This is a genomic window from Pedococcus sp. 5OH_020 (assembly GCF_027812955.1).
GTDB lineage: Bacteria > Actinomycetota > Actinomycetes > Actinomycetales > Dermatophilaceae > Pedococcus.
Genome location: NZ_JAPYZV010000003.1, coordinates 229,465 through 440,737 on the forward strand (window position 1 = coordinate 229,465; position 211,273 = coordinate 440,737).

The window sequence follows — 211,273 nt, forward strand, 5'->3', positions numbered from 1 at the left end:
GCTCCCGATGGGCTTCAACCGGCAGCCGCACTACGACAAGGGGCTGCTGCTCGTCGGGGACGCCGGCGGTATGGTCAACCCCTTCAACGGCGAGGGCATCGCGTACGCCATGGAGTCCGGGCGGCTCGCGGCCGAGGTCGTGGCCCAGGCGTTCGCTCGCGGCACCGACGCGCAGCGCGAGCGGGTCCTGCAGTCCTACCCCAAGGTGATGGCCGACGCACTCGGCGGCTACTACACCCTCGGCCGCTACTTCGCGAAGATGATCGGGAACCCTGAGGTCATGCGCCTCGCCACCAAGTACGGACTGCCGCGTACGACGCTCATGCGCTTCCTGCTCAAGATCATGGCGAACCTGGCCGAGCCGCACGGTGGTGACGCGAGCGACCGCCTGATCACCGCCCTGTCGAAGCTGGCGCCGGACGCATGAGCCGCAGGGATGCATTCTCCGAAGGCGCCCCTAGGATTGGGCCGCACCTGATGCAGGACGGTGCCAACCTCGCGGACCTCGATGACGACAACGGAAGGGGAGTGGCACGGCGATGAGCAACCCTTACGTCCCGTTGCTTTTCCTGCTGGCCATCGGTGGCGGTTTCGCCGTCTTCTCGGTGGGTGCTGCGGCTGTCTCCGGCCCCAAGCGCTACAACCGCGCGAAGCTCGACGCCTACGAGTGCGGTATCGAGCCGACTCCGCACGCTGCTGGCGGTGGCCGGATGCCGATCAAGTACTACCTCACGGCGATGCTCTTCATCATCTTCGACATCGAGTCGGTGTTCCTCTACCCGTTCGCGGTGGCCTTCAGCCAGCTGGGACTCTTCGCGCTCGTGGAGATGGTGCTGTTCATCCTGACCGTTTTCGTGGCCTACGCCTACGTGTGGCGCCGCGGTGGACTCGACTGGGACTGACGAGGACGACATGGGAATCGAAGAGAAGCTGCCCGCCGGTTTCCTGCTCTCCACGGTGGAGCAGGTGGCCGGCTACATGCGCAAGAGCTCGGTCTGGCCGGCCACCTTCGGTCTGGCCTGCTGCGCCATCGAGATGATGGCCGTCGGGACGCCCGACTACGACATCGCCCGGTTCGGGATGGAGCGGTTCTCCGCCACGCCCCGTCAGGCGGACCTGATGATCGTCGCGGGCCGGGTGAGCCAGAAGATGGCACCGGTCGTGCGTCAGGTCTACGACCAGATGCCCGAGCCCAAGTGGGTCATCGCGATGGGCGTCTGCGCGAGCTCCGGCGGCATGTTCAACAACTACGCCATCGTGCAGGGGGTGGACCACATCGTCCCCGTGGACGTCTACCTTCCCGGGTGCCCGCCGCGTCCGGAGATGCTGCTCAACGCCATTCTGACGCTGCACGAGCAGATCCAGAACAGCAAGCTGGGCGTCAACCGCGTCGCGGCCGCCCGGGCCGCCGAGGCTGCCGCCCTGGCCGCCACCCCCACCCACCAGATGACCGGACTGCTCGCTCAGGGTGCGGGTCCGGCGCCCGTCGCGGGTGGACCGGGCCAGGAGCTCGGCCACACGCATACCCAGCTACCCCGGCACGGCGACCGCCTGGCACACACCCACGACCATGCCGCCGGCCACGACCACGGCGTCCGGGGAGGTGTCGCGTGAGCGACGCGAAGGACTCCCCGGCGGTGGACCCGACGCAGGCCACGGCCAACAGCGACGTCGTGGGCGCCAAGGCGTCGAACGCAGCCGCCGACCACGGCGACGGCGCGAGTACGCCGGCCGCCGTAGCGGCCGCTCCGACGGCCACCACCCAGCCCGGAACGGTCCTGGACCGCGGGACGGGCACGGCGGCCGAGGGCGGCTACGACGCCGAGCCGGCGGACGAGGAGCGGCTGCCCGCAGCCCCCGGCACGGGTCCGGACCCCGTGGTCATCGACGAGCGTCGCGGCATGTTCGGCGCGGCCGACAGCGGGGACACGTCGGGCTATGGCGGCGTGGTCCGCAAGATCCTGTTCCCGGCGGCTTCGGTGCGCCCGTACGGGAGCTACTTCGACGACGTCGCCGACCAGCTCGAGCGCGCCCTGGTCGGCGGCACGGCGTCGTACGCTGAAGCCGTCGAACGGGTGGTCGTCGACCGTGGCGAGCTCACTCTGTTCGTACGCCGGGAGCACCTGCCGTCCGTCGCCCGCGCGCTGCGCGACCATCCCGCCCTTCGCTTCGAGCTCTGCACCGGTGTCTCCGGCGTGCACTACCCGCACCAGGAGGGCCGCGAGCTGCATGCGGTCTACCACTTCCTGTCGATCACCCACGGCGGGCGCCGGGTCCGGGTCGAGGTCACCGCGCCGGACGCCGACCCGCACATCCCGTCGATCGTCAGGACGTACCCGGCGACCGACTGGCACGAGCGGGAGACGTGGGACATGTTCGGGATCCAGTTCGACGGCCACCCGTCCCTGACCCGCATCCTCATGCCCGACGACTGGCCGGGCCACCCCCAGCGCAAGGACTACCCCCTCGGCGGCATCCCCGTCGAGTACAAGGGGGCCACCGTCCCGCCGCCGGACCAGCGGAGGTCTTACATCTGATGAGCACCACTCACGACAGCGACATCTACGCCACTTCCGGCGCCGACACGGCCGCCTCCGAGGGGGCGCACATCTTCAACGCGACGGGCGGCGACTGGGACCAGCTCGTGGACGAGGCGGCCGCCCTCCACGAGGAGCGCATCGTCGTCAACATGGGGCCCCAGCACCCCTCGACGCATGGGGTCCTGCGGCTCATCCTCGAGCTCGACGGCGAGACGGTGACCGAGACCCGCGCGGGGATCGGCTACCTGCACACGGGCATCGAGAAGAACATGGAGTACCGCACCTGGACCCAGGGCGTCACCTTCTGCACCCGGATGGACTACCTGACCCCGTTCTTCCAGGAGACCGTCTACTCCCTGTCGGTGGAGAAGCTGCTCGGCATCACCGAGCAGGTCCCGGAGCGAGCAAGCGTCATCCGGGTCCTGCTCATGGAGCTCAACCGGATCGCCTCGCACCTCGTCGCCCTGGCCACCGGTGGCATGGAGATGGGCGCCACCACCGTCATGACGGTCGGCTTCCGCGAACGTGAGCGCATCCTCGCCGTCTTCGAGATGATCACGGGGCTCCGGATGAACCACGGCTTCGTCCGGCCTGGTGGTGTCGCGCAGGACCTGCCCCCCGGCGCCATCGACAAGGTGCGCGACGCGATCCCGTCCGTGCGCAGGGGGCTCGGCGAGCTCGAGCTGCTCCTCAACGAGAACCCGATCCTCAAGGGCCGCACCACCGACGTCGGGTATCTCGACCTCGCGGGCTGCATGGCGCTGGGGATCACCGGTCCGATCCTGCGGTCCACCGGCCTGCCGCACGACCTGCGCAAGCTCGACCCCTACTGCGGCTACGAGACGTACGACTTCGACGTCATCACCCGCACCGAGGCCGACGCCTACGCCCGCCTGCGGATCCGCATCGACGAGATGTACGAGTCGCTCAAGATCGCGGAGCAGTGCATCGACCGGCTCCAGTCGACTCCCGGCCGCGTCATGGTCGCCGACCGGAAGATCGCCTGGCCCGCCCAGCTCGCCATCGGCGGCGACGGGATGGGGAACAGCCTGGACCACATCCGGGAGATCATGGGCACGTCCATGGAGTCGCTCATCCACCACTTCAAGCTGGTCACCGAGGGCTTCCGGGTGCCGCCGGGCCAGGTGTATGTCGCGGTCGAGAGCCCCAAGGGCGAGCTGGGCTGCCACGCCGTCTCCGACGGAGGCACGCGGCCCTACCGCGCACACTTCCGGGACCCCTCGTTCAACAACCTGCAGTCCGCTGCCGCAATGTGCGAAGGCAGCCAGATCGCCGACGTCATCGTCGCGGTGGCCTCGATCGACCCCGTGATGGGAGGCGTGGACCGATGACCGCCAGACGTCCGGAGCGCCGCGGCGAGCACGCCGCCGGCAGGACAGTATGGCCGGCTGCCAGGACAGCATGGCCGTCCAGCAGGGCGGCAGCGCCCGTCGCCGCACGAGAGGACGGTCGCTGATGGAGCACTACGGACTGCAGAGCGCGGCCGGGCACCTCACCGTTGCGCCGGAGTCCAAGGAGCCGTACGCGCCGGAGGTGCTGGCCCAGCTGCACGCCGACGCGGTGCAGGTGGTCGCCCGCTACCCGCAGGCCCGCTCGGCGCTGCTGCCGCTGCTGCATCTCGTACAGAGCGTGGACGGCTACGTCACCGGCCGCGGCATCGACTTCTGCGCCGAGGTCCTCGACCTCACCACGGCGGAAGTCTCCGGTGTGGCGACCTTCTACACGCAGTACAAGCGCCATCCCAACGGCGAGTACACGGTCGGGGTCTGCACCAACACCCTGTGCGCGATCATGGGTGGGGACCAGATCTGGGACGAGGTGTCCGAGTACCTCGGCATCGGCCACGACGAGACGACCGCCGACGGCAGGATCACCCTCGAGCGGGTCGAGTGCAACGCGGCCTGCGACTTCGCGCCGGTCGTCATGGCGAACTGGGAGTTCTTCGACAACCAGACCCCGGAGTCGACCAAGCGGCTCGTCGACGACCTGCGGGCCGGCAAGGCCGTGAAGCCGAGCCGCGGTCCCAACCGAGTCTGTACCTTCAAGCAGGTCTCCCGCGTGCTGGCCGGGTTCCACGACGGCCTCGCCGACGAGGGCGTCGGCGCCGGCCCGGCGTCGGTCGAGGGCCTGCGCCTGGCGCGGGAGAACGACTGGACCGCCCCCGACGGCGACGGGAACCGGCATACCTCTCAGCAGGACTCGACCACGACGCAGGCCTCCGCCGATGCGTCCGGTGCGCCGGGTCCGTCCGGCGCTGCGGGGGCGTCGGGCACCGGTCTCGCCGCCGGACGCAGCAGCTCCACCGACTCGCACGCGAACGACGCCGACGAGAAGCCGGGTGCACAGCCCGCTGCCGACGAGAAGGGGAAGTGACGCAGATGGCGACGACCCTCACCCCGATCCTCACCAAGTTCTGGGACGACCCGCAGTCCTGGACCCTGGCCACCTACGAGGACAACGAGGGCTACCAGGCGCTGAAGAAGGCGCTTGCCATGCAGCCCGCCGACCTCGTGCAGCTGACCAAGGACTCCGGTCTGCGGGGGCGCGGCGGCGCCGGCTTCCCGACCGGCATGAAGTGGGGCTTCCTGCCACCTCCGGACGGTGGTCCGCGCTACCTCGTGGTGAACGCCGACGAGTCGGAGCCGGGCACCTGCAAGGACATCCCGCTGATGATGGCGGCGCCGCAGTTCCTCATCGAGGGCGTGGTCATCACGTCCTTCGCCATCGGCTGCAACCACGCCTTCATCTACCTGCGCGGCGAGGTCGTGCACGTCTACCGGCGCCTGCTGCGCGCGGTGGAGGAGGCGTATGCCGCGGGCTACCTGGGCAAGGACATCCAGGGCTCGGGCTTCGACCTCGACATCACGGTCCATGCCGGTGCCGGTGCCTACATCTGCGGGGAGGAGACGGCGCTGCTGGACAGCCTCGAGGGCCGCCGTGGGCAGCCCCGGCTCAAGCCGCCGTTCCCCGCTGTCGCCGGTCTGTACGCCAGGCCGACGGTGGTCAACAACGTCGAGTCGATCGCCTCCGTGCCGCCGATCCTGCTGCACGGCCACGAGTGGTTCGCCGACATGGGCACCGAGAAGTCCCGCGGCTTCGGCATCTTCAGCCTCTCCGGCCATGTCAAGCGCCCGGGCCAGTACGAGGCCCCGCTGGGCATCACGCTGCGCGAGCTCCTGGACATGGCCGGTGGCATGCGGGACCCCAACCGCAAGCTGAAGTTCTGGACCCCCGGCGGCTCCTCGACACCGCTGTTCACCGAGGAGCACCTCGACGTGCCCCTCGACTTCGAGTCCGTCGCCGCGGCCGGCTCGATGCTGGGCACCCGCGCCCTGCAGATCTTCGACGACACGACGTGCGTGGTGCGGGCGGTCGACCGGTGGACGGAGTTCTACAAGCACGAGTCCTGCGGCAAGTGCACGCCGTGCCGCGAAGGCACCTGGTGGCTCAAGCAGATCCTCGGCCGGCTCGAGCACGGGCAGGGTGACGAGGAGGACCTCGACAAGCTCCTGGACATCTGCGACAACATCCTGGGCCGGAGCTTCTGCGCGCTGGGTGACGGTGCGACGAGCCCCATCACGAGCAGCATCCAGTACTTCCGGCAGGAGTTCCTGGACCACCTGACCCAGGGCGGCTGCCCGTTCGACCGCAGCGCCTCGACCCTTTTCGCCAAGGACCCGGTATCCGCATGACAGTCTCCTCCAGCACGACGACGAGCCCCAGCGCCGGCGGCAACTCCGTCAGCACCGGCGGGGACGCGACGCCGCCTCCCGCAGTCCAGCTGGTGAACCTCACGGTCGACGGCATCGACGTGGTCGTGCCCAAGAACACCCTGGTGATCCGCGCGGCCGAGCAGATCGGCATCGAGGTGCCCAGGTTCTGCGACCACCCGCTGCTCGAGCCGGTCGGTGCCTGCCGCCAGTGCCTCGTGGAGGTGGCCACGCCCGGACCGGACGGCTCGATGCGTCCCATGCCGAAGCCGCAGGCCTCGTGCACCATCACCGTGTCCGAGGGGATGCAGGTGAAGACGCAGCTCACCTCGCCGGTGGCCGACAAGGCCCAGCAGGGGGTCATGGAGCTCCTGCTCATCAACCACCCGCTCGACTGTCCCGTCTGCGACAAGGGTGGAGAGTGCCCGCTGCAGAACCAGGCGATGAGCAACGGTCGTACGGTCTCCCGGTTCGAGGACGTCAAGCGCACCTACCCCAAGCCGATCAACATCTCGTCCCAGGTCCTTCTCGACCGCGAGCGCTGTGTCCTCTGCGCCCGGTGCACGCGGTTCTCGGACCAGATCGCCGGCGACCCGTTCATCGCCCTCGTCGAGCGCGGCGCCCTGCAGCAGGTGGGGATCTACGAGGAGAAGCCCTTCCAGTCGTACTTCTCCGGGAACACCGTCCAGATCTGCCCGGTAGGCGCGCTCACCGGTGCGGCCTACCGCTTCCGGTCCCGGCCCTTCGACCTGGTGTCCACGAAGAGCGTCTGCGAGCACTGCGCGTCAGGGTGCGCCATCCGGACCGACCACCGTCGCGGCGTGGTCCTGCGCCGGATGGCCATCAACGACCCTGCGGTGAACGAGGAGTGGAACTGCGACAAGGGCCGCTGGGCCTTCCAGTACGCCATGGCCGGCGACCGGCTGGAGTTCCCGCTGGTCCGCGACGACAACGGTGAGCTGCAGGTCGCCTCGTGGCCGGAGGCGCTGGAGGCCGCCGCAGCAGGGCTGCGGGCCGCCAAGGGCGTCGGGGTCCTCGTGGGCGGGCGCGTGTCCGTGGAGGACGCCTACGCCTACAGCAAGTTCGCGCGCACGGTCGTCGCCACGAACGATGTCGACTTCAGGGCGAGGCCGCACTCGGCGGAGGAGGCGGACTTCCTCGCCTCCACGGTCGTGGCCACCGGTCCTGAAGGCGGTTCTGTCACGTACACGGACCTCGAGACCGCGAAGACCGTCATCCTCGTCGGCCTCGAGCCGGAGGAGGAGAGCCCGATCATCTTCCTGCGCCTGCGCAAGGCGTTCCGGAAGAACAAGACGACGGTGTACGCCGTCGCGCCATACCCCACGCGCGGCCTCGCCAAGCTGGGCGGCACCCTCGTGGCGGCTGCTCCCGGGACCGAGGCCGAGGTGCTCCGGGCGCTGGCCGACGGCGTCACGGGGGATGGCGCGGCCGCGCAGGCGGCGCAGGCACTCGAGACCGAAGGCGCCGTCATCCTGCTGGGCGAGCGGCTGGCCTCCGTGCCGGGCGCATTCTCGGCCGCGGCGGAGCTCGCCGCGTCCCACGGGGCGCGGCTGGCGTGGGTTCCACGCCGCGCCGGCGAGCGCGGTGCCCTCGAAGCCGGCGCGCTGCCCACCCTGCTCCCCGGCGGCCGGCCGGTCGCTGACCCGACGGCACGGCAGCAGGTCGCCGACGCCTGGGACGTCGTGGGCCTCCCCGACGTTCCCGGACGGGATGCTGCGGCCATCCTCGCTGCCGCCACCACCGGAGAGGTCGGTGCTCTGCTCGTCGGAGGCGTCGACGCGGGTGACCTCGGCGACCCGCACGCAGAGGAGGCGTTGGCGAAGACCTTCGTCGTCTCCCTGGAGCTGCGTCCGTCGTCGGTGACCGCAGTGGCCGACGTCGTGCTGCCGGTCGCCGCCCACGCGGAGAAGGCCGGCACCTTCGTCGACTGGGAGGGGCGCTCCCGCAACTTCGAGCTGGCCCTCGAGTCCGCGGCCCTCTCGGACTACCGCGTGCTCGACATGCTCGCCTCCGAGATGGGCGAGTTCCTCGGCGCCAGGACCCTGCGCGAGGTGCGCGCCGAGATGACGTCCCTCGGCGCCTGGACCGGACCGAGGCCCGCCGCGCCGACGGTGCCCACCGGTGAGGTGCCCACCGCCGGCGAAGGACGAGTGGTTCTCGCCTCGTGGCACCACCTGCTGGACCGTGGCTCCCTTCAGGACGGCGAGCCGTTCCTCGCGGGCACGGCTCCTCGGTCCGTGGCCCGGGTGTCGGCTGCGACCGCGGACGCCGTCGGCGTGACCGATGGCGACGCTGTCGAGGTGACGACTGACCTCGGCCGGACCGTGCTTCCCGTCGAGGTGACCCCGAACATGGTCGACCACGTCGTCTGGCTCCCGGCGAACTCTCCCGGAAGCGCCCTGCGACTCCCCGGCGGCTCGGTGGTCACCCTCGCCAGGTGGGAAGCCCGCACCGGACAGCACCCCGTCGCGTCGAACAGCGAGGTCCGACAGTGAGCACCGTGACGTATGCCGCGCAGGCCGTGAGCACGCTGCCGCACCTGCCCACAGGGCTGGTGTCGAGCGCGCCGTTCTCCGAGAACCCGGTCGCTGACTTCAGTGACACCCCGTGGTGGCTGCACCTGGTCAAGGCCCTGCTCGTGTTCGTGTTCCTGCTCGTGAACACGCTGGTCGTCATCTGGTTCGAGCGGCGCGTCATCGGGCGGATGCAGCAGCGACCGGGGCCCAACCGCACCGGTCCCTTCGGGCTGCTCCAGACCCTCGCCGACGGCGTCAAGCTCGCCCTCAAGGAGGACCTGACACCCAAGGCCGCCGACAAGGTGGTCTTCACCCTGGCTCCGGCCATCGCGGGGGCCATGGCGTTCGTCTCCTTCGCGATCATCCCGATGGGGCCGACGGTGTCGATGTTCGGTCACCGGACCCCCTTGCAGCTCACCGACATCCCCGTCGCCGTGCTGCTGGTCCTGGCCGTCGCCGGTGTCGGCGTCTACGGCATCGTCCTCGCCGGGTGGTCGTCCGGCTCGACCTACCCGCTGCTGGGTGGCCTGCGCTCGACCGCCCAGGTGATCTCCTACGAGATCGCCATGGGGCTCTCGCTCGTCGCCGTGTTCCTCTACAGCGGCTCGATGTCGACCTCGCAGATCGTCGCCTCCCAGCGGGACCTCTGGTACATCATCCCGGCGTTCTTCAGCTTCTTCGTCTACGTCATCACCATGGTGGGGGAGACGAACCGGCTGCCCTTCGACCTGGCGGAGGGGGAGGGCGAGCTGACCGGGGGGTTCCACACGGAGTACTCCTCGCTCAAGTTCGCGATGTTCTTCCTGGGCGAGTACGTCAACATGTTCACCGTCTCGGCCCTCGCCACGACGATGTTCCTCGGTGGCTGGCAGGCTCCTCCCGGCATCGCGGCGGTCAACCACGGCATGTTCAACCACGGCTGGTGGGGACTGCTCTGGTTCGTCATCAAGCTGTGGCTCTTCATGTTCTTCTTCGTCTGGCTGCGCGGCTCCCTTCCCCGCGTGCGCTACGACCAGTTCATGAGGTTCGGCTGGAAGTTCCTCATCCCCGTGACCCTCGCCTGGGTCGTCGTGGTGGCTTTCATCCGGGGCAGCCAGCTGGGGTTCTTCGGTGACGCGGCCCTGACCATCGGGAACCGGCGGTTCCCGGTGTTCAGCCTCGTCTTCGTCGTGCTGGTGTCGTTGGCGGCACTGCTGGCGGTGTGGCTCTTCGACAACAAGCGGATGGAGCGCGAGGCCAGCCGGACGGCGCCGCCCCCGGACGAGGTCGACCCCTTCGCGGGCGGGTACCCTGTGCCGCCGCTGCCCGGTCAGCGGCTGCGCGAGCCGAGCCTCGCCCTCGCCGACCGCGGCGCACGCGCGGACGGCGACCAGCGCGCCGAGCGCACGAACGACGGAACGACCGACGGCCGTCCGGCCGACGAGACGACCGACCGCACCAGCGAACGCGCAGCCGAGAAGGAGGCCACCCGTGGCTGACCGAGGAGCCCAGGAGCAGAAGAAGGGCGGGTTCTTCGCCGACCTCTTCGCGCCCGTCGGCGGGTTCGGCGTCACCTTCGCCACCATGTTCCGCAAGCTCGAGACCGAGGAGTACCCCGAGCAGAAGCGGCCCACGCAGCCCCGGTACCACGGTCGCCACCAGCTCAACCGGCACCCCGACGGGCTCGAGAAGTGCGTGGGCTGCGAGCTGTGCGCGTGGGCGTGTCCGGCGGACGCCATCCTCGTCGAGGGAGCGGCCAACGACGACACCGAGGGCGGCAACGGCCGGTTCTCACCGGGCGAGCGCTATGGCCGCGTCTACCAGATCAACTACCTGCGGTGCATCTTCTGCGGGCTGTGCATCGAGGCGTGCCCCACGCGTGCCCTGACCATGACGAACTTCTACGAGCTGGCCGACGACAACCGCGCCGACCTCATCTTCACCAAGGAGCAGCTGCTCGGCCCCCTCCAGGAGGGCATGCTGCCGCCGCCGCACCCGATGGTGGACGGGCTCGAGGAGCGCGACTACTACCAGGGCAAGGTCGCCAGGGCGACACCGGAGCAGGAGGCATGGGTGAAGGCCCCCCACGAGACCCAGGGGCAGGACGGCGGCACGCCCGGCGGTGACCCGGTGGAGGGCGTCGACACGCTCGACTCGCCTCGCCAGGCGACTCGCGACACCGCAGAGCCGGTACGCCGATGACTGTCCAGATGCGGCCAGGCTGGTCGTCCTTGCGGGACCCGCTCGTGGCTCGCCCGTGTCCTGAGGAGGTCCTCGCATGACCGGACTTGGAGAACAGATCCTGTTCTGGGTCCTCGCACCCATCAGCGTGCTCGCGGCGCTCGGCCTGCTGTTCGCGAAGAAGGCCGTCCACGCCGCCATCGCGATGGCTCTGGTGATGATCAACCTCGGGATCTTCTACCTCGCGCAGGAGGCGGACTTCCTGGGCATCATCCAGATCTTCGTCTACACCGGCGCAGTGATGATGCTGTTCCTCTTCGTGCTGATGCTCGTCGGCGTCGACTCCTCCGACTCTCTGGTGGAGACGCTCAAGGGACAACGCTGGGCCTCGCTCCTGCTCGGGTTCGGCCTTGCCGCACTGCTGTTCTCTGCCATCGGCCGCGTGCAGTTCGGCCCGATGAGGGGCCTGGCCGGCGTGAACAGGAGCACCGGAAACGTGTCCGGCGTCGCCGAGCTGATCTTCGGCAAGTACGTCTGGGCCTTCGAGGTGACCTCGGCGCTGCTGATCACCGCGGCTCTCGGCGCGATGGTGCTCGCCCACCGCGAGCGGCTCGGCGCCAAGCCGAGCCAGCGCCTCTGGGCCGAGCGGCGGGTCCGCGACAACGTCAACGTCGCAGGGCTCCCGGCCCCCGGCGTCTACGCCCGCAGCAACGCGGTCGACACCCCTGCGCTGCTACCCGACGGCACGCCCAGCCCGCTCTCGGTGTCCCGGGTGCTGACCGCCCGTGACCAGATCGCCACTCCGGTACGCCACCTCGAGCCCGAGCGCGACGTCGAGCAGGAGATCACTGAGGGACTTCAGCGATGAACCTCGTCAACTACATCTACCTCGCCACGCTGCTCTTCGCCATCGGCGGGTCGACGGTGTTGATGCGACGCAACGCCATCGTCGTGTTCATGGGTGTCGAGCTGATGCTCAACGCGACGAACCTGATGTTCGTCACCTTCGCGCGGATGCGCGGCAACCTCGACGGCCAGGTGATCGCCCTGTTCGTCATGGTCGTCGCCGCCGCGGAGGTGGTGGTCGGACTCGCGATCATCATCGCCATCTTCCGTGCCCGCCGTTCGGCCTCGGTCGACGATGCCAACCTCCTGAAGCTGTAGAAGGGTCCAGAAGGTGCACTCCCTCGCAACTCTCGCCACCGCCGAAGGCGCCGCCGCCGCGGCCACCGGCATCACGGCATACGCCTGGCTGCTGGTGGCCCTGCCACTCCTGGGCGCCGCCGTGCTGCTCTTCGGTGGCCGCGCCACGGACAAGTGGGGGCCGCTACTGGCTACCGGCCTGTCCTGGGCGGCCTTCGTCGTCGGCTTCCTCGTCTGGCTTGCGATGCTGGGTCGCGGCCACGACAGCCGCGCCGCGTCCCTGCACCTGTTCAGCTGGGTACCGGCAGGGTCCTTCAAGGTGGACGCCGGCATGCTGGTCGACCAGCTGTCCGTGACGTTCGTGCTGCTGGTGACGTTCGTCGGCTCGCTGATCCACGTCTACTCCTTGGGGTACATGGAGCACGACCCGGACAAGCGGCGCTTCTTCGCCTACCTGAACCTCTTCGTGGCCTCCATGCTCCTGCTGGTGCTGGCCGACTCGTACCTGCTGCTGTACGTCGGGTGGGAGGGGGTGGGCCTGGCGTCATACCTGCTGATCGGGTTCTGGAACTGGAACCCGGCGTATGCGACAGCGGCGAACAAGGCGTTCGTCGTCAACCGGGTCGGTGACTTCGGGCTGTCGATCGCCATCATGATCATGTTCGTGTCCTTCGGCCGCGTCGACTTCGCAGGCGTGTCGCAGGCGGCGGGCCACGCGCACGAGGGGGTGCTGACCGCCATCGGTCTGATGCTCCTGCTCGGTGCGTGCGGCAAGTCGGCGCAGTTCCCGCTGCAGAGCTGGCTCGGCGACGCCATGGCAGGCCCGACCCCGGTCTCGGCCCTGATCCACGCGGCGACCATGGTGACCGCCGGTGTCTACCTCGTCGTGCGCAGCAGCTTCATCTTCGACCACGCGCCCAGCGCTCAGCTGGCGGTCGTCATCGTGGGCGCCGTCACGCTGCTGTTCGGGGCGATCGTCGGCTGCGCCAAGGACGACATCAAGAAGGCGCTCGCCGCCTCCACGATGTCGCAGATCGGCTACATGATGCTGGCGGCCGGCCTCGGCCCGGTCGGCTACGCCTTCGCCATCTTCCACCTCCTGACCCACGGGTTCTTCAAGGCTGGCATGTTCCTCGGCGCCGGCTCCGTCATGCACGGCATGAACGACCAGGTCGACATGCGGCGCTTCGGCGGGCTGTCCGGAGCCATGAAGATCACCTGGGCGACGTTCGGGCTCGGCTGGCTGGCCATCCTCGGGGTACCCCCGTTCTCCGGCTTCTGGTCCAAGGACAAGATCATCGAGGCGGCCTTCGTCGGCGAGGGCTGGCGACCCTGGGTGTTCGGTGGCGCCGCGATGCTGGGTGCCGGCATCACCGCCTTCTACATGTCGCGCCTGTTCTTCATGACCTTCCACGGCAAGCGCCGCTGGAGCGACGACGTGCACCCGCACGAGTCTCCACTGACGATGACGGTCCCCATGATGGTGCTGGCGGTGGGGTCCGGCCTGCTCGGCCTCGTCCTGTCCCTCGGTGGGATGTTCACCACCTGGCTGGAGCCGGTGGTCGGCGCTCACGACGAGAACGAGCGCGCCGTGCTCTCGGTGCCGGCCATCACCGTGCTGACGCTTCTGCTCATCGCCGCGGGCGTCGCGATGGCCTGGCTGCGGTACTGGCGTGACGCGGTGCCGCAGGTGCAGCCGGTGGGGTCGATGCTCACCCGCGCAGCGCGCCGTGACCTCTACCAGGACGACGTGAACGAGGGGGTCTTCATGCGGCCCGGTGTCCACCTCACCCGTGCGCTGGTCTTCGCCGACAACCGCGGCGTCGACGGCGCGGTGGGAGGGCTCGCGGCCATGGTCGGGGGCACCTCCAGCAGGCTGCGCCGGCTCCAGAACGGCTTCGCACGCTCGTATGCCCTGACGATGCTCGCCGGTGTCGTCCTGATCTTCGGTGCTCTGTGGGTGATCCAGTGATGACCAACCTCCCCTGGCTGACCGTGGTCGGGCTCGTCCCGCTCGTCGGTGCCGCCGTCGTGGCGCTCCTGCCCACCGGGCTCACGGACCGGGCACGCCATGTGGCACTCGGCTTCTCGCTGGTGACGCTGGTGCTCGGCATCGCCGCCGCCCTCCAGTTCGACAGCGGCTCGAAGTCCCAGTTCCAGCTCACGGAACGGCACCAGTGGATCCCGCAGTTCGGCGTGTCCTATGCACTGGGGGTGGACGGGATCGCCCTCGTCATGATCCTCATGGCGCTGGTACTGACCCCGGTCTGCATCCTCGCCGCGTGGCATGACGTCCCCGAGGGCGGGTCGCGCGAGAAGAACTACTTCGCGCTCATGCTGGCCCTGGAGACCTTCATGGTGGGCGTGTTCGCCGCCACGGACGTCTTCCTCTTCTACGTCTTCTTCGAGGCGATGCTCATCCCGGTCTACTTCCTGATCGGCTCCTTCGGCGGCCCCCGCCGGCAGTACGCGGCGGTGAAGTTCCTCCTCTTCTCCCTGGCCGGTGGCCTGGTGATGCTCGTGGGGGTCATCGCCCTCTACCACTACGGCCCTGGTGGCGCCGACGGCTTCCTCGTCTCCAAGCTCACCGGGCTGCACCTAGGGACGACGGCCGAGCGGCTCATGTTCGTGGCGTTCTTCTTCGCCTTCGCCGTGAAGGCCCCGATGTGGCCCGTGCACACCTGGCTCCCCGACGCGGCCACCGAGGCCCGGCCCGCGACGGCCGTCCTGCTGGTCGGCGTGCTCGACAAGGTCGGCACCTTCGGGATGATCCGGTTCTGCCTCCAGCTCTTCCCTGAGGCCAGCAAGTGGGCCACGCCGGTCGTGCTGCTGCTCGCCGTCATCTCGATCCTGTACGGCGCGCTCCTCGCGATCGGCCAGACCGACCTCATGCGGCTGATCGCCTACACCTCGGTGAGCCACTTCGGCTTCATCGTCCTGGGTATCTTCGCCCTCACCACGACCGGTGGGGCCGGCTCCACGCTGTACATGCTCAACCACGGGTTCTCCACAGCCGCCCTCTTCCTCATCGGCGCGATGCTGGTGGCTCGCCGCGGGAGCAAGAGGATCCCGGACTTCGGCGGATGGCAGCGCGTCACGCCAGGCCTGGCGGGAGTGTTCCTCCTCGCGGGCCTGTCCGGCCTGGCCCTGCCGGGACTGAGCTCGTTCGTCTCCGAGTTCCTGGTGCTGGTCGGGACCTTCCAGCGGTACAAGCTGCCCGCCATCGTGGCGACCGTCGGCATCGTCCTGGCGGCGCTGTACATCCTGCTGATGTACAAGCGGATGATGACCGGCCCGCGGCCCGAGCTCGACGCGCCGGTGCTCGACATCACGCTGCGCGAGAAGCTCGTCGTGGCACCCCTCGTCGCGGCCTTCCTGGTGCTCGGGTTCTACCCGAAGCCCGCGCTGGACCTCCTCAACCCGGCCGTGTCCAAGACGTTGCAGTACGTGGGCGTCAGCGACCCCGCGCCCACCTCCGCTGCTGACGGGAGCACGAAGTGATGCCCGCCCTGACGGTCCTGTCCCCGTCCCTCGTACCGGCGGCTGCCTTCAAGGCTGCAGACGTGGACTACGGGGCCATCGCGCCCATCCTCGTCGTCATCGGCGGTGCACTCGTCGGCGTCCTCGTCGAGGCGTTCGCGCCCCGGCGGCTGCGGCACTCGATCCAGGTCGGGCTCTCTCTCGTCACCCTCGTCGCGGCCCTGGCCGTCCTCGTGCTGGTGTCCGCCAAGGAGACGCACCGTGGCGGCACGCTCGCCCAGGCCGTCATGATCGACGGACCGTCGCTGTTCCTGCAGGGCGCGATTCTCGCGATGTCCATCCTCGGCGTGCTCACCATGGCCGAGAAGTTCGGCGGGCAGGGCGCGGACGCGTTCACCCCCATGGGTGCGGCCATCCCCGGCTCGGCGCACGAGGCGGCCGCACTGCGGGCCGGCCTGGGGACGAGCGAGGTGTTCCCGCTGACGCTCTTCGCCGTGGTCGGCATGCTGCTGTTCCCCGCGGCAGGCGACCTCCTCACGATGTTCATCGCGCTCGAGGTCCTCTCGCTGCCCCTCTACCTCCTCTGCGGGCTCGCCCGTCGCCGCCGCCTGCTCTCGCAGGAGGCGTCGCTGAAGTACTTCCTGCTCGGTGCCTTCAGCTCGGCCTTCTTCCTCTTCGGCGCCGCCCTCCTGTACGGGTACGCGGGCTCGGTCTACCTCGCGGACATCGCCAAGGCCGTCACTTCGGCCTCCGGCTCCCTCGAGGGCCTGCTGCTGCCGGGAGTGGTGTTCGTCCTCGTCGGGCTGCTGTTCAAGGTGGGCGCCGTCCCGTTCCACTCGTGGACGCCCGACGTCTACCAGGGCGCTCCCACGCCCGTCACGGGCTTCATGGCCGCCTGCACCAAGGTCGCCGCGTTCGGGGCGATCCTGCGGCTGGTCTACGTGGGGGTGCAGGCCAGCCGCTGGGACTGGCGCGGAGGCGTCATCGCGGTGGCGGCTCTCACGATGGTCGTCGGAGCGGTGCTGTCCGTGACGCAGACGGACGTCAAGCGCCTGCTGGCGTACTCCTCCATCGCCCATGCGGGGTTCATCCTGGTCGCCGTGCTCGCGTTCGACCGGACAGGGGTGGCCGGCACGCTGTTCTACCTCGTCGCCTACGGCTTCATGACGATCGCGGCGTTCGCAGTGGTGTCCATGGTGCGCCAGAGCGGCTCGGAGGCCTCACACCTGTCCCAGTGGGCGGGCCTGGGCCGCCGTCATCCGGTGGTGGCGGGGGTCTTCGCCTTCCTCCTGCTCGCCTTCGCCGGCATACCGCTCACCTCGGGCTTCGCGGCGAAGTACGCGGCCTTCGCGCCCGCGGTGGCGACCGGCGGCAGGTCCGGGGTGGCCCTGGTCATCATCGGCGTGATCTGCAGCGTCATCACGGCCTTCGTCTACGTCCGCCTGATCGTGCTCATGTACTTCACCGAGCCACCGGTGGGCGAGGCGGTCGTGGCCGAGGTGGCGTCCCCCTTCACCACCCTCGCCATCACCATCGGCACGCTCGTGACGGTCGTGCTGGGCGTCCTGCCGTCACAGGTCCTCGACCTGGCGCAGCGCTCGTCGCAGTTCATGGTGAGATGACGCCGACGCCACCAGTCCTGGCGCTTCCGACCGTCTCCGACCAGCTCACCGCACGGCTGCAGGAAGGGCTGGAGCAGGTCGACGCCCTGCTCCGCCGGGAGATCGACCACGAGGACCCGTTCCTCGCCGAGGCGAACACCCACCTCATCGAGGCGGGAGGCAAGCGGTTCCGGCCGCTGCTGACGCTGCTCGCCGCGGAGCTGGGGACCGGCATCAACCCCGACGTCGTGGCCGCGGCGGCGGGCGTGGAGCTCACCCACGTGGCGTCGCTGTGCCATGACGACGTGATGGACGAGGCCGACGTGCGGCGGGGGGCTCCCAGCGCCAACGCCAAGTACGGGAACTCGACGGCCATCCTCGTCGGCGACATGCTCTTCGGCACGGCCTCCTCCATCATCGCCGACCTGGGAGCGGCCGCCGTGAAGATCCAGGCGCAGACGTTCGTCCGGCTGTGCGCCGGGCAGATCCGCGACGCGAGGCCGGCCGGTCCCGGGGACGACCCGGTGGACTACTACCTCGGCGTGCTGGCGGACAAGACGGGGGTGCTCATCGCCACCGCCGCCCGCTACGGGGCGATGTTCGCGGGGTGCAGCCCCGAGGTCGTGGAGACGTTGCGAGAATATGGCGAGCGGCTCGGCATGGCGTTCCAGCTGGCCGACGACCTCATCGACATCTCCTCCGAGCTCGAGGACACGGGGAAGCAGCCGGGGACGGACCTGCGAGAGGGCAAGCGGACCCTTCCGGTGCTCTACGTACTGGCCTCCCAGGATGCCGCCGACTCCCGGCTGCGGACCCTCCTGCTCGAGGGGGACCTGCGCCAGGACGCGCTCCTGTCGGAGGCGCTGGATCTCCTGCGGCGGCATCCGGCGATGGAGCAGGCGCGCCGGCGTACGCACGCGGTCGCCCAGCAGGCGCGGGACGCGCTGGACGCGCTCCCCGACAGCGAGGCGAAGGACGCGCTCCAGGCGCTGGCCACCAGTGTGGTCACCCGCGTCGGCTGATCCCGCCGCCGCACCTCAACCTCCGTCGCCGTCACGCGACGTCGCCGTGGGCCGCCGCGCGACGTCGTCCTCGGCCGCGGGCGACGTTCGTCTTGGGGGCGTGGCGCGACGTTGTCTGCGGCGTGCCGTGCCGGCACGTCTCTACGGGGCCGGGACGCGGGTTTTCGCAGACAAAGTCGGCGGGCTGGGGGTGAGGCGGCGAGGCGCGAGGGCGCGACCTGCGGGTCGCCCGCCAAGGGGCGGGCCGGTAGGTCAGGTCGCCAGCCGGTCGGGGGCCTGGGCAGGTTCGGGTGACTGCCGCGGGTCGTGGAGCTCGCGGGGCGCGCGCCTGGTGTAGCTGCGCAGGGAGTCCACGCTGAGGACGGCGAGCGCGACCCACACGATGGCGAACCCGACCCACCGCTGGGCCGACAGGTGCTCGTGCAGGAGCAGCACCCCGCACAGGAGCTGCAGGACGGGAGTGACGAACTGCAGGAGACCGACCGTCACGAGCGGCACCCGCCGGGCAGCCGCCGCGAAGAGCAGCAGGGGAGCCGCGGTGAAGATGCCCGCAAGCAGGAGCAGGGCCGTGTGCCACCCGCCGTCCCCGGTGAAGGTCGTCGTGCCGCGTAGCGTCAGGACGCTCAGGAGGACGACGGCGACGGGTGTGAGCACCAGCGTCTCCGCGGCCAGCGAGTGCAGGGCCGCAAGGGTTACCCCGATCTTCTTCTTGACCAGCCCGTAGCCCCCGAAGCTGCAGGCCAGCGACACAGCGATGAGCGGGACAGCTCCCGCGGCGACGCTGAGGTACACAGCGGCGAGCGCGCCGATCGCCACAGCGAGCCACTGCAGGGGGCGCAGCCGCTCACCTAGGACGAGCACGCCGAGGGCAACGGTGACGATGGGGTTGAGGAAGTAACCCAGGGCCGCCTCGGTCGTATGGCCGCCCAGAACGGCGGCGACGTAGACCACCCAGTTGGCCGCGATGAGCAGCGCGGCAGCGGTGACGCCGAGGCCGAGCCGAGGCCGCTGCCAGAGCTGCCGCGCCCAGCGCAGATCCTTTCGTACGACGAGGACCAGCGTGCACAGCACCGCTGTCCACAGGATCCGATGGCTGAGGATCTCCCACGCCCCCGCGGGACGCAGGGCCGCGAAGTACAGCGGGAAGGCACCCCAGATGCCGTACGCGACCAAGCCGTACGCGGCGCCGTGCCGCTGTTCGCCGTCGTCCACCTCAGCGGTCGTGCAGGTCGTGGGGCGAGAGCGTCACGCGAGCCGCCGTCGAAGGGTCACGCGACGGTCCAGGTGTCACGCCCGCGGATCAGCGCGTCGAGGTCGGCGTCCCCCGCGCGGCCACCAGCCGTGTCGATCGCTGCCTCCACCTGTGCCCGGACCAGGTCGTCGTACGTAGGCCGGTCCACGTTGCGGAAGATCCCCATGGGCACGTGCGTCATCTGTGGCGAGTCCAGGCGTGAGAGGGCGAACGCCTGCGTCGGGTCGTGCGCGGCGGCGTCGTGCACGACCACCTCACGTCCCTGCGCCTCTGCCTCCGGCACGAACTCCAGCGAGCCGCCCGCCGCACGGACGAGCACCTGCCGGGCGGCCTCGGGTCCGACCTGCACGGGGTGACCGTCGGCGAGGTGGACGATTCGCGCCTCCTGCTCCGTGCGGTCCTTGATCACGTCGAACGCGCCGTCGTTGAAGATCGGGCAGTTCTGGTAGATCTCGACGAGCGCGGTACCCCGGTGCTCGGCCGCCGCCCGCAGGATCTCGGTGAGGTGCTTGCGGTCGGAGTCCATGGTGCGAGCCACGAACGAGGCCTCGGCGCCCAGGGCGAGGGACACGGGGTTGAACGGGTGGTCGACCGAGCCCATCGGCGTGGACTTGGTGACCTTGCCCAGCTCTGAGGTGGGCGAGTACTGACCCTTGGTCAGCCCGTAGATCTGGTTGTTGAACAGGAGGATCTTCAGGTTGACGTTGCGGCGCAGGGCGTGGATCAGGTGGTTGCCGCCGATGGACAGCGCGTCGCCGTCGCCGGTAACCACCCACACGGACAGGTCCGGGCGGCTGGTGGCCAGCCCGGTCGCGATGGCCGGGGCACGACCGTGGATCGAGTGCATCCCGTAGGTGTCGAGGTAGTACGGGAAGCGCGAGGAGCAGCCGATGCCGGAGACGAAGACGATGTTCTCGCGCCTGAGGCCCAGCTCGGGCAGGAAACCCTGGACCGCGGCCAGGATGGCGTAGTCGCCGCAACCGGGGCACCAGCGCACCTCCTGGTCCGAGGTGAACTCGCGCTTGGTCTGACGGGCAGCGTCGTCCGGAAGCCGGGGGACGCCCGCGGTGCCCCGGGGGAGTCCGGTGGACGGCATACCGAGATCGGTGGTCATGCGAGGAGCTCCTGAGGACCCGAGAGACGAAGGAACGAGGCCCGCAAGGAGGACGAGCAGGGCCGGTTTGGCATGGTCATGCGCGGAGCTCCTGAGAACCAGAGTGAGTCAGTGTGGTCATGCGAGGCCTCGATGGGTGGCAACCGGACTGATGGAGTCGTCGTCGGCCCCCCGCGCCAGCGACATGATGGCGTCGGCCAGCTCGACCGTGGTGAACGGCAGGCCACGGACCTGCGTGAAGGAGTGGACGTCCACGAGGTAGCGCGCGCGCAGCAGCAACGCGAGCTGGCCCATGTTCATCTCCGGAACCAGCACGCGGTCGTACCGCCGCAGCACGTCACCGGTGTTCGCGGGGAAGGGGTTGAGGTGCCGCAGGTGCGCCCGCGCCACCGTGCCGCCGCTGTTGCGGACGCTGCGCACCGCGGCCGCGATGGGGCCGTAGGTCGATCCCCACCCGAGCACGAGCACCGACGCCTCGCCGCTGGGGTCGTCCACCTCCAAGGGCCCGATCGTGTCCGCGATGCGCTCCACCTTGGCGGCGCGCAGCCTCGTCATGAGGTCGTGGTTGTCCGGGTCGTACGAGATGTTGCCGGTGATGTTGGCCTTCTCGATGCCGCCGATGCGGTGCTCCAGGCCCGCCGTTCCGGGGACCGCCCACGGGCGCGCGAGCGTCGCCTCGTCCCGCAGGTACGGATGGAAGACGGCGCCGCCCTTGTCGTCGGTGGCGTTCGGCTCGGTGGCGAACTCGACGGTCAGGTCGGGAAGGTCTGCCACGCTGGGGATGGCCCACGGCTCCGAGCCGTTCGCAAGGTACCCGTCGCTCAGCAGGAAGACGGGCGTCCGGTACGTCGTGGCGATGCGCAGCGCTTCCAGGCCTGCGTCGAAGCAGTCGGCGGGCGACTGTGGCGCGACGATCGGCACGGGCGACTCGCCGTTGCGGCCGAACATCGCCTGCAGCAGGTCTGACTGCTCCGTCTTGGTCGGCAGCCCGGTCGAGGGACCACCGCGCTGCACGTCGACGATGATGAGCGGCAGCTCGAGGGAGACGGCGAGGCCGATGGTCTCGGACTTCAGCGCGACTCCGGGACCCGAGGTGGTCGTCACCCCGATGGCGCCGCCGAAGCTCGCTCCGAGCGCCGCGCCGATGCCGGCGATCTCGTCCTCCGCCTGCAGGGTCGTGACGCCGTACCGCTTGAGGCCCGACAGCGTGTGCAGGATGTCGGACGCCGGCGTGATCGGGTAGGACCCCAGCACCAGCGGGATCCCTGCGCGGTGGGCGGCTGTCACGAGGCCGAAGGCCAGCGCCACGTTGCCGGTGATGTTCCGGTAGGTGCCGGCGGGCATCGTCGCCGGTGCGATCTCGTACGAGACCGCGAAGTCCTCGGTCGTCTCGCCGTAGTTGAGGCCGGCCTTGAGGGCCGCCAGGTTGGCGGCGAGGATGTCCGGGCGGGCACCGAACTTCGTGGCGAGGAACGCCTCCGTCCCGGTCGTGGGTCGGTGGTACATCCACGAGAGCAGCCCGAGCGCGAACATGTTCTTTGCGCGCTCCTTGTCCTTGCGGGACAGGGAGTCGAACTTCGCGAGGGCCTCCACGGTGATCGAGGTGAGCGCGACGGAGTGCACGTGCCAGGAGTCGAGGGTGCCGTCCTCGAGGGGGTTCTCGGTGTAGCCGACCTTCGCGAGGTTGCGCTTGGAGAACTCGTCAGTGTTGGCGATGATCGTCGCGCCGCGGGGAAGGTCGCGCAGATTCGCCTTCAAGGCGGCGGGATTCATCGCCACGAGGACGTCCGGGGCGTCCCCTGGCGTCAGGACGTCGTGGTCGGCGAAGTGGAGCTGGAAGCTCGACACTCCGGGCAGGGTGCCCTGAGGAGCCCGGATCTCTGCGGGGAAGTTGGGCAGGGTCGACAGGTCGTTCCCGAGCGCAGCCGTCTCGGAGGTGAAGCGGTCACCTGTCAGCTGCATCCCGTCGCCCGAGTCTCCAGCGAACCTGATCACGACCCGATCGAGCTGCTGGACGGACTTGCTGCTCATCTGTGGTTCCGCCACCTGTTCTTGCTCTTGCGGCCCCGGCCTGCGGGGTTTCTTCCATGGTAGGCCGACCTGCAGGGCCACTTACGGCCAACCCGTATATCGGACAACGGGACGAACCGGGATATTCCCCATTGCGTGGGCCGCCGGTGAGGAGGAGGGTCCGAGGGGAACGACCGCCCTGCCGACAGACGAGGAACCGCCATGGTCCTGCCCGCGCCCCTGTCCCTGTGGGTCGACACCGCGCCCTCTCCCGATCGGCGTAGCGCCGTCGTGCCGAGCAGGGCCGACGTGGTGGTCGTCGGTGCCGGGATCGCCGGCCTGACAGCCGCCTGCCTGCTGGCGGAGGCAGGCCGACACGTCGTGGTCCTGGAGGCGGCTACGGTGGCGGCCGGCGTGAGCGGCAACACGACGGCCAAGGTCTCGGCGCAGCACGGCCTGCGCTACGACCGGCTGCTCAGGCGCAAGGGAAGGGCCGGGGCAGCCGAGTACGCCGCCGCCCAGGTGGAGGCCCTGGAGTGGGTCGAGTCGCAGGTGCTCAGCCACGACGTGGACTGCGCCTGGGAGCGCCGGCCGAGCTACCTCTACACCGAGCTTCCCCAGGACCGCGAGACCTACGAGACGGAGTCTCGCGCGTGCACGGAGGCGGGGCTGCGTACCGCCGTCGTCGACGACACCCCTCTGCCGTTCCCTGTGGCAGCGGCGCTGCGGATGGAGGACCAGGCGCAGTTCCACCCGCGGCGCTGGCTGCTCCACCTTGCGGAACGCGTGGAGGCAGCCGGTGGCGAGATCCTCGAAGGGGTGCGCGTCGGGGGCGCGAGCCCCGACGGGACGACCGTCGTCACTGAGCTGGGCGAGGTGTCGGCGTCCGACATCGTGGTGGCGACGCACTTCCCGATCCTCGACCGGGGTGGCTACTTCGCCAGGCTCGCCCCGGTCCGCGACCTGGTCGTGAGCGGACGGGTGGACCCGGCCCGGGCGCCGGACGGCATGTTCCTCTGCACCAGCAGCTCGCGGTCGATCCGGACGGTACCCGGCGACGACGGCAGCCTACGGCTCCTGCTGGGTGGCGAGAACTACCGCACCGGATCGGTGTCCGACGTGGAGCGCCGGTACGCCGTCCTCGCGCAGTTCGCGGCGGACCACTTCGGTGTGGACGAGCTCACCCACCGCTGGTCAGCGCACGACCTCCAGACACCCGACGCCGTGCCGTATGCCGGGTCCTACCACCCCGGCTCCTCGCATCTGTGGGTCGCGACGGGCTTCAACCTCTGGGGCATGACCGGCGGCACGGCCGCCGGCCGGCTCGTGGCCGACCTGGTCCTGGGTAGGGCCGACGAGGATCGGGCGGCCCTCTTCGACCCGGGCCGAGCCGCGCTGGACCAGGTCCCCGGACTGGTCAAGGACAACGTCGCCGTGGCGGGGCATCTGGTGGGCGGCTACGCCAAGGCCGTCACGGGCGCCTCCGACCCGGGATCACTCCATCCGGGGGAGGCTCGCGTCGGACGTGACGGGACCCGGGTGCTGGGGGTCTACCGCGATGACGACGGCGCGCTGCATACGGTGGAGGCCCGGTGCACCCACATGGGTTGCGTCGTGTCGTTCAACGACGCCGAGCGGTCGTGGGACTGCCCGTGCCACGGCTCCCGCTTCGACGTCGACGGCGCCGTGCTGCACGGGCCCGCGGTCCGGCCGCTGCGGTCCCTGGACGAGGGGGACTGAACCTAGGGCGTTCCGATCAGGCTGGCGCCGAGGCGCTACCGCTGACGTCACGGCTGACCTGGGCGACCCACCCGGCCCAGAGCCGAGGCATCGACGTCTCGTGCGCCGCGCAGGAGAGGGTCCGCGCCACCGCCCCCGGCACCCCGAGCGAGAAGACCGTGGGCGGCCCTCCGGCGTCGGCCCGCGCGGCGGCCCCGACAGCGGTGGCCCCGACAGCGGCGGCCCCGACAGCGGTGGCCACGACAGCAGTTCCCCCGACAGCCGCGACGGGTCGCCAGCCCACCGCGGTCACCGTGTCCACGACCCGCGCCATGCCCACCAGAGCGACCCGGTCGCCGACGTCATGAACGACCCCGGCGCCGTCGGGCGGCCCGACCGCATAGGCGCGCGCCGTCCCGGCCACGGCGCCCTCGGCAGCGGTGGACCGGAGGTCGAGCTCCTCCACCAGGGCGGGCCGACCCGCATACGAGATGTCGGTCCGGCAGCGCAGGTCACCGCCTCTCTCACCGGCGCGGCCGAGGGCCACCTGGTCGCGCACGAGCAGACGGCCACCGCCTGCCACCTCGGCGCGCACAGACCTCGTGACCTCGGCGCCTTCCGCGACCACGAGCGGTTCGCCCGACCAGGTGAGGACCGACCCCTCATGCACGCGGAGGTGGGCGTCGATCCGGCACGACCGACCGCGACCGTGGTAGGCCACCGTGCCCGCAACGTCCTGCAGCTCCAGGCGCAGCCCTGGACCGACCTCCACGTCCAGGCGCAGCTCATCCCCGCCGAGCAGCGTGGCTGTCGTCGCCACGAGCGCCACGTGCGCCCACCCGCCGCCCACCCTGACGACCCGAGGCGCGAGCAGCGCCGCCGTCAGCTCCAGGCGAGGCGGGCCCGTGCGCGTCGGCCATACACCGACCCGAGTGGTCCGTCCCGCGCGCGTGGCGTGGGTGACCGGTCCGCTCCGCTCCGGGTCAGTGCCCATGGACACCGTCGCCGCCGTCGTGGGTATCGGCTGGTCCATGGGTATGGCTCCGCCCCTCGGCAGGGGCCCGCCCGGCGGCATGGTGATGAGGCGCCATGGGCCCCGGATCCTCAGGGGTGTGCGACCCCGCTCGGTGGGCGACCAGCGTCGTCCTGAGCCAGGCGCAAAGGGCATCCACGGAGGCCGCGTCGCTGCGCGAGAGGGGGATGACAGGACGGCCGTCGCGGACCTGAGCGCCTTCGCGGGCCATGAGCGCCGCGTCGACCCCGACGTAGGGCGCGAGGTCCGTCTTGTTCACGACCAGCAGGTCCGCACGGGCGATGCCGGGACCGCCCTTGCGAACCACATCTCCGCCGCCCGCGACATCCAGGACGAAGACCTGCGCGTCCACCAAGGCCGGCGAGAACGTCGCGGTGAGGTTGTCGCCACCTGACTCCACGAGGACGACGTCGAGGGGTTCGAAGTCGTGCTCCAGGTCCTCGACGGCGAGCAGGTTGGCGGTCACGTCGTCCCGGATGGCCGTGTGTGGACACGCGCCGGTCTCGACGGCCCTGATGCGGTCGGGGTCCAGCACGCCCGCCGCCCGCAGCATGCGGGCATCCTCGTCGGTGTAGACGTCGTTCGTCACGACGGCGAGCTGGAGCTCCTCGCTCAGCTCGCGGCACAGGAGGGCGATCAACGACGACTTGCCCGTGCCGACCGGCCCGGCGACGCCGACGCGCAGTGCGCGGACGGCAGCTGGCGCCGGCGCGCCGTCCGAGGGGTGGCCGCTGGGGCCGGCGGCGATGCCGGGGCTTTGGGGCTTCCGCGGGCTGATGGAGCTTCCCGGGCTCTCGGGGCTGTGAGAAGGGGATGCGTCAGGCACTGAAGAGCCTCCGGGGATGGTCGGGGTGATGGTGCTGCCAGGCCTCGAGCAGTGGCGCGCTGGGAGCGGGGATGGCTTCAGGGGCAGTGAGCTGGGCGACGGACGCCACCATCACCTCGATCGCCGAACCCGCAGCGAGCAGCCACTCCGTGGTGTCGAGCGGGTCGAGTGGGCAAAGCTTGAGCGCCGCGGCGCACAGGGCCTGCACGTCGTCGTAGGCGACGAGGCGGGCCGTCGCCCAGGGGTCGAGTCCGGCCGCGGCGGCGACCGCTCCTACCGCCACCGGCCTGGACGGAGCGCGCAGCTCTCGCACTGCGTCCGACGAGAGCGTGTCAGGCCACATCCGCAGGAGAAGTCGGCGATGTCCACGGCCGACAGCAACCGAGGCCGCCCGCGTCACCTCGCTCGGCGTGCGGGCGGCCCAGGCGTCCTGGACTGCTGCTAGGCAGAGGCCGCTCAGGACGTGGTGCCTGGCCACCACGGCGACTGCCGCGTCGACCGTGACGGTGGTCCGGAGCCGGGTACCGATGAGCTCCGGAACCCGCTGCGCTGACATCCCGGCGAGCAAGGCCGGCTCCAGGCCGGAGGACTGCGTGTGGCCACCCACGGGTAACCGTCCGTCGGCCAGCAGGAGGGCGGCGAGCTCGGGGTGCACCACGGCCATCAGGTGGCCATCAGTTCGTCCGTCGCCATCAGTTCGTCCGTCACCATCAGATCGCCCAGTTCGTCGTCAGAAGAGCGAGTAGCGCTGGGCGAGGGGCAGCTCAGCGACCGGTGCCGGGACGACGCGCTCGCCTTCGATGTCGATCTCGAAGGACTCGGGGTCGACCTCGATCCGCGGCGTGGCGTCGTTGTTCACCATCTGCGCTTTCCCGACGTCCCGGGTCGGCCGGACGGCGACCAGGTCTCGGCGCAGTCCGAGCCGCTCGGCGAGGCCGTCCTCGAGGGCTGCAGGCGCGACGAAGGCCACCGCGTGGTCGCCTCCCGCCAGCCCTTCTCCCACCAGGGCGGGACGCATCAGGACGGGCTGCGGGGTCGGGATCGACGCGTTCGGGTCCCCGAGCGCGGCATACACGATCGCGCCCGCCTTGATGACGAGGTCGGGGCGCCACCCGAAGAGCTTCGGGTCCCACAGCACCAGGTCGGCGAGCTTTCCGCCCTCCACCGACCCGACCTCGTGGTCGATGCCGTGCGCGACCGCCGGGTTGATCGTGTACTTCGCGATGTAGCGCCGTGCCCGCTCGTTGTCCGCCGGACCGTTCCCGCCGAGCGGTCCGTACCGCGCCTTCATGACATGCGCCACCTGCCACGTCCGAGTCACCACCTCGCCGATCCGCCCCATGGCCTGGGCGTCCGAGCTCGTCATGGACAGCGCACCGAGGTCGTGCAGCAGGTCTTCGGCGGCGATGGTCGTGGCCCGGATCCGCGACTCGGCGAAGGCCAGGTCCTCGGGGACGGCGGGGTTGAGGTGGTGGCAGACCATGAGCATGTCCAGGTGCTCGGCGACCGTGTTGACCGTGTGAGGCAGTGTCGGGTTGGTGGAGCCCGGTAGGACGTTGGCATGGCTGGCGATCGTGATGATGTCGGGTGCGTGCCCACCGCCCGCCCCTTCCGTGTGGAACGCGTGGATGCTCCGACCGGCGATCGCGCGCAGGGTCGACTCGACGTAGCCGGCCTCGTTGAGGCTGTCGCTGTGCAGCGTCACCTGCAGGCCCAGCTCGTCGGCCGCACGCAGCGCGGCGTCGATGGCAGCGGGGGTGCTGCCCCAGTCCTCGTGCACCTTGTATGCCGCGGCGCCCGCGAGCGCCTGCTCGCGCAGAGCCGCGGCGCTGACGGTGTTCCCCTTGCCCATGAGCAGCACGTTCACCGGCAGGTGGTCCAGGCCTCGCAGCACCGACTGGAGGTGCCACGGACCCGGAGTGACGGTGGTGGCCTTCGACCCCTCGCTGGGTCCGGTACCGCCGCCCCCGAGAGTGGTCACGCCAGCGGCCAGCGCCTCGTGCACCTGGCTGGTCGAGAGGAAGTGGACGTGCAGGTCCACCGCGCCGGCGGTAAGGATGCGGCCCTCGCCCGAGATGACGTCCGTGCCCGGTCCGATCTCGAGGTCGGGATGGACGCCGTCGGCGATGTCGGGGTTGCCGCTGCGGCCCAGAGCCACGATCCGCCCCCGACGGATGCCGACGTCTGCGCGGACGACGCCCCAGTGGTCGAGGACGACCGCGTTGGTGATGACCGTGTCCAGGGCGCCGTCGGCGTTGGTGCGCACGCCCTGGGCCATCGACTCGCGGATCGACTTCCCGCCTCCGAACACTGCTTCCTCGCCGCCAAAGGTCAGGTCGTCCTCCACCTCGACCCAGAGGTCGGTGTCGCCGAGCCGGACCTGGTCTCCGGTCGTCGGTCCGTACAGCGCGGCGTACCGCTCCCGGTCGAGCTCAGCCATCGAGAGAACCCTCCTTGCCGCGGTCTCCGAGCTGGAGCCCCGGGACGCGTCGCCGGCCCCTCAGCGCCACGGCGGCCACCTCACGGCTGACGCCTGGCTCGAAGCGCAGCGACGTCCCGCTCGGGATGTCCAGGCGGAACCCGTGCGCCGCAGCGCGGTCGAACTCCAGAGCCGGGTTGCTGTCCGGCAGATGCAGGTGCGAGCCGATCTGCACGGGGCGGTCACCGCCGTTGAGGATGATGAGGTTGAGCCGCTCGTCGGCGCCACGGTCGGCGTTGATGGTGACGGTTCCGGGCCTCACGCGGACCGCGCCTGGTCCCGAGGTAGTGCTGCTCATCGACATCTCCTGCTCCCCGACATCGTGTTCAGGCGATCGGGTGGTGGAGCGTCACGAGCTTGCGACCGTCCGGGAAGGTGGCCTCGACCTGAACGTCCGGAAGCATCTCCGGCACGCCGTCCATCACCTGGTCACGGCTCAGCACGCTGCGACCCTCCTCCATCAGATCCGCCACGAGGGCACCCTCCCGCGCGCGCTCGATGACCCACGTGGACAGCAGCGCAACGGTCTCCGGATGGTTGAGCCGGACGCCACGGGACAGCCGGTCCCGAGCGACCATGCCCGCCACGGACAGGAGCAGCTTCTCGGTGTCCGCGGGGGACAGGTGCATCGGGGCCTCCTCGGACCGGGCGCAGGGGCGCCCAGTAGACCAAGGCAGTGTTTCGCGAGCGTTTCATCTCCGCTACCCCCGCCAGACGGCATTCCCAACGGCGCGCTCAGGCGACGCCGCCGGCGTGGCGTCGGCACCGGAACGGTGCCGTCCAAGCGCGTGGCCAACCTAGGGGCTGGTTGGCTACCGTCGACCCATGGATCGGCCAGCCCTCGATGACGCCTTGCGCGACCAGGAAGCCGTGCTGCGCGCCTTCGTCCGCCCGGACGGAAGCCTCAGCGCCATCCCGACGAGGATCCGCAAACGGCTCGTGGTCCTCAACCTCATCGCGCAGCGCTTCGAGATCGGTCGCACCTACGAGGAGACCGAGGTCAACAACACGCTCCGCGCATTCCACGACGACGTCGCCGCACTGCGCCGGTACCTCGTTGAGGAGGGGTTCCTCGACCGCCGCCACGGCGTGTACTGGCGTTCCGGAGGCACCGTCGATGCCTGAGCTCGCGGACTCGAGGACGAGTAGCTCTTGGCCGGTCGCTGCGGTACCGGTCAGAACACGACCACGGCGAGGAACACCGTCGTGATCACCACGGCGACGAGACACCCGTAGCCTGCGGGTGATGCTGCCGACTTCCCAGCGCCGAACCGGTACACCGCGGCGAATGCCAAGACCAGGGCGATGACCCACCACCACCGCGCCAGCAGCGCACCAGCGCCGGCCCCTGCACCAGTAGCCGCAAGGTCCACGCTTCCCACCTCTCCCCAGACCGTCTCTTCGGGCGTTCCCGAGGATGGCACAGTGGCGGACTGGCGGGCGGCCGAACGCCCAGTCGACGCGGAGCGGGCGTCGACGCGGAGCGGGCGTCGACGCGGAGCGGGCGTCGGCGCGGAGCGGGCGTCGGCGCGCGGCGGGCGTGGGGCGACGTAGTCTGCCGCCACGGCAGGAGCGACGTGCGACACGACGGCCGAACGCCGGCCGGGCCCACGAGCCGGGGGCAGCCCAACACCGGCCCTCGAGCGGGGCCAGCTCATACGGTGCGTGTCGCTGTTTAGGTGCGTCTGCTGTAGCTGACGGTCTTGGTGCCGCGTTCGTCGAGCGCGACGCGATGGTGGTAGCCACGGTCGTGGATGCGCCGGTGGTGATGGCCGCAGAGCGGAATGGCGTTGTCGAGGTCAGTGCCTCCGCCCTCGGACCAGGATGCGTGGTGGTGCAGCTCCGACCAGGCGTAAGGGCGGTCGCATCCGGAGGCGGCGCAGGTGTCGTAGGCCGTGGCCAGGGCGACGCGCTGCGCTTCGGTGAAGAAGCGCTCTGCGCGGCCGAGGTCCAGGGGCAGCGACCGGCGGCCGAGGACAGCAGGCAGGAGTCCCGCGTTGCAGGCCAGGCGGCGGGCGGTACCGGCCGACACGTCTTGACCCGTGTCGAGATGGGCGGCTCCCAGCTGCTCCCTGAGACGGTCGTGCTCGACGGTGACCACCACTGTGGCGGCCACCTTGCCGGAGAGCCGGTCGGTAGGCAGGTGCTCGAGCAGGTCCACGAAAGCCTGGCCGTACCGCTGAGCCCAGTGCACCTCGGCGAAGGCTGCTCGCTGGGTCGCGGCTGTCGTGGCGCCGGCGGCAGCCGCTCGGTCGGCGAACCGCCGGGGCGACGCCATCTGCTGGACGGTCTTGCGGAGGATGGCCGCGGCGAGGGTGGGCACGGTGAAGTGCCCCGTGGTCGTGCCGTCAGGGTGGTCGTGCATCGTGAGCCGGGTCCTGCTCCATGCAGCCTCGTCCTGGGACCGCAATACGGAGTCCTCGTGAGCGTCGACAGCTGCCGTGGATCGCTGGGCGACGGACAGCGCCCGGCGCGCTGACTTGCGAAGGGTGCCGGGGTCGACGAGCTTCGCCCGAGCCACCAAGGCGGCCTCGATCGCCCTCGTCTCGTCCGGGGAGAGGCCCGCGGGGAGCTGCTTCGTAGCAGCAGCGATCACGGCCGCGTGCTCGGTCGAGACGTCGCCTGCCGCCAGCGCAGACCGCGTCGCGGGCAGGTCCTCCTCCAGTGCAGTCGCCAACCGAACGTCCGCCGCTGCCGCGGATCCGTCGGCGCGGGTGTGTGCCGCGAGCCACGCGCCCGTGCCCGTCATGCCCGAGTCGCCCGCTACATCGATCTCGTCGGCAGCCGCCACGACCGACAGGCGGAGCCCCTGAAGCCGCCTGATGGCCCTGTCCACCTCCGCGATAGCGCGGCCCACGGAGGTCGACCCTCGGCCGCCGCGACCATCGCCCATCCTGTCGAGGACGCCGTGGAGGAGGCGCACTCCATCGAGCACCGCCAACGGCGGTGTTGCGACAAGAACAGCGGCGGTCATAGCTCCAGGGTATTCGAACATACGTTCGAAGTCAACGGCTCGTTGGTCCAGGGTGGCCCCACACCGTCACATGCCATGCCCACCCTGGCCGCTGGCTTCGCCGGGTGGACGCGCGCCCCGCGCCGCCGTCGGGGCGGGCCACTAGGCTGCCAACCGTGCCGCCCTACGTCGTCATCGCAGCAGTGGTCCTCGTCGGCCTCCTGTTGTTCGTGGCTGCCATGGGAGCGCGCAGGCTCCTCGCGCCGCGCGCTCCGACGCGCGCGAAGCTCACGACATACGAGTCCGGAGTCGACCCGGTCGGCAGCGGCTGGGCCCAGACGCAGATCCGCTACTTCGTGTATGCCTTCCTCTACGTGATCTTCGCCGTGGATGCCGTCTACCTCTTCCCCTGGGCCCTGGTCCTGCGGACGTCCGGGCTCGGACGTGCTTCCCTGGTCGAGATGGCTCTCTTCATCGGTGTGCTGGTCGTCGGGCTGGTCCATGCGGCGCGCCGTGGCCTGCTGAGGTGGCTCTGATGGCGCCCGTGCAGCTTCCGATGCCCCGGCTCGGGCCCGCGCACGACGTCGCACCGCAGCCCATCAAGGTCGTCCTGAACTGGGGTCGCCGGTACTCCTTGTGGGTGTTCAACTTCGGGCTGGCCTGCTGCGCCATCGAGTTCATCGCCGCCTCGATGGCGCGTCACGACTTCATTCGGCTCGGCGTGATCCCCTTCGCGCCGGGGCCGCGTCAGGCCGACCTGATGGTCGTCTCCGGCACCGTGACGGACAAGATGGCCCCCGCCGTGCGACGCCTGTACGACCAGATGCCCGAGCCGAAGTACGTCATCTCGTTCGGCGCCTGCTCCAACTCCGGTGGGCCGTACTGGGACTCCTACTGCGTCACCAAGGGCGTGGACACGATCGTCCCTGTGGACGTGTACGTGCCCGGGTGCCCCCCGCGCCCGGAGGCGCTTCTCCAGGGGATCCTGAAGCTCCAGGAGAAGATCGCCGCTGAGTCGTTGACCACCAAGGGAGTTCGCGCCAAGTATGCCGCGCACCGCACCGCCTCGGCAGCGGAGGTCAGCCGTCCCCTGGTGCCTCCGCCGACGCGCGGAGGGGGGACGCCGTGACGCTCGAGCGCCGGCAGGTGCCGGCCGAGGCTTGGCCGGAGGTCGTCGCGGCGGCCCGCGCGAGCGGGTACCGGTTCTTCGACTGGCTGACCGCTGTGGACCAGAGCGACGACTCGGAGGAGCCCGGTCTGGACGTGGTGTGCCACCTCCTGGACACCTCGAGGCCAGGGTCCCTGCGGCGGCTCATGCTGGTGACCCGCGTGCCGGAAGGCCAGCCGCTGGCCAGCATCACCACGCTCTTTCGCGGCGCCGCCTGGCACGAGCGCGAGACGCACGAGATGTTCGGGCTCCACTTCGACGGGTTCGATGACGGGACCGAGCTCGGGCTCCGCCCACTCCTGCTCCCGGACGGCTTCGAAGGCACCCCCTTGCGCAAGTCCTTCGTCCTGGCAGCCCGCGCCTCGAAGCCCTGGCCTGGAGCCAAGGAGCCGGGGGAGAGCGAGCACGCCAGACCCACAGGTCGCCGCCGCGTCTCGGCACCCGGAGTCCCCGACCCGCAGTGGGGGCCGCGGTGAGCCAGCCCATCGAGGTGACCCTTCGCGCGCTGGCCGTCCTCGTCGCCTTCCTCGTCCTGCCGCTGCTGGTCGGCCAGACGGAGCACAAGGTGATGGCCCACATGCAGGGCCGCTTGGGGCCCATGTATGCCGGCGGCTTCCACGGGTGGGCGCAGCTCGTGGCCGACGGGGTCAAGTTCGTGCAGAAGGAGGACATCACCCCGGCCGCGGCGGACCGTTGGGTGTTCCGGGTGGCCCCGGCCGTCGCCCTGGTGCCGTATCTCGTTGCCCTGGCGGCCATCCCGCTCTCCCCGCACCTGGTGGCGGCCGCCGCGCCCGGCTCGGCGGTCTTCGTCCTGGCCGTCACCGCCGTGGGCATCCTCGGCACGCTCATGGCGGGCTGGGCCAGCGCGAACAAGTACTCCCTGCTCGGGGCGATGCGCGCCGCCGCGCAGCTACTGTCCTACGAGCTTCCGATGGTGCTCGCCGTCGCCTCCGTCTGCCTGGCTGCAGGCTCCCTGTCGCTGACCGGCATCGCGGGGGCCTGGAGTCCATGGTGGCTGCTGTGGCAGCTTCCCGGGGCAGTGGTCTTCCTCGTGTCCGCGGTGGCGGAGCTGCAACGGCCGCCCTTCGACATGCCGGTCGCCGACTCCGAGATCGTGTTCGGTGCCTACACCGAGTACACCGGGCTGCGCTTCGCCTTCTTCCTGCTCAGCGAGTACGCCGGCATCGTCGTCATGTCGCTGCTCTTCGCCGTGCTGTACCTGGGTGGCTGGCACGGAGCGTTCTCGGACGTGCTCGGGTGGCTGTGGACGCTACTGAAGGGCTTCGCGGTCGCGGTCCTCGTCATCTGGCTACGGGTCGCCTGGCCGCGCCTGCGCGAGGACCAGCTGCAGCGGCTCGCCTGGCTCGTCCTCGTTCCGCTTGCCCTGGGGCAGCTCGCCCTGACGGGGCTCTGGGTGGTGACGACGGCGTGACCCAAGCCTCGAGGCCCAGCTCGCGCGGCGCCGTACCGGGAATCCTCAAAGGTCTTGCCACGACGGCGAAGACGCTGGTGAGGCCGACCCACACGGCCGAATATCCGGACGTCCCACCGCACCTGCCGCCGCGAAGCCGAGGCGTCATCGCCCTGCTGGAGGAGAACTGCACCTCGTGCATGCTGTGCGCTCGCGAGTGCCCGGACTGGTGCATCTACATCGACTCGCACAAGGAGACGATCCCCGCGGCGGCACCGGGCGGACGGGAGCGGCAGCGCAACGTTCTCGACCGGTTCGCGATCGACTTCAGCCTCTGCATGTACTGCGGCATCTGTATCGAGGTCTGCCCGTTCGACGCGCTGCACTGGAGCCCCGAGTTCGAGTACTCGGAGCTGGACATCCGGGACCTGCTCCACGAGAAGGGCCGACTGGGCCAGTGGATGCCCACCGTCCCGCCACCCCCAGCCCTGGACGAGCGCTCCGCCGATCCTGCCGAGATCGCGGCGACCACCAGACCTGCAAGGGGTGCTTCGAAGCTGGTGACGGGCGAACGGGCAACCGCTGGCGCGCGGGCGGAGCGCGCGCGCCCGACACGGTCGGTGGGCGACGACTCGCCCTCGGGGGCCGCCGGCGCCACCCCCGGCGAGGCGGCCGCAGCCGAGGCGCAGGCGCGTCCGACGCCCCCTCCCGAGGGGGAGGACCAGAAGTGACGGCGTTGGACGTGGCGTTCGCCGCGGCGGGTGTCGTGGCATCCGCGAGCGGGCTCCTCGCCGTCACGACGCGCCATGTGGTGCACGCGGCCCTCTGGCTCGTGGTGTGCCTCGGCTCGGTCGCCGGTTGCTATCTAGTGCTCGGTGCCGAGTTCGTCGCCCTGGTGCAGCTCTTGGTGTATGTCGGCGCCGTGGTCGTCCTCGTGCTCTTCGCCCTGATGCTGACGCGGGCACCCATCGGCCCCAACCCGGACATCAGCACCAGTCCGCTGCACCGCGTCCTGGCCGCGTTCCTGGCCGCAGGCGTCACAACGCTCGTGGCTGCGGCGCTCCTGCCCTTGGCGGGGCCTGCCCGCCGCCGCGCCGGCACCGCCACCGGTGACCTGGCCTCCGCGCTCTTCGGCACCTGGGTCTGGCCGTTCGAGATCCTCTCCGTGCTCCTGCTCCTCGCGCTCGTCGCGGCCCTGGCGGTGTCGCGGATGGCCGATCGTCAAGGGCCCGACGCTGCGCAGACACTGGCGGAGTCGGCGGGAGACCCAGTGGGGAAGCCGCTGGCGGAGATGGCGGGGAGGCCGACGGCTCAGTCGGCCGGGGAGCTGCCAGCTCAGCCGGCGGGGGAGCGGGCGTGATCCATCTCGCCGGGCCCTACCTGCTCGCCGCGATCCTCGCCGGGCTGGGCACGTTCGGGATCCTCGCCCGGCGAAACGCCGTGCTGGTGCTCATCGGGGTGGAGCTGGTGCTCAACGCCGCCAACGTGCTCCTCGTGGCCGTCGGGGCCACCGCGGGGGACCGCTGGGCCGCGGGGAACGTCCTGACCCTCTTCGTCATCACCATCGCAGCCGCGGAGGTCTGCGTGGCGCTCGCCGTCGTGCTCGCCGTCTTCCGCGGACGCGGTGACATCGACCTGAGCGAGCCCGGTCCATGAGCGCACTGACCGTGCGCGTGGTCGTTCTCGTCCCCGCCCTGGCGGCCCTGCTTGGCCTCGTCGTCGCCCGCCGCCCGGACGGAAAGGTGTCCCGGCTGGTGGCGCAGGCCGGGTCGTTGGTGACCCTGGCGGCGGCCCTGGTGCAGCTGCTGCTGACACATGGCTCGGGTCACGTGGTCCACGTCGGGCTGATGGCGCCACTGCCGGCCGGTGAGCTCCGCATCCCTCTGCAGCTCCAGGTGAGTGCTCCCGCAGCCCTCATCGCCGTCGTCGTGGCCGTGGTCGGCTGGGCGGTGCACGCGTTCGCCGCCTGGTACCTGCGGGACGACGACCGGTACGGGGTCTTCGCCGCCACCGTCTCGCTCTTCTGCGCCGGAATGCTCCTCGTGGTCCAGTCGGCCGACCTGGTCCTTACCCTCGTCGGCTGGGAGGTGATGGGCTGGTGCTCCTACCTCCTCATCGGCCACTGGAGCCGCAAGGAGACCGCTCGGCGGGCGGCGCACAAGGCCTTCCTCGTCACGCGACTCGCCGACGTCGGCTTCGTTCTGGGGGTAGTGCTCCTCGCGGCCCACACCGGCTCGACGGCCTACCCCGCGGTGATGGCGGCGTTCTCCGGCCAGCCCACGACGCTGCCGATGGTGCTGCTACTGGTCGGGGTCCTGGGCAAGTCCGCGATGGTCCCGTTCCACGACTGGCTGCCGGACGCCATGGAGGGCCCGACCCCGGCCTCGGCACTGATCCACGCGGCGACGATGGTGGCGGCGGGGACGTTCGTCCTCGCCCAGCTCTTCGACCTCTTCGCCGCGAGCGACGCCGCCCGCTGGGTGCTGGCGCTCAGCACGGCGGTGACCATGGTGTGGTCCGCCATGCTGGCATTCGGCCAGAGCGACCTGAAGAGGTTGCTGGCCTACTCCACGCTGAGCCAGGTGGCGCTGATGCTGTCGGCCCTGGCGGTCGCACCGCCCCACGACGGCCCGGGTGCCGGTGTGCTGCACCTCTACTCGCATGCCTTCTTCAAGGCGCTGCTGTTCCTGGCCATCGGCTGGCTCGCGGTGGGGATGGGAGGCACCGCCGCGGCGTCGCTGCGAGGCGGCCTCCGCGGGCACCTCTTCATCCGGCCCGCGATGTTCGTCGGGCTCCTCTCGCTCGCGGGGGTGCCGCCCCTCGTGGGCTTCGTCTCCAAGGAGCATGTCCTCTCCGCCGCCGAACGCGGTGCGGCACAGGGGGAGGCGCGCGCGTGGCTGGTACTGGTCGCGGCCTTGCTGACCGTAGTGCTCACCGCCGCCTACTGCATGCGAGCCTGGCTGGTGCTCGACGACGTGCGGAACGCCGATGTCGCACGTCACGACGCCGACTCGGCCCCTGCGTCGGTGCGAACGGCTGTCACCGTCCTCGCGGTCCTCACGGTCGTCGGAGGGCTGGTCGTGCTGACCCCCCTGGTGCACACCGGTGGGCACGTCGGGTGGCTCCTCGCCCTGGTCAGCGTGCTGCTGGTCGTGGGGGCAGCACTGGCAGTGCGTTCTCGGGCGGCGGACGGCGACCCCGCCGCGCGGCTGGTTGGATCGCGAGCCACCTCCTTCGACCGCGGGTTCGGCGTGGACCGGCTGTATGTGGCGGCTGTCGCCAGGCCGGTGCTCGCGCTCGCCAGGCTTGTGGTGTTCCTCGACCGAGAGGTGGTCGACGCCTACGTCCGCGGGACGGCCACGGCCACCAGGTGGGGCGGCACCGGTGCGCAGCGGGCCCACCGGGCGGAGCGCGCCGCCTCGGGCCTGACGTGGGTCGTGGCCGGAGTCGTCGCGGTGACGCTGGCCGGGGTCCTCCTGTGGTGATCCTCGCCGCCCTCGTCGTGCCGGCGGCCGTGGCCGTGTGGCTGCTCTCCGCGGGTCGCTCCTTGACGCATCGCGCGAGCAACCTGCTCGCCACCACCGCCAGCGCGGTCACCCTGGTCGCCGTCGTGGCCGCCGTCGTGGTCCGCCCGACGGTGGACCGGCCCTGGGTCCCGTCGCTCGGGCTGCGCTGGGAGCTGGCTGTGGACGGCATCAGCGCACCGCTGCTGCTCCTCACCGCCCTGCTGACCGTCGCGGTGGTGGTGCACACCACCGACAGACCGCCGGTAGGTGGCACGTCGGCGGCCTTCCACGCCTGCCTGCTGCTCGTCGAGTTCGGTGCGCTGGCAACGTTCTTCGCCCGGGACGCCGTCCTGTTCTTCGTGGCCTTCGAAGTGGTGCTTGTGCCGATGTGGGTCCTCATCACCCGGTACGGCGACGCACACCGGCCTGCCGAGCGGGCCGGCGCTGGGGCGCGGTTCGTCCTGTACACGGCGTTCGGCTCGACCCTCATGCTGGTCGGGGTCCTGGCCCTGGTCGCCAAGGCCGGGACGTCCGACCTCGACGTCCTGGCGCGCGGGGGAGGGCACGGCATACCGGGACACACGCAGGCGGTCATCGCCGCCCTGCTGGTAGCGGGACTGGCCGTCAAGGTGCCTGTCTTCCCGGTGCACACCTGGCTGCCACCGGCGCACACCACCGCACCGACCGCTGGGTCGGTCCTGTTGGCCGCGGTACTGCTGAAGATGGGGACGTACGGCCTGGTCCGGCTGCCCCTGGCGAGCGTCCCCGAGGGGTTCGCGCGGGTGGCGCCGGTGCTCGCGGTGCTCGGCGCCGTGGGGATCCTGTGGGGAGGCCTGGCCTGCCTCGTCGAGCGGGACCTCAAACGGCTGGTGGCCTACTCCTCGGTCGCGCACATGGGGTTCGTCGTCATCGGTCTTGCCAGCGGCACGCGCACGGGTCTCCAGGCGGCGCTGTTCGCCAACGTCGCCCACGGGATCGTCTCGGCTCTCCTCTTCGTCGTGGTGGGTGGCCTCAAGGAGCGGTGGGGCGACGCGGACCTCGAGACCTCCCGTGCTGCGGTCCGAGAGGTGGCTCCACGCCTCGGCTTCGCTCTCGTGGTGGGCCTGGCAGCCTCGCTCGGGTTGCCCGGGCTCATCGGCTTCTGGGGCGAGTTCCTCAGTGTGTACGCGGCATGGTCGGCCGAGGGTCGCCCCCTCGCGCTGTTCCGGACGCTCGCGGTGGTCGCCGCAGTGGGGACCGTCCTGGCAGCGGCGTACGCCCTGCGGGTGGCCCGGGTGGTGTGGGCGGGCGACCGGAACGTCCCACTGATCGCCGACACCAGAAGCAGCGAGTGGCTGGTCGTGGCGGTGCTCGTCGTGTCGACGATCGGGCTCGGCGTGGTCCCCGGTCCCCTGCTCGCGCTGACGGGCGGCGCCGTGGCCTCGATCGTGGGAGCCGCGCCGTGAGCTCCCTGGTGGCTGTCGACTGGCCGTTCCTGCTTCCCGTGCTCGCGCCCGCCGGCGGCGCCATCCTCGTCCTGCTACTCGACGCGGTGGCTCCCGCCCTGACGCGCGTGCATGCAGCCGTCGGGCTGGTCGCCCTCCTGGTCGGGGCGGCAGCCGCCGTACCGGCCATCGCGACCACGGGCGACCGGCCGTTGAGAACCCTCTGCCTGCCGGCGCCAGAAGGCGCCTGCCTCTACGAGGCCGGTGCGGTGGCAGGGGCCCTGCAGGTGGGGGCCCTGCTGTCCGCCCTCGTCGTGCTGCTCCTCGTGTGGCCCAGCCACCACGACCGTCGTGCCCTTCGTGGGGGGCCCGCCGTCGTGGTGTGCCTGGTCCTGGGGGCCACGGCTGGGGCGGCCGGAGTCGCCGCCGCTCACGACCTCGGCTCGTGGCTGGTGTGTCTCGAGCTCGCCACGCTTCCCGCCATCGCCCTCGTCGCCCTGCGCGGGACGAGGGCGGCCGGTCGAGGGGCGCTGGCCCTGCTCACCACGTCGCTGGTCTCGTTCTCCATGGTGGCCCTGGGTGCGGCGCTGTGGCTCGTCGCGACAGGCGAGGCCGTCTTCGCATCTGGGGCGGCTCAGCAAGCCCTCGCCAGCTCCGAACGTCGCCCTGTGCTCCTCCTCGGCGTGCTGCTCCTCGTAGCGGGTCTCGGTTTCAAGCTCTCCCTGGTGCCGTTCCATGCCTGGACTCCGGCAGCGTACGCAGGCGGCTCCGAGCCCGTCGCGGCGTTCCTGGCGGCCACCTCGAAGGTTGCCGCGCTGGCTGCCCTGCTCGTCGTGCTCCGCCCGCTGGCCCAGGAAGGGTCGCTGGTCCTCGTCGCGGTCGGCGTGCTCGCTGCCGGGTCGATGACCCTCGGAAACGTCCTCGCTCTCGTGCAGGACGACCCCGTCCGGCTCCTCGCGTGGTCGACGGTCGCCCAGGCCGGCTGGGTGGTGCTGCCCCTGGCGGCCCTGAACCCCGGCTCGGCGCCGGCGGCGGCGGCGTACCTGTTGGCCTATGTGATCGCGACCTTGGTGGCCTTCGTCGTCGTGCACATTCTCGGGCCCTCCAGCTCCCTGGACGGTCCCCAGGAGAGCCGCCGGACGTTGGTCGGCTACACCGGCCTGCTGCGGACGCGACCGCTGCTGGGAGCCGCGCTGGGGCTCGCGCTCCTGTCGCTGGCAGGACTCCCACCGGGCCTCGTGGGCCTCGTCGCGAAGGTGTTCGTGCTGCGGCCAGTGGTCGGCGAGAGCCAGTGGGGGCTGGCCCTGGTGGCGGTCGCCAACGCGGTGCTGGGCATCGCCGTGTACCTGCGCTGGTTCGGCACGCTGCTGCGTGACCCCGACGCGGCCGGCTCAGGGACGGCTGCACGCCCGGCGGGGCGTCGCCTGCGGCGAGCCGACCTGGCCGCTCTGCTGCTCTGCAGCACGGCCCTGGTCGTTACCAGTGTCATGCCCCAGCTGCTCTTCGGGCTGGTGGGCTAGGGGGCTCAGGCGGCTCTGCCCAGCGGGAACGCCGGCCCCGCAGGGAGCGTTGACGCTGACATGCACAACCACCTCAACGGGCTGAAGACCGCGGCGCTGTTCGGCGCGGCCTTCGCCCTCCTCCTGGCCATCGGCGGAGTGATCTCCAGCTCCACCGGAAACGCCTCCTTCCTGTGGATCTTCGCGCTCCTGGGCGTCGCCACCACCGCCTACGGATACTGGAACAGCGACAAGCTGGCGATCCGCGCCATGCATGCCTACCCGGTGAGCGAGGCTCAGGCTCCAGCGATGTACCGCATCGTGCGCGAGCTCTCGACGGCGGCAGGCAAGCCGATGCCGAAGCTCTTCATCTCGCCCACGGCTGCTCCGAACGCGTTCGCCACGGGCCGCAACCCCGAGCATGCCGCGGTGTGCTGCACCGAGGGCATCCTCGGTCTGCTGGACGAACGCGAGCTGCGTGGCGTGCTCGGGCACGAGCTCATGCACGTCTACAACCGAGACATCCTGACCGGCTCGGTCGCCGCCGCCATCGCCGGGGTCATCACCTCGGTGGCCCAGATGCTCATGTTCGCGGGCATGTTCGGCGGCGGCGGCAACGACGAGGACCGGCCCAACCCTTTCGCTCTGCTGGCGATGGCGCTGCTGGCGCCCTTCGCAGCGATGTTCATCCAGATGGCGATCAGCCGGACCCGCGAGTTCGACGCGGACGAGGATGGCGCCCGGCTGACCAGGGACCCGTTGGCTCTGGCGTCTGCCCTGCGCAAGCTCGAGGTCGGGGTGGCGCGGGCGCCTCTGCAGCCGACCCCCGCGATCCAGAACTCGAGCCACCTCATGATCGCCAACCCGTTCCGCCCGCAGGACGTCTCGCGGTTCTTCTCAACGCACCCGCCGATGACCGAGCGCATCGCCAGGCTGGAGCAGCAGGCATACGGCTTCCGTCAGCGTTGAGCGAGCCGGGTCGCAGAAGTGGACCCCGCGACCCACCGGTGGGGGCTACCCCACGGTCCCTCAGAGGCTGGTAGGCTTGCCGCAGTTGCAGTTGCAGTTCCTCGTCTGAGCGGGCCCGCCAATGTGCGGGCCCTTTTGGGTACGGCGGTTCGTCCGTGTCGTGGTGATGTGCGCAGCTTGTGGTCGCGTCCGCGTCCGCATCGGCCAAGAGAAACGAGAGATCCCATGGCACAGGGAACAGTCAAGTGGTTCAACTCCGAGAAGGGCTTCGGCTTCATCGAGCAGGACGGCGGCGGCGCTGACGTCTTCGTGCACTACAGCGCGATCGAGTCCAGCGGCTACCGCTCGCTCGACGAGGCACAGCGGGTGGAGTTCGACATCACCCAGGGCCCGAAGGGCCCCCAGGCGGAGAAGGTTCGCCCGATCTGACCCACCGCTCTGCGGTGAGTGACGCCAGTAGCCCCCGGCCGTACGGCCGGGGGCTGCTGTCCGTCAGCAGATGGAGGTCCGTCATGGCGACCCGCCGGGGGCCGGACGCTGATGGTTGAATCGCTCTCATGCCCTCGCTCACCCGCGCCGAAGCTCGCGCCCGGTCCGCCTTGGTGCGCGTGACGCACATGGCGGTCGACCTCGACCTCGACCAAGGCGAGGAGCTCTTCCTGTCCCGTAGCACCATCGAGTTCACCTGCACCGAGCCCGGCTCGACGACGTTCCTCGACGTCCGTCCGGTGGAGCTGCGCGCCTTGGTGCTCAACGGAGAAGCCCTCGCCGCCGCGGCCGTGCGGGACGGGCGGATGGAGCTCCCGGGGCTGCGCGACACGAACGTCCTCGAGGTCCACGCCGTCATGTCGTACAGCCGGGACGGCCAGGGGCTGCACCGGGCAGCGGACCCCGCGGACGGCGAGCACTACGTCTACGGCCACCTGTTCCTCGACGCGGCACCGCGGGTCTTCGGCTGCTTCGACCAGCCGGACCTCAAGGCGCCCTACACGCTGACGGTCACGGCGCCCACCGGCTGGGTCGTGCTCGGCAACGGCGCCGCCACCCAGGTCCTTCCAGGGCGCTGGCAGCTGGCCACGACGCTGCCCCTGGCGACCTACTTCGTCACGGTCTGCGCCGGCCCCTACGCCTCCGTGCGCGACGAGCACGACGGCATACCGCTGGGGGTCCACGCCAGGGCCTCGCTGCGGGAGGCGCTGGAGCGAGAGGCGCCGCAGATGTTCGACGTGACGAAAGCCGGGCTGGACTACTACCACTCCCTTTTCGGCATCCGGTACCCGTTCGGGGAGTACCACCAGGTCTTCGTCCCCGAGTTCAACGCCGGGGCCATGGAGAACCCCGGCTGCGTGACGCTGCGCGACACCTACGTCTTCAGAGGGGCGGCGGCTCGCGACGAGCTGTTGTCGCGGTCGAGCACGATCACGCACGAGATGGCGCACATGTGGTTCGGCGACCTCGTCACCATGCAGTGGTGGGACGACCTGTGGCTCAACGAGTCCTTCGCGGAGTACATGGCCCACCGCACCTGCGTCGAGGCCACCGAGTTCACGGATGCCTGGGTGGACTCCACGGTGGCTCGCAAACCGTGGGGGTATGCCGCGGAGCGCGCCCCGTCAACCCATCCGGTCGCGGGTTCGCCGGCCCTGGACGCGCACGCCGCCCTACAGGACTTCGACGGGATCTCGTACGCCAAAGGCTCGGCCGCCCTGCGACAGCTGATCGAGCATGTCGGGGACGGGGCGTTCATCTCCGGCGTGAGTGCCTACCTGCGCGAGCACTCGTTCGGCAACGGGACACTCGCAGAGTTCATCGACTCGATGCAGCAGGCGTCCGGCAGGGAGCTCACCGACTGGACTCGGGGCTGGCTCTTGACGGCAGGGGTCGACGTGCTGGCCTACGACCGCGAGGCCGGCGTCCTGGAACGCAGTGCGCCGCACGGCCTTCCGGCGGACCGGCCGCACTCCCTGGACATCGCCGGCTTCACCCAGGGACGCGAGACCTGCCGGGTGGCCATCTCCACCACCGGCGACCGGACGGCCGTCCCGTCCGCAGACGTCCTGTCGGCCGCGGAGCTGGTCGTGCCCAACGCCTCGGACCTGACCTGGGCCACGGTCGTCCTCGACTCGAAGTCCGCTGCGGTCGTGCCCCTCGCCCTGGGCGACGTACCGGACCCCCAGGCCCGCGCCGTGGTGTGGGTGGCACTGATCGACGGCCTCTGCCTCGGAGCGGTGGACCCGCGCCTCCTGGTGGAGACCTTCGCCAACGCCTGGCCCCGGGAGGTCAACGACTCGATCCTCAGCCGGACGGCCACTGCGCTGCTCTCCCGGGTCGTCCCCATGTTCCTCCCCGAGCGCGAACAGGACTGGGCGCACACGGTTGTCGCGCGCGCCGCGACCGCGGTGCTGACGGCGGTCGGGACGGGTTCCACCGGGTCCACGAGGGCCGTCGTGGCCGCCCGCACCGTGGCGCGCTCGACGGACGACGAGGGGACGCTGCGGGCGTGGGCCGCCGGCCGCGACCGACCGGCCGGGGTCACGCACGACGACGACTTCGGCTGGATCGCGATCCGGAACCTGGCGTCTCGCGGCCTGGTCGACGACGCGTTCGTCGAGCAGGCTGCCGCCGCCGACCACACTCTCCAGGGTCGGCTCTCCGCTCTGACGGCGCGGGCATCCATGCCGTCGACCGAAGCCAAGGAATGGGCTTGGACCGAGCTCACGGCGAACAGGAACCGCTCCAACTACGAGCTCAACGCCCTGGCGCAGGGCTTCTGGCTCGCGCGTGACCTCTCGGTGGTGCGGCCATACGTGCCGCGCTACTTCAGCGATGTGCCGGCGATGACGGCGTGGGTCGGCGACGACGCCCTCGCCCGGGTGGCCACGCTCGCGTACCCGGCGAGGGTGACCGAGGAGGCGACCCTCCTCCTGAGCCAGCGGTGCCTCCTGCGCGAGGACCTCAGCCCCGCCGTCCGACGGGCCGTCGTGGACTGCCAGTCGGAGCTGACGGAGGCGCTGAGGTCGCGGGCGGCCTTCGGCTGAGTGCTCCCGCGGAGCCCCCCAGGGGCGTCCATCCCCTGGCATCGTCCCAGGTCAGGGGCCATGCTCCTGCACCGGAGCGGGTGGCGCCGAGTCGTGCTGTCCCGCGTCGGGGGGTACCCTTTGACGAGGCGAGGGTTTCCGGATGTCGGTTGACGTGCACCTCCGTCGACGGAGGTGTTGGGTGGAGTTCCCCAGATGAACAGGTTGCACGAGGGGTTTGTGCTCGGCGACCGCTACGTCCTGGGAGCCCGGATCGCCTCCGGTGGGATGGCGGATGTGTGGGCCGGCACCGACCAGGTGCTCCAGCGCACGGTAGCGGTGAAGGTGATGCGTCCGGACACCGGGCACGAGGAGCTGTTCGCACGGCGCTTTCGAGACGAGGCGGTGCACTCCGCCGCTCTGATGCATACGAACATCGCGACGCTGTTCGACTACGGCGAGGATGACGGGCTGGCGTTCCTCGTCATGGAGCTGGTGAAGGGCGAGCCGCTGTCCCTGCTGCTCAAGCGCCGGGGCCCGCTGGACCCTGCGGAGGTCCGCTCTCTCGTGGGCCAGGCCGCGCTCGCGCTGGGCGTGGCCCACGAGGCCCGCGTGGTCCACCGCGACATCAAGCCCGCCAACATTCTCGTTCGACCCGACGGTCTGGTGAAGCTGACGGACTTCGGGATCGCCCGGGCCCTGGACGCGGCGGGCCACACGCGGGCGGGGGAGATGCTCGGCACGCCGGACTACATCAGCCCCGAGCAGGCCCTCGGCGAGCCGGCGACGGGCGCCAGCGACCTGTATGCCCTTGGCGTCGTGGCCCACGAGATGCTCTCCGGCCGACGCCCCTTCGACCGGGGGACCCCGGTCGCCACAGCGCTCAGCCACGTGAACGAGCCGCCGCCGCCGCTGCCGGACGGGATCCCCGGCGACCTCGCCGACCTCGTCGACGACTGCCTCGCCAAGGACCCCGCCAACCGGCCGCCGAATGCTCGGGCGGTCGCCGCGCGGCTCGGGATCGGCGAGCACGAGATGGCTGGGCTGGCGCTCGGCCTGGCGAGCGCCCTCGACGACCGGGACGACCCCGACACCGACAGTGACGGCTCGGTGCTGCGGTTCCCGGACCTCGGTGGCCCGACCCTGGCGATGCCCGAGCGGGTTCAGCCCGGCACCGCCTGACCGTCCTCCAGACAGAGGTATGCCGCACGCGGAGCTTCGCGCGCGGCACACGTGTGTGGGCTCGCGTCAGGTGTGCTGCAGGCAGCCGCCACCTGTGCGGGCGAAGTCAGCGTTGCTGAACTCCTCCTGGGTCAGGTAGTGCCGCGGACCTATGACCTGGTTGTACAGCTGGCCAGGTGTGCCGCTGGTCGGGCCGAAGACGTAGGCGCACTCGTCGCCGTTCTCATAGCCGCTGGAGTCGTACCATCCGGTGACCGTGTCCGGGTCCGTGATCGCCTCCATGATCTCGTGGCTCGTGGGGCTGATCTCGACGTCGGCGTCCGGGTTGCCGTTGGGCGCTTGGATGCTGCCGAAGTCCTTCTCCGTGCCGCAGGTGTAGCCGACGGGCGAGCGGTAGATGGGGAACGGCATGTTCGCGTAGACGGTGCCGCTGCCGGCCTGGCTGTGGTAGGCGCAGTAGGCCGCGCTCGGCTGGTGGTTGATGGTGCAGAAGTTGGCCGCGGTCTTGGTCGACCCAGGATAGAAGCAGGACTCGACGTGCTTCGGCAGGAACATGACGTAGATGTGCGCGAGGTCGCGCGGCAGTCCGTGTGAGCTGACCACAGTATCCGTCTCGGCGATGATCTGGCCGTCGTCCAGGCACGCGTCGTAGCCGGAGCGGTCGGCGTAGATCTTCGACTTGTCGGATCCCTCGACAGAGCATCCGCTGGCGGGCAGGGGGTTGCTGTCGGTCAGCGCCGCACCCAGGGCCACCCGGTAGCGGATCGCGCCGTTGCTTCCGAAGTACTCCGTCAACGTCGAGTACACGTTGGTGCGCTGACCGCTCGCGGCCGCAACGTCCCCGAGGTACCTCGTGATGACGTTCTGGTAGTCGGCGGGGATCGCGTGTCCCCCCGGCGACCAGAAGATCGGCGTGACGACGACTGCTCCGGTGGAGTGTGTCCCCATAACGGGCCCGCCGTGGAAGAGCAGGGGCGGCGTTCCGATCGCGGGCTCGCTGGTGTGCTGGCAGCTGGCCTTCACAGCGACCGCGCGAGCGATGCCACCGAAGTGGCCGACCCGGGCCTTGGCGCCGGTGAGGTGGCCGCAGCTGGAAGCCGTTGACGGGTCCGGTGTGGCGCCGGCCACAGCTCCTGCTGCGGTGGCGCTCGCGACGGCAAGCAGGGCTGCCGCGGCGGCCCGGAGGGCTGGGCGCGTTCCACGGCCCAGCAGGGAGGTTCTCTTCACAGGTGCCCCTTGCGCGATGGTGACCCCCCTCGGCCGGTTGCCCGAGGGGCCGGGCGCGTCCCTGACGAAGCGAGCGAGGTCCGGCTCCAGCGACGTTCCCGCCGGGGTCGGTCCCTGTCAACAGCCATCCGGATGAGCCAGCCAGCGCCGTTGCCCCTGGCCAGCGGCAACGTGCCGCAGCCGCTGAGCCTCAGCGGTAGTTGGTGAACTGCAAGGCCAGGTCGAGGTCGTCCTTGCCTTTGAGCAGCGCTTGGACGGCCTGCAGGTCGTCGCGAGACTTGCTCGTCACCCGCAGCTCGTCGCCCTGGATCTGGGACTTGACCGACTTGGGCCCCTCCTCGCGGATGATCTTGCCGATCTTCTTGGCGTTCTCCTGCGAGATGCCTTCCTTGAGCCCGATCTCGAGCCGGTACTCCTTCCCCGAGAGGCGCGGGCCCGCCTCCGGGACGTCCAGGTGCTTGAGGGAGACCTTCCGCTTGACCAGCCACGTCTGGAACACGTCCAGCACCGCGTTGGCGCGGTCCTCGGTATTGGCCTTGATCACGACCTTGTCGTCCCCGCTGGCCTCGATCGAGGCACCCACGTTCTTGAAGTCGTACCGCGTCGCGACCTCTCGCGCGGCGCTGTTGAGCGCGTTGGCGACCTCCTGGTGGTCGATCTTGCTGACGATGTCGAACGAGCTGTCGGCCATGGTGGCGTGTCCTTCCTGGGGCAGGCCTGCGCGCGCGCCCGCCAGTTTCGGCAATCGTGGCTGTCCTTGCTATCCTTCCACGCGCACCAGGCAGGTTGCCCGAGCGGCCAATGGGAGTGGACTGTAAATCCATCGCGAAAGCTACGAAGGTTCGAATCCTTCACCTGCCACCAGTGCACGAACGGCCCCTGACCAGCACGTATGCCGGTCAGGGGCCCTTCTCGTAGACGTCGCGGGGTCCTGCTGTGATGCGCCGAAACCGGCCATCCACGGGGGGGGGGGGTACGTGGAGAATGCGTGGAGTGATGACTAGGTCCTACCGACTTCACTCGAAGGGGGAGGACCTGCTGGCGGCATTCGTCCGCGAACCTGGTGGGCAGGTCGGGAGCCCTGGCCGCGGGTGGCGCTGCCCCCAGTACCTTTGGGCGAACCTCGGGGACCGGGTGGCGACCAGCCGACGCAGCGCGGCGTGACCGATCGTGGCGGCGGACACCCCGCCGGACAGCGTCGAGGTCGTCTACAGGCCGCGGTTCACCTCGTCAGGGTCGCCGCCGGCGCCAAGGGTGTCCTCGAGAACGCTGCTCGTCGAGTCGTTGCCACCCCCGACCCCGTCGGTTCCTGTGGAGACGTCGTCGCCCTCGGCAAGGTCCGACACAGGGCCGGCACCCGCGTCCGCACCGCCATCAGCACCGCCATCAGCACCGCCATCAGCACCGCCATCAGCACCGCCATCCGCGCCGCCATCCGCGCCGCCATCAGCACCGCCCGCCATACCTTCCGCACCTCCGTCAGCTGGGCCGTGGCCGCCGCCTTGGAGGTCGCCGTCCTGACCGGTTCCGGTCGAGTCCATCGGGGTCTCGCTCATGGCACTACTCCCTTGGGTTGAGGTCACGACACGACCCTGTGTCGCGCTGCCATTCCTATTCCACAACGGCATCCACCGCTAGTGCACCTGGCCGGAAGCTGGCTCCAGCCCTGTTCCGGGCTGATGGCACAGCTCCTGTCGACTCAACCTTGGGTCCGTATGAGGGGACGTCTGCGGCGTCGAAGCGTGATGCCCAGGCGGGCCGAGCCCTCGCCGCAACGGTGTTACGGATGATCGACAATCCACGGCCACCCGGTCCACCGTCCCTTCTTGGGGGTCGGTGGTGCTAGGCGTCTGCACGCACGCCCCGGGGCGCATCTTCCGTGTGAGCGTCCTCGGCCTCCCAGCGCAGTAGGTCGCCTGGCTGGCACTCGAGCACCTCGCAGAGCGCCGCGAGCGTCGCGAAGCGCACCGCCTTGGCGCGGCCGTTCTTAAGTACCGACAGGTTGGCCGGCGTGATCCCGACGCGGCCCGCGAGCTCGCCCACGGACATCTTCCGCCTGGCCAGCATCACGTCGATATCGACGGCGATCGGCATCAGATCACGTCGTCCAGCTCTGCCCGCATCTGTGCCGCTTCGACGTCGCGCGCAACGGTCTGGGCGAGCAACATCCGCAGCACAAGCACGATGAGGGCGACCCCCAGAATGGCCACGCCGATCCCCACCATGACTACTGTGACGCCCGGGTCGGCCCGCTGGCCCGGCGCATTGAGGATGGTGACTGCGAACCAGACGAGCGCCAGCGCCACGATCGCGCCAATCAGGGCGTGCACGTACCGGAAGGCGGCGTCCGAGAACACGGTTCCGCGTCGCACCATCGTCACCAGCCGCCAAATGCAGACCAGGGCGACCTGCACCGACACCATGCCCAGGATCGTGGTCACGCGCAGCGGGGTCAGCGGGAGCGATCCATCCTCCGGGTCAGTGGCCAACGCCCACAGCAGAGATGCCTGTACGAACACCGTGCCGGCGAGCACCACAACGAGCACGGCACGCAGGGCGCGCACGGTCAGCTTTCCCATGACATCCTCCATCGTTTTACGATGAAAACGTATCGAGTTTCGATAGGCGACGCAAGCGCTGTCACGCGGGCGGCCGGAGATGTCCACGATCCCTGCGGCAACCGACGAAACCTGAGACGTGTGCGTCCGACCGTCGACATGGTCCGCGCACCCCGCGCCCGCCTGGCGGCGCCCACGGGACAGTGGCGCATGACGCCCACCCTGCGCGGGTCGTTTGACGTGGCGCATGACGCCCAGCCTGCGCGGGTAGTTTGACGTGGCGCGTGGCGCCCGCCGCGACGCCTCAGCGGAAGGGTGTCTCGTGCGAGTGACCGTGACGGGCGCCGGCGGCTACGTCGGGAGCCGACTGGTGCCGGCGCTCGTGGCCGACGGCCACGACGTGACCGCTACGTTCACCCACCTCGCGTCCGCTGATCGGTTCTGGTGGGCCGGTCGGGTCAGGGCCGTGCAGATGGATGTGCTGGACCGGGCAGCGGTCCGGCGGGCGTGCGCGGACGCCGAAGTCCTCTACTACCTGGTCCATGGCCTTGGGGGCGACGACTTCGCAGCCAGGGACCGCCAGGGCGCCTACAACGCTGCCCATGCGGCCGTGCGCTGCGGTGTCGGCCGCGTCGTCTACCTCGGAGGCCTGGTCCCCGACGTCCCGGACGAGGAGCTGTCTGCGCATCTGCGGTCTCGGCTCGAGGTGGAGGAGATCCTCACTGACTCCGGCGTGACCACCACGGCACTGCGGGCCGCCATGGTGGTGGGCAGCGGCTCGACGTCGTTCGAGATCATGCGCCAGCTCAGCGAGCATCTCCCCGTGCAGGTGCTCCCCAGCTGGATGCGCAGCGAGGTCGAGCCGGTCGCGGTCAACGACGTCGTCACGGCGCTCGTGGGTGCGCTCACCGCACCGGAGGTGAGCCGCGCCTACGACATCGGCAGCGGCGAGCGGATGCCGTACGCAGGGCTGCTGCGGCTGTACGCCGACCGTGCCGGGCTGACTCGCGTCCAGGTCAGCGTCCCGTTCCTGCCAACCCGGCTCGTGGGCCGGCTCGCGCCCGTTCTGACCGCCGCTCCGGCCTCCACGGTGCACACACTGGTGGAGAGCCTGCGCCACGACATGGTCTGTGGTGACCAGGACTTCCTCACCGACCTGCTGCCGGAGCGCTATGCGCTGACGTCTGTCGCCGACGCGGTGGACCGTGCCTTGGCGCTCCCGGACGCCCGCACGCCGGACGGTGACCGTGACATCGTCGGACCCCTGCGCTCGGATTCCCGTTGGGCAGGTGGCCAGGTGACCCGCGACGGCGACCGGCCGGTCCACCATCGCACCGGCAGTCGAGCGGACCTGCTCCTGGGCCCGCCGCCCGTGGCGTGACCAGCCGACCGCTGGCGAGCAGCGAGAGGCCGCTCAGGCGCGTGCTGCCTTGAGCTGGCGGTCCAGGTTGTGGCCGAAGCCCGCGCCCATGGCGGCAATGGCACCCTGCATCGACGCCTGCACGGCCGGACGGGCGATCCTCGGGAAGGGCAGGTCGACGCTGACCGCGAGCTCGATGGACAGCTTGGTTCCCGGACCGCTGTCGCTCAGCGCGTAGGTCCCCTCCACGCCGGCGCGCTCGCCGTCGACCGCTGCGTGGGTGTACCGGATGCGGTGGGTCGGCGTGAACTCCATCGACTCGGTGAAGGAGAGCCCGATGCTGTGTCCGAGCAGCTCGATCGGGGCCAGCTTCCAGAGCCAGGTGTCTCCGTGGTCCTCGATCGAGCGCACCATCGGCGTGAGCCTGGACACCTGCTTCGCGTCACGCAACACCGACCACACCGACTCACGGGCGAAGGGCACGATTCCTGTGGATCGCTTGGAGGCCGAGAAGACAGTCATGGGCTGATTCTGCGCCATGCCCCACGAGACCCGGCTGGTCCCCCCTGCGGACGCACCTCGGTGTGGGACTCTGGGGCCGTGAGTGACGCGGCCCCCACGGCCACCCCCCGCCGCGGACGTCCCGGGCATGACCAGGAGACCGTGCTGCGCCGCGCCGTCGACCTGTTCAACCAGCAGGGCTACGACGCCACGAGCATGGGCGACCTGGCGCGCGAGCTGGGCTTCAGCAAGTCCGCCATCTACCACCACGTCCCCAGCAAGGGCCATCTGCTCTCGGAGGCGCTCGACGAGGCGCTGGGCGCTCTGACGGAGGTCATCGAGGAGGCGAGCCGGGTCGAGCGCGGCACGGCGTACGAGCGCCTACGGGGTGCCGTCCGCAGGAGCGTCACCGTGCTGGTCGAGCACCAGCCCGCGGTCACGCTGCTGCTGCGCGTACGTGGCAACAGCGACATCGAGCTGGAGGCACTGCGGCGCCGCCGCGACATCGACGCCCGGCTCGCGGCGCTCGTGCAGTCCGCAGTGGACGAGGGGTCGCTGCGCAGCGACGTCCCGCCGGCCCTGGTCAGCCGGCTGCTGTTCGGGATGGTGAACTCGCTGGTGGAGTGGCACCGGCCCGACGGTCCCGCGGACGCGGACGCGCTCTCGCAGGCCATCACGACACTGGCCTTCGACGGGCTCGCCACCGGTTCGCCCCGCACCTCTTGACCTCCGCCGAGCCGACCGGCCACCCCGGCGCCTCACCGGAGCGCCCGCCCACCCCCACGCACTACCCCCACCTGACGACGCCCGTCACCAGTCGTAGAACCCTCGTCCGCTCTTCCGCCCGAGCTCACCCGCAGCCACCTTCTCGCGCAGGATGCGCGGCGGCTCGAAGCGGGGGCCGACCTCGGCCGCGAGGTGTTCGGCGATCGCGAGCCTGACATCGAGGCCGATGAGGTCGGTCGTCCGGAGCGGGCCGGTCGGATGCCGGTAGCCGAGCGTCATCGCACTGTCGATGTCCTCGGCGCTCGCGACGCCCTCCTCCACCATGCGCATCGCCTCCAGGGCCAGTGCGACGCCGAGCCGGCTGCTGGCGAAGCCGGGGGCGTCGCGCACGGTGATGGCCGTCTTGCCCAGTCCCTGCACCCAGGCGCGCGCCCGCTCCACCAGCTGCGGGGCGGTGCGCGGGCCCACGACGATCTCGACGAGGGCGCTGGCGGGGACGGGGTTGAAGAAGTGGAGCCCGACCAGCCGCTCTGGCGAGGGAAGCCGCGCAGCGAGGCGGTCGATGGACAGGGAGCTCGTGTTCGTGGCGAGCCAGGCGTCGGGGGCGACCGACGCCACCCGCTCCAGGACCTCACGCTTCAGGTCGGCGACCTCGGGGACCGCCTCGACGACGAGGTCGAGACCGGTCAGCTCCTGCGGTCGCTGGGTCGTCGTCAGCCGCGCGGCGGCCTCTTCGAGGGTGCTGGCCAACCGGCCTCGCTCGTCGGCTCGACGCAGGCTGCCGACCACCCGTTCGCGCGCGGCTGCCGCCGCGGTCTCGTCGCTCTCCACCACGACCACGGTGCATCCGACCGCGAGAAAGGCATGAGCGATCCCGGCCCCCATCCGGCCGCCACCGTAGACGCCGACTCCCCGCGGGAGCTCTCGGACGGCGGGCACACCGTCGTCAGGCGGGCTGGCGGATGAGCCAGCGGCCTCTGGTCTCGGGGCGTGGTGCGTCACGGCTCTCCTCTGGAAGCGGTCGGCTCAGGCGTCGGCGAGATCGTCGGCTCAGGCGTCGAAGTCGACGGTGACGCGGTCGCTGACGGGGAAGGTCTGGCACGTCAGGACGAAGCCCGCCGCGAGCTCACCCTTCTCCAGGGCATAGTTGCGCCGCAGGTCCACCTCTCCCTCGCGGACCAGAGCGCGGCACGTGCCGCATACGCCGCCCTTGCAGGCGAACGGCACATCGGAGCGGCTGGCCTGCGCGGAGTCGAGGATCGCCTTGCTGCGGGGCATCGCGGTGGTCGAGCTCACCCCGTCGAGCACTACGGTGACGTCGCTCGTCAGGCCCTCGACTGCGGGGTCCGGGCGGTGCAGCTCCGGCGGCGGCTCGTCGACGTAGAAGAGCTCAGAGTGCACCCGCTGCTGCGGCACACCGACGTCCCCGAGCACCTGCCTGGCGGTCTGCGTCATCTCGAACGGCCCACAGAGCCATACGTCGTCGACCTGGTGGACCGGCACGAGAAGCTCGAGCAGCCGGCGCAACCGGTGAGCATCCAGGCGGCCGGAGAAGAGCTCGACGTCCCGGGGCTCACGGGAAAGGACATGGATCAGCTGAAACCTGGCGCCGTAGCGGTTCTTGAGGTCCGCCAGCTCCTCCGCGAACATCACCGAGCCGGTGGTGCGGTTGCCGTAGACGAGGGTCACCTCGGCGTCGGGGTTGCTCAGCATGGTGCCGGCGATCGAGAGCACGGGCGTGATGCCCGACCCGGCGGCGATGCACAGGTGCCGGCCCCCGGTCGCCGGGTCGGCGCGGAAGCTGCCGGAGGGCGTCTGGACCTCGATCGCCGTCCCGGGCGTCACCTCGTGCACGAGCCAGTGCGAGAACAGGCCGTCCGGAATCTCCCGGACCCCGATCCGGGGCCGCTGCCCGGCGGGTGCACAGATGGAGTACGTGCGTCGCTCCTCCCGGCCGTCGATGACCCGTCGCAGCGTCAACGACTGTCCCGCGGCGAAGGCGTACGCGGCCGCCAGCTCCGGCGGAACGTCGAAGCTGACGGCCACCGCGTCCTCCGTCAGGCGCTCCACCGAGTGCACCGTCAGGGTGTGGAACGTCGGCGCGGTACGGGGCTTGCGTGGCAGCAGCAGCGAGCCGGGGGACGGGCTCATCCTCAGATCTCCTTGACGTGCTCGAAAGGCTCCCGACACCTCGTGCACCGGTAGAGCGCCTTGCACGCGGTCGCGCCGAACTCCGACGTCAGCTCTACGTCGTCGCAGGCGCACCTGGGGCACCGCACCCGGCGCACCGTCGGCTGCAGCGTCAGCGGCACGGAGCCACCTCGCGCGGGCGCCGGCCCAGGAGCGGAAAGGCCGTGGGCGGCCAGGGCCCGCCGTCCCCGCTCCGTGATCCAGTCGCTCGACCAGGCAGGGGACAGCGACACCCTCACCGTCGCCTCCAGACCGCCCTCCTGCAGCACGCGGAGGAGGTCGTCGCGCATCGTGGCCATCGCCGGACATCCCATGTAGGTCGGAGTGATGGTCACGACGACCCGGCGCTTCTCGGTGACCTCCACCGAGCGCAGCACGCCGAGGTCGGCCAGTGTGAGCATCGGCATCTCAGGGTCTGTCACACGTGCTGCGAGCAGGCGCGCACGCTCCCGCAGCTGCTCGACGTCGGGGCGGCTCTGCACGACTGCGGCCAGCTTCGGCGCGACTCCGGGCCGTCTCCCGAGCGTGCGCGCGGCGCCGGTCACCACTGCCCCATGGGGTGGGCGCGCGCCACGACCTGCATCTCGGCCAGCAGCAGGCTCAGGGCTTCGGCGTGCACGCCGTCGCGTCCGCGCCGTCCCTGCCCACCGGCCAGTGGCGCCGGGCTCGGCTCCTCGACGCCCGCGGCGGTGAGGACCTGACCCAGCACGGCCGTCACGTCGTCGCGAACGGTGGCGGGGTCAACCCCGACCCCCGCCGCTGCCAGGGCGACCTCGACCGGCTCGCCGAGGAGGAGCTCGGCGAAGAAGGGCCACACGTGCGCCACGGCCGCGTCGAGGCGGCGTCGCGACTCAGGCGTGCCCTGGGCGAGGGTGACGAACCAGCGGGCCGCATAGTCGCGGTGGTAGGTCAGCTCGTTGACGCCCTTGGCGGCGACCGCCGCGAGGACGTGGTCACGGCTGTCGCGCAGACGCTCGAACACGGCCAGGCGCACACTGGAGAGCAGGAGCTGCTTGACGGTCGTCACCGCGAAGTCGCCGTTGTCGAGCTCCACCAGGCGCACGTTGCGAAAGGCACCGTCCGGGCGGAAGAACGCCAGCGCGTCCTCCGGAGGCACCGGTGACCCGGCCGGGAGCGGCGGCACGACTCCGGGGTCCGCGGCCGCCGCGCGGGCCAGGAGCAGCCTGGCCTGGCCGAGCAGGTCGAGCGCCATGTTCGACAGGGCGATGTCCTCCTCCAGGTCCGGGGCGCGGCTGCACCACTGGCCCAGCCGCTGTGAGGCGACGAGGGCGTCGTCGGCCAGCATCAGGCAGTACGTCGCAAGCTGCCGCGGGTCCACGCCGTCCGGGATGGCGGTGTCCACGCCGGCCAGCGGGTCCTCGAAGTCGGTCCCGAAGGCCCAGTGCGACGGGTCCCCGCCGAGCAGGCCGTCATAGACGGACCCGTGCTCCTCGACCGGGCTCGGCGCGGGGTGCGAGCGTAGGTGCACGAGGTCGTCGGCGACCGCCTGGATGGCGTCGAGCTCTTCTGGCATGGAGTCCGGCCTCACATATGGGGGACGTCGGCGGGGATGTCGTAGAACGTGGGATGCCGGTAGACCTTGTCCCCGCTCGGGGCGAACAGCGGGTCTTTCTCGTCCGGGCTGGACGCCGCGATGTCGCTGGACCGGACGACCCAGATGCTGACGCCTTCGTTGCGCCGCGTGTACACGTCGCGGGCGTGCCGCAGCGCCATCTCGTCGTCCGGCGCGTGCAGCGACCCGACGTGGACGTGGTTCAGGCCGCGCTTGCCGCGGACGAACACCTCGTACAGCGGCCACTCCGCCCGGACGCGTGGCTCGCCAGCGGTGTGACTCTGCGCGGTTTCACGACTCTCGGGCGTCTGAGGGGCTCGAGCGGCCGGGGACTGCTGGCTCACGCTGGACCTCCCTGCGCGCGGAGCTGCCGCTCGGCGTACGCCAGGGCGGCCTCGCGCACCCAGGCTCCCTCGTCGTGAGCCTTGCGCCGGTGGGCGATCCGCTGGGCGTTGCAGGGGCCGTTGCCCCTGACCACCTGGGCGAACTCGGCCCAGTCGGGCTGTCCGAAGTCGTGCGCACCTCGCTCCGGGTTCCATCGCAGCTGCGGGTCGGGGAGCCGCACCCCCAAGGCCTCGGCCTGGGGGACGGTCATGTCGACGAAGCGCTGCCGCAGCTCGTCGTTGCTGTTGCGCTTGATACCCCAGGCCATCGACTGCGCCGAGTTCGGGGAGTCCGCGTCCGGCGGGCCGAACATCATCAGGGCTGGCCACCAAAACCGGTCCACCGACTCCTGCACCATCGCCCGCTGCTCGTCCGTGCCGCGCATCATCGTCATCAGGAGCTCGAAACCCTGGCGCTGGTGGAAGGACTCCTCCTTGCAGATGCGGATCATCGCGCGACCGTAGGGGCCGTAGGAGGTACGGCACAGGGGGACCTGGTTGCAGATGGCCGCGCCGTCGACCAGCCACCCGATCGTGCCCACATCGGCGTACGACAGGGCCGGGTAGTTGAAGATGGAGGAGTACTTCTGCTCCCCGGACAGCAGCTTCTCCGTCAGCTCGCCCCGGCTCACGCCGAGCGTCTCGCAGGCGGAGTACAGGTACAGTCCGTGCCCCGCCTCGTCCTGGACCTTCGCGAGCAGGATCGCCTTGCGCCGCAAGGACGGCGCACGTCCGACCCAGGCGCCTTCCGGCTGCATCCCGATGATCTCGGAGTGAGCGTGCTGGGCCACCTGACGTACCAGCGTGCGGCGGTACCCGGGCGGCATCCAGTCCCGCGGCTCGATGCGGTCACCGTGCTCGATCGTGGCGTCGAACTGCGACTGCAGGCCCGCGTCGTCGACGCCTTCACGGGTCCGGGTGGTGGTGTCCGTCACTGGTCCTCCAACGGGGCGCGACCGGCAATAACTGACCGAGCGGTCGGTATTAGTCTCGCAGGTGTGGGCCCACGTTCGCAACCACGGTATGCCGCGGCGCGGCCGTGCGGGGCTCAGCGCCCCACGTTGCGCCGGGCGATCGCCGCGGTGAGGACCGTGGCGAAGCCGCACCAGGCGGCATACGCACCCAGCGCGGTGGCCTTGCCGCGACCCGTGGGCCGCACCCGCCGCGCGAGGTCTGCGGCGCTCAGCGTCAGCAGGGCGCCTTCTGCAGCGGCCAGCCACGGCCGCCGGGCTCGGAAGAAGAGCCCCGTCCACCCCACGTTCAGCACGAGGTTGACCGCGAGGGCGCGTACGAGGCGGCCGGCGTCCTCGTGTCGGCCCGACTCCGCCAGCTCGGTGGACGCCGCGGCGCCGACCAGCGCAACGTCGGAGTACAGGGCCGTCCACACCACCGGGAACACCGAGGCGGACGGCTGCCACGACGGCAGGTCGAGGCCGCGGTACCAGCGCGAGCCCGGGTCGGTGAGGACGGACCCGGCCAGGGCCGCCGCTCCCGCTGCTCCGGCGGTCCGCGCGACCGTCCTACGCCAGCGTCGCGGGTCCACCTCGGCGACCGCCGTCCGCACCGCCGCCTCGAACCCGGTGCGTCCGGCGGGCGGCGGTCCGGTCAGCTCCAGAAGGTCCTCCTCCCGGCAGACGGCCTCGTGCACGAGGCTGCCCACCAGCGGCCGGGCGATCCCCGCCGAGATGGGCGTCACCACGGCGACCCACAGCCCTGCGAGGCGCGGCGTGAGCACCGGGACGGTTGCGATCCAGCGCCGCCCCAGACCGACTGCCCGGGCATAGCCCTTCATCATCTGCGCGTAGGTGAGGACGTCCGGACCTCCCACGTCGAAGGTCCGGTTGGAGCCCGCCGGCAGGTCCGCGGACGCTGCGAGATAGTGCACCACGTCGTCGATGGCGATCGGCTGGATGCGGTTGCGCAGCCACTTCGGGGCCACCACGGCGGGCAGCCTCTCGGTGAGGTGGCGCAGCATGTCGAACGACGCCGAGCCGTCGCCCAGGACCACACCTGCCTGCAGGACGGTGGCCGGGACGGGGCAGTCGAGGAAGATCCGGCCCACCTCCACCCGCGAGGCGAGATGCTCCGAGAGCTCCCCCTCGGGGTGGAGCCCACCCAGGTAGACGATGCGCTGCGTCCCCTGCGACTCGGCTGCCTTGGCGAACGCCGCCGCCAGGGCGCGGTCGCGGCTGACGAAGTCCCCCTTGCCGTCCATGGAGTGGAGCAGGTAGTAGGCGACCTCCGTCCCGGCCAGGGCGCGTCGGAGGTCCTGCTGGCGGGTGGCGTCCCCTTCCACGACCTCCACGTCCTGGGCCCAGGTGCGGCCCTCGAGTCCTCGACGGCTCCTGGTGAGCACCCGCACGGCGAAGCCGCGGCCCAGCAGTTCCGGCACCAGAGCGCCGCCGACGTACCCCGTCGCGCCGGTGACGAGGACCCTGCGGACGCCCTTGGTGGTCGTGGGCTCGGTGGCGATGTGGGCGGCGGTCATACGCTCAGCTTCCTGCGGAGAGGACGGAGGGAAGCAGGAGCAGCATGCCCAGGCTCCACGTCAGATGGATGATGGCCGGACCCAGGATGCCTCCGGTCACGCGACGCTGGAGCGCCGTGAGCATGCCGAGCAGGGCCGCCGCGAGGACCAGCAGGGGGATCCCCGTGCCGACGGTGGTCAGGCTGTACACCACCGTCGTGACGAGTACGGCGTGCCGGCGCCCGACCGCCGCGTAGAGCGCCCCGCGGAAGTACAGCTCCTCGGCGATGCCGTTGACGGCAGTGATGAGGACGATCACGGGGAGCGAGCCGAGCCGGGCATGGTCCAGCAGGCGGTCGACCGGCGCGCGCAGGCTCGGCACCCTCGCGACGACGAGGCCGCCGGCCAGGAAGACCGCCAGCAGGAGAGCCCCCAGTGCCAGGGACTGCACCACGGGACGACGGGCGGCTTCACCCGCGCGGCTGTTCGCCCGACCCAGGTGCAGCGGGCCGGAGGCGACCGCGCCCACCGCCCAGACCGCCGCCAGCCCCACGGTCGCTGGGTAGAACAGCGTGTCGCCCGGCCTGATCCGAAGCGCCAGACCCAGGACGACCGCTCCGACCACCAGCGTCACGGTGGCCACGACCCGTCGTCGCCGGAAGGCCCGGTCCGACTCCTGGTGGTCTCGGGGGACCGGCAGCACCAGGGCGGCGCGCAGGAACGCCCCCAGCTCGCGCAGCGGGTTCACGAGTGGGAACCCGCGCAGGCCATGGCACCAGCGTAGGTGGACGGCTCAGCTGCTGCCGCTCCACGGTGCCGGAGCGAGGACCCACACCATCTCGGCGACGCGGCTGCTGCTCGAGTTGACCCAGGTGTGCGGCTCGCCCCCGGGAAACGTCAGGGCGTCTCCCGCGGTGAGCCGCTGCTGCCGGTCCGCGAGCAGGAGGTCAACCGAGCCCTTGAGCACGTAGAGGACCTCGATCTCGCAGTTGATGGTGTACAGCTCGGACCCGCCGGTGGCTCCGGGCTCGGCCGTGGTGTGCACGAGCTGGACCCGGCTCTGGCCGCGGGGCGTCATCAGAGCCTCTCGGACCCCGGTCCCGCCAAGGTTGATGGCGGGGGCCGTGTCACGCCGCACCAGCGCCACCTCAGGGGCGTTGAACAGTGACCCGACGTCGATGCTCATCACCTCGCAGAGTGCGATGAGGGACGCGACGCTCAAGGAGGTCTCGTCGCGCTCGACTCGCGACAGGAAGCCCTTGGTGAGCCCTACGGCGCTCGCGAGCTGCTCGAGCGTGTAGCCGGCGCCCTTGCGGGCCGCTCGCAGCCGGGCGCCGATCCGCACCCCGTCGTGGGTCGGCTCGACGGGGACGGGACGCATGGCCGCAGTGTCCTCTCTGTGGGACTGTCCCGGGCTCCGACACGCATTCTCGGCGAAACCCTTGACAGACGAACGGGTCTGCCCGATTGTCGTATAGAACAACGTTTGTTGTCTAGTAAGCAACCTCCCAGGAGATCCCCATGCGGCTTCGCTCCCCACTCCTCGCCACCTGCGCCGCCGCAGCCGCCCTGGTGGCCGGCTGCGCCGCCCCGGACGCCGGCACCGGCGCCGCAGGCTCGTCCTCCTCGTCCTCAGGCGGCGCGTCTGCGTCGCCGACCGCCCTCGCCAGGGACGACTCCATCAACGGCATGCTCCCTGCGGCCATCAAGCAGTCGGGGACGGTCCGGGTCGCCTCGGGGGTCAGCTTCCCGCCCATGGAGTACTTCGACACGGACAACGCCACGGTGCTGGGTTTCGACGCCGACCTCGGGGCGGCCCTGGGCCAGGTGATGGGTGTCAAGCTGAAGTTCCAGAACACGAACTTCGACGGGATCATCGGGGGCCTCGACGCAGGTCGCTACGACCTGGCCCTGACGAGCATGATCGACAAGAAGGCGCGCCAGGCGACCGTGGACTTCGTGGACTACCTCAGCTCCGGAGTGTCCTTCATGGTGGCCAAGGGAAACCCCAAGGGGCTCAAGGCGCAGACCGACCTGTGCGGGAAGACCGTCGCCGTCGAGAAGTCCTCCACCGGTGACCTGTCCGTCGACGACATCTCCAAGGAGTGCACCACGGCAGGCAAGCAGGCAGTGAAGAAGCAGCCGTTCCCCGACCAGGCCAGTGCCGTGCAGGCACTGCAGTCCGGGCGTGCCGACGCTGTGGCCGCCCTCGACCTGACCCTCGCGTACAACGTCAAGCAGACGGCCAACGCCTTCGAGGTCCCGGCCAAGCCCTTCGGCACGCTGCCGGTCGGCATTCCGGTGCCGAAGAAGGACCCGCAGCTGCGTGACGCGGTGCAGGCGGCGCTGAAGAAGGTCCAGGAGTCCGGCACCTACGACCAGCTGCTGGCCAAGTGGAACCTCAAGGACCAGGCCCTGACCGGGGCACCCCTCAACACCGGGAAGTGACCATGTCCAGCCCGTCCGTGACGCAGGCCCCGCCGGGGTATGCCGACGAGCCGGTCGTCCGGCTGCGGCACCCCGGCCGCTGGGTGGCCGCCGCAGTCGTCGTCGTGCTCGCCGCGATGTTCCTGCACTTCGTCGCCACGACGCCGCAGCTGCGACCCGACCTGGTGCTCGGCTACCTGTTCGAGCGCTCCATCCTGCGCGGGCTGCTGGTGACCATCGAGCTGACGGCGGTCGCGATGGTCGTCGGCATCGTGCTGGGAACGCTGCTGGCCGTCATGCGGCTGTCGGACAACCCGTTGCTGCGCTGGGTGGCCGGTGGCTACGTAGGGCTCTTCCGCGGCACACCGATCCTGGTGCAGCTGTTGTTCTGGTTCTTCCTGGGGACCGTCCTGCCGCGGGTGAGCCTTGGCGTGCCGTTCGGTCCCGAGCTAGTCTCCGTGTCCACCAACACGCTGATCACCCAGTTCGCCGCGGCCATCCTCGGGCTGGGCCTGAACGAGGCGGCGTACATGGCGGAGATCGTCCGAGCCGGCATCGGCGCGGTGGACCGGGGCCAGACGGAGGCGGCGCAGGCCCTGGGCATGAGCCCGGGACTGAGCTACCGCCGAGTCGTCCTTCCGCAGGCGGCGAGGGTCATCGTGCCGCCCACTGCCAACGAGCTCATCTCGATGCTCAAGCTGACCTCCCTCTGTCTCGTCATCGGGCTTCCGGAGCTGCTCACCACCGCCCAGCTCATCTACGGCCGCAACTTCCAGCAGATCCCGCTGCTCATCGTGGCCAGCATCTGGTACCTCGTCCTCACGACGCTGCTGTCCATCGTGCAGGCCCGCGTCGAGCGGCGGATGAACCGCGGGGTGGCCGGTGCCTCGCCGCGCCGCAGGACCCGGCCGGCCCTGTCGGGGGTGCGGCCGTGACGACCCGTCCGCTCGCCGACGCGGCGGCGCCCATGGTGGAGGCCCTGGCGGTGCGAAAGTCCTTCGGCGACAACGAGGTCCTCAAGGGGATCGACCTCACCGTCGGGCACGGAGAGGTCGTCTCGCTGCTGGGGCCCTCCGGCTCCGGCAAGTCGACCCTGCTGCGCTGCATCAACCATCTGGAGACGCTCGACGGCGGTGAGATCAGCGTCAACGGCCACCTGGTCGGATACCGGCGCCACGGCGGGAAGAAGTACGAGATGCGCCCCCGCGAGGTCGCGGCCGCCCGCCGCGACGTCGGCATGGTCTTCCAGCGATTCAACCTCTTCCCGCACCTGACCGCCCTGGAGAACGTCATGGAGGCGCCGGTCTTCGTCAAGGGCGTCGGTCGCGCACAGGCGCGTGAGCAGGCCCACGAGCTGCTGCGGCGGGTGGGCCTGCCGGACAAGCCCGCGGCATACCCGTTCCAGCTCTCAGGGGGCCAGCAGCAGCGCGTGGCGATCGCTCGGGCCCTGGCCATGCGACCCAGCCTCATGCTGTTCGACGAGCCCACCTCCGCCCTGGACCCGGAGCTGGTGGGGGAGGTGCTCGACGTCATGCGCGGGCTGGCTCGCGACGGCATGACGATGATCGTCGTCACGCACGAGATCGGCTTCGCCCGGGAGGTCTGCGACCGCGTCGTGTTCATGGACGGCGGCGTCGTCGTCGAGGAGGGCGACCCCGCCCAGGTCCTCACCCGCCCCACCCACGCCCGTACCCGCAACTTCCTCTCCAAGGTGCTCTGACCATGACGAACCGTGGCCCTGTCGACGCGACCATCACCCCCCGGTACGCCGGGCCGAGCACCTTCGCCCGGCTGCCCCGGCTCGACGAGGTGGAACGCGCTGACGTCGCCGTCGTCGGGGTGCCGTTCGACTCCGGCGTGAGCTACCGACCCGGCGCCCGGTTCGGCCCCGCGCACGTGCGTGCCTCCTCCAAGCTGCTCCGCGGCTTCAACCCCGTGCAGGAGGTCGAACCCTTTGCGGTGCAACAGGTCGCCGACGCGGGCGACATCGCGGTCAACCCGTTCGACATCCAGGAGGCGGTGCGGCAGATCGAGGCCGCGGCCCGCGACCTCGTCGGCACGGGAGCCCGGCTCCTGACCATCGGCGGCGACCACACGATCGCGCTGCCCCTGCTGCGCGTGATGGAGGAGCTGCACGGCCCGGTGGCGGTGGTCCACTTCGACGCCCACCTCGACACCTGGGACACCTACTTCGGCGCGCCGGTCACCCACGGGACGCCCTTCCGCAGGGCCAGCGAGGAGGGGCTGATCGACAAGACCGCCAGCATGCACGTCGGCATCCGGGGACCGCTGTACTCCCCGGAGGACCTCAGTGACGACCAGGTACTGGGGTTCCAGGTCATCGGCTGTCACGACATGGACGACCTCGGCTGGCGGGGCGCGGTGGAGCGGATCAGGGAGCGGGTCGGCTCCGCCCCGGTGTACGTCTCCCTCGACATCGACGTGCTCGACCCCGCCTTCGCCCCGGGCACCGGCACGCCGGAGGCGGGCGGCCTCACCAGCCGTGAGCTGCTCAACATCCTGCGGTCGTTCGCCGATCTCAACCTCGTCGGCGCGGACATCGTTGAGGTTGCGCCCGCCTACGACCATGCTGAGGTGACCGGCATCGCCGCAGCCCATGCGGCGTACGAGCTCGTGAGCGCGATGGCACCACGAGGTGCCCATGCGTGACAGGGTGACCGGCGGCGCCGCCGTGGTCGACTCACTCGAGGCCCATGGCGTCCGCCACGTCTTCGGCATCCCCGGTACCCACAGCCTGGAGCTCTACCGCTCACTGCCCGGCTCGGGGATCCGCCACATCGTCACCCGTCACGAGCAGGGCGCCGGGTACGCCGCGGACTCCTACGCCCGGGTCAGCGGCCGGCCGGGCGTCGTCTTCACGACGTCCGGGCCGGGCATCACCAACGCCGTGACCGCCCTGGCCACCGCGTATGCCGACTCCGTGCCGGTGCTGGCGGTGTCGCCCGGCGTGCCCCGGGGCATGGTGGGGGCCGACGTGGGGTGGCTGCACGAGGTGAAGAACCAGCAGGCCGCCCTCGACGCCGTCACGGCGCGCAGCATCCGGGTCGAGAGCGCCGACGACATCCCGGACGCGCTCGCGGACGTCTTCCACGGCTTCGCCTCGCGACGCCCTCGGCCCGTGCACCTCGAGGTGCCGGTCGACGTCCTGGAAGGGCCGTGGTGCGCCAGCCCCTGTCCGGTGCGCGAACCCACCCGACCGGCCGCTCACCCCCCGTCCGCCGGCGAGCCGCACGTCGCGGCTGTCGTCGACGCGCTGGTGGCCTCGTCCAGGCCGGCGCTGTGGCTCGGTGGGGGCGCCCGCGGCGCCGCGGCGTCCGTCGCCGCCCTGGCCGACCTCGGCATTCCGGTCGTCACGACGGTCGCGGGCAAGGGCATCCTCGACGAGACCCACGGCAGCTCGCTGGGCGCCGCAGCGCGCCTCGCCGGAGCACACCGGCTCGTCAACGACGCGGACCTCCTCATCGTCGTGGGCTCGGAGGTGGGAGACTCCGACACCTGGGGCGGGACGCTCGCGCCCGGCCGCGCGGGTGAGCGGACGGTCGTGCGCATCGACCTCGACCCGGCGCAGCTGGCCAAGAACCTCGTCGCCGACCTCACGGTCCAGGGCGACGCGGCGGAGGTCCTCGCGGAGGTCGCACGAGCCGCAGGCACCGCACGACCCGATGGCTGGGACCGCGACCGCGGCAAGCAGGCTCGGGTGACCCTGGACGCCGAGGCGGCAGAGCTCGGCGCCCCGTGGGAGCCGATCCAGCGGGTCCTGTCCGAGGCGCTGCCTCCCGAGACGGTGGTCGCCGGAGACAGCTCGCAGGTGACCTACCTCGGGACCGTGCACACGTGGCCGATGGGGCCGCGGGGCCGTCTCGTCTACCCCACCGGCTACGCGACCCTCGGGTACGGCCTGCCGGCCGCCATCGGAGCCAAGGTCGCCCAGCCGGAGCGCCCCGTCGTCGCGCTGTTCGGTGACGGCGCCGCGATGTTCTCCATCCAGGAGCTGATGACGGCGGTCGAGCAGCGGCTCCCGATCCCCGTGGTCGTGGTCGACAACGGCGGCTACGCCGAGATCCGTGAGCAGATGGTGGACCGCGACATCACCCCTCAGGCGGTCGACCTGGTCGGACCGGACTTCCCAGCGCTCGCACGGGCGATGGGCGCTGCCGGGGTCGCTGCCCCCTCGGTGGAGTCCCTGGCTGACCTGGTGCCGGCGGCACTCGTCGCGGACCGGCCGACGCTGGTCCACCTCCGGCACGGCTGACGGCCCGGAGGCGCCGGCGCATTACTGGCGAGTCACCGAACATCGGTGGCAGGCTCAGGGCGGTGGCCCGTGCGCGGGTCACGACCTCGTCGTCCGTCGTCGCTGGGAGGCCCACCCGATGTTCTCGCGCATCGCCATCGTCAACCGGGGCGAGGCCGCCATGAGGCTCATCCACGCGGTGCGCGACCTGAACGCCCAAGCCGGTCCAGGCGGCCACCGCATCGAGACCGTCGCGCTGCACACCGAGGGTGAGAAACGGGCGATGTTCGTCCGCGAGGCGGACCATGCCTACAACCTCGGCCCCGCCGCCAACCGGCCGTACCTCGACTACGCGGTCCTCGAGAGGGCGCTGCGCGAGACGCGAGCCGACGCTGCCTGGGTCGGCTGGGGCTTCGTTGCCGAGGATCCCGGCTTCGCCGAGGTCTGTGCGCGGATCGGGGTGACCTTCATCGGTCCGAGCCCGGAGGCCATGCGCAAGCTCGGCGACAAGATCGGGTCGAAGCTGATCGCCGAGGAGGTCGGTGTCCCGGTAGCGCCCTGGAGCGGTGGCGGAGTCGACACGCTCGAGGACGCCACCGCGGCGGCGGCGAAGATCGGGTACCCGCTCATGCTCAAGGCCACTGCCGGAGGTGGCGGCCGCGGGATCCGGATGGTCGCCTCCGACGCAGATCTCACCGAGGCCTACGAACGGACCCGTGACGAGGCCCAGCGGGCCTTCGGCTCCGGGGTGGTGTTTCTCGAGCGGCTCGTCACCGGCGCCCGTCACGTCGAGGTCCAGGTCATCGCGGACGGGCAGGGCACCGCGTGGGCCATCGGCGTCCGGGACTGCTCGGTCCAGCGACGCAACCAGAAGGTCATCGAGGAGTCGTCCTCCCCGGTGCTGAGCCCGCAGGAGGTCGCGGAGGTCAAGGCGAGTGCCGAGCGGCTGGCGGTGGCAGTGGGGTATGCCGGTGCCGGCACGGTGGAGTTCCTCTACCACCCGGGGGAGCGGTTCTTCGCCTTCCTCGAGGTCAACACCCGGCTGCAGGTCGAGCACCCCATCACCGAGTCGACCACGGACACCGACCTCGTCAAGCTCCAGCTGCACGTCGCCGCCGGGGGCCGTCTGGAGGGGGAGCGGCCCGCCGAGGTCGGCCACGCCGTCGAGGCGCGGCTCAACGCCGAGGACCCGGACCGCGACTTCGCGCCGTCGCCGGGCCGGATCGCCCTGCTGAACCTCCCGGCGGGCCCGGGGATCCGCGTGGACACCGGTGTGGGAGAAGGGGACTCGATCCCCGCGGACTTCGACTCGATGATCGCCAAGATCATCGCCGTTGGCCGCGACCGAGACGAGGCGCTGGCCCGGCTGAGGCGAGCCGTGGGCGAGACCACCGTGGTGATCGAGGGCGGCGCCACGAACAAGAGCTTCATCCTCGACCTGCTCGACCAGCCGGAGGTCGTCGACGGCTCGGCCGATACCGGCTGGATCGACCGCGTGCGCGCCCAGGGCCGGCTCGTCTCCCATCGTCACTCGGGCATCGCGCTCATCGCCGCGGGCATCGAGGCCTACGAGGACGAGGAGGGGCTGGAGCGGACCCGCCTGCTGGAGACCTCCCGAGGCGGCCGGCCGCAGGTCCAGCACCGGACCGGCCGGGCCATCGACCTCAAGCTGCGCGGTACGACGTACAAGGTCACCGTATGGCGCGTCGGACCGCACCGTTTCCGCGTCGCCGTGGCCGCCGGTGCCACCGAGCAGACCGTCGACGCCGACCTGGACAGGCTGGACGAGTACACCAGCCGGCTGACCGTGGGGGACCGCACCCACCGGCTCATCACCGCGACGCACGGGCCGGTCCAGCTGGTCGAGGTGGACGGCGTCACGCACCGGGTCAGCCGTGACGAGGGCGGGGTGCTGCGTTCGCCGGCACCGGCACTGGTCGTCGCCACGCCCGTGCCGGTGGGCTCCGAGGTGGCGGCCGGAGCCCCCGTACTGGTGCTGGAGTCGATGAAGATGGAGACCGTGCTGCCGGCGCCGTTCGCGGCACGCGTGAAGGAGCTGCTCGTCTCCGCCGGCAGCCAGGTGGAGACCGGGGCGCCGATGCTCCGCCTGGAGCCGGTCGGCGACGGCGACGAGGCTGCGGCCGCAACCACCGGCGAGCCGGTCGACCTCGACCTCCCCGTCGACCGGGCCGCCGAGGCAGGCCCCGCTCAGCAGGCCCAACGTGCACGGGCCGCCCTCTCCGCGATGCTGCTCGGGTACGACCTCGACCCCAGGGACGAGGGGAACACCCTGAGCACCTACCTGCGCGCCAGGGAGCAGCTGGTAGCCGAAGGCGTGCCCCAGGTGGGACCGGAGATCCCCGTTCTGGAGGTGTTCGCCGACTTCGCCGAGCTCAGCCGCAACCGTCCCGCCGGTGAGGAGGCGCACGTCGAGCATCGGGTCCACAGCCCGCGGGAGCACTTCCACACCTACCTGCAGAGCCTCGACGTCGAACGAGGTGCGCTTCCCGAGCAGTTCCGCACCAAGCTGGCGCGGGTCCTGCGGCATTACGGCATCGACGGCCTCGACCGCACTCCCGAGCTGGAGGAGGCCGTCTTCCGCGTCTTCCTGGCCCAGCAGCGAGCCGCCCCCGAGGTACTCATGGCGACGGCGCTGCTCCAGCGGTGGATCGTCGAGCCGCGCCCGCAGCGGCCGCTGGATGCCGCGGCGCGCGAGGTGCTGGACCGCCTCGTCGTCGCAACCCAGCTCCGCTTCCCGGTGATCGGTGACCTGGCCCGAAGCGTGCGGTTCCGGTGGTTCGACCAGCCGCTCGTCGATGCCGACCGGGCCAGCGTCCTGGGCGGGGTCAGCCGCGAGCTGGCCGAGCTGGAGGCCATGCCGGAAGGTGCTGAGCGCGCGAGGCGCATCGACGCGCTGGCCGCGATCCCCGAACAGATCGTCCAGTTCCTGGCCGACCGGCTGGAGGGAGGGGTACCCCGGCACGAGCCCATGCTCGCCGTGCTGATCAAGCGGCACTATCGCGAGCACGAGCTGCTCGGCCTGCGGGAGCTCGTCACGCAGACGCGCCCGTACGCCGTGGCCGACTACACCCTGGACGGCCGGCCCACCCATCTCGTCACCACCGTCGGCACGGTCGCGGAGCTCGTGCCGGGCAGCGACCTGGTGGACGGTGTGGCAGCCCAGCTCGCCAAGCGCCGGCCCGGCGACGAGGCGGTGGTCGACCTGTACCTCTCCTGGCCCGACGAGCCGCAGACGCCGCAGGACAGCTCCGACCGGCTCGCCGAGCTGGTGGCCGACCTGCCCTTCGCCCAGGAGGTGCGCCGGATCGCGGTGGCCGCCTGTCCGGGAGGCGGCCGACCGGTGGGGTACTTCACCTTCCGGCCGCAGCCGGACGGGAGTATGAGCGAGGACCGCCTGGTGCGAGGGGTGCACCCCATGGTGGGGCGGCGCCTCAACCTGTGGCGACTGCGCGACTTCGACCTCACCCGCCTAGAGGCCCCGGAGGACGTCCTGCTCTACCAGTGCGTGGCGCCCGGCAACGACTCCGACCAGCGCCTGGTCGCCCTGGCGCAGGTACGCCAGCTCGCCGTGGTCCGCGACGAGACGGGCAGGGTCACCGCCCTGCCGCACGCCGAGCGCGCCATAGCCAACTGCCTCGAGGCCATCCGCCGGGCCAGGTCGGCGCGCGGTGCTGCCGGCGCTCGGCTCGACATGAACTACGTCTGGGTCCACATCTGGCCACCGGTGGAGGCGGACCTCGACCAGCTCACCGCGCTCCAGGACAGGATCGCCCCGCTCACCGCCGGGGCGGGGATCGAGGAGGTGCTCGTCCAGGGCCGGATCGCGACCGAGGACGGCGCGAGCGCTCCCCTGGCGGCGCGCTTCCACTTCCAGCCCGGCTCCGGCGTGGTCACCTCGGTGGAGCAGCCGCCGACCGACCGGCTGAAGCCGCTGGACGACTACGCCCAGAAGGTGGTCCGGGCCCGGCGACGCGGTGTGGTGTACCCGTACGAGCTGCAGGCCATGATCGCCGGCCACGGCGGCACAGCCGTCGAGTACGACCTCGACGACACGGGCCGGCTCGTGCCGGTCGACCGGCCGTACGGCCTCAACAAGGCGGGGATCATCGCGGGGGTCATCACGACCCCGACCGAGCGCTACCCGGAGGGGATGAAGCGCGTGCTGCTGTGCGGCGACCCGCTCAAGGCTCTGGGTGCGGTGTCCGAGGCGGAGTGCTCGCGCATCATCGCGGCCCTCGACCTCGCCGAGGAGCTGCGGGTGCCCGTGGAGTGGTTCGCACTCTCCGCCGGCGCGCGGATCTCCATGGACTCGGGCACCGAGAACATGGACTGGGTCGCGAGGGCGCTCAAGCGGATCGTGGACTTCACGCAGGCGGGCGGCGAGATCAACATCGTCGTGGCGGGCATCAACGTCGGCGCCCAGCCGTACTGGAACGCCGAGGCCACGATGCTCATGCACACCAAGGGAATCCTCGTGATGACCCCCGACAGTGCCATGGTCCTGACCGGGAAGCAGTCGCTCGACTTCTCCGGCGGCGTCTCGGCCGAGGACAACTTCGGCATCGGCGGGTACGACCGCGTCATGGGTCCCAACGGCCAGGCGCAGTACTGGGCGCCGGACCTCGCCGGCGCGCGGGACGTCCTCATGGCGCACTACGACCACACCTACGTGCATCCCGGCGAGCGGCGGCCCCGCCGCGCGCTGACGACGGACCCGGCCGACCGGGACGTTACCTCGTACCCGCACGAGCTGGCCGACTCCACGTTCACGACCGTCGGCGACATCTTCTCGCCCACGATGAACCCGGACCGCAAGAAGGCCTTCGACATCCGGACCCTCATGGTGGCCGTCGCCGACCGGGACCACCCCACCCTGGAGCGGTGGGCGGGGATGGCCGACGCCGAGACGGCCGTGGTCCAGGACGCCCACCTCGCGGGGATCCCGGTATGCCTGCTCGGCATCGAGTCCAAGAACGTCGCCCGCCGCGGGTTCCCTCCGACCGACGGCCCCGACACGTATACCGCGGGGACGCTGTTCCCCCGGTCGTCCAAGAAGGCGGCCCGCGCCATCAACGCCGCGAGCGGCAACCGTCCCCTCGTGGTCCTGGCCAACCTGTCGGGGTTCGACGGGTCCCCGGAGTCGATGCGCAACCTGCAGCTCGAGTATGGCGCGGAGATCGGCCGGGCCATCGTCAACTTCGCGGGGCCGATCGTCTTCTGTGTGGTGTCCCGGTACCACGGTGGTGCCTTCGTCGTCTTCTCCAAGGCGCTGAACCCACGCATGACGGTGCTGGCGGTCGAGGGCTCGTACGCCTCCGTCCTAGGCGGTGCCCCCGCGGCCGCGGTGGTGTTCTCCCGCGACGTCGACGCGCGCACCGCCGCCGACCGGAGGGTCACCCAGCTGGAGGGCGAGCTGGCCGGCGCCAAGGGGGTCCGGCGGGCAGAGCTCGCGACGATGCTCGCCCAGACCCGTACCGCCGTCAGGGCCGAGAAGCTGGGAGAGGTGGCCGCCGAGTTCGACAGCGTGCACAGCATCCACCGTGCCGTCACGGTCGGGTCCGTGGACGCCGTCATCAGGGCCGAGGAGCTCCGGCCCCGGATCGTCGCCGCGCTCGAAGCAGGTCTCGCCGATGACGACCCGGCGCAGGAGGGCCCAGCGCTGGACGACCCGTCGGGCGGCGCCGCGACGACCGCCTGACCCGCTGCAGGAGGTGACCGGGCGGCGTACCTGCTGTTGTGGCTAGATGGGACCGTGAGCTCGGCGATCAGGAGGCAACCATGAGCGAACAGGACCGGAACCTCGCCCAGATGGGCGACGACCAGTACCTGCGTCACCACCGGGCGCAGGAGCAGATCCAGCAGGCGATCCAGCAGGTCCTGCCGGGGGCCTCGGACCTCACCAAGGACGAGATCGTGGCGCGGCTCTCGGCCGCCCTGGCCGAGCGCGGAATCGGGCCCCAGCCACGCAACTGGCTCGACGCCGTGGCATCCGAGGCCCAGCGTGGCCGTCTCTACGTCGAGGAGGAAGGGCTGGGCCGACCCGCGCCCGAGTGACCGAAGGCCCGTCCCCGTCGGCCGTCCCGGTGGCAGGGCTGCTGCTGGCGGCGGGCGCCGGGCGCCGGATGGGCTCACCCAAGGCACTGCTGGCGGGACCCGACGGGCTCAGCTACGCCGCTCGCGGGATCCGGGTCCTGCGCGAAGCAGGGTGCCGCCCGGTCATCGTCGTCCTCGGCGCGAGCGCAGCGGAGGCCGCCGCCGCGACGACGGAGGCGGACCGCGTCGTGGTGGCGCACGAGTGGCGGTCCGGCCAGAGTGCCTCCCTACGGGCGGGCCTGGAGGCCGCGGCACAGAGCGATGCCGAGGCGGTGGTGGTGCTGCTCGTCGACCTGCCCGACGTCGGCGCCGACGTCGTACGGCGCGTCGCCCAGTCGGCCGTCGGGGCGCCCGCGGGGCTGGCCCGCGCGGCGTACCTCGGAGTGCCCGGCCACCCCGTGCTCCTGGGCCGGGAACACTGGCAGGGGGTCCTTGCGGCGGCGGAGGGCGACAGCGGCGCCCGGGACTACCTGGCCCGGCATCCGCACGAGCTGGTGGAGTGCGCCGACCTGGCCACCGGCAGGGACGTCGACACGCCCGCAGACCTTGCGTGACGGCCGCCTGGACGGTTCCTGGCGTCGACCCCTTTCGCCCGGCCTGCCTGGTAGGTGATGCTGAGCACATGCAGGCACGGGAGGCGTTCGCGTCGGCCGGGGAGCTGGCGGAACGCCTCAGGGGGACGGGCTACCTGGCGGACGACGCCCTCGCCACGGTCGCGTGGCTGGCCCTGCGCCTCGAGCGGCCGCTGCTCCTCGAAGGAGAGCCGGGCACGGGGAAGACGGCGCTCGCGGAGGCAGTGGCCCAGGCGCTGGACCTGCCGCTGGTCCGTCTGCAGTGCTACGAGGGGATCGACGCCACCCAGGCTCTCTACGACTGGGACTTTCCCCGTCAGATCCTCCACCTGCGTGCGGTCGAGGCGGTCGCGGCGCAGCGTACGACCGACGTCGCCGCGGTCGAGGACGAGCTGTTCGACGAGCGCTTCCTGCTGGCCCGCCCCGTTCTGCGGGCGCTGCGCGAGTCGCCGGCGGTCCTGCTCGTCGACGAGATCGACCGCGCCGACGACGAGTTCGAGGCGTTCCTGCTGGAGGTCCTCTCGACGTGGCAGGTGACCATCCCGGAGCTGGGCACCGTTTCCGCGGCGACCCCTCCGATCGTCGTCCTGACCTCCAACCGCACGCGCGAGCTGCACGACGCGCTCAAGCGCCGGTGCCTCTACCACTGGATCGACCACCCGGGGCTCGAACGCGAGCTGCAGATCGTGCGGACCAGGGCCCCGCACGTCTCGCACACCCTCGCCGAACAGGTGGTCACGGTGGTGCAGGGCCTGCGCACCGACCGCGAGCTGGTCAAGCCACCGGGCGTCGCCGAGACGCTGGACTGGGCGCGAGCTCTCCACGAGCTGGGCGCCCGCGACCTGGACCTTGAGACGGCAGCCGCAAGCCTCGGTGTGGCGGTCAAGTACCGCGAGGATGCCGAGCGGGTACGCGCGGCGCTGGACAGGCTGCTGGCCCGATGAGCACAGCCACCGCCCACGCCCCGGACGAGGTGCTTCTCGCCTTCGCCCGCGCTGTGCGTGCGGCGGGGGTTGCCGTCACGGCGGACCGTGAGCGCACTTACCTCGAGGCGGCGGCCCAGGTGGGGCTGGCCGAGGCACAGACCTACTGGGCGGGCCGGGCGACGCTGTGCGGCTCCCCGGCGGACCTCGAGCGCTACGACCAGGTGTACGCCGCCTGGTTCGGCCTCGACCGGGTGTCCCGCAGGTCGGCGCGTGACCGCGACCACCCGCTGACGCAGGCCTCCGTCGAGCCGGCCGGGACCGACGGGACCGGGCCCGTGGACGTGGAGGAGGACGAGACCGTTCGCGCGAGGGCCAGCGCCACCGAGGTGCTCCGTCATCGCGACCTCGCTTCGCTGAGCGCCGCCGAACGGGCCCGCCTGGCCACCCTCTTCGCGTCCCTGCGCCCGCGCGCGCCCCGCCGCGCCGCTGCCCGCAGGGCTCCTGCCCGCCGTGGCGCGGTGGACGCCCGCAGGACCTTGCGTGCCCAGCTGCGCCGGTTCGGGGAGCCGGCCCCGCTGCAATGGCGCCGCCGGGCGACGAGGCCGCGCCGGCTGGTGCTGCTCGTCGACGTCTCGGGCTCGATGAGCGGGTACGCCGACGCACTGCTCCGCCTCGCGCACGCCTACGCCGCCCAAGGCCTGCCGGTCGAGGTCTTCACCCTGGGCACCCGCCTGACGCACGTCACCCGGGCGCTGCGGCAGCGCGACCCCGAACGCGCACTCGTAGCCTGTGGAGCGGTCGTCCCGGACTGGTCGGGCGGCACCCGGCTCGCCCAGGGCCTGGGCGCGTTCCTGGACCGTTGGGGCCGGCGGGGCATGGCCAGAGGTGCGGTGGTCGTCGTCTTCAGCGACGGCTGGGAGCGCGAGGCTCCGCAGGCGCTGGGCGAGCAGATGCGCCGCCTGCGCGGGCTCGCCCATCGCGTGGTCTGGGTCAACCCGCACCGCGGCAAGCCCGGCTACCTGCCGGTGCAGCAGGGCATCGTCGCGGCCCTGCCGTACATCGACGACTTCCTCGCCGGCCACTCGATGGCCACCTTCGAGGAGCTCGTGGAGGTGGTGGCCCATGCGTGAGGTCCTGCCGGAGCTGCTCCGCTGGTGGCGGGCAGGTGCCACGGTCGGGGTCGCCACGGTCGTGGCGACCTGGCGCTCCGCGCCACGGCAGGCGGGCGCCGCCATGCTCGTCGGTCCGGCCGGAGAGGCGGTGGGCTCGGTCTCCGGGGGCTGTGTGGAGGGCGCGGTGTACGAGCTCGCGCAGTCCGTGGTGGCCGGGGGAGAACCGGTCCTGCAGCGCTTCGGGGTGAGCGACGACGACGCCTTCGCCGTCGGCCTGACGTGCGGAGGCCTGCTCGACGTCTTCGTCGAGGCGGTCAGCCGGGCCAGCTTCCCCGAGCTCGAGGACGTGGCCGCCGACGTCGAGGCGGGTCGCCCCGTCGCGCTCGCTACGGTGGTCGAGCACCCCGAGCCGGCCTGGCGTGGCCGGCGGCTCGTGGTCCGTGGGGAGTCCTCCCAGGTCCCGAGCACGGGCACCCTCGGCTCTGGCCGCGCAGACGACGCCGTGCTGGACGATGCCCGCGGGCTCCTGGCGTCGGGCCGCACCGAGACGTTGACGTACGGGCCCGACGGCGAGCGACGCGGCGAGGGGATGCGGGTGTTCGTCTCGTCCTTCGCGCCCCGGCCCAGGCTGCTCGTGTTCGGTGCCATCGACTTCGCAGCGGCCGTGGCCCAGGTGGGTCACTTCCTGGGCTACCGCGTCACCGTCTGCGACGCTCGCCCGGTCTTCGCGACGTCGAGCCGCTTCCCGTCGGCCGACGAGGTGGTCGTGCAGTGGCCCCACCGGTACCTCGAGGCGCAGCGGGAAGCCGGCCGGCTCGACGGGCGCACCGTGATCTGCGTGCTCACCCACGACCCGAAGTTCGACGTCCCGGTCCTCGAGGTCGCGCTGCGCCTTCCCGAGGTGGCGTACGTCGGGGCCATGGGCTCGCGACGTACCCATGACGACCGGATGGCGCGCCTGCGCGAGGCCGGGCTCACCGAACAGGAGCTTGGCCGGCTGTCCAGCCCCATCGGTCTGGACCTGGGAGCCCGCACCCCTCAGGAGACCGCCATCAGCATCGCTGCCGAGATCGTCGCCGCCCAGTGGGGCGGGCGCGGCGACCGGCTGGCGGAACGGGACGGGCCCATCCACCACCACGGTGGGCCCCTTGCGACTGCAGGAGAGACGGCAGGAAACCCACGAAGCGCGCACAGCTAAGGCGCTCTCGACACAAAGGAGTGTTGGATGACCCGCATCAGCGTGACGGTCGACGGCGTCGGCTACCAGGACGAGGTGGAGCCACGCCTGCTCCTCGTCCAGTACCTGCGCGAACAGCTGGGCAAGACGGGAACGGTCGTCGGATGCGACACGAGCAACTGCGGAGCCTGCACCGTGCACCTCGACGGGCACAGCGTGAAGTCGTGCACTGTGCTGGCCGTGCAGGCGGACGGCCACGACGTCACGACGATCGAGGGCATCGCCCGTGACGGGGAGCTCCACCCCATGCAGCAGGCGTTCCACGAGTGCCACGCGCTGCAGTGCGGCTACTGCACCCCCGGCATGATCATGCAGGCCATCGACGTCCTCAACGACAACCCGCACCCCTCCGAGGAGGAGATCCGGCTCGGGCTGGAGGGCAACCTCTGCCGCTGCACCGGGTATCACAACATCGTCAAGGCGGTGCAGCAGGTCGCCGGCGCGCAGGCGCCGGCCGAGGCCGCGGTCGCCATGCCGGCCACTGCAGGCGCCCAGGTGCAGGCATGACCGCCGTCGACGACCGGCCCCAGGCCGAGATCGGCAGCCCACGGCTGCGCAAGGAGGACCAGCGGCTGGTGACGGGCCGGACCCGGTGGACCGACAACCTCCAGCTACCCGGCATGCAGCACCTCGCGATGGTGCGCAGCCCGTTCGCCCACGCGCGGATCACCGGTCTGGACACCGCGGCGGCGAAGTCGGCCCCCGGCGTGATGGCCGTGCTGACCGGTGCCGACGTCAAGGACCTACAGGGCTCGATGGCCTGTGCCTGGCCGATCACCGAGGACCAGAAGGCGCCTGCGCACCCGGCCATCGCCGTCGACCGGGTGTCCTTCGCCGGTGAGATCGTCGCGGTGGTCGTGGCGCGGACGGCCGCCGCTGCCCGGGACGCCGCCGAGCTCGTCGACGTGGACTACGAGGAGCTGCCGGCCGCCCTCGACCTGAAGAGGGCCGCCGCGGACGAGGTCCTCGCCCACCCGGACCTGGGAACCAACAAGAGCGCCTTCTGGCAGTACGACTCGGCCGACGCAGGCACGGGCGGCGCTGTCGACGAGGCCATCGACAAGGCCAGGACCGACGGGATCGTCATCGAACGGGAGTACCGCCAGCAGCGGCTGATCCCCGCGTTCATGGAGCCGCGTTCGGTCGTGTGCGACCCCACCGGTGAGCAGCTCACCATCTGGTCGGCCACCCAGGTGCCGCACTTCGTCCGCATCTTCACCGCTCTGGTCCTCGGCATCCCCGAGAGCAAGATCCGCGTGATCGCGCCCGACGTGGGCGGCGGGTTCGGCGGCAAGCTGCAGCACACGCCAGAGGAGGTCGTCACTGTCCTGGCCGCACGGCATACCGGCAAGCCGTGCAAGTACACCGAGACCCGCAGCGAGTCCCTGGTCTCGGCCCACCACGGACGGCACCAGTGGCAGAGGCTCACCCTGGCCGCGACCAAGGACGGCACGGTCACCGGGCTCAAGGTGGACCTGCTGGCCGACATGGGCGCGTACCTCGGACTGGTCACCTCCGGGATCCCGATCCTCGGCGCCTTCATGTTCAACGCCATCTACAAGTTCCCCTCGTACCAGTTCAACTGCACCAACGTCTTCACGAACAAGACCTGGACGGACGCCTACCGCGGCGCGGGGCGCCCCGAGGCGACGTTCGCCATCGAGCGGCTCATGGACGAGCTGGCGGTGGAGGTCGGCGTCGACCCGCTGGAGATCCGCGAGAAGAACTGGATCAGGCACGAGGAGTTCCCGTTCACCACGGTGGCGGGCATGACGTACGACTCCGGGAACTACGAGGCCGCGACCGCGCGCGCCAAGGAGCTGTTCGGCTACGACGCGCTGCGCCGCGAGCAGCAGGAGCGACGCGACCGTCAGGACCCGGTCCAGCTCGGGATCGGGGTGTCCACCTTCACGGAGATGTGCGGGCTCGCGCCGTCGCGGGTGCTGGGCGCGCTGCGGTACGCGGCGGGTGGCTGGGAGCACGCCAGCATCCGGATGCTGCCCACCGGCAAGGTCGAGGTGGTGACCGGCACGTCACCGCACGGCCAGGGGCACGAGACGGTCTGGAGCCAGATCATCGCGGACCGGTTGGGAGTGCCGTTCGAGGACGTCGAGGTGCTGCACGGTGACACCCAGATCGCCAACCGCGGCCTGGACACCTATGGCTCACGCTCGCTGGTCGTCGGAGGTCAGGCCCTGGTGCTGGCGGCCGACAAGGTGATCGAGAAGGGACGCCCAGTGGCGGCGCACCTGCTCGAGGCGAGCGTGGCCGACATCGAGTTCGCGGACGGCCGGTTCTCGGTGAAGGGCACCGACAAGGGCAAGAGCATGGCGGAGGTGGTCTGGGAGGCGTTCACCTGCCACGACCTGCCGGACGGCATCGAGCCGACGCTCGACTCGGACGCAACGTACGACCCGGTCGACTTCTCCTTCCCGCACGGGACCCATCTGTGCGCGGCGGAGGTGGACACCGAGACGGGAGAGGTGAAGCTGCGCAGCTACGTGTCGGTCGACGACGTGGGCGTCATCATGAACCCGATGATCGTTGCCGGCCAGCTGCACGGCGGCATCGTCCAGGGCATCGCGCAGGCCCTGTGGGAGGAGGCCGTGTACGACGAGCACGGCACGCTGGTGTCCGGTTCCTTCGTCGACTACACCCTGCCGACGGCCGCGGACACCATCTCCTTCGTCAACGACCACACCGTCTCCCCGTCGACGACGAACGACCTCGGGGCCAAGGGCGTCGGTGAGGCCGGTGCCATCGCGTCCACGCCGGCGGTGGTCAACGCCATCGTCGACGCGCTGCGGCCGTGGGGCGTGCGCGACGTCCGGATGCCGTGCACCCCGGAGCGCGTCTGGCGTGCCATCCGGTCCGCCGGGGCCCGCGAGGCCGAGCCGACGACCGACAGTGCCCAGCCGCACTTCGATGCGGGGGCGCCCAACCAGGACGAGCCGGGTAGCGGCGCGACCGAACAGAACGGAGAGGTCCAGTGATCCCCGCACCGTTCGACTACGTGGCCCCCACCTCCCTCGCCGACGCCTTGGCGGCGCTGGCGGACTCCGGGGACGAGGTCAAGGTCCTCGCCGGCGGCCAGTCCCTGCTGCCGATCCTGCGGATGCGGCTCAACGCGCCGGACAGGGTCGTGGACCTCGGGCGCGTGGAGGAGCTCCGCGGGATCACGGAGGAGGGGGACAGCATCGTCATCGGAGCCATGACGACGTACGCCGAGCTGCTCGCCAGCGACGTCGTCCGGGAGCACGCGGGGCTGCTGACCAAGGCCGTCCAGGAGGTGGCGGACCCGCAGATCCGGCATCGGGGCACGGTGGGCGGAGCACTGGTCCATGCCGACCCTGCCGGGGACGTGGGCGCTCCCGTGCTGGCGCTCGAGGCGGAGCTGGTCATCACTGGACCGGCTGGGCAGCGCACCGTCCCGGCCACCGAGTTCTTCCAGGACCTGTTCGAGACGGCCGTGGGCGAGGGCGAGCTGCTGACCGCCATCAGGGTCCCGAGGCACACTGGCTGGGGCAGCCACTACGAGAAGTTCGTCCGCGTCGTGCACCAGTGGTCCATCGTCGCGGTCGGCGCAACCGTGCGCGTCGAGAACGGCCTCATCGCCGAAGCCCGCATCGGCCTCACCAACATGGGCTCCACACCGCTACGCGCCCGGGCGGTGGAGGACGCGCTGGTGGGCGGGCCGGCCACGCAGGACTCGGTACGCGAGGCATGCGCCGCGGCGGCGGAGGGGACCAACCCGCCTTCGGACCTCAACGGGGACAGCGACTACCGCCGTCATCTGGCGACGGTGCTGAGCAGGCGCGCGGTGCTCGCCGCCGCAGGGGTCTGAGCCGATGGAGCTGACGCACAGCTTCACGGTCCCGGCCACGGTCGACCGCACCTGGGAGACCTTCATGGACCTCAGACTCGTGGGCGGCTGCTTTCCCGGCGCGACCGTGACCGAGGTGACCGACGACGGGTTCTCGGGGACCGTCAAGGTCAAGCTCGGTCCGATCGCGCTGACGTATGGGGGGACGGGCTCGTTCGTGGAACGCGACGACGGCGCTCACCGCGCCGTCCTGGAGGCCAAGGGCAAGGACAAGCGCGGCAACGGCACTGCAGGCGCCACGGTGACGATCCAGCTCACCGACGCGGGCGAGGGCACGACGCGCGCGGAGGTGCGCACCGACCTCGCGGTGACCGGGAAGCCGGCGCAGTTCGGCCGCGGGGTGATGCAGGACGTCTCGGACAAGCTGCTCGCGCAGTTCGTCGCCTGTGTCGAGAGCACCATCTCCGCGCCGGCACAGACGGCGACGCCGGCACAGACACCGGCACAGGCACCGGAATCGACACCGGCACAGGCACCGGCACCGGCGCCGGTGGTGGAGCTGCTGCCCGAGGGCGTGGTGGTCGCCGGCGACGAGCAGGCATCGCCGGCGCCAAGGCACCCGCCGCACCAGCCGTCACCCGTCCCCGAGGTGTCCGCGGCCGGCGAGACGCCCAGCCCGTCGCGCGAGGGCGACACAGCACTTGACCTGGGGACGGCGGTCCTGCCCGTGCTGCTGAAGACGTACGGCAGGCGGCTGGCCGCCGGGCTGCTGGGGCTCGCCGCCATCGTCCTGGGCACGCGGGCGGTCCGGCGTCGCTGACCTGGGGCACACCTGCCTCGGCCTGTGCTGTCCGAACGGACGAGGCCCGGGTCGTCCGGTCATGTCGTCCTGTCGTGGCCTAACCTGGGAAGGGCCCCGACAGAGGAGCCGCATGGGAGCGTTGCCGCACCGCGCAGGGCGGGACACAGCACCCAGGCACAGCAAGCACAGGAGCGGCCAGTATGAGCGAGCCCACCGTCGTCGTCCTCAACGGACCGAACCTCAACCTCCTGGGTGAGCGGGAGCCCGAGATCTACGGGCACGACACGCTGGGCGACGTGGAGGCGCTGTGCCGCAAGGCTGCCAGCCTCGCCGGCCTCGCGATCGACTTCCGGCAGAGCAACCACGAGGGCGTCCTCATCGACGCCATCCACGAGACCCGCACCACCGCAGTGGGCTTCGTCATCAACGCGGGCGCCCTGACGCATACGTCGATCGCGCTGCGCGACGCGGTCGCCACGATCCCGGCCCCGGTGTTCGAGGTGCACCTCAGCAACGTCCACGCCCGTGAGGAGTTCCGGCACCACTCGTACCTGTCCGCCGTGTCGACCGGGGTCATCGTCGGGTGCGGGCCCAGCGGGTACGCCTACGCGGTGGCGCGCATCTCCGAGCTGGTGCTCAGCCGCCCCTGAGGGTGCTGCCTGGGGTCACCTGCCGCCCGGACACCGGAGCCGTGGCGGGAACGGGCAGACTGTGCCCCATGGACCCGCTCGACCTCGCCGGCATCGACGACCTCCTCAGCGCGGAGGAGAAGGCCGTACGCTCCACCGTCCGCACCTTCCTCGACGCGAGGGTGGAACCTTTCGTCGCCGACTGGTTCGAGCGGGGCGAGGTCGACGACCTGCGCGGTCTGACCCGTGAGCTGGGGTCGCTCGGGCTGCTCGGGATGCACCTGGAGGGCTACGGCTGCGCCGGGATGAGCGCCGTGGACTACGGGCTCGCCTGCCTGGAGCTGGAGGCGACCGACTCCGGGATCCGGAGCCTCGTTTCGGTGCAGGGGTCGCTCGCCATGTTCGCGCTGCACCGCTGGGGCACCGAGGAGCACCGGCAGCAGTGGCTGCCCGCGATGGCCTCGGGGGAGGCCATCGGCTGCTTCGGCCTCACCGAGCCGGACCACGGGTCGGACCCGGCCTCCATGCGCACCAGGGCCCGGCGCGACGGCAGTGACTGGGTGCTGGACGGGTCGAAGATGTGGATCACGAACGGCTCCGTGGCCGACGTCGCCGTCGTGTGGGCGCAGACCGACGAGGGGATCCGCGGCTTCGCGGTGCCCACCAGCACCCCCGGGTTCTCGGCGCCGGAGATCAAGCACAAGCTGAGCCTGCGGGCCTCGGTCACCAGCGAGCTGGTGCTCGACGGCGTCCGGCTGCCCGCCGACGCCGCCTTCCCCGAGGTCCGCGGTCTCAAGGGCCCGCTGGCCTGCCTGTCCGAGGCGCGGTACGGGATCGTCTGGGGCTCGCTCGGGGCTGCACGCTCGAGCCTGGAGACGGCACGCCGCTACGCCGTCGAGCGGCACCAGTTCGGCCGCCCCCTGGCGGCGTTCCAGCTGACCCAGGCCAAGCTCGCAGACATGGCGCTGGAGCTGGTCAAGGGGCAGCTCCTGGCCCTACACCTCGGGCGGCGAAAGGATGCCGGCACCCTCCGTCCCGAGCAGGTGAGCCTGGGCAAGCTGAACAACATCCGCGAGGCGCTCGACATCTGCCGCACCGCGCGAACGATCCTGGGCGCCAACGGGATCAGCCTGGAGTTCCCCGTCATCCGGCACATGAACAACTTGGAGTCCGTGCTGACCTACGAGGGGACCGTGGAGATGCACACGCTGGTCGTCGGGCAGGCGCTGACCGGCCAGCAGGCGTTCCGCTGAGCACGCGGCGCAGGTGCATCGGGCGGGTGCAGTGGGGCGCCCGAGGTCCCGATCACGGCCGCCGCCGATTTTCGGTGAGGGCACCCGGGCGTGTAGTCTCACCGTCGCACTTCCGCGAGGGTTCCGAGCGGTGAGTTGGCCCCCTTAGCTCAGTCGGCAGAGCGTTTCCATGGTAAGGAAAAGGTCGTCGGTTCGATTCCGACAGGGGGCTCTGGGAAAGGGTGCCGTACGGCGCCGGACCCCATGGCGGGGTAGCTCAGCTGGTTAGAGCGCACGACTCATAATCGTGAGGTCGCGGGATCGAGCCCCGCTCCCGCTACGGCCGCGATTTCAGGAATCTGCCTGAGGTCGCGTATTCTGTTGCGTCGCCGCCTCGTGGCGTCGCAGACTTCACCACCGTCAGTTCGAGAGCAGGTTGCCCCGTGGCTAGCAAGAGCACCGACGTCCGCCCCAAGATCACCTTGGCCTGCGTGGATTGCAAGGAGCGCAACTACATCACGAAGAAGAACCGTCGGAACAACCCCGACCGGCTCGAGATGAAGAAGTTCTGCCCCCGCGACGGCAAGCACACCGTCCACCGCGAGACCCGCTGACCCCAGTCCTGGCCCAGGTGCCCTTCGCGCCTCGTCGACGCGGACTGCCAGCCGCCTGACAGCCGCCCCGGACGCTCGTCCCGGGCGGCTTTGTCATGTCCGCTCGGCCGCCCCATAGAGTGGGCGACATGGCCGTCAACGCAGACTTCGTGGGGCGCACCTACCCGCCGTCCGGACCGTATCCCGTCAGCCCGCAGGCCCTCGCGGCGTTCGCCTCGGCGGTCGGCTCGACGGATCCTGTGCACACCTCCCAGGAGGCGGCCAGGGAGGCCGGCTACCGCGACGTCATCGCGCCCCCCACCTTCGCCGTGACCCTCGCCCAGGAGTGTGACCGGCAGTTCATCGAGGACCCTGAGGCGGGCGTCGACTTCACCAGGGTGGTCCACGGAGAACAGCGCTTCGTCCACCACCGCCCGATCACGGCGGGCGACGAGGTGCTCGGCACCCTCACCGTCGACGCGGTACGCCAGGCCGGGGGCCACGCGATGGTCACGACGCGCATCGAGCTGGCCACGACTGGAGGCGAGGCGCTGTGCACCTCTACCTCGACGATCGTCATCCGAGGAGGCGAGTGAGCATGGCGGTGCGAGCCTTCGCGCAGACCGCAGTCGGCGACGTGGTCGGGCCCCGCACCGTGCCGGTGGGCCGGGCGACGCTGGTGCAGTATGCCGCGGCTTCCGGCGACCAGAACCCCATCCACCAGGACGAGTCGTTCGCAAGGTCGGTCGGGCTGCCGGACGTCATCGCGCACGGCATGTGGACCATGGGGGCGGTCGGCTCCGTGGTCGAGGAGTGGGCCGGGGACGGCGGTCGCGTCGTCGAGTTCGGGACGCGGTTCACCAAGCCCGTCGTGGTGCCGCAGTCGGGCAGCCAGGTCGAGGTGACCGGCGTGGTGAAGACCCTGGACGGGGGCTCCCGCCGAGCCACGCTCGAGCTGACCGCGACGAGCGGTGGCGACAAGGTCCTGGGCCGCTGCCTGGCCGTCGTGCAGCTCGACTGAGACGGCTGCATGCGCGAGGAACACGAGGTCCCGCTGGCCGGGCTGACGACCATGCGCGTCGGGGGCCCGGCCGCACGGCTCGTCACGGCGGAGACCATCGACGAGGTCGTGGACGCCGTCCGCGAGGTGGACGACGCCGACGAGCCTCTGCTGGTGCTCTCCGGCGGCTCCAACGTCGTCGTCGCCGACCAGGGCTTCCCCGGGACCGTCGTGCGGGTCGCCACCAGCGGCGTCCAGGTCGAGTCCGAGGACCTGTGTGGGGGCGTGATGGTCCGGGTCGCCGCCGGGGTGGTGTGGGACGAGCTGGTGGCCGAGGCGGTCGCCCAGGGGTGGTCCGGCATCGAGGCGCTCTCCGGCATCCCGGGGGCCAGCGGCGCCACGCCGGTGCAGAACGTGGGGGCCTACGGCCAGGAGGTCGCCCAGACCATCGCCTCCGTCCGCGTGTGGGACCGCCGTGAGCAGCAGGTCCGCACCTTCGCTTCCCTCGACTGCGGGTTCACCTACCGCCACTCGGTCTTCAAGGCCTCCCCGCGGTACGTGGTGCTCGACGTCCTGTTCCAGCTCGTGCCCAGCGAGCTGAGCCAGCCGGTGGGATATGCCGACCTGGCGCGCCAGCTCGAGGTCGAGCCAGGAGCCAGGGTGCCGCTGGCCGAGGCGCGCGACGCCGTGCTGGTGCAGCGCCGCCGCCGGGGGATGGTCCTCGACAGCGACGACCCCGACACCTGGTCCTGCGGGTCCTTCTTCACCAACCCGATCCTGTCCGCGGGGCGGTTCACAGACCTGGAGTCCCGGGTGGCCGCGCGGCTGGGGCCTGACGCGCCGGTCCCGCCGCGCTTCGCCGACCCCGACGGCAACGTCAAGACGAGTGCCGCGTGGCTCATCGACCAGGCGGGGTTCGAGAAGGGCTTCGCCCTGCCCGGTAGTGGTGCGGCGATCTCCGGCAAGCACACCCTGGCCATCACCAACCGTGGGAGCGCTACCGCGGAGGACGTCGCGGAGCTCGCCCGGCACATCCGCTCCGGCGTGCAGGAGGCCTTCGGTGTGTCGCTCGTGAACGAGCCGGTATTCGTGGGGCACGACCTCTAGGCCGAGCAGTCGCCGGGCACGCCGGCCGGTGCCCGGCCGCTGCCCTGCCGGTGGTCCAGCGGTGGTCCAGCAGTGCTCCGGCAGTGGAGGACCGCTGGTCAGCCAGCGGTCGTGCAGGTGAGCCAGCGGTCCACCTCCTCCAGTGCCGCCTCCCGGAGCTGCTCCGGAGCGCGGGAGGCGTGCAGTGAGCCGCGAGCCAGGTCGGCCAGCTCGACGTCGGAGAAGCCGAGGACCTCGCGCGCGCTGTCGTACTGGGCGGTCAGCCGTGAGCCGAAGAGCAGCGGGTCGTCCGCCCCCAGAGCCACCGGTATGCCGTGCTCCACCAGCGTCCGAAGCGGGACCTCGGCTGCGCCGGCATACACGCCGAGGGCGACGTTGCTGCCCGGGCACACCTCGAGCGCTACGCCGGAGTGCGCCACCATCTCCAGGACCCTCGGGTCCTCGACGCTGCGTACGCCGTGCCCGATCCGGTCCGGGCGCAGGGACTCCAGGGTGCTCTCGACCGCGGTCGGCCCGAGCAGCTCGCCGGCGTGCGGGACGAGCGCGAGCCCCGCGCGTCGGGCGATCTCGAAGGCCGGCCCGAACTCCTGGGTCACGCCGCGCCGTTCGTCGTTGCTCAGACCGAACCCCACCACCGCGCCGGCACCCTCGCCCGCGTGCCGCGCGGCCAGCCGCGCCAGCGTCCTGGCGTCGAGCGGATGACGGATCCGGCTGGCCGCCACGATGACCGCTACCTGGGCGGCACCGGTTGCGGACGCCACGCGTGCCTCGTCGAGGACGATCTCCAGTGCCGGGGTGATCCCGCCCACGAATGGCGCGTACGACGTCGGGTCCACCTGGATCTCCAGCCAGCGGGACCCTTCCGTGGTGTCGTCCTCGGCTGCCTCGCGGACGATCCGGCGCAGGTCGTCCTCGTCGCGGACGCACGCGCGGGCGGCGTCGTACAACCGCTGGAACCGGAACCAGCCTCGCTCGTCCCGGGCACTGAGCTGCGGCGGCCACCCTCGGGTGAGGGCATCGGGCAGCCGGAGCCCGTGCTTGGCGGCCAGCTCGCGCACCGTCCCGACCCGCATGGACCCGGTGAAGTGCAGGTGCAGGTGCGCCTTGGGCAGCAGGTGCAGCGGGCGCGTCAACCTTCGTCGACGATGTGCATCGCGGACTCCTCGGGCGACAGCCCGCCCGCGTCCAGGCCGCGATCCTGGCCGAGGAGCTCGGGCTCGACATCCGGCCGTCCGCCCTCGTCGGGCTCGGTGAGCTGGCCGACGGGTTCGTCGCCGACCTCGGGGTCGGCGAGGAAGTCGTCCTGCGGGTCGATGGCGTCGGGGTCGTCGCCACCCAGCCGGGGCTCCTCGTCCAGGCCGCCCTCGTCGTCCGGGGCCCCATAGGCGGAGTTGGGGTCCGGGACCTCCTGCTCGATCCGCTGGTCGATGGTCTCGTCCTGTGCCTGCTCGTACCCGGTAGTGCCCCACTCGGTGTTCCGCGGCTGCAGGTCGGGCGGGGACCAGGGCTCGTTGTCGCCCTCACTGGTGTCGAGCAGCTCGTCCTGCTGGGCGCTGCCAGCGTCCACGGCGTCGTCGACGCTGTAGCTGCCCAGGTCGTCCTCGAAGCTTTCCGTACCGGGCTGATCGCTCATGGGCACCACCCTGGGCCAGGGGCGACAGGATCGCAAGGCGGACTCAGCCGGGCATGCCCAGGCGGCCCGGACCGCGCTGCTCGCGGCCGCGATTCACGCGAGCGCTGCTCGACGCCTTGTCAGCGTACGACGGCGGGAGACCAGGCCTTCTGAATCAGCAGCCGAGGCTGCCCGCGGCCGTCGACGGGCAGCGCCCACACGTCCGTCTCCGCGACCTTGGTGCCCTGGCCGGGCAGGCCGTAGAGGATGTGGCCCTCGTCCAGCCACTCCACCTGGTCGTCCACGCTGTGTGTCTCCGTCAGCTGGGTCTCCTTGCCGGTGGCCAGGTCCAGCACCGCCAACCGCCAGTCGCCGGCCCGACGGTTGCCACGCTTCTTGTAGGCCACCTTGCTCCCGTCCGGGGAGAGCGACGGGCACTCTGCGTCGGAGCGCAGCGTCCGCACCGTCCTGGAGGAGAGGCTGCCCTTGCCGAGCCACGTGGTGCCATGGAACATGACCGTCACGAAGAAGCCGTCGTCGTCGCCGGCGAAGGTGACACCCCAGTAGTTGCGGTCGGACGGTGCGATGACCTTGCCACGGTGCACCAGCCTGAACTTCTCGAGGTCCAGGTTGACGCCCTTGTCCAGCTCGGAGACCACCGTGCGAGTGGAGAAGCTGGTCGACGCGTAGGAGTCCCCGGCCACGAAGCTCGTCGTCGCGGCCAGCCGGCCGTCCGCCGACAGGCGCGCGCGGCTCGGGATCCCGGTGAGGGGGAGGTCGCGGGCCGGACCGCCAGAGGTCTGCCAGGTCCTGGCCGTGTACGCCGTCACGACGCCAGGGTCGGAGGCCAGGCACAGCATCCGGTCCGAGGCCGCGAACACCCGGTCGCACAGGCTGCCGGTGAACGCCCTCGCCCCGGCTGGCGAGCCCAGCCGGACCATGGCGACGCGCCCGTAGTTCGGGCCTATGGCGGTGTTGCGGAACACGATGCGGGGACCCGTCGAGACCGACGCGAGCTGCACGGTGCTCTGCCCCGGCGCGTTCTGCGTGACGTGCTGCTGCTCCGACCTGGAGACCAGCAGGTAGGCCGCCGAGGCACCCAGCAGCAGGACGGCCACGATGGCCAGGGCGACGAGGCGCAGGCGCGTCGACTGTCGGGCCGACGCGGTCATGCCGCATCGCCCTGCCGCTGGGGTTGCTCGACGTTCCTCAGCAGCAGCCACGCTGCCGTGACACCGACCAGGAGGCCGGCGGCCATGATGGAGACGGCGGGGGACCGTCCCCACGCACTCCACAGAACGCCGAAGAGGAGGGAGGAGCCGAACCGGGACACGGCCACGACGGTCTGCGCCGTCGCGATCCCGCTGGCGCGGATCGACTGCGGGACGAGAGTCGAGGCGAGTGCGGCGAGGACCCCGTCGGTGGAAGCGTAGAACGCCCCCAGCAGGAGAAGGCACGCGAGCGTCAGAGCGAAGCCACCCGTCGGCCGGGCGGCACAGAGGTAGGCACCGAGGAGGAGCAGGTGCCCACCGACCATGACCTTGGCCCGTCCGACCCGGTCGGCGAGCCGCCCGCAGGGGACGGCCAGGCAGAGGTACGCCACGTTCGTGCCGACGAAGAGCAGTGGGAACCACCTCTCGGCGAAGTCGTCCCGTTGTTGCAGCGAGAGGTAGAGGAACCCGTCACTGATGGTGAGCAGGCCGAGGACTGCCGCGGCGGCCACTACCCGAGCGAACCGGGGCTCCGCGAGCGTGCGCCACGACGGTCTGGGCGCTCTGGTGGCCACGGGACCGGCCGGACCGGTGGCGACCGTGGTGTCCGGTCGGCTGGCCGTCAGGTTGCCCGGCCGAGTGGCCGTCGCGTCGCCCGGCCGAGTGGCCGTCGCGTCGCCCGCGGGTCCCTCGCCAGCCGCGGTGACCGCCGTGCGGCGCGGACGCACGTCGGGCACCATGAGCCCGAGGAGCGCGAGCCCCAACAGGGCTGCCGCGAGTGAGGCCACGAAGACGCCTCGGTAGTCGCCCGGGACGAGCCACAGGATGGAGAACGCCAGCAGGGGGCCGACTGCCGCTCCCGTGGTGTCCAGCGCTCGGTGGACACCGAAGGCTCGACCTCTGGACTCGGGCGGCGTCGCGGTGGCGATGATGGCGTCGCGGGGGGCGGTCCGCAGCCCCTTGCCGAGGCGGTCGAGCGTGATGACGGCGGTCACCGCCGTGAGGCCGTTGGCCGGAAGCAGCAGCGCCTTCGTCACGGCCGACAGCGCGTAGCCCGCGAAGGCCACCCACTTGGGCCGGTCGGCCCGGTCGGACAGCCAGCCTCCGAGGATGCGGACGAGGGCGCTGACTCCCTGGTAGAGGCCGTCCACGAAGCCGTACGCGAGGGGCGAGAGACCCAGTACCGCGGTCAGGTACAGCGGCAGGACGGCGGAGACCGACTCCGACGACACGTCGGTGAGCAGGCTCACCAGTCCGAGCAGCAGGACGGTGGAGCCCACGCCGCGACGGGCCGCGGGCGCGGCTGGGGCCCGCGCCGGGCCGGCAAGCTCCCGTGGGCGGTCGCTGAGATACACGCGCGCCCCCTCGGCCACGGTCGTCCCGTCCGGTCAGCGCAAGTTTAGGGACCGGGCGTCCGGGCCGTGACCCATTCGGGGGATCCGCAGGTGCCGCTCACGGCATGGCGACGTCCCCGGACGGCCAGGGTCGCCGGGTCAGCCGGTGGCGGTGAGCTGCTCGGCCGCCGCCAGCAGGACGCACGTTGCCACCGCTTCCATCGCCTCGCTGACCTCGGCCAGCTTCGGGAACGTGGGGGCAAGCCGGATGTTGCGGTCCCGCGGGTCGTCACCGTACGGGAACGACGAGCCTGCCGGCGTGAGCGCGATGCCGGCCTCCTTGGCGAGCTGGACGACGCGCGACGCCGTGCCGTCCTGGACGTCGAGGCTCACGAAGTAGCCGCCCGTCGGACGGGTCCAGGTCGCCACGCCGAGCCCCTCGAGGCGCTGGGTGAGGATGCGGTCCACCTCGGCGAACTTCGGGGCGATGATCTCGCGGTGCCGCGTCATGTGGGTCCGCACGCCCTGCGCGTCCTTGAAGAACTGGGCGTGGCGCAGCTGGTTCACCTTGTCGGGGCCGATCGCGCCCTTGCCGAGGTGGCCGGTGTACCACCTCACGTTGTCCGCCGACGCGGCGAGGAACGCCACCCCGGCACCCGCGAAGGTGATCTTCGAGGTCGAGGCGAACATCACCGGCCGGTGGGGGTGGCCGGCGGCCGCCGCAAGGGTCAGGATGTCCGCGGACTTGGCCTCGTCCTCGGTGAGGTGGTGGAAGGCGTACGCGTTGTCCCAGAAGATCTTGAAGTCGGGTGCGGCGGTCTCCATCGACGCGAGCCGGGCTGCGACCTCCTGGGAGGCGACCGCGCCGCTGGGGTTGGCGTAGGTCGGAACCACCCACATGCCCTTGATGGTCCGGTCGGAGGCCGCGAGCCGAGCGACGGCCTCTGCATCCGGGCCGTCCTGGTGCATGGGGACCGTGACCATGTCGATCCCGAACCAGCTGAGCAGGGTGAAGTGGCGGTCGTAGCCCGGGACCGGGCAGATGAAGGTGACCTTCTCCTCCTGGCTCCAGGGGCGCTCGCTGTCGACGCCGCCGTGGAGCCAGAGGTCGACGAGGACCTCGCGCATCATGACGAGGCTGGAGTTGCCTCCGGCGACAACCTGCTCGGGCTCGACCCACAGCAGCTCGGCGAACATCTCGCGCAGCTCCCGGATGCCCTCCAGGCCGCCGTAGTTCCGGGTGTCGGTCCCGGTGGCGTCCTTGACGCCGGTCGGCAGGCCGAGCAGGTCGTTGGACAGGTCCAGCTGGTCCGTCGCAGGCTTTCCCCGGGTGAGATCCAGCGACAGTCCCCGGTCCTTCAGCGCGGCATACGCCTCCTGCTGCTCCCGCGCGAAGGCCTGGAGCTCCTGCGCTGAGCGAGCGGTCAGGGTAGCGGGCGTGGTGGTGGCGGTCTGCTCGGTCACGTGCTCCATGCTCCCATTGCGCAGGTATGCCGCGTACCCCCGTCCGAAGCCCGGTCACCGCCCCCTGCTTTCCGAAGTCTGGGACTTCGGGAGGACACGCCGACGAAACTTCCGAAGTCTGGGACTTCGGGAGGACACGCCGACGAAACTTCCGAAGTCTCAGACTTCGGCGAGCGGGAGCGTCGGCGCCAGGCCCGGGCTCCGCGCGAGTTCGCGTTGAGCGCCACGCCTCACGTATGCTTCTTCCTCGGTTGACTTTGGCCATGCTTCTGGCGTGCCCGAAATCGGCCGGCGGAACATCTTGCCCCGGCGGGGAGTTCCGTAGGGCAGTGGCTCAATTGGTAGAGCACCGGTCTCCAAAACCGGCGGTTGGGGGTTCGAGTCCCTCCTGCCCTGCGTTGCAGGACGTGCAGCCGACCCGGCCGCACGGCATACATCGGTGAAAGCAGAGGCATCGTGACGAACGTGAGCGCGGACACCCGCGGCTCTGGTCGCACCAGCCGCAAGGGCGACAATCGCGGCAACCCCGTCGCGCGCTTCTTCGGGTCGTTGTCACTGTTCGTGAGCCAGATCCTGGACGAGCTGCGCAAGGTCGTGCGGCCGACGCGCTCGGAGCTGGTCAACTACACGATCGTCGTCATCGTGTTCGTGACGTTCGTGATGGCGTTCGTGTCGGCTGTCGACTTCGGCTTCACGAAGCTCGTCCTGTGGGTCTTCGGCGGCCGGTAGGCCCACCCGCACTTCGCCGCACCGACCGGGCTCGCGCCCGGTCCGAATACCAGAGGAAGTAGGTCATCAGCGTGTCCGACCAGTGGACCACCGACAACGTGTCGCAGGCCGAGGTCGCCGACGGCGCCACCGCGGAGCCCGACGAGCTCGACGGCGCCACCGCGGAGCCCGACGAGCGTCCCGCCGCGGAGGACTCCTCCGAGGCGGAGTCTGTCGACGACTCGCTCGACCCGCGCAGTCCGGACGGTGCCCAGGGTGCCGAGGGTGCCGAGGGTGCCCAGGGTGCAGAGCCTGCCGACACCGCAGACGCCGCCGACGAGAAGGTGGCGCAGGAGGGCGACGACGCCCCGGCCAAGGACCCGGTCAAGGAGTTCAAGGACGCCCTCGCGAGCCAGTTCGGCGACTGGTATGTCGTGCACTCCTACGCGGGCTACGAGAACCGCGTGAAGGCGAACCTCGAGAACCGCACGACCTCCCTCAACATGGAGGACTACATCTTCCAGGCCGAGGTGCCGATGGAAGAGGTCACCGAGATCAAGAACGGCCAGAAGAAGCTCGTACGCCGCGTGCGGATGCCCGGATACGTGCTCGTCCGCATGGACCTGACGGACGAGTCGTGGGGCGCCGTACGGCATACCCCCGGCGTCACCGGGTTCGTCGGCAACGCGCACCAGCCGGTGCCCCTCAGCCTGGACGAGGTCTTCACCATGCTCGCTCCGGCCGACCTGGAGAGCCCGGCCACGGCGGGTGCCAGGAGCGGCGGCGGCGCCGGCAAGCCCAAGGACGTCGCGGTCGTCGACTTCGAGGTCGGCGAGTCGGTCACCGTCATGGAGGGGCCCTTCGAGACCCTTCCCGCCACGATCTCCGAGATCAACCCCGACACCCAGAAGCTCAAGGTGCTCGTCTCGATCTTCGGCCGGGAGACTCCGGTCGAGCTGTCGTTCAACCAGGTCGCCAAGATCTGACCGGACGGCCACGCCCCGCGGCACCCCGCGGGCTGCAACCGGGTCATCGCCCACGGCGTAGGCCCACCACCAGAGAAGGAACGAAGAATGCCTCCCAAGAAGAAGGTCTCCGGCTTCATCAAGCTGCAGATCCAGGCCGGCGCGGCCACCCCGGCCCCGCCCGTCGGTCCGGCCCTCGGCCAGCACGGCGTCAACATCATGGAGTTCGTCAAGGCGTACAACGCTGCGACGGAGTCCCAGCGCGGCAACGTCATCCCGGTGGAGATCACGGTCTACGAGGACCGCTCCTTCACCTTCGTCACCAAGACCCCCCCGGCCGCCGAGCTGATCAAGAAGGCTGCCGGCGTCCCCAAGGGCTCCGGTGAGCCGCACAAGACCAAGGTTGCGAAGCTGACCGCCGACCAGGTACGCGAGATCGCCACCATGAAGATGGAGGACCTCAACGCCAACGACGTCGAGCAGGCGATGAAGATCATCGCCGGCACTGCTCGGTCGATGGGCGTCGAGACCCAGCTCTGACCTTCTGCCCGCGACCGCCGATCCCGGCGGTCGCGGGCAGACGGACGGGATGCACCCCGTCCACCCGTCCTGACCTTCTGCGAGGAGCAGCAGCGATGGACACCCCTGTGGCAGGACCAGCGCTGGTCCGACTGACCACAACTCCATTCACAGCATCGAAATCAGGAGCAGCAATGAAGCGCAGCAAGGCTTACCGCGCAGGCGCCGAGAAGATCGAGGCCGGCAAGGTGTACGCCCCCTTGGAGGCCGTGCGCCTCGCCAAGGAGACGTCGACCACCAAGTACGACAGCACCGTCGAGGTCGCCCTGCGTCTCGGCGTGGACCCCCGCAAGGCCGACCAGATGGTCCGTGGCACTGTCAACCTGCCGCACGGCACGGGCAAGACGGCGCGCGTCCTGGTCTTCGCCACCGGCGACCGCGCTGAGGCCGCCCGCGAGGCCGGTGCCGACTACGTCGGCTCCGACGACCTGCTCGAGAAGATCTCCGGCGGCTGGCTCGACTTCGACGCCGTCGTCGCCACGCCCGACATGATGGGCAAGGTCGGTCGCCTCGGCAAGGTGCTCGGGCCGCGCGGTCTCATGCCGAACCCGAAGACCGGCACTGTCACCATGGACACGGCCAAGGCGGTCACCGACATCAAGGGCGGCAAGATCGAGTTCCGCGTCGACAAGCACGCGAACCTCCACTTCATCATCGGCAAGTCGTCCTTCGACGAGAAGTCCCTGGTGGAGAACTACGCCGTTGCCCTCGAGGAGGTCCTGCGTCTGAAGCCGTCGTCGTCCAAGGGCCGCTACATCGAGAAGGCCACGATGACCACCACGATGGGCCCGGGCATCCCGCTGGACGCCAGCCGGACCCGCAACCTCCTCGCCGAGGAGGACGCCACGGCCTGATGGCCGTCCACAGAGGGCCGACGGCTTGACGGCCGCACCCTGAGCCGGCCACAGCGGGCCTGTTCGCACCTCGGTGCGGACAGGCCCGCCGCCGTGTGACCCGCCCCGGGATCCAGCTGCCGTAAGTGTGGCTGCGCCGGCTCGGCCCGACTCGGTTCCGGGTCCGGCCGGAGGACCGGAGCCGTGTGCCGGGGCGGCGTGGGCCGAGGACCTATATCAGGCACCCGCGACATGTGGCCAGCTGCCATTCAAGGGTCGAATGCGGGGTGTTGGTCTGTCGGTTGCCCTTGTTAGCGTGCGGGCAGGTTCGGGAGCGTTCGGCTGCTCGACGTTGCGGGGAGGGGATTCGCATGAGGCTGCACACAGCGGTGCTGGGGGTCGCAATGGCCGGACTTGGGCTGCTGGGGACGGCTGGTCAGGCCCAGGCCGTGGGCTGGGGCACCATCGTCTCGTCGCTGGGCAGCGGCTACGGGGACTTCTACAACGAGGGAAGCTCGTTCGCACGGACCAACGCGCACTACAAGGACAACAGGCCCGGAGGGGCTCCGGTCTACGTCCGGACGCGCTACCAGTTCTACTACCAGAACTGCTCGGCCATGGGGTGCAACCCGAGCTACACCCCCGGCACCAGCCGTACGACCTCCAGGACGACATCGGCCTCGTACGTGTACGCCTACACGCACAATGTCCTCGACTCGTTGTCGGACCGCGCCCGCGGGCAGATCAACGTCTGTCAGGACGAGGCCTTCACCTACGACCCGTGCTCGGACACGACGGCATACCCGAGCTTCGCGTACTGACCCCGGTAGGCAAGCCGGGGCAGGCCCTACGCGGGTCTCCCGGCGTGATGCGAAGGCACCGTCGTGAAGCTCACCGATGTCTGTTTCACCTATTCCCGAACGTCGCCCGAGGTCATCCATGAGGTATGCCTGACCATCGGACCGGGGACAACCGGTCTCCTCGGCACCAACGGGGCCGGGAAGACGACGCTCATCCGGCTGGCGCTGGGCGAGCTGACGCCCACGTCCGGCACGATAACCCGGTCGAGTGAGCCGGGCCGGATTTCGCTCGGGTACTGCCCGCAGGACGCCAGGTTTCCTGACTCCTTCCGCGTCGAGGAGGTGTTCGACTACCTCGCGTGGCTGCGCCGGATCCCGGCGCGCGGCCGACGTGTCGCTGTCCGGGAGGCGCTGGCCACGGCTGGCCTCGAGCTCCGGGCGCGCGACCGGATGGGTCGACTGTCAGGGGGCATGGTGCGGCGCGTGGCGATCGCCCAGGCGTTCATGGGTGCTCCCTCCTTGGTCCTGCTCGACGAGCCCACCACCGGCCTCGACCCCGAACAGCGGGTCCGTTGCCGTGAGCTGGTCCACGAGATGTCCCGTGATGCCAGCGTTATGCTGTCCAGCCACCTCATCGAGGACGTCGCGGCGCTGGCGAACCGCGTGCTCGTCGTCGACGACGGACGCGTGGTCCGCGATCTGCGTCGCAGGGAGCTCGACACGCTGGACAGCCGGGGGCTGGAGCGGGAGTTCCTCCGGTCTGTGACAGGCGGCAGTCGATGACGCGTGGCCTACTCCTGCGGTCCTGGAGGACCGCGGGGTATCTCGGCGTCAGCCTGGCTGTCATGGGGTTCACCCTGCTGGCACGGGGCGCGCCCTGGCGGGGGGAGTGGGCCTGGACCTTCGACTGGGTGGCCGGCTCCTCGATTCTCTCTGGTCCGCTCTTCGCTGGCATGGCCGCGTACGAGACGGCGCACGACCGCCCGTTCGACAGGGGAGTGGCAGGACCCACCGCTGCGCGAAAGGCCGTGGCAGCTCTGGCGCCGCTGACCGGCCCTGCCGCTGCGGTCCTGTCCGCCTATGCCGGGGCCATCGTCGTGGCTGGTGGCGTGTCGTGGGGACAGCGGCCCACGGACCGTATGAACCCCACAATGCTACTTCTCGGCGGTCTCGTCCTCGCCGTCTTCGGGCTCGCGGGTACCGCGGTCGGGCAAGTCCTTGCGCCGATACCGGCGGCGCTGTGCGCCTGGTTGGGCGGGCTCGCGGTCACGCTCGGCTCAGCGGCTGTGGGCGTGCCCCACCTCTTCCGGATCGGCGCCGCCACGGGGAGCCTGGCAGGGCTCGGCCTGCGCCCCAGCGTCGTGGTCGCCTACTGCCTCGTCTACCTCTTGGCGGTAGCGGTGCTGTATGCCGTCGTGAGGCGAGTGTGGCTCAGCAGGCGCGGTCGTTACGCCAGCGTCGCCCTGTAGTTTGGCCTCGCCCTCGGCACGGTCTGGGCCGGCCACGGCGACGCTCTCTACGCGCCGTTGAGGGATCCGCACTGGCGCTGCGCCGGATCGAACGACACCGTCCACGTCTGCATGCTCGCGGGCAACACGGCCCAGCTCCAGCGGTGGCAGTCCGGGCTCACGGAGCTCACCTCGGCGCTCGAGAAGCTCGGGATGGCACCCGTCAGGTCGTACCGCCAGCCGGTCCCGGGGCTCGCGTCCACAGGGACCGAGGCTGGCGTGCTGCAGTTCGACCCGGGGCTGGTCAACGTGGCTCCTCCGAGCCTCGCGAGCCTGGCTGCCACGGTCGCGCGGCCATCGGACTGCGCGCAGTTCACCGGGTCCCAGCCTCCGGCCCGAGCCCTGGACGCAGAGCACTGGCTCGCGGAGTACCTCGGCTCGATCGCCAAGCCGGGTGTCTTCGCGACGGGAGACACGGAGGTTCGGGCGTGGGCTGCCACGGCTGACCGCGCAGAGCAGCGACGCTGGGCGGTGGCCGCCTACGACGCTCTGCGTACCTGCAGCCTGGAGAACCTCGAGCCGCCGGCCCATGGCTAGGCCCGTCTGGCTGTTCCTCCGCGCCAGGAACGCGGGGTGGGCCTGGGCGCTGACAGCCGTGGCGGCGCTCACGACCCTGGGCGTCGACCGCGCGTTGGAGACCCCGTTGACGGGCGAGGTCGTGGACCTCCGCGAGGTCTGGCCGGCGCTGTCAGTGGCGCCGGCCGTGTTGGTGCTACGGTCTCGCGCCGCACCGTGGGAGGCGCGAGCCCCACGTCCACTAGCCCTGGCTCACGCCGTCGTGCTGCTCACGACTACTGGCCTCGGGGCCGGAGCCGTGGTGTTCCTCCAGCCACGCGTCGCTCCTTCCCTGCTGGCGACGTCGCTCCTGCTCCAGGGCTGCTCCGTCCTGGCGCTCTCCGTCCTGGGCGACTGGGCGTGGCTGCTGGTTGCCGGGCTGGCGTCACTCACCGTGCTGAGGAGCTCCGCCGTTCAGGCGCTGTTCCTCTCGTCCCCCCACGGCGACCGGACCATAGGGATGCTCGCGATGGGGCTGGCCCTCTATCTGTTCGGAACGGCCCTTGCCGCCCATGGGGCTCGGCCGATCGGCGACTCGTGACGGCTGGAAGGCCTCGGCGGCACGGACCTCGCCGGCACGGATTTGGCCGTGACGCCCCACGAGCCGTAGTCTTGTGCGCGACCAAAGACCGCTCGGTTGTCCAGCGCCCGTGACCCACGGGCCAGTGACCGAAGGTCCCACCTGAGGTGGGCGCCAGCGCAGGCCGTGACAACCGCATACCGATCCTTCGGTATGCCGTGAGCCCCGCGCCCTGCGCCGGGGCTTTCTTCATGTGGGCGATGACCCGGACGGTCGACACCACACGGAAGGGAGGCCCCATGGCCAAGGCTGAGAAGGCTGCAGCCATCGCCGAGCTGTCGGACAAGTTCCGCACCTCCGGCGCGGCTGTGCTGACCGAGTACCGCGGGCTCTCGGTGAAGCAGATCACCACCCTGCGCAACTCGCTGCGCGGGAACGCCACCTTCGCCGTCGTGAAGAACACGCTGACCGAGCTTGCCGCGAAGGAGGCCGGAGTCACGGCCTTCGACGGCCAGCTCGTCGGGCCCTCCGCCATCGCCTTCGTCGATGGGGACCCGGTCGAGGCCGCCAAGGGCCTGCGTGACTTCGCCAAGGCGAACCCTCTTCTGGTGATCAAGGGCGGCGTCCTCGACGGCAAGCCCCTCACCACCGAGGACATCACCAAGCTCGCGGACCTCGAGTCCCGCGAGGTTCTCCTGGCCAAGCTGGCCGGCGCTCTTCAGGCGTCGCTCAGCCAGGCCGTCTACCTCTTCGCCGCACCGCTCTCGCAGACCGCCCGGGTCGTCGAGGCGCTGCGGGCCAAGGTCGAGGCCGAGGGTGGTCCGGTAGCGGCGGAGGGCTCCGAGTCCTCCACCGAGACCGAGACGGCACCGGCTCCGGCCGAAGAGGACGCCGCAGCCCCGGCTGCCGCGGCGACCACCGAAGACGTCGCCGAGGGTGGCGACGAGAGCTGACCCGGCTCGGGGGTGACCCCGCGCCGAGCCTGGCTCGCACACCAAACCGCCACTCTTGGCATACGAAGCAACAGAACAGAAAGGACGCCCATCATGGCGAAGCTCTCCACCGACGAGCTCCTTGAGGCCTTCAAGGAAATGACCCTCATCGAGCTCTCTGAGTTCGTGAAGCAGTTCGAGGACACCTTCAACGTCACCGCTGCCGCTCCCGTGGCGGTTGCCGCGGCCGGCGCCCCGGCGGGTGGCGGCGAGGCCGCTGCCGAGGAGGAGCAGGACGAGTTCGACGTCGTCCTCGAGTCCGCCGGCGAGAAGAAGATCCAGGTCATCAAGGAGGTCCGTTCGCTGACCTCCCTCGGCCTGAAGGAGGCCAAGGACCTCGTGGACGGTGCCCCCAAGGCCGTCCTGGAGAAGGTCGACAAGGCTGCCGCGGAGAAGGCCAAGGAGGCCCTCGAGGGCGCCGGGGCCACCGTCACCCTCAAGTGACCTGAGCTTCCCGGGCCCCGTCCGGGAAGCACCGAAGCACTCCGCGAAGGCGGGGCGGACGCACCAGGGTCCGCCCCGCCTTTCGTCGTCCCTACTTCCCCGACTTCGTCTGTGGTGAGCCGCGAGCCGCACGCCTCAGCCTCACCCTGCCGACTTCCTATGCGGCGACCCGGGTCTGCGATGCCCGGCCGTACACAGCCGTAACCTCCGGGACCCCGCCTCGTTGAGCCAGGCGAACCGGGGCCGGCACCACGAGGACGTGGGCATGCCCGTCGAGCAATGACGAGGTGGGTAATGGGCGTCGAGATCAGGGTCGAGGGCCTGACCAAGCGTTTCGGGTCGCAGCAGATCTGGAACGACGTGACGCTGACCCTGCCCGCTGGCGAGATCTCCGTCATGCTGGGCCCTTCGGGGACCGGTAAGTCAGTCTTCCTCAAGACTCTCGTCGGTCTCCTGAAGCCGGACGCCGGCTCCATCTGGATCCAGGACCGTGACCTGACCCGGCTTCGCGAGCACGACCTGTACGAGGTCCGGAAGCTCTTCGGCGTCCTCTTCCAGGACGGCGCGCTGTTCGGGTCCATGAACCTCTACGACAACGTGGCCTTCCCGCTGCGCGAACACACCAAGAAGTCCGAGTCGCAGGTCCGCGACATCGTCATGGAGAAGATGGAGCTGGTCGGGCTTCAGGGGGCAGAGCTGAAGCTTCCCGGCGAGATCTCCGGCGGCATGCGCAAGCGCGCCGGCCTGGCCCGCGCGCTCGTGCTCGACCCGCAGATCCTGCTGATCGACGAGCCGGACTCGGGTCTGGACCCCGTGCGGACCGCGTTCATCAACCAGCTGTTCATCGACCTGAACGCCCAGATCGAGGCGACCTTCCTCATCGTCACGCACGACATCAACACCGCCCGCACGGTGCCGGACAACATCGGCATGCTGTACCACCGCCATCTCGCCATGTTCGGCCCCCGGGAGATGCTGCTGTCCTCCGAGGAGCCGGTCGTGCGCCAGTTCCTCAACGCGCAGCGGATCGGGCCCATCGGGATGTCCGAGGAGAAGGACGCGGACGAGCTCGCTGCCGAGTCCGGCCAGGAGCTGCCCCCGCTGCCCCCCATCCCCCTCCAGCTCGGCACCAGCGACGGCCGGGCCCGCAACACCGCTCGGCCGGCGGGGCAGTGGTGCCGGGACAACGGCGTCACGCCGCCGCCTGGGTCCTTCCTGTCAGGAAACGCCGGCGTGCCGGGGGTCAGCCAGGTCGAGGAGAGGGTCTAGATGAGCAACCCCGCCCTCGGAGCGCTGCGTCAGAGCGGCTCCCTCTTCGCCCTGGTCCTCGACACCGTGCGGGCCCTGCCGCGGCGTCCTTTCCAGACCAAGGAGTTCATCCAGCAGTGCTGGTTCATCGCCTCCGTCACGATCGTGCCCACCGCACTGGTGTCCATCCCCTTCGGGGCCGTGATCGCCCTCCAGCTCGGCACGCTGACCCGGCAGCTCGGCGCCCAGTCCTTCACCGGGGCGGCCAGTGTCCTGGCCGTCATCCGTGAGGCCTCACCCATCGTCACGGCGCTGCTCATCGCCGGAGCGGGCGGCTCGGCCATCTGCGCCGACCTGGGCTCCCGCAAGATCCGCGAGGAGATCGACGCCATGGAGGTGCTCGGCATCAGCCCCATCCAGCGCCTGGTGGTGCCCCGCGTCCTCGCCGCGATGCTGGTGGCGCTGCTGCTCAACGGGCTCGTCTCGGTCGTCGGCGTGGCAGGTGGCTACTTCTTCAACGTCATCATCCAGGGCGGCACACCGGGCGCCTACATCGCCTCGTTCACGGCACTGGCCCAGCTCGCGGACCTGTGGACCAGCGAGATCAAGGCAGTCATCTTCGGGTTCATCGCCGCGGTCGTGGCGTCGTACAAGGGCCTGACCGCCGGCGGCGGTCCCAAGGGTGTCGGAGACGCCGTGAACCAGAGCGTGGTGATCACGTTCATGTTCCTGTTCGTCGTCAACTTCGTCGCCAGCGCCATCTACTTCCAAGTCGTCCCCCAGAAGATCTGAAGGCATGAACCGATGAGCAGGGTCCTCGATCTCGCCGGCCGCCCCGTCGAGGCGCTCGACAGCCTCGGCGAGCAGATGCGGTTCTACGTGCGCTCCCTGGCTTGGAGCCCCCGGACGGTCCGCCGGTACAAGAAGGAGGTCCTGCGGCTGCTGGCCGAGGTCTCGCTCGGTTCCGGGGCGCTGTCCGTCATCGCCGGGACGGTAGGGGTCATCGCCTTCCTCGCGTTCTTCACCGGCAGCCAGGTGGGGCTCCAGGGCTACTCCTCCCTCAACCAGCTGGGCACTGGCGCGTTCACGGGCTTCGTCTCGGCCTACCTGAACACCCGGGAGATCGCCCCCCTGGTGGCCGGTCTGGCGCTCGCCGCCACGGTGGGCTGCGGGTTCACCGCGCAGCTCGGCGCGATGCGCATCTCGGAGGAGGTCGACGCGCTCGAGGTGATGGGAGTGCCGTCGCTGCCGTTCCTCGTGACGACCCGGATGATCGCGGGGTTCGTCGCCGTCGTGCCGTTGTACGTCCTGGGTCTGCTGTCCTCGTACGCCGCGACGCGGTTCATCGTCACCGACTACTTCGGCCAGTCCAAGGGCACCTACGACCACTACTTCCACCTCTTCCTGCCGCCCGTCGACGTGCTGTTCTCCTTCCTCAAGGTGATGGTGTTCGCCGTGGTGATCATCCTCATCCACTGCTACTACGGGTACAACGCCTCGGGTGGCCCTGCGGGCGTAGGCGTCGCCGTCGGCAAGGCCGTCCGCACGTCGATCGTGGCGATCAACATCGTCGACTTCTTCTTCTCGCTGGCGGTGTGGGGCGCCACCACGACCGTGCGGATCGCGGGCTGACGATGGCCGCCTCCGCGTCAGGAGTGATGTCACGCCTGGGGAACCGTGCCTACGGCGTGGGCTTCCTCGCGGTCGTGGCCGTGCTGCTGGGGCTGTCCGTCGCCTCCTTCCAGAAGCGCTTCACCCCGGTGGTCATGGTGAACCTCATGACCGACCGGATCGGGTCGCAGCTGCAGACGTCCTCCGACGTGAAGCTGCGCGGCCTCATCGTGGGGGAGGTCCGCACCATCGACGTGACCCCGCGCGGCGCCCGGCTTGGACTGGCCCTCAAGCCCGATCTGGTCGACCTGATCCCCGCCGACGTGTCGGCCCGGCTCCTGCCGAAGACCCTGTTCGGGGAGCGGTTCGTCGACCTCGTGGCACCGGACGCCGGACGGACGACGCGGCATCTGAAGGCGGGAGACACGATCACCCAGGACCGCACCGCAGTGGCGATCGAGCTGGAGAAGGTGTTCGACGACCTGCTTCCCCTGCTGCGGACGGTGCGTCCGGAGAAGCTGTCCGCGACCCTGAACGCGCTGGCGTCGGCGCTGGAGGGGCGCGGCACCCGGCTCGGCCAGAACCTCGTGCTCGTGGACCGGTACTTCGCCGCCCTGAACCCGAGGATGCCGGTGATCCAGGCGGACATCTCCGGCCTGGCGGACCTCGCCTCGACGTATGCGGTGGCGGCCCCGGACCTGGTCCGTGCCGCGACGGCGCTGGTCACCACCAACACCACGATCGTGCAGAAGCAGAACCAGCTGGCGGGCTTCCTGGCCGGCACCGCCGGTTTCGCCAACACGACGACCGACTTCCTCGACGCCAACGGGGACCGGATCATCCGGGTGGGGCAGGTGCAGCGGCCTTCGGTGGAGCTCTTCGCCCGGTACGCGCCCGAGTACCCGTGCCTGGCGGCAGCGCTCACGAACTGGCTCCCCAGGATCGACGAGGCGTGGCGGGACGGCGTGTTCCACATCACCGTCGAGACCACGCCCCAGCGCCCCGGCTACCACCCCGGTGAAGAGCCGCGGTGGGGCGAAACGCGAGGCCCGAGCTGCCAGGGCTTACCGGGCAGCTACGGAAGCCAGGCGCACCCCCACAAGGGGCCGCACTTCCGCGACGGGACCGGCGGCGCCGCGCCCGGGGCGGGCAGCGCCCTCCCCGGCATGTTCAGCGGACGGGCGGCGCTCGGCATACCGGACGCGGACTCCGGTCTCGCCGGCACCGAGCAGGAGCAGGCCGTGGTCGCCGCCCTCCTGTCGCCCGGGCACCCCAGCGCCTCGGCGATCACGACGCTCCTGGCCGGCCCCATCCTTCGCGGAACGGTGGTGAACCAGCAGTGAGCACACGGTCCAGCCTCGTCAAGTTCATGGTCTTCGTCGCAGCGACCCTGCTGGCCACCGGCACACTGGCCGCCACCATCGCCAACCTGCAGTTCGGCGACAAGGCGACCTACAAGGCCGTCTTTCGGGACGCCACCGGACTGGCCGACGGCCAGGAGGTGCGGATCGCGGGCGTCCGGGTCGGCGAGGTCAGGTCCATCACCGTGGCGCGCGACCGGGTCCACGCACTCGTGGAGCTGGACGTGCTGAAGACCAGCGTCCTCACCGAGGGCACCAAGGCGACCATCAAGTACCGCAACCTCGTCGGCGAGCGCTACGTCGCCCTGACGCAGGAGGTCGGTGCCGCCAGGCCCCTGAAGGACGGAGCAACCATCGGCCTGGACCACACCCAGTCGGCCCTCGACCTGACGGTCCTGTTCAACGGCTTCAAACCGCTCTTCGCCGCGCTGTCTCCGAAGGACGTCAACGAGCTCTCCGCAAACCTCATCAGCGTCCTGCAGGGCGAAGGCGGCAACATCGGCTCGCTGCTGGCCAAGACGGCCTCGCTGACGTCCACTCTCGCGGACCGCGATGCGGTGATCGGCCGCACCATCGCGAACCTCAATGCTGTGCTGGGCACGGTGGACGCGCATGACGCGGCGCTCAAGCAGCTGATCGACCAGCTGCAGCGCTTCGTCTCGGGACTCGCGGCCGACCGCAGGACCATCGGCGCCTCCCTGGACAACATCAACTCCCTGACCGCCCAGACGGCGGACCTGCTGGCCGTGACCCGTCCGTCGATCAAGGCGGACATCGCGAACCTGCGGTCGCTGAGCGGCAACCTGAACAAGCCGTCCAACACGGCGACCTTCGAGAAGTTCCTCTCGACGTCACCGGCAAAGATCGCCCAGATCACCCGGACAGCCACCTACGGGTCGTGGTTCAACTTCTACCTGTGCGACTTCGGCGGCACGGTCGTGGTCCCGGCGCCAGTCAAGGGGGCGCCCGCCGTGGAGATCCCGCTGAAGAAGCCCGGTGGCCTGTCCGCAGCGAGGTGCTCGTGAGCATCCCGTTCCGCGAGAGCAACCCCGTCCCCATCGGCGCTGCCGGTCTGGCGGTCATCGGGCTGGTGCTGGTCCTGGCGTTCAACATCCAGAGCATCCCGTTCATCGGTGGCGGCCAGCAGTACAGCGCGGCCTTCAGCGAGGCCGGTGGGCTGCTCAAGGGCGACGACGTGCGGATCGCCGGGGTCAAGGTGGGAAAGGTTCGCGGGGTCGACCTCGCGGGTGACCACGTGGTGGTCGACTTCGTCGTGACGGAGAAGGCTGCGTTCGGCCGGCAGACCGGCGCCTCGGTGCGGATGAAGACCCTGCTGGGACAGAAGTACCTGGCCCTGGAGCCAGGCGGCAGTGGCCGGCTCGTCGAGGGCTCCCAGATCCCGGTCGAGCGGACTGTCTCCTCGTACGACATCGTCAACGCCTTCACCGACCTGGCAACCACCTCGGAGCAGATCGACACCGACCAGCTGGCGAAGTCGCTCACGACCCTCGCCACGGAGTTCCGGGACAGCCCGGCAGACGTGCGAGCAGCCCTCGAGGGGCTGGGGCGGTTGTCCCGGACGATCGCCTCGCGCGACGACGAGCTGAGGAGGCTTCTCGCGTCCGCCAACCGGGTCTCCGGCACGGTGGCCGAGCGGAACAAGGCCGTCGAGTCGATCATCAAGGACGCCGACCTCCTGATGGCCGAGCTGGACGCGCGCCGGGAGGCGATCCACACGCTGTTCACCAACACTTCGGCGATGGCGGAGCAGATCACCGGTCTCGTGCGCGACAACCGGGCGCAGCTCAAACCGGCGCTGGACCAGCTCACCAAGGTCCTGGCGGTGCTTCAGCAGCACGAGAAGGACCTGAACGACACGATCGCAGCGATGGCGCCCTTCACCCAGCTCTTCTCCAACGTGCTGGGCAACGGCCGGTGGTTCGACACCTACATCGAGAACCTCACCACGCCCGTCGAGCTGGGAGGCAAGTGATGCCCCGCGCCGGACTGGTCCCGAAGCTGATGGCGGCCCTGGTCGTCGTCGCGCTGGCCGCGGGCGCGTATGCCCTCTGGCCCGAACAGCGCGAGGTGCACGTCACCGGGGACTTCACCCGCGCGGTCGGCCTGTTCCCGGGGTCGGACGTCAGGATCCTCGGCGTCCAGGTCGGCAAGGTCACCGAGGTCACGCCCCTGGGGGACAGGGTCCGGGTCAGGTTCGAGTTCGACGGCCGCTACCGGGTGCCCGCCGACGCCAAGGCAGCCGTGGTCGCGCCATCCCTGGTCAGCGACCGGTACGTCCAGCTGCTCCCCGCGTACACCTCCGGTCCGCGGATGAAGGACAACGCGACCATCGGACTCGACCGCACGGCCGTTCCCGTGGAGCTCGACCGCATCTCCGCAACGCTGGACGACCTTCTCGTCGCCTTGGGGCCGGACGGTGCCAACAAGCACGGGGCGTTCCAGGACGCGCTTCACACGGGGGCGGTCAACCTGGGCGGGCAGGGACAGAAGCTGCACGACACCAACCACGACCTGAGTCAGGCGCTTCAGACGCTCTCCGGCGGCCGCAACGACCTCTTCGGCACCGTGAAGAACCTCCAGACCTTCACCAGCATGCTGGCCACCAACGACGCGCAGGTGCGCCGTCTCAACAGCGACCTCGCGAACGTCTCCGTCCAGCTCGACGGTGAGCGTGACGACCTCGCGTCGGCGCTGAAGAACCTGGCGGTGGCACTGAGTGAGGTGAGCTCGTTCGTGCACGACAACCGGGCGGGGGTGACGACGAACCTGCGGCAGCTCGCGTCCGTGACCGGCACGGTGGCCAAGCAGCGCGACGCGCTCGCCGAGACGCTCACCGACGCGCCGGTGGCCCTGAGCAACCTCCAGAACGCCTACAACCCCGCCTCCGGGACGTTGGACACCCGCGCCAACATCAACGAGAGCCTGAAGACGAAGACGCTGCTGTGCAACCTCATCGTTGCCAGCGGCAACCCCGCCTCCCTCTGCAGAACGGTCGACGGCGCCCTCAAGCCGGTGACCGACCTCGTGGACCAGCTGAAGGGCGCGGGCGTCCAGCTACCGCTGAACCTCCTGTCGGCCGTACCGGCGTCCCCGGCAGCCCACGGAGCGTCGCCGACCACGAACGGCGGCACGAACGGCACCACGGATGGCGGCACGGTCCTCGTGCGAGGCGCCGACCCCACCTTGGGCGGACTCCTGGAAGGGAAGCGACCATGAGCAGCGGAGCTCAGCGACGTACGCCGGTCGCCCGGCGATGCGCGGCTTTCCTCGCGGGCCTCACGGTGACCCTCGTAGCAAGCGGGTGCCAGGGCGCCTTCGACCTCCCGCTGCCCGGCGGTGCCGCCAACCACGGTGACGTGATCCGCGTGACGGCCGAGTTCGCCGACGTCCTCGACCTGGTCCCGCAGTCGTCCGTCAAGGTCGACGAGGTGACGGTGGGCTCGGTGGAGAAGATCGAGCTGAACGGCTGGACGGCCCGGGTGACGTTTCGCCTGCCCAAGGACGTCAGGCTTCCGGACAACGCCGTCGCCGAGCTCAAGCAGACCTCGCTGCTGGGGGAGAAGTACGTCCAGCTCGCGGCGCCGGAGTCGGTCGCCCCGCAGGGCCGGCTGAGCGACGGCGACAACATCCCGCTGGCCCGCACCGGTCGGAACCCGGAGGTCGAGGAGGTGCTCAGCGCCCTGTCGCTGCTCCTCAACGGGGGCGGCGTCGCGCAGCTCAAGACCATCGAGGCTGAGCTCAACAACGCGATGCGCGGCAACCAGACCCAGATCAGGGACGTGATCAGGCAGCTCGACACCTTTGTCGGCGGCCTTGACCGCCAGAAGAGCGAGATCGTCCGCGCGCTGGACAACATCGACAGGCTGTCCGCCAAGCTGGCCGCCCAGAAGGAGGACCTGGCGCGAGCCGTGGAGGCGATGCCCGGAGGTCTGAAGGTCCTGGCCGACCAGCGCCAGCAGCTGGTCCGGATGCTCCAGGCGCTGAGCCGCCTGGGAGCGGTGGGCACGCGGGTCATCCAGCAGAGCAAGGCGGACACCGCGGCGAACCTCGAAGCCCTCGAGCCGATCCTCGCCGAGCTCACACGCGCCGGCGACAACCTGCCGAAGTCACTCCAGCTGCTCCTCACCTACCCCTTCTCGGACGGTACGACCTCCGCCATGAAGGGCGACTACACCAACCTGGCGGCTGACCTGCGGATCGACCTGACCGACCCGAACGACCTGTTCGGCACCGTGGGGGTTCCGACCACGCCGCCCAGCGGACTGCCCACGGGACTGCCCACCGGGCTGCCCACGGGACTGCCGACCGGGCTGCCGACCGGGCTGCCGACCGGGCTGCCGACCGGGCTGCCGACCGTGCCGGGGGTGCCCCTGCCGTCCCCGTCGATCACCATCCCCGCGAAGCCCGGTCCCACCGGCACCTCGACCGGCGGCATCTGCGTACCGGGCACCATCTGCGTGGGCTCCGCGCCGAGGAGCTCGTCCTCGGACGGCTCGTGGCGCTCCCTCTACGGGAGTGACGCATGATCCGCCGCTCGGTTCAGGTGCAGCTCGTCGCGTTCCTGCTCATCACCCTGGTCACCGTCTCCGTGCTGTCGGCTCGGTACGTCGGTCTGTACGACCGCGTGGTGGGTGGCCAGTACCACGTGTCGGCGGACTTCGCGCAGTCCGGCGGCGTCTTCGTGGGATCCGAGGTGTCGTACCGCGGAGTGACCGTGGGGCGCGTCGACGCGCTGAGGCTGTCGAAGGACGGCGTCGTCGTCGATGCCGAGATCAGGCGCGGGGTGAGCATCCCACGAGACACGCGGGTCGTCGTGGAGAACCGGTCCGCCGTGGGGGAGCAGTACCTGGACTTCCAGCCGCGGACCGACTCCGGACCCCGCCTGCGTGACGGCGATGTGGTCGCGCGCAAGGACACGGCGTACCCACTTCGGGTGGACACGTTGTTGCTCAACCTGGACCACACCGTCAACTCGGTGGACCGCCGAGACCTCCAGACGGTTGTCGACGAGCTGGGGACGGCGTTCGGGGGCAGCGGTCCGGACCTCCAGCGGCTGCTCGACAGCGGTGATGCGCTGACCCGCTCGGCCACCGAGGCCCTGCCTGAGACCACGAAGCTGCTCGACGACGGTCGGATCGTCCTGGACACCCAGCGAGCAACCTCGGGGGACATCAAGGTCTTCGCCAGGAGCTTCGCCGAGCTGTCGGAGACGTTGAGGTCCTCGGACGGCGACCTGCGCCTCGTGCTCGACCGCGGGGTGACGGCGTCGAAGGAGCTGGAGACGCTCGTGCGGGACAACCAGGGCAACCTCGCCGCCCTGCTCGCGAACCTCATCACGGTCGGCCAGGTCACCACAGCCCGGGTCGACGGCATCCAGCAGCTCCTGGTCACGTACCCCGATGTGGTGGCCGGCGGCTACACCGTCGTGCCGGGGGACGGAACGGCGCACTTCGGTCTCGCTCTCGCGCAGGACCCGCCGGTGTGTACGCAGGGCTACCAGGGAACGAAGCGGACCGACCCGTCGCAGGTCACCGGCCTGCCGCCGGTGAACACCTCCGCCCGCTGCACCGCCCCGCGGGGCTCCGGCACGACGGTCCGCGGTGCCCAGAACGCCCCAGGCCCGACGTCCTCGACGTACGGCTCCACCGGGGGGTCCCGCTCCGTCCTGCCGCTGGCTTTCGGGGACCAGCCCGTATCCCCGGGCATGGCTGCCTCGTTGGGCATCACACCACCACAGGTCGCGGTCCCTCTGCCCCCAACGGGGGGTGAGAGCGCCGGTCCATCGTGGCTGTGGATCATGAAGGAGGCTGCTCGATGAGCACGATCACCACCCAGCCAGGGAGGGCGGCGCGCGACCGGGAGCGTGCGAGCGCCCTCGGAGAGCCGGAAGGCCAGCCGGACGGCCAGCGGGACGGCCGTGCGGACGGCGAGGCGGACGGCGCCTCCAAGGGCCTGAGGCCCGCGGCGCTTCGCCTCACTCCCAGGCTCGTCTGGGCCCTGGTCGCGGTGGCGGTCCTGGCATCGCTGGCCCTCGGGGCCACCCGGGGCCGTGACTGGTATGCCGCACGGCAGACCGAACAGGCGCATGCGACCGCGGTGGCGGCCGCCAAGCAGCTCGCCATCAACTTCGTCACGGTGAGCTATGCCACCGTCGGGGCCGACACGGCTCGCGTGAAGGCCGGCGCCACCGGGGAGTTCCTCAAGAGCTACTCCAGCTCGGTGGAGCAGCTGAGCAAGGTCCTCGTCGCCAACAAGACGGTCTCCACGGTGCAGCGGTCCGAGGCGGCGCTGGTCTCAGGTGACCAGGACTCCGCCGTCGCTCTCGTGGGGGTGGTCGCTCCCACGAGGAACACGGCGGTGCCGAACGGCGAGACGAAGACGTACCGGATGCGCCTGGAGCTCCGAAGGACCGGGCCCACATGGAAGGTGGAGAACCTTGAGTTCGTCGGCTGAGACCGCGTCACGCTCCCGCCCCCGGGTCGCCGGACACCGCGCGCGGGCACGTGCGAGTGCCCACGCCAGGGACGCCACGCCTACCTCCGAAGTCCGGGACTTCGGCTCAGCACCCGGCGTGTCCCGCCGAAGTCTGGGACTTCGGCTCGGGACCCGGCGTGTCGTGCCGAAGTCCCAGACTTCGGCACAGGGTGCGGTCGGGACGTCGGCCGGCGCCTCGGGCCGTCGGGGGTGGCTGGCCTCGCTTGCCTGCCTTGTGGCGGCGTGCTGCCTGCTGGCCGGGGTGGCTGCCGCCAGCCTGCCCGACGCAGGCGAGCGAGGACGGGCAGAGCGGGCCGCCGCCAGCCAGGCCCGCACGTCTGTCGAGCAGATGCTCAGCTACAACTACCGGACCATCGACGGCCAGGCGGCCCAGGTGGAGGGTCTGCTGACCGGACCCTTCAAGAACGAGTTCTCCGCCGCCATGGACAAGGAGATCAAGCCGCTCGCAGTGAAGAACCAGACGGTGGTCTCGGCCAGGGTCTCGGACGTCGGCGTGATGAGCTCCACCCCGAGCACCGTCAAGGTGCTGGCCTTCGTCAACCAGGCCCGGGTAGGCAGCGACCAGAAGCAGCCCGTCGTCGACCAGAACCGGGTCATCGCCACCATGACGAAGGTGGGAGAACGGTGGCTGGTGAGCCGCGTGGACGCCTTCTGAGCACGCCGCGATGCCGGACGTCTCCTGACTGCCAGGGCGGCCAGGCAGAGCGGCAGACCGGCCGACCAGCACCGAGCCACCTGGCGCGTATGGCTCCGATGAGCAACTCGAGCCACTCCGGCCGCATGTCTCCGAGCAGCATCGAGCCACCTGGGCCGTATGGCTCCGACCAGCACCGAGCCACCCGGGCCGTATGGCGGCCCCGCACCGACCCACGCCCGGTGAGCCCGTGACCTGGGGCCAGGCGCCTCGTGGGCCGTCGCCCCAAGCCTTCCGCCACGCCAGGTTCGGCGTTTCTCTTGACGTGAGGTCGCGGGGGCGTCATCCTCGTCTGCGTCGAACCCGCCCCTTGTGGGGGCGTGACCCCCGTGAAGGGCGTGGCTCTGCCCGCTAGACACGGATGGACAGTCCTGCCCTCTGCGTGTATGCTCTTCCTTTGCGCTGCCCTCTTTCGTCGACCCCGCCTCAGACCCCAGCCCTTCGCCGTGCCCTCCGGCACGGAATCGTGGCCGAGTCCTCCGCGGAGCAGGCACGGCGGCCAGCGCTACTTCGGTTTCGAACCATCAGTTTTAAAGACAGGCCCGTGGAAGGACCCCTCCTTGGCTGCCTCGCGCAACGCGACTCAGACTGTGTCCACCGCACGGACGGCTTCCGGCCGTCTGTCGTTCGCGAAGATCCGCGAACCCCTCGAGGTCCCCGACCTCTTGGCGCTGCAAACGGAAAGCTTCGACTGGCTGCTCGGTAACGAGCGCTGGCAGGCCCGTGTCGCAGAGGCCAAGGCAGCGGGCCGGGGGGATGTGCCGGATCGCTCCGGCCTCGAGGAGATCTTCGAGGAAATCTCTCCTATCGAGGACTTCAGCGGCTCCATGTCGCTGTCGTTCCGTGACCACCGCTTCGAGGAGGTCAAGTACTCCATCGAGGACTGCAAGGAGCGCGACCAGACCTACTCGGCGCCCCTGTTCGTCACCGCGGAGTTCATGAACACCACGACTGGCGAGATCAAGAGCCAGACCGTGTTCATGGGCGACTTCCCGCTCATGACCGAACGCGGCACCTTCGTCATCAACGGCACCGAGCGTGTCGTCGTCTCCCAGCTGGTCCGTAGCCCCGGCGTCTACTTCGAGCGCACGCCCGACAAGACGTCCGACAAGGACATCTACACCTCCAAGGTCATCCCGAGCCGCGGTGCCTGGCTGGAGTTCGAGATCGACAAGCGCGACATGGTCGGGGTGCGCGTCGACCGCAAGCGCAAGCAGTCGGTCACCGTCCTGCTCAAGGCCCTGGGCATGAGCGAGGCGGAGATCCTCGAGGAGTTCGGCGACTACGAGTCGATGCGCCTCACCCTGGAGAAGGACCACACGGCCGGCCAGGACGACGCCCTGCTCGACATCTACCGCAAGCTGCGTCCGGGCGAGCCGCCGACGCGGGAGGCTGCCCAGACCCTTCTGGACAACCTGTACTTCAACCCCAAGCGCTACGACCTTGCCAAGGTGGGTCGCTACAAGATCGACCGCAAGCTCGGCGTCGCCGCCTCCCTGGGCGACTCGGTGCTGTCCGTGGACGACATCGTGGCGACCATCAAGTACATCGTCGCGCTGCACGCCGGCCAGAGCACCCTCGTGGGCAAGAACGGCGAGGAGGTGCCGGTCGAGGTCGACGACATCGACCACTTCGGCAACCGTCGCCTGCGCAACGTCGGCGAGCTCATCCAGAACCAGGTCCGCACCGGCCTGTCCAGGATGGAGCGCGTCGTCCGCGAGCGCATGACCACGCAGGACGTCGAGGCGATCACCCCGCAGACCCTGATCAACATCCGCCCCGTGGTGGCCTCGATCAAGGAGTTCTTCGGGACCTCGCAGCTGTCGCAGTTCATGGACCAGAACAACCCGCTCGCGGGCCTGACGCACAAGCGGCGTCTGTCGGCCCTCGGCCCGGGTGGCCTGTCCCGCGACCGCGCCGGTATGGAGGTCCGTGACGTCCACCCGTCCCACTACGGCCGCATGTGCCCCATCGAGACCCCGGAAGGCCCGAACATCGGCCTGATCGGCTCGCTCGCCTCCTATGGCCGGATCAACGCGTTCGGCTTCATCGAGACCCCGTACCGCAAGGTCGTCAAGGGTCAGGTCACCGACGAGATCCACTACCTGTCGGCTGACGAGGAGGACCGTCACGTCATCGCCCAGGCCAACGCCGTGATCGACGCGAAGGGCAACTTCACCGACGAGCGCGTCCTGGTCCGTACCAAGGGCGGCGAGGTCGAGTACATCCCCGGTGAGGACGTCGACTACATGGACGTCTCCGCACGGCAGATGGTCTCGGCGGCCACCGCGCTCATCCCGTTCCTCGAGCACGACGACGCCAACCGCGCTCTCATGGGCTCCAACATGCAGCGCCAGGCTGTCCCGCTGGTGAAGTCGGAGGCCCCGCTGGTCGGCACCGGTATGGAGTACCGCGCCGCGCTGGACTCGGGCGACGTCGTCCGGGCCGAGACGGCCGGTGTGGTCACCGAGGTCTCAGCGGACCTGGTCACCGTGGCCGGTGACGACGGTTCCACCCGGACCTACCGGATCGCCAAGTTCGCCCGCTCCAACCAGGGCACGTCGTACAACCAGGTCGTCGTCGTCAACGAGGGCGACCGGGTCGAGGCCGGCGGTGTCATCGCCGACGGCCCCGCGACCGACGGTGGCGAGATGGCCCTGGGCCGCAACCTGCTCGTGGCGTTCATGCCGTGGGAGGGCCACAACTACGAGGACGCGATCATCCTCTCGCAGCGACTGGTGCAGGACGACGTCCTCTCCTCGATCCACATCGAGGAGCACGAGGTCGACGCCCGGGACACCAAGCTGGGACCGGAGGAGATCACCCGGGACATCCCGAACGTCTCCGAGGAGGTCCTGGCCGACCTCGACGAGCGCGGCATCATCCGCATCGGCGCGGAGGTCCGCGACGGCGACCTGCTGGTCGGCAAGGTCACGCCCAAGGGCGAGACCGAGCTGACCCCGGAGGAGCGCCTGCTGCGCGCCATCTTCGGTGAGAAGGCTCGTGAGGTGCGGGACACCTCCCTGAAGGTGCCCCACGGCGAGACCGGCACGATCATCGGCGTCAAGGTGTTCGACAAGGACGAGGGCGACGACCTGCCCCCGGGCGTCAACCAGCTCGTCCGCGTCTACGTCGCCAACAAGCGCAAGATCACCGACGGCGACAAGCTCGCGGGCCGGCACGGCAACAAGGGCGTGATCTCCAAGATCCTGCCCGTCGAGGACATGCCGTTCCTCGAGGACGGCACGCCCGTCGACGTCGTGCTCAACCCGCTCGGTGTCCCCGGACGTATGAACGTGGGCCAGATCCTGGAGCTTCACCTCGGGTGGGCGGCCAGCCGCGGCTGGGAGATCGCCGGCAACCCCGACTGGGCCAAGCTCATCCCGGAGGACGCGCGTCAGGCTCCGGCCGGCACGCGGGTCGCCTCCCCGGTGTTCGACGGTGTGCGCGAGGACGAGATCGTGGGTCTGCTGGACTCCACGACCAAGACCCGCGACGGCGTCCGGCTCATCGACGGCTCGGGCAAGTCCCGGCTCTTCGACGGCCGCTCCGGCGAGCCCTTCCCCGAGCCGGTCTCGGTGGGATACATGTACATCCTCAAGCTCCACCACCTCGTGGACGACAAGATCCACGCCCGCAGCACCGGCCCGTACAGCATGATCACGCAGCAGCCGCTGGGTGGTAAGGCGCAGTTCGGTGGCCAGCGCTTCGGTGAGATGGAGGTGTGGGCCCTCGAGGCCTACGGGGCGGCGTACGCGCTGCAGGAGCTGCTCACCATCAAGTCCGACGACGTCCAGGGCCGAGTGAAGGTCTACGAGGCCATCGTCAAGGGCGACAACATCCCGGAGCCGGGCATCCCCGAGTCCTTCAAGGTGCTCATCAAGGAGATGCAGTCGCTGTGCCTCAACGTCGAGGTGCTCTCCAGCGACGGCACGACCATCGAGATGAAGGAGTCCGACGAGGACGTCTTCCGCGCGGCGGAGGAGCTCGGCATCGACTTGTCCCGGCGTGAGCCCAGCTCGGTCGAAGAGGTCTGACCGGTGAGGTATGCCGCGCCCCCGAGCGGGCGCGGCATACCTCCCGCCCTCCCGACCACACTTTTGAGATTTAGCTAGAGACACGAGAGAAGGAACCACGTGCTCGACGTCAACTTCTTTGACGAGTTGCGCATCGGCCTGGCCACCGCGGAGGACATCCGCGCGTGGAGCCACGGTGAGGTGAAGAAGCCCGAGACGATCAACTACCGCACCCTCAAGCCTGAGAAGGAGGGCCTGTTCTGCGAGCGCATCTTCGGCCCCACCCGGGACTGGGAGTGCAACTGCGGGAAGTACAAGCGGGTCCGCTTCAAGGGCATCATCTGTGAGCGCTGTGGCGTGGAGGTCACCCGCGCCAAGGTGCGTCGGGAGCGGATGGGCCACATCGAGCTCGCGGCCCCCGTGACCCACATCTGGTACTTCAAGGGCGTCCCGTCGCGCCTGGGGTACCTCCTCGACCTCGCCCCGAAGGACCTCGAGAAGGTCATCTACTTCGCGGCGTACATGATCACGTCCGTCGACGACGAGCAGCGCCACAAGGACCTCCCGTCGCTCGAGGCCCAGATCGAGGTCGAGAAGAAGGAGTTCGAGAACCAGCGCGACGCCCAGATCGACACCCGTGCCAAGAAGCTCGAGTCCGACCTGGCCGAGCTGGAGGCCGAGGGCGCCAAGGCCGACGCGCGCCGCAAGGTGCGCGAGTCCGCCGAGCGCGAGATGAACCAGATCCGCAAGCGTGCGGACCAGCAGATCGAGCGCCTCGAGCAGGTCTGGGACCGCTTCAAGAACCTCAAGGTCCAGGACCTCGAGGGTGACGAGATCCTGTACCGCGAGATGCGCGACCGGTTCGGCCTCTACTTCGAGGGCGGCATGGGCGCTGCGGCGATCCAGAAGCGTCTGGAGACCTTCGACCTCGAGGCCGAGGCGGCCCTGCTTCGCGAGATCATCGCCACGGGCAAGGGCCAGAAGAAGACCCGCGCCCTCAAGCGGCTCAAGGTCGTCACCGCCTTCCAGGCGACGACGAACAAGCCTTCCGGCATGGTCCTCGACGCGGTTCCGGTCATCCCGCCGGACCTGCGTCCCATGGTGCAGCTCGACGGTGGTCGCTTCGCCACCTCGGACCTGAACGACCTCTACCGGCGCGTGATCAACCGCAACAACCGGCTCAAGCGACTGCTCGACCTCGGGGCGCCGGAGATCATCGTCAACAACGAGAAGCGCATGCTTCAGGAGGCCGTCGACAGCCTGTTCGACAACGGCCGTCGTGGCCGCCCTGTCACGGGTCCGGGCAACCGTCCGCTGAAGTCGCTGTCCGACATGCTCAAGGGCAAGCAGGGCCGGTTCCGCCAGAACCTGCTCGGCAAGCGCGTCGACTACTCCGGCCGGTCGGTCATCGTCGTCGGCCCGCAGCTCAAGCTGCACCAGTGCGGTCTGCCCAAGCAGATGGCTCTGGAGCTCTTCAAGCCGTTCGTGATGAAGCGTCTGGTCGACCTCGACCACGCGCAGAACATCAAGTCGGCCAAGCGCATGGTCGAGCGCGCCCGCCCGGTCGTGTGGGACGTCCTCGAAGAGGTCATCACCGAGCACCCGGTGCTGCTCAACCGCGCGCCCACGCTGCACCGTCTGGGCATCCAGGCGTTCGAGCCCCAGCTCGTCGAGGGCAAGGCCATCCAGATCCACCCGCTCGTCTGCTCGGCCTTCAACGCCGACTTCGACGGTGACCAGATGGCCGTCCACGTGCCGCTGAGCACCGAGGCGCAGGCCGAGGCCCGCATCCTCATGCTTTCCAGCAACAACATCCTCAAGCCGGCCGACGGCCGCCCCGTGACGATGCCCACCCAGGACATGATCATCGGCCTCTTCCACCTCACCTCCGAGGTGGAGAACGGCAAGGGCTCCGGGCGTGCGTTCTCGTCGGTCGCCGAGGCTCGCATGGCGTTCGACGCCGGCGAGCTGGAGCTCGGCAGCCGGGTGAAGATCCGGCTCACGGACGTCGTTCCGGCACCGGGCACCGAGCTGGCCGAGGATGTCCAGGTGGACGGCCAGGGCCAGGTCTCCTCGCTCGTCGTCGAGACCACTCTGGGACGGGCTCTGTTCAACCAGACGCTGCCGGTGGACTACCCCTTCGTCGACGCTCCCGTCGACAAGAAGCGGCTCTCCACCATCGTCAACGACCTGGCTGAGCGGTACAGCAAGGTGCAGGTCGCGGCCTCGCTGGACGCCCTGAAGGAGTACGGCTTCCACTGGGCGACCCGCTCGGGCACCACGGTCGCCATCTCCGACGTCGTCACCCCGCCTCGCAAGATCGAGATCCTCGAGGGCTACGAGACGAAGGCGACGAAGGTCCAGACGCAGTACGAGCGTGGTCTGATCACCGACGACGAGCGGCGCCAGGAGCTCATCGAGATCTGGACGCAGGCGACCAACGAGGTCGCCAAGGAGATGGAGGCCAACCTCCCGAAGACCAACACCATCTACAAGATGGTGTCCTCGGGAGCTCGTGGTAACTGGATGCAGCTTCGGCAGATCGCCGGTATGCGTGGCCTGGTGTCCAACCCGAAGGGCGACATCATTCCCCGCCCCATCCGCGCGAACTTCCGCGAGGGCCTGTCCGTGCTGGAGTTCTTCATCTCCACGCACGGGTCGCGCAAGGGTCTGGCCGACACCGCGCTGCGTACCGCCGACTCGGGTTACCTGACCCGCCGTCTGGTGGACGTGTCGCAGGACGTCATCATCCGTGAGGACGACTGCGGCACCGACCGTGGCCTGACGATGCCGATCGCGCAGAAGCTGTCCGACGGCACGCTGGTGGAGCACGACGACGTGGAGACCTCGGTCTACGCCCGGACGCTCGCCGCGGACGTCGTCAAGGACGGCCAGACACTGGCGGAGGCCGGGATCGACCTCGGTGACGTGGTGATCGACGCGCTCGTCGGCGCCGGCGTCGAGGAGGTCAAGGTCCGCTCGGTCCTCACCTGCGAGTCCCACGTCGGCACGTGTGCTGCCTGCTACGGCCGCTCGCTGGCCACCGGCAAGCTCGTCGACATCGGTGAGGCCGTCGGCATCATCGCGGCGCAGTCCATCGGTGAGCCCGGTACCCAGCTGACCATGCGTACCTTCCACACCGGTGGTGTGGCGGGTGACGACATCACGCAGGGTCTGCCCCGTGTCGTCGAGCTGTTCGAGGCTCGCACGCCCAAGGGTGTGTCCCCGATCGCCGAGGCTGCCGGCCGGATCACCATCGAGGACACCGACAAGACCCGTCGCCTCATGCTGACGCCGGACGACGGCTCGGAGGAGCACGCCTACCCGGTGAGCAAGCGCGCGCGCCTGCTCGTCGGCGACGGTGAGCACGTCGAGGTCGGTCACCAGCTGACGGTCGGCTCCATCGACCCCAAGCAGGTGCTGCGCATCCTCGGCCCGCGTGCGGTCCAGATGCACCTGGTGGAGGAGGTCCAGCACGTGTACCGCCAGCAGGGTGTGTCGATCCACGACAAGCACATCGAGGTCATCGTCCGCCAGATGCTGCGCCGGATCACGATCATCGAGTCGGCTGACGCCGACCTGCTCCCCGGTGAGCTGGCGGAGCGCGGTCGCTTCGAGACGGAGAACCGCCGCGTCGTCGCCGAAGGTGGCCGTCCGGCCTCGGGTCGCCCCGAGCTGATGGGGATCACCAAGGCGTCGCTGGCAACGGACTCGTGGCTGTCGGCCGCCTCCTTCCAGGAGACGACCCGCGTCCTGACCGAGGCCGCGATGAACGCCAAGTCGGACCCGCTGCTGGGTCTGAAGGAGAACGTCATCCTCGGAAAGCTCATCCCGGCCGGCACGGGTCTGCCGCGCTACCGGAACATCAAGGTCGAGGCGACGGAAGAGGCCAAGGCGGCGATGTACTCGATGCCCAGCTACGAGTACGACTACCCGGTCTTCGGACCCGGCTCCGGCGAGGCGATCCGCCTCGACGACGCCGAGCTGGGTCTCGACTGACCCTGGCGTACAGCACCCCCGAGGGGGGTCGGCCCGGATCTACGGGCCGGCCCCCCTCGTGCTCCCTCGCCTCCCTCACCTGCTTCGCCGACTTTGTATGCGGTGCGCGGCGCCACGCCGTCGCCGGGCCCCCCGAGCCGGTCATCCGCATACAAGGTCGGCCCGGGGACAGACCGGGGGAGAGGCGGGGGACGGGCGGGTGGGGCCGTGGCGACCGGATCAACCGATTTGGTGGGGTACCACGCAGGCGGTATCTTTGAACACTGTGTCTGAGGCCAGCCTCGGGCACGGTCCGCCGGAGCCGGCGCCATGTTCGGCGGCCGGGCCGGCACCACCTCTCGCCGGGCAATCCGCAACCGATCCGTACCGGATCACGCGTGGAAAGTGCAGGGGAGAGCGCCAGACGCGACACACCCGAGTGCGGGGGTCGGGCGAGGCGACAACCACAAGGAGTGCTTGAGGACTGCCGTCCGACAGCGCAGAACATCAACTACGTACGGAGAACAGGTTGCCTACGATCAACCAGCTTGTGCGCAAGGGGCGTCAGGACAAGGTCACCAAGACCAAGACTCCTGCCCTCAAGGGCTCGCCCCAGCGCCGTGGTGTATGCACGCGTGTGTACACCACGACCCCCAAGAAGCCGAACTCTGCCCTGCGCAAGGTCGCCCGGGTGCGCCTGACCAGTGGCATCGAGGTCACGGCCTACATCCCGGGCGTCGGCCACAACCTGCAGGAGCACTCCATCGTGCTCGTGCGTGGCGGCCGTGTGAAGGACCTGCCCGGTGTGCGCTACAAGATCGTCCGCGGCTCCCTCGACACCCAGGGTGTCAAGAACCGCAAGCAGGCCCGCTCCCGTTACGGCGCGAAGATGGAGAAGAAGTAATGCCTCGCAAGGGACCCGCGCCCAAGCGCCCCCTCGTTGTCGACCCGGTCCACAACTCCCCGCTGGTGACCCAGCTCGTCAACAAGATCCTCCTCGACGGCAAGAAGTCGATCGCCGAGACCATCGTCTACGGCGCGCTCGAGGGCTGCCGTGAGAAGACCGGCACCGACCCCGTCGTGACCCTGAAGCGCGCGCTGGACAACATCCGCCCGACGCTGGAGGTCAAGTCCCGCCGCGTCGGTGGCGCCACCTACCAGGTGCCGATCGAGGTCAAGCCCAACCGCGCGACGACCCTGGCCCTGCGCTGGATGGTCGGCTACTCGCGTCAGCGTCGTGAGAAGACCATGACCGAGCGCCTGATGAACGAGATCCTCGACGCCTCCAACGGCCTGGGCGCCGCTGTGAAGCGTCGCGAGGACACCCACAAGATGGCCGAGTCCAACAAGGCCTTCGCGCACTACCGCTGGTAGCAGCGGCGACCGGTATGCCGCGTGCGCGAGACGCGCACGCGGCATACCGGACCGGCGTGGCGAGCCCGTCGCCCCGCGCTGCGCGCCACACCACACTTTCGTAACGAGCGAGATGAGACGATCACATTGGCACTCGACGTCCTGACGGACCTGACCAAGGTCCGCAACATCGGCATCATGGCGCACATCGACGCCGGCAAGACGACGACGACGGAGCGCATCCTCTTCTACACCGGGGTCAACCACAAGATCGGTGAGACGCACGACGGCGCCTCGACCACGGACTGGATGGAGCAGGAGAAGGAGCGTGGCATCACGATCACCTCCGCTGCCGTCACGTCCTTCTGGGAGGGCACCCAGATCAACATCATCGACACCCCCGGTCACGTCGACTTCACCGTCGAGGTGGAGCGCTCGCTGCGCGTCCTCGACGGCGCCGTCGCGGTGTTCGACGGCAAGGAGGGTGTCGAGCCCCAGTCCGAGACCGTGTGGCGTCAGGCCGACAAGTACGACGTCCCCCGCATCGCGTTCGTCAACAAGATGGACAAGCTCGGGGCGGACTTCTACTTCACCGTGCAGACGATCAAGGACCGTCTGGGCGCCGAGCCGCTGGTCCTGCAGCTGCCGATCGGCTCCGAGAACGACTTCGTCGGTGTGGTGGACCTGATCTACCGCCGTGCGCTCGTGTGGCCCGGCGACGCCAAGGGTGACGTCACGATGGGCGCCAAGTACGAGATCCAGGAGATCCCGGCGGACCTCGTCGAGAAGGCCGAGGAGTACCGGCACGCTCTGGTCGAGCGTGTCGCGGAGTCCGACGACGAGCTCATGGAGAAGTACCTCGGCGGCGAGGACCTCACCCCCCAGGAGCTGAAGGCGGGCATCCGCAAGCTGACCGTGCGCTCCGAGCTGTACCCGGTGCTGTGTGGCTCCGCGTTCAAGAACCGCGGCGTCCAGCCCATGCTGGACGCGGTGGTCGACTACCTCCCGAGCCCCCTGGACGTCGAGGCCATGAAGGGCCACAAGCCCGGTGACGAAGAGGTCGAGATGACCCGCGAGCCGAGCAAGGACGCGCCGTTCTCGGCGCTGGCCTTCAAGGTCGCCGCGCACCCCTTCTTCGGCACCCTCACCTTCATCCGCGTCTACTCCGGCCGGATCGCTGCGGGCTCGCAGGTGGTCAACACGACCAAGGGCAAGAAGGAGCGCATCGGCAAGCTCTTCCAGATGCACGCCAACAAGGAGAACCCCGTGGACGAGGCCCTGGCGGGTCACATCTACGCGGCGATCGGCCTGAAGGACACCACCACCGGTGACACCCTGAGCGACCCGAACAACCAGATCGTCCTCGAGTCGATGACGTTCCCCGACCCGGTGATCCAGGTGGCCATCGAGCCGAAGACCAAGGGCGACCAGGAGAAGCTGTCCACGGCTATCCAGAAGCTCTCAGCCGAGGACCCGACGTTCCAGGTCCACCTCGACGAGGAGACCGGCCAGACGATCATCGCCGGCATGGGCGAGCTCCACCTCGACATCCTGGTCGACCGCATGAAGCGGGAGTTCAAGGTCGAGGCCAACGTCGGCAAGCCGCAGGTGGCCTACCGGGAGACCATCCGCCGCACGGTGGAGAAGCTCGACTACACCCACAAGAAGCAGACCGGTGGCTCCGGCCAGTTCGCCAAGATCCAGATCAGCCTCGAGCCCCTGGACACGACCGAGTCGGGCGAGCTGTACGAGTTCGAGAACAAGGTCACCGGTGGCCGTGTCCCGCGCGAGTACATCCCCTCCGTGGACGCCGGCATCCAGGACGCCATGCAGTACGGCGTGCTCGCCGGCTACCCGCTGGTGGGGATCAAGGCAACCCTGCTGGATGGTGCCTACCACGACGTCGACTCCTCGGAGATGGCGTTCAAGATCGCTGGCTCCATGGCGCTCAAGGAGGCCGTCCGCAAGGCGGACCCGGTGCTGCTCGAGCCGATGATGGCCGTCGAGGTGCGCACGCCCGAGGACTACATGGGCGACGTGATCGGCGATATCAACTCGCGCCGTGGCCAGATCCAGGCCATGGAGGACATCAGCGGTGCCAAGGTCGTCCGCGGCCTCGTCCCGCTCTCGGAGATGTTCGGGTACGTCGGCGACCTGCGGTCCAAGACCCAGGGCCGGGCCAACTACTCGATGGAGTTTGACTCCTACGCCGAGGTCCCCAAGGCTGTCGCCGAGGAGATCATCAAGAAGACGCGCGGTGAGTGACCGGTAGCATTACCGGTCGACACCACGCAGAGCACGACGCACCACCCCACAATTCGCGCCACGTCCCGCCTGGGAACACGGCGTTTCACCCAAGAAGAGTCCTGAGGAGGACATCAAGTGGCGAAGGCAAAGTTCGAGCGGACTAAGCCGCACGTCAACATCGGCACCATTGGTCACATCGACCACGGTAAGACGACGCTGACGGCTGCGATTTCCAAGGTCCTGCACGACAAGTACCCGGACCTGAACCCGCAGTTCGCGTTCGAGGACATCGACAAGGCGCCCGAGGAGAAGCAGCGCGGCATCACGATCTCCATCGCGCACATCGAGTACCAGACCGAGGGTCGTCACTATGCACACGTCGACTGCCCCGGGCACGCCGACTACGTGAAGAACATGATCACCGGTGCGGCCCAGATGGACGGCGCGATCCTCGTGGTCGCGGCGACCGACGGCCCGATGCCGCAGACGAAGGAGCACGTCCTCCTGGCCCGCCAGGTCGGCGTCCCCTACATCGTCGTCGCGCTGAACAAGGCCGACATGGTCGACGACGAGGAGATCCTCGAGCTCGTCGAGATGGAGGTCCGTGAGCTGCTGTCCTCCTACGAGTTCCCCGGTGACGACCTGCCGGTCGTGAAGGTCTCGGCGCTGAAGGCGCTCGAGGGCGACGCCGAGTGGGGCCAGTCGGTCCTCGACCTCATGGACGCCGTCGACACCGCGATCCCCGAGCCGGAGCGCGAGATCGACAAGCCGTTCCTCATGCCCGTGGAGGACGTGTTCACGATCACCGGTCGTGGCACCGTCGTCACCGGCCGTATCGAGCGCGGTGTCCTCAAGGTCAACGAGGAGGTCGAGATCGTCGGCATCCACACCGGCCCGCCGGCCAAGACCACCGTCACCGGTGTCGAGATGTTCCGCAAGCTGCTCGACGAGGGTCGCGCGGGCGAGAACGTCGGCCTGCTGCTTCGTGGCACCAAGCGCGAGGACGTCGAGCGCGGCCAGGTCGTGGTGAAGCCCGGCTCCATCACGCCGCACACGGAGTTCGAGGCGAACGTCTACATCCTGTCCAAGGACGAGGGCGGCCGTCACACGCCGTTCTACGACAACTACCGTCCGCAGTTCTACTTCCGTACGACGGACGTGACGGGCGTCGTCCACCTCCCCGAGGGCACCGAGATGGTCATGCCCGGTGACAACACCGAGATGAACGTGGAGCTCATCCAGCCGATCGCCATGGAGGAGGGCCTCAAGTTCGCCATCCGCGAAGGTGGCCGCACCGTGGGCGCCGGCCGCGTCACCAAGATCCTCAAGTGATCTGACGCAGTACGCCTGGAAGGGCCCCGCAGCCTCGGCTGCGGGGCCCTTCTGCATGCCCGAGCACCGCCCGCTGATTCCCGACTGGACTCGTACTTTTGTGCGTGTCACGGCCTGCGGGGCCGCGACACGCACAAAGGTGCGAGTCCGGTAGTAGACGGTGGGGGACGGTCGGGGACGGTCGGGGACGGAAAGGAGGCGCTGGATGGCGCCCGCGTGGGCGTTACGGCGCGGGGCGCAGAAGGTCCGGCGAGAGGTCGGCGACCGAGGCGACACCTGACAGGCCCAGAGCCGAGGTCGAGGTCGGCGGGCCGCCAGCCCCAGCATCGTCGTGTCCAGGGTGACGACGACGGCGCCCGCGTCCACGGCCTCGGCCCTCGCGAGCAGCCGTTCACCAGCGCCTCGTCGCTCGACCAGTAGAGCGGAACCTTCGCGTGCCGTTCCCATGGCCGCGCATGCCCGCTCCATAGGCGAGGACGCCTGGTTGGAGATCACGTACGGGACACCGAGCCGCGCTGCCGCGCGAGCCACCAGCAGGGTCCGCGTCGTGCCGCGCGAGCCCGGCGGCGCCGATGGGAGCCAGCAGGAGGAAGTGGGCAGGGTACGCCCGAGAAGCGTCACGGAGAGGTCCCGGATGGCGGACTCGGCCCGCCGCTCGAGCGCGCCAACGTCGCCGGTGCATACCGGTCAGTGGCCGGGGTAAGGCCTGGGGGAGCCTGTCACGGCGGCAGGCCGCCACCGCCCGTGTGTTCGGCGCCGGCCCAGGCACCGTCAGGGCGGTCGGCACCCGGCCACCCCTGACTGAGGAGGACCCGATGGCCGCTGAGGGCTCGAGCGCCGAGAAGGCCCGGACCGCACCCCACGAGGACGACGACCGCAAGCCGGACGACCTCAGGGACCTGCCCAAGAGGTCCTGGGCCTACACCGGCAAGAAGGCGTTCGCCGAGTTCGGCCGAGACCAGTGCACCGACCTTGCAGCCGCGCTGACCTACTACGCGGTGCTGGCCATCTTCCCCGCCTTGCTGGCCCTCGTGTCCCTGCTCGGCATCTTCGGCCAGGGTGAGTCGACGACCAACGCCATGCTCGACCTCGTCCGACAGATCGGGCAGGGGAACGCCGCCGACCAGCTCCGCGGTCCGATCTCGCAGATGACGCAGACGCACTCCGCGGGTTTCGCCTTCGTCTTCGGGCTCGTCGGCGCTCTGTGGTCGGCCTCCGGCTACGTCGGTGCCTTCGGCCGCGCCCTGAACCGCGTCTACCAGGTGGACGAGGGGCGTCCGGTGTGGAAGCTGCGGCCGGTTCAGCTCCTGGTCACCTTGGTGAGCGTGCTGATGGCCGCGCTGGTCCTCGTCGGTCTGGTGGTCAGCGGCCCGCTGGCGAAGTCCGTGGGGAGCACGATCGGTCTGGGCAACACTGCGGTGACGGTGTGGAACATCGCCAAATGGCCCGTCATGCTGGCCATCGTCGTCATCCTGGTCGCGTTGCTGTACTACGCCACCCCCAACGTGCGACAGCCGAAGTTCCGATGGATGAGCGTGGGCGCGGCGATCGCCATCCTGGTCTGGGTCGTCGCATCCGCCGCCTTCGGCTTCTACGTGTCCCACTTCGGCTCGTACAACAAGACGTATGGGTCGCTGGCCGGGATCATCGTCTTCCTGCTGTGGCTCTGGCTGACCAACCTGGCCCTGCTCTTCGGCGCAGAGGTGGACGCGGAGCTGGAGCGGGCCCGTCAGCTGCAGGCCGGCCTGGTGGCCGAGGAGACGCTGCAGCTCCCTCCCCGGGACACCCGGGTGTCGGAGAAGAAGGCCCGCAAGCTCCGCAAGCAGGTCCAGGAGGGGCGCGCCCTGCGCGAGCAGGCGCAGCGGGACGGCACCGGCAGCGGCTTCCGCAGCGGGGGCGGTGGCGGCGATGGCTCCACGACGCGGTCCGGCGAGCAGCCCCAGGGTGCGGACTCCACCGGCCTCACCCGCCGCGAGCGGCGCGAGCAGCAGGCCGACGCGCCGGCCGGCTCAACGCGCCGGCGGGACTGACCCGCCGGCCCCGCGGCTGGCGGCGCGACGCGCCATCGACGTGAGGTTGCCGCCCGTCCTCGCATCGATTTGGTAGGTCGCGGCGCACTCTGGCACACTGGACCGGTTGCTTGACGCGCCTCGCCGACCCATGTCGGCGAGGCCACCCCGGTGCCACACCTCGAACCGTGCTCCCACGCACGGGGCGACACTCCAGGGAAGCGCAAGCCCCGGCTCTGCCGGTCATTCCGATCCGCACGACCACTGCGTGAGAGCGCATGTCGTCCGGCTGCGAAGCGGGTGCGACACACCCGACCGCGGGGGTCGGATAGGCCAGCAGGACCGGCCAGAAGCTAGCTGTTCGGCGAGAGAGAGACGTAACGGAGATGGCGGGACAGAAGATCCGCATCCGCTTGAAGTCGTATGACCACGAGGTCATCGACAACTCGGCGCGCAAGATCGTCGACACGGTGACCCGTGCCGGCGCGACGGTGGTCGGCCCCGTGCCGCTGCCCACGGAGAAGAACGTCTTCGTGGTCATCCGTTCGCCGCACAAGTACAAGGACAGCCGCGAGCACTTCGAGATGCGCACGCACAAGCGCCTGATCGACATCATCGACCCGACCCCCAAGGCCGTGGACTCGCTGATGCGCCTCGACCTGCCGGCCGACGTCAACATCGAGATCAAGCTCTAAGCGGGAATGACGATGACGACCCAAACTTCCACCAAGACCGTGAAGGGCGTGCTGGGCAAGAAGCTCGGCATGACCCAGGTGTGGGACGCCGACAACCGGCTCGTACCCGTCACCGTCATCGAGGCCGGCCCCTGCGTCGTGACGCAGGTGCGTGACGCCGCGACCGACGGTTACGACGCAGTCCAGATCGCCTTCGGCCCGATCGACCCTCGCAAGGTGACCAAGCCGCTGACCGGCCACTTCGAGAAGGCCGGCGTGACCCCGCGCCGCCACCTCGTCGAGCTCCGTACGGCGGACGCCGGCGAGTACTCGCTCGGCCAGGAGGTCACCGTCGAGACGTTCGAGGCCGGTCAGGAGATCGACGTCACCGGCACCACCAAGGGCAAGGGTTTCGCCGGGGTCATGAAGCGTCATGGCTTCCACGGCGTCAGCTCGTCCCACGGTGCACACAAGAACCACCGCAAGCCGGGCTCGATCGGTGGCTGCGCCACTCCCGGACGCGTCTTCAAGGGCATGCGCATGGCCGGCCGTATGGGCGGCATGCGACAGACCACCCAGAACCTCACCATCCACGCTGTGGACGCTGAGCGTGGGCTGCTGCTGGTCAAGGGCGCCGTTCCCGGCCCCCGCGGCGGCACCGTGCTCGTCCGCACGGCCGCGAAGGGACGCTGATGTCTACGCGTACTGAAGCCAGCACCGCTCAGCCGGCCAAGGTGCTCGACCTGGACCTGCCCGCCGAGATCTTCGACGTCCAGGTCAACGTTCCGCTGATCCACCAGGTCGTCGTGGCGCAGATGGCCGCCGCACGTCAGGGCACGCACTCCACCAAGACCCGCGGCGAGGTCCGCGGCGGCGGCGCCAAGCCGTACCGCCAGAAGGGCACCGGCCGTGCGCGCCAGGGCTCGACCCGGGCGCCGCAGTTCGCCGGTGGTGGCGTCGTCCACGGTCCGCAGCCGCGTGACTACTCGCAGCGGACGCCCAAGAAGATGAAGGCCGCCGCCCTGCGCGGTGCCCTGTCGGACCGCGCCCGTCACGGCCGCGTCCACGTGGTGGAGTCGCTGGTCTCCGCCGAGGCCCCGTCCACCAAGGACGCCGCCGCGCTGCTGGCCGGCCTGACGACGCGCACGAGCGTGCTCGTGGTCCTCGACCGCGCCGACCTCGTGTCGCTGAAGTCGGTTCGCAACCTCGAGGGCGTCCACGTCCTCGCCGCGGACCAGCTCAACACCTACGACGTGCTGTGTTCCGACGACGTGGTGTTCACCCAGGCAGCCCTGGAGGCGTTCGTCTCCGGTGCGCAGCCGGTCGGTGGCGCCACGCAGGTCGAGCCGGCTGAGGAGAAGACCAAGTGAGCACCTCGACCGCCATCCACGGCAAGGACCCCCGCGACATCCTCATCGCGCCGGTCGTGTCGGAGAAGTCGTACTCGCTGCTCGACCAGGGCAAGTACACGTTCATCGTCGACCCCCGGGCCAACAAGACCGAGATCAAGATCGCGGTCGAGCGCGTCTTCGGTGTCAAGGTCGACTCCGTCCACACCCTCAACCGGATCGGCAAGACCCGCCGCACCCGGTTCGGCATCGGCAAGCGCAAGGACACCAAGCGTGCGATCGTCACCCTCCGCGAGGGCTCGATCGACATCTTCGGTGCCGGCGCCTGACGGCAACGCTGACGAGACTACGGAACTTCGAACAAGGAATTTCGAACTATGGGTATCCGCAAGTACAAGCCGACGACGCCTGGGCGTCGCGGCTCCAGCGTCGCCGACTTCGTCGAGGTCACGCGCACCACTCCGGAGAAGTCGCTGGTCCGCCCGCTGACGAAGTCCGGTGGGCGCAACAGCAACGGCCGCATCACCACCCGCCACATCGGTGGTGGGCACAAGCGGGCGTACCGCGTCATCGACTTCCGTCGTCATGACAAGGACGGCGTGCCGGCCAAGGTCGCTCACATCGAGTACGACCCCAACCGCACGGCCCGCATCGCGCTGCTGCACTACGCCGACGGCGAGAAGCGCTACATCCTGGCGCCCCGCGGCCTGGAGCAGGGTGCGGCGATCGAGAACGGCGCCGGCGCCGACATCAAGCCCGGCAACAGCCTCCCGCTGCGCAACATCCCGACCGGTACCGTGATCCACGCCGTGGAGCTGAAGCCCGGCGGTGGCGCGAAGATCGCCCGCTCGGCGGGTGTCCGCGTGCAGCTCGTCGCCAAGGACGGCCCGTACGCCCAGCTGCGCATGCCGTCCGGCGAGATCCGCAACGTCGACCTGCGCTGCCGCGCCACGGTCGGTGAGGTGGGCAACGCCGAGCAGTCCAACATCAACTGGGGCAAGGCCGGTCGTATGCGGTGGAAGGGCAAGCGCCCGACCGTCCGCGGGGTGGCCATGAACCCGGTCGACCACCCGCACGGTGGTGGTGAGGGCAAGACGTCCGGTGGTCGTCACCCCGTCAGCCCGTGGGGACAGCCCGAGGGCCGCACCCGCCGCCCCGGCAAGCCGAGCGACACGATGATCGTTCGCCGCCGTCGTACTGGCAAGAAGCGCTGAGTAGGAGCCTGAAGAACCATGCCTCGTAGCTTGAAGAAGGGCCCCTTCATCGACGACCACCTTCAGAAGAAGGTCGACGTCCAGAACGAAGCGGGCAGCAAGAGCGTCATCAAGACCTGGTCACGTCGGTCGGTCGTCAGCCCCGACATGCTCGGTCACACGTTCGCCGTGCACGACGGCCGCAAGCACGTCCCGGTGTTCGTCACCGAGTCGATGGTCGGCCACAAGCTCGGTGAGTTCGCACCGACCCGCACGTTCAAGGGTCACGTGAAGGAAGACAAGAAGGGTCGTCGTCGCTGATGGCTGCCCCCACCGAGAACAAGGACAACGTGATGGAAGCCAAGGCGAGCGCGCGGCACGTCCGCGTCACGCCGCAGAAGGCACGCCGTGTCGTGGACCTGATCCGCGGCAAGCAGGCCGTCGAGGCCGTGTCCGTGCTGCAGTTCGCGCCGCAGTCGGCGTCGGACCCGATCAAGAAGGTGCTCGAGAGCGCCATCGCCAACGCCCGCGTCAAGGCGGACCGGGCCTCGGAGGCCTTCGACGAGCGCAACCTGGTCATCAGCGCGGCCTTCGTGGACGAGGGCCCGACGATGAAGCGGTTCCGTCCACGGGCACAGGGCCGAGCGGCCCGAATCAACAAGCGCACCAGCCACATCACCGTGGTCGTCACGCCGAAGACCACCAAGGGAGGCACCCGCTAATGGGTCAGAAGGTCAACCCCCACGGCTTCCGCCTCGGCATCACCACCGAGCACAAGAGCCGCTGGTTCGCTGACTCCACCAAGGAGGGGCAGCGGTACCGCGACTACGTCAAGGAAGACGTCGCCATCCGCAAGCTCATGTCCGAGGGCATGGAGCGGGCCGGCATCTCCCGGGTCGAGATCGAGCGCACCCGTGACCGTGTCCGCGTGGACATCCACACCGCTCGTCCCGGCATCGTCATCGGTCGCCGTGGCGCCGAGGCCGACCGCATCCGCGGCGAGCTCGAGAAGCTCACCGGCAAGCAGGTGCAACTGAACATCCTCGAGGTCAAGAACCCCGAGATCGACAGCCAGCTGGTCGCCCAGGGCATCGCCGAGCAGCTTTCGGCCCGCGTGTCCTTCCGCCGTGCCATGCGCAAGGGCATGCAGTCCGCCACGCGCGCCGGCGCCAAGGGCATCCGGGTGCAGGTCTCCGGTCGCCTCGGCGGCGCGGAGATGTCGCGGACCGAGTTCTACCGCGAGGGCCGCGTGCCGCTGCACACCCTGCGCGCGAACATCGACTACGGCTTCTACGAGGCCCGCACCACCTTCGGCCGCATCGGCGTCAAGGTGTGGATCTACAAGGGTGACGTCACCGCCCGCGAGCTCGCGCAGCAGCAGGCCGCTGCCCCGCGTCCGAGCCGTGGCCCGCGCCGTGACGGCGCCGACCGACCCGCCCGCGCCCGTCGAGAGCGTCCCGACACGGCTGCCGAGCCGACCCCTGCCGAGCAGGCACCGGTCGAGGCTCCCGCGGTCGCGCCGAGCACAGAGGAGTCCTGAGCATGCTGATTCCCCGCCGAGTCAAGCACCGCAAGCAGCACCACCCGGGCCGCTCCGGCGCTGCCAAGGGCGGCACCAAGATCGCGTTCGGCGACTACGGCATCCAGGCCCTCGAGCCCGCCTACGTCACCAACCGCCAGATCGAGTCCGCTCGTATCGCGATGACGCGATACATGAAGCGTGGCGGAAAGGTGTGGATCAACATCTACCCCGACCGTCCGCTGACCAAGAAGCCCGCCGAGACCCGCATGGGTTCCGGTAAGGGCTCCCCCGAGTGGTGGATCGCCAACATCAAGCCAGGCCGCGTGATGTTCGAGGTGTCCGGAGTGTCCGAAGAGGTCGCCCGTGAGGCCATGCGTCTGGCGATGCACAAGCTCCCGATGAAGTGCCGTTTCGTTCGGCGTGAGGGTGGTGACATCTGATGGCAGTCGGATCAAAGGACCTGACGTCGGAGAACCTGCGGGGGCTGGACGCCGACCGCCTGGGCGACGAGCTCCGCAAGGCCAAGGAGGAGCTGTTCAACCTCCGGTTCCAGTCGGCCACCGGCCAGCTGGACAACCACGGCCGTCTGCGCGCGGTCCGCAAGGACATCGCGCGCATCTACACCGAGCTGCGTGAGCGCGAGCTGGGTATCGGACAGAGCCCCGCCGACACCAGCACGGAGACGTCAGCATGAGCAAGCACGCGAAGGATGAGGCCGTGACGGCTGCAGACCGCAACTACCGCAAGACCCGTCAGGGCTACGTGCTGAGCGACAAGATGGACAAGACCGTCGTGGTCGAGGTCGAGGACCGCGTCAAGCACGCGCTCTACGGCAAGGTCCTGCGCCGCTCCAGCAAGGTCAAGGCCCACGACGAGCAGAACGCCGCCGGCATCGGCGACCGCGTCCTGATCATGGAGACCCGTCCGCTGTCCGCCACCAAGCGCTGGCGCGTCGTCGAGATCCTCGAGAAGGCCAAGTAGTACCCGCCGCTCCGCCGCTCCCGCGGCATACCGGGCCGTCCGGCCGTATGCCGCGGGGCACGGAAACAGACCACCCACAGTTCGGCCAGGCTCACCGCGCGTGAGAACCGGCTCGACGACAGGAGTTAGACAGTGATCCAGCAGGAGTCGCGACTGCGTGTCGCCGACAACACTGGTGCCAAGGAGATCCTTTGCATCCGTGTTCTCGGTGGCTCGGGTCGTCGTTACGCCGGCATCGGTGACGTGATCGTCGCCGCCGTCAAGGACGCCATCCCCGGCGGCAACGTCAAGAAGGGCGACGTCGTCAAGGCCGTCATCGTGCGCACCACCAAGGAGCGTCGCCGTGGCGACGGCAGCTACATCAAGTTCGACGAGAACGCCGCCGTCATCCTCAAGGCCGATGGCGACCCCCGGGGCACCCGCATCTTCGGTCCTGTGGGCCGCGAGCTGCGTGACAAGAAGTTCATGAAGATCATCTCGCTCGCGCCGGAGGTGCTCTGAGCCATGGCCAAGAAGATGAAGATCAAGAAGGGCGACCTCGTCCAGGTCCTCACGGGCAAGGACAAGACCAAGCAGGGCAAGGTGATCGCGGTGTACCCCGAGACCGACCGCGTCCTCGTCGAGGGCGTGAACCGCGTGACGCGCCACACCAAGGCCGGTCAGACGGCCCGCGGCACGCGCACCGGTGGTCTGGTCGTCCAGGAGGCCGCGATCCACGTGAGCAACGTGGCGATCGTCGACCCGTCCGAGAAGAAGCCGACCCGGGTCAAGACCCGGGTCGAGACCGTCGAGCGCAACGGCCGTGACAAGGCCAGCCGCACCCGCGTCGCGGTGCGCTCGGGCAAGGATCTGTGAGAACAGCGATGACCACTCAGACCACTCAGACCCAGACCGCTGCGGCTCCTCGCCTCAAGGCTCGCTACGCCGCGGAGATCAAGGGCCAGCTGCAGCAGCAGTTCGGCTACTCCAACGTCATGCAGGTGCCCGGCGTCGTGAAGGTCGTCGTCAACATGGGCGTCGGTGACGCCGCCAAGGATGCCAAGCTCATCGAGGGTGCCGTCCGCGACCTCGGGGCCATCACGGGGCAGAAGCCCGTCGTGACCAGGGCTCGCAAGTCGATCGCGCAGTTCAAGCTGCGCGAGGGCATGCCGATCGGTGCGCACACCACGCTCCGCGGAGACCGGATGTGGGAGTTCCTCGACCGTCTGGTGTCCGTCGCCCTGCCGCGTATCCGTGACTTCCGCGGCCTGTCGCCCAAGCAGTTCGACGGCAAGGGCAACTACACCTTCGGCCTCAACGAGCAGTCGATGTTCCACGAGATCGACCAGGACCGCATCGACCGCGTGCGTGGCATGGACATCACCGTGGTGACCACGGCCACCAACGACGACGAGGGCCGCGCCCTGCTGAAGGCGCTCGGCTTCCCCTTCAAGGAGAACTGACATGGCGAAGACCGCCCTGGTCAACAAGGCCAACAAGAAGCCGAAGTTCAAGGTGCGCGGCTACACCCGGTGCCAGCGCTGCGGGCGTCCCCACTCGGTGTACCGCAAGTTCGGCCTGTGCCGGATCTGCGTGCGCGAGATGGCTCACCGCGGTGAGCTGCCCGGTGTCACCAAGAGCTCCTGGTAAGACCACCACACATCCATCACTTGAACTTTTCTACATCGCAGGTCGCGGCGCAGGTCGCTGTGAAACCACGGTGAGAGAGGGCGGAGAAGCCCATGACCATGACTGACCCGATTGCGGACATGTTGACCCGCGTCCGGAACGCCAACGCGGCGCACCACGACGCAGTCTCCATGCCGTTCTCCAAGCTGAAGTCCCACATTGCCGAGATCCTCCAGGCCGAGGGCTACATCGCCTCCTGGAAGGTCGAGGACGCCGAGGTCGGCAAGACGCTCACGGTGGAGCTGAAGTACGGCCCCAACCGCGAGCGTTCCATCGCCGGCGTACGCCGGGTGTCCAAGCCCGGTCTGCGTGTCTACGCCAAGTCGACGAGCCTTCCCAAGGTGCTCGGCGGACTCGGTGTGGCCATCATTTCCACCTCGTCTGGTCTCCTCACGGACCGCCAGGCCGCTTCCAAGGGTGTGGGCGGGGAAGTCCTCGCCTACGTCTGGTAAGGGGTATTCGACATGTCGCGTATCGGACGACTGCCGGTCGCCATCCCCAGCGGTGTCGACATCACCATCGACGGCCAGGCCGTCAAGGTGAAGGGTCCCAAGGGCGAGCTCAGCCACGTCGTGGCGGAGCCGATCACCGTCGAGCGGGGTGACGAGGGCCTCCTGGAGGTCAAGCGGCCCAACGACGAGCGCCGGTCCCGTGCCCTGCACGGCCTGACCCGCTCGCTCATCAACAACATGGTGCTCGGTGTGACCGAGGGCTACGAGAAGCGGATGGAGATCCACGGCACGGGTTACCGCGTGGCCAACAAGGGCGGCAACCTCGAGTTCGCCCTCGGCTACAGCCACCCGATCACCGTGGAGGCCCCGGCGGGCATCTCCTTCGCCGTCGAGACCCCCACCCGCTTCGCGGTCCAGGGCATCGACAAGCAGCAGGTCGGCGAGGTCGCCGCTAACATCCGCAAGCTGCGCAAGCCCGACCCGTACAAGGGCAAGGGCGTGCGGTATGCGGGCGAGCAGATCCGTCGCAAGGTCGGAAAGGCCGGTAAGTAAGCCATGGCAATGATCGTCAAGCGCTCCAAGGGCAAGTCGGCCGCACGCGGCCGTCGCCACCTGCGCCTGCGCAAGAAGGTGACCGGTACGACCGGCCGCCCCCGTCTGGTGGTGTCGCGCTCCTCCCGGCACGTGTTCGTGCAGATCGTGGACGACACGGTCGGCAGGACCGTCGTCTCCGCCTCCACCATGGAGGCGGACCTGCGGTCCTTCGAGGGCGACAAGACCGCCAAGGCGCGTCGTGTCGGCGAGCTGCTCGCCGAGCGCGCGAAGAGCGCCGGCGTCGAGGCCGTCGTCTTCGACCGGGGCGGCAACAAGTACCACGGTCGGGTCGCCGCCATCGCCGAGGGCGCCCGCGAGGGTGGGCTGGCCCTGTGAGCCTCTCCACCATGAAGACCACTGTTACTGAGATGAGGAACATCTGATGCCCGGACCCCAGCGTCGAGGCACTGGAGCCGTCGGTGGCGACGCCCGCGGCGGAGGCGACCGCAACGACCGGCGGGGCGGCCGCGACAACCGTCGTGACGGTGGCCGTGACCAGGCTGAGAAGAGCGCCTACGTCGAGCGCGTCGTGACCATCAACCGCGTGGCCAAGGTCGTCAAGGGTGGCCGCCGCTTCAGCTTCACCGCCCTCGTGGTGGTCGGCGACGGCGACGGCACCGTGGGCGTCGGCTACGGCAAGGCCAAAGAGGTCCCCGCTGCCATCGCGAAGGGTGTCGAGGAGGCCAAGAAGCAGTTCTTCAAGGTCCCCCGCATCCAGGGCACCATCCCGCACCCGGTGCAGGGCGAGGCCGCTGCCGGTGTCGTCATGCTGCGCCCCGCCGCCCCCGGTACCGGCGTCATCGCCGGTGGCCCGGTCCGTGCGGTGCTCGAGTGCGCCGGCATCCACGACGTGCTGAGCAAGTCGCTCGGCTCGGACAACGCCATCAACATCGTCCACGCGGCGGTTGCGGCGCTGAAGGGTCTCGAGCGTCCGGAGGCCGTGGCCGCTCGGCGTGGCCTGCCGGTGGACCAGGTGGCCCCGGCCGCCATGCTCCGCGCGCAGGCCGCCGGCCGCGAGGCCGCGAAGGCTGGTGCCTGATGCGGCTCAAGGTGACCCAGACCCGTTCCGAGATCGGTGGCAAGCAGAACCAGCGTGACACGCTGCGCAGCCTCGGTCTGAAGCGCATCGGCGACGTCGTCGTCAAGGAGGACCGCCCCGAGATCCGGGGGATGGTCAAGACGGTGACCCACCTGGTCTCCGTCGAGGAGGTTGACTGACCATGGCTGACAACACGGCCAAGCAGGACGCGGCGACCCAGACCGCGCCCGAGGGTGCCGCCCTCAAGCTGCACCACCTGCGTCCGGCTCCCGGAGCCAAGACCGCCAAGACCCGCGTCGGTCGCGGCGAGGGCTCCAAGGGCAAGACGGCCGGACGCGGCACCAAGGGGACCAAGGCCCGCTACCAGGTGTCCGAGCGCTTCGAAGGCGGCGCCATGCCGCTGCACATGCGCCTGCCCAAGCTGCGTGGCTTCAAGAACCCCTTCAAGGTCGAGTACCAGGTCGTGAACCTGGACAAGATCTCCGCGCTGTACCCCAGCGGTGGCGACGTGACCGTCGACGACCTCGTGGCCAAGGGCGCCGTCCGCGACAACGCCCCGGTCAAGGTCCTCGGTACCGGCGAGATCACCGTCACGGTCAACGTGACCGCTGACAGGTTCTCGGCCAGCGCCAGGGAGAAGATCGAGGCCGCCGGCGGCTCGGTCACCTCTGCCTGAGCTCGTCCAGCTCGAGGGTATGCCGCGGGCTCACCGCTCAGGGTGAGCTCGCGGCATACCCGTCTGGCGGTCCCGGCGCGTCCCGGGTGGCCGCCCCTCGGTATCCCCGGCCATCGCTCGGGGTAACCTTCCAAGGATTGCCTGACCGTCGTCAGCGCGGCGGCCGAGCCCCGCGCCACCAGGAGGACCTGTGCTCACCGCCTTCACCCGCGCGTTCAAGACGCCGGACCTGCGCAGGAAGCTGCTGTTCACGCTCGCCATCGTCATCATCTTCCGGCTCGGGTCCCACGTCCCGGTGCCCGGCGTCAGCTACACGGCCGTCCAGGCGTGTATCAAGGGCGCTCCGAAGAACTCCGGGGTGCTGGGGCTGGCCAACCTCTTCAGCGGTGGGGCGCTGCTCCAGCTGTCGATCTTCGCGCTGGGGATCATGCCCTACATCACCGCGAGCATCATCGTGCAGCTGCTCACGGTGGTCATCCCGCGGTTCGAGGCCCTCAAGAAGGAGGGCCAGCAGGGCCAGACGAAGATGACGCAGTACACCCGGTACCTGACGATCGGTCTTGCGGTCCTGCAGTCGTCGACGCTCATCACGTTCGCCCAGAACCCGCAGGCGCTGTTCGGCCCCTCCTGCACCAACATCCTGCCCAACGACTCCATCCCGACGTTGGTCATCATGGTGCTCACCATGACGGCAGGCACCGGCGTGGTCATGTGGCTCGCCGAGCTCATCACCGACAAGGGCATCGGCAACGGCATGTCGCTGCTGATCTTCACCTCGATCGCCTCGACGTTCCCCGGGTCGCTGTGGGCCATCCAGCAGCAGGACGGGCGCTGGGACGTCTTCGTCGGCGTCATCCTGCTCGGCTTCCTCATCATCGCCTTGGTCGTGTTCGTCGAGCAGAGCCAGCGACGGATCCCCGTGCAGTACGCCAAGCGCCAGGTGGGCCGCCAGATGTACGGCGGGACGTCGACCTACATCCCCCTGAAGGTGAACATGGCCGGCGTCATCCCCGTGATCTTCGCCTCCTCGCTGCTCGCGCTCCCCTCCCTTCTGGCACAGTTCAACAGGTCCACCACCGGCGACCAGGCCGGCTGGGTGACGTGGGTCGAGCAGCACCTCGTCCGGGGTGACCACCCGATCTACATGATGATGTACATCGGGCTGATCCTGTTCTTCACGTTCTTCTACGTGTCGATCACGTTCAACCCGGTGGAGGTCGCCGACAACATGAAGCGGTACGGCGGCTTCATCCCAGGTATCCGCGCCGGGCGACCCACGGCCGAGTACCTCGACTACGTGCTCACCCGCATCACCGTCCCCGGGGCCATCTACCTCGGCCTCATCTCGCTGATTCCGCTGATCGCGCTCAAGCTCGTCAACGCCAACCAGAACTTCCCCTTCGGTGGGACCTCCATCCTCATCATCGTCGGTGTGGGGCTGGAGACGGTGAAGCAGATCGAGTCGCAGCTGCAGCAGCGCCATTACGAAGGGTTCCTCCGCTGATGCGTCTGATCATCCTCGGTCCTCCGGGTGCCGGTAAGGGCACGCAGGCCGCCAAGATCGCCGCCGACTTCGGCATCCCGGCCATCTCGACCGGCGACATCTTCCGCGCCAACATCAAGAACGAGACCGACCTCGGTCTGCAGGTCAAGGAGGTCCTGGCCGGCGGCGGCTACGTGACCGACGAGATCACCAACGCCATCGTGCGCGACCGGCTCTTCGAGGATGACGCGGAGCGGGGCTTCCTGCTCGACGGCTACCCGCGTACGGCCGCCCAGGTCGATGCGCTCGACGCGATCCTGGCCGAGCACGGACACTCCCTCGACGGGGTCCTCGAGCTCACGGTGGACGAGGACGCGGTGGTGTCCCGGCTGCTCAAGCGGGCCGGGACAGAGGGCCGGGAGGACGACAGCGAGGAGGTCATCCGCGAGCGGCAGGCGATCTACCGGCGGGAGACCGCTCCGCTGACGGACGTCTACTCGCGTCGGGGCCTGTTGGTGCAGGTGGACGGCATGGGGTCCGTGGACGAGGTCTTCGCCCGCATCACCGGGGCTCTCCAAGGGGTTGCTCACTCCTGATGTTCGGCAGGTCCCGCCTCGAGACCAAGACGCCAGACCAGATCCTGCGGATGCGCAGGGCCGGCCTGGTCGTGGGTCAGACCCTCCAGCTCATGGCGCAGACGCTGCGTCCCGGCATCACGACCAAGCAGCTCGACGAGCTCGCCGAGGAGCACATCCGTGGCTGCGGCGCGACGCCGTCGTTCCTGGGGTACCACGGCTTCACCGGCACGCTCTGCACGTCCGTAAACGAGGAGGTCGTCCACGGCATCCCCGGCCCCCGGGTGCTGCAGGACGGCGACCTGATCTCGATCGACTGCGGCGCCATCGTCGACGGCTGGCACGGTGACGCGGCGATCTCCCTCGTCGTGGGGGGCAGGGAGGCAGGTCGTCCGGAGGACCTCGCCCTCATCGACGCGACGGAGGACTCCATGTGGGCGGGCATCGCGGCGCTCTCGGTGGGGGAGTCGCTGTACGAGGTCGGCGCCGGCGTGGAGGACAGCGTCGCCGCGTCGGGAGAGCGCCACGGGCAGGACTACGGGATCGTCGAGGACTACGTCGGCCACGGGATCGGCACGCAGATGCACATGGACCCCCAGGTGCCCAACTACCGGGTGCGCGACAAGGGCCCGACCGTGCGGTCCGGGGTCACGGTGGCCATCGAGCCCATGGTGACCCTCGGCAGCGCGGAGACCCGAGTACTGCAGGACGACTGGACCGTGGTGACGACCGACGGCTCCCGAGCCGCGCACTGGGAGAACACCGTGGCCGTCACGGACGACGGGCTGTGGGTGCTCACGGCTCTCGACGGGGGCAAGGACCGGCTCCAGGCCCTCGGTGCGCGCTTCGGCCCCCTGGGCTGACCAACCCGCCAGCCGCGCGTCTCCTGCCGGCTGGGGGGGGACGGATTTCGTGGGCGGGGGGGTGCTGACGTAGACTCGTCTGTCGGCATGCGTATGCGCGCGTGCCGGTTTCATGCGTCCGGCCCACCGTGGGCCGTTCCATCCAGCAGATTGTGGAGGCTATGGCCAAGAAGGACGGTGTCATCGAGATCGAGGGCACGATCGTCGAGGCTCTCCCGAACGCGATGTTCCGGGTCGAGCTCACGAACGGTCACAAGGTTCTCGCGCACATCTCGGGGAAGATGCGCCAGCACTACATCCGGATCCTGCCTGAGGACCGTGTGGTGGTGGAGCTCAGCCCGTACGACCTGACCCGTGGCCGGATCGTCTTCCGCTACCGCTGAGCAGTACCCGCCGGCCAGCAGGTCGGTGGCCCAGATCGAGGCGAAGCAGAGGCTATGAAGGTCCAGCCGAGCGTCAAGAAGATCTGCGACAAGTGCAAGGTGATCCGCCGCCACGGTCGGGTCATGGTGATCTGCGAGAACCTGCGCCACAAGCAGCGTCAGGGCTGATCTCGGCCGGGCAGCCGCCCGGTCCTGCACGTCGCGTCTCTTCGAGGACGTACAAGTGAATTGAGTGACGCAGTACCCGGCCCCTGCCGGCAGGTGCATCGCACCGGCCCAGGACGTCACCCCCGGCCCGGAGGCCGGGGACCGGTGCCCCGAGGAAAGCTTCGGGAACACGCCCGGACCGGTACTGCACCAGACCTCCGGAGACCCTAAGGAAACACACAAGATGGCACGTCTTGTCGGTGTCGACCTGCCGCGCGAGAAGCGCGTCGAGGTCGCTCTCACCTACATCTTCGGAGTGGGCCGTACCCGCTCCCAGCAGGCGCTGACCGCCACCGGCGTCAGCCCCGACACCCGAGTCCGTGACCTCACGGACGAGGACCTGGTCAAGCTCCGCGACTACATCGAGGCGAACGTCCAGCACGAGGGTGACCTCCGTCGCGAGATCGCCGCCGATATCCGCCGCAAGGTCGAGATCGGCTCGTACGAGGGCCTGCGTCACCGCCGTGGCCTTCCGGTCCGCGGACAGCGCACCAAGACCAACGCGCGTACCCGCAAGGGCCCCAAGCGCACCGTGGCCGGCAAGAAGAAGGTTGGTAAGTAATGCCTCCCAAGGCTCGTACCGCTGGCGCCAAGAAGGTGCGCCGCAAGGAGAAGAAGAACGTCGCCCACGGGCACGCTCACATCAAGAGCACCTTCAACAACACCATCATCTCGATCACCGACCCGACCGGTGCCGTGATCTCCTGGGCCTCCGCCGGCCAGGTGGGCTTCAAGGGCTCGCGCAAGTCCACCCCGTTCGCCGCGCAGATGGCTGCCGAGGCCGCCGCCCGCCGCGCGATGGAGCACGGCATGCGCAAGGTCGACGTCTTCGTCAAGGGCCCGGGCTCCGGTCGTGAGACCGCCATCCGCTCCCTGACCGCCACCGGCCTGGAGGTGGGCGCGATCAGCGACGTCACCCCCTCGCCGCACAACGGTGTCCGTCCGCCCAAGCGCCGCCGCGTCTGACCTAACGGGAAGGTAGAAAGAAACTCATGGCCCGTTACACCGGACCCATCACCAAGAAGTCGCGTCGCCTGAAGGTCGACCTCGTCGGCGGCGACAAGAACTTCGAGCTCCGCCCGTTCCCGCCCGGTCAGCACGGCCGTCGCCGGATGCAGGAGAAGGAGTACCTCACCCAGCTGCAGGAGAAGCAGAAGGCCCGCTTCACCTACGGCGTCATGGAGAAGCAGTTCCGCGGGTACTACGAGGAGGCCTCGCGTCGCTCGGGCAAGACCGGCGAGACGCTGCTGCAGATCCTGGAGTCCCGGCTCGACAACGTCGTGTACCGCGCCGGTCTGGCTCGGACCCGTCGTGCGGCCCGCCAGCTCGTGACCCACGGTCACTTCGAGGTCAACGGCCGTCGCGTGGACGTCCCGTCCTACCGCGTTGAGCAGTACGACATCATCACCGTCCGCAAGCAGTCGGTGGAGACGTTCCCGTTCGAGCTGGCCCGCCAGACCTTCGGCGAGCGTCCGACCCCGGCCTGGATGCAGGTCGTCCCGGGCTCGCTGCAGATCATGATCCACCAGCTGCCCGTGCGGGAGCAGATCGACACGATCCTCACCGAGCAGCTGATCGTCGAGCTCTACTCGAAGAACTGATGCGTCGAGGTATGCCGCGTGGGTGACCACGCGGCATACCTCGCGTGTGGTCTGGCCACGGACAGAGGTGGACCAGCCGGCCGGGTGACACCCGGCACTTCCTCGGCGTCATATAGCGGTCGCCGACGAGAAAGGAAACACCCGTGCTCATCGCACAGCGCCCCTCCCTGAGCGAAGACGTCGTTGCGGACAACCGCAGCCGCTTCGTCATCGAGCCCCTCGAGCCTGGCTTCGGCTACACGCTCGGCAACTCCTTGCGCCGCACGCTCCTCTCGAGCATCCCGGGCGCCTCGGTCACCAGCATCCGCATCGACGGTGTGCTGCACGAGTTCTCCACGATCCCAGGGGTCAAGGAGGACGTCACCGAGATCATCCTCAACATCAAGGGCCTCGTCGTCTCCTCGGAGCACGACGAGCCGGTCGTCATGTACCTGCGCAAGCAGGGGTCGGGCGCCGTCACCGCGGCTGACATCGCGCCTCCGGCCGGCGTGGAGGTGCACAACCCCGAGTTGCACATCGCCACCCTGAACGGCAAGGGCAAGGTCGAGATGGAGCTGACCGTCGAGCGCGGTCGCGGCTATGTCTCCGCCAACCAGAACAAGTCCGGCGACCAGGAGATCGGCCGCATCCCGGTCGACTCCATCTACTCGCCGGTGCTCGCCGTGACGTACAAGGTCGAGGCGACGCGTGTCGAGCAGCGCACCGACTTCGACAAGCTCATCGTCGACGTCGAGACCAAGAACTCCATGGCTCCGCGGGACGCGATGGCCTCGGCCGGCAAGACGCTGGTGGAGCTGTTCGGCCTGGCCCGTGAGCTCAACGTCGAGGCGGAGGGCATCGACATGGGCCCCTCGCCGACGGACGCTGCGCTGGCTGCGGACCTCGCGCTGCCGATCGAGGACCTCGACCTGACGGTGCGGTCCTACAACTGCCTCAAGCGTGAGGGCATCCACACGGTGGGTGAGCTCGTCGGGCGCAGCGAGGCGGACCTGCTCGACATCCGCAACTTCGGTGCCAAGTCGATCGACGAGGTCAAGGCCAAGCTCGTCGGCATGGGGCTGCAGCTCAAGGACAGCCCGCCCGGCTTCGACCCGTCCGCGATCGCCGACAACTACGGCGACTACGACGACGACTTCGCTGACGACGGCCGCGCCCTTGCCGAGGACGAGCAGCTCTGACCAACCGCCGCTGACCGGGGCGGGCAACCGCCCCGGTCGCACACCAAGGAGAACAACACATGCCTACCCCCACCAAGGGTCCCCGTCTCGGCGGCGGTCCGGCGCACGAGCGGCTGATCCTGGCCAACCTGGCCAGCTCGCTGTTCGAGCACGACTCGATCACGACCACCGAGGCGAAGGCGAAGCGCCTGCGCCCGCTCGCCGAGCGCCTGGTGACCTTCGCCAAGCGCGGTGACCTGCATGCTCGTCGTCGCGTCCTGTCGGTCATCTCTGACAAGGGTGTCGTGCACCGTCTCTTCACCGAGATCGCGCCCGACATGGCGGAGCGTCCTGGCGGCTACACCCGGATCACCAAGATCGGTGCCCGCAAGGGTGACAACGCTCCGATGGCGGTCATCGAGCTGGTGCGCGAGCCCATCGCCAAGCGCGCGACGGTGAAGGAGGCGGAGGCAGCCACCAAGCGTGCCGCCAAGCAGCCTCCCGCCGCTGCGGACGCCGAAGCTGTCGAGGCGCCGCAGGCTGAGGAGGCGACCGAGGCCACCGAAGGCACCGAGTCTCCGGAGTCCACGGAGTCCACCGAGTCCGGCCAGGGCGCTGACGCTGTTGAAGGCGCTGACGCTGAGGCGGCTGACGCTGAGGCCAGCGACACGGCTGCGCCGGAGACCGGCGACGCGGGCCAGGCCGACGACGCCCAGGCGCCTGCCTGACAGCGTCACTGCGCACCAGAACGCGAGCAGGCACGGCCTGACCGCGCAGCGCACGTTCGCGGCACGTCCAGGGCCGCCCATTCCGCGGGATGGGCGGCTCTGTGCTTTCCGGGGCTCATCCCCTGACGGTCCCCCCGGTAGGGGACCGGGTCCGAGGCGCCGCTGGCTACGCTGTCGCCGTGGACCGGGAGCAGGGCGTCGCGCCGACAGCGCCGCTGCGGATCCGGCTCGACCTGGCGTACGACGGCACCGAGTTCTCCGGCTGGGCAGCACAACCGCGTCTGCGGACGGTGGAAGGCGAGCTGTCGAGGGTGCTCACCACCCTTCTGAGGTCCGACACACCCGTGCGGCTCACCGTCGCCGGGCGGACCGACGCGGGCGTCCACGCTCGCGGCCAGGTGGCGCACCTCGACGCCGGCGAGCACGCCTGGGCCGCCCTTCCCGGGCGGTCGACCCGTACACCTGAGGCCGCGGCGCTGACCCGGCTGAGTGGCCTGCTTCCCGGCGACATCGTCGTCCGGGATGTCCGCGTGGCCGCTCCCGGGTTCGACGCGCGCTTCTCGGCGCTGCGACGGCGCTACCTCTACCGGCTGTGTGACCGGTCGACGGCGCTGGACCCGCTGCGGCGCCGTGAGACGGTGGTGACCAGGGATCCGGTGGACGTCACGGCGATGCACGAGGCGGCTCAGCGCCTGCTAGGGCTTCGCGACTTCGCGGCCTTCTGCAAACGGCGAGAGGGCGCCAGCACGGTCCGCACCCTGCTGGAGTACTCCTGGCGACGCGACCCCGGCGGTGTCCTGGAGGCCACCGTCGTGGCTGATGCGTTCTGCCACTCGATGGTGCGTTCGCTGGTCGGGGCCGTGCTGCCGGTGGGGCAGGGCCGGCGGGAGGTCGGATGGCCCGCGCAGGTGCTGCGCGCGGCACGCCGCGATCCGGCCGTCGCGGTGATGCCTGCGCACGGCCTGTCGCTGGAGGAGGTCATTTACCCGCCTGACAAGGAGCTCGCGGCTCGAGCAGCGCAGGCCCGCGCCGTCCGCACGCTGGACGACGTGCCGTAGCGCGGCTGACCGGCCCACCCCCGTTCCCCGACCGGACTCACGTTTTTAGGCGTGTCGGGAGCCCGCGGCATACGACTCGCACAAAATGGTGAGTCCGGTCGGGAAGGAGGGGGCGGGCTGGTCAGGGGGCGAGCGCCGCGTAGCCGCTGGCGTCGTGGATGGCGATCCCGGCGAACCCAGGTGACTCGCCGAACGCGCCGGCGATGGCGGAGAGCTGCGCCTCGAACTGGGTCCCGGTCTGGCCGAAGAACGTCTGCTTCGTGTCCGCCGGCCCGTCACCCAGGAAGGTCGTCTCCTGGCCGACGCGCACAGGCCGCCCGAGCTGGGTACCCGCCTGGACCTCTGCCGCGGACAACGCGACGGAACCATCCGGCCCCGCCGCCAGGTTGCGGTACGCCATCACGGTGACGCCCGCAGTCCTGCGCAGCACCTCCCGGTCGAGGGTGGACCCGTTGGCCGCGACTCCGTCGAACCAGAAGGGGATGTCGGCCTCGAGCGGCGCAGACCCGGCGCTGGTACGCAGCGTGTCCAGGGTCGCGAGGTACTTCTTGACCACCGTCGCCTGCTTCGTCTGCCACGCGGTACCGGTGTACGGCTCGATGTCGGCGTGGACCCCGGTGAAGAGCCCGGTGGCCAGCGCCGGCCGCAGCCAGCTGTCCACGACCCTCGTGGGGTTGTCGACCCAGCCGGGGTCCCCACCGAGCGCGTCCACGCGCAGGCCTGCCGCCCTCGCGCGCCTCGAGAGGTCGATGAGGGAGGCGAGCTCGGGGGAGCTGTCGACGTGTGGCGGCACGGCGGCATAGAGCTGGCCGATCCCTCGCGACACCGCGAGGTCGACGGTCGCGGCCGGCGTCGAGGTGTCCCACACCCACATCGCCCGGGGCGCCGCCGGCGCAGCGACCGCCTGCGCAGCGACCGCCTGCGCAGCGAACGGCGCGGTAGACGCCTGGCCACCGGTCGCCGCTTGCGCGATGGTGGCTCCGGCCGTGCCGAGCGCACCCACGGCGAACGCGGACACGAGGAGGACCCTAGCCACCCGCAGAAGCGATGGGCGCAGGAGTGGGCGCAGGGGAACCACCGAAAGTCCTTACGAGGGTGGGAAGGGCCAGGGGAGGCCGCTGATGTCCGGGGAAAGACGAGGGCAGGGAGGGGGGAGCCGAGGGGAGACAAGGAAGACCAAGGGGGCAGACCAAGGGGAAGGCACCCCGATGGTCGCAGGGCGGGATGGGTCGGTTGCGCGACTTCTGGAAGCCTTGGGGAACCCTTTACCCGTAGGTCGGTCGTTCAGCCGAGCCGCAGGTGATATCCGGATGACTCGGCCGCCGTTCGTGCAGCACCCTTGCCCCTGTGGGTCATCTCGACATCAGCTCGGTGAGCTTCGTCCTGCCCGACGGCCGGCCGCTGCTCCGCGACGTCTCGCTGCGCGTCGGGGAGGGCGCCAAGGTGGCGCTCGTCGGGCCGAACGGAACAGGCAAGACCACCCTCGGGAGGATCGTCGGCGGCGATCTCGCCCCGCACGACGGCGCGGTGACCCGCTCGGGAGGGCTGGGAGTGATGCGCCAGTTCGTCGGCCAGCTGCGCGACGAGTCCACCGTCCGCGACCTGCTGGTGTCCGTGGCGCCCCCGCCGGTGCGCGATGCGGCAGCCGAGATCGACCGCACCGAGCTCGCCATGATGGAGCGCGACCGGGAGGCTGACCAGCTGGCCTACGCCCAGGCGCTGGTCAGCTGGGGGGACGTCGGCGGCTACGAGTACGAGACGCTCTGGGACGTCTGCACGGTCGCCGCTCTTGGCATGCCCTTCGACAAGGCGCAGTGGCGCACCGTGACCACCCTGTCCGGTGGCGAGCAGAAGCGGCTCGTCCTCGAGGCACTGCTGCGTGGCCCGGAGGACGTGCTGCTCCTCGATGAGCCGGACAACTACCTCGACGTGCCGGCCAAGCGATGGCTCGAGGAGCAGCTGATCGCCTCGCCCAAGACGGTCCTGTTCGTCAGCCACGACCGTGAGCTCCTCGACCGGGTGGCAACCCGGATCGCGACCCTGGAGCCGGGGAGTTCAGGGTCCACCCTGTGGGTGCACGCCGGAAGGTTCTCGACGTACCACGCGGCCCGCGAGCACCGGAACTCCACGTTGGAGGAGCAGCGCCGCCGCTGGGACGAGGAGCAGGCGAAGCTCAGGGGCCTGGTGCTGATGTACCGGCAGAAGGCCGCCTACAACTCCGATATGGCACCCAAGCTGCAGGCGGCGGAGACCCGGCTGCGGCGCTTCGAGGACGCCGGTCCTCCAGAGGCCGTTCCCACCAGGCAGAACGTCCGGATGCGGCTCCAGGGCGGCAGGACCGCCAAGCGCGCGGTCATCGCGCAGGCACTGGAGCTCACCGGCCTGATGAGGCCCTTCGACCTCGAGGTGTGGTTCGGCGAGCGCGTAGCCGTTCTGGGCAGCAACGGCTCGGGTAAGTCCCACTTCCTGCGTCTGGTCGCGGCGGGCGGCAGCGACCCCGACGCCGAGCACCGTCCGGTGGGTGACGTGGTGCCACCACCCGTCGCCCACACGGGTCGCCTACGGCTGGGGTCTCGGGTGCGGCCGGGCTGGTTCGCCCAGACGCACGAGCAGCCGGCACTGAGCGGTCGCACGCTGCTGCAGATCCTGCACCGGGGCGACGACCACCGCCCGGGACGTCCTCGCGAGGAGGCGGCCCGCGTGCTGGACCGCTACGGCTTGGCACGCGCCTCGGAGCAGACGTTCGACTCGCTGTCCGGCGGCCAGCAGGCGCGCTTCCAGATCCTGCTCCTGGAGCTGTCCGGAGCCACGTGTCTCCTGCTCGACGAGCCCACCGACAACCTCGACCTGCACTCGGCCGAAGCGCTCGAGGAGGCCTTGGCGGCCTTCGAGGGGACGGTGATCGCCGTGACGCACGACCGGTGGTTCGCGCGGAGTTTCGACCGGTTTCTGGTGTTCGGTGGCGATGGCCGAGTGTACGAGGCAGATGAGCCGGTATGGGACGAGCGCCGGGTCTCGCGCCTGCGCTGACCACTTGACGGGCATGGGAGCGTGTGGGGGCATGCACTCGCAGGCTCGCCCTGCGCACGCTGAGACGAAGACCGCCTACCCCGCAAGGACGCGACATGGCCCGTAAGCCCCTCTTCGCTGCGCTCGGCGTAGCCGCCCTGGTCACAGGGCTGATGGTTCCGTTCACCGCGTCGACGGCCGGCGCCGCCGACCGCACTGTGACTCTGGTCGGGTCACTGCAGTCGGAGATCGGCTGCCCGGGGGACTGGGACCCGGGGTGTACGGCGACGGACCTCACGCAGCAGGGCACGGGCACCACCTTCAGCAAGGTCTTCACGGTGCCTGCTGGGACCTACGAGCTGAAGGTGGCCATCAACCACGCCTGGGACGAGAACTACGGGGCCGGCGGCGCCAAGGGCGGAGCCAACATCCCGCTCGTCCTCGAAGGTCCGGCGAGGATCGAGTTCTCCTACGACGACGCATCACACCAGGTGGGCATCAGGCCCACGGAGCTGTCCGGGCCGGCGACCGCGGCGGACCAGGCGCGGGCCCACGACTCGCTGCGCGCTCCGCTGACCAAGGAGCGCTACTACTTCGTCATGGCGGACCGGTTCGCCAACGGCGACCCGTCCAACGACGAGGGTGGGCTGACCGGGACACGGCTGCAGACCGGTTTCGACCCCACCGACAAGGGCTTCTACCACGGGGGTGACCTCAAGGGGATCTCCGAGAAGCTCGACTACATCAAGGACCTGGGCACAACCTCGATCTGGCTGACGCCCTCCTTCAAGAACAAGCCTGTCCAGGGCACTGCGGGCGACGAGAGCGCCGGCTACCACGGGTACTGGATCACCGACTTCACCCAGGTCGACCCGCACCTCGGTACGAACGCGGACCTCCGGGCGCTCATCTCCGCGGCGCACGCCAAGGGGATGAAGGTCTTCTTCGACATCATCACGAACCACACGGCGGACGTCATCAACTACTCGGAGGGCCAGTACACCTACCGCGACAAGGGGACCTACCCGTACAAGGACGCCACTGGGCAGGCCTTCGACGACAAGGCGTACGCCGAGAAGCCGACCTTCCCGACCCTGGACCCGGCGACCTCCTTCCCGTACCACCCGGTCTTCAACACCCCGGCGGACGCGACGGCCAAGGTCCCGGCCTGGCTCAACGACCGGACCAACTACCACAACCGCGGCGACTCCACGTTCGCCGGGGAGTCCGCGGAGTACGGCGACTTCGTCGGCCTCGACGACCTGTTCACCGAGAAGCTGGACGTCGAGAAGGGCATGGAGGACATCTACAAGGCGTGGGTCGACTTCGGCGTCGACGGCTTCCGGATCGACACGGTGAAGCACGTGAACATGGAGTTCTGGCAGAAGTTCAGCCCGGCCATGCTGGAGCAGGCCAAGCACGACGGCAACGACGACTTCTTCATGTTCGGCGAGGTCTACGACTCGCGTCCGTCGTTCATGTCGCAGTACACGACGACCGGCAAGCTGCCCGCCACGCTCGACTTCGGCTTCCAGGCGCAGTCGGTCAACTGGGCGCAGGCGAAGTCGGGGACGGACCTGCGCGACCTCTACGCCGACGACGACTACTACACCGACACCGACTCCAACGCCTACGAGCTGCCGACCTTCCTCGGCAACCACGACATGGGACGGGTGGCGATGATGTTGAAGGGCACCAGTGCGGTCACCGACCCCGCGTACCTGAACCGCGTCAAGCTGGCGGACTCGTTGATGTACCTCACCCGGGGCCAGCCCATCACCTACTACGGCGACGAGCAGGGCTTCATCGGCGCCGGCGGTGACAAGGACGCGCGCCAGGACATGTTCGCCACCAAGGTCAGCCAGTACGCGTCGGAGCCGGTGCTCGCCGGGCCGTCCGGATCCAGGGACCGCTACGACAGCTCCGCGCCGCTCTACCAGCACATCAAGGAGCTGTCGGCGCTACGGGCGGCGAACCCCGCCCTGGCGGACGGCGCGCAGGTCCACCGCTACGCCAGCAGCACCGCGGGCGTCTTCGCGTTCTCCCGGATCGACAGGGACAAGAGGGTGGAGTACGTCGTCGCGCTCAACAACGCGACGGAGCCGAAGTCGGCCAAGTTCGCGACCTACGGCCACAACCAGACCTTCGCGCCCCTCTACGGCACCGGCTCGAGCGTGCGGTCGGCGAAGGACGGCAGCCTCCAGGTCACCCTGCCGGCCCAGTCGGTGGCGGTCTGGCGGGCGACCTCGCCGATGGACAAGCCGAGGTCCGCCCCCGCGGTGTACCTGACCTCGCCCGGTGCCGGTGACGTCGTCGGGGGGCGCGCCGAGATCGGTGCTGCCATTCCCGACAACACGTTCGCCCAGGTGAGCTTCGTCTACCGTCCGGTGGGGACGACGGCGTGGACGGCTCTGGGCACCGACGACAACGCGCCATACCGGGTCTTCCACGACGTGAGCGGGATCGCGAAGGGGACGTTGCTGGAGTACCGCGCCATTGCCAAGGACTCCGCGGGGCACCTGTCTGCGGCCTCGTCGTACGGCGTGGTGGGGGAGCCGAAGGCGAGCGGTGGCGGCGCCGGCGGCGTGGGCCCCGTCACGCAGCCGGACAACGTATCCGTGCCCGGTGACCACAACAGCGAGATGGGCTGCCCCGGTGACTGGCAGCCGGACTGCGCCCAGGCGCAGCTGGCCCTGGACCCCAAGGACAAGATCTGGAAGGGCACCTACACGCTGCCCGCCGCCCCGTACGCCTACAAGGTGGCCATCAACAAGAGCTGGGACGAGAACTACGGTGCGGGGGCGGTCAAGGGTGGCGACAACATCAGCTACACCGCCCCGGCCGGCCCCGTGTCGTTCTACTACGACCACGCCACGCACTGGGTCACCTCCGATGCGCAGGGCCCCATCATCACGGCCCCCGGCTCCTTCCAGTCCGAGCTGGGATGCCCCGGAGACTGGAGCCCGGACTGCATGCGCCCGTGGCTTCAGGACCCGGACGGGGACGGAACGTACACCTGGTCGAGTGACCAGATCCCTGCCGGCACCTACGAGTTCAAGATCGCGCACGGCCTGAGCTGGGACGAGAACTACGGGGCAGGCGGCGCGCCAGGCGGCGGCAACATCTCCCTGACGGTGCCCTCGGACGGCATGGTCGTGTCGATCTCCTACGTCCTGGGCACCCACGTGGCCACGGCCAAGGCGGTTCGCGCCGGCGCTGCCCCGGACCTGTCCAAGCAGCGGGCCGTCTGGGTCGACCGGGACACGATCGCCTGGCCGGCGGCGATGGTGCCTTCGGACGCCAACCCGGCGCTGCTCAGGTGGCGCCTCGCGTGGTCGGCTACCGGCGGGCTGACCGTGGATGCCGAGGACATCACCGGTGGCTCGTCCGCGGCCCTGACGTACGACCCGGCCGGGCTCTCGGCAGCGGTGGTCGCGGACCATCCCGAGCTCAAGGGGTACCTGGCGCTGCGACTCGACCGGAAGACGGCACAGAAGGTCCCCGAGATCCTCAAGGGTCAGGTGGCGGTCGGGATGTACGACTCGCTCAACCGTCTGCTTGACGCGACCGGCGTGCAGATCGCTGCGGTCCTCGACGACCTGTACGCCGCCTCGGCGTCGGACCGTCGGTATGGGGTCAGCTTCCATGGCGACCGTCCGGCGTACCGCGTCTGGGCGCCGACGGCGAAGCAGGTCGACCTGCTCACCTGGTCTCCTGGCGCCTCGGCGGACGCGTCGGTGAGCACGGCGACAAGGACGCCCATGGTGCGCGCGGACGACGGCTCCTGGTCGGCCTCTGTGGGCCCCAAGAACGCCCGGTACCTCTACGAGGTCACGGTGTACGTGCCGAAGACGGGGAAGGTCGAGACCACCCAGGTGACCGACCCGTACTCGGTGGCGCTGACGCTGGACTCCACGCGCTCGGTCGCCGTCGACCTGCGCGACCCTGCGTACCAGCCGTCGTTGTGGAGGACCACGAGCTCGCCCCCACTGAGGCAGAACGTCGACTCGACCATCTACGAGCTGCACGTGCGCGACTTCTCCGTCTCCGACCCGACGGTCACCGCCGAGAACCGGGGGTCCTACCTCGCGTTCGCGGAGAACGGCAACGGCACCAAGCACCTGAAGGCCCTCGCCGCGGCGGGGCTCAACACGGTGCACCTGCTGCCGACCTTCGACATCGCCTCCATCCCTGAGAGTCCCGCCGACCAGGCGACGCCACAATGCGACCTGAAGTCCTATCCCGCCGACAGCGAGCAGCAGCAGGCCTGCGTCGACGCGGTGCGCGCCAAGGACGCCTTCAACTGGGGGTACGACCCCTGGCACTGGATGGCGCCGGAGGGCTCGTATGCCTCGACCCCCGCCAAGGCCGACGGTGGGTCGCGGGTGGCCGAGTTCCGCACCATGGTGGGTGGCCTGCATCGTGACGGCCTTCGCGTCGTGCTGGACCAGGTGTTCAACCACACCCCGGCTTCCGGGCAGGCACCGACGAGCGTGCTCGACAAGGTCGTGCCCGGGTACTACCAGCGGCTCAACGCCACCGGTGCGGTGGAGACCTCGACCTGCTGTCAGAACGTCGCGACCGAGCACGCCATGGCGCAGAAGGCCATGGTCGACGCCGTCGTGCTGTGGGCCCGCGACTACAGGGTCGACGGCTTCCGCTTCGACCTCATGGGGCACCACAGCAAGGAGAACCTGCTCGCCGTCCGGGCAGCCCTCGACGAGCTGACGCCGGCCAGGGACGGGGTCGACGGGAAGAAGGTGTACCTGTACGGCGAGGGCTGGAACTTCGGCGAGGTCGCGAACAACGCGCGCTTCGTCCAGGCAACCCAGGGCCAGCTCGGCGGGACGCACATCGGCACCTTCTCGGACCGGCTGCGCGACGCTGTGCGAGGTGGTGGGCCGTTCGACGACAACCCGCACGTCCAGGGCTTCGGCTCCGGCGAGGCGACGGACCCCAACGGCGACGCGGCCGCGAACCCGGACGCGGCGGCGCGGCTGAAGCACGACACGGACCTCGTCGAGCTCGGTCTTGCCGGGAACCTGCGGACCTTCACCCTGCGGCTGAACCAGGACGGTGCCCTGACGGCCGGGAAGGACGTGGACTACAACGGGCAACCGGCGGGCTATGCCGACCAACCGGACGAGGTCATCTCGTACGTCGACGCCCACGACAACGAGACCCTGTTCGACACTCTGACGTACAAGCTGCCCGTCGCCACGACGATGGCCGAGCGGGTGCGGATGAACACACTCTCCCTGGCCACTACAGCGCTCGCCCAGACACCTTCCTTCTGGCATGCGGGCGCGGACCTGCTGCGCAGCAAGTCGCTGGACCGCAACAGCTATGACAGCGGCGACTGGTTCAACACGCTCGACTGGACGGGCGCCGACAACGGCTTCGGGCATGGTCTGCCGCTCAAGGGTGACAACCAGGCGAAGTGGTCGTACCAGAAGCCACTGCTGGGCAACGCCGCCCTCAAGCCGAGCGCCGGCGAGGTGGCGACGGCCACCGCTGCCGCCCAGGACCTCCTGCGGCTGCGGTTCTCCAGCCCACTGTTCCGGCTCGGCTCGGCCGACCAGATCAACGCCAAGCTCTCCTTCCCCGCGAGCGGTACGGGTGACGCACACCCGGGCGTGATCGCCATGCGCATCGACGACAGCAAGGGCGTGGACAGCGACCCCGCGCTTCGTGGGCTCGTGGTGGTCTTCAACGCGTCGCCGACATCCGTGAACCAGAAGGTGCCCGGGCTCGCCGGTGCTGCGCTGTCCCTTTCGCCGGTCCAGGCCGGCGGATCGGACACGGTCGTCAAGGGTGCCAGCTGGGATGCCGCCTCGGGCTCGGCCATGGTGCCCGCGCGGTCGGTGGCGGTGTTCGTCCAGCACTGAGCGGTGGCGCGACTCCGCGAAGGCGGGTCCCGCTCACGACGTGAGCTCGACTGCGGTGCCGGCCAGGCGGACCTCGAAGCCCGCCTGGCCGACCGCGACCGCTGTGAGCCGCAGGCCTCCGGGGAGGCCGGTGACGGTGTGCCGGAAGGTCACGAAGCGCCGAGCAGCGGCGGACAGCACCGAATCCAGCACGCTCGGACCGCCGCCGAGGTCGACGGTCTCCGGCTCGATGACGAGCTGACCACTCTCGGCGCGGACCGTACCCGTGGCCCTGATGGCGACCTGGTGCCCCAGGAGGGTGGCGGTGCGGCGTATCCCTGCGCGACCGTTTCCCGCGGCATACAGCTCCACGCCGTCGCCCAGCTGGGCGGAGGCCGTGGCGAACGGGATGACGGCCTCCAGGTCCAGCCGGTCGGCGCGCAACCCCCGGCTGGTGAGCCGGACTCCGGCACCAGTCGCATGGACGTCGGACAGCGGCCCGTCGGACGTCAGCACGTGGCTGCTCGACAGGTCCACGCCGCCCAGCCAGGTCTCGCCCTTGGCCACCGACGCCGGCGTTCCAGCACCGCCCTCGGACGGCCTCGGAGGGTTCGGCGGGCGGTCAGCGACGGGCAGGGAGAGCACAAGCACGAACAGTGCGAGAGCCAGGACGAGCAGAGTGCTGAGGACTCCGGCGAGAAAGGCACGCATGAGCCTCAGTGTGGCGGTCGACCGGACCGGCTCAGACGCCGGCCGGCCGGGTCGCACCTAGGCCGCGACCGGCTCCTGCGCGCGCAGGCGCGAGGCCCTTTCGTGTCGTCGCGCAGGCAGGTAGCAGAGGGCGCCGAGGATGCTCACCGCGCCGGCCGTCACCATGGCGACCTGGTTGGACGTCCGGTCGGCCAGCAACCCCAGGAGCGGCGCGGTCAGCGAGTAGGCGGCGAAGGCCATCATCGAGTTCATCGACAGCACCGTGGCCCGGTTCGTGGCCGTGGCCTCGCGGTGGAGCAGCGCCCCGTGCATCGGCCCGCCGGTGCCGTGCAGACCGTAGGTGACCAGGTACGCGGCGACGAGCGCCACCGGACCGGCCACGAGGCCCATCGCCATGGCGCCCAGCCCGTTGAGCGCCCGGGCCAGGATGGCGGTCCGGGCCACCCCGATCCGCCGCGAGGTGGCCCCGGCCAGGGCCGAGCCGAGCGCGAAGACGGCCCAGCCGGCGGAGGCGACGGGTCCCATCACGGCGCCGGCCCTGTCCTCGCTGCCGAGCAGCTCGGCCAGACGGATGGGCTGGAACGTCTCGAACACGACCATGGCGATCGACCAGAAGACCTCGACCATGACGAGCCCTCTCAGAATCCTGTTCCGTCTCAGCATGGCCAGCCCCTCGCGGACCACCACAGGCGCCTCCTTGGCGGACTGCACGGCGCGACGGGCCCGGGTGCTGTCGACGTGCGGCGCAGGCTCGCGAAGCAGCACGAGGACGACGGCGAGATGCACGGCTGTCAGCGCCGTGTAGACGGCGAACGGCAGCACCAGGGCGGAGGACTCCGTGAAGGGGTGCCACCAGACCAGCCCACCGGAGACAAGGGCCCCCGTCGCGATCCCGGCACCCAGGAGCGTGCCCTGTGCCGCCAGCGACCTGTCGACGTCTGCACCCGGCTCGCTCGCGTGCACCGTGTCGACGAACCACGCCTCGAGGGGCCCGGAGTCCAGGGCCCGGAAGACCCCCATGAGGACGGCGCCCAGGGCGAACATCCAGAACGTGTGCGCGAGCAGGAGGACGACAGCGGCCCCGATCTGGACGAGGGCCGCCACGACGTAGACCGGCTTGCGGCCGAAGGCGTCCGTGAAGCCGCTCGTCGGCAGCTCGAGCGCAAAGACCACCCAGCCGGACAGCGAGAACGCCGTGACCGCCTGGGTGACGCTGAGCCCGCGCTCCAGCGGCAGGAGCGTCATCATGCCGAAGACCAGGCCGATGGGGAACCAGCGGGTCACGGTGAGCGTCAGGAACACCCGCCGGGCGGCCGTGGGAGAGAGCACCTGGCTGGTCATGGCTGGTCCTTCCCGCGGGGTGCGCGGTCGAGGTCGAGCGGGTAGATCACGCTGTAGACCGCAAGGCGCCGGGCGTTCGGGTTGCCCTGTCCCACGCGGCGGTACCGGGCCACGACCTCGTCGAGCTCGGCCTTCATCGCCTCGGCCTGCTCGGAGGTCGCGATGACGAAGGAGTCGTTCATCCCTGCCGCATCGCGCCACTGCGCCGGCCAGGTCGCCTCCACGTCCAGCCACCTCTCGAACTGTTCGGCGAAGTGGCGCATGTAGTCGCGTACGAGCCAGTTGAGGGCGGTCTCCGCGTCCTCGTCACCGGCGAAGTCGCTGGGCTCGTACTGGTGGCTCTCCGTGGAGGCCCGCCACAACCGACGCTTACCCTCACCTTCGCCGGTGTCGGCGACGAGCCCCACGGACTCCAGCTTGCGCAGGTGGTACGACGTGGCCCCGGAGTTCGTACCGAGCGCCGTGGCAAGGTCCGTGGCTGTCGCCGGACCACCCTTGCGCAGCGTGCCGAGCAGGCGCGACCGCAGCGGGTGCGCGAGGACCTTGATCGCCCGAGCGTCGAGGCGGATGCCGGTGAGCCCGGCGCTTTCCGAGGGTCGTTCAGCGGCCATGGATGCACAATACCTTTGCACAATACATTTGCACAAGTTCTGTGCAAATGTATGGTGGAGATGCATCTGCCCAGGTCAGGGCCGGTTTGCAGCCGCACGCCGGGCGATTTGGGTCTGCGTCGGACGGTCCGTAGACTTGGTGACTGTTGTGCCGTGCGCCCTCGCAGGCGACACCCATCGGTCCGCGGGCCGAGCGCCTCGGGCGCACGCGGCATACGCCCCACGGAAGCACACACGTAAGGCACCTACTTTGCGCACCTTCACTCCCAAGCCGGCCGAGGTAACTCGGACCTGGCATGTCATCGACGCGACGGACGTCGTCCTGGGTCGCCTCGCGAGCCAGACGGCCATCCTGCTGCGCGGCAAGCACAAGACCACCTTCGCGCCGCACGTCGACGGTGGTGACTTCGTCATCATCGTGAACGCCGAGAAAGTGGCCCTCACCGGCGCCAAGCTCGAACAGAAGAAGGCCTACCGCCACTCCGGTTTCCCGGGCGGCCTCCGGAGCACGTCGTACACGGAGCTCCTGGCCAAGAGCCCCGAGAAGGCCATCGAGAAGGCCGTCCGCGGCATGCTGCCCCGCACCACCCTCGGCCGCCAGCAGCTGACCAAGCTCAAGGTCTACTCCGGCTCCGACCACCCCCACGCTGCGCAGAAGCCGCAGCCCTTCGAGATCTCACAGGTCGCGCAGTAAGTCCGCAAAGGGCCTGTGCAGAAAGCGAATTGAGGACACCACGTGGCTGACACCACCGACATCAACGACTCGACCGAAGACGTCGAGCTCACCGAGTACACCTCCGAGTCCGAAGGCCCCGTCTCGGGCGAGGCCGCGCGTCGTCCGAGCGCGTCGGCGCCCGGTGCCGCGACCGGCCGCCGCAAGCAGGCGATCGCCCGCGTGCGCATCGTGCCTGGCACCGGCGAGTGGAAGATCAACGGGCGCACGCTCGAGGAGTACTTCCCCAACAAGGTCCACCAGCAGATCGTCAACGAGCCGCTCACGCTGCTCGAGCTCGACGGCGCGTACGACGTGCTCGTCCGCGTGCACGGTGGTGGCCCGTCCGGCCAGGCGGGCGCGGTCCGACTGGGCGTCGCGCGCTCGCTGAACGGCGTCGACGAGGAGCTGAACCGTCCCGCCCTGAAGAAGGCAGGCTTCCTGACCCGCGACGCTCGCGTCCCTGAGCGCAAGAAGGCCGGTCTGAAGAAGGCCCGCAAGGCTCCGCAGTACTCCAAGCGCTGATCCGCGCTCACGGCAGGACCCGCCGATGGCGGCACCCGCTTGTCGGGTGCCGCCATCGCGGCGTTCGGCGGTAGGTTCGCTCAGATGCTCGTCCGACCCGGGCGCGCCCGGTCCCGGCTCCCCGTGGACCCGGTGCACCTGACAGCCAGAAAGGCTCACCCCATGGCACGACTGTTCGGGACCGACGGGGTCCGTGGCTTGGCCAACGTCGACATCACCGCCGAGCTGGCCCTGCGCCTGAGCGTCGCCGCTGCGCACGTCCTCGGGGACGAGGCGCGCCGACACGGCAGGCGGCCAAAGGCTGTGGTGGGGCGTGACCCGCGCGCTTCCGGAGAGTTCCTCTCCGCTGCCGTCATCGCCGGTCTGGCGTCCGCCGGCGTCGACGTGTACCTGGCGAACGTGCTTCCCACACCGGCGGTCGCGTTCCTCACCGCTGACACGCATGCCGACTTCGGGGTCATGCTCTCGGCCTCGCACAACGCCATGCCGGACAACGGGATCAAGTTCTTCGCGACGGGCGGACACAAGCTCGACGACAGCGTCGAGGACGAGATCGCCGCGCGGCTCGACCAGGAGTGGGAACGCCCGACGGGCCCCGACGTCGGCCGGGTGGTCACGATGCCGGACGGGCACACCCGGTACATCTCGCATCTTCTCGCCGTCCTGCCGAACCGCCTCGACGGCCTCACGATCGTCATCGACGGCGCGCACGGCGCGGCGAGCCTGGTCTCGCCCGAGGTGTTCCGCCTCGCCGGCGCGACCGTCCACGAGATCGGCACGGAGCCGGACGGCTTCAACATCAACGACGGGTATGGTTCCACGCACCTCGAGCACCTGCGTGCCGCGGTCGTGGCCAGGGGAGCGGACCTCGGGATCGCCCACGACGGCGACGCGGACCGGTGCCTTGCCGTGGACGCGGACGGCAACGACGTGGACGGGGACCAGATCATGGCGATCCTCGCCGTGGCGATGAAGTCGCGAGGAACGTTGGCCCAGGACACGCTCGTGGCGACGGTGATGAGCAACCTTGGGCTCATCCAGGCGATGCGCCGGGAAGGGATCACGGTCCGCCAGACCGGGGTCGGCGACCGCTACGTCCTGGAGGAGATGCGAGCGGCAGGGCTGTCGCTCGGCGGCGAGCAGAGCGGCCACGTGATCTTCCTCGACCACGGGACGACCGGTGACGGAGTACTCACGGGGCTGATGCTGGCCGCCCGGATGGCCTCGACCGGGACGTCTCTCGCCGAGCTGGCCTCGGTGATGACCCGGCTGCCGCAGGTTCTCGTGAACGTCAAGGGCGTCGACAGGTCGCGGGTGGAGTCGGACGAGGAGCTCCAGTCGGCGGTGAAGGTGGAGCAGGAGGAGCTCGCTGGGACCGGCCGGGTCCTGCTGCGCAAGTCCGGGACCGAGCCGGTCGTGCGGGTCATGGTGGAGGCTGCCGACGAGACGGTCGCCAAGGCGGTGGCCGACCGCCTGGTGGACGTGGTCAAGGCTCGTCTCTCCTTGTGACGCAAGTGGCCGAAATCGCCTCCATGCCGCAGCTGCGAACACGTAGCCTGCCCGCGTGACTCCCACTCTCCGCTCCTGCGCTCCACTGGCCGCCGTCGCGGCCGTCGCTGTGCTCACCGCCTGCGGTGGGTCACCGAAGGCGACGGGAACCAGCCCGGCGACCTCCCAGGCCACCGCGGCCTCGAGTACGACGTCGTCGGCCTCTGCGTCCACCACCACTACCTCGACTCCCTCCGCCCGCACTGCCACCAGCACTACGGCCAGTCAGCCGTCTGCCTCCGCCTCGGCGAGGCCGGCGCTGGTGCACCGAACCGCGGCGCAGCTGAAGAAGGCGCTGTTGGAGCTGAGCGACGCCCCGTCCGGCTTCGCGGTAGAGCCGCCTTCGAAGGACCCCGGTGTCAAGATGGCGTCGACGAACCCGCGATGCGCACCGTTCGTGAAGCTCTCGAACGCGGCCACTGCGCCAGGTTCGACGGCCACCGCTGACGTGTCCCTGTCCGGTGGGCAGAGCGGCCCCTTCATCGACGAGTCGATCGACGCCCTGGGGAGCGCGGCGCCCGTCGCAGCGCTACAGGCCAGGTTCAAGGCCGCCATCGCGGCGTGCGGCAAGGTGGCCGTCTCGATCCCGGGAGCCGGCACCTCCACCGTGACGGTCCGCCCCGTGAAACCACCGAGGTACGGCCAGAAGCCGCTGTCCGCGCGGATGACCGCCACCAGCGGCCCACTGGCGGGCACGGAGATCACCCTGGTCACGACAGGCGTCGGCGACACGGTCCTCTCGCTCACCTTCGTGGGCGCCCTTCCCGACGACATCGACGCCGCAGCGAGCGTCGCGGTCGAGAAGGCCACCGAGGTGCTTCGCACAAGGGCCGCCTCGTAGCGCACCGCCGCCTGGGCGGGCAGGCCCTCGAACCGCCCGTCCCGCACCGTGCCGATGGCCGTCTCCTTGCTCCTCGGTTCAGGATCGCGGAGGCCGGCGAACTACACTCGCCGACGTGTCGTGGTCGCTGTGGTTCACCCTGCTCGCCGCTGCCGTGCTCATCTCCCTGACGCCGGGAGCGGGAGCGATCAACACGATGACGAACTCCATCGGCTCCGGCTGGGCCCGCTCGATCTGGGGGATCCTGGGCCAGCAGGTCGCCCTCCTGGTGCACATCGCCGTCGTGGCGGCGGGGGTGGGGGTCCTCGTCGCACAGTCCCGGTTGCTCTTCAACGCGATCAGGTATGCCGGCGCTGCGTACCTCGTCCTGCTAGGGGTGCGGCAGCTTCGGGCACGGCCGGAGCCCGTCGACGAAGAGACCCCGGTGTCACGCGTGTCCCACTGGGCGATGTTCCGCCAGGGAGTGCTCGTGAACCTGACCAACCCCAAGGCCATCGTCTTCTTCCTGGCCTTCACCCCGCAGTTCATCAGAACCGACCGTCCCATCCTGACGCAGTATGCGGTCCTGGCCACCACGGTCGTCGTCGTCGACGTCGTCGTGATGTGGTTCGTCTTCGCGATCGCCGCGCGTGGGCTACGCCGCCTGACCGGCAGCCAAGCGGGCCAACGTCGGCTGAACCGCATCTTCGGTGGACTCTTCGTGGGTGTCGGTCTACTGCTCGCCTCGGTGCACTGAGACGCAGGGCCACGTTCCGGATGACGACGTTCCACGGTCTACGGTGAGGCGGTGTCGTTCGTAGCCGGAGGGCAGACGATGGCCCACACAACGTCCTTGCCCCGCACCCCACGATCGGGGTTGGCTGGGATGGCGGCAGTGCTGGCTGCCCTGGTGGTGGCGGGCTCCTATGTCGCGGCGCTGGTCGGCACGGGTAGCGCTCCGATCGGCGTGGCGGCGTGGCTGACCTCCATCTGCCTCGGACTGGTGATGCCCGGCTTCGTCGTCGTGCGAGCGCTGCGGCCCGTGGCGGGTGCGCTGGTAGAGGATCTGTCGTGGGGTGCAGCCGCAGGACTGGTGCTTGCTCTCGTCGGCTGGAGCGTGGACCGGGTGGCTCCGTGGCCACCCGGGTCCTTGGTTTTCGGGCTGGCGGTCACGGTGGCGCTGCTGGCGGTTCCGTTCACCCGCGCCCGGGTTCTGGCTCGGCCGGCAGCGGGCTGGGGCGTTCGGGCGACGATCGGGCTCGCTGCCTGCCATCTCGTCGCGCTCGCCTGGATGCTGTCGACAGCTCTGCGAGGGCTGCCCCCACGCCCGGGACCTTCGGGCTTCTCCTACATCCACGACATGACGTTTCAGCTGGCCCTCACCGGAGAGCTCCAGCACCATCTCCTGCCCGACTACCCGATGGTGGCGGGGGAGCCGCTCTCCTACCACTGGTTCGTCTACGCCATCCAGGCTCACCTCATCGCCTGCCCAGGCGTAGACCGGATCGATGTCGTGCTGAGGCTCATGCCGAGCCTCCTGGTCCCGATGCTGGTCTCCCTCGGCGCAGTGGTGGCGCGTCAGCTCGCAGACCGGACCGCTGCGGGGGTGCTCGGGGCCGCACTGCTCGCGGTCGTGGGGAACAGCCTCGCCACACGGTGGGTGGTCCCCAACGGCATACCGACCCGCTGGAATGCCGACGGCGGTTCGCTGGAGGCCCTCACCGTGTACTGGCAGGACAGCCCGCCACAGGCGCTGGGCTGGGTGGCAGGAGTGGCGTGCCTAGGTCTGGCAGTCGCATTCGTCAGGCGTGGCGTGCCGGACCGGGTCGCCCCCACCCGGTTGCTGGTGCCGTTCCTCGTCCTGGCAGCGGGGGCGAAGTCGTCCCAGCTGCCCGTTCTGGCGACCGGGCTCGGGCTGGCCCTTCTGGTGGCCGTCCTGGTCCGCCGATGGCGGCAGGCCGGCCGGACCATGCTGCTCCTCGTCGGGACCGCAGCGGTTCTCGGCATAGCCGCCGTGACGATCTATGCCGGGGGAAGCTACGGTCTCATCCTGCGGCCGTGGGCGCGTCTGGTCGCCGTGGTGCAGCAGGAGACCGTCGATGTCGCGGTCCGGAACTTCCCGGGGAACGGCGCGGGTGCTGTCGGGGCCCCCCCGTTGGTCATGACTGCTTTTGGCGTGGTCTACCTGCTGCCAACCCTGCCCCGGCTGGCAGGCCTGCTGCTCCTGACGAGAGCGCCGAGGTCTGAACCGGCCCTGTGGATCCCGCTAGGGAGTCTGGTCGGTGGCTTGGGGGCAACCTTGATGCTCCGTCATCCCTCGGCGAGCGAGGTCTTCTTCCTCGTCTCGGCGTATCCCGTTGCGGTCGTCGGCTCGGCCGCCGGCTTCGTGCTGGGACTGGAGGGGGCTTGGGGGCGGCTGTCGGCCTGGTCCCGGCCGGGTGCTCTCGTGGTCGCGGCCGGGGGAGTAGCTGCCGGCCTCCTGGTGGCTTGCGTGGTGGCGTACCGACAGCCCGCAGTGTCTCCGCGCACCGCCTGGGTCGCAGAGGCGGCGCGGGCGGTGCGCGAGAGACGACCGTTCGGCGTCTCCTCCGGAGAGCAGACGTGGACGTGGCTGCGGCCGCACGTAGAGCTGTGGTCGAGTGTCGCGGCGGTCGTCGTGGCTCTCGCCCTCGTGACCGCGGCACTGAACCTCGTACCGCGTCACGACCGACGGCGGCCCCCCTGGTCGCTCGTAGCGGTCGCTCTCGTCGGCGCGATGTTGGGGACCGGCTGCTTCGGGACATGGCTGCACGTCCATCGGGGTGACGGCCTGACCGAGAGCGAAGCCAGCCAGCGGGCCACGGCGGCTGCTCGCAGGGCCGGACTCATGGTGACCACCCCCGAGCTCGTTCGTGCCGCTGACCTCATACGCCGCAGCTCGGCGGAGCAGGATGTCGTGGCGACGAACCGCTACTGCCTGACAGCGGCGCGGAGCCGTGCCGCACCTTCGGGATGTGCGGCGCTGGACTTCACCGTGTCGGCCTTCACGGCGCGTCAGGTGGACGTCTCTGGCTGGGGATACGCGCCACGAGCACTGCAGGCGGCATGGACGTCGCCGACCCGCTTCACGAACACACCATTCTGGGACCCCGGTCGGCTCGACGCGGAGCTCGCCGCCTTCTCGGCGCCCACCGCCGACGGCTTGGTGGGGCTTTGGCGACAGCACGGCGTGCGGTGGCTCCTTGCAGATCGCTCCGCCGGTGCTGTGGACGAGTCGGCCTTGGATCTACTGGCTGACCGCCAGTTCAACGGTCGCGAGATCGTGGTCTGGCGACTACGCGCACCGGGTCCTCGTGCGGTGCGCTAGACGAGCTGGTCCAGGAGGCCGGTGTCAACGTCGTACAGGAAACCGCCCACCGCCACGGTGTCGGGGATCAACGGGTGCGACCTGACCGCGCGCACGTCCGCCTGAAGCGCCTCCCGTTGGTCGGTGACCACGTGGAAGCCCTGCCACGAGGCGTCCTGGCCCGCGGAGGCGCCGACCCGCTCCCGCAGCTCGGCCTCGGAGTTGCTCGCCATGGCGCACTTCGTATGCGGGACGATGAGGATGCGCTGCACGTTCAGCAGGTGCACCCCGAGGACCAGCGCCTCCAGGGCGTTTGCGGTCACCCGGCCACCGGGGTTGCGGAAGATCTTGGCGTCGCCCGGGGAGAGCCCGAGCATCCGCAAGGGGTCGATGCGAGAGTCCATGCACGTCACCACGGCGACGCCTCGATGGGCGATGCCGTCGAAGCCGCCCAGGGTGAAGCGCGCGGCGAAGGACTGGTTGGCGGCGATCAGGTCCGCGAAGCCCTGCGACGACGCCGGCTGCTCGTCCGACGTGTCGTCTGTGCTGGACGTCGCGGGGTCGGGCGCGACCGGTTCGTCGGGGGCCGTCGCGGAGTCCGGCGTGGAGTCCGGCGTGGCGGCGGAGTTCGGCGTGACGGTGGAGTCGGGCGTGACGGTGGATTCTGAGGTCATAGCAGTCCTGGTCGCTTCGAGATGGACATCGCCATCGGCTTGACGGTTGAGGTGGAGAAAGTCGTCTCCCTTATCGTCGGCGGTCGTTGCTGCACGGCCCCTCGACGGCTCACAGCTCGTCCAGACTCGGCGCGTAGGCGCCGGCCTTTCCGACGGTCACCCCGCTGGTCGCCAGCCCACGGTCGATGGCGGGCCGGACGTCCTCCAGGGTCGCGTCTCGTAGCCGGCCGCGGGCGGCCGGGTGCCCCAGCAGGCCGGAGACAACAAGGCCTGACACCAGCCCCGCCATGAAGGAGTCGCCGGCCCCCACGGTGTCCACGACGCGCTCTGCCCGGGTCGGCGCCGTCCCGAGGTCCTGACCGCCACGCACGAGGAAGGACACACCCTCACCGCCCAGGGTGACGACGGCCAGCGAGGCTCCCAGCTCCAGCCACCTCGCCATGACCTGCTCGGCCGACTGCCCGCCATACATCAGGTCCAGGTCGTCCTCGCTTGCCTTCACGACGTCGCTGAGGCCGACCAGCTCTTCGACCCGGTCGCGGACCCTGTCGAGGTCGCCCATGATGCTGGGCCGGATGTTCGGGTCGTAGGAGACGGTCCCGTGTTCACGGACGGTCCGCAGTGCCGTGGTGACGCTGCGTTCGCCGGGTGACAGCACGGTCCCGATCGAGCCCGTATGCACATGCGCGGTCCCGGCCGGAAGCCTCACCTCCGGCAGGTCCCAGTGGAGGTCGAAGTCGTACGTGGCGGCGCCGTCGCCGTCGAGCGTCGCAACGGCCACGGAGGTGGGAGCGTCACCGAAGCTCTCCGGCAGGACGGTGACCCCATGGCGCCTGAGGTGGTCCGCGATACGGGTGCCGCGCTCGTCCCGGCCGAGGGAGGTGGCGAAGTCGACGACGTGGTCGAGCCGTGCCAGGCCCACCGCGACGTTCGCCGGGCTGCCGCCCACGTGCTCCGCCGACTCCCCCGACGCGTCGGTCACGACGTCGACCAGGGCCTCGCCGATCACGAGCAGGCGCTGGCTCACCGCGGCTCCGCCCGATGCGCCGTTGCGTGGTCGAAGTCGATGGAGCTGTAGGCCCGCAGCTTCGCGAGCTGGTGGTGGCTCTCGATGAGCCGGATGGTGCCTGACTTGGAGCGCATCACGAGCGAGTGGGTCGTGACCCCTCCCGCGCGGTACCGCACCCCACGCAGAAGCTCACCGTCGGTGATACCCGTCGCGACGAAGAAACAGTTCTCGCCGCGGACGAGGTCATCCGTGGCCAGCACCCGACCCAGGTCATGGCCCGCGTCGATCGCGCGCTGGCGCTCGTCGTCGTCGCGCGGCCACAGCCGACCCTGGATGACGCCCCCGAGACACTTGATGGCACAGGCGGCGATGATGCCCTCGGGGGTGCCTCCGGTGCCGAGCAGGAGGTCGATGCCGGTGTCGTCGCGCGCGGCCATGATGGCGCCCGCCACGTCGCCGTCCGAGATGAAGCGCAGCCGGGCGCCCGCCTCGCGGACCTCGCTGGCGAGCTGCTCGTGGCGCGGGCGGTCGAGCATGACCACGGTGACGTCCTCGACGGTCTGGCGTTTCGCCTTGGCGATGCGACGGACGTTCTCTCGGACGGGAAGCCGGATGTCCACGACGTCGGCCGCCTCTGGACCGGTCACCAGCTTCTCCATATAGAAGACCGCCGACGGGTCGTACATCGTGCCGCGGTCTGCCACTGCGAGGACCGAGACCGCGTTGGACTGGCCCTTGGCCGTCAGGGTCGTACCGTCGATCGGGTCCACGGCCACATCGCACTCCGGACCGTTGCCGTCGCCGACCTCCTCGCCGTTGTAGAGCATCGGAGCGTCGTCCTTCTCGCCCTCGCCGATCACGACGACGCCCTTCATCGAGACCGTGGAGATCAGGGTCCGCATCGCCTCCACGGCGGCGCCGTCGGCACCGTTCTTGTCGCCCTTGCCCACCCATCGACCACCAGCCATGGCGGCCGCCTCCGTGACGCGGACGAGCTCCAGGGCGAGGTTGCGGTCGGGTGCCTCGACACCCACGCGCAGTGCTGAGGGGAGGTGTTGCTCAGACATGCATCGATCCTTCACGCGGCGGCGGGTGAGCGCCCCGAGCCTATCGGTGGCGGGGGGCGGTTGGCGTTCGGCGGTCACGGTCGTGGACGATGGGCAGGTGAGCGCGCCCGCCCCCCGCAGTTCCTACGCCAACGGCTCGGTGGCGAACATGGTCCGCTCCCTACTGGTGATCGGTGCGCTCGTCGCACTGCTCATCGCCGTCGTTCCGCGGGTCAACACCGTCTCGCAGCCCCCGGTCGACGTGGCCGCCGCCGCGGTGGAGGTGGCCAAGGAGACCGGCTGGCCCATCGAGCGGCCGCTCGGCCTGCCGCAGGGGTGGGACGCGACGAGTGTCCGCTACGTCCGCTCGACCGCGGGGCTGATGACCTGGCACGCCGGGTACACCTCGCCCAGCAAGAACTACGTCGCCGTCGAGCAGACCAAGGGCGCGACCGCCGAATGGGTGGCCGCGCAGACGAACCGCGCCCGCCTGACGGGCACGCTGTCCGCGGCCGGCCGTACCTGGGACACGTACGTGCGCGGCGTCAAGGTCCAGAACAGCCTGGTGGCGCAGCCCGCCGACGCCAACGGCCTCACCACGATCATCACGGGCACCGGAACGTTCCAGGAGCTCACGGCCTTCGCGGAGAAGCTCCAGCCTGTGTCGAAGCCCTGAGCGCACCGCAGGCCTACTGAGGGTCCTCGTCGGCCAGAGCGGCCTCTGCACCGTCGAGCCACGTGCTGCAGTGGGCGGCCAGCGCCTCGCCCCGCTGCCACAGCCGCATGCTCTCCTCCAGACCGACCTGGCCGCCCTCCAGCTGCGCCACGATGCCGATGAGCTCGTCACGAGCCGCCTCGTAGGACAGGCCCGCCAGGTCCACCTGAGGGTCAGGCTGCTGCGACGTCGGGTCCTGCGACGTCCGGTCCTCGTCCTCTCCAGCCTTCGCCATGGCCAGGCAGCCTAGCCCGACGTCGACGGCAGCCCGACGACCCGGGCGGCGAAGTCTCCTCGGGCGACCCGCACGCGCACCAGCTCGTCGACGGAGACGTCCAGGGGGTCGAGGACCACGCGCCCGTCACGCCGTTGCACGACGGCATATCCCCGTTCCAAAGTGGACAGGGGCGACAGCGTGCGAATCTGGGCGCGAAGGTGGCTGATCTGGTCGCCGGCGCGGTGTACGGCACTCAGCACCCGGCGGTGCGCCCGTTGCGTCAGGGCGTCCAGCTCGGCCCGTCTCGCGTCGATCATGGCGGCCGGGTTGGCCATCACCGGGCGGGAGCGGATGGCGACCAGGTGGCGGCGCTCGCCGGCGAGGCGGCCGGCCAGCGCCCGCCGGGCCCGCTCCCGCGCGAGGAGGATGCCGTGGCGTTCGGCCTCGGCGTCGGGGACCACCCGCTTTCCCGCATCGGTGGGCGTGGAGGCGCGCCAGTCGGCCACGTGGTCCAGCAACGGGGTGTCCACGTCATGGCCGATCGCGGAGACGACGGGGGTCCGAGCCGCCGACACCGCCCGCACCAGCGCCTCGTTGCTGAACGGCAGGAGGTCCTCCACCGAGCCGCCCCCGCGGGCGATGACGATCACGTCCACCAAGACCTCCCCATCGAGCTCGCGGAGGGCGTCGGTGAGCTCCTGGACCGCGGTGGGGCCCTGGACGGCGACTTCACGGATGGCGAAGCACGCCGTCGGCCACCGTCGGCGCGCGTTCTCCACGACGTCCTTCTCGGCTGCGCTGGCCCGCCCGCAGATCAGGCCGATGGTCCGGGGGAGGAACGGCAGGGGCCGCTTCCGGTCGGGGTCGAAGAGGCCTTCGGCGGCGAGAGTGCGCTTCAGGTGCTCCACTCTGGCCAGCAGCTCGCCGACCCCCACCGGGCGGATCTGACGTGCGTCGAGCATGAGGGAGCCGCGCTGGGTCCAGAAGACCGGCTTGGCTTGGAGGACAACGCGCGCTCCTTGGTCAAGCTGGACGGGCATGGCGTCGAGGGCGTTGGTGGAGATGGCGACCGACAGCGACATGTCCACGTCGGGGTCACGAAGGGTCAGGTACGCCGTCCGCGAGCCCGGCCGGCGGTTGAGCTGGACGACCTGGCCCTCCACCCACAGGACCGACATCTTCTCGACGTAGTCGGCGATCTTCAGGCTCAACAGCCGGACCGGCCAGGGTGACTCGGCAGTGGTGTCAGCCGCCTTCTCCGGCAGCGCCGCTCGCTCTTCTGGGCCGCTCACGACCCTCACTCTAGGAGGTGCCACCGCGCCGGCGCCGGTGTCCTGCGGTCGGGTGACTCCACCGCCCGGCCGATTCGGCCCCCCCGGCCCGGCAACCTACGATGGGGACATGACGGAGACCACCGAACAGCCCACCCGACGCGTGCTCCTCGCCGCGCCGCGGGGCTACTGCGCGGGCGTGGACCGTGCCGTGGTCACCGTGGAGAAGGCGTTGGAGCTGTACGGTCCGCCGGTCTACGTGCGCAAGGAGATCGTCCACAACAAGCACGTCGTGACCACCTTGGAGAAGCGCGGGGCCGTCTTCGTCGAGGAGACTGACGAGGTGCCCGAGGGAGCCACGGTGATCTTCTCCGCGCACGGCGTCGCCCCTGTGGTGCACGAGGAGGCCGCCGCCCTACGGCTCAAGACGATCGACGCGACCTGCCCGCTCGTGACCAAGGTCCACCGTGAGGCGGTCCGGTTCGCCAGCGACGACTTCGACATCCTGCTCATCGGCCACGAGGGCCACGAGGAGGTCGTCGGCACCTCCGGTGAGGCACCCGAGCACATCACGCTCGTCGACGGGCCGGACGACGTCGCGAACGTCACCGTGCGCGACCCGGCGAAGGTCGTCTGGCTGTCCCAGACGACGCTGTCGGTGGACGAGACGATGGAGACGGTACGCAGGCTCCGCGACCGGTTCCCAGCGCTTCAGGACCCACCGAGCGACGACATCTGTTACGCCACGCAGAACCGGCAGCTGGCGGTCAAGCAGATGGCTCCCCAGTGTGACCTGATGATCGTCGTCGGCTCGCGGAACTCCTCGAACTCCGTGCGTCTGGTCGAGGTCGCCCTCGAGCACGGTTCCACTGCGGGTCACCTGGTCGACTACGCCGACGAGATCGACGAGCGCTGGCTGGGGGGCGTCTCCACCGTGGGAGTGACGTCCGGAGCGTCCGTGCCGGAGGTCCTCGTCAGGGACGTGCTGACCTACCTGGCTGAGCGCGGCTTCGGGGAGGTGCAGCCGGTGGTGGCGGCCGAGGAGAGCCTGCTCTTCGCACTCCCCAACGAGATCCGGCGTGACCTCAAGGCGCGCGGGATGAGCGACAAGATGCGCCACGACGCGGCCTTCGAGGAGGCCGGGTCCCTCCACTAGGCGCAGCCAGATCGGGTATCCGGGGTCCTTGGTCTGGCGTGTTCGTCCTCGGCTGGGGGCTCGTCCGCGTACCGTCGGCACCATGATCGACGTGCTCGACGCGCGGCGCCGGGTGGTCCGGCGTCTGCTCACGCGACGCTCGGGTGGGGTCGTTGACCTGTCGAGCCTGGAGTCCGTGCCCCGCAGGTTGCTGCGGCCCCTTCGCCGTGACGGGCTCGACCCCGTGCAGCGGTTGGGCGCCGTCGCACCCGAGCCGGTGCATCGGCTGGCCCACATGTTCGGGATGAACATCTGGCTCGTGTCCGGCCAGGCGGAGGCGCGGGCGGTGCTCGCCGACCAGGGGAGCTTCAGCAACGACATCCGGCCCTTCGTGGGCACCAGTGGCTCGAGCATCGGCGGCCTGGGGTTCACGGACCCTCCCGAGCACGGCCGGCTCCGTGGTCTGCTCACTCCCGAGTTCACGATGCGCAGGATCAACCGGCTCGCTCCGAGGATCGAGGAGATCGTCGACGCTCAGCTCGAGGAGATGCACGCCGCCGGACCTGTCGTGGACCTCGTGGAGAAGTTCGCGTTCCCGATCCCCTTTCTGGTCATCTGCGAGCTTCTCGGTCTTCCGGACGAGGACCGCGACCGCTTCCGGGCGCTGAGCCACGCCCGGTTCGACGTCTCCTCGGGTGCCGGTGCCTTCGGTGCCATCTCCGAGTCGCAGCTCTTCCTGCACGAGGCCGTCCGTCGTCAGCGAGCCGAGCCGGGGGACGGCCTGCTCGGCCGGATCATCGCCGCGGCAGGGGACTCGGTCACTGACGAGGAGATCGCGGCGCTGGCCGACGGTGTGTTCACGGGCGGGTACGAGACCACGGCCAGCATGCTGGCCCTCGGGTCGCTCGTGCTGCTTCGGGACCGCAGGTTCTTCGACCTCGTCCGGGACGACGACAGCGCGATCGACGCCGTGGTCGAGGAGATGCTGCGCTACCTCACGGTCGTCCAGATCGCGTTCCCCAGGTTCGCCAAGGTGGACCTCGAGCTCTTCGGTAAGCACATCCGGAAGGGCGACGTCGTCATTGCCGCACTGAGCCGGGCCGACCGGGACGCTCGGGTCGGGCCTGACCTGAACTCGTTCGACCCGAGGCGCCCATCGTCACCCCACCTTGCCTTCGGCCACGGGTTCCATCGCTGCGTCGGCGCCGAGCTGGCCCGGCTCGAGCTGCGCATCGCCTTCCCCCGGTTGGCCAGGCGCTTCCCCGAGCTCGCCCTGGCGACGGCCCCCTCGAACCTGAGGTTCCGGGACAGGTCCATCGTCTATGCGGTGGACTCCGTGCCGGTCCACCTGGGTGGGCTCCCCAGGTCCAGCTGAGGGCGCGCGTCCTGCGCAGTGGCTGCCTCGATGAGCTCCATCGCGGTCAGCACGCGAGGGCCCGTCTCGACCGGCTTCAGCGTGGGGAGGTCGTCGCCGACGACCTCCAGCTCGTGCATCCGTCGGGCCGTCACGAGCACTCGGGTCTCCAGCGCCCCGACCAGCTGGTTGTAGGCCTCGACGCTGCGTTGCAGGGCGGTGCCCATCTTGGCGGCGTGCGCGCCCAACGTGCCGAGTCGGTCGTACAGGTCGCGCCCCAGGGCCATCAGCTCCCGCGCGTTGGCCGTCAGGGCGTCCTGCTGCCACGTGAAGGCGACCGTGCGGAGCAGGGCCATGAGCGCACCCGGTCCGACGAGCACGACTCGGCGCGCCATGGCGTCCTCGTGCAGGCTCGGGTCGGCGGCCAGCGCGGCCGAGAGCATCGCCTCAGTCGGGACGAAACAGACCACCATCTCGGGTGACGTGTCGAAGGCCGACCAGTACTCCTTGTCGGCGAGCGCCCGGACGTGCCCCTTGAGGTGGTGCGCGTGCTCACGCAGCAGGCGCGTGCGCTCAGGCCCTTCGAGGTCCTCGGCCTGGGCCTGCAGGAACGCCACCATCGGGGCCTTGGAGTCCACGACGAGGAACTTGTCACCAGGGAGCCGGACCACCACGTCGGGCCGCACCTGCTTCTGGTGCCTGCTGACCCGGCAGACCTGCTCCTCGAAGTCGCAGCGCGCGAGGAGGCCCGCATGCTCGAGCACCCGTCTGAGCTGGACCTCTCCCCACGCCCCGCGCACTGTTGAGGCGTTGAGCGAGCCGGCGAGGCTCTGGGTCTGCCGGCCGAGCTCGGACGTCGAGGCCCACACCTGGGCGATCGTCTGCTCCAACGCCGCGTACTGGTGGGTGCGGTCGCGCTCGAGGGTCCCCACCTGGAGCTCGACGCGCCCGAGGGCGTCCCGCAGGGGCGCCAGCGCTGCCGCAGTCTGGGCATCGTCGGTGTGCGCCGCCTCAAGGTCCACCACACGCTCGCGAAGCAGGTCGCGCTCGGCCGTGATGCCGGCAGCTCGCACGAGCCCGAGCTGCCGGGCGACGAGTGCACCGCTGGCCCAGCCCAGCACGAGGCCGGTGAGCAGGACGAGGACCATCTCCATGCTGTCGACCTTGCCAGCCGGCACCGACAGGCCACCGTAGGCTGGCCGACATGTCCACCACGCCACCGCTCGTGCTGCGCGATGGTGACGTCGCGCTGGACCGCCTCGACGAGGATGGCGTCCACGCCTTCGACGTGCGCTGGGAGGGCGAACGGGTGGGCCGCGTGGAGCTCCTGGCCGACGACAACGGCGACGCGGAGCTGCTGTGGGTCCTGGTTCCCGAGTACCGCGCGGTCGGGGTCGCGGAGCGGGCCCTGCGTCTGGTCGTGGAGTGGGCGCTGCACTCCCAGGGGCTGGAACGGGTGGAGGCCCACGTCGACGATGCCGACCGGGATGCGGTCCGCGCAGCCATGCGAGCCGGCCTTCTCAAGGAGGGGGTGGCCCGCGGCGCGGTGGGACCGGGCGGTTCCCGACGGGACGTCATCCAGCTCGCCCGCCTGCGCCGGGACGCCGGGCCGGACACCCGGGAGGGCTTCATCGCCCAGCTGAACTCGGCGCTGCCCACCAAGCGCGCCATCGCCCAGGGCGTGCTGCGCGACCCCGCAGGACGGGTGCTGCTGTGTGAGCTCGTCTACAAACAGGAGTGGGACCTGCCCGGCGGCGTCGTCGACCCGCTGGAGTCGCCTGCGGAGTGCGTGGTCCGAGAGGTCCGTGAGGAGCTGGGGCTGGAGCTGGAGGTCCGGGGGCTCCTGGCCGTCAACTGGCTTCCTCCGTGGCGGGGATGGTCGGACGCCACCGTCTTCGTCTTCGACCTGGGCCGGGCTGACACCGGGCTCCTCCAGCGTGCGACCTTGCAGGCCAGGGAGATCCGCGCCGTGCACTTCGCCGGCGAGGAGGAGTGGGAGCACCGGGTGGCGCCGTACAACCAGCGACTGCTGGCTTTCCTTTCGGCGCACACCGGGCCCACGGCGTACCTGGAGGACGGTCTGCCGGCGCTGTGAGCGGACCTGCCCACGTGGATGCGAACGGCGGTACGACAGACTGACCTGGTGAGCAGCGAGTTCGACGACGGTTCGGCGGTTTCGGCACGCGGCGGCGAGGTGGGCGTGTACGACGCGTCGCTCGGGGAGGGCTGGCGCATCGGCGGCGGAGTCAACGGAGGGCTGCTGCTCGCCGTCGCGGGGAGGGCGCTCAGCCAGCGCCTGGGGAAGGCCGCGCAGGAAGGGCCCGCGCACCCTGACCCGCTGGCGATCAGCGCGTACTACCTCAGCCCTGGCGTACCGGGAGCAGCGAGCGTCCGGACCGAGGTGGTCCGTCGGGGAAGAGCGGTCTCCACGGGCCAGGCCTCCCTGCTCCAGGACGACGGCGAAGGTCGCCAGGTGGAGCGCGTCCGGGTGCTGGCGACGTATGGCGACCTGGGCGCGCTCGGCGACCAGGTGTCCACGACAGCCACCCCACCGAACCTGCCGCCGCCCGAGCAGTGCGTCAGCACCGACCAGGCGCCCGCTGACTTCTTGAGGTACGCCTCGCTGCTGGACAGGCTCGACCTTCGACTGGACCCGGCCACCACCGGGTGGGCGGTCGGCAAGCCGTCGGGGAACGGGGTGATCCGCGGCTGGCTGAGGATGGCGGACGGGCGTGAGCCGGACCCCCTCCTCCTGCTTCTGGCGGTCGACGCGCTGCCTCCTGTGGCCTTCGAGCTGGGACTGCCGGGATGGACGCCGACCCTGGAGCTCACGGCGCATGTGCGGGCCCGTCCGGCCGCCGGCTGGCTGAGGGTCAACCTCACCAGCCGGACGATGTCCGGGGGCTACCTCGAGGAGGACGCCGAGGTGTGGGACAGCGAAGGCCGCCTTGTGGCGCTGTCCCGTCAGCTGGCGAGGGCGACACCACCGCGCCGGTAGACTCCTGGCCTTGTGGCTCTCACTATCGGAATCGTCGGACTGCCCAATGTCGGCAAGTCCACGATGTTCAACGCCCTGACGAAGAACACCGTGCTGGCGGCGAACTACCCCTTCGCCACCATCGAGCCCAACGTCGGAGTGGTGCCGCTGCCGGACGCGCGTCTGGGCAAGCTCGCGGAGATCTTCGGCTCCGAGCGCACCCTGCCCGCGACCGTATCCTTCGTCGACATCGCGGGCATCGTCCGCGGAGCGTCCGAAGGCGAGGGGCTGGGTAACAAGTTCCTGGCGAACATCCGTGAGGCCGATGCCATCTGCCAGGTGGTTCGGGCCTTCGAGGACGGTGACGTCGTGCATGTCGACGGCAAGGTGTCCCCGGCCTCGGACATCGAGACGATCCACACCGAGCTGATCCTTGCCGACCTGCAGACGCTCGAGAAGGCGGTGCCCCGCCTGGAGAAGGAGGCGCGGGTCAAGAAGGAGTCCAAGCCGCTTCTCGACAACGCGGTGGCCGCTCAGAAGGTCCTGGAGGAGGGCCACACCCTGTATGCCGCGGCCGCGGCCGCCGGGGTGGACCTCGCCGAGGCGAAGGGCCTCGGACTGCTCACCACCAAGCCGTTCATCTATGTGTTCAACCTCGACGAGGACCAGCTGTCGGACGCCGACCTGCACGCCTCCCTGCGGGAGCTCGTCGCGCCGGCCGATGCGGTGTTCCTCAACGCCAAGCTCGAGATGGACCTGATGGACATGGAGCCGGAGGAGGCGATGGAGCTCCTCGAGTCCTTCGGCGCCACGGAGTCCGGCCTCGACCAGCTGGCCAGGACCGGGTTCCACACCCTGGGACTGCAGACCTACCTGACGGCCGGACCCAAGGAGTCGCGGGCCTGGACCATCGGCCGGGGATGGACCGCCCCGCAGGCCGCCGGAGTGATCCACACGGACTTCCAGCGGGGGTTCATCAAGGCGGAGATCGTCTCGTTCGACGACTTGGTGGAGGCCGGGTCCATGGCTGCTGCCAAGTCTGCCGGCAAGGTACGGATCGAGGGCAAGGACTACGTCATGGCCGATGGCGACGTGGTCGAGTTCCGCTTCCAACAGGCGTCAGGAACTGGCGGCAAGAAGTAGCGGGATCCCCCGCACCGCAGCATGAGCGGACGGCGGAGATGTCCTGCTGGCACATGGTGGTTCCCGCGCATCCGTTCGAAGGACCAGTGACGCGGCGGCCGGTGGACTGCCCGGGACAGGGAGCCTTGGGACGACCAAGCACCGGATCACGTTCCCGAGCGACGCGACCACGTTCCCGAGGGGGAGATGGCCGACGTAGCAAGGGCTGCGCACGCGTGTTGTCCGGAGCTCATCGACGCTGGTGTCGACGTCTGGCTGCGGGTCTGGAAGACCGGCCCGCCGGCATCGTGGCCACCGACGGGACGGTCGCTGACGGTCCGAAGCCAGATGTGGTTCGCGAGGCTCAGTTCCACGCACCACCAGGGCGCCGGTGGTGTGCGTTCACCTCCGCCACGATGTCGGCTGCGACGTCACGCAGCTTGCGGTTGGCGTCTTGCGACAGCCTTGCGAGGTACTGGAACGCCGCGTCGTCGTCGAGCTCGTACCTGACCATGAGGATGCCGATCGCCTGACCGATGGACCCCCGCGTCGACACAGCCGTCTGGAGGTGGTCCACCTCGCGCACCCGTCCCAGCGCCAGCGCCGCATGCGTGGCAAACAGCACGGCCATCTCTTGAGTATCGACGGGAATCGTGTCGCTCTCGGTGCTGTACAGGTTCAGACCACCGAGGATCTGCTCGTCGATGAAGAGCCGCACGCCCATCTGGGCGCGCAGGCCCCGGGCCAGAGCCTGCGGCATGAACCGCGGCCACCGCGGCTCCCGCGCGGCGTGCTCGACCACCACGACGCCCGCCTCCCGCATCGCGTCTATGCAGGGACCCTCCCGCAGCTCGTACTGGAGCTGGTCCAGGTCCAGTACGAGCTGGTCACTGGCCGACTGCGTCTGGACCCTGCCATCTCGGTGGGTGAGCGTGACACCGACATGGTTGATCCCGTCCAAGGACCTCCGAGCCACCTGGACGATGGTGTCCAGCTCCTCTTGCGAGTCGCGGGCGGCCTGCAGCTGGCGGGCGGCCTGTGCCAGCGCATGCGCCAGGGTAGGTTGATCGGTCATCGTGAGCCTCTGTTCGCCGGTTCGAGACCAGGCAATCGCTCGACGAGACACGTTGTCTGATGGTAAGCGGCGGAGGGTGCCGCCCATCACTACTGATGGTACCGCTTCGTCGGCAGGCAACGCCCGCCTCACCCGGCTACGGGGGGTCCGGTCTGCGGACACGCTGAGGCCTTGGCCAGTCAAGAGCTGGCATGGTCCTCTGGGCCAATCGACGCCTGGGCACATCGAAGCCGGCGTATCGTGGGGCAGGCCGCAGCTCGCCGTTCCAGCAGGGGCGGCAGGAAGCAGGTCCGCGCATGACCGCCTTGGTGCCCCCCGTAGCAGCAGACACCCCACGGCCTTCCTCGGCTGCGGTAACCCCTGCGCTGAGCAGGGACTCGCGTCAGGTGCTGGCCGACCTCAGGCAGGCCATGAACGTGGCGCAGGTTCTCGTGATGACGGCCCGCCGTCCACCGGTTGTGGCGGTGCAGCTGAGCGCGGCCCGAGGCGACTACCTGGCCACCGTGCTGGCCTACGAACGAGCCCTGACCACCTTCCGGCTGCCCGTGCCTCCCCGCCTCCGAGACGAGGCGCGGCTCCTGCGCGGGCTGACCTCCCGAAGGTGACCCTGACATCCAGCGGACGCCGAGACCTCGGCGTCGATAAGGAAGGTGCCGCATTGCCGACCTCCGAGAAGCGTCAGGACGGTCAGCACCCAGCTGCCTGGGCGCTCGACCATGCCACCAGGGAGCTCTACGACGAGAGCGACTCTGCTGTCGTCGTGGCCCATGCCTGGGACCTGATGCGCGCCGCCCAGGACTTGGAGGATGAGCGGCACGACGGGGATGACGACCCAGACCAAGGTGGTGAGGCGTGATGTGCCCGGCCCACGCTGCCGGCCGCTACTCAACGTACTGCCGGGCATGGCGTCCCGCTAGCTGACCTTTTGTCCTGTCCAGTCCTCCTGCGCTAGCCCTCTGCGGCTACCATTGGCCTGTGTTTACTGCGGGGACGTCAGGCATGATGCCCTTGGCTGCCTCGCATGGGCCCTCCACCAGCGTGTGCGCCGCCACGAGCGCTTCCGCACAGCACGAGCCGCAGCAGGTCAGGCACCGGGAGCTCGCTCCCGCGGACTTCGCAAGGATGCTGGAGCACCGGCTCTACCGCGACGGTCTCGGCCTCGACGAGCTTCGCCGCGGCTGCGAGCTGGCCGTGACCGCCGGTCTTGCGGCAGTGGTATGCCGCCCCAAGCATGTCGGGCTTGCTGCTCAGACGGTGGCCGGTCACCGGGTCGACGTCGTGACGGCTCTGGGCTGGTACACCGCTGACGAGGAGCCGTTACGGCTGCCCGACGTCGTGACGGAGGCCGAGGCCCTGGCCGAGGCCGGTGCCACCGAGCTCGGCATCGTGGCCGGCAAGGCGCGGCTGGCGGGGAGCCGGCTTTCGGACCAGGTCAGCGCGGTCGTCGAGTCCATGGACCCGGTGGGGGTCCGGGTCCGCGTCATCCTCGACCCCCGAGACCTCGACAACGCGGACATCGTGCGCGTGTCCCAGAGTGTGGCGCGCGCCGGCGCCTGGATGGTCCAAGGCGGGTGTTGGCGGTCACGCAGGGCGAGCTTCTCCCGCGTACGCGTCATCCGAGCCGCTGTTCCTCGCACGGTCCTGGTGAAGTGGACGCAGCCGCTGACGTCGGTGACGACGGCTCTGCTGTGCTTCTCCATGGGAGTCGACCGGTTCAACGGCGACGTCGTGACTCTCCTCCGGGCGGCCGAACGGGCAGCGTCGACGGGTGGACTGGCCGTTCCGCTGGACCTCGACCGCCGGGCCGCACCGGCGCAGCTGCCGCGGCGGGGTCGGACGGACTAGTCCATCGGGGTGGCTAACCGAGCCCTCGGACTAGTCATCCCATGATTGGGGCGTCGCAATGACGACGAGGGACGACCCGAACCACGTCGGGTTGTCCACATGCTGATGGGGGATCTTCCTTCATCCACAGGGGTGGCTGTGGATGAAGCGCGGACTAGTCACGACCAGCGGTGTCGGCACGTGGCTGCTCGCTCAGGGCCGGTGTGACTAGACACCGCATGCCGCTCAAAACGGCCAGCGGCTCCGCCGACGCCGGGTGACGCGGACTCCGCCGTTCGGCCGACTCGGGAGCCGAGTCGCCGCGAGCTGGGCTCAGCGGTATCTAGGGTGGCGGCCTGGCCTACCCGAAAGCACTGTCCCGTCTCATGATCCGGCTCCCGCGTTCCTTCCTCGGTCCCTGCCTCGCCGCAGTGGCGGCCCTCGTGGTGGTGGCCGGCTGCGTCCCGGCGCAGGCCGAGAGTGCGCCGTCCAGGGTTGCCGCGTCCAGGGTTGTTCCGTCCACGGTGGTTCCGTCCACCCAGCGCACCGCCTCCGCTCCCGGGATGCCCGGTACGGATCCGGGCTCCGCGGCGGTTCCTCGCCGCGCGTCCTCGGCAGTCCGGACCCAGCCTGGCCGTACGCCCGCGGCCACCCCCGCCACGGTGCTGCCCGGTGCCGCTGTCACGACATTGTCGACGTTGGCGGTGAAGGGGCGCGCGCCCCGAACGGGATACGAGCGCGCAGCGTTCGGACCGGCGTGGGCCGACGTCGACCGCAACGGCTGCGACACCCGCAACGACATCCTGCGACGCGACCTCACCGGCTTCACCCTCAAGGCGGGCACCCGCGGTTGTCTCGTCCTCAGAGGTACTCTGCACGATCCCTACACCGGGAGGACGATCGCCTTCGTGCGCGGCCCGGGCACCTCGACCGCCGTTCAGATCGACCACGTGGTGGCTCTCTCTGATGCCTGGCAGAAGGGAGCGGGCCAGTGGACGGCGGCTGTGCGTGCGGCGTTCGCGAACGACCCGTTGAACCTGTTGGCCGTCGACGGACCGACGAACCAGCGCAAGAGTGACGGCGACGCCGCAACGTGGCTTCCGCCGGCCAAGGCCACGCGGTGCGGCTACGTCGCGCGCCAGATCGCGGTGAAGAAGCGGTACGGCCTGTGGGTGACCGCCGCGGAACGTGACGCCATGCTGCAGGTCCTTCGAGGCTGCCCTGGGCAGGGACTGCCCACCTCCGCGCCCGTCGCGTTGGGTGGGGGGACGCAGGAGCGCTCAGCGGCGCCCGCGAGAACCGCATCGCCTCCGGCGCCGACGACGGGAGGGAGCACGCGGACGGACCCGAGGTTCGATACGTGCCGAGCCGCCAATGCCGCCGGCTACGGCCCGTACCGGCGGGGGCTCGACGTCGAGTACGACTGGTACCGAGACCGTGACCATGACGGGCTCGTGTGCGAGCGGTAGCCCTCACAGGAGCGGCATAGGCGCGGCATACCGGCGCAGCCACAGCTCGTCGGCGGGCCTACAGCTGAGTGCCCACCGCTGCTCCGATGACGTACGTCACGACCATTGCCAGCAGGCCGCCCAGTACGTTGCGGGCCATGGCCCTTGGGATCGGGGCACCGCCCATCCGGGCGCTGAGGAAGCCGGTGAGGCCGAGAGCCACCATCACGGCGACGGCCGTCACGGGCACCCGCAGCCCTACCGCCGTGAGCAGGACCGCGAACAGCGGCAGCAGGGCGCCCACCGTGAACGACAGCATCGACGCCCACGCCGCGTGCCATGGGTTCGTCAGGTTCTCCGGGTCGATGCCCAGCTCCGCCTCCGCGTGGGCGCCCAACGCGTCGTGAGCGGTCAGCTGGACCGCGACCTGGTGCGCGAGCGCCGGGGTCAGGCCCTTGCCCACATAGATCTCGGTGAGCTCGGCGAGCTCCTCCTCGGGCATCTCGCGCAGCTCACGTCGCTCCTTGGCGAGCAGCGCCCGCTCGGTATCACGCTGGGTGCTGACGGAGACGTACTCGCCGGCGGCCATGCTCATCGCCCCTGCGGCCAGTCCCGCCACACCGGCGGTCACAATGGTGGAACGGCTCGTCGTCGCCGCCGCCACGCCGATGACGATGCCGGCCGTCGACACGATGCCGTCGTTGGCCCCGAGCACCCCGGCCCGAAGCCAGTTGAGGCGGGCACCGATGCCGGCGCTGTGCGCCTCGCCGAGGTGCGGCGCAGTGTCGGTGGTGCCGGCTTCAGCCACGAGCGCGCGCCTTCCACTTAGCTGCCGCATCGGAGATCCGGTGAGCCAGCTCGACGTCGAGCTGGGTGACACCACCGGCGTCGTGGGTGGTCAGGACCAGACGAACCGTGCGCCAGCGGATGTCTATGTCTGGATGGTGGTTCATGTCCTCCGCCTCGAGGGCGATCTCGTCGACGAGTGTGATGGCGGTCGGGAAGTCGGGCGCCTCCAGCTCGGCGACGATTCGGCCACCGTCCACCCTCCAGTCGGGGAGGGACTCGAGCTGGCGCTCAACCTCGTCGTCGGTCAGCAGCCTGGACATGCCTCTACTGTCCCAAGGGAGGATGCTCCATGTCATCCAAGGACAGCCTCACCTCATCCGGCTGGCACTGAGGACCGTCTCAGAGAGCCTCCTGCACCGAGGCCGGGCCGAGGAAGTCCCCGCTGTCCTGGTGGTCCTCAGGTGTGGTGACCGTGGGCACGACGTCGTGCATCTGGATCTCGCCGCTCTCGATCTGCTCTGCCCAGTGGCACGCCACCCGATGGCTCGGCGGTACGCCGTCGATACTCACCACACGCAGCTCGGGCCGCTCGGTGTCGCACCGCGTCTCCTGGCGCCAGGGGCATCGGGTGTGGAACCGGCACCCCTTCGGCGGGTTGGCAGGCGAGGGCAGGTCACCCTTGAGCAGGATCCGCTCGCGCCGGTCCTCTATCAGCGGGTCCGGGACAGGCACCGCCGACATCAGCGCGCGGGTGTAGGGGTGCAGCGGCGTGGTGTAGAGGTCCTCCGCCTCCGCCTCCTCGACGAGGGCACCGAGATACATCACGCCGATGCGGTCGCTGATGTGGCGCACCACAGCGAGGTCGTGCGCGACGACGAGGTAGGTCAGCCCGAACTCGTCCTGCAGCTCCTCCAGCAGGTTAATGACCTGCGCCTGCACCGACACGTCCAGCGCGGACACCGGCTCGTCCGCCACGATGAGCTTCGGGTTGACCGACAGCGCCCGCGCGATGCCGATCCGCTGACGCTGGCCCCCCGAGAACTCGTGCGGGTACTTGGACAGCGCCGCGACCGGCAAGCCCACCGCCTTGAGGAGGTCCCGGAGGCGCCTGTTCGCCTGCTTCTCGTCCTGCGTGAGCCCATGAGCCTTCATCCCCTCGAGAAGCAGCGACTCGACCGACTGTCGAGGGTCGAGGCTGCCCATGGGGTCCTGGAAGACCATCTGGATGTCCTGGCGCTTGCGGCGGAGCTCCTCGCCCTTCAACGAGGCGATGTCGACACCGTCGAACTCCACCGCCCCCTCGGTCGGTGGCTCGAGGTTGAGGATGGCGCGGCCGAGGGTGGACTTCCCACAGCCGGACTCGCCCACCAGCCCATACGTCTCGCCGCGCCGGATCTGCAGGTCCACCCCGTCGACGGCGTAGACATGGCCGACGGTCCGGTCGAAGATGACGCCCTTCTTGATCGGGAAGTGCACCTTGACGCCCTTGACGTCGACGAGCACGTCCTGGGTGACGGTCACCGGGTCACCTCCACAGGGTTGAAGCACCGCAGGGCGCGTCCGCCCTCCTCCTCCAGCCGTGGGGTCTGCTCCACACAGACATCCAGCGTGTTCGGGCAGCGGGGGGCGAAGGCGCAGGCGCTGGTCCAGGGAAGGTTGTCCGACACGGATCCGGGGATCGGGGTCAGCTTCTCGCCGCGCGCGCCGTCGAGCCGTGGGATCGAGGCGAGGAGTCCGTAGGTGTACGGATGGCGAGGGGCGGCGAAGAGGGGATGGCGGTCGCCGCGCTCCACGATGCGGCCGGCATAGAGGACGTTGACGCGGTCGACCAGCCCTGCGACCACGCCGAGGTCGTGGGTGATCATGACCAGCGCCGTGCCGGTGTCCTCGACCAGGTCCTTGAGCAGCGCGAGGATCTGAGCCTGGATCGTCACGTCGAGAGCGGTCGTCGGTTCGTCGGCGATGAGCAGGCGCGGCTCGCACGCGAGGGCCATGGCGATGAGCGCGCGCTGGCGCATCCCGCCGGACAGCTGGTGCGCGTAGTCCTTGAGCCGCCGCTCAGGATCCGGGATGCCGACCTTGTCGAGCATGTCACGCGCGATAGGCGTTGCGGCCTTGCGCGAGAGCCCGCGATGCCGCTCGAGGACCTCGGTGACCTGTACCCCGATCGGTACCACCGGGTTCAACGAGGACAGCGGGTCCTGGAAGATCATGCCGAGGTCGCGTCCACGCCGGTCCCGCATCTGCTCCGGGGACAGCTTGAGCAGGTCGCTGCCACCGTAGAGCACCTCTCCCTCGACCTTGACGCCGCGCGTCGGTAGCAGCCCCATGATGGCCAGCGACGTCACGGACTTGCCGCAGCCGGACTCGCCGACCAGGCCGACGGTCTGACCGGCGCGCACGTCGAAGCTGACGCCGTCGACTGCCACGAACGGCTTCTCCCCGGACCGCTGGAAGGTGACGCGCAGGTCGCGGACCGACAGAAGGGGCCCGTCGTCGGGGCCACGCCCCGTCCGGACGTTCTCGATGGTCTCAGTCATGGTCCGCTACCTCCGGGTCTTGGGGTCGAGGGCCTCGCGCAACGACTCGCCCATCAGCGTGAAGCCCAGCGCCACCACGATGATGCACAGGGCCGGCCAGACGGCCAGGGCCGGGTAGTCGTAGATGTACTGCTGGGCCGCGCCCAGCATCTGGCCCCACTCGGGCTGGCGGTCGTCGGGGTTTCCCAGGCCCAGGAAGGACAGTGCTGCGGCGTCGATGATCGCACCGGCGATGACGAGGGTCGCCTGGACGATGACCGGACCGAGCGAGTTGGGCAGCATGTGGCGGAACACGATGGCCGACCGCTTCACGCCCAGGGCGCGCGCCGCGAGGACGTGGTCGCTGGCCCGTTGGGCGAGCATGGAGCCACGCAGCAGCCGGGCGAAGATCGGCACCTGGACGGTCGCGATGGCGATGATGACGGTCCACTGGCTGGGCTGCTTGGCCAGGGCGGCGATGCTGACGGCCAGCAGCAGCGAGGGGATGGACAGCATCACGTCGACGGCGCGCATCACCACGGAGTCCACCCAGCCGCCGAACGCTCCGGCCAGCGTGCCGAGGGTCAGGCCACCGGCGAAGCCGAACACCGTGGCACACACGCCCACGACGAGGGTCTGCCTGCTGCCGACGATGAGGCGGGACAGGATGTCGCGCCCGGAGTCGTCCGCGCCCAGCGGGAAGCCGGCCTGGGGCCCGGGGATGGGGTTGGTCTGCTTGCGCACCTTGTCGATGAGCAGGCCCGCGGTCGGATCGTGAGGCGCGATGAGCGGTGCGAAGATCGCCACCAGGACGAACAGCACGGTGATGCCGGCGCCCAGGAGGAACACGGGGTTGCCACGAAGCCGGCGCCAGGCGCTCGCGATGAGCGACACCCCGGCCGTCTCCTCGACGTATCCGGCGTCGTCGACACTGACCTCGTCGACCGCCGTGCCGACGGCGGAGCCTGAGCCGGAGGAGGCCGCCAGGTCGTCGATCCGTTGCTTCTTGCCTCGGGGGGTGAGAGAAGGGGGCACCGAGGTCACCTCGTCCGCACTCGGGGGTCGATCACGGCGTACGCGATGTCGACCAGAAGGTTGATGACCACGAAGGTGATGGCCGCCATGAGGATGCACACCTGCAGCACCGCATAGTCGCGCCGTTCGAAGGCGATGGCCACAGCCTCGCCGAGCCCGCCGAAGGAGAAGACCCGCTCGGTGAGGATCGCGCCGACGAGCAGGCCGCCGGTCTGCAGGCCGATGGTCGTGACGACCGGCAGGAGGGCGTTGCGCAGGATGTGCCGCCCCCGGATGACCCTGTTGGTCAGGCCCTTGGACTCGGCGGTGCGCACGTAGTCCTCGTCCATGACGTCGAGCACGGACGCCCGGGTGATGCGGAAGATGACCGCGAACGGGATCGTGGCGAGGGCCAGCGCCGGCAGGATCAGGTGCTTGATGGCGTCCCAGGCGGCGTCCCACTCACGGGTGAGCACGCCGTCCACGACGAAGAAGCCGGTGACCCGCGTCGCGTCGAGCCCCGGGTCCTGCCGCCCCGACACCGGCAGCCAGTGCAGCTTGATCGCGAACCAGTACTTCAGCAGGAACGCCAGGAAGAAGACGGGAACGGCGACGCCGATGAGCGAGCCCACCACCGTGCCGTTGTCGAACCAGGTGGCCCTCCGGCGAGCCGCCATGTAGCCGAGCGGGATGCCGAGAAGCACCGCGAGGATGATCGCGAAGAAGCTCAGCTCCACGGTGGCAGGGAACCGCTGCAGGAAGATCTGGAAGGCGTCCGAGCCTGGCAGCACCCCGGTGCTGGAGCCGAACTGGCCCTTCAGCGCCCGCTTCACGAACTCCCAGTACTGCACGTAGATGGGCTGGTCGAGCCCGAGGGCCTTCTCCAGGGCGGCGCGCCGGGCCGGGGTGGCCTTCTCGCCCAGGATCGCCGACACGGTCCCGCCGGGAAGGGACCTCAGCCACAGGAACACGAGCAGCGAGAGGACGATGACCACGCCCACCATCTGCAACAGCCTGCGCAGGATGAATCTCAGCACGGTGGCTCAAGCTCCTTCACTCGGCGATGTACTTACTCGCGGCTGTGGCCGCCCCAGCGTTCTGCTGGGACGGCCACAGTCTTGCGCAAAGTGGTGTCCTAGATCACCCTCACGTCACTTGGACACGGTCACCGAGGAGAACGTCTCCGCCGTCAGCGGGCTGGGGACCAGGCCGTTCATCTTCGGGCTCACGACGAGGGCCGGCGGGGAGTGGCTGATGGCCAGACCGGGCAGGTAGTCCTCCTGGATCTGCTGGTTGATCCTCTCGTAGGCGGCGTTGCGCTGCGTCTCGTCCACGATGGCGTCGGCTGCCTGGAGGTCCTTGGAGAGCTGCGGGCCGTACGACGTGGCCTTGGTGTGGAAGTCGTTCTCCTTGAGGTTGGCGAAGAACGTGCCGATGAAGTTGTCGGCGGAGTTGTAGTCGCCCGTCCAGCCGAGCAGCCACGCGTCGTAGCCACCGTTGTCCACCGTGTCGAGGTAGCCACCGTTCCACGGCTTGGTGTTGACCTGGACCTTGATGCCGACCTTCTCGAGGTCCGCGCGCAGGGCCTCGTAGATCTTCTGCGGGTTCGGCATGTAGGGCCGGGACACCTCCGAGGGGTAGGCGAACAGGAGGGTCATGCCCTCGGCGCCGGCCTCCTTGAGCAGGGACTTGGCCTTTTCGGGGTCGTACGGGTACGGCTTCAGGTTCTTGTTGTACCCGGAAACCGTCTCCGGCATGAACTGCGTCGCGACCGTCGCACCCTCGGGCAGCTGCGTCTTGACCAGCTGGTCACGGTTCATGGCGTAGTACAGCGCCTGGCGGACCTTCAGGTCCTTGAGCTTCGGGTTGTGCGCAGGGTTGAGGCCGACGTACAGGATGTTGAACGCCGGGCGTACGAGCACCTTGTTGCCGGCGTCCTTGAGGCCCTTCCAGTCAGCCGGGTTGGGCAGGTCGTAGCCGTCGATGCTGCCGGCCTCGAGCTCCTGCCGCCGGGTGGACTCGTCCGGGATGATCTTGAAGACGAGCTTCGCGGTCTTCGCCTTCTCGCCCCAGTAGTCGTCGTTGCGGACGAGGGTGACCGTCTTGTTCGCCTCGTCGTACTTGCCGAGCTTGTACGGGCCGGTGCCGACCGGGTTCTTCGAGTACGCGGGGTAGCCGAAGCCCTCGCCCTGCTTGGTGACGTTGTTGGCGTCACCGGCCTTGAGCGCCTTGGGAGACTGCATGGAGAAGGAGTCGAGCGACAGGGCCGTCGGGAACTTCGACGTCGGCCGGCTGATCTTGATGACGGCCGTCATGTCGTCCTTGGCGGAGCAGCTCTGGTAGAGCGCGTTCTTGGCGTCGGACTTGAACGCGCCCATGACGTCGGACCAGTATCCGGCGGGTCCACCCTGTGCGACCTCGTTCTGGTCGAACATGCGGTCCATGTTGTAGCAGACGGCTGCGGCGTTGAAGGCCTCGCCGTCCCAGAACTTCACGCCGTTACGGAGCTTGAACGTCCACTCCTTGCCGTCGGCCGACGCCTCCCAGCTCGTGGCGAGCTCGGGCTGGATGTCGGCGGTGCCCGGCTTGATGCCGACCAGGCCCTCCATCATCTGGCGGGTGACGCGGAACGTCTCACCGTCGGTCGCATAGAAGGGGTCGAAGAGCTCGGGGGCACCGGCGGCACCGAAGGTGATGGTGTCCTTGACGTTACCGCCCGAGCCGGAGCTTTTTGAGCTGGAGCTGGAGCCTCTGTCCGACTGTGCACAGGCCGCCAGCGTGAGCGCCAGCGTCGTCGCCAAGGCGACCGGGGCCGCCTTCCGCGTGAGCTTCATGAAATACCTCGCTTGATGTGCGAACTTTGGTCGACCCGGTCGGGCGCCAAGGGTGGTGCGGTGGGTAGCTCCGCAGATGGCAGGCGTGCGCAAACCTTCTACGGTTGGACGCAGACCCTAGCGAGAACTCCCGTCGCTGGACCCTTGCGCCGAGGAAATTAACAAAAGTGAGACACATGCCAGAAAGCACCGCCGGAGGGCTGCGCGCGGTGGTGGGCGCGGCCATCGTCGACGACCTCGCGCGGCCAGCCCGCCTGCTGGCTGCCCGACGTACCGAGCCACCGGCGCTGGCGGGCGGCTGGGAGCTCCCCGGGGGCAAGGTGGATCCCGGGGAGACAGCGGTCGAGGCCCTGCACCGCGAGCTGCGGGAGGAGCTCGGCGTCACGGTGCGGCTGGGAGAGCAGGTACGGGGCCCACTGGAGCACGGACGCTGGCCCCTCGGGGACGCGTACGCGATGACGGTCTGGCTGGCTGTGGTCGTCGAGGGGGAGCCGTCGGCGCTGGAGGACCACGACGCGCTGCAGTGGCTCGACGCCGGGGACCTGTACGCCGTGGGATGGCTGCCGGCCGACCTGCCCATCGTCGACCACCTGTCCCCGCGGCTGGTCCGAGGGTGCTCAAAACCCTGAGACAATGGTGCTCATGCCCATGAAGACCCGCGGCGACATCCGCAATGTCGCCATCGTTGCCCACGTCGACCACGGAAAGACCACCCTGGTCGACAAGATGCTCTGGGAGGCGGGCGCGTTCGGCGAGCACCAGCACGTCGACGAGCGTGCGATGGACTCAGGCGACCTGGAGCGCGAGAAGGGCATCACCATCCTCGCCAAGAACACCGCGATCCACTATGCCGGCAAGGCAGCGGCCGACGCAGGCCTGGCAGACGGCGCCACGATCAACATCATCGACACTCCGGGCCACGCGGACTTCGGGGGCGAGGTGGAGCGCGGCCTGTCCATGGTCGACGGAGTCGTCCTGCTGGTCGACGCGTCCGAGGGGCCGCTTCCACAGACGAGGTTCGTCCTGCGCAAGGCGCTGGCGGCCAGGATGCCCGTGGTCCTGTGCATCAACAAGGTCGACCGCCCGGACAGCCGCATCGCGGAGGTGGTGGACGAGGTCTACGAGCTCTTCCTCGACCTCGACGCGGACGAGCACCAGATCGAGTTCCCGATCGTCTACGCCTCGGCCAAGGCCGGTCGTGCGTCGCTGAACCGTCCCGAGAACGGCGGACTGCCCGACGCCGACAACCTCGAGGCGTTGTTCGCCACCATCCTCGGCACCATCCCGGCCCCCACCTTCGACGACGCGGCTCTGCTGCAGGCGCATGTCACCAACCTCGACGCGTCCAACTTCCTGGGACGCCTGGCCCTGCTGCGGGTGCACAACGGCACCATCAAGAAGGGTCAGCAGGTGGCCTGGTGCAGAGCCGACGGCACCGTCGAGCGGGTCAAGGTCACCGAGCTGCTCATGACCGAGGCCCTCGAGCGCAAGCCGGCCGAGTCGGCAGGACCTGGCGACATCATCGCCATTGCCGGCATCCCGGAGATCATGATCGGTGAGACCCTCGCCGACCCGGAGAACCCCATCCCGCTGCCTGTCATCACGGTCGACGAGCCGGCGATCTCCATGACCATCGGCACGAACACGAGCCCCATGGTGGGCCGGGTCCGCGGGTCCAAGGTCACGGCGAGGATGGTGAAGGACCGTCTCGACAAGGAGCTGGTCGGCAACGTCTCCCTCCGGGTGCTGCCGACGGAGCGGCCGGATACCTGGGAGGTCCAGGGCCGCGGTGAGCTGGCTCTGGCGATCCTCGTCGAGCAGATGCGCCGGGAGGGGTACGAGCTGACCGTCGGCAAACCGCAGGTGGTCACGCGCCAGGTCGACGGCAAGACCCACGAGCCGGTCGAGCGGCTGACCATCGACACGCCGGAGGAGTTCCTCGGCGCGATCACCCAGATCCTCGCTGCCCGCAAGGGACGCATGGAGCAGATGACCAACCACGGCACGGGCTGGATCCGGATGGAGTTCCTCGTGCCCTCCCGGGGGCTGATCGGGTTCCGCACGGAGTTCCTCACCGAGACTCGAGGAACCGGGATCGCGCACCATGTCTTCGAGGACTACGAGCCCTGGTTCGGCGCGATCACGACTCGCACCAGCGGCTCCCTGGTTGCTGACCGCACGGGGGTCGTCACGGCGTACGCCATGGTGAACCTCCAGGAGCGCGGGACCTTGTTCGTCGAGCCCACCACCGAGGTGTACGAGGGCATGATCGTGGGCGAGAACTCGCGCGCGGACGACATGGACGTCAACATCACCAAGGAGAAGAAGCTGACCAACGTGCGCGCCTCCTCCTCGGACAACTTCGAGAAGATCGTTCCGCCGCGCAAGCTCAGCCTCGAGCAGTCGCTCGAGTTCTGCCGGGAGGACGAGTGCGTCGAGGTGACGCCGGAGGCGGTACGGATCCGCAAGGTCGAGCTCGACCAGACCGTGCGCGCCCGCGCTGCTGCCCGGGCGCGCAACGCCTGAGGCGGCCTGCGGCGCCGTGCGGCTCCCCCGGCTCCTCACCCGAACCACCGTCGCGGGGGTCGCCCTGCTGGCAATGCTCGGCGCGGCCGCGTGCGAGGGCCGTACGCCGCGCACCACGGGGGCGCCGCACGGACAGCTCACCCTGCTGTCCTTGGGACCGGTCGCCACCTGGGACCCTCAGCGGCTCTCCAGCCCCCAGGACATCGCGGTCGCGGGCAGGCTCTTCCTCCGCACCCTGACGGCCTTTCCCGCCGGTGCGGACGGGGCCGCTCAGCGCAGTCCCGTCGGCGACCTTGCGACCGACACCGGCACTGCGGACGCCAGCCTGAGGACGTGGTCCTTCACCCTGCGTCACGGGGCGACCTGGCAGGACGGCTCGCCCGTGACGTGCGGGGACGTCCGGTACGGCGTCTCGAGGTCGTTCGCCGCGCCGTTCTCCACGGAAGGCCTGAACTACCCCCTTGCGCTCCTCGACATCCCCCGCACGCCGGACGGCCGGTCGACGTATGCCGGGCCGTTCTCGGGCACGGGCCAGTCCGCTTTCGACAGGGCGGTGTCCTGCCACGGGTCGACGGTGACGTTCCGGCTCAGCCTGTCCCTCGCCGACTTCCCCCAGGTGGTGGCCCTGCCGGTGTTCGCGCCCTACAAGAAGTCGCAGGACAAAGGCCCCGACGGCAGCTATACCGTCTTCTCCGACGGGCCGTACCGGCTGCAGGCGGCCTGGGACCCCAGTAGCGGTGGCACCTTCGTACGGAACGAGAGGTGGGACAGGACCTCCGACCCGGTGCGCGCGGCCCGGCCGGACTCCCTGCGCTACGTCGAGGGCACCGAGTCCCAGACTGCGGTGCAACAGGTCGTCGACGACGCCGGGGCCACCCGGGCCGCGGTCACCCTCGACTCGGCGCCGCCGGCCATGCAGCAGCAGGTGCTCTCGGACCCCGGGCTGAAGGCGCGCTCGGTCAACCCCGCGGCACAGTTCGTCGACTACCTCGCACCCTCGCTGCGCTCCGCGGTCATGAGGAACGACGACGTCCGCAAGGCCTTCGCGGTCGCCACCAACCGTGAGGGCTATGTCACCGCGCTCGGCGGCGAGAGCACGGCAGCGCCGGCCTACAGCCTCATCGGCAGCCCGCTGCCCGCTCACGGCGACGACGACGTCCTCGGCGGCGGTGTCACCGGAGACCCGGCGGCTGCCCGAGACCTCCTTGAGAAGTCCGGCATGACGCTGCCCGTCCCCGTGCGGGTCGCCTACCGGTCCAGTCCCACGGCGGACAAGGCGATGGCCGCCCTGGTCAACAGGTGGCAGGAGGCCGGCTTCGCCGTCCGGCTCCAGCCCTTGGACAAGGACTACTTCACGGCGATCTCAACGCCGGGGGCCGCCTCTCGCACCGACGTCTTCTGGGCCAACTGGGCACCGTCGTGGCCGTCGGCCGGCACGGTGCTCCAACCACTGTTCGACAGCCGGCTCAACCTCACCGGCAGCGGGACCGGACGTGACTACGGGGCTTTCGCCGACCCGGCCGTGGACCGCGAGATGGGCCGTATCTCCGGGCTGGCGGATGCGGGGACGCGCGCCGCTGCCTGGTCGGCCCTGGACACCACGCTGGTCCGGCGCTCCGCGTACATCGCGCTCGCCCAGCGCAAGGCGCTGTACGTGGCGGGCAGCGACGTGACGGGTCTGTCCGCCAACGAGGCGCTGGGCGGGTTCGTGGACCTCGCCACGGTGGGTGTGAGATAGCCCGGTGACCTCGCCCGCGCCAGTGCTGTTCGTCCACGCCCACCCCGACGACGAGACGTTGACGGCAGGCATCACCATGGCGCACTACGTGCGGGCCGGCCGGCCGGTCCACGTGCTCACCTGCACGCTCGGCGAGGAGGGCGAGGTCATCCCCGCGGAGCTTCGCCACCTCGACAGCGACCATGACGACGCCCTGGGCCCCTACCGCCGCGAGGAGCTGCGCCGTGCGATGGGCTCGCTCGGAGTCGCTCACGAGATCCTCGGGGAGGATCCCGCGTCGGGGCGGCTGAGTGTCTATCGCGACTCCGGGATGGCCGGCCCTCCCCGCCCGCCGCGTGCCGACGCATTCGTACATGCGAGCCTCCCAAAGGCGGCCCAGCAGGTGGCGGAGGTGATCCGCCGCGTGCGCCCCGGCGCGGTCGTCACCTATGACGAGCACGGCGGTTACGGCCACCCTGACCACATCCAGACGCACCGGGTCACCTGCGCGGCGGTGGCCACCTTCCCGCCACCAGAGCGGCCGCCGTTGTACGCGGTGCTCGTGCCACGGTCGTGGGCGCGCGAGGACCGCCTCTGGCTCCGGCAGCACGTGTCGGCCGAGTACGGCTGGACGCTGCCCGATCCCGACGGCGACTACCCGCCCGGCGTGGTCGAGGACGGGCAGGTGACCCACGAGGTCTGCGCGCCGGGGCTTGTGCCGGTACAGGCGGAAGCCCTGCGTCACCACGCCACGCAGGTGACCGTGCGCGGCGAGGTCTATGCGCTCTCCAACGACGTCGCGGCCCGGCTCTCCGGACGCGAGGGCTTCGCGCTGCTCGACCCGCAGAGCGGCGCCCTCCTGTCTGCGGGCGCGACCGGCACCGGCCGGCCGACCCGACGGCGTACCGGTCTGGACCTCCGGCCATGAGTCCTGACGCGGGCCCTGACACCGGCGCCGACGTAGGCGCTGCCGTGGACCCGGTGGTCGACCCCGACGTGAACCCCGACATCGACCCCGACATCGACCGCGCCGTCGACCGCGCCGTCGACCCCGCCGTCGACCGCGACCGGTACCGCCTGGCCATCGGCCGTTTCGCCACGGGCGTCACCGTCCTGACCACCTTCGCCGGCGGCAACGACCATGCCATGACTGCCAACGCGGTGACATCGGTGTCGATGGACCCGCTCCTCCTGCTGGTCTGCGTCGAGGTGGACGCCCGCTTCCACGACGCCATCAGCGACTCCGGCGTATGGGGCGTGAGCGTGCTGTCCGCAGCGCAGCGACCCGTCGCCGAGTGGCTGTCTACGCAGGGGCGGCCGCTGCACGGACAGCTGGACCGGATCCCGCACCGGCGCGGCGAGGTCACCGGGGTCGCACTCCTCACGGAGGCGATGGCCGCCATGGAGTGCCGCACCACCGACATGCACCCTGCGGGTGACCACAGCATCGTGGTGGGCGAAGTAGTGTCCCTGTGGAGCGCCGAGCACCCCGCGGACGCGCTCGTCTACTACCGGAGCCGGTACGGCGCGCTGAGATGAGGAGTCGGCTCGTGAGGGAGAGCGGTTCAGCGGCACTGCGGCTCGCGATCGCGCTGATGGTCATCGGTGCGGGGTACCTCGGGGCAGCCTGGTTCCTGGGTCGTCACCTGCCGGCGAACACCTCGGTGGCCGGGGTGCCCGTCGGTGGGATGTCGCCCGCTTCCGCGGAGAGCACGCTCAGGCGTGCCCTGGTGAGCAAGGAGCGCGCCGCCCTCGTGGTCCAGGCCGGCGACCGCACGGAACGGCTCGACCCGAGGGTCGCCGGCCTGTCGTTGGACTACGGTGCCACCGTCGCCGGTCTGAGCGGGTTCGAGCTCGCTCCGCGCGCTCTCTGGGACCATCTGACCGGAGGCGGCGACGAGCCTCTGCGTACGCGGGTGGACGAGCCGCGGCTGGAGGCGGCCCTGGCGGATCTGAAGGCGCGGTTCGACCGCCCGGTGGTCCAGGGGGGGATCACCTTCTCCGCAGGCAGGGTTGCCGTCGTGAAGCCGGTCGCAGGCGCCACGCTGTCGGTCTCCGAGACCGCACACGAGGTGGCGCAGCGCTGGCCCGCCCAGGGAGCCGTCGCGGCGAAGACGACGGTCGCCGAGCCGGCCGTGTCGGCCGAGGAGGTCGACCGCGGGAACCGTGAGTTCGCCGCCCCCGCGATGTCCGGTCCCGTCAAGGTGGTCGCCGGCTCCAAGAGCTTCTCGGTGCCTCCGGCGGCCTACTCGCCAGCCCTCGCGATGAAGCCGGGGGCCGACGGTGGGCTCGCTCCCGTGGTGGACAACGCGAAGCTCGTCGCAGTCGTGCGCGCTGCGGCCGTGTCCGCGGGCCTCGAGGTGAAGCCGCGTGACGCGCGGATCACCTTCACTGGGACCACCCCGGTCGTCGTCCCGGCTGTCACGGGAACGGCCCTGGACGACGCGTCGGTCGTCTCGGCGTTCGTCCCCGCGCTCACGGCGCCTGACCGTACGGCGGCGGTCAAGGCGGTCGTGGTGCAGCCGAAGCTCACGACGGCACAGGCGGAGAGGATCAAGCCGAAGGAGGTGATCTCGACCTTCACGACCTACTTCCCCCACAACCCGCCGCGCACGAACAACATCACGATCGCCGCGCGCACCCTGAACGGGACGTACGTCGGGCCCGGTGAGCAGTTCAGCCTCAACCGCACGCTCGGCGAGCGCACTGCTGCCAAGGGGTATGCCTCCGCTCCGGTCATCGAGGACGGCCGTCTCAAGAAGGACTACGGCGGCGGTGTCTCCCAGGTGTCCACGACGACCTTCAACGCGGCGTTCTTCGCGGGAGTCCACATCGACCAGTACCTGCCGCACAGCTTCTACATCTCGCGCTACCCCGAGGGGCGCGAGGCCACCGTGTCGTGGCCTGACGTCGACCAGAGATGGACCAACGACACGGGCTACGGGATCCTGATCCAGGCGGGCGTCTCGGGCAACGCCATCACGGTGACGTTCCACGGGACGAAGGTCTGGGACATCGAGTCTGTCAAGGGGCCGCGCCGGAATGTCGTGCCCCCCAGGACGATCGTGGACAACCGGCCGACCTGTGTCCCGCAGACGCCCAGTCCCGGTTTCGACGTGACGGTGTCGCGGATCTTCAAGAAGGGCGGGAAGACCGTCAAGACGTCGAGCTTCACCACCCACTACATCCCCGAGGACAACGTCCGCTGCACGCATCCGAAGGCGGGCTAGGACACCGCTTTCAGCCCCGGGGTGAGTGGGGCTCAGCCCGGGGCAGGCTGGGTGAGGTAGGCGTACGAGGAGTGCGTGAGGAACCCGAGACGCCGGTAGAGGCGCAGGGCGGCCTCGTTGTCGTGCTCCACCTGCAGGTGGATCAGGTGGATCCCCTTGTCCAGAGCTGTCGCGGCGAGCCGTGCGGTCAGGTGCGCGGCCAGGCCCCGCCCGCGGAACGCCGGATCCGTCCAGACGGCGCCGAGGCCCGCCCATCCCCCTGCGACTCCCAGGCGTCCCACAGCGATCGGTCTCGTGCCTGCCGCGTCGGCTCGACGCAGCCCCAAGCGCTGCGAGAGGCCGCCTCCCGGGGTGATGCTGCCGAAGACGACCCGGGGGCTCCCGAGCAGGACGCTCTCGACAGCGGCGGGAACCACCGTCCGCGTGCCGCTGTAGGCGTCGAGCCACACCGCGTCCAGCTCCTCCTGCGTGACCACGGGTGGACCCCCCGGGTCCTCGGCGGCGACGGTGGCGGTCGTCCCGGTGAGGGTGAGCGTGACACTGCCCGTCCGGTAGCCGCGCTGGAGGAGCAGAGCCCCGAGCGGGTCCTGTTCCGGGGAGAAGCCGTCCGGTCCGGCCAGGGCGAACTTCGCCGGCAGGCCACGCGCCGCATACCACTGCTCCACCCGAACGACGGCGTCGGCAAGAGGGAGCCCCGGCTCGCCGACCGGGACCACGGAGTTGCCTCGCTGGGTGAACCCGTACGACGCCCGCAGCTCCCACTCCCCGAGGCGCTCCCGCTCCACGGCGCCCCACGCGGGCGCCGCGACCCGCTGCAGGTTCTCCACGCTGATCGCGAGATGCGCGGCACCGCGTCGGGACGGCTTCGGGGGGACCTCCTTCGCAGCCACGACCAGGTGCCGGGAGATCCGCACCGGTCCTCGAGACGTCAGCACGACGACGTACCGTTCGTCCCGCTCACTGAGCACACCGACGGCATCGGTCATGGTGGGACCGCCTGCGCGGGCGCCCTCGGAGGCGTCCAGGCGCGCTCGTACCACGACGCGAGACCCGAGGGGGAGCGCTGCGACGGCGTCTGACATGGCCGCATAGTATGTGCCGCATGACGTACGTGATCGCGCAGCCTTGTGTGGACCTCAAGGACAAGGCCTGCATCGAGGAGTGTCCGGTCGACTGCATCTACGAAGGTGAGCGGTCGCTCTACATCCACCCCGACGAGTGCGTCGACTGCGGTGCGTGTGAGCCGGTCTGCCCGGTCGAGGCGATCTACTACGAGGACGACGTGCCGGAGCAGTGGGCCGAGTACTACAAGGCCAACGTCGAGTTCTTCGACGACCTCGGCAGCCCCGGCGGTGCCGCCAAGCTGGGCCTGATCAACAAGGACCACCCCATCATCGCTGACCTTCCGCCGCAGTCCCACGACGAGTGAGCGGGGGGAGGGTTTCGGCGTGAGCGCACTTCGCGCCCTGCCCGACTTCCCCTGGGACTCGCTCGCTCCCTACAAGGAGCGGGCGAGTGCCGTCTCCGGGGGGCTGGTGGACCTCTCCGTGGGGACGCCGGTCGACCCCACGCCCGCCGTGGTGCAGGACGCCTTGACGCGCGCCGCGGACGCCCCCGGGTACCCGCTTACCTACGGCACCGCTGCCCTCCGTGAGGCGGTTGCCGGATGGTTCGCCCGCCGACGTGGAGTCACCGACGTCGACCCGGACGGCGTCATGCCGACGATCGGGAGCAAGGAGCTCGTCGCCTGGCTGCCCACCTTGCTGGGCCTCGGACCTGGCGACCTGGTCGGGTTCCCCGGCGTCGCCTACCCGACGTACGACGTGGGCGCCAGGCTGGCCGGTGCGACGCCGCAGGTCGTGGACGGTCTGGCCGCGCTCGGACCGCTCACCTCCGCGACGACCCCCAAGCTGTTGTGGCTCAACAGCCCAAGCAACCCTACGGGGCGGGTTCTCGGGGTGGAGCACCTTGCCAAGGTCGTCGCCTGGGCCCGCGAGCACGGCGTCGTGGTCGCCAGTGACGAGTGCTACGCCGAGCTGGACTGGCGTCAGGGCTCCACCGGGCCCACCACGCCCAGCATCCTCGACCCGCGGGTCTGCGCGGGCAGCCATGAGGGCCTTCTGGCGGTGTACTCGCTCAGCAAGCAGTCGAACCTCGCGGGCTACCGCGCGGCCTTCGTCGCGGGTGACGTCGGCCTGGTACGCCGACTGCTCGAGGTCCGCAAGCACGCGGGGATGATCGTGCCCTGGCCGGTCCAGCAGTCGCTGACCGCCGCTCTGGGCGACGATGCCCACGTGGCCGAGCAGAAGGCCAGGTACGCCGCGCGGCGGGACGTGCTGCGCCCGGCGGTGGAAGGCTTCGGGCTGCGGGTCGAGCACTCCGACGCGGGGCTTTACCTGTGGGCCACCCGCGACGAGGAAGCGTGGGCGACGGTGGACGCGCTGGCGTCCCGCGGCATTCTGGTGGCCCCCGGCGCCTTCTACGGCAAGGCCGGTGGCCAGCACGTTCGCATCGCCCTCACCGCGACGGACGAGCGGATCGCCCTGGCCGCGGATCGGCTCTCAGACTGAGACGCTCGTTTTTCGCCCCTCTTGCTGGTGGGGTAGCGTCGAGTTTCGCGCGAGGCACCTCGTCGGTGAGTGCCCGCCTTGGCACGTTCTGAGGATGGTACGGATGAGCAACGACGGATCTGCTGGCGCCACGCTGAAGGCCGGCGACAAGGAAATCGACCTCCCCCTGGTCAAGGCGTCCGAAGGCAACAACGGGTACGACGTCAGCAAGCTCCTCAAGGAGACGGGCAACGTCACTCTCGACATCGGCTTCGTGAACACGGCCTCCTGCAACAGCGCGGTGACCTACATCGACGGCGACGCGGGGATCCTGCGGTACCGCGGCTACCCGATCGAGCAGCTTGCGGAGAGGTCCAGCTTCCTGGAGGTCTCCTACCTGCTCATCTACGGCGAGCTGCCCACTGCCTCGCAGCTCGAGGAGTTCGACCAGAAGATCCGCCGCCACACCCTGCTCCACGAGGACCTGAAGGCCTTCTTCGGAGGCTTCCCGCGGGACGCGCATCCCATGCCGGTCCTGTCCTCGGCGGTCTCGGCGCTGGGCACCTTCTACCAGGACAGCCTGGACCCGTTCGACAAGGAGCAGGTGGAGATCTCCACCGTGCGGCTGCTCGCCAAGCTCCCGACCATCGCGGCCTACGCCTACAAGAAGTCCGTGGGGCAGCCGTTCCTGTACCCGGACAACTCGCTGTCCCTGCCGGAGAACTTCCTGCGGATGACGTTCGGCTTCCCGGCCGAGCCGTACGACATCGACCCCGACCTGGTGAAGGCTCTCGACCTTCTCCTGATCCTGCACGCGGACCACGAGCAGAACTGCTCCACCTCCACCGTCCGCCTGGTCGGGTCCGCGCAGGCGAACCTGTTCAACTCCGTCTCCGCCGGCATCCACGCCCTCTCGGGCCCGCTCCATGGGGGTGCGAACTCCGCGGTGCTGGAGATGCTCGACGGCATCCTGGCCAACGGTGGCGACGTCGACACCTTCGTGAAGAAGGTGAAGAACAAGGAGGACGGCGTCAAGCTGATGGGCTTCGGCCACCGGGTCTACAAGAACTACGACCCTCGCGCCGCCATCATCAAGAAGACCGCCGACACCATCGTCACCAAGGACGGAGTCTCCGACCCGCTCCTGGACATCGCGCTCCAGCTCGAGCAGCGGGCGCTCGAGGACGACTACTTCGTATCGCGAAAGCTGTATCCGAACGTCGACTTCTACACCGGGCTCATCTACAAGGCGATGGGCTTCCCGACGAAGATGTTCACCGTGCTGTTCGCGCTCGGCCGACTGCCCGGCTGGATCGCCCAGTGGCGCGAGATGATCGAGGACCCGCAGACCAAGATCGGCCGTCCGCGGCAGATCTACACCGGCGCCACCGAGCGCGACTACGTCGCGATGGACGGGCGCTGACCCCAGTCCCACCCCACCGGACTCACCTCTTTGTGCGTGTCGGCGCCTTCGGGCGCGCGACACGCACAAAAGGGTGAGTCCGGTCGGCGTCACCCCTGCGGTGAGTGACGCCAGTAGCTGCGGCCGTCAGTGGGCGAAGGTGACGGTGACTGTGGTGGGCGTGGCGGACTTGCCTCGCACGTCCTTCCAGGTCCAGCCGTCGGTGTCCCGCGTCCTGGTCCACTTCTTCGACCCGACCATCACACTCGTGACGCCGTACCGCGAGGCCGTGGCGACGGCATACGCTCCGGAGCCCCACGCGGCGCGTTCCGACGACGCGCGGACCCTCAGGGTGTGGCCGGAGACAGACGAGGTGACCCCGAGCTCGTTCCTCAGCGCGGCCTTGAGGGCGGCGGGGTCACCGGTGGACGCGTCGTTGAGCCGGCAGCCGAGCCCGGCGGGGGAGTGACCGCTGAGCGTCGAGGCGAGCAGCCGCCCTTCCTGCTCGTGGTCCGCGTAGGCGTCCGGGTAGGCGCTCTTCTGGACCTTCTGCGCGATCTGGGTGATCTTCATGGTCTCGTACCCGTCGATCTTGACGAGGGCGTCGTAGAACCTGTTACTGGCGTAGACCGGGTCCAGGATCTGCTCCTGCGTGCCCCAGCCCTGGCTCGGCCGCTGCTGGAAGAGCCCGACCGAGTCGCGGTCGCCGTACTTGAGGTTGCGCAGCTTGGACTCCTGGATCGCGGTGGCGATGGCGATGGTCGCCGCGCGGGCAGGCAGGCCTCGCTTCTCGGCCACCGCTTCGATGGTCGCCGCGTAGGCGGTCTGGCTGGGGTCGAAGTCCACACTCGTGCCCAGCGCCGTGGCCTGGCAGCGCGGCCCGCCGAAGTTGTGCAGCACGCCCCGGGCGCCGACCACCGCCGCGAGCACGAGGCCGACGGCGAACACCAGCAGGACCACCCGAGTGGCGAGACCCCTCATGCCTGCCTGCGGCCTCGCCTCCGCGAGGACGACTCCGCGCCTAGTCGTTGGCATGCAGTGCGGAGTTGAGGGCGACGCCGTGGCCGTCTCGGGCGCGAGCCTGCACAGCCCCGGTGACGGAGTTCCGCAGGAACAGCAGGCCGTCCCGGCCGGAAAGCTCACGTGCCTTGACGACCTGGCCGTCGGGGAGGGTGACCTTCGTGCCTGACGTGAGGTACAGCCCCGCTTCGACCACACAGTCGTCGCCGAGCGCGATGCCCAGACCCGACTCCGCACCGAGCAGACACCGCCGGCCGATGCTGACCCGCTCCGTGCCGCCGCCGGACAGCGTGCCCATGGTCGACGCTCCGCCGCCGATGTCGGAGCCGTCACCGACCACGACCCCCTGGCTGATCCGTCCCTCGACCATCGAGGTGCCCAGGGTGCCGGCGTTGAAGTTCACGAAACCCTCGTGCATGACCGTCGTCCCCGGCGCAAGGTGTGCACCGAGGCGCACCCGGTCGGCGTCGCCGATCCGGACACCGGTGGGTACGACGTAGTCGGTCATGCGGGGGAACTTGTCGACGCCCAGCACCTGGACGGGCCCCCGCGCCTGCATCGTCGCGCGGGTCAGCTCGAACCCCTCGACAGCGCAGGGCCCCTGGGTCGTCCACACGACGTTGACGAGCACGCCGAAGAGGCCCTCGAGGTTGACGCTGTTGGGCTCGACGAGGCAGTGGGACAACAGGTGGAGGCGAAGGTAGGCGTCGGCCGGGTCGGCCGGGGCGGCATCCAGGTCGATCTCGGTGGTCACCAGCTGACGACGTACCCGGCGGACGTCGTCCTTGCCCTCGAGCGCCCCCAGCTCCTGCGGTGCTACCTCCTGCGCCGGGCGTGCCCCGAGCGCGGGCGAGGGGTACCAGGTGTCGAGGACGGCTCCGTCGTCATGGATGGTCGCCAGGCCGAAACCCCACGCTCTGCGCTCGCCATTCATGGTTCCCAGCCTAGGGGAGCGGGGACGGCACCCGGGACGCTGGATAGGGTTGCGGCATGGCCAACGCCCCCCAGCTCGACCTTCACGCCGACGTCGTCACCCTCACCGCGGCGCTGTGCGACATCGAGTCGGTCAGTGGCAACGAGAGGGCCGTGTGCGACGCCATCGAGGTGGCGCTGGCCCCTCTCCCGCAGCTCGAGGTCACCCGGATCGGCAACACGCTCGTCGCCCGCACCGCGCTCGGACGGACCGAGCGTGTGGTCCTCGCCGGACACATCGACACGGTGCCACTGACGAAGCATCCCGCGAACCTGCCCACCCGGCGGGAGGGGGGCGACCTCGTGGGCCGTGGCACGGTCGACATGAAGGGGGGCGTCGCGGTCCAGCTCAAGGCGGCGCTGGTGACAGAGCCCAGTCGCGATCTCACGTTCGTGTTCTACGAGGGGGAGGAGATCGACAGCCAGCACAACGGCCTGCTGCACATCCAGGAGCAACGTCCGGACCTGATCGAGGACGCCGACTTCGCCGTGCTGCTCGAGCCGACCGCCAGCCGGGTCGAGGGCGGCTGCAAGGGCACCCTGCGCGTCGACGTGACGGCGCGAGGAGTGGCGGCGCACTCGGCGCGACCGTGGCGGGGGAAGAACGCCATCCACGAGGCCACCGCGATCCTCACCCGGCTGACGGCGTACGAGGCCACCACCGTGGCCGTGGACGGGCTCGAGTACCACGAGGCGATGAACGCGACGGGCATCCGGGGCGGGATCGCGGGCAACGTCATCCCGGACGAGTGCGTCGTCACGGTGAACTACCGGTACGCCCCCGACAAGTCCGCGGACGAGGCACTGGCGCACGTGCGAGACCTCTTCGAGGGTTTCGACGTGGTGTGCCTCGACAACGCGCCAGGGGCCCGGCCAGGGCTGGACCTGCCGGCCGCGAAGGCGTTCGTCGAGAGTCTGGGCCTGCCGGTGATCGCGAAGGAGGGCTGGACGGACGTGGCGCGCTTCTCGGCGATGGACATCCCGGCGGTCAACTTCGGACCGGGGGACCCGAACCTCGCCCACCATGACGACGAGCGCTGTCCGGTCGACCAGCTCGAGGCCGCGGAGGCGGCGTTGTTGCGCTGGCTCGCCTAGGCCGCAGCGCGGCGGTGCGGCGGTGCGGCAGTAGGGCGGCGGTGCGGCGGTGCGGCCGTAGGGCGGCGCAGCCAGGCCCTCGCGTAGTTTGGGTGCCGTGACGGACCACGCCCAGACGGCAGGCGCCATGGAGCGCGACTACGACTACCACACCGGACCGGTGACGCTGCGCGGGTCCAGGGTGCCGGCGTCGACGACGGACCAGCGGCTCCTCGACAGCCACGGCTCCACCGACTGGCTGCACACCGACCCGTGGCGTGTCATGCGGATCCAGAGTGAGTTCGTCGAAGGCTTCGGGGCGCTGGCCGAGCTGGGACCGGCCGTCAGTGTCTTCGGCTCCGCGCGGACCCGAGAGGGCTCTGCGTTCTACGAGCTCGGTCGGCAGGTCGGTCGGCGCCTCGTGGAGGCCGGGTACGCCGTGATCACCGGCGGCGGACCGGGAGCCATGGAGGCGGCCAACCGTGGTGCTGCCGAGGCCGGTGGCGCGTCCGTGGGCCTGGGGATCGAGCTGCCGTTCGAGCAGGGTCTGAACCCCTACGTCAACCTGGGCGTGAACTTCCGGTACTTCTTCGCCCGCAAGACGATGTTCGTGAAGTACGCGCAGGGCTTCATCGTGCTGCCCGGCGGGTTCGGCACGCTGGACGAGCTTTTCGAGGCGATGACGCTCGTCCAGACCCAGAAGGTCACGTCCTTCCCCATCGTCCTGATCGGCAGCTCGTACTGGGGCGGGTTGTTCGACTGGCTCACCGGCACCGTGCTCGAGGCGGGCACGGTGAGCCGGAAGGACATCGACCTGCTGCACGTGACCGACGACGTCGAGGAGGCGGTCCGCCTGGTCATCGAGGCGGACGAGCAGCTGCCCGCGCCCCAGCGGCCGGAGTGACCACGGACTGGCCGCCGCTCCTGCGGAGCGGCCCAGATCACCGACGTAGTGGCCGCGGCTGGTGCCGAAGCGGCCCGAACGAGTGATGGACGGCCGGCCCGCCACTGCTCGATGATGGGCTGGTGACCATCTCGCCCCTGCCGCGACATGGCGACGTCATGGTGGGTCGGGACGTCGCCGGTCGCACCGTGCGGGTCTCCGGACACCCGGAGAGCGGTCGGGTGGTGCTGTCCATCTGGCAGGACAGCGTCTGCCGGGCGACGGTGCGGCTGGCGCCGGACGACGTGCCGGCTTTCGTCGAGATGCTGACCCGCAGCGCGCTCGCCTCTCCCATGCGTCGCCCGCACGACCTCGACCGGTATGGCACGGCAGGCTGAATAGGTCGCCCTCAGCAGTTCGTGCAACGATCACCTCCGTGATCTGGGTCCTGTTCATCGTGATGGCCGTCCTCCTGGTCGGCGCCTTCGCGGCGATGCTCGTCGGGAGGGTGGGCTACGACCCGATGGCTGCGGCGACCACCACGCAGAGCGACCCGGTGCTGCCCGAGGACTTCACGGCGGACGAGATCTCGGCCATCCGCTTCGACACGGCGCTGCGGGGCTACCGGATGGACCAGGTCGACGCCGTGCTGGACCGTCTGCAGGCCCGTATCCTCGAGCTCGAGGCCGGCGGCGGACAGCGCCGCTGACCCATGGCCTCTCTCAGCCTCTACCGGACCACGACCGCGCCGCCCGCTGCGCTCTGGGACGTCGTCACGGACTTCGGTGCCTACGGCGGCTGGATGCCCTTGACCCGGATGCGGCTCGACGACGGCGAGCCCCGGGTGGGCTGGGGGTTCTCCGGGTCCAGCGGCATCGGCCCGGTGGGGTTCTCCGACTCCATGCTCCTGACCGAGTGGGAGCCGCCTCGAGGCGGACAGGCAGGGATGTTCCGGGTGGTCAAGACGGGGCGGGTCCTGGGAGGCGGCGTCGCCGCCCGCGTTGAACCCGACCCTCGCGGCTCTCGTCTGGAATGGCATGTGGACGTGGTCATCCGTCCCCTACCGTTCAAGCGCGCCCTCGCCCCCGCTGCCGTTCGCGGCACCGAGTGGCTCTACGGCCGTGCCCTCGATGCGATGATCCGGCGCGCCGAAGCAGGGTCCGGGCCAGCGTGACGGGCGTGGTCGTGGGGGCCGACGGGCTGCCCCGCTGTCCCTGGGCCGGTTCGACGGCCGACTACCTGGCCTACCACGACACGGAGTGGGGAGTGCCGGTGCACGGCGAGCAGGCCCTCTATGAACGCCTCACCCTCGAGGCCTTCCAGTCGGGGCTGTCCTGGCTCACCATCCTGCGCAAGCGGCCCGCGTTCCGGACGGCCTTCGCAGGCTTCGACGCCGACGCTGTGGCCTCGTTCGGTGACCACGACCGCACCCGCCTCCTGGCCGACGCGGGCATCGTGCGGAACCGGCTCAAGATCGACGCTGCGATCCACAACGCCCGTGCGGTGCTGGCGCTGCGCGAGCACGGCGGTCTGGACGAGCTCATGTGGTCCCACGCGCCGCGCGATCACCGGTCTCCGGTGGAGCCTTCTGACGTGCGTTCCACCTCCCCCGAGAGTGTGGCCCTGGCGAAGGCGCTCAAGAAGGCCCGTTTCGTCTTCGTGGGGCCCACCACCATGTATGCCGCCATGCAGGCCTGCGGTGTCGTCGACGACCATCTCCTAGGCTGTCATCGGGCGGGCGGCAGGCCATGACGCGCACCCTCACCGTGAGGGTGGCTGCCATCTACCTGGCCCTGCGGGCCGTCTCCGGGCTGCTTCTCCTGCTGGCCACCCGGGACCAGACCGTGATGCCGGACTGGACCGGTCCGCATGTGGACTTCATCGACATGACGGTGCTCTGGGACGGCAGCTGGTACCGCGAGGTGGCCGAGCATGGCTACCCCCGGCACCTGCCGGTCGACGCCGCGGGCCATGTCGCCCAGAACGCCTGGGCGTTCTACCCGCTCTTCCCGCTGCTCGCCAGGGTGCTGATGTCGCTGACCAGCCTCGGATTCCCCGCCGTGGGGTCGACGCTCGCACTGGTGTGTGGGCTCGGTGCGGCCCTGGTGATGGCCCGGCTGCTGTCCGAGCGCCTCGGCGAGCGGGTCGCCCTCGCGACGGTCGTCGTGTGGGCCGCCTACCCGGCCGCCGTGTCGTTGCAGCTCGCCTACACCGAGTCCATGGCGATGCTGGTCCTCTGCGGTCTGCTGTGGGCGGTGCTGCGCCAGGCGTGGGGCGCGACCGCAGTCCTCGCCCTGCTGCTCGGGCTCACCAGGCCCATCGCGGCCCCTGTCCTCGTCGTGGTCGCTGTGGCGCTGTTCCTGCGCTGGCGGGACCGCAGCTCCAGGCCCGTGTCTCGCGGGGAGTATGCCGCGGGCGCCGCTGCGCTGCTGGCCTGCGCCCTCTCCGCGGTGCTGTGGCCCCTCATCGCCTGGTCGGTGACCGGTTCCAGCTCCGCCTACACCCGGACGATGGCCGCCTGGCGGGCCGGCGCCGACATCGTGCCTCTCAAGCCGTGGCTGTGGATGTCGGAATGGGTCTTCCGAGGTTTCGACGGGGCTTCGGTCTACGGACCGGTGGGCCTCGCCGCGGTCGTCATGACCCTCATCGTGCTGACCTGCGGACCCTGGGCCACCCGTCTGGGACCCGAGCTGCGTACGTGGTGCCTGGCCTACCCGGCGTACCTCGCGCTGGTCCTGGACCCGCTGACGAGCATCTTCCGCTACGCCATCCCGCTCTTCCCCCTGCTGGCGGTCGTGCTCGGTGGGGCGTGGGTGGACCGAGCCGCCCGCTGGCTGTGGCTGCGCGCGAGCGTCCTCGTCGTCCTCGGCATCGTGGGACAGGTCGCGTGGATCTGGAAGCTGCTGATCTTCGTGCCTCCCTCGGACTACCCGCCGTGAGCACCGTGCGTCAGCTGTCGGAGACCCTCGGGGACCTGCGCACGTCCCGGGGTCGAAGCGAGGCCAGCCGATGGATGCTGCGCCACCCGGTGGTGCTGCTGCTCGTGGTGTACGCGGCCACGAGGGTCGTCGTGTTCGTTGCGATGTGGGTGGCCGCCACCTGGTTCCAGACTCCGGCCGGGGTCGGCCACCTCGACCCGACGGTCGCAGACATCCTCTCCGGCTGGGACGGGATCTGGTACTCGCGCATCGCGCGGCAGGGCTATCCCGTGCCGCTTCCCGCGGACCCACAGACCGGGTTGCTGACCTACAGCGCCTGGGCGTTCTACCCGGCCTTCCCGATGCTCGTGCGCGGTCTGATGGCGACCGGTCTGCCGTTCCTGCCCGCCGCCGTGCTGCTCAACCTGGTCCTCGGAGGAGCTGCGACCCTGGTCGTCTGGCGCTGTCTGCGGTTCGCCATGCACGCCTCGCCCCAGCCCGCCCGTGAGCGGCTGGCGCTGGTCGCCGCTGCCCTGTGGTGCCTCTACCCGGCCACCGGCATCCTCGTCATGCCGTACACGGAGCCGCTCGCGGCTGTCCTCATCGCGTGGTCGCTCCTTCTCCTGATGCAGCGCCGGTATGCCGTCCTCGCCGTCGTCGCGCTGGCGTTGGGCGTGACTCGGGCTGCTGCGCCGGCCATTGCCTGCGCGGCGATCGCGCACCTTGCGCTGCGCTGGCGCGACGACCGGATCCGCGGCGTGGCGCCTCTGGCGGGTCAGCGCCTCACCGCCACGATCATGCTCGTCGCGACCGCGGCCTCCTCGATCCTGTGGCCCGTGGTCGTCGGCGTGGCAAGCGGCCTGCCGATGGCCTTCTTCGATGTCCAGGCGGCCTGGGGGCAGAAGCCGGAGTCAGGGCCCTTCGTGCTGTGGTTGGCGTGGGCCTGGGACGCGCACGGCGTCGCGGGCGTCGCCGTCCTGGTGTCGCTCGTCGCGACGTACGTCGCGCTGGTGCTCGGCCGCCACGGCCGCTGGCTGGCCCTCGAGCTGCGGGTCTGGGCACTGGCCTACCCGTTGTACCTGCTGGCCGTCGTGCGGCCCATCACGAGCATGTGGCGGTTCCTGCTCCTGGACTTCCCCATCACCGCCCTCGTGGCGTCCGTGGCGATGAGGACGTCGACCGGAGCAACGGTCGTCCCGCACTGGAGGCGCCGCGTGGCTGTCGTGGCGGTCGCCTCGCTCGGAGGCCTGTTCTGGTTCACCTGCACGCTCCTGACCTATGTTCCGTGGGGCGCAGCGCCTCCGTGACCCCGTGCGCTCACCGACCCGTGAAGGTCGGCTGCTCCTTGGCCAAGAAGGCGTCCACGGCCGCCCGATGGTCCGCACTGGCGCCGGTAAGCGCCATGTACTCCGCCTCCTGGGCGAGGGACTCGCTCAGAGGATGTCCCGCGCTGAACGCGACGGAGCGTCGGATCGACCCGTAGGCCAGGGTCGGACCGGCCGCCAGCGTCTGCGCCAGCTCGGAGACGGCCCCGTCCAGGTCCTCGGCGCTCACCACCTGCGTCACGAGGCCCAGCGAGAGGCACTCCGCTGCCGGGACGGTACGCGGCAGGAGCAGCAGCTCCTTGGCCCGCGCGGGGCCGACCAGCCGCTGCAGCGCCCAGGACGACCCCGAGTCGCAGGACAGGGCGATGCCGGCGAAAGCGAGGTTGAACCCGGCGCTGTCCACCATGATCCGGAAGTCGGCGGCCATGGCGAAGGCAGCGCCGGCACCGGCCGCGACTCCGTTGAGGGCAGCCACGACCGGCTTGTTCATGGTCGCCAGCAGCTCCACGATGGGGTTGTAGTGCGCCGGCACGGTGTCCCACAACGACGGGTCGTCGTTCTGCAGCAGACCGATATGCTCACGCAGATCCTGTCCGACGCAGAACGCCCGGCCGGACCCGGTGAGGACCACGCAGCGCACGCGGCTGTCCTCGGCGACCTCGACCAGCGCCTCGAGCAGGGCCTCCTTGGTGGCGATGCTCAGCGAGTTCATCGCCTCTGGACGGTTCAGCCGGACCGTCGCCACGGCGCCGTCGCGTTCCAGCAGCACCGGGCTGCTGCCCTCCCGCGACGCCGGCTGGCGGGGCTCTGTGGGCGGGGTCGGTGGCGCCTCGGATGTCATGGGGTCATCATGCCCGGACGCCGTGCGGCCCGGATTTCGCCTGTGAGCACGTTCACGAGATAATGGAGCAAATCTGGCACGCACGGGATGGACATCAGCACTGGCGTGGACCCGCGTGCCCAGCAGCAGACCACGCCATACGGAAGGGGACACGCCCATGGCGGCGATGAAGCCGAGGACCGGTGACGGCCCGCTCGAGGTGACCAAGGAAGGCCGTGGCATCGTCCTGCGCATGCCCCTCGAAGGCGGCGGGCGGCTCGTGGTGGAGATGACCCCTGACGAGGTCCGCGCCCTCGGCAACGCCATCGACAACTGTGAGGGCCTCAAGTAGGTCGCTGCAGTCCCTGTGCGAAACCCCCTTCGGTTCCAGCCGACGGGGGTTTCGCATGTCCGCCGTGAGTGCTGTGAAGCGTCAGCCGGTAGGTAGGGTCGAGCCCGTGCCCGCTGCCCAGCTCCTCGCCCCCTCCGCCGGCGACTGGTTCTGCCGACTCGGCCCCCTGGCCGACGTGCTGGCCGACCTGGACCCCACCGACCTGCTGCTTGCCGTTCCGGTACCCACCGGCGGACTGCCGTCCTCGGGTGGGACCGCCGAGGCACTGGAGCTGGTGGGGCTCGACGCGGGGCGCGTGCAGGCGGCGTACGAGCCGACGGCCGAAGCCGGCAGCACCACCCGGCTGCCTCTGGTGCCCGGGGAGCGGGCCGCTCGGCACGTGCTGCTGGTGGGGGTCGGTGAGGGCACCGACGAGGAGCTTCGCGCAGCGGGGGCCGCCGTAGGTCGCGCGGGGCGGGGCCGCGCGCACGTGGTGTCGGTCGTGGCCGACGGTAGCCCCGCGTCGGCGCAGGGGGCGTTCGTCGAGGGGGCGGCGCTCGGCGGCTACTCCAGCCCCCGCTGGCTCGCGGAGCACTCGAAGCCGCCGGAGAGCCCGGCCGGTGGGGTGACGCTCGTCGGCTCCTTCGCGCAGCACGTCGTCGCCTCGGCCCTCTCCCGCGCCCGCGCCACCATGCTGGCCCGTAACCTCGCGGTGGTCCCCTCGAACATCAAGAACCCTGCCTGGCTCGCGAGCCAGGCACGGGCGCTGGCTGGACGCGCCGGGCTGGACGTCATGGTGTGGTCCGAGCGCGAGCTGAGGCGCGAGGGGTTCGGCGGTCTGCTCGCGGTGGGCAGCGGCTCGGCGACCCCGCCCCGCCTGGTGCAGCTGGACTACACGCCCGAGGGTGCCACGCCGGCGACGGCCAAGGTCGTGCTCGTCGGCAAGGGCATCACCTTCGACACCGGTGGCCTGGACGTCAAGCCTGCCGAAGGCATGCTGGCCATGAAGACCGACATGTCGGGTGCGGCCATCGTGCTGGCGGTCCTGGCCGCCTGCCGTGAGCTCAGCGTCGGCGTGCGTGTCACGGGCCTCCTGGCGCTCGCGGAGAACGCCTTCGGAGGCGGCTCCTACCGCCCGTCGGACGTGGTGACGCACTATGGCGGACGGACTGTGGAGATCGGCAACACCGACGCCGAGGGGCGGATCGTCATGGCGGACGCCCTGGCCTACGCCGACGCCAGGCTTGGACCCGACGTGCTGGTCGACATCGCGACCCTCACGGGAGCGGCCCGGGTGGCCCTCGGCCGTTCGATGGCGCCCCTCTACGCGAACGATGACGCCCTCGCGTCGGCGCTGCTCCGCGCCGCAGAGGCGACCGGTGAGCCGCTCTGGCGCTTCCCTCTCGTGGAGGACTACCGCCCCGCTCTCGACAGCAGCGTGGCCGACGTCAACCACATCGCGGGCAGCGCTGTCGGCGCGGGCTCGATCACGGCAGCATTGTTCCTTCGTGAGTTCGTGGGCGGACGGCGCTGGGCGCACCTCGACATTGCCGGGGTGGGTCGCTCCGACGTCGACCGTGGGCTCCTGACCAAGGGTGGGACGGGCTTCGGCGCCCGCCTGCTGCTCAGCTGGCTGGAGGAGATGGCGTGAACGCGGGATACGGGTTGTCGGTGCGCTGGTCGCTGGAGGATGCGCCGCGTGACGTCGCGACCAGGCTGCGCGACTACGTCATCGGGACCTCGATGGCCAGGTTCATGTTCCTCGACGGGCTGGCCTTCAAGACGTGGCGCATGGTCGAGGGGCAGTGGTTCGAAGGCACCTACGTCTTCGACCAGCAGGTGTACCGCGACGACTTCCTGAAGGAGTTCAGCGAGGGCGCGGCCGAGTCGGCCGGGAGCGCCATCATCGGCTCCGCCCCGACGGTCATCGAGCCGTTCGAGGTGGTCGCCATCGCCGAGGGACCCGAGGGCTTCCGCCGAGGGCCAGGCCCCGGCACAGCGTGACCACCTCGCGGGCTGGGGTCGGTTCGGTGAGCTGCCGGCCGTCCGCTGCTGAGCGGACTCCTAGCGCTTGACCGCGGCCAGTACTCCGTCGCCGACCGGGAGCAGGGCCGGCACCAGCCGGTCGTCGTCCCGCAGCTGCTTGCCGAGGTCGCGCAGCACCGTGGTCTGCGGGTCACGGGCCGCGGGGTCGGCGACCTTGTCGTGCCACAGCATGTTGTCCAGGACGAGAACGCCGCCGGACCGCAGCAGCCGGATGCCGTGCTCGACGTACGCGGGGTAGTCCGACTTGTCGGCGTCGACCACCACCATGTCGTAGGCGCCGTCGGTCATGCGCGGCAGTACGTCGAGCGCCCGTCCCGTGATGACCCGGGTACGCTGGTGGGCGATGCCGGCCTGCGCGTACGCCTTCTTCGCGGCCGCCTGGTGCTCGGCTTCCACGTCGATGGTCGTGAGGATGCCGTCGTCCGGCATGCCCTGGAGCAGCCACAGGCCGGACGTCCCGGCGCCGGTGCCCACCTCGATGACCGAGCGGGCCTTCACCGCCGCGGCGAGCAGCCGCAGCAGGACTCCCGCACCGTTGCCGACGGGCACGGCGCCCAGCTCCTCGCCGCGGCGGCGGGCCTCCTCGATCACCTGGTTCTCGGTGACGAACTCCTCGGCGTAGGCCCAGCTGGCCGGCTTCTGTGCACTCATGCGCCAAACCCTACTGCCGCAGGTTCAGCACACTCGGCGGGCGTCATACAGGAAACGCTCAGGTTGGTCGGGAACCATCGGGGGTATCCGGTCGTCACACCGGGGAGCATGAATGGCGCCCACCGGTGCCCGATGGAGGTGAGGACGTGACCGCGACCGACACGATCGGCGCGCCGCAGGGGGATGTCCAGAGCTGGGTGCCGCCCACCTGGGAGGAGATCGTCGAGCAGCACTCTGCGCGGGTCTACCGGCTGGCCTACCGCCTGACCGGCAACCCGCACGACGCCGAGGACCTCACCCACGACGTCTTCATCCGCGTCTTCCGCTCGCTCCACTCCTACCAGCCCGGCACGTTCGAGGGCTGGTTGCACCGGATCACGACGAACGTCTTCCTGGACAAGATGCGCCGTAAGCAGCGCATCCGCTTCGACGCGCTCTCGGACGAGAGCGCGGCCCGGCTGCCCACCCGCGAGGCGGGTCCAGAGGCGGCCTTCGACGCCACGCACTTCGACGACGACGTCCAGCGGGCCCTGGACGCGCTGTCGCCGGACTTCCGGGCGGCCGTCGTGCTGTGCGACATCGAGGGCCTGTCGTACGAGGAGATCGCAGCGACTCTCGGGGTAAAGCTCGGCACGGTTCGTTCTCGGATCCACCGGGGACGGGCGCAGCTGCGGGAGGCACTGGCGCACCGGGACCCGGCACTGGGGCGCCCCGCGGTGGACGTCGAGCGTGCCGCCGCCTCGAGGCGACGGATCCCGGTGCTGCGCCGGGCGGTGCCGGGGTCGCGGTGAACCGGCTCACCTGGACCGGCCTGAGCGGCGCTCGTAGCGGTGCCACGACGGGCCGTTGTCTCGGTGAGGAGCTCACTGCGTACGCCGACCGGTTGATGGACGGTGCCTCGCTGTTGCGCTGGGACCGGCATGTCGTGGCGTGTCTGTGCTGCCGAGCCGCCGTGGAGGACGAACGCCGTGTGCTGGCCTCCCTGCGGGGCCCGGCCAAGGCCGACGTGCCGGGGGACCTGCGCGGGATGCTGCTGGCGATGGCGGCTTCGACCGTCCGGCTCGACGCGCCCGAGGACGACCCCGCAGCCGCCTCCGGCCCCCGCCGACAGGACCTACGGTGGCCGCCGTCGGTGGCGGTGGCGCCGATTCCGGTGGTCGACCGTGGCACTCCGGCCCTGCACCGCTCGGCGCGCCGCGCGACGGTCTTCGCGGGACTGGCAGCGGGGGCTACGGCGGCGGCTGCCTGGAGCGTCGTCGTGACGGGGACAGCCGCGACGTCGCCGACGACGCCGGTCTCCCCGGTCGTGCAGTCGCCGCGCACCGCCAACGCGGGCTTCGCGACAGCGGCGTTCACCGTGCGCGGCCTCGGTAGCCCGGGGGTTTTCCGCGCCGGGACGCCCACGACGCCACCCAGCGTGAGCGCACCTGGGGGCCGTTCGGCAGAATCGACACCATGAGCGACGAGCGCGGGCCGGCGGGTGGCCAGCCGGAGCAGGCACCCGGGTCCGACGCAGCCGCCCCGGCACCTGCGCCCGCCCCGGGCGAGCGCCCCGAGGAGGCCTGGGATCCGTGGGCCCCGCCCGCCCCCCGGACTGACGCGTTCTCCGCCACTTCGCCCGCGCCGCCCCCGGGGCCGGATGGCGCCTCCGGCTTCTCGCAGACGCAGGAGCTGGACGTTTCGCAGACCCAGGACCTGCAGTGGCCTGGAACCCCTGCCGGCGCGGGGGCTGGCTGGGCGCACGAAGGGGGCCGCGAGGGGTACGTCGCTCCTGGTTCGGCCTACCAGCCGACCGGTTCGGCCGGTTCGCCCGGTCATCGGGGCGACCCGCCCACCGGCCCGACCAGCCCGCCCCCTGGTGGCGGGCACGAGCCGACGGGTTGGCCCGCCGACCAGGGCGCCGGCATGGGGCCGCCCGGTCCGCCGTACTCCGGACAGGGCCCGACCCCGGCTGCAGGCCGAGCCGAGCCGGGCCCCTGGGACCCGGTTACCGCGACGTCGGCCGATGCCGGCTATGCCGGCCGCCAGGCCCACTGGGTCGGCCAGCAGCCTCCCCTCTCGGCACCACACCAGAAGGGGCCTGGCTGGGGTGCCCTCGTCGCCGTCGCTTCTGTGGCTGCCCTCGTGGCGGCCGTGCTCGGAGGCATGTTCGGGGGCTGGTTGGAAGCCACGGACCGGGTGGACTTCGGCAGGCTGGACCGCACGCCGTCCTCCATCCCCTCCGCGGGTGCGGGCTCCACAGCTCGGCCGACAGGCAGCATCGCCAACATCGCAGCCAAGGCGCTGCCCAGCGTGGTGACCATCAAGGTGGAGGGCGCGGACGGCGCCGGAACCGGCTCCGGTTTCGTGCTGGACCACGACGGCCACATCGTCACGAACAACCACGTGGTCGCGGGCGCGGCAGACGGCGGCAGCATCACCATCGAGCTGTCGAACGGCACGGAGATCAAGGGCACCATCCAAGGTCGGGACAGCTCGTACGACCTGGCCGTCCTGAAGACGGGGCGCACCGACCTCCAGCCGCTCACGATCGGGCCCTCGAAGAACGTCGTGGTCGGCGACGAGGTCATCGCGATGGGGGCCCCGCTGGGCCTGGAGTCGACTGTCACCGCAGGGATCGTCAGCGCGCTGAACCGTCCGGTGAGCCCCGGCGGCGACGGCGACACCCAGTCCTACATCAACGCCATCCAGACCGACGCCGCTATCAACCCCGGCAACAGCGGCGGCCCGCTGCTCAACATGCAGGGGCAGGTCATCGGGATCAACTCGGCGATAGCCCGGGTGCCGGGCACGACGGGCCTCCAGTCCGGCAACATCGGCGTCGGGTTCTCCATCCCGAGCGACCAGGTCATGACTACTGCAGAGCAGCTGATCAAGACCGGCAAGGCACAACACCCCATCATCGGCGTGGTGCTCGATCGGCAGTACCAGGGGGACGGTGTCCGGATCCTTGCCGAGAAGTCGGCGCAGAGTGGTGACCCCGTCGACCCCAAGGGGCCAGCGGGCAAGGCCGGGGTCCGCCCAGGCGACGTCATCGTGGAGTTCGACGGCCGACGCGTCTCGGACCCGGACGACCTGGTCGTGGCGATCCGCGCCAAGAGCGTCGGTGACAAGGTCTCCATGAAGGTCCGCCGCGGCAGCCGGATGATCAGCGTGACGCTGACCCTCTCGGGGACCTCGGGAAGCTGATGCGAGCGCACGGTGCTTGACGTCAACGGCTGGGAGTTCGTCGCCCTCATCGTGGTGGCTGTGGTCATCCTCGGACCCGAGCGGCTGCCGGAGTATGCCGCGAAGCTGGGCCGGCTCGTACGTCAGGCCCGGGCCATGGCGGAAGGGGCGAAGGGCCAGCTTCGGGAGCAGATGGGACCGGAGTTCGACGACATCAACTGGCGACAGTACGACCCCCGGCAGTACGACCCGCGGCGCATCGTCAGGGAGGCGCTGATGGACCCCGGACCGGCCGAGGAGTCTGCTGGCACGGATGCTTCGAGCGCGATCTCCTCGCCCGCGGCGTCGACGTACGACCCAGCGGTGGCAACGCCGTACGACGACGACGCTACCTAGGTGTACCCGGCCATGAGGTTGGTGGCAGGCGAGTCGTGTTGACGAGGTGAGAGCCCCCGGGTGGGGTGTGGCT

General features: G+C 70.1%; 211 protein-coding genes, 4 tRNA genes and 2 pseudogenes (1 of these 217 cut by a window edge). 163 read left to right on the plus strand and 54 right to left on the minus strand.

Translation table 11 applies throughout. The features are described from left to right. The 16 genes and pseudogenes from PHA84_RS06725 to PHA84_RS06800 all read left to right on the plus strand — a co-directional run. Positions 1-427, plus strand: partial view of a geranylgeranyl reductase family protein gene (locus PHA84_RS06725; protein WP_270887333.1) — the final stretch only. Its footprint begins 905 nt before the window's first position; only the last 427 of its 1,332 coding nucleotides appear in the window; its start codon lies beyond the left edge, outside the window; the stop codon is at positions 425-427. A gap of 112 nt (positions 428-539) precedes the next feature. After that, entirely contained in the window at positions 540-902 is a 363-nt protein-coding gene (locus PHA84_RS06730; protein ID WP_270887334.1) for an NADH-quinone oxidoreductase subunit A, read from the plus strand. 10 nt (positions 903-912) lie between these two features. After that, positions 913-1,464, plus strand: a pseudogene (locus PHA84_RS06735) (NuoB/complex I 20 kDa subunit family protein); the annotation flags it as partial. Between the two features lie 380 nt (positions 1,465-1,844). Continuing rightward, the gene (locus PHA84_RS06740) at positions 1,845-2,537 is read left to right on the plus strand and encodes an NADH-quinone oxidoreductase subunit C (protein ID WP_270887529.1); all 693 of its coding nucleotides are present in this window, start codon (positions 1,845-1,847) and stop codon (positions 2,535-2,537) included. Further along, complete coding sequence (locus tag PHA84_RS06745) at positions 2,537-3,892, plus strand: NADH-quinone oxidoreductase subunit D (protein ID WP_270887335.1); 1,356 nt, start codon at positions 2,537-2,539, stop codon at positions 3,890-3,892. The genes PHA84_RS06740 and PHA84_RS06745 overlap by 1 nt, the downstream gene beginning before the upstream one ends. Positions 3,893-4,016: 124 nt before the next feature. After that, on the plus strand, positions 4,017-4,934 hold the full coding sequence (gene nuoE / locus PHA84_RS06750; RefSeq protein WP_270887336.1) for an NADH-quinone oxidoreductase subunit NuoE: 918 nt from the start codon (positions 4,017-4,019) through the stop codon (positions 4,932-4,934). 5 nt (positions 4,935-4,939) lie between these two features. Next, positions 4,940-6,253, plus strand: a complete 1,314-nt coding sequence (nuoF, locus tag PHA84_RS06755) for an NADH-quinone oxidoreductase subunit NuoF (RefSeq protein WP_270887337.1) — start codon at positions 4,940-4,942, stop codon at positions 6,251-6,253. Then, the gene (locus tag PHA84_RS06760) at positions 6,250-8,787 is read left to right on the plus strand and encodes an NADH-quinone oxidoreductase subunit G (RefSeq protein ID WP_270887338.1); all 2,538 of its coding nucleotides are present in this window, start codon (positions 6,250-6,252) and stop codon (positions 8,785-8,787) included. The genes nuoF and PHA84_RS06760 overlap by 4 nt, the downstream gene beginning before the upstream one ends. 26 nt (positions 8,788-8,813) lie before the next feature. Then, complete coding sequence (gene nuoH / locus PHA84_RS06765) at positions 8,814-10,286, plus strand: NADH-quinone oxidoreductase subunit NuoH (protein WP_442952851.1); 1,473 nt, start codon at positions 8,814-8,816, stop codon at positions 10,284-10,286. After that, complete coding sequence (gene nuoI / locus PHA84_RS06770; RefSeq protein WP_270887339.1) at positions 10,279-10,989, plus strand: NADH-quinone oxidoreductase subunit NuoI; 711 nt, start codon at positions 10,279-10,281, stop codon at positions 10,987-10,989. The genes nuoH and nuoI overlap by 8 nt, the downstream gene beginning before the upstream one ends. 76 nt (positions 10,990-11,065) lie before the next feature. Beyond that, positions 11,066-11,836: an NADH-quinone oxidoreductase subunit J gene (locus PHA84_RS06775; RefSeq protein WP_270887340.1), complete on the plus strand. Its 771-nt coding sequence runs from the start codon at positions 11,066-11,068 to the stop codon at positions 11,834-11,836. Then, positions 11,833-12,132 carry an NADH-quinone oxidoreductase subunit NuoK gene (gene nuoK, locus PHA84_RS06780; protein WP_270887341.1) on the plus strand — a complete coding sequence of 100 codons (300 nt, stop codon included), beginning with the start codon at positions 11,833-11,835 and terminating at the stop codon, positions 12,130-12,132. Before PHA84_RS06775 ends, nuoK (PHA84_RS06780) begins: the two co-directional genes overlap by 4 nt. A gap of 13 nt (positions 12,133-12,145) precedes the next feature. Continuing rightward, positions 12,146-14,083, plus strand: a complete 1,938-nt coding sequence (nuoL, locus tag PHA84_RS06785) for an NADH-quinone oxidoreductase subunit L (RefSeq protein WP_270887342.1) — start codon at positions 12,146-12,148, stop codon at positions 14,081-14,083. Beyond that, positions 14,083-15,612, plus strand: coding sequence for an NADH-quinone oxidoreductase subunit M (locus PHA84_RS06790; protein ID WP_270887343.1), 1,530 nt, complete (start codon positions 14,083-14,085; stop codon positions 15,610-15,612). Before nuoL ends, PHA84_RS06790 begins: the two co-directional genes overlap by 1 nt. After that, positions 15,612-17,213 carry an NADH-quinone oxidoreductase subunit NuoN gene (gene nuoN, locus PHA84_RS06795; protein WP_270887344.1) on the plus strand — a complete coding sequence of 534 codons (1,602 nt, stop codon included), beginning with the start codon at positions 15,612-15,614 and terminating at the stop codon, positions 17,211-17,213. The genes PHA84_RS06790 and nuoN overlap by 1 nt, the downstream gene beginning before the upstream one ends. Beyond that, positions 17,210-18,214 (plus strand): polyprenyl synthetase family protein, encoded by a 1,005-nt coding sequence (locus PHA84_RS06800; RefSeq protein WP_270887345.1) that lies wholly within the window; start codon positions 17,210-17,212, stop codon positions 18,212-18,214. Before nuoN ends, PHA84_RS06800 begins: the two co-directional genes overlap by 4 nt. A gap of 252 nt (positions 18,215-18,466) precedes the next feature. Here the strand turns inward: PHA84_RS06800 and rarD are convergent, their stop codons facing one another. From rarD to PHA84_RS06815, 3 genes are all read right to left on the minus strand, one after another. After that, positions 18,467-19,426, minus strand: coding sequence for an EamA family transporter RarD (gene rarD, locus PHA84_RS06805; RefSeq protein ID WP_270887346.1), 960 nt, complete (start codon positions 19,424-19,426; stop codon positions 18,467-18,469). 56 nt (positions 19,427-19,482) lie between these two features. Then, positions 19,483-20,580 (minus strand): 2-oxoacid:ferredoxin oxidoreductase subunit beta, encoded by a 1,098-nt coding sequence (locus PHA84_RS06810; protein WP_270887347.1) that lies wholly within the window; start codon positions 20,578-20,580, stop codon positions 19,483-19,485. Between the two features lie 117 nt (positions 20,581-20,697). Beyond that, on the minus strand, positions 20,698-22,611 hold the full coding sequence (locus PHA84_RS06815; RefSeq protein ID WP_270887348.1) for a 2-oxoacid:acceptor oxidoreductase subunit alpha: 1,914 nt from the start codon (positions 22,609-22,611) through the stop codon (positions 20,698-20,700). Between the two features lie 201 nt (positions 22,612-22,812). Here PHA84_RS06815 and PHA84_RS06820 point away from each other — a divergent pair, with 201 nt between their 5' ends. Beyond that, positions 22,813-24,330 carry an FAD-dependent oxidoreductase gene (locus PHA84_RS06820; RefSeq protein WP_270887349.1) on the plus strand — a complete coding sequence of 506 codons (1,518 nt, stop codon included), beginning with the start codon at positions 22,813-22,815 and terminating at the stop codon, positions 24,328-24,330. Between the two features lie 16 nt (positions 24,331-24,346). Here PHA84_RS06820 and PHA84_RS06825 read toward each other — a convergent pair whose 3' ends face one another. The 6 genes from PHA84_RS06825 to PHA84_RS06850 form a co-directional block, all read right to left on the minus strand. Next, complete coding sequence (locus tag PHA84_RS06825; protein WP_270887350.1) at positions 24,347-25,342, minus strand: urease accessory protein UreD; 996 nt, start codon at positions 25,340-25,342, stop codon at positions 24,347-24,349. Then, positions 25,293-26,090 carry an urease accessory protein UreG gene (ureG, locus tag PHA84_RS06830; protein WP_270887531.1) on the minus strand — a complete coding sequence of 266 codons (798 nt, stop codon included), beginning with the start codon at positions 26,088-26,090 and terminating at the stop codon, positions 25,293-25,295. The genes PHA84_RS06825 and ureG overlap by 50 nt, the downstream gene beginning before the upstream one ends. Positions 26,091-26,160: 70 nt before the next feature. Next, positions 26,161-26,832, minus strand: coding sequence for an urease accessory protein UreF (locus PHA84_RS06835; protein WP_270887351.1), 672 nt, complete (start codon positions 26,830-26,832; stop codon positions 26,161-26,163). A gap of 66 nt (positions 26,833-26,898) precedes the next feature. After that, a complete protein-coding gene (locus PHA84_RS06840; RefSeq protein ID WP_270887352.1) occupies positions 26,899-28,608 on the minus strand; it encodes an urease subunit alpha in 1,710 nt (569 codons plus the stop codon). Continuing rightward, positions 28,601-28,945, minus strand: coding sequence for an urease subunit beta (gene ureB / locus PHA84_RS06845; protein ID WP_270887353.1), 345 nt, complete (start codon positions 28,943-28,945; stop codon positions 28,601-28,603). The genes PHA84_RS06840 and ureB overlap by 8 nt, the downstream gene beginning before the upstream one ends. Before the next feature lie 28 nt (positions 28,946-28,973). Next, complete coding sequence (locus tag PHA84_RS06850) at positions 28,974-29,276, minus strand: urease subunit gamma (RefSeq protein WP_270887354.1); 303 nt, start codon at positions 29,274-29,276, stop codon at positions 28,974-28,976. 196 nt (positions 29,277-29,472) lie between these two features. Here PHA84_RS06850 and PHA84_RS06855 point away from each other — a divergent pair, with 196 nt between their 5' ends. Further along, entirely contained in the window at positions 29,473-29,772 is a 300-nt protein-coding gene (locus PHA84_RS06855) for a DUF2087 domain-containing protein (RefSeq protein WP_270887355.1), read from the plus strand. Between the two features lie 50 nt (positions 29,773-29,822). On the opposite strand, the gene PHA84_RS06860 is transcribed toward PHA84_RS06855, so the two are convergent. Beyond that, positions 29,823-30,020, minus strand: a complete 198-nt coding sequence (locus PHA84_RS06860) for a hypothetical protein (protein ID WP_270887356.1) — start codon at positions 30,018-30,020, stop codon at positions 29,823-29,825. Between the two features lie 302 nt (positions 30,021-30,322). Beyond that, positions 30,323-31,621: an HNH endonuclease signature motif containing protein gene (locus tag PHA84_RS06865; protein ID WP_270887357.1), complete on the minus strand. Its 1,299-nt coding sequence runs from the start codon at positions 31,619-31,621 to the stop codon at positions 30,323-30,325. Between the two features lie 155 nt (positions 31,622-31,776). On the opposite strand from PHA84_RS06865, the gene PHA84_RS06870 reads away from it, so the two are divergent. From PHA84_RS06870 to PHA84_RS06935, 14 genes are all read left to right on the plus strand, one after another. Then, complete coding sequence (locus tag PHA84_RS06870; RefSeq protein WP_270887358.1) at positions 31,777-32,136, plus strand: NADH-quinone oxidoreductase subunit A; 360 nt, start codon at positions 31,777-31,779, stop codon at positions 32,134-32,136. Continuing rightward, positions 32,136-32,729, plus strand: coding sequence for an NADH-quinone oxidoreductase subunit B (locus PHA84_RS06875; RefSeq protein WP_270887359.1), 594 nt, complete (start codon positions 32,136-32,138; stop codon positions 32,727-32,729). The genes PHA84_RS06870 and PHA84_RS06875 overlap by 1 nt, the downstream gene beginning before the upstream one ends. Next, positions 32,726-33,244, plus strand: coding sequence for an NADH-quinone oxidoreductase subunit C (locus tag PHA84_RS06880; RefSeq protein WP_270887360.1), 519 nt, complete (start codon positions 32,726-32,728; stop codon positions 33,242-33,244). The genes PHA84_RS06875 and PHA84_RS06880 overlap by 4 nt, the downstream gene beginning before the upstream one ends. Further along, positions 33,241-34,200 (plus strand): complex I subunit 1/NuoH family protein, encoded by a 960-nt coding sequence (locus tag PHA84_RS06885; protein WP_270887361.1) that lies wholly within the window; start codon positions 33,241-33,243, stop codon positions 34,198-34,200. Before PHA84_RS06880 ends, PHA84_RS06885 begins: the two co-directional genes overlap by 4 nt. Beyond that, positions 34,197-34,910, plus strand: a complete 714-nt coding sequence (locus PHA84_RS06890) for a NuoI/complex I 23 kDa subunit family protein (protein WP_270887362.1) — start codon at positions 34,197-34,199, stop codon at positions 34,908-34,910. Before PHA84_RS06885 ends, PHA84_RS06890 begins: the two co-directional genes overlap by 4 nt. Continuing rightward, a complete protein-coding gene (locus tag PHA84_RS06895; RefSeq protein ID WP_270887363.1) occupies positions 34,907-35,539 on the plus strand; it encodes an NADH-quinone oxidoreductase subunit J in 633 nt (210 codons plus the stop codon). Before PHA84_RS06890 ends, PHA84_RS06895 begins: the two co-directional genes overlap by 4 nt. After that, positions 35,536-35,835 (plus strand): NADH-quinone oxidoreductase subunit NuoK, encoded by a 300-nt coding sequence (gene nuoK, locus PHA84_RS06900; RefSeq protein ID WP_270887364.1) that lies wholly within the window; start codon positions 35,536-35,538, stop codon positions 35,833-35,835. Before PHA84_RS06895 ends, nuoK (PHA84_RS06900) begins: the two co-directional genes overlap by 4 nt. Next, positions 35,832-37,664 carry an NADH-quinone oxidoreductase subunit 5 family protein gene (locus PHA84_RS06905; protein ID WP_270887365.1) on the plus strand — a complete coding sequence of 611 codons (1,833 nt, stop codon included), beginning with the start codon at positions 35,832-35,834 and terminating at the stop codon, positions 37,662-37,664. Before nuoK (PHA84_RS06900) ends, PHA84_RS06905 begins: the two co-directional genes overlap by 4 nt. Continuing rightward, positions 37,658-39,130, plus strand: a complete 1,473-nt coding sequence (locus PHA84_RS06910; protein ID WP_270887366.1) for a complex I subunit 4 family protein — start codon at positions 37,658-37,660, stop codon at positions 39,128-39,130. The genes PHA84_RS06905 and PHA84_RS06910 overlap by 7 nt, the downstream gene beginning before the upstream one ends. After that, positions 39,127-40,629 (plus strand): proton-conducting transporter transmembrane domain-containing protein, encoded by a 1,503-nt coding sequence (locus PHA84_RS06915; RefSeq protein WP_270887367.1) that lies wholly within the window; start codon positions 39,127-39,129, stop codon positions 40,627-40,629. The genes PHA84_RS06910 and PHA84_RS06915 overlap by 4 nt, the downstream gene beginning before the upstream one ends. Positions 40,630-40,689: 60 nt before the next feature. Further along, on the plus strand, positions 40,690-41,577 hold the full coding sequence (gene htpX, locus PHA84_RS06920; RefSeq protein ID WP_270887368.1) for a zinc metalloprotease HtpX: 888 nt from the start codon (positions 40,690-40,692) through the stop codon (positions 41,575-41,577). Between the two features lie 225 nt (positions 41,578-41,802). Then, entirely contained in the window at positions 41,803-42,006 is a 204-nt protein-coding gene (locus tag PHA84_RS06925) for a cold-shock protein (protein ID WP_270887369.1), read from the plus strand. A gap of 128 nt (positions 42,007-42,134) precedes the next feature. Then, complete coding sequence (gene pepN / locus PHA84_RS06930) at positions 42,135-44,615, plus strand: aminopeptidase N (protein WP_270887370.1); 2,481 nt, start codon at positions 42,135-42,137, stop codon at positions 44,613-44,615. Between the two features lie 195 nt (positions 44,616-44,810). Beyond that, positions 44,811-45,776: a serine/threonine-protein kinase gene (locus PHA84_RS06935; RefSeq protein ID WP_270887371.1), complete on the plus strand. Its 966-nt coding sequence runs from the start codon at positions 44,811-44,813 to the stop codon at positions 45,774-45,776. 66 nt (positions 45,777-45,842) lie between these two features. On the opposite strand, the gene PHA84_RS06940 is transcribed toward PHA84_RS06935, so the two are convergent. Then, a complete protein-coding gene (locus PHA84_RS06940; protein WP_270887372.1) occupies positions 45,843-47,003 on the minus strand; it encodes a hypothetical protein in 1,161 nt (386 codons plus the stop codon). Positions 47,004-47,193: 190 nt separating this feature from the next. Continuing rightward, positions 47,194-47,694 carry a YajQ family cyclic di-GMP-binding protein gene (locus PHA84_RS06945; RefSeq protein WP_270887373.1) on the minus strand — a complete coding sequence of 167 codons (501 nt, stop codon included), beginning with the start codon at positions 47,692-47,694 and terminating at the stop codon, positions 47,194-47,196. An 89-nt stretch (positions 47,695-47,783) separates the two neighbouring features. Between PHA84_RS06945 and PHA84_RS06950 the strand changes: the two genes are divergently transcribed. Next, positions 47,784-47,867: transfer RNA gene (locus tag PHA84_RS06950), tRNA-Tyr, on the plus strand. Positions 47,868-48,163: 296 nt separating this feature from the next. Then, complete coding sequence (locus tag PHA84_RS06955; RefSeq protein ID WP_270887374.1) at positions 48,164-48,580, plus strand: hypothetical protein; 417 nt, start codon at positions 48,164-48,166, stop codon at positions 48,578-48,580. Positions 48,581-48,845: 265 nt separating this feature from the next. On the opposite strand, the gene PHA84_RS06960 is transcribed toward PHA84_RS06955, so the two are convergent. Together PHA84_RS06960 and PHA84_RS06965 are read right to left on the minus strand one after the other, a co-directional pair. Further along, positions 48,846-49,097 carry a helix-turn-helix domain-containing protein gene (locus PHA84_RS06960; protein ID WP_270887375.1) on the minus strand — a complete coding sequence of 84 codons (252 nt, stop codon included), beginning with the start codon at positions 49,095-49,097 and terminating at the stop codon, positions 48,846-48,848. After that, a complete protein-coding gene (locus tag PHA84_RS06965) occupies positions 49,097-49,669 on the minus strand; it encodes a DUF2975 domain-containing protein (protein WP_270887376.1) in 573 nt (190 codons plus the stop codon). The genes PHA84_RS06960 and PHA84_RS06965 overlap by 1 nt, the downstream gene beginning before the upstream one ends. Before the next feature lie 214 nt (positions 49,670-49,883). Between PHA84_RS06965 and PHA84_RS06970 the strand changes: the two genes are divergently transcribed. Then, a complete protein-coding gene (locus PHA84_RS06970; RefSeq protein WP_270887377.1) occupies positions 49,884-50,942 on the plus strand; it encodes an NAD(P)H-binding protein in 1,059 nt (352 codons plus the stop codon). 33 nt (positions 50,943-50,975) lie between these two features. Here PHA84_RS06970 and PHA84_RS06975 read toward each other — a convergent pair whose 3' ends face one another. Beyond that, the gene (locus PHA84_RS06975) at positions 50,976-51,443 is read right to left on the minus strand and encodes a hypothetical protein (protein WP_270887378.1); all 468 of its coding nucleotides are present in this window, start codon (positions 51,441-51,443) and stop codon (positions 50,976-50,978) included. A 78-nt stretch (positions 51,444-51,521) separates the two neighbouring features. Between PHA84_RS06975 and PHA84_RS06980 the strand changes: the two genes are divergently transcribed. Next, a complete protein-coding gene (locus PHA84_RS06980; protein ID WP_270887379.1) occupies positions 51,522-52,148 on the plus strand; it encodes a TetR/AcrR family transcriptional regulator in 627 nt (208 codons plus the stop codon). An 84-nt stretch (positions 52,149-52,232) separates the two neighbouring features. On the opposite strand, the gene PHA84_RS06985 is transcribed toward PHA84_RS06980, so the two are convergent. The 9 genes from PHA84_RS06985 to PHA84_RS07025 form a co-directional block, all read right to left on the minus strand. Further along, on the minus strand, positions 52,233-53,150 hold the full coding sequence (locus PHA84_RS06985) for a 3-hydroxyacyl-CoA dehydrogenase family protein (protein ID WP_442952841.1): 918 nt from the start codon (positions 53,148-53,150) through the stop codon (positions 52,233-52,235). Between the two features lie 48 nt (positions 53,151-53,198). Next, positions 53,199-54,299 (minus strand): 1,2-phenylacetyl-CoA epoxidase subunit PaaE, encoded by a 1,101-nt coding sequence (paaE, locus tag PHA84_RS06990; RefSeq protein ID WP_270887380.1) that lies wholly within the window; start codon positions 54,297-54,299, stop codon positions 53,199-53,201. A gap of 2 nt (positions 54,300-54,301) precedes the next feature. After that, the gene (paaD, locus tag PHA84_RS06995) at positions 54,302-54,883 is read right to left on the minus strand and encodes a 1,2-phenylacetyl-CoA epoxidase subunit PaaD (RefSeq protein ID WP_270887381.1); all 582 of its coding nucleotides are present in this window, start codon (positions 54,881-54,883) and stop codon (positions 54,302-54,304) included. After that, positions 54,880-55,872 carry a 1,2-phenylacetyl-CoA epoxidase subunit PaaC gene (gene paaC / locus PHA84_RS07000; RefSeq protein ID WP_270887382.1) on the minus strand — a complete coding sequence of 331 codons (993 nt, stop codon included), beginning with the start codon at positions 55,870-55,872 and terminating at the stop codon, positions 54,880-54,882. The genes paaD and paaC overlap by 4 nt, the downstream gene beginning before the upstream one ends. 11 nt (positions 55,873-55,883) lie before the next feature. Next, entirely contained in the window at positions 55,884-56,150 is a 267-nt protein-coding gene (gene paaB / locus PHA84_RS07005) for a 1,2-phenylacetyl-CoA epoxidase subunit PaaB (RefSeq protein ID WP_270887533.1), read from the minus strand. A gap of 101 nt (positions 56,151-56,251) precedes the next feature. After that, positions 56,252-57,229, minus strand: coding sequence for a 1,2-phenylacetyl-CoA epoxidase subunit PaaA (gene paaA, locus PHA84_RS07010; protein ID WP_270887383.1), 978 nt, complete (start codon positions 57,227-57,229; stop codon positions 56,252-56,254). A 113-nt stretch (positions 57,230-57,342) separates the two neighbouring features. Beyond that, positions 57,343-58,782, minus strand: a complete 1,440-nt coding sequence (locus tag PHA84_RS07015; protein ID WP_270887384.1) for a tryptophan-rich sensory protein — start codon at positions 58,780-58,782, stop codon at positions 57,343-57,345. A 4-nt stretch (positions 58,783-58,786) separates the two neighbouring features. Then, a complete protein-coding gene (locus PHA84_RS07020) occupies positions 58,787-59,509 on the minus strand; it encodes a CPBP family intramembrane glutamic endopeptidase (protein ID WP_270887385.1) in 723 nt (240 codons plus the stop codon). A gap of 45 nt (positions 59,510-59,554) precedes the next feature. Further along, positions 59,555-60,142, minus strand: coding sequence for a helix-turn-helix domain-containing protein (locus tag PHA84_RS07025; protein ID WP_270887386.1), 588 nt, complete (start codon positions 60,140-60,142; stop codon positions 59,555-59,557). A 140-nt stretch (positions 60,143-60,282) separates the two neighbouring features. On the opposite strand from PHA84_RS07025, the gene PHA84_RS07030 reads away from it, so the two are divergent. From PHA84_RS07030 to PHA84_RS07140, 23 genes are all read left to right on the plus strand, one after another. Further along, a complete protein-coding gene (locus PHA84_RS07030; protein ID WP_270887387.1) occupies positions 60,283-61,209 on the plus strand; it encodes an ABC transporter substrate-binding protein in 927 nt (308 codons plus the stop codon). Between the two features lie 2 nt (positions 61,210-61,211). Beyond that, positions 61,212-62,123: an amino acid ABC transporter permease gene (locus tag PHA84_RS07035; RefSeq protein WP_270887388.1), complete on the plus strand. Its 912-nt coding sequence runs from the start codon at positions 61,212-61,214 to the stop codon at positions 62,121-62,123. A gap of 32 nt (positions 62,124-62,155) precedes the next feature. After that, positions 62,156-62,908 carry an amino acid ABC transporter ATP-binding protein gene (locus PHA84_RS07040; RefSeq protein WP_270887534.1) on the plus strand — a complete coding sequence of 251 codons (753 nt, stop codon included), beginning with the start codon at positions 62,156-62,158 and terminating at the stop codon, positions 62,906-62,908. Between the two features lie 2 nt (positions 62,909-62,910). Then, a complete protein-coding gene (gene speB, locus PHA84_RS07045; RefSeq protein ID WP_270887389.1) occupies positions 62,911-63,858 on the plus strand; it encodes an agmatinase in 948 nt (315 codons plus the stop codon). Beyond that, entirely contained in the window at positions 63,851-65,461 is a 1,611-nt protein-coding gene (locus tag PHA84_RS07050) for a thiamine pyrophosphate-binding protein (protein ID WP_270887390.1), read from the plus strand. Before speB ends, PHA84_RS07050 begins: the two co-directional genes overlap by 8 nt. Positions 65,462-65,579: 118 nt before the next feature. After that, positions 65,580-71,159 carry an ATP-binding protein gene (locus PHA84_RS07055; protein WP_270887391.1) on the plus strand — a complete coding sequence of 1,860 codons (5,580 nt, stop codon included), beginning with the start codon at positions 65,580-65,582 and terminating at the stop codon, positions 71,157-71,159. Between the two features lie 80 nt (positions 71,160-71,239). Then, positions 71,240-71,515, plus strand: coding sequence for a hypothetical protein (locus tag PHA84_RS07060; RefSeq protein ID WP_270887392.1), 276 nt, complete (start codon positions 71,240-71,242; stop codon positions 71,513-71,515). After that, positions 71,512-72,108, plus strand: coding sequence for a nucleotidyltransferase family protein (locus PHA84_RS07065; RefSeq protein ID WP_270887393.1), 597 nt, complete (start codon positions 71,512-71,514; stop codon positions 72,106-72,108). Before PHA84_RS07060 ends, PHA84_RS07065 begins: the two co-directional genes overlap by 4 nt. A gap of 68 nt (positions 72,109-72,176) precedes the next feature. Further along, on the plus strand, positions 72,177-73,070 hold the full coding sequence (locus tag PHA84_RS07070; protein ID WP_270887394.1) for an AAA family ATPase: 894 nt from the start codon (positions 72,177-72,179) through the stop codon (positions 73,068-73,070). Beyond that, positions 73,067-74,182: a vWA domain-containing protein gene (locus PHA84_RS07075; RefSeq protein WP_270887395.1), complete on the plus strand. Its 1,116-nt coding sequence runs from the start codon at positions 73,067-73,069 to the stop codon at positions 74,180-74,182. The genes PHA84_RS07070 and PHA84_RS07075 overlap by 4 nt, the downstream gene beginning before the upstream one ends. Then, a complete protein-coding gene (locus PHA84_RS07080) occupies positions 74,175-75,362 on the plus strand; it encodes an XdhC family protein (protein WP_270887396.1) in 1,188 nt (395 codons plus the stop codon). Before PHA84_RS07075 ends, PHA84_RS07080 begins: the two co-directional genes overlap by 8 nt. Positions 75,363-75,389: 27 nt before the next feature. Further along, complete coding sequence (locus PHA84_RS07085; protein WP_270887397.1) at positions 75,390-75,908, plus strand: (2Fe-2S)-binding protein; 519 nt, start codon at positions 75,390-75,392, stop codon at positions 75,906-75,908. Further along, complete coding sequence (locus PHA84_RS07090; protein ID WP_270887398.1) at positions 75,905-78,394, plus strand: xanthine dehydrogenase family protein molybdopterin-binding subunit; 2,490 nt, start codon at positions 75,905-75,907, stop codon at positions 78,392-78,394. The genes PHA84_RS07085 and PHA84_RS07090 overlap by 4 nt, the downstream gene beginning before the upstream one ends. Beyond that, positions 78,391-79,245, plus strand: coding sequence for an FAD binding domain-containing protein (locus tag PHA84_RS07095; protein WP_270887399.1), 855 nt, complete (start codon positions 78,391-78,393; stop codon positions 79,243-79,245). Before PHA84_RS07090 ends, PHA84_RS07095 begins: the two co-directional genes overlap by 4 nt. A gap of 4 nt (positions 79,246-79,249) precedes the next feature. Continuing rightward, positions 79,250-80,044 carry an SRPBCC family protein gene (locus tag PHA84_RS07100; protein ID WP_270887400.1) on the plus strand — a complete coding sequence of 265 codons (795 nt, stop codon included), beginning with the start codon at positions 79,250-79,252 and terminating at the stop codon, positions 80,042-80,044. Between the two features lie 182 nt (positions 80,045-80,226). Next, entirely contained in the window at positions 80,227-80,676 is a 450-nt protein-coding gene (gene aroQ / locus PHA84_RS07105) for a type II 3-dehydroquinate dehydratase (RefSeq protein WP_270887401.1), read from the plus strand. Between the two features lie 68 nt (positions 80,677-80,744). Further along, on the plus strand, positions 80,745-81,908 hold the full coding sequence (locus PHA84_RS07110) for an acyl-CoA dehydrogenase family protein (RefSeq protein ID WP_270887402.1): 1,164 nt from the start codon (positions 80,745-80,747) through the stop codon (positions 81,906-81,908). Between the two features lie 138 nt (positions 81,909-82,046). Further along, positions 82,047-82,119: transfer RNA gene (locus tag PHA84_RS07115), tRNA-Thr, on the plus strand. 34 nt (positions 82,120-82,153) lie between these two features. After that, positions 82,154-82,227, plus strand: a tRNA-Met gene (locus tag PHA84_RS07120). Positions 82,228-82,330: 103 nt separating this feature from the next. Then, the gene (gene rpmG / locus PHA84_RS07125; RefSeq protein WP_270887403.1) at positions 82,331-82,501 is read left to right on the plus strand and encodes a 50S ribosomal protein L33; all 171 of its coding nucleotides are present in this window, start codon (positions 82,331-82,333) and stop codon (positions 82,499-82,501) included. Between the two features lie 128 nt (positions 82,502-82,629). Continuing rightward, a complete protein-coding gene (locus PHA84_RS07130; protein WP_270887404.1) occupies positions 82,630-83,076 on the plus strand; it encodes an FAS1-like dehydratase domain-containing protein in 447 nt (148 codons plus the stop codon). A gap of 2 nt (positions 83,077-83,078) precedes the next feature. Further along, positions 83,079-83,501 carry a MaoC family dehydratase gene (locus PHA84_RS07135; RefSeq protein WP_270887405.1) on the plus strand — a complete coding sequence of 141 codons (423 nt, stop codon included), beginning with the start codon at positions 83,079-83,081 and terminating at the stop codon, positions 83,499-83,501. A gap of 9 nt (positions 83,502-83,510) precedes the next feature. Beyond that, complete coding sequence (locus PHA84_RS07140; RefSeq protein WP_270887406.1) at positions 83,511-84,587, plus strand: UDP-N-acetylmuramate dehydrogenase; 1,077 nt, start codon at positions 83,511-83,513, stop codon at positions 84,585-84,587. 98 nt (positions 84,588-84,685) lie between these two features. Here the strand turns inward: PHA84_RS07140 and PHA84_RS07145 are convergent, their stop codons facing one another. From PHA84_RS07145 to PHA84_RS07165, 5 genes are all read right to left on the minus strand, one after another. Continuing rightward, a complete protein-coding gene (locus tag PHA84_RS07145; RefSeq protein WP_270887407.1) occupies positions 84,686-85,720 on the minus strand; it encodes an adenosine deaminase in 1,035 nt (344 codons plus the stop codon). After that, complete coding sequence (locus PHA84_RS07150; RefSeq protein WP_270887408.1) at positions 85,717-86,220, minus strand: DUF5709 domain-containing protein; 504 nt, start codon at positions 86,218-86,220, stop codon at positions 85,717-85,719. Before PHA84_RS07150 ends, PHA84_RS07145 begins: the two co-directional genes overlap by 4 nt. Before the next feature lie 119 nt (positions 86,221-86,339). Further along, positions 86,340-87,371, minus strand: coding sequence for a TolB family protein (locus PHA84_RS07155; protein WP_270887409.1), 1,032 nt, complete (start codon positions 87,369-87,371; stop codon positions 86,340-86,342). After that, positions 87,368-88,765, minus strand: coding sequence for an MFS transporter (locus PHA84_RS07160; protein ID WP_270887410.1), 1,398 nt, complete (start codon positions 88,763-88,765; stop codon positions 87,368-87,370). The genes PHA84_RS07155 and PHA84_RS07160 overlap by 4 nt, the downstream gene beginning before the upstream one ends. 138 nt (positions 88,766-88,903) lie before the next feature. Continuing rightward, positions 88,904-90,208, minus strand: a complete 1,305-nt coding sequence (locus PHA84_RS07165) for an aminotransferase (RefSeq protein WP_270887411.1) — start codon at positions 90,206-90,208, stop codon at positions 88,904-88,906. 323 nt (positions 90,209-90,531) lie between these two features. Between PHA84_RS07165 and PHA84_RS07170 the strand changes: the two genes are divergently transcribed. From PHA84_RS07170 to tuf, 29 genes are all read left to right on the plus strand, one after another. Further along, a tRNA-Trp gene (locus PHA84_RS07170) sits at positions 90,532-90,604 on the plus strand. Positions 90,605-90,664: 60 nt separating this feature from the next. Next, a complete protein-coding gene (secE, locus tag PHA84_RS07175) occupies positions 90,665-90,937 on the plus strand; it encodes a preprotein translocase subunit SecE (RefSeq protein WP_442952842.1) in 273 nt (90 codons plus the stop codon). A 71-nt stretch (positions 90,938-91,008) separates the two neighbouring features. Beyond that, complete coding sequence (gene nusG / locus PHA84_RS07180; protein WP_270887412.1) at positions 91,009-91,902, plus strand: transcription termination/antitermination protein NusG; 894 nt, start codon at positions 91,009-91,011, stop codon at positions 91,900-91,902. Between the two features lie 87 nt (positions 91,903-91,989). Further along, positions 91,990-92,421: a 50S ribosomal protein L11 gene (rplK, locus tag PHA84_RS07185; protein ID WP_270887413.1), complete on the plus strand. Its 432-nt coding sequence runs from the start codon at positions 91,990-91,992 to the stop codon at positions 92,419-92,421. A 173-nt stretch (positions 92,422-92,594) separates the two neighbouring features. Next, a complete protein-coding gene (gene rplA / locus PHA84_RS07190; RefSeq protein ID WP_270887414.1) occupies positions 92,595-93,314 on the plus strand; it encodes a 50S ribosomal protein L1 in 720 nt (239 codons plus the stop codon). Positions 93,315-93,664: 350 nt separating this feature from the next. Beyond that, entirely contained in the window at positions 93,665-94,114 is a 450-nt protein-coding gene (locus tag PHA84_RS07195; RefSeq protein ID WP_270887415.1) for a hypothetical protein, read from the plus strand. A 63-nt stretch (positions 94,115-94,177) separates the two neighbouring features. Then, a complete protein-coding gene (locus tag PHA84_RS07200) occupies positions 94,178-94,876 on the plus strand; it encodes an ATP-binding cassette domain-containing protein (RefSeq protein WP_270887416.1) in 699 nt (232 codons plus the stop codon). Continuing rightward, positions 94,873-95,562: a hypothetical protein gene (locus PHA84_RS07205; protein ID WP_270887417.1), complete on the plus strand. Its 690-nt coding sequence runs from the start codon at positions 94,873-94,875 to the stop codon at positions 95,560-95,562. The genes PHA84_RS07200 and PHA84_RS07205 overlap by 4 nt, the downstream gene beginning before the upstream one ends. Before the next feature lie 111 nt (positions 95,563-95,673). Then, positions 95,674-96,138, plus strand: coding sequence for a hypothetical protein (locus PHA84_RS07210; protein WP_270887418.1), 465 nt, complete (start codon positions 95,674-95,676; stop codon positions 96,136-96,138). Further along, the gene (locus PHA84_RS07215) at positions 96,131-96,697 is read left to right on the plus strand and encodes a hypothetical protein (protein WP_270887419.1); all 567 of its coding nucleotides are present in this window, start codon (positions 96,131-96,133) and stop codon (positions 96,695-96,697) included. The genes PHA84_RS07210 and PHA84_RS07215 overlap by 8 nt, the downstream gene beginning before the upstream one ends. A 278-nt stretch (positions 96,698-96,975) precedes the next feature. Then, entirely contained in the window at positions 96,976-97,629 is a 654-nt protein-coding gene (gene rplJ / locus PHA84_RS07220) for a 50S ribosomal protein L10 (RefSeq protein WP_270887420.1), read from the plus strand. Between the two features lie 93 nt (positions 97,630-97,722). After that, positions 97,723-98,112: a 50S ribosomal protein L7/L12 gene (gene rplL, locus PHA84_RS07225; RefSeq protein ID WP_270887421.1), complete on the plus strand. Its 390-nt coding sequence runs from the start codon at positions 97,723-97,725 to the stop codon at positions 98,110-98,112. Positions 98,113-98,406: 294 nt separating this feature from the next. Next, entirely contained in the window at positions 98,407-99,381 is a 975-nt protein-coding gene (locus PHA84_RS07230; protein ID WP_270887422.1) for an ABC transporter ATP-binding protein, read from the plus strand. Continuing rightward, on the plus strand, positions 99,382-100,152 hold the full coding sequence (locus PHA84_RS07235) for an MlaE family ABC transporter permease (protein ID WP_270887423.1): 771 nt from the start codon (positions 99,382-99,384) through the stop codon (positions 100,150-100,152). Between the two features lie 12 nt (positions 100,153-100,164). Continuing rightward, positions 100,165-100,992: an MlaE family ABC transporter permease gene (locus PHA84_RS07240; protein ID WP_270887424.1), complete on the plus strand. Its 828-nt coding sequence runs from the start codon at positions 100,165-100,167 to the stop codon at positions 100,990-100,992. 26 nt (positions 100,993-101,018) lie between these two features. Continuing rightward, a complete protein-coding gene (locus tag PHA84_RS07245; protein ID WP_270887425.1) occupies positions 101,019-102,314 on the plus strand; it encodes an MCE family protein in 1,296 nt (431 codons plus the stop codon). After that, complete coding sequence (locus PHA84_RS07250) at positions 102,311-103,357, plus strand: MCE family protein (RefSeq protein WP_270887426.1); 1,047 nt, start codon at positions 102,311-102,313, stop codon at positions 103,355-103,357. Before PHA84_RS07245 ends, PHA84_RS07250 begins: the two co-directional genes overlap by 4 nt. After that, a complete protein-coding gene (locus PHA84_RS07255; protein ID WP_270887427.1) occupies positions 103,354-104,325 on the plus strand; it encodes an MCE family protein in 972 nt (323 codons plus the stop codon). Before PHA84_RS07250 ends, PHA84_RS07255 begins: the two co-directional genes overlap by 4 nt. Next, positions 104,325-105,569: an MCE family protein gene (locus PHA84_RS07260; protein WP_270887428.1), complete on the plus strand. Its 1,245-nt coding sequence runs from the start codon at positions 104,325-104,327 to the stop codon at positions 105,567-105,569. Before PHA84_RS07255 ends, PHA84_RS07260 begins: the two co-directional genes overlap by 1 nt. Continuing rightward, positions 105,566-106,879, plus strand: a complete 1,314-nt coding sequence (locus tag PHA84_RS07265) for an MCE family protein (protein ID WP_270887429.1) — start codon at positions 105,566-105,568, stop codon at positions 106,877-106,879. Before PHA84_RS07260 ends, PHA84_RS07265 begins: the two co-directional genes overlap by 4 nt. Next, positions 106,876-108,171: an MCE family protein gene (locus PHA84_RS07270; RefSeq protein WP_270887430.1), complete on the plus strand. Its 1,296-nt coding sequence runs from the start codon at positions 106,876-106,878 to the stop codon at positions 108,169-108,171. Before PHA84_RS07265 ends, PHA84_RS07270 begins: the two co-directional genes overlap by 4 nt. After that, a complete protein-coding gene (locus PHA84_RS07275) occupies positions 108,168-108,806 on the plus strand; it encodes a hypothetical protein (protein WP_270887431.1) in 639 nt (212 codons plus the stop codon). The genes PHA84_RS07270 and PHA84_RS07275 overlap by 4 nt, the downstream gene beginning before the upstream one ends. Positions 108,807-108,924: 118 nt before the next feature. After that, the gene (locus PHA84_RS07280; protein WP_270887432.1) at positions 108,925-109,503 is read left to right on the plus strand and encodes a hypothetical protein; all 579 of its coding nucleotides are present in this window, start codon (positions 108,925-108,927) and stop codon (positions 109,501-109,503) included. Between the two features lie 599 nt (positions 109,504-110,102). After that, positions 110,103-113,579 (plus strand): DNA-directed RNA polymerase subunit beta, encoded by a 3,477-nt coding sequence (gene rpoB / locus PHA84_RS07285; RefSeq protein ID WP_270887433.1) that lies wholly within the window; start codon positions 110,103-110,105, stop codon positions 113,577-113,579. 99 nt (positions 113,580-113,678) lie between these two features. Continuing rightward, positions 113,679-117,557, plus strand: coding sequence for a DNA-directed RNA polymerase subunit beta' (locus tag PHA84_RS07290; RefSeq protein ID WP_270887434.1), 3,879 nt, complete (start codon positions 113,679-113,681; stop codon positions 117,555-117,557). A 508-nt stretch (positions 117,558-118,065) separates the two neighbouring features. Further along, on the plus strand, positions 118,066-118,440 hold the full coding sequence (gene rpsL / locus PHA84_RS07295; RefSeq protein ID WP_056883290.1) for a 30S ribosomal protein S12: 375 nt from the start codon (positions 118,066-118,068) through the stop codon (positions 118,438-118,440). Next, complete coding sequence (gene rpsG / locus PHA84_RS07300; protein WP_056883291.1) at positions 118,440-118,910, plus strand: 30S ribosomal protein S7; 471 nt, start codon at positions 118,440-118,442, stop codon at positions 118,908-118,910. The genes rpsL and rpsG overlap by 1 nt, the downstream gene beginning before the upstream one ends. Positions 118,911-119,036: 126 nt before the next feature. Then, positions 119,037-121,154 (plus strand): elongation factor G, encoded by a 2,118-nt coding sequence (gene fusA / locus PHA84_RS07305; RefSeq protein WP_270887435.1) that lies wholly within the window; start codon positions 119,037-119,039, stop codon positions 121,152-121,154. A 117-nt stretch (positions 121,155-121,271) separates the two neighbouring features. Beyond that, positions 121,272-122,468, plus strand: coding sequence for an elongation factor Tu (gene tuf / locus PHA84_RS07310; RefSeq protein WP_270887436.1), 1,197 nt, complete (start codon positions 121,272-121,274; stop codon positions 122,466-122,468). 354 nt (positions 122,469-122,822) lie between these two features. Here the strand turns inward: tuf and PHA84_RS20775 are convergent. Then, a pseudogene (locus PHA84_RS20775) lies at positions 122,823-123,089 on the minus strand (alpha-hydroxy-acid oxidizing protein); the annotation flags it as partial. Positions 123,090-123,283: 194 nt separating this feature from the next. Between PHA84_RS20775 and PHA84_RS07315 the strand changes: the two are divergent. The 33 genes from PHA84_RS07315 (at position 123,284) to truA (ending at position 142,680) form a co-directional block, all read left to right on the plus strand. Beyond that, positions 123,284-124,498 (plus strand): YihY/virulence factor BrkB family protein, encoded by a 1,215-nt coding sequence (locus PHA84_RS07315; protein ID WP_270887437.1) that lies wholly within the window; start codon positions 123,284-123,286, stop codon positions 124,496-124,498. A gap of 365 nt (positions 124,499-124,863) precedes the next feature. Further along, on the plus strand, positions 124,864-125,172 hold the full coding sequence (gene rpsJ / locus PHA84_RS07320; RefSeq protein WP_009775966.1) for a 30S ribosomal protein S10: 309 nt from the start codon (positions 124,864-124,866) through the stop codon (positions 125,170-125,172). 12 nt (positions 125,173-125,184) lie between these two features. Beyond that, positions 125,185-125,844: a 50S ribosomal protein L3 gene (rplC, locus tag PHA84_RS07325; RefSeq protein WP_270887438.1), complete on the plus strand. Its 660-nt coding sequence runs from the start codon at positions 125,185-125,187 to the stop codon at positions 125,842-125,844. Continuing rightward, the gene (gene rplD, locus PHA84_RS07330) at positions 125,844-126,521 is read left to right on the plus strand and encodes a 50S ribosomal protein L4 (protein WP_270887439.1); all 678 of its coding nucleotides are present in this window, start codon (positions 125,844-125,846) and stop codon (positions 126,519-126,521) included. The genes rplC and rplD overlap by 1 nt, the downstream gene beginning before the upstream one ends. Continuing rightward, positions 126,518-126,829, plus strand: a complete 312-nt coding sequence (gene rplW / locus PHA84_RS07335; RefSeq protein ID WP_270887440.1) for a 50S ribosomal protein L23 — start codon at positions 126,518-126,520, stop codon at positions 126,827-126,829. The genes rplD and rplW overlap by 4 nt, the downstream gene beginning before the upstream one ends. Positions 126,830-126,877: 48 nt before the next feature. Continuing rightward, positions 126,878-127,714, plus strand: a complete 837-nt coding sequence (gene rplB, locus PHA84_RS07340) for a 50S ribosomal protein L2 (protein WP_270887441.1) — start codon at positions 126,878-126,880, stop codon at positions 127,712-127,714. An 18-nt stretch (positions 127,715-127,732) separates the two neighbouring features. Further along, the gene (gene rpsS / locus PHA84_RS07345) at positions 127,733-128,014 is read left to right on the plus strand and encodes a 30S ribosomal protein S19 (RefSeq protein WP_270887442.1); all 282 of its coding nucleotides are present in this window, start codon (positions 127,733-127,735) and stop codon (positions 128,012-128,014) included. A 32-nt stretch (positions 128,015-128,046) separates the two neighbouring features. Beyond that, the gene (rplV, locus tag PHA84_RS07350) at positions 128,047-128,415 is read left to right on the plus strand and encodes a 50S ribosomal protein L22 (RefSeq protein WP_270887536.1); all 369 of its coding nucleotides are present in this window, start codon (positions 128,047-128,049) and stop codon (positions 128,413-128,415) included. After that, positions 128,415-129,233 (plus strand): 30S ribosomal protein S3, encoded by an 819-nt coding sequence (gene rpsC, locus PHA84_RS07355; protein WP_270887443.1) that lies wholly within the window; start codon positions 128,415-128,417, stop codon positions 129,231-129,233. The genes rplV and rpsC overlap by 1 nt, the downstream gene beginning before the upstream one ends. 2 nt (positions 129,234-129,235) lie before the next feature. Next, positions 129,236-129,655, plus strand: coding sequence for a 50S ribosomal protein L16 (rplP, locus tag PHA84_RS07360; protein WP_056883301.1), 420 nt, complete (start codon positions 129,236-129,238; stop codon positions 129,653-129,655). Then, positions 129,655-129,909 carry a 50S ribosomal protein L29 gene (gene rpmC / locus PHA84_RS07365; protein WP_270887444.1) on the plus strand — a complete coding sequence of 85 codons (255 nt, stop codon included), beginning with the start codon at positions 129,655-129,657 and terminating at the stop codon, positions 129,907-129,909. Before rplP ends, rpmC begins: the two co-directional genes overlap by 1 nt. Continuing rightward, positions 129,906-130,196 (plus strand): 30S ribosomal protein S17, encoded by a 291-nt coding sequence (gene rpsQ / locus PHA84_RS07370; protein WP_270887445.1) that lies wholly within the window; start codon positions 129,906-129,908, stop codon positions 130,194-130,196. The genes rpmC and rpsQ overlap by 4 nt, the downstream gene beginning before the upstream one ends. Positions 130,197-130,328: 132 nt before the next feature. Continuing rightward, complete coding sequence (gene rplN / locus PHA84_RS07375) at positions 130,329-130,697, plus strand: 50S ribosomal protein L14 (RefSeq protein ID WP_270887446.1); 369 nt, start codon at positions 130,329-130,331, stop codon at positions 130,695-130,697. A gap of 3 nt (positions 130,698-130,700) precedes the next feature. Further along, positions 130,701-131,051, plus strand: coding sequence for a 50S ribosomal protein L24 (gene rplX / locus PHA84_RS07380; protein ID WP_270887447.1), 351 nt, complete (start codon positions 130,701-130,703; stop codon positions 131,049-131,051). Between the two features lie 8 nt (positions 131,052-131,059). Continuing rightward, positions 131,060-131,638: a 50S ribosomal protein L5 gene (gene rplE, locus PHA84_RS07385; protein WP_270887448.1), complete on the plus strand. Its 579-nt coding sequence runs from the start codon at positions 131,060-131,062 to the stop codon at positions 131,636-131,638. Position 131,639: 1 nt separating this feature from the next. Beyond that, positions 131,640-131,825 (plus strand): type Z 30S ribosomal protein S14, encoded by a 186-nt coding sequence (locus tag PHA84_RS07390; protein WP_154684473.1) that lies wholly within the window; start codon positions 131,640-131,642, stop codon positions 131,823-131,825. Between the two features lie 92 nt (positions 131,826-131,917). Further along, positions 131,918-132,316, plus strand: coding sequence for a 30S ribosomal protein S8 (gene rpsH, locus PHA84_RS07395; protein ID WP_270887449.1), 399 nt, complete (start codon positions 131,918-131,920; stop codon positions 132,314-132,316). Positions 132,317-132,328: 12 nt separating this feature from the next. Further along, positions 132,329-132,868 carry a 50S ribosomal protein L6 gene (gene rplF / locus PHA84_RS07400; RefSeq protein WP_270887450.1) on the plus strand — a complete coding sequence of 180 codons (540 nt, stop codon included), beginning with the start codon at positions 132,329-132,331 and terminating at the stop codon, positions 132,866-132,868. Positions 132,869-132,871: 3 nt separating this feature from the next. After that, entirely contained in the window at positions 132,872-133,246 is a 375-nt protein-coding gene (gene rplR, locus PHA84_RS07405) for a 50S ribosomal protein L18 (RefSeq protein WP_270887451.1), read from the plus strand. A gap of 46 nt (positions 133,247-133,292) precedes the next feature. Continuing rightward, entirely contained in the window at positions 133,293-133,949 is a 657-nt protein-coding gene (gene rpsE / locus PHA84_RS07410; RefSeq protein ID WP_270887452.1) for a 30S ribosomal protein S5, read from the plus strand. Beyond that, a complete protein-coding gene (rpmD, locus tag PHA84_RS07415; protein ID WP_270887537.1) occupies positions 133,946-134,128 on the plus strand; it encodes a 50S ribosomal protein L30 in 183 nt (60 codons plus the stop codon). The genes rpsE and rpmD overlap by 4 nt, the downstream gene beginning before the upstream one ends. Before the next feature lie 2 nt (positions 134,129-134,130). After that, the gene (rplO, locus tag PHA84_RS07420) at positions 134,131-134,625 is read left to right on the plus strand and encodes a 50S ribosomal protein L15 (protein WP_270887453.1); all 495 of its coding nucleotides are present in this window, start codon (positions 134,131-134,133) and stop codon (positions 134,623-134,625) included. Positions 134,626-134,815: 190 nt separating this feature from the next. Beyond that, positions 134,816-136,129, plus strand: a complete 1,314-nt coding sequence (gene secY / locus PHA84_RS07425; protein ID WP_270887454.1) for a preprotein translocase subunit SecY — start codon at positions 134,816-134,818, stop codon at positions 136,127-136,129. Beyond that, entirely contained in the window at positions 136,129-136,704 is a 576-nt protein-coding gene (locus tag PHA84_RS07430) for an adenylate kinase (protein ID WP_270887455.1), read from the plus strand. The genes secY and PHA84_RS07430 overlap by 1 nt, the downstream gene beginning before the upstream one ends. Next, entirely contained in the window at positions 136,704-137,546 is an 843-nt protein-coding gene (gene map / locus PHA84_RS07435; protein WP_270887456.1) for a type I methionyl aminopeptidase, read from the plus strand. The genes PHA84_RS07430 and map overlap by 1 nt, the downstream gene beginning before the upstream one ends. Positions 137,547-137,707: 161 nt before the next feature. Beyond that, positions 137,708-137,929 carry a translation initiation factor IF-1 gene (gene infA / locus PHA84_RS07440; RefSeq protein WP_006946284.1) on the plus strand — a complete coding sequence of 74 codons (222 nt, stop codon included), beginning with the start codon at positions 137,708-137,710 and terminating at the stop codon, positions 137,927-137,929. 54 nt (positions 137,930-137,983) lie between these two features. Beyond that, entirely contained in the window at positions 137,984-138,097 is a 114-nt protein-coding gene (gene rpmJ, locus PHA84_RS07445) for a 50S ribosomal protein L36 (protein WP_010148647.1), read from the plus strand. Positions 138,098-138,320: 223 nt separating this feature from the next. Then, on the plus strand, positions 138,321-138,698 hold the full coding sequence (gene rpsM / locus PHA84_RS07450) for a 30S ribosomal protein S13 (protein WP_270887457.1): 378 nt from the start codon (positions 138,321-138,323) through the stop codon (positions 138,696-138,698). After that, on the plus strand, positions 138,698-139,102 hold the full coding sequence (rpsK, locus tag PHA84_RS07455) for a 30S ribosomal protein S11 (protein WP_056883316.1): 405 nt from the start codon (positions 138,698-138,700) through the stop codon (positions 139,100-139,102). Before rpsM ends, rpsK begins: the two co-directional genes overlap by 1 nt. Positions 139,103-139,128: 26 nt before the next feature. Beyond that, positions 139,129-139,737 (plus strand): 30S ribosomal protein S4, encoded by a 609-nt coding sequence (gene rpsD / locus PHA84_RS07460; RefSeq protein ID WP_270887458.1) that lies wholly within the window; start codon positions 139,129-139,131, stop codon positions 139,735-139,737. Between the two features lie 143 nt (positions 139,738-139,880). Beyond that, entirely contained in the window at positions 139,881-140,915 is a 1,035-nt protein-coding gene (locus PHA84_RS07465) for a DNA-directed RNA polymerase subunit alpha (protein WP_270887459.1), read from the plus strand. 59 nt (positions 140,916-140,974) lie between these two features. Then, on the plus strand, positions 140,975-141,622 hold the full coding sequence (gene rplQ, locus PHA84_RS07470; RefSeq protein ID WP_270887460.1) for a 50S ribosomal protein L17: 648 nt from the start codon (positions 140,975-140,977) through the stop codon (positions 141,620-141,622). Positions 141,623-141,837: 215 nt separating this feature from the next. Further along, positions 141,838-142,680 (plus strand): tRNA pseudouridine(38-40) synthase TruA, encoded by an 843-nt coding sequence (gene truA, locus PHA84_RS07475; protein ID WP_270887538.1) that lies wholly within the window; start codon positions 141,838-141,840, stop codon positions 142,678-142,680. A gap of 121 nt (positions 142,681-142,801) precedes the next feature. On the opposite strand, the gene PHA84_RS07480 is transcribed toward truA, so the two are convergent. Beyond that, entirely contained in the window at positions 142,802-143,698 is an 897-nt protein-coding gene (locus tag PHA84_RS07480) for a hypothetical protein (protein ID WP_270887461.1), read from the minus strand. A gap of 329 nt (positions 143,699-144,027) precedes the next feature. Between PHA84_RS07480 and PHA84_RS07485 the strand changes: the two genes are divergently transcribed. Beyond that, the gene (locus PHA84_RS07485) at positions 144,028-145,710 is read left to right on the plus strand and encodes an ABC-F family ATP-binding cassette domain-containing protein (RefSeq protein ID WP_270887462.1); all 1,683 of its coding nucleotides are present in this window, start codon (positions 144,028-144,030) and stop codon (positions 145,708-145,710) included. A 95-nt stretch (positions 145,711-145,805) separates the two neighbouring features. Beyond that, entirely contained in the window at positions 145,806-151,577 is a 5,772-nt protein-coding gene (gene pulA / locus PHA84_RS07490; RefSeq protein WP_270887463.1) for a pullulanase-type alpha-1,6-glucosidase, read from the plus strand. Between the two features lie 33 nt (positions 151,578-151,610). Here the strand turns inward: pulA and PHA84_RS07495 are convergent, their stop codons facing one another. Genes PHA84_RS07495 through PHA84_RS07505 form a run of 3 tightly spaced genes read right to left on the minus strand, consistent with a single transcriptional unit; the run spans position 151,611 to position 154,219 of the window. Further along, entirely contained in the window at positions 151,611-152,267 is a 657-nt protein-coding gene (locus PHA84_RS07495) for an LmeA family phospholipid-binding protein (protein WP_270887464.1), read from the minus strand. A gap of 57 nt (positions 152,268-152,324) precedes the next feature. Continuing rightward, complete coding sequence (locus PHA84_RS07500; RefSeq protein ID WP_270887465.1) at positions 152,325-153,608, minus strand: MFS transporter; 1,284 nt, start codon at positions 153,606-153,608, stop codon at positions 152,325-152,327. Continuing rightward, positions 153,605-154,219: an ArsR/SmtB family transcription factor gene (locus PHA84_RS07505; RefSeq protein WP_270887466.1), complete on the minus strand. Its 615-nt coding sequence runs from the start codon at positions 154,217-154,219 to the stop codon at positions 153,605-153,607. Before PHA84_RS07505 ends, PHA84_RS07500 begins: the two co-directional genes overlap by 4 nt. A gap of 250 nt (positions 154,220-154,469) precedes the next feature. On the opposite strand from PHA84_RS07505, the gene rplM reads away from it, so the two are divergent. The 6 genes from rplM (at position 154,470) to PHA84_RS07535 (ending at position 161,170) form a co-directional block, all read left to right on the plus strand. Further along, positions 154,470-154,913 carry a 50S ribosomal protein L13 gene (gene rplM, locus PHA84_RS07510; protein WP_270887467.1) on the plus strand — a complete coding sequence of 148 codons (444 nt, stop codon included), beginning with the start codon at positions 154,470-154,472 and terminating at the stop codon, positions 154,911-154,913. A gap of 42 nt (positions 154,914-154,955) precedes the next feature. Next, positions 154,956-155,456, plus strand: a complete 501-nt coding sequence (gene rpsI / locus PHA84_RS07515) for a 30S ribosomal protein S9 (protein WP_270887468.1) — start codon at positions 154,956-154,958, stop codon at positions 155,454-155,456. Positions 155,457-155,618: 162 nt separating this feature from the next. Beyond that, entirely contained in the window at positions 155,619-156,965 is a 1,347-nt protein-coding gene (glmM, locus tag PHA84_RS07520) for a phosphoglucosamine mutase (protein WP_270887469.1), read from the plus strand. Positions 156,966-157,020: 55 nt separating this feature from the next. Continuing rightward, positions 157,021-157,845, plus strand: a complete 825-nt coding sequence (locus PHA84_RS07525; protein WP_270887470.1) for a hypothetical protein — start codon at positions 157,021-157,023, stop codon at positions 157,843-157,845. 115 nt (positions 157,846-157,960) lie between these two features. After that, positions 157,961-158,581 (plus strand): LysE family transporter, encoded by a 621-nt coding sequence (locus PHA84_RS07530; RefSeq protein WP_270887471.1) that lies wholly within the window; start codon positions 157,961-157,963, stop codon positions 158,579-158,581. Between the two features lie 129 nt (positions 158,582-158,710). Further along, positions 158,711-161,170: a hypothetical protein gene (locus PHA84_RS07535; RefSeq protein ID WP_270887472.1), complete on the plus strand. Its 2,460-nt coding sequence runs from the start codon at positions 158,711-158,713 to the stop codon at positions 161,168-161,170. On the opposite strand, the gene PHA84_RS07540 is transcribed toward PHA84_RS07535, so the two are convergent. The 3 genes from PHA84_RS07540 to glpX all read right to left on the minus strand — a co-directional run bounded on the left by PHA84_RS07540 (position 161,167) and on the right by glpX (position 163,899). Continuing rightward, a complete protein-coding gene (locus tag PHA84_RS07540; RefSeq protein WP_333742238.1) occupies positions 161,167-161,823 on the minus strand; it encodes a beta-class carbonic anhydrase in 657 nt (218 codons plus the stop codon). The two genes, PHA84_RS07535 and PHA84_RS07540, sit on opposite strands and share 4 nt — an antisense overlap. 109 nt (positions 161,824-161,932) lie before the next feature. Next, positions 161,933-162,850, minus strand: coding sequence for a carbohydrate kinase family protein (locus PHA84_RS07545; protein ID WP_270887473.1), 918 nt, complete (start codon positions 162,848-162,850; stop codon positions 161,933-161,935). Beyond that, a complete protein-coding gene (glpX, locus tag PHA84_RS07550; protein ID WP_270887474.1) occupies positions 162,847-163,899 on the minus strand; it encodes a class II fructose-bisphosphatase in 1,053 nt (350 codons plus the stop codon). Before glpX ends, PHA84_RS07545 begins: the two co-directional genes overlap by 4 nt. A 97-nt stretch (positions 163,900-163,996) precedes the next feature. On the opposite strand from glpX, the gene PHA84_RS07555 reads away from it, so the two are divergent. Then, positions 163,997-164,554, plus strand: a complete 558-nt coding sequence (locus PHA84_RS07555) for a DUF4245 domain-containing protein (RefSeq protein WP_270887475.1) — start codon at positions 163,997-163,999, stop codon at positions 164,552-164,554. Between the two features lie 13 nt (positions 164,555-164,567). Here PHA84_RS07555 and PHA84_RS07560 read toward each other — a convergent pair whose 3' ends face one another. Together PHA84_RS07560 and xseA are read right to left on the minus strand one after the other, a co-directional pair. Next, positions 164,568-164,828, minus strand: a complete 261-nt coding sequence (locus PHA84_RS07560; RefSeq protein ID WP_270887476.1) for an exodeoxyribonuclease VII small subunit — start codon at positions 164,826-164,828, stop codon at positions 164,568-164,570. Positions 164,829-164,839: 11 nt separating this feature from the next. Beyond that, the gene (xseA, locus tag PHA84_RS07565; RefSeq protein WP_270887477.1) at positions 164,840-166,102 is read right to left on the minus strand and encodes an exodeoxyribonuclease VII large subunit; all 1,263 of its coding nucleotides are present in this window, start codon (positions 166,100-166,102) and stop codon (positions 164,840-164,842) included. 109 nt (positions 166,103-166,211) lie between these two features. Here xseA and PHA84_RS07570 point away from each other — a divergent pair, with 109 nt between their 5' ends. Together PHA84_RS07570 and PHA84_RS07575 are read left to right on the plus strand one after the other, a co-directional pair. Then, positions 166,212-167,237: a 4-hydroxy-3-methylbut-2-enyl diphosphate reductase gene (locus PHA84_RS07570; protein ID WP_270887478.1), complete on the plus strand. Its 1,026-nt coding sequence runs from the start codon at positions 166,212-166,214 to the stop codon at positions 167,235-167,237. Positions 167,238-167,319: 82 nt separating this feature from the next. Then, entirely contained in the window at positions 167,320-168,591 is a 1,272-nt protein-coding gene (locus PHA84_RS07575; protein WP_270887479.1) for a cytochrome P450, read from the plus strand. Here the strand turns inward: PHA84_RS07575 and PHA84_RS07580 are convergent. Beyond that, a complete protein-coding gene (locus PHA84_RS07580; RefSeq protein ID WP_270887480.1) occupies positions 168,537-169,724 on the minus strand; it encodes a DNA recombination protein RmuC in 1,188 nt (395 codons plus the stop codon). The genes PHA84_RS07575 and PHA84_RS07580 overlap by 55 nt on opposite strands. A gap of 50 nt (positions 169,725-169,774) precedes the next feature. Between PHA84_RS07580 and PHA84_RS07585 the strand changes: the two genes are divergently transcribed. The 3 genes from PHA84_RS07585 to ychF are packed head-to-tail and all read left to right on the plus strand — an operon-like array spanning position 169,775 to position 172,690. Further along, positions 169,775-170,665, plus strand: coding sequence for an NUDIX hydrolase (locus PHA84_RS07585; RefSeq protein ID WP_270887481.1), 891 nt, complete (start codon positions 169,775-169,777; stop codon positions 170,663-170,665). Between the two features lie 48 nt (positions 170,666-170,713). After that, positions 170,714-171,568, plus strand: a complete 855-nt coding sequence (locus tag PHA84_RS07590; protein WP_270887482.1) for a thioesterase family protein — start codon at positions 170,714-170,716, stop codon at positions 171,566-171,568. Between the two features lie 12 nt (positions 171,569-171,580). After that, positions 171,581-172,690 (plus strand): redox-regulated ATPase YchF, encoded by a 1,110-nt coding sequence (ychF, locus tag PHA84_RS07595; RefSeq protein ID WP_270887483.1) that lies wholly within the window; start codon positions 171,581-171,583, stop codon positions 172,688-172,690. A 343-nt stretch (positions 172,691-173,033) separates the two neighbouring features. On the opposite strand, the gene PHA84_RS07600 is transcribed toward ychF, so the two are convergent. Next, entirely contained in the window at positions 173,034-173,744 is a 711-nt protein-coding gene (locus PHA84_RS07600; protein ID WP_270887484.1) for a GAF and ANTAR domain-containing protein, read from the minus strand. Between the two features lie 296 nt (positions 173,745-174,040). Between PHA84_RS07600 and PHA84_RS07605 the strand changes: the two genes are divergently transcribed. The 4 genes from PHA84_RS07605 to PHA84_RS07620 all read left to right on the plus strand — a co-directional run bounded on the left by PHA84_RS07605 (position 174,041) and on the right by PHA84_RS07620 (position 177,037). Continuing rightward, positions 174,041-174,349 carry a hypothetical protein gene (locus PHA84_RS07605; protein WP_270887485.1) on the plus strand — a complete coding sequence of 103 codons (309 nt, stop codon included), beginning with the start codon at positions 174,041-174,043 and terminating at the stop codon, positions 174,347-174,349. Between the two features lie 53 nt (positions 174,350-174,402). Further along, the gene (locus tag PHA84_RS07610; protein WP_270887486.1) at positions 174,403-174,600 is read left to right on the plus strand and encodes a hypothetical protein; all 198 of its coding nucleotides are present in this window, start codon (positions 174,403-174,405) and stop codon (positions 174,598-174,600) included. Between the two features lie 119 nt (positions 174,601-174,719). Continuing rightward, positions 174,720-175,589, plus strand: coding sequence for a hypothetical protein (locus PHA84_RS07615; RefSeq protein ID WP_270887487.1), 870 nt, complete (start codon positions 174,720-174,722; stop codon positions 175,587-175,589). Positions 175,590-175,954: 365 nt separating this feature from the next. After that, positions 175,955-177,037: a GmrSD restriction endonuclease domain-containing protein gene (locus PHA84_RS07620; protein WP_270887488.1), complete on the plus strand. Its 1,083-nt coding sequence runs from the start codon at positions 175,955-175,957 to the stop codon at positions 177,035-177,037. 58 nt (positions 177,038-177,095) lie between these two features. On the opposite strand, the gene PHA84_RS07625 is transcribed toward PHA84_RS07620, so the two are convergent. The 7 genes from PHA84_RS07625 to PHA84_RS07655 all read right to left on the minus strand — a co-directional run bounded on the left by PHA84_RS07625 (position 177,096) and on the right by PHA84_RS07655 (position 184,172). Continuing rightward, positions 177,096-177,854, minus strand: coding sequence for a VIT1/CCC1 transporter family protein (locus PHA84_RS07625; protein WP_442952848.1), 759 nt, complete (start codon positions 177,852-177,854; stop codon positions 177,096-177,098). Beyond that, positions 177,817-178,125, minus strand: a complete 309-nt coding sequence (locus tag PHA84_RS07630) for a 4a-hydroxytetrahydrobiopterin dehydratase (protein ID WP_270887490.1) — start codon at positions 178,123-178,125, stop codon at positions 177,817-177,819. The genes PHA84_RS07625 and PHA84_RS07630 overlap by 38 nt, the downstream gene beginning before the upstream one ends. A gap of 79 nt (positions 178,126-178,204) precedes the next feature. Beyond that, a complete protein-coding gene (locus tag PHA84_RS07635) occupies positions 178,205-179,326 on the minus strand; it encodes an ABC transporter ATP-binding protein (RefSeq protein ID WP_270887491.1) in 1,122 nt (373 codons plus the stop codon). After that, a complete protein-coding gene (locus PHA84_RS07640) occupies positions 179,323-180,345 on the minus strand; it encodes an ABC transporter ATP-binding protein (protein ID WP_270887492.1) in 1,023 nt (340 codons plus the stop codon). Before PHA84_RS07640 ends, PHA84_RS07635 begins: the two co-directional genes overlap by 4 nt. A gap of 6 nt (positions 180,346-180,351) precedes the next feature. Beyond that, positions 180,352-181,368, minus strand: coding sequence for an ABC transporter permease (locus PHA84_RS07645; protein ID WP_270887493.1), 1,017 nt, complete (start codon positions 181,366-181,368; stop codon positions 180,352-180,354). Then, the gene (locus PHA84_RS07650; protein WP_270887494.1) at positions 181,365-182,375 is read right to left on the minus strand and encodes an ABC transporter permease; all 1,011 of its coding nucleotides are present in this window, start codon (positions 182,373-182,375) and stop codon (positions 181,365-181,367) included. Before PHA84_RS07650 ends, PHA84_RS07645 begins: the two co-directional genes overlap by 4 nt. A 114-nt stretch (positions 182,376-182,489) precedes the next feature. Further along, positions 182,490-184,172: an ABC transporter substrate-binding protein gene (locus tag PHA84_RS07655; protein WP_270887495.1), complete on the minus strand. Its 1,683-nt coding sequence runs from the start codon at positions 184,170-184,172 to the stop codon at positions 182,490-182,492. A gap of 176 nt (positions 184,173-184,348) precedes the next feature. On the opposite strand from PHA84_RS07655, the gene PHA84_RS07660 reads away from it, so the two are divergent. From PHA84_RS07660 to PHA84_RS07685, 6 genes are read left to right on the plus strand one after another with little or no spacing between them, the layout of a single operon-like run. Then, positions 184,349-184,801: a (deoxy)nucleoside triphosphate pyrophosphohydrolase gene (locus PHA84_RS07660; protein WP_270887496.1), complete on the plus strand. Its 453-nt coding sequence runs from the start codon at positions 184,349-184,351 to the stop codon at positions 184,799-184,801. Positions 184,802-184,814: 13 nt separating this feature from the next. Further along, entirely contained in the window at positions 184,815-186,698 is a 1,884-nt protein-coding gene (gene typA, locus PHA84_RS07665; RefSeq protein WP_270887497.1) for a translational GTPase TypA, read from the plus strand. A gap of 16 nt (positions 186,699-186,714) precedes the next feature. Beyond that, entirely contained in the window at positions 186,715-188,436 is a 1,722-nt protein-coding gene (locus PHA84_RS07670) for an ABC transporter substrate-binding protein (RefSeq protein ID WP_270887498.1), read from the plus strand. Between the two features lie 4 nt (positions 188,437-188,440). Then, positions 188,441-189,343, plus strand: coding sequence for an N-acetyl-1-D-myo-inositol-2-amino-2-deoxy-alpha-D-glucopyranoside deacetylase (gene mshB, locus PHA84_RS07675; protein ID WP_270887499.1), 903 nt, complete (start codon positions 188,441-188,443; stop codon positions 189,341-189,343). Next, positions 189,340-189,954, plus strand: coding sequence for a flavin reductase family protein (locus tag PHA84_RS07680; protein WP_333742240.1), 615 nt, complete (start codon positions 189,340-189,342; stop codon positions 189,952-189,954). Before mshB ends, PHA84_RS07680 begins: the two co-directional genes overlap by 4 nt. Before the next feature lie 11 nt (positions 189,955-189,965). Further along, positions 189,966-191,645 (plus strand): VanW family protein, encoded by a 1,680-nt coding sequence (locus PHA84_RS07685; protein WP_270887500.1) that lies wholly within the window; start codon positions 189,966-189,968, stop codon positions 191,643-191,645. Positions 191,646-191,677: 32 nt separating this feature from the next. Here PHA84_RS07685 and PHA84_RS07690 read toward each other — a convergent pair whose 3' ends face one another. After that, entirely contained in the window at positions 191,678-192,727 is a 1,050-nt protein-coding gene (locus PHA84_RS07690) for a GNAT family N-acetyltransferase (protein WP_270887501.1), read from the minus strand. Between the two features lie 20 nt (positions 192,728-192,747). Between PHA84_RS07690 and fdxA the strand changes: the two genes are divergently transcribed. The 3 genes from fdxA to PHA84_RS07705 all read left to right on the plus strand — a co-directional run bounded on the left by fdxA (position 192,748) and on the right by PHA84_RS07705 (position 195,617). Next, on the plus strand, positions 192,748-193,074 hold the full coding sequence (gene fdxA / locus PHA84_RS07695; RefSeq protein WP_270887502.1) for a ferredoxin: 327 nt from the start codon (positions 192,748-192,750) through the stop codon (positions 193,072-193,074). 19 nt (positions 193,075-193,093) lie between these two features. Continuing rightward, the gene (gene dapC / locus PHA84_RS07700) at positions 193,094-194,215 is read left to right on the plus strand and encodes a succinyldiaminopimelate transaminase (protein WP_270887503.1); all 1,122 of its coding nucleotides are present in this window, start codon (positions 193,094-193,096) and stop codon (positions 194,213-194,215) included. 103 nt (positions 194,216-194,318) lie between these two features. After that, complete coding sequence (locus PHA84_RS07705) at positions 194,319-195,617, plus strand: citrate synthase (protein ID WP_270887504.1); 1,299 nt, start codon at positions 194,319-194,321, stop codon at positions 195,615-195,617. A gap of 126 nt (positions 195,618-195,743) precedes the next feature. On the opposite strand, the gene PHA84_RS07710 is transcribed toward PHA84_RS07705, so the two are convergent. Beyond that, a complete protein-coding gene (locus PHA84_RS07710; RefSeq protein ID WP_270887505.1) occupies positions 195,744-196,577 on the minus strand; it encodes a hypothetical protein in 834 nt (277 codons plus the stop codon). Positions 196,578-196,617: 40 nt separating this feature from the next. Then, on the minus strand, positions 196,618-197,550 hold the full coding sequence (gene dapD / locus PHA84_RS07715) for a 2,3,4,5-tetrahydropyridine-2,6-dicarboxylate N-succinyltransferase (RefSeq protein ID WP_270887506.1): 933 nt from the start codon (positions 197,548-197,550) through the stop codon (positions 196,618-196,620). Between the two features lie 56 nt (positions 197,551-197,606). On the opposite strand from dapD, the gene dapE reads away from it, so the two are divergent. From dapE to PHA84_RS07755, 8 genes are all read left to right on the plus strand, one after another. After that, positions 197,607-198,683 (plus strand): succinyl-diaminopimelate desuccinylase, encoded by a 1,077-nt coding sequence (dapE, locus tag PHA84_RS07720; protein ID WP_270887507.1) that lies wholly within the window; start codon positions 197,607-197,609, stop codon positions 198,681-198,683. A 127-nt stretch (positions 198,684-198,810) separates the two neighbouring features. Then, positions 198,811-199,566, plus strand: a complete 756-nt coding sequence (locus tag PHA84_RS07725; protein ID WP_270887541.1) for a TIGR00730 family Rossman fold protein — start codon at positions 198,811-198,813, stop codon at positions 199,564-199,566. Positions 199,567-199,688: 122 nt separating this feature from the next. Next, entirely contained in the window at positions 199,689-199,943 is a 255-nt protein-coding gene (locus PHA84_RS07730; RefSeq protein WP_270887508.1) for a hypothetical protein, read from the plus strand. A 38-nt stretch (positions 199,944-199,981) separates the two neighbouring features. Next, positions 199,982-200,254, plus strand: a complete 273-nt coding sequence (locus PHA84_RS07735) for a DivIVA domain-containing protein (RefSeq protein ID WP_270887509.1) — start codon at positions 199,982-199,984, stop codon at positions 200,252-200,254. A gap of 3 nt (positions 200,255-200,257) precedes the next feature. Next, positions 200,258-200,719 (plus strand): SRPBCC family protein, encoded by a 462-nt coding sequence (locus PHA84_RS07740; protein WP_270887510.1) that lies wholly within the window; start codon positions 200,258-200,260, stop codon positions 200,717-200,719. Continuing rightward, positions 200,716-201,297, plus strand: a complete 582-nt coding sequence (locus PHA84_RS07745) for a DNA-3-methyladenine glycosylase I (protein ID WP_270887511.1) — start codon at positions 200,716-200,718, stop codon at positions 201,295-201,297. Before PHA84_RS07740 ends, PHA84_RS07745 begins: the two co-directional genes overlap by 4 nt. Then, positions 201,294-202,484, plus strand: coding sequence for a hypothetical protein (locus PHA84_RS07750; RefSeq protein ID WP_270887512.1), 1,191 nt, complete (start codon positions 201,294-201,296; stop codon positions 202,482-202,484). The genes PHA84_RS07745 and PHA84_RS07750 overlap by 4 nt, the downstream gene beginning before the upstream one ends. Then, entirely contained in the window at positions 202,481-203,770 is a 1,290-nt protein-coding gene (locus PHA84_RS07755) for a hypothetical protein (protein ID WP_270887513.1), read from the plus strand. The genes PHA84_RS07750 and PHA84_RS07755 overlap by 4 nt, the downstream gene beginning before the upstream one ends. A gap of 10 nt (positions 203,771-203,780) precedes the next feature. On the opposite strand, the gene PHA84_RS07760 is transcribed toward PHA84_RS07755, so the two are convergent. Then, a complete protein-coding gene (locus PHA84_RS07760) occupies positions 203,781-204,629 on the minus strand; it encodes an enoyl-CoA hydratase/isomerase family protein (RefSeq protein WP_270887514.1) in 849 nt (282 codons plus the stop codon). A gap of 157 nt (positions 204,630-204,786) precedes the next feature. Here PHA84_RS07760 and PHA84_RS07765 point away from each other — a divergent pair, with 157 nt between their 5' ends. From PHA84_RS07765 to PHA84_RS07775, 3 genes are all read left to right on the plus strand, one after another. Beyond that, positions 204,787-204,960 carry a DUF3117 domain-containing protein gene (locus tag PHA84_RS07765; RefSeq protein WP_270887515.1) on the plus strand — a complete coding sequence of 58 codons (174 nt, stop codon included), beginning with the start codon at positions 204,787-204,789 and terminating at the stop codon, positions 204,958-204,960. Positions 204,961-205,066: 106 nt separating this feature from the next. Continuing rightward, the gene (locus PHA84_RS07770; RefSeq protein WP_270887516.1) at positions 205,067-206,590 is read left to right on the plus strand and encodes a leucyl aminopeptidase family protein; all 1,524 of its coding nucleotides are present in this window, start codon (positions 205,067-205,069) and stop codon (positions 206,588-206,590) included. Continuing rightward, positions 206,587-206,943, plus strand: a complete 357-nt coding sequence (locus PHA84_RS07775; RefSeq protein ID WP_270887517.1) for a hypothetical protein — start codon at positions 206,587-206,589, stop codon at positions 206,941-206,943. The genes PHA84_RS07770 and PHA84_RS07775 overlap by 4 nt, the downstream gene beginning before the upstream one ends. Positions 206,944-207,003: 60 nt before the next feature. On the opposite strand, the gene PHA84_RS07780 is transcribed toward PHA84_RS07775, so the two are convergent. After that, on the minus strand, positions 207,004-207,636 hold the full coding sequence (locus tag PHA84_RS07780) for an O-methyltransferase (RefSeq protein WP_270887518.1): 633 nt from the start codon (positions 207,634-207,636) through the stop codon (positions 207,004-207,006). A 146-nt stretch (positions 207,637-207,782) separates the two neighbouring features. On the opposite strand from PHA84_RS07780, the gene sigE reads away from it, so the two are divergent. Genes sigE through PHA84_RS07800 form a run of 4 tightly spaced genes read left to right on the plus strand, consistent with a single transcriptional unit; the run spans position 207,783 to position 211,200 of the window. Next, positions 207,783-208,427 carry an RNA polymerase sigma factor SigE gene (sigE, locus tag PHA84_RS07785; protein ID WP_270887519.1) on the plus strand — a complete coding sequence of 215 codons (645 nt, stop codon included), beginning with the start codon at positions 207,783-207,785 and terminating at the stop codon, positions 208,425-208,427. Beyond that, on the plus strand, positions 208,424-209,095 hold the full coding sequence (locus PHA84_RS07790) for a hypothetical protein (protein WP_270887520.1): 672 nt from the start codon (positions 208,424-208,426) through the stop codon (positions 209,093-209,095). Before sigE ends, PHA84_RS07790 begins: the two co-directional genes overlap by 4 nt. Continuing rightward, positions 209,092-210,825 carry a trypsin-like peptidase domain-containing protein gene (locus PHA84_RS07795; protein ID WP_270887521.1) on the plus strand — a complete coding sequence of 578 codons (1,734 nt, stop codon included), beginning with the start codon at positions 209,092-209,094 and terminating at the stop codon, positions 210,823-210,825. Before PHA84_RS07790 ends, PHA84_RS07795 begins: the two co-directional genes overlap by 4 nt. Before the next feature lie 12 nt (positions 210,826-210,837). Beyond that, complete coding sequence (locus tag PHA84_RS07800; protein WP_270887522.1) at positions 210,838-211,200, plus strand: twin-arginine translocase TatA/TatE family subunit; 363 nt, start codon at positions 210,838-210,840, stop codon at positions 211,198-211,200. The last annotated feature ends 73 nt before the right edge of the window (positions 211,201-211,273 follow it).

Excerpts from the sequence above, each read along its gene's own strand:
- PHA84_RS06730 (WP_270887334.1), top strand. The coding sequence starts at position 540 with ATGAGCAACCCTTACGTCCCGTTGCTTTTCCTGCTGGCCATCGGTGGC.
- PHA84_RS06745 (WP_270887335.1), top strand. The coding sequence starts at position 2,537 with ATGAGCACCACTCACGACAGCGACATCTACGCCACTTCCGGCGCCGAC.
- nuoE (WP_270887336.1), top strand. The coding sequence starts at position 4,017 with ATGGAGCACTACGGACTGCAGAGCGCGGCCGGGCACCTCACCGTTGCG.
- nuoF (WP_270887337.1), top strand. The coding sequence starts at position 4,940 with ATGGCGACGACCCTCACCCCGATCCTCACCAAGTTCTGGGACGACCCG.
- PHA84_RS06760 (WP_270887338.1), top strand. The coding sequence starts at position 6,250 with ATGACAGTCTCCTCCAGCACGACGACGAGCCCCAGCGCCGGCGGCAAC.
- PHA84_RS06775 (WP_270887340.1), top strand. The coding sequence starts at position 11,066 with ATGACCGGACTTGGAGAACAGATCCTGTTCTGGGTCCTCGCACCCATC.
- nuoK (WP_270887341.1), top strand. The coding sequence starts at position 11,833 with ATGAACCTCGTCAACTACATCTACCTCGCCACGCTGCTCTTCGCCATC.
- PHA84_RS06790 (WP_270887343.1), top strand. The coding sequence starts at position 14,083 with ATGACCAACCTCCCCTGGCTGACCGTGGTCGGGCTCGTCCCGCTCGTC.
- nuoN (WP_270887344.1), top strand. The coding sequence starts at position 15,612 with ATGCCCGCCCTGACGGTCCTGTCCCCGTCCCTCGTACCGGCGGCTGCC.
- PHA84_RS06800 (WP_270887345.1), top strand. The coding sequence starts at position 17,210 with ATGACGCCGACGCCACCAGTCCTGGCGCTTCCGACCGTCTCCGACCAG.
- PHA84_RS06810 (WP_270887347.1), bottom strand. The coding sequence starts at position 20,580 with ATGACCACCGATCTCGGTATGCCGTCCACCGGACTCCCCCGGGGCACC.
- PHA84_RS06815 (WP_270887348.1), bottom strand. The coding sequence starts at position 22,611 with ATGAGCAGCAAGTCCGTCCAGCAGCTCGATCGGGTCGTGATCAGGTTC.
- PHA84_RS06820 (WP_270887349.1), top strand. The coding sequence starts at position 22,813 with ATGGTCCTGCCCGCGCCCCTGTCCCTGTGGGTCGACACCGCGCCCTCT.
- PHA84_RS06825 (WP_270887350.1), bottom strand. The coding sequence starts at position 25,342 with ATGGACCAGCCGATACCCACGACGGCGGCGACGGTGTCCATGGGCACT.
- PHA84_RS06835 (WP_270887351.1), bottom strand. The coding sequence starts at position 26,832 with ATGGCCGTGGTGCACCCCGAGCTCGCCGCCCTCCTGCTGGCCGACGGA.
- PHA84_RS06840 (WP_270887352.1), bottom strand. The coding sequence starts at position 28,608 with ATGGCTGAGCTCGACCGGGAGCGGTACGCCGCGCTGTACGGACCGACG.
- ureB (WP_270887353.1), bottom strand. The coding sequence starts at position 28,945 with ATGAGCAGCACTACCTCGGGACCAGGCGCGGTCCGCGTGAGGCCCGGA.
- PHA84_RS06850 (WP_270887354.1), bottom strand. The coding sequence starts at position 29,276 with ATGCACCTGTCCCCCGCGGACACCGAGAAGCTGCTCCTGTCCGTGGCG.
- PHA84_RS06855 (WP_270887355.1), top strand. The coding sequence starts at position 29,473 with ATGGATCGGCCAGCCCTCGATGACGCCTTGCGCGACCAGGAAGCCGTG.
- PHA84_RS06865 (WP_270887357.1), bottom strand. The coding sequence starts at position 31,621 with ATGACCGCCGCTGTTCTTGTCGCAACACCGCCGTTGGCGGTGCTCGAT.
- PHA84_RS06875 (WP_270887359.1), top strand. The coding sequence starts at position 32,136 with ATGGCGCCCGTGCAGCTTCCGATGCCCCGGCTCGGGCCCGCGCACGAC.
- PHA84_RS06905 (WP_270887365.1), top strand. The coding sequence starts at position 35,832 with ATGAGCGCACTGACCGTGCGCGTGGTCGTTCTCGTCCCCGCCCTGGCG.
- htpX (WP_270887368.1), top strand. The coding sequence starts at position 40,690 with ATGCACAACCACCTCAACGGGCTGAAGACCGCGGCGCTGTTCGGCGCG.
- PHA84_RS06925 (WP_270887369.1), top strand. The coding sequence starts at position 41,803 with ATGGCACAGGGAACAGTCAAGTGGTTCAACTCCGAGAAGGGCTTCGGC.
- pepN (WP_270887370.1), top strand. The coding sequence starts at position 42,135 with ATGCCCTCGCTCACCCGCGCCGAAGCTCGCGCCCGGTCCGCCTTGGTG.
- PHA84_RS06935 (WP_270887371.1), top strand. The coding sequence starts at position 44,811 with ATGAACAGGTTGCACGAGGGGTTTGTGCTCGGCGACCGCTACGTCCTG.
- PHA84_RS06945 (WP_270887373.1), bottom strand. The coding sequence starts at position 47,694 with ATGGCCGACAGCTCGTTCGACATCGTCAGCAAGATCGACCACCAGGAG.
- PHA84_RS06960 (WP_270887375.1), bottom strand. The coding sequence starts at position 49,097 with ATGCCGATCGCCGTCGATATCGACGTGATGCTGGCCAGGCGGAAGATG.
- PHA84_RS06975 (WP_270887378.1), bottom strand. The coding sequence starts at position 51,443 with ATGACTGTCTTCTCGGCCTCCAAGCGATCCACAGGAATCGTGCCCTTC.
- paaE (WP_270887380.1), bottom strand. The coding sequence starts at position 54,299 with ATGAGCCCGTCCCCCGGCTCGCTGCTGCTGCCACGCAAGCCCCGTACC.
- paaC (WP_270887382.1), bottom strand. The coding sequence starts at position 55,872 with ATGCCAGAAGAGCTCGACGCCATCCAGGCGGTCGCCGACGACCTCGTG.
- PHA84_RS07015 (WP_270887384.1), bottom strand. The coding sequence starts at position 58,782 with ATGACCGCCGCCCACATCGCCACCGAGCCCACGACCACCAAGGGCGTC.
- PHA84_RS07025 (WP_270887386.1), bottom strand. The coding sequence starts at position 60,142 with ATGCGTCCCGTCCCCGTCGAGCCGACCCACGACGGGGTGCGGATCGGC.
- PHA84_RS07030 (WP_270887387.1), top strand. The coding sequence starts at position 60,283 with ATGCGGCTTCGCTCCCCACTCCTCGCCACCTGCGCCGCCGCAGCCGCC.
- PHA84_RS07035 (WP_270887388.1), top strand. The coding sequence starts at position 61,212 with ATGTCCAGCCCGTCCGTGACGCAGGCCCCGCCGGGGTATGCCGACGAG.
- PHA84_RS07040 (WP_270887534.1), top strand. The coding sequence starts at position 62,156 with ATGGTGGAGGCCCTGGCGGTGCGAAAGTCCTTCGGCGACAACGAGGTC.
- speB (WP_270887389.1), top strand. The coding sequence starts at position 62,911 with ATGACGAACCGTGGCCCTGTCGACGCGACCATCACCCCCCGGTACGCC.
- PHA84_RS07050 (WP_270887390.1), top strand. The coding sequence starts at position 63,851 with ATGCGTGACAGGGTGACCGGCGGCGCCGCCGTGGTCGACTCACTCGAG.
- PHA84_RS07055 (WP_270887391.1), top strand. The coding sequence starts at position 65,580 with ATGTTCTCGCGCATCGCCATCGTCAACCGGGGCGAGGCCGCCATGAGG.
- PHA84_RS07060 (WP_270887392.1), top strand. The coding sequence starts at position 71,240 with ATGAGCGAACAGGACCGGAACCTCGCCCAGATGGGCGACGACCAGTAC.
- PHA84_RS07070 (WP_270887394.1), top strand. The coding sequence starts at position 72,177 with ATGCAGGCACGGGAGGCGTTCGCGTCGGCCGGGGAGCTGGCGGAACGC.
- PHA84_RS07075 (WP_270887395.1), top strand. The coding sequence starts at position 73,067 with ATGAGCACAGCCACCGCCCACGCCCCGGACGAGGTGCTTCTCGCCTTC.
- PHA84_RS07080 (WP_270887396.1), top strand. The coding sequence starts at position 74,175 with ATGCGTGAGGTCCTGCCGGAGCTGCTCCGCTGGTGGCGGGCAGGTGCC.
- PHA84_RS07085 (WP_270887397.1), top strand. The coding sequence starts at position 75,390 with ATGACCCGCATCAGCGTGACGGTCGACGGCGTCGGCTACCAGGACGAG.
- PHA84_RS07090 (WP_270887398.1), top strand. The coding sequence starts at position 75,905 with ATGACCGCCGTCGACGACCGGCCCCAGGCCGAGATCGGCAGCCCACGG.
- PHA84_RS07100 (WP_270887400.1), top strand. The coding sequence starts at position 79,250 with ATGGAGCTGACGCACAGCTTCACGGTCCCGGCCACGGTCGACCGCACC.
- aroQ (WP_270887401.1), top strand. The coding sequence starts at position 80,227 with ATGAGCGAGCCCACCGTCGTCGTCCTCAACGGACCGAACCTCAACCTC.
- PHA84_RS07110 (WP_270887402.1), top strand. The coding sequence starts at position 80,745 with ATGGACCCGCTCGACCTCGCCGGCATCGACGACCTCCTCAGCGCGGAG.
- PHA84_RS07130 (WP_270887404.1), top strand. The coding sequence starts at position 82,630 with ATGGCCGTCAACGCAGACTTCGTGGGGCGCACCTACCCGCCGTCCGGA.
- PHA84_RS07135 (WP_270887405.1), top strand. The coding sequence starts at position 83,079 with ATGGCGGTGCGAGCCTTCGCGCAGACCGCAGTCGGCGACGTGGTCGGG.
- PHA84_RS07140 (WP_270887406.1), top strand. The coding sequence starts at position 83,511 with ATGCGCGAGGAACACGAGGTCCCGCTGGCCGGGCTGACGACCATGCGC.
- PHA84_RS07150 (WP_270887408.1), bottom strand. The coding sequence starts at position 86,220 with ATGAGCGATCAGCCCGGTACGGAAAGCTTCGAGGACGACCTGGGCAGC.
- PHA84_RS07155 (WP_270887409.1), bottom strand. The coding sequence starts at position 87,371 with ATGACCGCGTCGGCCCGACAGTCGACGCGCCTGCGCCTCGTCGCCCTG.
- rplK (WP_270887413.1), top strand. The coding sequence starts at position 91,990 with ATGCCTCCCAAGAAGAAGGTCTCCGGCTTCATCAAGCTGCAGATCCAG.
- rplA (WP_270887414.1), top strand. The coding sequence starts at position 92,595 with ATGAAGCGCAGCAAGGCTTACCGCGCAGGCGCCGAGAAGATCGAGGCC.
- PHA84_RS07195 (WP_270887415.1), top strand. The coding sequence starts at position 93,665 with ATGAGGCTGCACACAGCGGTGCTGGGGGTCGCAATGGCCGGACTTGGG.
- PHA84_RS07205 (WP_270887417.1), top strand. The coding sequence starts at position 94,873 with ATGACGCGTGGCCTACTCCTGCGGTCCTGGAGGACCGCGGGGTATCTC.
- PHA84_RS07210 (WP_270887418.1), top strand. The coding sequence starts at position 95,674 with ATGCTCGCGGGCAACACGGCCCAGCTCCAGCGGTGGCAGTCCGGGCTC.
- PHA84_RS07215 (WP_270887419.1), top strand. The coding sequence starts at position 96,131 with ATGGCTAGGCCCGTCTGGCTGTTCCTCCGCGCCAGGAACGCGGGGTGG.
- rplJ (WP_270887420.1), top strand. The coding sequence starts at position 96,976 with ATGGCCAAGGCTGAGAAGGCTGCAGCCATCGCCGAGCTGTCGGACAAG.
- rplL (WP_270887421.1), top strand. The coding sequence starts at position 97,723 with ATGGCGAAGCTCTCCACCGACGAGCTCCTTGAGGCCTTCAAGGAAATG.
- PHA84_RS07230 (WP_270887422.1), top strand. The coding sequence starts at position 98,407 with ATGGGCGTCGAGATCAGGGTCGAGGGCCTGACCAAGCGTTTCGGGTCG.
- PHA84_RS07235 (WP_270887423.1), top strand. The coding sequence starts at position 99,382 with ATGAGCAACCCCGCCCTCGGAGCGCTGCGTCAGAGCGGCTCCCTCTTC.
- PHA84_RS07240 (WP_270887424.1), top strand. The coding sequence starts at position 100,165 with ATGAGCAGGGTCCTCGATCTCGCCGGCCGCCCCGTCGAGGCGCTCGAC.
- PHA84_RS07245 (WP_270887425.1), top strand. The coding sequence starts at position 101,019 with ATGTCACGCCTGGGGAACCGTGCCTACGGCGTGGGCTTCCTCGCGGTC.
- PHA84_RS07260 (WP_270887428.1), top strand. The coding sequence starts at position 104,325 with ATGCCCCGCGCCGGACTGGTCCCGAAGCTGATGGCGGCCCTGGTCGTC.
- PHA84_RS07265 (WP_270887429.1), top strand. The coding sequence starts at position 105,566 with ATGAGCAGCGGAGCTCAGCGACGTACGCCGGTCGCCCGGCGATGCGCG.
- PHA84_RS07270 (WP_270887430.1), top strand. The coding sequence starts at position 106,876 with ATGATCCGCCGCTCGGTTCAGGTGCAGCTCGTCGCGTTCCTGCTCATC.
- PHA84_RS07275 (WP_270887431.1), top strand. The coding sequence starts at position 108,168 with ATGAGCACGATCACCACCCAGCCAGGGAGGGCGGCGCGCGACCGGGAG.
- rpsG (WP_056883291.1), top strand. The coding sequence starts at position 118,440 with ATGCCTCGCAAGGGACCCGCGCCCAAGCGCCCCCTCGTTGTCGACCCG.
- PHA84_RS07315 (WP_270887437.1), top strand. The coding sequence starts at position 123,284 with ATGGCCGCTGAGGGCTCGAGCGCCGAGAAGGCCCGGACCGCACCCCAC.
- rpsJ (WP_009775966.1), top strand. The coding sequence starts at position 124,864 with ATGGCGGGACAGAAGATCCGCATCCGCTTGAAGTCGTATGACCACGAG.
- rplC (WP_270887438.1), top strand. The coding sequence starts at position 125,185 with ATGACGACCCAAACTTCCACCAAGACCGTGAAGGGCGTGCTGGGCAAG.
- rplD (WP_270887439.1), top strand. The coding sequence starts at position 125,844 with ATGTCTACGCGTACTGAAGCCAGCACCGCTCAGCCGGCCAAGGTGCTC.
- rplB (WP_270887441.1), top strand. The coding sequence starts at position 126,878 with ATGGGTATCCGCAAGTACAAGCCGACGACGCCTGGGCGTCGCGGCTCC.
- rpsS (WP_270887442.1), top strand. The coding sequence starts at position 127,733 with ATGCCTCGTAGCTTGAAGAAGGGCCCCTTCATCGACGACCACCTTCAG.
- rplV (WP_270887536.1), top strand. The coding sequence starts at position 128,047 with ATGGAAGCCAAGGCGAGCGCGCGGCACGTCCGCGTCACGCCGCAGAAG.
- rpsC (WP_270887443.1), top strand. The coding sequence starts at position 128,415 with ATGGGTCAGAAGGTCAACCCCCACGGCTTCCGCCTCGGCATCACCACC.
- rplP (WP_056883301.1), top strand. The coding sequence starts at position 129,236 with ATGCTGATTCCCCGCCGAGTCAAGCACCGCAAGCAGCACCACCCGGGC.
- rpmC (WP_270887444.1), top strand. The coding sequence starts at position 129,655 with ATGGCAGTCGGATCAAAGGACCTGACGTCGGAGAACCTGCGGGGGCTG.
- rpsQ (WP_270887445.1), top strand. The coding sequence starts at position 129,906 with ATGAGCAAGCACGCGAAGGATGAGGCCGTGACGGCTGCAGACCGCAAC.
- rplX (WP_270887447.1), top strand. The coding sequence starts at position 130,701 with ATGGCCAAGAAGATGAAGATCAAGAAGGGCGACCTCGTCCAGGTCCTC.
- rplE (WP_270887448.1), top strand. The coding sequence starts at position 131,060 with ATGACCACTCAGACCACTCAGACCCAGACCGCTGCGGCTCCTCGCCTC.
- PHA84_RS07390 (WP_154684473.1), top strand. The coding sequence starts at position 131,640 with ATGGCGAAGACCGCCCTGGTCAACAAGGCCAACAAGAAGCCGAAGTTC.
- rpsH (WP_270887449.1), top strand. The coding sequence starts at position 131,918 with ATGACCATGACTGACCCGATTGCGGACATGTTGACCCGCGTCCGGAAC.
- rplF (WP_270887450.1), top strand. The coding sequence starts at position 132,329 with ATGTCGCGTATCGGACGACTGCCGGTCGCCATCCCCAGCGGTGTCGAC.
- rplR (WP_270887451.1), top strand. The coding sequence starts at position 132,872 with ATGGCAATGATCGTCAAGCGCTCCAAGGGCAAGTCGGCCGCACGCGGC.
- rpsE (WP_270887452.1), top strand. The coding sequence starts at position 133,293 with ATGCCCGGACCCCAGCGTCGAGGCACTGGAGCCGTCGGTGGCGACGCC.
- rplO (WP_270887453.1), top strand. The coding sequence starts at position 134,131 with ATGGCTGACAACACGGCCAAGCAGGACGCGGCGACCCAGACCGCGCCC.
- PHA84_RS07430 (WP_270887455.1), top strand. The coding sequence starts at position 136,129 with ATGCGTCTGATCATCCTCGGTCCTCCGGGTGCCGGTAAGGGCACGCAG.
- map (WP_270887456.1), top strand. The coding sequence starts at position 136,704 with ATGTTCGGCAGGTCCCGCCTCGAGACCAAGACGCCAGACCAGATCCTG.
- infA (WP_006946284.1), top strand. The coding sequence starts at position 137,708 with ATGGCCAAGAAGGACGGTGTCATCGAGATCGAGGGCACGATCGTCGAG.
- rpmJ (WP_010148647.1), top strand. The coding sequence starts at position 137,984 with ATGAAGGTCCAGCCGAGCGTCAAGAAGATCTGCGACAAGTGCAAGGTG.
- rpsM (WP_270887457.1), top strand. The coding sequence starts at position 138,321 with ATGGCACGTCTTGTCGGTGTCGACCTGCCGCGCGAGAAGCGCGTCGAG.
- rpsK (WP_056883316.1), top strand. The coding sequence starts at position 138,698 with ATGCCTCCCAAGGCTCGTACCGCTGGCGCCAAGAAGGTGCGCCGCAAG.
- rpsD (WP_270887458.1), top strand. The coding sequence starts at position 139,129 with ATGGCCCGTTACACCGGACCCATCACCAAGAAGTCGCGTCGCCTGAAG.
- rplQ (WP_270887460.1), top strand. The coding sequence starts at position 140,975 with ATGCCTACCCCCACCAAGGGTCCCCGTCTCGGCGGCGGTCCGGCGCAC.
- pulA (WP_270887463.1), top strand. The coding sequence starts at position 145,806 with ATGGCCCGTAAGCCCCTCTTCGCTGCGCTCGGCGTAGCCGCCCTGGTC.
- PHA84_RS07495 (WP_270887464.1), bottom strand. The coding sequence starts at position 152,267 with ATGCGTGCCTTTCTCGCCGGAGTCCTCAGCACTCTGCTCGTCCTGGCT.
- PHA84_RS07500 (WP_270887465.1), bottom strand. The coding sequence starts at position 153,608 with ATGACCAGCCAGGTGCTCTCTCCCACGGCCGCCCGGCGGGTGTTCCTG.
- PHA84_RS07505 (WP_270887466.1), bottom strand. The coding sequence starts at position 154,219 with ATGGCCGCTGAACGACCCTCGGAAAGCGCCGGGCTCACCGGCATCCGC.
- glmM (WP_270887469.1), top strand. The coding sequence starts at position 155,619 with ATGGCACGACTGTTCGGGACCGACGGGGTCCGTGGCTTGGCCAACGTC.
- PHA84_RS07535 (WP_270887472.1), top strand. The coding sequence starts at position 158,711 with ATGGCGGCAGTGCTGGCTGCCCTGGTGGTGGCGGGCTCCTATGTCGCG.
- PHA84_RS07540 (WP_333742238.1), bottom strand. The coding sequence starts at position 161,823 with ATGACCTCAGAATCCACCGTCACGCCCGACTCCACCGTCACGCCGAAC.
- glpX (WP_270887474.1), bottom strand. The coding sequence starts at position 163,899 with ATGTCTGAGCAACACCTCCCCTCAGCACTGCGCGTGGGTGTCGAGGCA.
- PHA84_RS07560 (WP_270887476.1), bottom strand. The coding sequence starts at position 164,828 with ATGGCGAAGGCTGGAGAGGACGAGGACCGGACGTCGCAGGACCCGACG.
- PHA84_RS07570 (WP_270887478.1), top strand. The coding sequence starts at position 166,212 with ATGACGGAGACCACCGAACAGCCCACCCGACGCGTGCTCCTCGCCGCG.
- PHA84_RS07575 (WP_270887479.1), top strand. The coding sequence starts at position 167,320 with ATGATCGACGTGCTCGACGCGCGGCGCCGGGTGGTCCGGCGTCTGCTC.
- PHA84_RS07580 (WP_270887480.1), bottom strand. The coding sequence starts at position 169,724 with ATGGAGATGGTCCTCGTCCTGCTCACCGGCCTCGTGCTGGGCTGGGCC.
- PHA84_RS07585 (WP_270887481.1), top strand. The coding sequence starts at position 169,775 with ATGTCCACCACGCCACCGCTCGTGCTGCGCGATGGTGACGTCGCGCTG.
- PHA84_RS07600 (WP_270887484.1), bottom strand. The coding sequence starts at position 173,744 with ATGACCGATCAACCTACCCTGGCGCATGCGCTGGCACAGGCCGCCCGC.
- PHA84_RS07605 (WP_270887485.1), top strand. The coding sequence starts at position 174,041 with ATGACCGCCTTGGTGCCCCCCGTAGCAGCAGACACCCCACGGCCTTCC.
- PHA84_RS07620 (WP_270887488.1), top strand. The coding sequence starts at position 175,955 with ATGATCCGGCTCCCGCGTTCCTTCCTCGGTCCCTGCCTCGCCGCAGTG.
- PHA84_RS07625 (WP_442952848.1), bottom strand. The coding sequence starts at position 177,854 with ATGCGGCAGCTAAGTGGAAGGCGCGCGCTCGTGGCTGAAGCCGGCACC.
- PHA84_RS07630 (WP_270887490.1), bottom strand. The coding sequence starts at position 178,125 with ATGTCCAGGCTGCTGACCGACGACGAGGTTGAGCGCCAGCTCGAGTCC.
- PHA84_RS07640 (WP_270887492.1), bottom strand. The coding sequence starts at position 180,345 with ATGACTGAGACCATCGAGAACGTCCGGACGGGGCGTGGCCCCGACGAC.
- PHA84_RS07655 (WP_270887495.1), bottom strand. The coding sequence starts at position 184,172 with ATGAAGCTCACGCGGAAGGCGGCCCCGGTCGCCTTGGCGACGACGCTG.
- PHA84_RS07660 (WP_270887496.1), top strand. The coding sequence starts at position 184,349 with ATGCCAGAAAGCACCGCCGGAGGGCTGCGCGCGGTGGTGGGCGCGGCC.
- typA (WP_270887497.1), top strand. The coding sequence starts at position 184,815 with ATGCCCATGAAGACCCGCGGCGACATCCGCAATGTCGCCATCGTTGCC.
- PHA84_RS07680 (WP_333742240.1), top strand. The coding sequence starts at position 189,340 with ATGAGTCCTGACGCGGGCCCTGACACCGGCGCCGACGTAGGCGCTGCC.
- PHA84_RS07690 (WP_270887501.1), bottom strand. The coding sequence starts at position 192,727 with ATGTCAGACGCCGTCGCAGCGCTCCCCCTCGGGTCTCGCGTCGTGGTA.
- fdxA (WP_270887502.1), top strand. The coding sequence starts at position 192,748 with ATGACGTACGTGATCGCGCAGCCTTGTGTGGACCTCAAGGACAAGGCC.
- PHA84_RS07705 (WP_270887504.1), top strand. The coding sequence starts at position 194,319 with ATGAGCAACGACGGATCTGCTGGCGCCACGCTGAAGGCCGGCGACAAG.
- PHA84_RS07710 (WP_270887505.1), bottom strand. The coding sequence starts at position 196,577 with ATGAGGGGTCTCGCCACTCGGGTGGTCCTGCTGGTGTTCGCCGTCGGC.
- dapD (WP_270887506.1), bottom strand. The coding sequence starts at position 197,550 with ATGAATGGCGAGCGCAGAGCGTGGGGTTTCGGCCTGGCGACCATCCAT.
- dapE (WP_270887507.1), top strand. The coding sequence starts at position 197,607 with ATGGCCAACGCCCCCCAGCTCGACCTTCACGCCGACGTCGTCACCCTC.
- PHA84_RS07725 (WP_270887541.1), top strand. The coding sequence starts at position 198,811 with ATGGAGCGCGACTACGACTACCACACCGGACCGGTGACGCTGCGCGGG.
- PHA84_RS07740 (WP_270887510.1), top strand. The coding sequence starts at position 200,258 with ATGGCCTCTCTCAGCCTCTACCGGACCACGACCGCGCCGCCCGCTGCG.
- PHA84_RS07750 (WP_270887512.1), top strand. The coding sequence starts at position 201,294 with ATGACGCGCACCCTCACCGTGAGGGTGGCTGCCATCTACCTGGCCCTG.
- PHA84_RS07760 (WP_270887514.1), bottom strand. The coding sequence starts at position 204,629 with ATGACATCCGAGGCGCCACCGACCCCGCCCACAGAGCCCCGCCAGCCG.
- PHA84_RS07765 (WP_270887515.1), top strand. The coding sequence starts at position 204,787 with ATGGCGGCGATGAAGCCGAGGACCGGTGACGGCCCGCTCGAGGTGACC.
- PHA84_RS07780 (WP_270887518.1), bottom strand. The coding sequence starts at position 207,636 with ATGAGTGCACAGAAGCCGGCCAGCTGGGCCTACGCCGAGGAGTTCGTC.
- PHA84_RS07795 (WP_270887521.1), top strand. The coding sequence starts at position 209,092 with ATGAGCGACGAGCGCGGGCCGGCGGGTGGCCAGCCGGAGCAGGCACCC.